The sequence below is a fragment of the Chryseobacterium oncorhynchi genome (genome assembly GCF_002899895.1).
GTDB lineage: Bacteria > Bacteroidota > Bacteroidia > Flavobacteriales > Weeksellaceae > Chryseobacterium > Chryseobacterium oncorhynchi.
In genome coordinates, this window is record NZ_PPEI02000005.1 from 173,014 (window position 1) to 403,699 (window position 230,686).

The 230,686-nt window shown below is 35.3% G+C and carries 238 protein-coding genes and 12 tRNA genes (2 of these 250 running past the window's edge); 126 read left to right on the forward strand and 124 right to left on the reverse strand.

The features are described from left to right. The 4 genes from C1638_RS16585 to C1638_RS16600 form a co-directional block, all read right to left on the reverse strand. Positions 1 to 490, reverse strand: the 5' end (the start) of a protein-coding gene (locus tag C1638_RS16585) for a TolC family protein (RefSeq protein WP_109622815.1). It extends 968 nt beyond the left edge of the window; 490 of the gene's 1,458 nt are visible here — the first part of the coding sequence; it begins with the start codon at positions 488 to 490; the stop codon falls past the left edge of the window. Further along, entirely contained in the window at positions 462 to 3,653 is a 3,192-nt protein-coding gene (locus tag C1638_RS16590; RefSeq protein WP_109622817.1) for an efflux RND transporter permease subunit, read from the reverse strand. The genes C1638_RS16585 and C1638_RS16590 overlap by 29 nt, the downstream gene beginning before the upstream one ends. A gap of 21 nt (positions 3,654 to 3,674) precedes the next feature. Next, the gene (locus tag C1638_RS16595) at positions 3,675 to 4,757 is read right to left on the reverse strand and encodes an efflux RND transporter periplasmic adaptor subunit (protein ID WP_109623260.1); all 1,083 of its coding nucleotides are present in this window, start codon (positions 4,755 to 4,757) and stop codon (positions 3,675 to 3,677) included. A gap of 145 nt (positions 4,758 to 4,902) precedes the next feature. Then, positions 4,903 to 5,289, reverse strand: coding sequence for a hypothetical protein (locus tag C1638_RS16600; protein ID WP_109622820.1), 387 nt, complete (start codon positions 5,287 to 5,289; stop codon positions 4,903 to 4,905). A gap of 770 nt (positions 5,290 to 6,059) precedes the next feature. Here C1638_RS16600 and C1638_RS16605 point away from each other — a divergent pair. Together C1638_RS16605 and C1638_RS16610 are read left to right on the forward strand one after the other, a co-directional pair. Then, positions 6,060 to 6,452: a hypothetical protein gene (locus C1638_RS16605; RefSeq protein ID WP_109622822.1), complete on the forward strand. Its 393-nt coding sequence runs from the start codon at positions 6,060 to 6,062 to the stop codon at positions 6,450 to 6,452. Between the two features lie 37 nt (positions 6,453 to 6,489). Further along, the gene (locus C1638_RS16610; RefSeq protein ID WP_109622824.1) at positions 6,490 to 6,924 is read left to right on the forward strand and encodes an META domain-containing protein; all 435 of its coding nucleotides are present in this window, start codon (positions 6,490 to 6,492) and stop codon (positions 6,922 to 6,924) included. A gap of 71 nt (positions 6,925 to 6,995) precedes the next feature. Here C1638_RS16610 and C1638_RS16615 read toward each other — a convergent pair whose 3' ends face one another. The 9 genes from C1638_RS16615 to C1638_RS16655 form a co-directional block, all read right to left on the reverse strand. Then, the gene (locus C1638_RS16615) at positions 6,996 to 7,256 is read right to left on the reverse strand and encodes a SemiSWEET transporter (RefSeq protein ID WP_109622826.1); all 261 of its coding nucleotides are present in this window, start codon (positions 7,254 to 7,256) and stop codon (positions 6,996 to 6,998) included. Between the two features lie 45 nt (positions 7,257 to 7,301). Beyond that, complete coding sequence (locus tag C1638_RS16620) at positions 7,302 to 8,336, reverse strand: NAD(P)/FAD-dependent oxidoreductase (RefSeq protein WP_109622828.1); 1,035 nt, start codon at positions 8,334 to 8,336, stop codon at positions 7,302 to 7,304. 55 nt (positions 8,337 to 8,391) lie between these two features. Further along, positions 8,392 to 9,330, reverse strand: a complete 939-nt coding sequence (gene porN, locus C1638_RS16625) for a type IX secretion system ring subunit PorN/GldN (protein WP_109622830.1) — start codon at positions 9,328 to 9,330, stop codon at positions 8,392 to 8,394. Between the two features lie 20 nt (positions 9,331 to 9,350). Further along, the gene (porM, locus tag C1638_RS16630; protein ID WP_109622832.1) at positions 9,351 to 10,940 is read right to left on the reverse strand and encodes a type IX secretion system motor protein PorM/GldM; all 1,590 of its coding nucleotides are present in this window, start codon (positions 10,938 to 10,940) and stop codon (positions 9,351 to 9,353) included. Positions 10,941 to 10,988: 48 nt separating this feature from the next. Continuing rightward, positions 10,989 to 11,687, reverse strand: a complete 699-nt coding sequence (gene porL, locus C1638_RS16635) for a type IX secretion system motor protein PorL/GldL (RefSeq protein WP_109622834.1) — start codon at positions 11,685 to 11,687, stop codon at positions 10,989 to 10,991. Between the two features lie 59 nt (positions 11,688 to 11,746). Further along, on the reverse strand, positions 11,747 to 13,168 hold the full coding sequence (gene porK / locus C1638_RS16640; protein WP_106917273.1) for a T9SS ring complex lipoprotein PorK/GldK: 1,422 nt from the start codon (positions 13,166 to 13,168) through the stop codon (positions 11,747 to 11,749). 108 nt (positions 13,169 to 13,276) lie between these two features. Continuing rightward, positions 13,277 to 15,130, reverse strand: coding sequence for a glutamine--fructose-6-phosphate transaminase (isomerizing) (gene glmS, locus C1638_RS16645; RefSeq protein WP_109622836.1), 1,854 nt, complete (start codon positions 15,128 to 15,130; stop codon positions 13,277 to 13,279). Positions 15,131 to 15,157: 27 nt separating this feature from the next. Continuing rightward, entirely contained in the window at positions 15,158 to 16,813 is a 1,656-nt protein-coding gene (locus C1638_RS16650) for a DUF4270 family protein (protein ID WP_109622838.1), read from the reverse strand. 13 nt (positions 16,814 to 16,826) lie between these two features. Then, the gene (locus C1638_RS16655) at positions 16,827 to 17,597 is read right to left on the reverse strand and encodes a glycogen/starch synthase (RefSeq protein ID WP_065396536.1); all 771 of its coding nucleotides are present in this window, start codon (positions 17,595 to 17,597) and stop codon (positions 16,827 to 16,829) included. 171 nt (positions 17,598 to 17,768) lie between these two features. On the opposite strand from C1638_RS16655, the gene panC reads away from it, so the two are divergent. Next, positions 17,769 to 18,617, forward strand: coding sequence for a pantoate--beta-alanine ligase (gene panC / locus C1638_RS16660; RefSeq protein WP_109622840.1), 849 nt, complete (start codon positions 17,769 to 17,771; stop codon positions 18,615 to 18,617). Positions 18,618 to 18,665: 48 nt separating this feature from the next. Here the strand turns inward: panC and C1638_RS16665 are convergent, their stop codons facing one another. The 4 genes from C1638_RS16665 to C1638_RS16680 form a co-directional block, all read right to left on the reverse strand. Further along, on the reverse strand, positions 18,666 to 19,004 hold the full coding sequence (locus C1638_RS16665; protein ID WP_109622842.1) for a hypothetical protein: 339 nt from the start codon (positions 19,002 to 19,004) through the stop codon (positions 18,666 to 18,668). A 113-nt stretch (positions 19,005 to 19,117) separates the two neighbouring features. Continuing rightward, positions 19,118 to 19,190 (reverse strand) — tRNA-Lys (locus C1638_RS16670). Positions 19,191 to 19,244: 54 nt separating this feature from the next. Beyond that, a tRNA-Leu gene (locus tag C1638_RS16675) sits at positions 19,245 to 19,327 on the reverse strand. Positions 19,328 to 19,361: 34 nt separating this feature from the next. Next, a tRNA-Lys gene (locus C1638_RS16680) sits at positions 19,362 to 19,434 on the reverse strand. A gap of 115 nt (positions 19,435 to 19,549) precedes the next feature. On the opposite strand from C1638_RS16680, the gene C1638_RS16685 reads away from it, so the two are divergent. Continuing rightward, complete coding sequence (locus C1638_RS16685) at positions 19,550 to 20,065, forward strand: shikimate kinase (RefSeq protein WP_076356402.1); 516 nt, start codon at positions 19,550 to 19,552, stop codon at positions 20,063 to 20,065. Positions 20,066 to 20,083: 18 nt separating this feature from the next. Here the strand turns inward: C1638_RS16685 and C1638_RS16690 are convergent, their stop codons facing one another. Then, positions 20,084 to 20,521, reverse strand: coding sequence for an RNA-binding S4 domain-containing protein (locus tag C1638_RS16690; protein ID WP_109622844.1), 438 nt, complete (start codon positions 20,519 to 20,521; stop codon positions 20,084 to 20,086). 55 nt (positions 20,522 to 20,576) lie between these two features. Between C1638_RS16690 and C1638_RS16695 the strand changes: the two genes are divergently transcribed. Continuing rightward, positions 20,577 to 21,323, forward strand: a complete 747-nt coding sequence (locus C1638_RS16695) for a hypothetical protein (RefSeq protein ID WP_109622846.1) — start codon at positions 20,577 to 20,579, stop codon at positions 21,321 to 21,323. Between the two features lie 255 nt (positions 21,324 to 21,578). On the opposite strand, the gene C1638_RS16700 is transcribed toward C1638_RS16695, so the two are convergent. The 5 genes from C1638_RS16700 to C1638_RS16720 all read right to left on the reverse strand — a co-directional run bounded on the left by C1638_RS16700 (position 21,579) and on the right by C1638_RS16720 (position 28,308). After that, positions 21,579 to 23,096, reverse strand: a complete 1,518-nt coding sequence (locus C1638_RS16700; RefSeq protein ID WP_109622848.1) for an FMN-binding glutamate synthase family protein — start codon at positions 23,094 to 23,096, stop codon at positions 21,579 to 21,581. A 52-nt stretch (positions 23,097 to 23,148) separates the two neighbouring features. After that, positions 23,149 to 24,495: a tRNA (N(6)-L-threonylcarbamoyladenosine(37)-C(2))-methylthiotransferase MtaB gene (gene mtaB / locus C1638_RS16705; protein ID WP_109622850.1), complete on the reverse strand. Its 1,347-nt coding sequence runs from the start codon at positions 24,493 to 24,495 to the stop codon at positions 23,149 to 23,151. Between the two features lie 66 nt (positions 24,496 to 24,561). Then, the gene (locus C1638_RS16710; RefSeq protein ID WP_109623262.1) at positions 24,562 to 25,152 is read right to left on the reverse strand and encodes a DUF1572 family protein; all 591 of its coding nucleotides are present in this window, start codon (positions 25,150 to 25,152) and stop codon (positions 24,562 to 24,564) included. Positions 25,153 to 25,247: 95 nt separating this feature from the next. After that, positions 25,248 to 27,350: an FIDD domain-containing protein gene (locus tag C1638_RS16715; protein WP_109622851.1), complete on the reverse strand. Its 2,103-nt coding sequence runs from the start codon at positions 27,348 to 27,350 to the stop codon at positions 25,248 to 25,250. 160 nt (positions 27,351 to 27,510) lie between these two features. Then, on the reverse strand, positions 27,511 to 28,308 hold the full coding sequence (locus C1638_RS16720) for a hypothetical protein (RefSeq protein ID WP_109622853.1): 798 nt from the start codon (positions 28,306 to 28,308) through the stop codon (positions 27,511 to 27,513). 201 nt (positions 28,309 to 28,509) lie between these two features. On the opposite strand from C1638_RS16720, the gene glgP reads away from it, so the two are divergent. Beyond that, entirely contained in the window at positions 28,510 to 30,174 is a 1,665-nt protein-coding gene (gene glgP / locus C1638_RS16725) for an alpha-glucan family phosphorylase (RefSeq protein ID WP_109622855.1), read from the forward strand. Positions 30,175 to 30,299: 125 nt separating this feature from the next. Here glgP and C1638_RS16730 read toward each other — a convergent pair whose 3' ends face one another. Then, positions 30,300 to 30,488 (reverse strand): DUF6496 domain-containing protein, encoded by a 189-nt coding sequence (locus C1638_RS16730; RefSeq protein ID WP_109622857.1) that lies wholly within the window; start codon positions 30,486 to 30,488, stop codon positions 30,300 to 30,302. Between the two features lie 10 nt (positions 30,489 to 30,498). Continuing rightward, positions 30,499 to 30,972 (reverse strand): hypothetical protein, encoded by a 474-nt coding sequence (locus C1638_RS16735; RefSeq protein ID WP_076356382.1) that lies wholly within the window; start codon positions 30,970 to 30,972, stop codon positions 30,499 to 30,501. A gap of 130 nt (positions 30,973 to 31,102) precedes the next feature. On the opposite strand from C1638_RS16735, the gene C1638_RS16740 reads away from it, so the two are divergent. From C1638_RS16740 to recG, 8 genes are all read left to right on the forward strand, one after another. Continuing rightward, positions 31,103 to 31,327 carry a bacteriocin-like protein gene (locus C1638_RS16740; RefSeq protein ID WP_109622859.1) on the forward strand — a complete coding sequence of 75 codons (225 nt, stop codon included), beginning with the start codon at positions 31,103 to 31,105 and terminating at the stop codon, positions 31,325 to 31,327. Positions 31,328 to 31,416: 89 nt separating this feature from the next. Next, positions 31,417 to 33,546 (forward strand): S9 family peptidase, encoded by a 2,130-nt coding sequence (locus C1638_RS16745; RefSeq protein WP_109622861.1) that lies wholly within the window; start codon positions 31,417 to 31,419, stop codon positions 33,544 to 33,546. Positions 33,547 to 33,689: 143 nt separating this feature from the next. Beyond that, entirely contained in the window at positions 33,690 to 35,345 is a 1,656-nt protein-coding gene (locus C1638_RS16750; RefSeq protein WP_109622863.1) for a peptide MFS transporter, read from the forward strand. Positions 35,346 to 35,477: 132 nt separating this feature from the next. Continuing rightward, entirely contained in the window at positions 35,478 to 37,232 is a 1,755-nt protein-coding gene (locus C1638_RS16755; RefSeq protein ID WP_109622865.1) for a peptide MFS transporter, read from the forward strand. A 59-nt stretch (positions 37,233 to 37,291) separates the two neighbouring features. Further along, on the forward strand, positions 37,292 to 37,834 hold the full coding sequence (locus C1638_RS22565) for a DUF1016 N-terminal domain-containing protein (protein WP_228428197.1): 543 nt from the start codon (positions 37,292 to 37,294) through the stop codon (positions 37,832 to 37,834). Between the two features lie 21 nt (positions 37,835 to 37,855). Next, entirely contained in the window at positions 37,856 to 39,367 is a 1,512-nt protein-coding gene (locus C1638_RS16765; RefSeq protein ID WP_109622869.1) for a peptide MFS transporter, read from the forward strand. A 43-nt stretch (positions 39,368 to 39,410) separates the two neighbouring features. Further along, positions 39,411 to 39,944 carry a thioredoxin family protein gene (locus C1638_RS16770; protein ID WP_109622871.1) on the forward strand — a complete coding sequence of 178 codons (534 nt, stop codon included), beginning with the start codon at positions 39,411 to 39,413 and terminating at the stop codon, positions 39,942 to 39,944. A 144-nt stretch (positions 39,945 to 40,088) separates the two neighbouring features. Beyond that, on the forward strand, positions 40,089 to 42,176 hold the full coding sequence (gene recG / locus C1638_RS16775; RefSeq protein ID WP_109622873.1) for an ATP-dependent DNA helicase RecG: 2,088 nt from the start codon (positions 40,089 to 40,091) through the stop codon (positions 42,174 to 42,176). Between the two features lie 612 nt (positions 42,177 to 42,788). Here the strand turns inward: recG and C1638_RS16780 are convergent. The 4 genes from C1638_RS16780 to dapA all read right to left on the reverse strand — a co-directional run bounded on the left by C1638_RS16780 (position 42,789) and on the right by dapA (position 45,623). Then, positions 42,789 to 43,235, reverse strand: a complete 447-nt coding sequence (locus C1638_RS16780) for a response regulator (RefSeq protein ID WP_109622875.1) — start codon at positions 43,233 to 43,235, stop codon at positions 42,789 to 42,791. Then, a complete protein-coding gene (locus C1638_RS16785) occupies positions 43,228 to 43,809 on the reverse strand; it encodes a helix-turn-helix domain-containing protein (RefSeq protein ID WP_109622877.1) in 582 nt (193 codons plus the stop codon). The genes C1638_RS16780 and C1638_RS16785 overlap by 8 nt, the downstream gene beginning before the upstream one ends. A gap of 294 nt (positions 43,810 to 44,103) precedes the next feature. Next, entirely contained in the window at positions 44,104 to 44,607 is a 504-nt protein-coding gene (locus tag C1638_RS16790; protein WP_109622879.1) for a GNAT family N-acetyltransferase, read from the reverse strand. A gap of 143 nt (positions 44,608 to 44,750) precedes the next feature. Continuing rightward, on the reverse strand, positions 44,751 to 45,623 hold the full coding sequence (gene dapA / locus C1638_RS16795) for a 4-hydroxy-tetrahydrodipicolinate synthase (RefSeq protein ID WP_109622881.1): 873 nt from the start codon (positions 45,621 to 45,623) through the stop codon (positions 44,751 to 44,753). Between the two features lie 107 nt (positions 45,624 to 45,730). On the opposite strand from dapA, the gene C1638_RS16800 reads away from it, so the two are divergent. From C1638_RS16800 to recO, 4 genes are read left to right on the forward strand one after another with little or no spacing between them, the layout of a single operon-like run. Continuing rightward, complete coding sequence (locus tag C1638_RS16800; RefSeq protein WP_109622883.1) at positions 45,731 to 46,489, forward strand: 5'-nucleotidase C-terminal domain-containing protein; 759 nt, start codon at positions 45,731 to 45,733, stop codon at positions 46,487 to 46,489. After that, a complete protein-coding gene (locus tag C1638_RS16805) occupies positions 46,489 to 47,439 on the forward strand; it encodes a bifunctional metallophosphatase/5'-nucleotidase (protein ID WP_109622885.1) in 951 nt (316 codons plus the stop codon). Before C1638_RS16800 ends, C1638_RS16805 begins: the two co-directional genes overlap by 1 nt. Before the next feature lies 1 nt (position 47,440). Next, on the forward strand, positions 47,441 to 49,696 hold the full coding sequence (gene porZ / locus C1638_RS16810; RefSeq protein WP_185140441.1) for a type IX secretion system anionic LPS delivery protein PorZ: 2,256 nt from the start codon (positions 47,441 to 47,443) through the stop codon (positions 49,694 to 49,696). Then, a complete protein-coding gene (recO, locus tag C1638_RS16815; protein ID WP_109622887.1) occupies positions 49,696 to 50,382 on the forward strand; it encodes a DNA repair protein RecO in 687 nt (228 codons plus the stop codon). Before porZ ends, recO begins: the two co-directional genes overlap by 1 nt. A gap of 33 nt (positions 50,383 to 50,415) precedes the next feature. Here recO and C1638_RS16820 read toward each other — a convergent pair whose 3' ends face one another. Together C1638_RS16820 and C1638_RS16825 are read right to left on the reverse strand one after the other, a co-directional pair. After that, positions 50,416 to 50,889: a GNAT family N-acetyltransferase gene (locus tag C1638_RS16820; RefSeq protein ID WP_109622889.1), complete on the reverse strand. Its 474-nt coding sequence runs from the start codon at positions 50,887 to 50,889 to the stop codon at positions 50,416 to 50,418. Between the two features lie 2 nt (positions 50,890 to 50,891). Further along, positions 50,892 to 51,509, reverse strand: coding sequence for a DUF1684 domain-containing protein (locus tag C1638_RS16825; RefSeq protein WP_109622891.1), 618 nt, complete (start codon positions 51,507 to 51,509; stop codon positions 50,892 to 50,894). 133 nt (positions 51,510 to 51,642) lie between these two features. Between C1638_RS16825 and C1638_RS16830 the strand changes: the two genes are divergently transcribed. Continuing rightward, positions 51,643 to 53,223 (forward strand): GMC family oxidoreductase N-terminal domain-containing protein, encoded by a 1,581-nt coding sequence (locus C1638_RS16830; protein WP_109622893.1) that lies wholly within the window; start codon positions 51,643 to 51,645, stop codon positions 53,221 to 53,223. Between the two features lie 2 nt (positions 53,224 to 53,225). Here C1638_RS16830 and C1638_RS16835 read toward each other — a convergent pair whose 3' ends face one another. The 3 genes from C1638_RS16835 to mqo all read right to left on the reverse strand — a co-directional run bounded on the left by C1638_RS16835 (position 53,226) and on the right by mqo (position 56,067). Beyond that, positions 53,226 to 54,092, reverse strand: a complete 867-nt coding sequence (locus tag C1638_RS16835; RefSeq protein WP_109622895.1) for an AadS family aminoglycoside 6-adenylyltransferase — start codon at positions 54,090 to 54,092, stop codon at positions 53,226 to 53,228. Positions 54,093 to 54,095: 3 nt separating this feature from the next. Beyond that, positions 54,096 to 54,497: a hypothetical protein gene (locus tag C1638_RS16840; protein ID WP_109622897.1), complete on the reverse strand. Its 402-nt coding sequence runs from the start codon at positions 54,495 to 54,497 to the stop codon at positions 54,096 to 54,098. Between the two features lie 64 nt (positions 54,498 to 54,561). After that, positions 54,562 to 56,067 (reverse strand): malate dehydrogenase (quinone), encoded by a 1,506-nt coding sequence (gene mqo, locus C1638_RS16845; RefSeq protein ID WP_109622899.1) that lies wholly within the window; start codon positions 56,065 to 56,067, stop codon positions 54,562 to 54,564. Between the two features lie 511 nt (positions 56,068 to 56,578). Between mqo and C1638_RS16850 the strand changes: the two genes are divergently transcribed. The 3 genes from C1638_RS16850 to C1638_RS16860 are packed head-to-tail and all read left to right on the forward strand — an operon-like array spanning position 56,579 to position 59,314. Further along, positions 56,579 to 57,691 (forward strand): hypothetical protein, encoded by a 1,113-nt coding sequence (locus tag C1638_RS16850; protein ID WP_109622901.1) that lies wholly within the window; start codon positions 56,579 to 56,581, stop codon positions 57,689 to 57,691. 13 nt (positions 57,692 to 57,704) lie between these two features. Next, positions 57,705 to 58,526, forward strand: a complete 822-nt coding sequence (locus C1638_RS16855) for a phage tail-like protein (protein ID WP_123838391.1) — start codon at positions 57,705 to 57,707, stop codon at positions 58,524 to 58,526. Between the two features lie 11 nt (positions 58,527 to 58,537). Continuing rightward, positions 58,538 to 59,314 carry a phage tail-like protein gene (locus C1638_RS16860; RefSeq protein WP_109622904.1) on the forward strand — a complete coding sequence of 259 codons (777 nt, stop codon included), beginning with the start codon at positions 58,538 to 58,540 and terminating at the stop codon, positions 59,312 to 59,314. Positions 59,315 to 59,396: 82 nt separating this feature from the next. On the opposite strand, the gene C1638_RS16865 is transcribed toward C1638_RS16860, so the two are convergent. Then, positions 59,397 to 60,437, reverse strand: a complete 1,041-nt coding sequence (locus C1638_RS16865; RefSeq protein ID WP_109622906.1) for an NAD(P)H-dependent glycerol-3-phosphate dehydrogenase — start codon at positions 60,435 to 60,437, stop codon at positions 59,397 to 59,399. A 224-nt stretch (positions 60,438 to 60,661) separates the two neighbouring features. On the opposite strand from C1638_RS16865, the gene C1638_RS16870 reads away from it, so the two are divergent. Beyond that, entirely contained in the window at positions 60,662 to 61,696 is a 1,035-nt protein-coding gene (locus C1638_RS16870; protein WP_109622908.1) for a M23 family metallopeptidase, read from the forward strand. 71 nt (positions 61,697 to 61,767) lie between these two features. On the opposite strand, the gene C1638_RS16875 is transcribed toward C1638_RS16870, so the two are convergent. The 5 genes from C1638_RS16875 to bamJ all read right to left on the reverse strand — a co-directional run bounded on the left by C1638_RS16875 (position 61,768) and on the right by bamJ (position 65,671). Beyond that, positions 61,768 to 62,940 carry an MBL fold metallo-hydrolase gene (locus C1638_RS16875; protein ID WP_109622910.1) on the reverse strand — a complete coding sequence of 391 codons (1,173 nt, stop codon included), beginning with the start codon at positions 62,938 to 62,940 and terminating at the stop codon, positions 61,768 to 61,770. A 15-nt stretch (positions 62,941 to 62,955) separates the two neighbouring features. After that, the gene (locus tag C1638_RS16880; protein ID WP_109622912.1) at positions 62,956 to 63,609 is read right to left on the reverse strand and encodes an NAD(P)-dependent oxidoreductase; all 654 of its coding nucleotides are present in this window, start codon (positions 63,607 to 63,609) and stop codon (positions 62,956 to 62,958) included. Between the two features lie 60 nt (positions 63,610 to 63,669). Continuing rightward, positions 63,670 to 64,080 (reverse strand): Rrf2 family transcriptional regulator, encoded by a 411-nt coding sequence (locus C1638_RS16885; protein ID WP_109622915.1) that lies wholly within the window; start codon positions 64,078 to 64,080, stop codon positions 63,670 to 63,672. 66 nt (positions 64,081 to 64,146) lie between these two features. Further along, entirely contained in the window at positions 64,147 to 65,097 is a 951-nt protein-coding gene (locus tag C1638_RS16890) for a hypothetical protein (RefSeq protein ID WP_109622917.1), read from the reverse strand. 139 nt (positions 65,098 to 65,236) lie between these two features. Continuing rightward, the gene (gene bamJ / locus C1638_RS16895; RefSeq protein WP_076356317.1) at positions 65,237 to 65,671 is read right to left on the reverse strand and encodes a BamJ family beta-barrel-assembly machinery protein; all 435 of its coding nucleotides are present in this window, start codon (positions 65,669 to 65,671) and stop codon (positions 65,237 to 65,239) included. Between the two features lie 223 nt (positions 65,672 to 65,894). Here bamJ and C1638_RS16900 point away from each other — a divergent pair, with 223 nt between their 5' ends. Beyond that, entirely contained in the window at positions 65,895 to 66,896 is a 1,002-nt protein-coding gene (locus C1638_RS16900; protein WP_109622919.1) for a catalase family protein, read from the forward strand. A gap of 119 nt (positions 66,897 to 67,015) precedes the next feature. Here the strand turns inward: C1638_RS16900 and C1638_RS16905 are convergent, their stop codons facing one another. The 11 genes from C1638_RS16905 to C1638_RS16955 form a co-directional block, all read right to left on the reverse strand. Further along, entirely contained in the window at positions 67,016 to 68,407 is a 1,392-nt protein-coding gene (locus C1638_RS16905; protein ID WP_109622920.1) for an RCC1 domain-containing protein, read from the reverse strand. Between the two features lie 161 nt (positions 68,408 to 68,568). Next, on the reverse strand, positions 68,569 to 68,979 hold the full coding sequence (locus tag C1638_RS16910; RefSeq protein WP_109622923.1) for a nuclear transport factor 2 family protein: 411 nt from the start codon (positions 68,977 to 68,979) through the stop codon (positions 68,569 to 68,571). A gap of 3 nt (positions 68,980 to 68,982) precedes the next feature. Beyond that, the gene (locus C1638_RS16915) at positions 68,983 to 69,510 is read right to left on the reverse strand and encodes a TetR/AcrR family transcriptional regulator (RefSeq protein WP_109622925.1); all 528 of its coding nucleotides are present in this window, start codon (positions 69,508 to 69,510) and stop codon (positions 68,983 to 68,985) included. Between the two features lie 153 nt (positions 69,511 to 69,663). Then, on the reverse strand, positions 69,664 to 70,707 hold the full coding sequence (locus C1638_RS16920; protein ID WP_109623265.1) for a TerC/Alx family metal homeostasis membrane protein: 1,044 nt from the start codon (positions 70,705 to 70,707) through the stop codon (positions 69,664 to 69,666). 86 nt (positions 70,708 to 70,793) lie between these two features. Beyond that, the gene (locus tag C1638_RS16925) at positions 70,794 to 71,402 is read right to left on the reverse strand and encodes a TerD family protein (protein ID WP_109622928.1); all 609 of its coding nucleotides are present in this window, start codon (positions 71,400 to 71,402) and stop codon (positions 70,794 to 70,796) included. Between the two features lie 10 nt (positions 71,403 to 71,412). After that, positions 71,413 to 72,360, reverse strand: a complete 948-nt coding sequence (locus C1638_RS16930) for a hypothetical protein (RefSeq protein WP_109622930.1) — start codon at positions 72,358 to 72,360, stop codon at positions 71,413 to 71,415. Positions 72,361 to 72,376: 16 nt separating this feature from the next. Beyond that, complete coding sequence (locus C1638_RS16935; protein WP_185140442.1) at positions 72,377 to 73,546, reverse strand: toxic anion resistance protein; 1,170 nt, start codon at positions 73,544 to 73,546, stop codon at positions 72,377 to 72,379. Between the two features lie 5 nt (positions 73,547 to 73,551). Further along, positions 73,552 to 74,109 carry a TerD family protein gene (locus C1638_RS16940; protein WP_109622932.1) on the reverse strand — a complete coding sequence of 186 codons (558 nt, stop codon included), beginning with the start codon at positions 74,107 to 74,109 and terminating at the stop codon, positions 73,552 to 73,554. Then, a complete protein-coding gene (locus C1638_RS16945) occupies positions 74,099 to 74,923 on the reverse strand; it encodes a phosphoribosyltransferase family protein (protein ID WP_109622934.1) in 825 nt (274 codons plus the stop codon). The genes C1638_RS16940 and C1638_RS16945 overlap by 11 nt, the downstream gene beginning before the upstream one ends. 8 nt (positions 74,924 to 74,931) lie before the next feature. Further along, positions 74,932 to 75,600 (reverse strand): HAD family hydrolase, encoded by a 669-nt coding sequence (locus C1638_RS16950; RefSeq protein ID WP_109622936.1) that lies wholly within the window; start codon positions 75,598 to 75,600, stop codon positions 74,932 to 74,934. A gap of 272 nt (positions 75,601 to 75,872) precedes the next feature. After that, the gene (locus C1638_RS16955) at positions 75,873 to 77,411 is read right to left on the reverse strand and encodes a SulP family inorganic anion transporter (RefSeq protein WP_109622937.1); all 1,539 of its coding nucleotides are present in this window, start codon (positions 77,409 to 77,411) and stop codon (positions 75,873 to 75,875) included. A gap of 629 nt (positions 77,412 to 78,040) precedes the next feature. Between C1638_RS16955 and C1638_RS16960 the strand changes: the two genes are divergently transcribed. Further along, a complete protein-coding gene (locus tag C1638_RS16960; protein ID WP_109622940.1) occupies positions 78,041 to 78,469 on the forward strand; it encodes a transposase in 429 nt (142 codons plus the stop codon). 10 nt (positions 78,470 to 78,479) lie between these two features. Further along, entirely contained in the window at positions 78,480 to 78,830 is a 351-nt protein-coding gene (locus tag C1638_RS16965) for a hypothetical protein (RefSeq protein WP_109622942.1), read from the forward strand. A 985-nt stretch (positions 78,831 to 79,815) separates the two neighbouring features. Here the strand turns inward: C1638_RS16965 and C1638_RS16970 are convergent. After that, positions 79,816 to 80,340 (reverse strand): DUF6584 family protein, encoded by a 525-nt coding sequence (locus C1638_RS16970; protein WP_109622945.1) that lies wholly within the window; start codon positions 80,338 to 80,340, stop codon positions 79,816 to 79,818. Positions 80,341 to 80,400: 60 nt separating this feature from the next. Continuing rightward, on the reverse strand, positions 80,401 to 81,918 hold the full coding sequence (locus C1638_RS16975) for a TROVE domain-containing protein (protein WP_109622947.1): 1,518 nt from the start codon (positions 81,916 to 81,918) through the stop codon (positions 80,401 to 80,403). Positions 81,919 to 82,272: 354 nt separating this feature from the next. On the opposite strand from C1638_RS16975, the gene C1638_RS16980 reads away from it, so the two are divergent. Then, positions 82,273 to 82,725, forward strand: coding sequence for a VOC family protein (locus C1638_RS16980; RefSeq protein ID WP_109622949.1), 453 nt, complete (start codon positions 82,273 to 82,275; stop codon positions 82,723 to 82,725). Positions 82,726 to 82,827: 102 nt separating this feature from the next. On the opposite strand, the gene C1638_RS16985 is transcribed toward C1638_RS16980, so the two are convergent. From C1638_RS16985 to C1638_RS17110, 29 genes are all read right to left on the reverse strand, one after another. Continuing rightward, a complete protein-coding gene (locus C1638_RS16985) occupies positions 82,828 to 84,171 on the reverse strand; it encodes an SWIM zinc finger family protein (RefSeq protein ID WP_109622951.1) in 1,344 nt (447 codons plus the stop codon). A 3-nt stretch (positions 84,172 to 84,174) separates the two neighbouring features. Continuing rightward, complete coding sequence (locus C1638_RS16990; protein ID WP_109622953.1) at positions 84,175 to 86,871, reverse strand: DUF6493 family protein; 2,697 nt, start codon at positions 86,869 to 86,871, stop codon at positions 84,175 to 84,177. Beyond that, on the reverse strand, positions 86,868 to 89,399 hold the full coding sequence (locus C1638_RS16995) for a DUF6493 family protein (RefSeq protein WP_109622955.1): 2,532 nt from the start codon (positions 89,397 to 89,399) through the stop codon (positions 86,868 to 86,870). The genes C1638_RS16990 and C1638_RS16995 overlap by 4 nt, the downstream gene beginning before the upstream one ends. A gap of 414 nt (positions 89,400 to 89,813) precedes the next feature. Beyond that, on the reverse strand, positions 89,814 to 90,365 hold the full coding sequence (locus tag C1638_RS17000; RefSeq protein WP_109622957.1) for a 3'-5' exonuclease: 552 nt from the start codon (positions 90,363 to 90,365) through the stop codon (positions 89,814 to 89,816). Positions 90,366 to 90,405: 40 nt separating this feature from the next. Continuing rightward, a complete protein-coding gene (locus C1638_RS17005; protein WP_109622959.1) occupies positions 90,406 to 90,951 on the reverse strand; it encodes a 3'-5' exonuclease in 546 nt (181 codons plus the stop codon). 89 nt (positions 90,952 to 91,040) lie between these two features. Continuing rightward, positions 91,041 to 91,604, reverse strand: a complete 564-nt coding sequence (locus C1638_RS17010; protein ID WP_109622961.1) for a metallophosphoesterase family protein — start codon at positions 91,602 to 91,604, stop codon at positions 91,041 to 91,043. Positions 91,605 to 91,639: 35 nt separating this feature from the next. Then, the gene (locus tag C1638_RS17015) at positions 91,640 to 92,584 is read right to left on the reverse strand and encodes an MBL fold metallo-hydrolase (protein ID WP_165826552.1); all 945 of its coding nucleotides are present in this window, start codon (positions 92,582 to 92,584) and stop codon (positions 91,640 to 91,642) included. 95 nt (positions 92,585 to 92,679) lie between these two features. Continuing rightward, positions 92,680 to 93,693, reverse strand: a complete 1,014-nt coding sequence (locus C1638_RS17020; RefSeq protein ID WP_109622965.1) for an RNA ligase, Rnl2 family — start codon at positions 93,691 to 93,693, stop codon at positions 92,680 to 92,682. Positions 93,694 to 93,697: 4 nt separating this feature from the next. Next, complete coding sequence (locus tag C1638_RS17025; protein ID WP_109622966.1) at positions 93,698 to 94,261, reverse strand: DinB family protein; 564 nt, start codon at positions 94,259 to 94,261, stop codon at positions 93,698 to 93,700. Continuing rightward, the gene (locus C1638_RS17030) at positions 94,261 to 94,632 is read right to left on the reverse strand and encodes a cyclic-phosphate processing receiver domain-containing protein (protein WP_109622968.1); all 372 of its coding nucleotides are present in this window, start codon (positions 94,630 to 94,632) and stop codon (positions 94,261 to 94,263) included. Before C1638_RS17030 ends, C1638_RS17025 begins: the two co-directional genes overlap by 1 nt. A 29-nt stretch (positions 94,633 to 94,661) precedes the next feature. Beyond that, entirely contained in the window at positions 94,662 to 95,447 is a 786-nt protein-coding gene (locus C1638_RS17035) for a hypothetical protein (RefSeq protein WP_109622970.1), read from the reverse strand. A 71-nt stretch (positions 95,448 to 95,518) separates the two neighbouring features. Then, on the reverse strand, positions 95,519 to 96,004 hold the full coding sequence (locus tag C1638_RS17040; RefSeq protein ID WP_109622972.1) for a ribonuclease H-like YkuK family protein: 486 nt from the start codon (positions 96,002 to 96,004) through the stop codon (positions 95,519 to 95,521). 87 nt (positions 96,005 to 96,091) lie between these two features. Further along, positions 96,092 to 96,164, reverse strand: a tRNA-Phe gene (locus C1638_RS17045). Positions 96,165 to 96,182: 18 nt separating this feature from the next. Continuing rightward, positions 96,183 to 96,258 (reverse strand) — tRNA-Leu (locus C1638_RS17050). Between the two features lie 243 nt (positions 96,259 to 96,501). After that, positions 96,502 to 96,573: transfer RNA gene (locus tag C1638_RS17055), tRNA-Glu, on the reverse strand. An 82-nt stretch (positions 96,574 to 96,655) separates the two neighbouring features. Continuing rightward, a tRNA-Tyr gene (locus tag C1638_RS17060) sits at positions 96,656 to 96,742 on the reverse strand. Between the two features lie 146 nt (positions 96,743 to 96,888). Further along, positions 96,889 to 96,970: transfer RNA gene (locus C1638_RS22400), tRNA-Cys, on the reverse strand. 244 nt (positions 96,971 to 97,214) lie between these two features. Continuing rightward, positions 97,215 to 97,286, reverse strand: a tRNA-Pro gene (locus C1638_RS22405). Between the two features lie 67 nt (positions 97,287 to 97,353). Next, a tRNA-Asp gene (locus tag C1638_RS22410) sits at positions 97,354 to 97,425 on the reverse strand. A gap of 10 nt (positions 97,426 to 97,435) precedes the next feature. Further along, positions 97,436 to 97,509, reverse strand: a tRNA-Arg gene (locus tag C1638_RS17065). Between the two features lie 569 nt (positions 97,510 to 98,078). Then, positions 98,079 to 98,207 carry a penicillin-binding protein gene (locus C1638_RS17070; protein WP_076356269.1) on the reverse strand — a complete coding sequence of 43 codons (129 nt, stop codon included), beginning with the start codon at positions 98,205 to 98,207 and terminating at the stop codon, positions 98,079 to 98,081. Positions 98,208 to 98,334: 127 nt separating this feature from the next. Next, positions 98,335 to 98,586: a hypothetical protein gene (locus tag C1638_RS17075; protein WP_109622974.1), complete on the reverse strand. Its 252-nt coding sequence runs from the start codon at positions 98,584 to 98,586 to the stop codon at positions 98,335 to 98,337. A gap of 15 nt (positions 98,587 to 98,601) precedes the next feature. Beyond that, positions 98,602 to 99,624: a hypothetical protein gene (locus tag C1638_RS17080; RefSeq protein ID WP_228428198.1), complete on the reverse strand. Its 1,023-nt coding sequence runs from the start codon at positions 99,622 to 99,624 to the stop codon at positions 98,602 to 98,604. After that, positions 99,614 to 101,314, reverse strand: a complete 1,701-nt coding sequence (locus tag C1638_RS17085) for a bpX3 domain-containing protein (RefSeq protein WP_109622978.1) — start codon at positions 101,312 to 101,314, stop codon at positions 99,614 to 99,616. Before C1638_RS17085 ends, C1638_RS17080 begins: the two co-directional genes overlap by 11 nt. Further along, positions 101,304 to 103,682 carry a hypothetical protein gene (locus tag C1638_RS17090; protein WP_109622980.1) on the reverse strand — a complete coding sequence of 793 codons (2,379 nt, stop codon included), beginning with the start codon at positions 103,680 to 103,682 and terminating at the stop codon, positions 101,304 to 101,306. Before C1638_RS17090 ends, C1638_RS17085 begins: the two co-directional genes overlap by 11 nt. Beyond that, a complete protein-coding gene (locus tag C1638_RS17095) occupies positions 103,673 to 104,416 on the reverse strand; it encodes a hypothetical protein (protein ID WP_109622982.1) in 744 nt (247 codons plus the stop codon). Before C1638_RS17095 ends, C1638_RS17090 begins: the two co-directional genes overlap by 10 nt. Beyond that, on the reverse strand, positions 104,389 to 105,522 hold the full coding sequence (locus tag C1638_RS17100; protein WP_109622984.1) for an AAA family ATPase: 1,134 nt from the start codon (positions 105,520 to 105,522) through the stop codon (positions 104,389 to 104,391). Before C1638_RS17100 ends, C1638_RS17095 begins: the two co-directional genes overlap by 28 nt. Beyond that, positions 105,519 to 106,169: a conflict system bpX4 domain-containing protein gene (locus C1638_RS17105; protein ID WP_498365964.1), complete on the reverse strand. Its 651-nt coding sequence runs from the start codon at positions 106,167 to 106,169 to the stop codon at positions 105,519 to 105,521. The genes C1638_RS17100 and C1638_RS17105 overlap by 4 nt, the downstream gene beginning before the upstream one ends. 142 nt (positions 106,170 to 106,311) lie before the next feature. Then, on the reverse strand, positions 106,312 to 106,701 hold the full coding sequence (locus C1638_RS17110) for a VOC family protein (RefSeq protein WP_109622986.1): 390 nt from the start codon (positions 106,699 to 106,701) through the stop codon (positions 106,312 to 106,314). Between the two features lie 277 nt (positions 106,702 to 106,978). On the opposite strand from C1638_RS17110, the gene deoD reads away from it, so the two are divergent. Next, positions 106,979 to 107,689, forward strand: a complete 711-nt coding sequence (deoD, locus tag C1638_RS17115) for a purine-nucleoside phosphorylase (RefSeq protein ID WP_076356253.1) — start codon at positions 106,979 to 106,981, stop codon at positions 107,687 to 107,689. A 110-nt stretch (positions 107,690 to 107,799) separates the two neighbouring features. On the opposite strand, the gene C1638_RS17120 is transcribed toward deoD, so the two are convergent. The 4 genes from C1638_RS17120 to C1638_RS17135 all read right to left on the reverse strand — a co-directional run bounded on the left by C1638_RS17120 (position 107,800) and on the right by C1638_RS17135 (position 111,169). Continuing rightward, the gene (locus C1638_RS17120) at positions 107,800 to 108,585 is read right to left on the reverse strand and encodes a TatD family hydrolase (RefSeq protein ID WP_109622988.1); all 786 of its coding nucleotides are present in this window, start codon (positions 108,583 to 108,585) and stop codon (positions 107,800 to 107,802) included. A 23-nt stretch (positions 108,586 to 108,608) separates the two neighbouring features. Beyond that, the gene (locus C1638_RS17125; RefSeq protein WP_109622990.1) at positions 108,609 to 109,652 is read right to left on the reverse strand and encodes a hypothetical protein; all 1,044 of its coding nucleotides are present in this window, start codon (positions 109,650 to 109,652) and stop codon (positions 108,609 to 108,611) included. A 149-nt stretch (positions 109,653 to 109,801) separates the two neighbouring features. Further along, positions 109,802 to 110,452, reverse strand: coding sequence for a tRNase toxin domain-containing protein (locus tag C1638_RS17130; RefSeq protein ID WP_109622992.1), 651 nt, complete (start codon positions 110,450 to 110,452; stop codon positions 109,802 to 109,804). Between the two features lie 3 nt (positions 110,453 to 110,455). Continuing rightward, positions 110,456 to 111,169, reverse strand: coding sequence for a DUF434 domain-containing protein (locus C1638_RS17135; protein ID WP_109622994.1), 714 nt, complete (start codon positions 111,167 to 111,169; stop codon positions 110,456 to 110,458). A 194-nt stretch (positions 111,170 to 111,363) separates the two neighbouring features. Between C1638_RS17135 and C1638_RS17140 the strand changes: the two genes are divergently transcribed. Both C1638_RS17140 and C1638_RS22415 read left to right on the forward strand, forming a co-directional pair. Further along, positions 111,364 to 112,230, forward strand: a complete 867-nt coding sequence (locus C1638_RS17140) for a hypothetical protein (protein ID WP_228428200.1) — start codon at positions 111,364 to 111,366, stop codon at positions 112,228 to 112,230. A gap of 117 nt (positions 112,231 to 112,347) precedes the next feature. Continuing rightward, positions 112,348 to 113,208 carry a DUF4822 domain-containing protein gene (locus C1638_RS22415; RefSeq protein ID WP_165826553.1) on the forward strand — a complete coding sequence of 287 codons (861 nt, stop codon included), beginning with the start codon at positions 112,348 to 112,350 and terminating at the stop codon, positions 113,206 to 113,208. Positions 113,209 to 113,305: 97 nt separating this feature from the next. On the opposite strand, the gene C1638_RS17150 is transcribed toward C1638_RS22415, so the two are convergent. The 5 genes from C1638_RS17150 to C1638_RS17170 all read right to left on the reverse strand — a co-directional run bounded on the left by C1638_RS17150 (position 113,306) and on the right by C1638_RS17170 (position 121,039). After that, a complete protein-coding gene (locus C1638_RS17150) occupies positions 113,306 to 114,352 on the reverse strand; it encodes an MBL fold metallo-hydrolase (protein ID WP_109622996.1) in 1,047 nt (348 codons plus the stop codon). 12 nt (positions 114,353 to 114,364) lie between these two features. Beyond that, a complete protein-coding gene (locus tag C1638_RS17155; RefSeq protein WP_109622998.1) occupies positions 114,365 to 115,945 on the reverse strand; it encodes a Na+/H+ antiporter in 1,581 nt (526 codons plus the stop codon). 220 nt (positions 115,946 to 116,165) lie between these two features. Beyond that, on the reverse strand, positions 116,166 to 116,852 hold the full coding sequence (locus C1638_RS17160; RefSeq protein WP_123838392.1) for a hypothetical protein: 687 nt from the start codon (positions 116,850 to 116,852) through the stop codon (positions 116,166 to 116,168). Positions 116,853 to 116,949: 97 nt separating this feature from the next. Beyond that, positions 116,950 to 118,701 carry an alkaline phosphatase D family protein gene (locus C1638_RS17165; RefSeq protein ID WP_109623002.1) on the reverse strand — a complete coding sequence of 584 codons (1,752 nt, stop codon included), beginning with the start codon at positions 118,699 to 118,701 and terminating at the stop codon, positions 116,950 to 116,952. A gap of 292 nt (positions 118,702 to 118,993) precedes the next feature. Next, positions 118,994 to 121,039, reverse strand: coding sequence for a murein L,D-transpeptidase catalytic domain-containing protein (locus C1638_RS17170; RefSeq protein ID WP_109623004.1), 2,046 nt, complete (start codon positions 121,037 to 121,039; stop codon positions 118,994 to 118,996). A 180-nt stretch (positions 121,040 to 121,219) separates the two neighbouring features. Here C1638_RS17170 and C1638_RS17175 point away from each other — a divergent pair, with 180 nt between their 5' ends. Then, entirely contained in the window at positions 121,220 to 121,984 is a 765-nt protein-coding gene (locus C1638_RS17175; RefSeq protein WP_109623006.1) for a response regulator transcription factor, read from the forward strand. 355 nt (positions 121,985 to 122,339) lie between these two features. On the opposite strand, the gene C1638_RS17180 is transcribed toward C1638_RS17175, so the two are convergent. From C1638_RS17180 to mce, 3 genes are all read right to left on the reverse strand, one after another. Next, complete coding sequence (locus tag C1638_RS17180) at positions 122,340 to 123,221, reverse strand: trypsin-like serine peptidase (RefSeq protein ID WP_109623009.1); 882 nt, start codon at positions 123,219 to 123,221, stop codon at positions 122,340 to 122,342. Positions 123,222 to 123,559: 338 nt separating this feature from the next. Next, positions 123,560 to 123,633 (reverse strand) — tRNA-Ile (locus tag C1638_RS17185). Between the two features lie 62 nt (positions 123,634 to 123,695). After that, complete coding sequence (mce, locus tag C1638_RS17190; RefSeq protein ID WP_109623010.1) at positions 123,696 to 124,094, reverse strand: methylmalonyl-CoA epimerase; 399 nt, start codon at positions 124,092 to 124,094, stop codon at positions 123,696 to 123,698. Positions 124,095 to 124,187: 93 nt separating this feature from the next. Between mce and rbfA the strand changes: the two genes are divergently transcribed. From rbfA to C1638_RS17225, 8 genes are all read left to right on the forward strand, one after another. Next, the gene (gene rbfA / locus C1638_RS17195; RefSeq protein ID WP_109623012.1) at positions 124,188 to 124,547 is read left to right on the forward strand and encodes a 30S ribosome-binding factor RbfA; all 360 of its coding nucleotides are present in this window, start codon (positions 124,188 to 124,190) and stop codon (positions 124,545 to 124,547) included. Positions 124,548 to 124,550: 3 nt separating this feature from the next. Continuing rightward, positions 124,551 to 125,756 carry an ABC transporter permease gene (locus C1638_RS17200; protein ID WP_109623014.1) on the forward strand — a complete coding sequence of 402 codons (1,206 nt, stop codon included), beginning with the start codon at positions 124,551 to 124,553 and terminating at the stop codon, positions 125,754 to 125,756. Between the two features lie 80 nt (positions 125,757 to 125,836). Beyond that, on the forward strand, positions 125,837 to 127,633 hold the full coding sequence (locus C1638_RS17205; RefSeq protein WP_109623016.1) for an endonuclease: 1,797 nt from the start codon (positions 125,837 to 125,839) through the stop codon (positions 127,631 to 127,633). A gap of 63 nt (positions 127,634 to 127,696) precedes the next feature. Next, positions 127,697 to 128,434, forward strand: coding sequence for a shikimate dehydrogenase family protein (locus tag C1638_RS17210; RefSeq protein WP_109623018.1), 738 nt, complete (start codon positions 127,697 to 127,699; stop codon positions 128,432 to 128,434). 74 nt (positions 128,435 to 128,508) lie between these two features. Next, complete coding sequence (locus C1638_RS17215; protein ID WP_109623020.1) at positions 128,509 to 130,311, forward strand: DUF349 domain-containing protein; 1,803 nt, start codon at positions 128,509 to 128,511, stop codon at positions 130,309 to 130,311. A gap of 63 nt (positions 130,312 to 130,374) precedes the next feature. Continuing rightward, positions 130,375 to 131,400 (forward strand): bifunctional diaminohydroxyphosphoribosylaminopyrimidine deaminase/5-amino-6-(5-phosphoribosylamino)uracil reductase RibD, encoded by a 1,026-nt coding sequence (gene ribD / locus C1638_RS17220; RefSeq protein ID WP_109623022.1) that lies wholly within the window; start codon positions 130,375 to 130,377, stop codon positions 131,398 to 131,400. Positions 131,401 to 131,462: 62 nt separating this feature from the next. Further along, positions 131,463 to 131,627 carry a bacteriocin-like protein gene (locus tag C1638_RS22420; protein ID WP_165826548.1) on the forward strand — a complete coding sequence of 55 codons (165 nt, stop codon included), beginning with the start codon at positions 131,463 to 131,465 and terminating at the stop codon, positions 131,625 to 131,627. 127 nt (positions 131,628 to 131,754) lie between these two features. Continuing rightward, positions 131,755 to 132,357, forward strand: coding sequence for an IMPACT family protein (locus tag C1638_RS17225; RefSeq protein WP_109623024.1), 603 nt, complete (start codon positions 131,755 to 131,757; stop codon positions 132,355 to 132,357). Between the two features lie 146 nt (positions 132,358 to 132,503). Here C1638_RS17225 and C1638_RS17230 read toward each other — a convergent pair whose 3' ends face one another. Then, the gene (locus C1638_RS17230) at positions 132,504 to 133,214 is read right to left on the reverse strand and encodes a zinc metallopeptidase (RefSeq protein ID WP_109623026.1); all 711 of its coding nucleotides are present in this window, start codon (positions 133,212 to 133,214) and stop codon (positions 132,504 to 132,506) included. A 104-nt stretch (positions 133,215 to 133,318) separates the two neighbouring features. On the opposite strand from C1638_RS17230, the gene C1638_RS17235 reads away from it, so the two are divergent. The 18 genes from C1638_RS17235 to C1638_RS17315 all read left to right on the forward strand — a co-directional run bounded on the left by C1638_RS17235 (position 133,319) and on the right by C1638_RS17315 (position 151,889). Further along, entirely contained in the window at positions 133,319 to 134,455 is a 1,137-nt protein-coding gene (locus tag C1638_RS17235) for a GTP cyclohydrolase (protein WP_109623028.1), read from the forward strand. Between the two features lie 17 nt (positions 134,456 to 134,472). Further along, entirely contained in the window at positions 134,473 to 134,721 is a 249-nt protein-coding gene (locus C1638_RS22425; protein WP_165826549.1) for a hypothetical protein, read from the forward strand. Between the two features lie 122 nt (positions 134,722 to 134,843). After that, complete coding sequence (locus C1638_RS17240; RefSeq protein WP_076356209.1) at positions 134,844 to 135,215, forward strand: NADH-quinone oxidoreductase subunit A; 372 nt, start codon at positions 134,844 to 134,846, stop codon at positions 135,213 to 135,215. Positions 135,216 to 135,334: 119 nt separating this feature from the next. Further along, positions 135,335 to 135,895 (forward strand): NADH-quinone oxidoreductase subunit B, encoded by a 561-nt coding sequence (locus C1638_RS17245; RefSeq protein WP_002983540.1) that lies wholly within the window; start codon positions 135,335 to 135,337, stop codon positions 135,893 to 135,895. Positions 135,896 to 135,901: 6 nt separating this feature from the next. Next, positions 135,902 to 136,396, forward strand: a complete 495-nt coding sequence (locus tag C1638_RS17250) for an NADH-quinone oxidoreductase subunit C (protein ID WP_109623030.1) — start codon at positions 135,902 to 135,904, stop codon at positions 136,394 to 136,396. A gap of 61 nt (positions 136,397 to 136,457) precedes the next feature. Further along, positions 136,458 to 137,681: an NADH dehydrogenase (quinone) subunit D gene (gene nuoD, locus C1638_RS17255; RefSeq protein ID WP_109623032.1), complete on the forward strand. Its 1,224-nt coding sequence runs from the start codon at positions 136,458 to 136,460 to the stop codon at positions 137,679 to 137,681. Between the two features lie 96 nt (positions 137,682 to 137,777). Next, positions 137,778 to 138,287 (forward strand): NADH-quinone oxidoreductase subunit NuoE family protein, encoded by a 510-nt coding sequence (locus tag C1638_RS17260; RefSeq protein ID WP_047377758.1) that lies wholly within the window; start codon positions 137,778 to 137,780, stop codon positions 138,285 to 138,287. A gap of 96 nt (positions 138,288 to 138,383) precedes the next feature. Next, positions 138,384 to 139,742, forward strand: a complete 1,359-nt coding sequence (nuoF, locus tag C1638_RS17265) for an NADH-quinone oxidoreductase subunit NuoF (protein WP_103234091.1) — start codon at positions 138,384 to 138,386, stop codon at positions 139,740 to 139,742. 5 nt (positions 139,743 to 139,747) lie between these two features. Beyond that, positions 139,748 to 140,659: a hypothetical protein gene (locus tag C1638_RS17270; protein WP_109623034.1), complete on the forward strand. Its 912-nt coding sequence runs from the start codon at positions 139,748 to 139,750 to the stop codon at positions 140,657 to 140,659. Positions 140,660 to 140,700: 41 nt separating this feature from the next. After that, positions 140,701 to 141,699 carry an NADH-quinone oxidoreductase subunit G gene (locus C1638_RS17275; protein WP_109623036.1) on the forward strand — a complete coding sequence of 333 codons (999 nt, stop codon included), beginning with the start codon at positions 140,701 to 140,703 and terminating at the stop codon, positions 141,697 to 141,699. A gap of 88 nt (positions 141,700 to 141,787) precedes the next feature. After that, entirely contained in the window at positions 141,788 to 142,852 is a 1,065-nt protein-coding gene (gene nuoH / locus C1638_RS17280) for an NADH-quinone oxidoreductase subunit NuoH (RefSeq protein WP_109623038.1), read from the forward strand. A 151-nt stretch (positions 142,853 to 143,003) separates the two neighbouring features. After that, the gene (locus C1638_RS17285) at positions 143,004 to 143,561 is read left to right on the forward strand and encodes a NuoI/complex I 23 kDa subunit family protein (RefSeq protein ID WP_034703566.1); all 558 of its coding nucleotides are present in this window, start codon (positions 143,004 to 143,006) and stop codon (positions 143,559 to 143,561) included. Continuing rightward, positions 143,561 to 144,058: an NADH-quinone oxidoreductase subunit J family protein gene (locus C1638_RS17290; RefSeq protein ID WP_109623040.1), complete on the forward strand. Its 498-nt coding sequence runs from the start codon at positions 143,561 to 143,563 to the stop codon at positions 144,056 to 144,058. Before C1638_RS17285 ends, C1638_RS17290 begins: the two co-directional genes overlap by 1 nt. Before the next feature lie 4 nt (positions 144,059 to 144,062). Beyond that, positions 144,063 to 144,392, forward strand: coding sequence for an NADH-quinone oxidoreductase subunit NuoK (gene nuoK, locus C1638_RS17295; protein WP_045492868.1), 330 nt, complete (start codon positions 144,063 to 144,065; stop codon positions 144,390 to 144,392). Between the two features lie 2 nt (positions 144,393 to 144,394). Beyond that, positions 144,395 to 146,308 (forward strand): NADH-quinone oxidoreductase subunit L, encoded by a 1,914-nt coding sequence (nuoL, locus tag C1638_RS17300; protein WP_076356191.1) that lies wholly within the window; start codon positions 144,395 to 144,397, stop codon positions 146,306 to 146,308. A 2-nt stretch (positions 146,309 to 146,310) separates the two neighbouring features. Next, a complete protein-coding gene (locus tag C1638_RS17305; RefSeq protein WP_109623043.1) occupies positions 146,311 to 147,804 on the forward strand; it encodes a complex I subunit 4 family protein in 1,494 nt (497 codons plus the stop codon). A gap of 144 nt (positions 147,805 to 147,948) precedes the next feature. Next, entirely contained in the window at positions 147,949 to 149,328 is a 1,380-nt protein-coding gene (locus C1638_RS17310; protein ID WP_109623044.1) for an NADH-quinone oxidoreductase subunit N, read from the forward strand. 245 nt (positions 149,329 to 149,573) lie between these two features. Then, on the forward strand, positions 149,574 to 151,889 hold the full coding sequence (locus C1638_RS17315) for a GAF domain-containing protein (RefSeq protein WP_109623046.1): 2,316 nt from the start codon (positions 149,574 to 149,576) through the stop codon (positions 151,887 to 151,889). Here C1638_RS17315 and C1638_RS17320 read toward each other — a convergent pair. Both C1638_RS17320 and C1638_RS17325 read right to left on the reverse strand, forming a co-directional pair. Beyond that, the gene (locus tag C1638_RS17320; protein ID WP_109623049.1) at positions 151,879 to 152,802 is read right to left on the reverse strand and encodes a bestrophin family protein; all 924 of its coding nucleotides are present in this window, start codon (positions 152,800 to 152,802) and stop codon (positions 151,879 to 151,881) included. The genes C1638_RS17315 and C1638_RS17320 overlap by 11 nt on opposite strands. Positions 152,803 to 152,817: 15 nt before the next feature. Beyond that, entirely contained in the window at positions 152,818 to 153,981 is a 1,164-nt protein-coding gene (locus tag C1638_RS17325) for a Pycsar system effector family protein (protein ID WP_109623050.1), read from the reverse strand. Positions 153,982 to 154,007: 26 nt separating this feature from the next. Here C1638_RS17325 and C1638_RS17330 point away from each other — a divergent pair, with 26 nt between their 5' ends. Continuing rightward, positions 154,008 to 157,724, forward strand: a complete 3,717-nt coding sequence (locus tag C1638_RS17330; protein WP_109623052.1) for a metallophosphoesterase — start codon at positions 154,008 to 154,010, stop codon at positions 157,722 to 157,724. Positions 157,725 to 158,056: 332 nt separating this feature from the next. After that, positions 158,057 to 158,776 carry a hypothetical protein gene (locus C1638_RS17335; protein WP_109623054.1) on the forward strand — a complete coding sequence of 240 codons (720 nt, stop codon included), beginning with the start codon at positions 158,057 to 158,059 and terminating at the stop codon, positions 158,774 to 158,776. 73 nt (positions 158,777 to 158,849) lie between these two features. Here C1638_RS17335 and C1638_RS17340 read toward each other — a convergent pair whose 3' ends face one another. From C1638_RS17340 to ruvX, 6 genes are all read right to left on the reverse strand, one after another. After that, positions 158,850 to 159,623 carry a hypothetical protein gene (locus tag C1638_RS17340; protein WP_109623057.1) on the reverse strand — a complete coding sequence of 258 codons (774 nt, stop codon included), beginning with the start codon at positions 159,621 to 159,623 and terminating at the stop codon, positions 158,850 to 158,852. Positions 159,624 to 159,655: 32 nt separating this feature from the next. Beyond that, on the reverse strand, positions 159,656 to 160,534 hold the full coding sequence (locus C1638_RS17345) for an SdiA-regulated/phytase-like domain-containing protein (protein ID WP_109623059.1): 879 nt from the start codon (positions 160,532 to 160,534) through the stop codon (positions 159,656 to 159,658). 58 nt (positions 160,535 to 160,592) lie between these two features. After that, the gene (gene mazG, locus C1638_RS17350; RefSeq protein ID WP_109623061.1) at positions 160,593 to 161,360 is read right to left on the reverse strand and encodes a nucleoside triphosphate pyrophosphohydrolase; all 768 of its coding nucleotides are present in this window, start codon (positions 161,358 to 161,360) and stop codon (positions 160,593 to 160,595) included. Between the two features lie 244 nt (positions 161,361 to 161,604). After that, complete coding sequence (locus C1638_RS17355) at positions 161,605 to 162,162, reverse strand: DUF5606 family protein (protein ID WP_109623063.1); 558 nt, start codon at positions 162,160 to 162,162, stop codon at positions 161,605 to 161,607. Positions 162,163 to 162,239: 77 nt separating this feature from the next. Continuing rightward, entirely contained in the window at positions 162,240 to 162,812 is a 573-nt protein-coding gene (def, locus tag C1638_RS17360) for a peptide deformylase (protein WP_109623064.1), read from the reverse strand. After that, complete coding sequence (ruvX, locus tag C1638_RS17365; protein WP_106917387.1) at positions 162,809 to 163,225, reverse strand: Holliday junction resolvase RuvX; 417 nt, start codon at positions 163,223 to 163,225, stop codon at positions 162,809 to 162,811. The genes def and ruvX overlap by 4 nt, the downstream gene beginning before the upstream one ends. A gap of 115 nt (positions 163,226 to 163,340) precedes the next feature. Between ruvX and C1638_RS17370 the strand changes: the two genes are divergently transcribed. After that, the gene (locus C1638_RS17370; RefSeq protein WP_109623066.1) at positions 163,341 to 163,817 is read left to right on the forward strand and encodes a SixA phosphatase family protein; all 477 of its coding nucleotides are present in this window, start codon (positions 163,341 to 163,343) and stop codon (positions 163,815 to 163,817) included. Further along, positions 163,798 to 164,688: an archaemetzincin gene (locus C1638_RS17375; protein ID WP_109623068.1), complete on the forward strand. Its 891-nt coding sequence runs from the start codon at positions 163,798 to 163,800 to the stop codon at positions 164,686 to 164,688. Before C1638_RS17370 ends, C1638_RS17375 begins: the two co-directional genes overlap by 20 nt. Positions 164,689 to 164,847: 159 nt before the next feature. Here C1638_RS17375 and C1638_RS17380 read toward each other — a convergent pair whose 3' ends face one another. Further along, entirely contained in the window at positions 164,848 to 166,392 is a 1,545-nt protein-coding gene (locus C1638_RS17380) for a serine hydrolase (protein WP_109623070.1), read from the reverse strand. 97 nt (positions 166,393 to 166,489) lie between these two features. Between C1638_RS17380 and C1638_RS17385 the strand changes: the two genes are divergently transcribed. The 6 genes from C1638_RS17385 (at position 166,490) to rsmD (ending at position 169,981) form a co-directional block, all read left to right on the forward strand. Beyond that, positions 166,490 to 166,954 carry a hypothetical protein gene (locus C1638_RS17385; RefSeq protein ID WP_109623072.1) on the forward strand — a complete coding sequence of 155 codons (465 nt, stop codon included), beginning with the start codon at positions 166,490 to 166,492 and terminating at the stop codon, positions 166,952 to 166,954. A gap of 89 nt (positions 166,955 to 167,043) precedes the next feature. Then, complete coding sequence (locus tag C1638_RS17390; RefSeq protein WP_109623074.1) at positions 167,044 to 167,493, forward strand: hypothetical protein; 450 nt, start codon at positions 167,044 to 167,046, stop codon at positions 167,491 to 167,493. Further along, positions 167,493 to 167,990, forward strand: coding sequence for a metallophosphoesterase family protein (locus C1638_RS17395; protein WP_109623076.1), 498 nt, complete (start codon positions 167,493 to 167,495; stop codon positions 167,988 to 167,990). Before C1638_RS17390 ends, C1638_RS17395 begins: the two co-directional genes overlap by 1 nt. A 109-nt stretch (positions 167,991 to 168,099) precedes the next feature. Beyond that, the gene (locus C1638_RS17400; RefSeq protein ID WP_109623077.1) at positions 168,100 to 168,594 is read left to right on the forward strand and encodes a DUF8465 domain-containing protein; all 495 of its coding nucleotides are present in this window, start codon (positions 168,100 to 168,102) and stop codon (positions 168,592 to 168,594) included. Positions 168,595 to 168,612: 18 nt separating this feature from the next. Next, complete coding sequence (locus tag C1638_RS17405) at positions 168,613 to 169,329, forward strand: DUF3822 family protein (RefSeq protein WP_109623079.1); 717 nt, start codon at positions 168,613 to 168,615, stop codon at positions 169,327 to 169,329. A gap of 79 nt (positions 169,330 to 169,408) precedes the next feature. Then, positions 169,409 to 169,981, forward strand: a complete 573-nt coding sequence (rsmD, locus tag C1638_RS17410; RefSeq protein WP_109623081.1) for a 16S rRNA (guanine(966)-N(2))-methyltransferase RsmD — start codon at positions 169,409 to 169,411, stop codon at positions 169,979 to 169,981. Here the strand turns inward: rsmD and C1638_RS17415 are convergent. Beyond that, positions 169,978 to 170,325: a winged helix-turn-helix transcriptional regulator gene (locus C1638_RS17415; protein ID WP_109623083.1), complete on the reverse strand. Its 348-nt coding sequence runs from the start codon at positions 170,323 to 170,325 to the stop codon at positions 169,978 to 169,980. The genes rsmD and C1638_RS17415 overlap by 4 nt on opposite strands. 83 nt (positions 170,326 to 170,408) lie before the next feature. Here C1638_RS17415 and C1638_RS17420 point away from each other — a divergent pair, with 83 nt between their 5' ends. Beyond that, complete coding sequence (locus tag C1638_RS17420; RefSeq protein ID WP_109623085.1) at positions 170,409 to 171,008, forward strand: nitroreductase family protein; 600 nt, start codon at positions 170,409 to 170,411, stop codon at positions 171,006 to 171,008. A 120-nt stretch (positions 171,009 to 171,128) separates the two neighbouring features. Here the strand turns inward: C1638_RS17420 and murI are convergent, their stop codons facing one another. The 4 genes from murI to C1638_RS17440 all read right to left on the reverse strand — a co-directional run bounded on the left by murI (position 171,129) and on the right by C1638_RS17440 (position 175,518). After that, on the reverse strand, positions 171,129 to 171,959 hold the full coding sequence (gene murI, locus C1638_RS17425; protein ID WP_109623274.1) for a glutamate racemase: 831 nt from the start codon (positions 171,957 to 171,959) through the stop codon (positions 171,129 to 171,131). A 97-nt stretch (positions 171,960 to 172,056) separates the two neighbouring features. After that, a complete protein-coding gene (gene hemW / locus C1638_RS17430) occupies positions 172,057 to 173,181 on the reverse strand; it encodes a radical SAM family heme chaperone HemW (RefSeq protein WP_109623087.1) in 1,125 nt (374 codons plus the stop codon). A 50-nt stretch (positions 173,182 to 173,231) separates the two neighbouring features. Then, positions 173,232 to 174,182 (reverse strand): PorP/SprF family type IX secretion system membrane protein, encoded by a 951-nt coding sequence (locus tag C1638_RS17435; RefSeq protein WP_076356143.1) that lies wholly within the window; start codon positions 174,180 to 174,182, stop codon positions 173,232 to 173,234. Positions 174,183 to 174,735: 553 nt separating this feature from the next. Then, positions 174,736 to 175,518 (reverse strand): XRE family transcriptional regulator, encoded by a 783-nt coding sequence (locus C1638_RS17440; protein ID WP_109623089.1) that lies wholly within the window; start codon positions 175,516 to 175,518, stop codon positions 174,736 to 174,738. An 89-nt stretch (positions 175,519 to 175,607) separates the two neighbouring features. On the opposite strand from C1638_RS17440, the gene C1638_RS17445 reads away from it, so the two are divergent. From C1638_RS17445 to C1638_RS17530, 20 genes are all read left to right on the forward strand, one after another. Further along, entirely contained in the window at positions 175,608 to 175,811 is a 204-nt protein-coding gene (locus C1638_RS17445; RefSeq protein WP_109623091.1) for a hypothetical protein, read from the forward strand. A 143-nt stretch (positions 175,812 to 175,954) separates the two neighbouring features. Continuing rightward, positions 175,955 to 178,018 carry a hypothetical protein gene (locus C1638_RS17450; protein ID WP_109623093.1) on the forward strand — a complete coding sequence of 688 codons (2,064 nt, stop codon included), beginning with the start codon at positions 175,955 to 175,957 and terminating at the stop codon, positions 178,016 to 178,018. A 14-nt stretch (positions 178,019 to 178,032) separates the two neighbouring features. After that, a complete protein-coding gene (locus C1638_RS17455; protein WP_109623094.1) occupies positions 178,033 to 178,911 on the forward strand; it encodes an AAA family ATPase in 879 nt (292 codons plus the stop codon). Further along, positions 178,911 to 179,540: an ATP-binding protein gene (locus C1638_RS17460; protein ID WP_109623096.1), complete on the forward strand. Its 630-nt coding sequence runs from the start codon at positions 178,911 to 178,913 to the stop codon at positions 179,538 to 179,540. The genes C1638_RS17455 and C1638_RS17460 overlap by 1 nt, the downstream gene beginning before the upstream one ends. 18 nt (positions 179,541 to 179,558) lie before the next feature. Further along, the gene (locus C1638_RS22185; protein ID WP_123838393.1) at positions 179,559 to 179,945 is read left to right on the forward strand and encodes a hypothetical protein; all 387 of its coding nucleotides are present in this window, start codon (positions 179,559 to 179,561) and stop codon (positions 179,943 to 179,945) included. A gap of 1 nt (position 179,946) precedes the next feature. Continuing rightward, positions 179,947 to 180,306 carry a hypothetical protein gene (locus C1638_RS17465; RefSeq protein ID WP_123838394.1) on the forward strand — a complete coding sequence of 120 codons (360 nt, stop codon included), beginning with the start codon at positions 179,947 to 179,949 and terminating at the stop codon, positions 180,304 to 180,306. Further along, positions 180,296 to 180,472, forward strand: coding sequence for a hypothetical protein (locus C1638_RS22430; protein WP_165826554.1), 177 nt, complete (start codon positions 180,296 to 180,298; stop codon positions 180,470 to 180,472). The genes C1638_RS17465 and C1638_RS22430 overlap by 11 nt, the downstream gene beginning before the upstream one ends. Next, the gene (locus C1638_RS17470; RefSeq protein WP_109623100.1) at positions 180,469 to 181,167 is read left to right on the forward strand and encodes a DUF3164 family protein; all 699 of its coding nucleotides are present in this window, start codon (positions 180,469 to 180,471) and stop codon (positions 181,165 to 181,167) included. The genes C1638_RS22430 and C1638_RS17470 overlap by 4 nt, the downstream gene beginning before the upstream one ends. An 11-nt stretch (positions 181,168 to 181,178) precedes the next feature. Next, positions 181,179 to 181,595, forward strand: a complete 417-nt coding sequence (locus C1638_RS17475) for a hypothetical protein (protein WP_109623102.1) — start codon at positions 181,179 to 181,181, stop codon at positions 181,593 to 181,595. 4 nt (positions 181,596 to 181,599) lie between these two features. Beyond that, on the forward strand, positions 181,600 to 182,028 hold the full coding sequence (locus tag C1638_RS17480) for a hypothetical protein (protein ID WP_109623103.1): 429 nt from the start codon (positions 181,600 to 181,602) through the stop codon (positions 182,026 to 182,028). Next, complete coding sequence (gene dcm / locus C1638_RS17485) at positions 182,028 to 183,086, forward strand: DNA (cytosine-5-)-methyltransferase (protein ID WP_317047567.1); 1,059 nt, start codon at positions 182,028 to 182,030, stop codon at positions 183,084 to 183,086. Before C1638_RS17480 ends, dcm begins: the two co-directional genes overlap by 1 nt. Before the next feature lie 5 nt (positions 183,087 to 183,091). Further along, positions 183,092 to 184,093 (forward strand): nucleoid-associated protein, encoded by a 1,002-nt coding sequence (locus tag C1638_RS17490; RefSeq protein ID WP_109623106.1) that lies wholly within the window; start codon positions 183,092 to 183,094, stop codon positions 184,091 to 184,093. Between the two features lie 16 nt (positions 184,094 to 184,109). After that, entirely contained in the window at positions 184,110 to 184,328 is a 219-nt protein-coding gene (locus C1638_RS17495) for a hypothetical protein (protein WP_109623108.1), read from the forward strand. A gap of 4 nt (positions 184,329 to 184,332) precedes the next feature. Next, positions 184,333 to 184,866, forward strand: a complete 534-nt coding sequence (locus C1638_RS17500) for a hypothetical protein (protein WP_109623110.1) — start codon at positions 184,333 to 184,335, stop codon at positions 184,864 to 184,866. A gap of 6 nt (positions 184,867 to 184,872) precedes the next feature. After that, positions 184,873 to 185,181, forward strand: a complete 309-nt coding sequence (locus C1638_RS22755) for a helix-turn-helix domain-containing protein (protein WP_109623112.1) — start codon at positions 184,873 to 184,875, stop codon at positions 185,179 to 185,181. Further along, positions 185,159 to 185,488, forward strand: a complete 330-nt coding sequence (locus tag C1638_RS17510; RefSeq protein WP_123838395.1) for a hypothetical protein — start codon at positions 185,159 to 185,161, stop codon at positions 185,486 to 185,488. The genes C1638_RS22755 and C1638_RS17510 overlap by 23 nt, the downstream gene beginning before the upstream one ends. Then, positions 185,488 to 185,799, forward strand: coding sequence for a hypothetical protein (locus C1638_RS17515; protein WP_109623115.1), 312 nt, complete (start codon positions 185,488 to 185,490; stop codon positions 185,797 to 185,799). The genes C1638_RS17510 and C1638_RS17515 overlap by 1 nt, the downstream gene beginning before the upstream one ends. Beyond that, positions 185,790 to 186,035: a hypothetical protein gene (locus C1638_RS17520; protein WP_109623119.1), complete on the forward strand. Its 246-nt coding sequence runs from the start codon at positions 185,790 to 185,792 to the stop codon at positions 186,033 to 186,035. Before C1638_RS17515 ends, C1638_RS17520 begins: the two co-directional genes overlap by 10 nt. A gap of 66 nt (positions 186,036 to 186,101) precedes the next feature. Further along, a complete protein-coding gene (locus C1638_RS17525; protein WP_109623121.1) occupies positions 186,102 to 186,311 on the forward strand; it encodes a hypothetical protein in 210 nt (69 codons plus the stop codon). Between the two features lie 76 nt (positions 186,312 to 186,387). Next, on the forward strand, positions 186,388 to 186,816 hold the full coding sequence (locus C1638_RS17530; protein WP_109623123.1) for a hypothetical protein: 429 nt from the start codon (positions 186,388 to 186,390) through the stop codon (positions 186,814 to 186,816). A 259-nt stretch (positions 186,817 to 187,075) separates the two neighbouring features. On the opposite strand, the gene C1638_RS17540 is transcribed toward C1638_RS17530, so the two are convergent. The 7 genes from C1638_RS17540 to C1638_RS17570 are packed head-to-tail and all read right to left on the reverse strand — an operon-like array spanning position 187,076 to position 192,814. Further along, positions 187,076 to 187,531, reverse strand: coding sequence for a hypothetical protein (locus tag C1638_RS17540; protein WP_109623126.1), 456 nt, complete (start codon positions 187,529 to 187,531; stop codon positions 187,076 to 187,078). A 2-nt stretch (positions 187,532 to 187,533) separates the two neighbouring features. After that, complete coding sequence (locus C1638_RS17545) at positions 187,534 to 188,082, reverse strand: hypothetical protein (protein WP_109623128.1); 549 nt, start codon at positions 188,080 to 188,082, stop codon at positions 187,534 to 187,536. A 22-nt stretch (positions 188,083 to 188,104) separates the two neighbouring features. Next, entirely contained in the window at positions 188,105 to 188,950 is an 846-nt protein-coding gene (locus C1638_RS17550) for a phage head morphogenesis protein (RefSeq protein ID WP_109623130.1), read from the reverse strand. Positions 188,951 to 189,009: 59 nt separating this feature from the next. Then, positions 189,010 to 190,248 carry a phage portal protein family protein gene (locus tag C1638_RS17555; RefSeq protein ID WP_165826555.1) on the reverse strand — a complete coding sequence of 413 codons (1,239 nt, stop codon included), beginning with the start codon at positions 190,246 to 190,248 and terminating at the stop codon, positions 189,010 to 189,012. A gap of 10 nt (positions 190,249 to 190,258) precedes the next feature. Beyond that, positions 190,259 to 190,720: a phage protein Gp36 family protein gene (locus tag C1638_RS17560; protein WP_109623134.1), complete on the reverse strand. Its 462-nt coding sequence runs from the start codon at positions 190,718 to 190,720 to the stop codon at positions 190,259 to 190,261. 5 nt (positions 190,721 to 190,725) lie between these two features. Further along, the gene (locus C1638_RS17565; RefSeq protein WP_109623136.1) at positions 190,726 to 192,258 is read right to left on the reverse strand and encodes a hypothetical protein; all 1,533 of its coding nucleotides are present in this window, start codon (positions 192,256 to 192,258) and stop codon (positions 190,726 to 190,728) included. After that, on the reverse strand, positions 192,251 to 192,814 hold the full coding sequence (locus C1638_RS17570; RefSeq protein WP_123838396.1) for a helix-turn-helix domain-containing protein: 564 nt from the start codon (positions 192,812 to 192,814) through the stop codon (positions 192,251 to 192,253). The genes C1638_RS17565 and C1638_RS17570 overlap by 8 nt, the downstream gene beginning before the upstream one ends. Positions 192,815 to 192,981: 167 nt before the next feature. Here C1638_RS17570 and C1638_RS17575 point away from each other — a divergent pair, with 167 nt between their 5' ends. The 24 genes from C1638_RS17575 (at position 192,982) to C1638_RS17685 (ending at position 209,500) form a co-directional block, all read left to right on the forward strand. Further along, positions 192,982 to 193,941, forward strand: a complete 960-nt coding sequence (locus C1638_RS17575; protein WP_109623140.1) for a caudovirus prohead protease — start codon at positions 192,982 to 192,984, stop codon at positions 193,939 to 193,941. A 97-nt stretch (positions 193,942 to 194,038) separates the two neighbouring features. Beyond that, entirely contained in the window at positions 194,039 to 194,956 is a 918-nt protein-coding gene (locus C1638_RS17580; protein WP_109623143.1) for a hypothetical protein, read from the forward strand. Positions 194,957 to 194,966: 10 nt separating this feature from the next. Next, positions 194,967 to 195,344 (forward strand): hypothetical protein, encoded by a 378-nt coding sequence (locus tag C1638_RS17585; protein ID WP_123838397.1) that lies wholly within the window; start codon positions 194,967 to 194,969, stop codon positions 195,342 to 195,344. Then, positions 195,341 to 195,649, forward strand: coding sequence for a hypothetical protein (locus tag C1638_RS17590; RefSeq protein WP_109623147.1), 309 nt, complete (start codon positions 195,341 to 195,343; stop codon positions 195,647 to 195,649). The genes C1638_RS17585 and C1638_RS17590 overlap by 4 nt, the downstream gene beginning before the upstream one ends. Positions 195,650 to 195,657: 8 nt before the next feature. After that, positions 195,658 to 196,863 (forward strand): DUF2586 family protein, encoded by a 1,206-nt coding sequence (locus C1638_RS17595; RefSeq protein WP_109623149.1) that lies wholly within the window; start codon positions 195,658 to 195,660, stop codon positions 196,861 to 196,863. After that, complete coding sequence (locus C1638_RS17600; protein WP_228428202.1) at positions 196,847 to 197,287, forward strand: hypothetical protein; 441 nt, start codon at positions 196,847 to 196,849, stop codon at positions 197,285 to 197,287. Before C1638_RS17595 ends, C1638_RS17600 begins: the two co-directional genes overlap by 17 nt. Further along, positions 197,287 to 197,622: a hypothetical protein gene (locus C1638_RS17605; RefSeq protein WP_109623151.1), complete on the forward strand. Its 336-nt coding sequence runs from the start codon at positions 197,287 to 197,289 to the stop codon at positions 197,620 to 197,622. The genes C1638_RS17600 and C1638_RS17605 overlap by 1 nt, the downstream gene beginning before the upstream one ends. A 29-nt stretch (positions 197,623 to 197,651) precedes the next feature. Further along, the gene (locus tag C1638_RS22705) at positions 197,652 to 197,780 is read left to right on the forward strand and encodes a hypothetical protein (protein WP_262509809.1); all 129 of its coding nucleotides are present in this window, start codon (positions 197,652 to 197,654) and stop codon (positions 197,778 to 197,780) included. Positions 197,781 to 197,798: 18 nt separating this feature from the next. Then, on the forward strand, positions 197,799 to 199,748 hold the full coding sequence (locus C1638_RS17610; protein WP_109623152.1) for a phage tail tape measure protein: 1,950 nt from the start codon (positions 197,799 to 197,801) through the stop codon (positions 199,746 to 199,748). Further along, entirely contained in the window at positions 199,745 to 200,464 is a 720-nt protein-coding gene (locus C1638_RS17615) for a DUF6046 domain-containing protein (RefSeq protein ID WP_109623154.1), read from the forward strand. The genes C1638_RS17610 and C1638_RS17615 overlap by 4 nt, the downstream gene beginning before the upstream one ends. Positions 200,465 to 200,469: 5 nt before the next feature. Then, positions 200,470 to 201,444, forward strand: a complete 975-nt coding sequence (locus C1638_RS17620; protein WP_109623156.1) for a hypothetical protein — start codon at positions 200,470 to 200,472, stop codon at positions 201,442 to 201,444. Beyond that, the gene (locus C1638_RS17625) at positions 201,437 to 201,937 is read left to right on the forward strand and encodes a hypothetical protein (RefSeq protein WP_109623158.1); all 501 of its coding nucleotides are present in this window, start codon (positions 201,437 to 201,439) and stop codon (positions 201,935 to 201,937) included. Before C1638_RS17620 ends, C1638_RS17625 begins: the two co-directional genes overlap by 8 nt. Next, positions 201,934 to 202,149 carry a hypothetical protein gene (locus tag C1638_RS17630; RefSeq protein ID WP_109623160.1) on the forward strand — a complete coding sequence of 72 codons (216 nt, stop codon included), beginning with the start codon at positions 201,934 to 201,936 and terminating at the stop codon, positions 202,147 to 202,149. The genes C1638_RS17625 and C1638_RS17630 overlap by 4 nt, the downstream gene beginning before the upstream one ends. Continuing rightward, a complete protein-coding gene (locus C1638_RS17635) occupies positions 202,149 to 202,487 on the forward strand; it encodes a hypothetical protein (RefSeq protein WP_109623162.1) in 339 nt (112 codons plus the stop codon). The genes C1638_RS17630 and C1638_RS17635 overlap by 1 nt, the downstream gene beginning before the upstream one ends. Continuing rightward, a complete protein-coding gene (locus C1638_RS17640) occupies positions 202,471 to 202,764 on the forward strand; it encodes a hypothetical protein (RefSeq protein WP_109623164.1) in 294 nt (97 codons plus the stop codon). Before C1638_RS17635 ends, C1638_RS17640 begins: the two co-directional genes overlap by 17 nt. 32 nt (positions 202,765 to 202,796) lie before the next feature. Beyond that, a complete protein-coding gene (locus C1638_RS17645) occupies positions 202,797 to 203,648 on the forward strand; it encodes a nucleotidyltransferase (protein WP_165826556.1) in 852 nt (283 codons plus the stop codon). After that, entirely contained in the window at positions 203,648 to 204,169 is a 522-nt protein-coding gene (locus C1638_RS17650) for a hypothetical protein (protein WP_109623168.1), read from the forward strand. The genes C1638_RS17645 and C1638_RS17650 overlap by 1 nt, the downstream gene beginning before the upstream one ends. Further along, positions 204,159 to 204,989, forward strand: coding sequence for a hypothetical protein (locus C1638_RS17655; RefSeq protein ID WP_109623170.1), 831 nt, complete (start codon positions 204,159 to 204,161; stop codon positions 204,987 to 204,989). The genes C1638_RS17650 and C1638_RS17655 overlap by 11 nt, the downstream gene beginning before the upstream one ends. Before the next feature lie 8 nt (positions 204,990 to 204,997). Next, the gene (locus C1638_RS17660; protein ID WP_109623176.1) at positions 204,998 to 207,022 is read left to right on the forward strand and encodes a hypothetical protein; all 2,025 of its coding nucleotides are present in this window, start codon (positions 204,998 to 205,000) and stop codon (positions 207,020 to 207,022) included. Between the two features lie 9 nt (positions 207,023 to 207,031). Beyond that, on the forward strand, positions 207,032 to 207,526 hold the full coding sequence (locus C1638_RS17665; protein ID WP_109623178.1) for a hypothetical protein: 495 nt from the start codon (positions 207,032 to 207,034) through the stop codon (positions 207,524 to 207,526). Beyond that, entirely contained in the window at positions 207,523 to 207,867 is a 345-nt protein-coding gene (locus tag C1638_RS17670; RefSeq protein ID WP_109623180.1) for a hypothetical protein, read from the forward strand. The genes C1638_RS17665 and C1638_RS17670 overlap by 4 nt, the downstream gene beginning before the upstream one ends. Beyond that, complete coding sequence (locus C1638_RS17675) at positions 207,864 to 208,463, forward strand: coiled-coil domain-containing protein (RefSeq protein WP_109623182.1); 600 nt, start codon at positions 207,864 to 207,866, stop codon at positions 208,461 to 208,463. The genes C1638_RS17670 and C1638_RS17675 overlap by 4 nt, the downstream gene beginning before the upstream one ends. Positions 208,464 to 208,470: 7 nt before the next feature. Next, entirely contained in the window at positions 208,471 to 209,016 is a 546-nt protein-coding gene (locus C1638_RS17680; protein ID WP_109623184.1) for a TIGR02594 family protein, read from the forward strand. A gap of 67 nt (positions 209,017 to 209,083) precedes the next feature. Then, complete coding sequence (locus C1638_RS17685; RefSeq protein WP_109623186.1) at positions 209,084 to 209,500, forward strand: YopX family protein; 417 nt, start codon at positions 209,084 to 209,086, stop codon at positions 209,498 to 209,500. Positions 209,501 to 209,622: 122 nt separating this feature from the next. Here the strand turns inward: C1638_RS17685 and C1638_RS17690 are convergent, their stop codons facing one another. Together C1638_RS17690 and C1638_RS17695 are read right to left on the reverse strand one after the other, a co-directional pair. Then, positions 209,623 to 210,696: an RluA family pseudouridine synthase gene (locus tag C1638_RS17690; RefSeq protein ID WP_185140443.1), complete on the reverse strand. Its 1,074-nt coding sequence runs from the start codon at positions 210,694 to 210,696 to the stop codon at positions 209,623 to 209,625. A gap of 73 nt (positions 210,697 to 210,769) precedes the next feature. Then, positions 210,770 to 211,867 (reverse strand): PASTA domain-containing protein, encoded by a 1,098-nt coding sequence (locus C1638_RS17695; protein ID WP_109623188.1) that lies wholly within the window; start codon positions 211,865 to 211,867, stop codon positions 210,770 to 210,772. A gap of 156 nt (positions 211,868 to 212,023) precedes the next feature. On the opposite strand from C1638_RS17695, the gene C1638_RS17700 reads away from it, so the two are divergent. From C1638_RS17700 to C1638_RS17710, 3 genes are all read left to right on the forward strand, one after another. Further along, entirely contained in the window at positions 212,024 to 213,013 is a 990-nt protein-coding gene (locus C1638_RS17700; RefSeq protein WP_109623282.1) for a D-alanine--D-alanine ligase, read from the forward strand. A 98-nt stretch (positions 213,014 to 213,111) separates the two neighbouring features. Beyond that, positions 213,112 to 213,576 carry a pantetheine-phosphate adenylyltransferase gene (gene coaD / locus C1638_RS17705; protein WP_076356137.1) on the forward strand — a complete coding sequence of 155 codons (465 nt, stop codon included), beginning with the start codon at positions 213,112 to 213,114 and terminating at the stop codon, positions 213,574 to 213,576. A 103-nt stretch (positions 213,577 to 213,679) separates the two neighbouring features. Beyond that, the gene (locus C1638_RS17710) at positions 213,680 to 214,312 is read left to right on the forward strand and encodes a trimeric intracellular cation channel family protein (protein ID WP_109623190.1); all 633 of its coding nucleotides are present in this window, start codon (positions 213,680 to 213,682) and stop codon (positions 214,310 to 214,312) included. Positions 214,313 to 214,578: 266 nt separating this feature from the next. On the opposite strand, the gene C1638_RS17715 is transcribed toward C1638_RS17710, so the two are convergent. Further along, complete coding sequence (locus C1638_RS17715) at positions 214,579 to 215,145, reverse strand: hypothetical protein (RefSeq protein WP_109623192.1); 567 nt, start codon at positions 215,143 to 215,145, stop codon at positions 214,579 to 214,581. Positions 215,146 to 215,220: 75 nt separating this feature from the next. After that, on the reverse strand, positions 215,221 to 215,715 hold the full coding sequence (locus C1638_RS17720; RefSeq protein WP_109623194.1) for a dihydrofolate reductase: 495 nt from the start codon (positions 215,713 to 215,715) through the stop codon (positions 215,221 to 215,223). 76 nt (positions 215,716 to 215,791) lie between these two features. On the opposite strand from C1638_RS17720, the gene C1638_RS17725 reads away from it, so the two are divergent. From C1638_RS17725 to C1638_RS17745, 5 genes are all read left to right on the forward strand, one after another. Continuing rightward, positions 215,792 to 216,397, forward strand: a complete 606-nt coding sequence (locus C1638_RS17725; RefSeq protein ID WP_076356129.1) for a LemA family protein — start codon at positions 215,792 to 215,794, stop codon at positions 216,395 to 216,397. Beyond that, entirely contained in the window at positions 216,397 to 216,825 is a 429-nt protein-coding gene (locus C1638_RS17730) for a TPM domain-containing protein (protein ID WP_185140444.1), read from the forward strand. The genes C1638_RS17725 and C1638_RS17730 overlap by 1 nt, the downstream gene beginning before the upstream one ends. Then, on the forward strand, positions 216,806 to 217,624 hold the full coding sequence (locus C1638_RS17735) for a TPM domain-containing protein (protein WP_109623197.1): 819 nt from the start codon (positions 216,806 to 216,808) through the stop codon (positions 217,622 to 217,624). Before C1638_RS17730 ends, C1638_RS17735 begins: the two co-directional genes overlap by 20 nt. Before the next feature lie 198 nt (positions 217,625 to 217,822). Continuing rightward, the gene (locus C1638_RS17740) at positions 217,823 to 218,344 is read left to right on the forward strand and encodes an NAD(P)H-dependent oxidoreductase (RefSeq protein ID WP_109623199.1); all 522 of its coding nucleotides are present in this window, start codon (positions 217,823 to 217,825) and stop codon (positions 218,342 to 218,344) included. A gap of 3 nt (positions 218,345 to 218,347) precedes the next feature. Beyond that, complete coding sequence (locus C1638_RS17745; protein ID WP_109623201.1) at positions 218,348 to 220,234, forward strand: monovalent cation:proton antiporter-2 (CPA2) family protein; 1,887 nt, start codon at positions 218,348 to 218,350, stop codon at positions 220,232 to 220,234. A 1-nt stretch (position 220,235) separates the two neighbouring features. Here the strand turns inward: C1638_RS17745 and C1638_RS17750 are convergent, their stop codons facing one another. Further along, a complete protein-coding gene (locus C1638_RS17750) occupies positions 220,236 to 221,051 on the reverse strand; it encodes a GIN domain-containing protein (protein ID WP_109623202.1) in 816 nt (271 codons plus the stop codon). 211 nt (positions 221,052 to 221,262) lie between these two features. On the opposite strand from C1638_RS17750, the gene C1638_RS17755 reads away from it, so the two are divergent. From C1638_RS17755 to C1638_RS17765, 3 genes are all read left to right on the forward strand, one after another. Then, positions 221,263 to 223,404 carry a M3 family metallopeptidase gene (locus C1638_RS17755; protein ID WP_109623204.1) on the forward strand — a complete coding sequence of 714 codons (2,142 nt, stop codon included), beginning with the start codon at positions 221,263 to 221,265 and terminating at the stop codon, positions 223,402 to 223,404. Between the two features lie 153 nt (positions 223,405 to 223,557). After that, on the forward strand, positions 223,558 to 223,935 hold the full coding sequence (locus tag C1638_RS17760) for a YchJ family protein (protein ID WP_109623206.1): 378 nt from the start codon (positions 223,558 to 223,560) through the stop codon (positions 223,933 to 223,935). Positions 223,936 to 223,939: 4 nt separating this feature from the next. After that, positions 223,940 to 224,533 (forward strand): hypothetical protein, encoded by a 594-nt coding sequence (locus C1638_RS17765; RefSeq protein ID WP_109623208.1) that lies wholly within the window; start codon positions 223,940 to 223,942, stop codon positions 224,531 to 224,533. A gap of 150 nt (positions 224,534 to 224,683) precedes the next feature. Here C1638_RS17765 and C1638_RS17770 read toward each other — a convergent pair whose 3' ends face one another. Then, a complete protein-coding gene (locus C1638_RS17770; RefSeq protein WP_076356112.1) occupies positions 224,684 to 225,184 on the reverse strand; it encodes an FKBP-type peptidyl-prolyl cis-trans isomerase in 501 nt (166 codons plus the stop codon). A 106-nt stretch (positions 225,185 to 225,290) separates the two neighbouring features. After that, positions 225,291 to 225,542: a VF530 family protein gene (locus C1638_RS17775; RefSeq protein ID WP_074231076.1), complete on the reverse strand. Its 252-nt coding sequence runs from the start codon at positions 225,540 to 225,542 to the stop codon at positions 225,291 to 225,293. 120 nt (positions 225,543 to 225,662) lie between these two features. Between C1638_RS17775 and C1638_RS22435 the strand changes: the two genes are divergently transcribed. From C1638_RS22435 to C1638_RS17785, 3 genes are read left to right on the forward strand one after another with little or no spacing between them, the layout of a single operon-like run. Beyond that, complete coding sequence (locus C1638_RS22435) at positions 225,663 to 225,815, forward strand: hypothetical protein (protein WP_165826557.1); 153 nt, start codon at positions 225,663 to 225,665, stop codon at positions 225,813 to 225,815. Positions 225,816 to 225,825: 10 nt separating this feature from the next. Next, a complete protein-coding gene (locus C1638_RS17780; protein WP_109623210.1) occupies positions 225,826 to 227,031 on the forward strand; it encodes a metallophosphoesterase family protein in 1,206 nt (401 codons plus the stop codon). 3 nt (positions 227,032 to 227,034) lie between these two features. Next, positions 227,035 to 230,070, forward strand: coding sequence for an SbcC/MukB-like Walker B domain-containing protein (locus C1638_RS17785; RefSeq protein ID WP_109623212.1), 3,036 nt, complete (start codon positions 227,035 to 227,037; stop codon positions 230,068 to 230,070). 86 nt (positions 230,071 to 230,156) lie between these two features. Here C1638_RS17785 and C1638_RS17790 read toward each other — a convergent pair whose 3' ends face one another. Beyond that, positions 230,157 to 230,686, reverse strand: the 3' portion of a protein-coding gene (locus C1638_RS17790) for an LLM class flavin-dependent oxidoreductase (protein ID WP_109623215.1). The gene runs 496 nt beyond the window's last position; the window shows 530 of its 1,026 coding nt (coding positions 497–1,026); the start codon falls outside the window, past its right edge; it ends in the stop codon at positions 230,157 to 230,159.

The window sequence follows — 230,686 nt, forward strand, 5'->3', positions numbered from 1 at the left end:
TCTTCCAGATATCAACTTCCCAATTGGCCATTAATCCGCCTCCAAAATTACCTAGTGGGTCTGGCATTTCTCTTCCTGGCTCTATCTGTGTAGTTGCATCTCCGGCTCCTTCACTGGTGTAGCGTCCGGCTTTTTTCACCCCGGCTCCTATCCCTGCTGAAACAGTTGGGCTTAATCGGCCCTTTTTAGCTAAAACACCACTCTTGGCAATTTCAATTTCCTGAAGAGTAATAAGCAGCTCCTGATTGTTCTTTAAAGCCGTTTCAATAAGGCTTACCAGATTTGGATCGGTAAAAAACTGTCTCCATGGAGTTGTTCCACTGTTATTATTAGCATCCTGCTGCTCTTCCTGATTGAAGTTTTGAGGTATATTGGTCTTAACTTCATCTTTTATGACTGTCGCCATTGGAGCCTTACAACTTGCTAAAACAAGAGATAAGGCAATGGCAGCTATTATATTTTTAGTCTTCGAATTTTCCATCATGTTCATAAGGTTCAGTTTGTTCTGTTAAAGGATTTTCCTCTTCATATTTTGCCAGTCTCGACTTTTCAGCAATGGTTCCAAAGATGTAATACAATCCTGGAATAATCATCAGCCCGAAAACAGTACCTATCAACATCCCTCCAGCTGCTGCTGTACCAATGGTTCTGTTACCCACAGCTCCGGGACCTGTTGCAATAACCAAAGGAATCAATCCTGCAACAAAGGCAAAGGAAGTCATCAAAATAGGACGAAAACGAATGGCAGCTCCTTCTATAGCCGCTTTTGCAACCGGAATTCCCTCTTCTGCTTTTTTCTGTACGGCAAATTCTACAATCAATACGGCATTTTTACCTAAAAGTCCTATAAGCATTACCATAGCCACTTGTGCATAGATATTATTCTCCAGTCCTAGAAGCTTCAAGCATAAAAATGCTCCGAAAATACCAGTAGGCAAAGATAAAATCACCGGTAATGGAAGAATAAAACTCTCATACTGTGCAGAAAGGATTAGATATACAAACCCTAAACATACCAGGAAGATAAATACGGCTTCGTTTCCACGGCTTACTTCATCTTTTGAAATACCTGCCCAGTCAATTCCAAATCCTCTTGGAAGTGTTTTATCTGCAACTTCCTTAATGGCTTGAATTGCCTGACCACTACTATATCCCGGCGCCGGAGTTCCACTCACCTCTGCCGAGTTATACATATTATGCCTTGTGATTTCTGATAAACCATATACTTTTTCAAGATGCATAAAGTCCGAATAAGGTACCATTTGATCCTTATCATTTTTAACATATAATTTTAAAAGATCAGTAGGTAACGCACGATACTGTGGACCTGCCTGAACAATTACCTTGTATGGCCTGTCGAAACGGATAAAGCTGGTCTCATAGTTGGAACCTATCAATGTTGATAAATTATCCATCGCTTTTGCAATTGTTACTCCTTTTTGTTCTGCAAGATCATTATCTATCTTAAGCATATATTGTGGAAAACTGGCTGAATAAAATGTAAATGCAGATCCTAGCTCCGGACGTTTCTTCAATTCTTTAACAAAATCATTACTTACCTGTTCCATCTTATGATAGTCACCACTTCCTGCTTTATCCAATAAACGTAATTCAAACCCTCCGGCAGCACCATATCCAGGAATGGATGGCGGTTGGAAAAATTCAATATTGGCTCCCGGAATATTTTTAGCTTTTTCTTCCAGTTTTTCAATGATCTCCGCTGCAGACTCTTTACGTTCTTCCCAACTTTTAAGGTTAATTAAACAAGTTCCTGAGTTAGATCCGGTACCCTCAGTCAGGATCTCATATCCTGCCAGTGAAGAAACCGACTGTACCCCATCTATGTCTTCAGATTCTCTTAAAAGCTCCTTAGCAATTTGATTGGTTCTTTCCAAAGTAGATCCCGGAGGTGTCTGAATAATTGCATAAATCATTCCCTGATCTTCTGCCGGAATAAATCCTGAAGGAAGGGAGTTACTAAGGAAATAAGTACATGCACAAAATGCCAATAACAATGGTAACGTAATCGTTTTTTTCGTAACCGTTTTATTAAGCATTTTCTCATATTTTCCGGCACCTTTTGTAAATAGGTTATTGAATTTATCAAGGAAAATACTTATCGGTGTTTTCTTCTTTGCTTTCCCATGATTATTTCTCAGGATTAAAGCACATAATGCTGGTGTAAGCGTAAGGGCTACAACTCCTGATAAGATAATGGAGGAAGCCATCGTAATAGAAAACTGACGGTAAAATACCCCCACTGGCCCGGACATGAATGCAATCGGGATAAATACAGATGCCATTACCAACGTAATTGCAATAATTGCCCCACTGATCTCGTGCATTGCTTCTTCCGTGGCCTTTAATGGAGAGAGATGTTTTTCCTCCATCTTGGCATGAACTGCTTCTATGACAACAATAGCATCATCTACAACTACCCCAATCGCCATTACCAAGGCGAAGAGTGAAATCATATTTAGCGTAATTCCGAAAGCTGACATTATCGCAAAGGTTCCTACTAATGACACAGGAACAGCCAGCGCCGGAATTAATGTAGAACGCCAGTCTCCAAGAAAAAGAAATACAACAATTGCCACCAATATAAAGGCTTCAAATAAAGTATGTATAACTTTTTCCATTGAGGCATCCAGGAATCTGGAAACATCATAACTGATATCATAATGCATTCCTTTTGGAAAATTATTTTTTTCCAGCTCTGCCATTAAAGTTTTTACATTTTTAATAACGTCACTCGCATTGGATCCGTAAGATTGTTTTACAGTAATTGCCGCTGAAGGTTTTCCATTCAAAGTAGAATAAATATCATACATTGAACTTCCAAATTCAATATCAGCAACATCTTTCAAACGTATAGATTCACCATCAGGCTTTGCCCTTAGAATGATGTTTCCATAATCTTTTTCATTATTAAAACGACCTGGATATTTTAGTACATATTCAAAAGACTGCGAACGTTTTCCTGAACTTTCTCCTGTTTTACCCGGAGATGCTTCCAAACTTTGTTCATTCAGGGACTCCATTACTTCATCAGCTGAAATATTGTAGGCAGTCAGTCTGTCCGGCTTAAGCCAGATACGCATTGCATATTCACGGGTTCCAAGGATATCAGCAAAACCTACTCCACCTACCCTTCTCAATTCGGACATCACATTGATATCTGCATAATTGAACAGGAATTTCTGATCCGCTTTAGGATCATCACTGTACAGGTTAATGTACATCAACATATTCGGCTCTTCACGGGTAATTTTTACTCCTTCACGAACTACCAGAGGTGGTAACTTATTCACTACTGAAGATACTCGGTTTTGAACATTTACGGCAGCAACATTGGGATCTGTTCCCAAGTCAAATACTACCTGAATAGAAGCTTCTCCATCGTTACCGGCATCAGAGGTCATGTACTTCATGCCCGGAACACCGTTTAGCCCTCTTTCTAATGGAATAACAACAGATTTAATCAATAACTCGTTGTTAGCTCCAGGGTATTCTGCGGTGATGTTTACCTTAGGTGGAGAAATGGATGGGAACTGCGTCACTGGAAGTTTTACCAATGACAAGATCCCTAAAAACACAATAATCAATGAGATTACAATAGACAGAACAGGTCTGCGGATGAATTTCTTAAACATACTACTTCACTTTAGAGACCATTACTCTGCTTTTAATTTCAATGATTGAAGAACCTTTTTAGGATCTTGGAATTTTGTTTTCACTTTCTGATCATCCTTCACTTTCTGAACTCCCTCCAAAAGAATTTGATCTCCTTTTGAAATACCTGAGCTTACTACATACAAATCCTGAAGTTCATAGCCAATTTTTATATTTCGGGATTTAGCTACTCCGTTTTTGTCGATCACAAATACATATTTCTGATCCTGAATTTCATAAGTTGCCTTCTGCGGAATAATTAATGCATTGTGAACTGGCATTGTCATTTGAATTTTTCCGGTTTCACCATTTCTCAATAATTTATCTGGATTAGGAAACTTTGCACGGAAAGCAATATTTCCTGTTTCATTATCAAACTCTCCTTCAATAGTCTGGATCTCTCCTTTTTGCGAATAAGTTTCTCCATTAGCTGTAATTAAGGAAACCTGATTGCTTCCTCTGTCTGCTGCATGAGTTTGATAACTTAAATATTCAGGTTCAGACACATTAAAATACGTATAGATACTTGTATTATCCGATAATGAAGTTAAAAGATCACCTTCATCTACCAGGCTTCCAAGCTTTAAAGGAATTCTATTGATAATTCCTGAGAACGGAGCTTTGATGTCTGTAAAAGAGAGGTGAATTTGTGCCAGTTTCATCTCTGCATTGGCTGCATCCAGTTTAGCTTTTGCCATTGCCTTTTCATTTTTAGAAACAATGTTGTTTCCTGCTAATGTACTTGCATTTTTCAGTTCAATGGAGGCTTGTTCTACTTCAGCTTTAGCCTTTAGCAGCTCGGCCTGATACAGTTTCGGCATAATGCGGAATAAGGTCTGCCCAGCTTGAACATACTGCCCTTCATCTACAAAAATTTTCTCAAGGAACCCTTTTTCCTGTGCCCGAACCTCAATGTTCTTTACAGATTGGATCTGAGCTACATATTCTTTGTTAATCACAGTATCCATCACTACCGGCGAAGTTACCGGATAGGTTGTTACTTCTTCTTTTTCTTCCTTTTTCTTGTTGCAACTAACAGCAAGTAACAGGATACTCAGTGCAATGCCTGAGGTAACTCTTTTTATCATAATTCTAGAGTTTGTATAAATCGTTAATGTTTTGAAATAGAAATGGTAATAAGAGATGAAACGATGTGATGATTACCTGCAAACACAACGCAAAGCTATCCCACCTGTAATCAGGCAGAAAGTAAATGGAAAAAATGAAATTTTAAATTCTAATGGAACGGATCAAAATAAACCGTTTGGTAGCAAGCCCAAAAATAAGACCGTGGAGATCCGGATTAAACCGTTTTTTGTTTTTTAACCCGAAAATATAGACCAAGCTGAAAATACCTGCGAAAACAACAACCGCCTGCCATACATCAGACAGTTGAAAATCATTCTCTGCAAGTTCTAGAGTGGAATTATCTACATTATCTGCCATCTGCTGAACGGAAAGCTTTTCATAAGTCTGGTTCAGTCGATTGGCTCTTTTGGGCATATGATGAGAAACATGACCAGAGTAGTCATTTCGAAGTGTCTTAACGTTAAGTCTGCTTTCCACCACGAAGAGCAGAAAAAGACCGGTTAAAAAATATACTATAAAGTTTCTCATTTTAAAGTGGCAAATGTACACTTAGATTGTGATACCATCTAATAGATTAACAAAATTTAACGCTTCTTTAAATAACCTGAAATCAAAATTTTATTAATTTTTCAATGGCTAGTTTTTTACCATTTATCAATTTTATTAACTGTAAGTTAGATTTTTATAAGAACATATCTAATAGCATTAATACAATGAAATTTAATCTTAAATAAAAGTTTATCTACTATTTTTAACAATAATTTACTTATTTATGAAAGGCAGTACTATCTAATGAATAGCTAAGTTATAATTCAATATATTTTCTCTGCTATGGCTCTGAACGGAAGATTTCAAAATAACAGACTAATTCAGTTTTTTTCTTTAAGTATATCAAAAATTTTATTCCGGATTAATTCTTTATCTCGGGAAAAGATAAATACAAAAAACTAATCTTTATCATGATTTCCAATTATTTACAAAAGCCTATTGGCTTTCTGTGATATTTAAATTACTTTTGCCGAAAATTAAAACAACAAATGAGCAATGAAAAAACTATCCTATTTTCTATTAGATAAAACTGTTAAAAATTCCAAATTAACAATTTCAATTTCAAATTTTTTATCTTAAAAACTACCTATCGTTTTCTGAATAATGTTCTAAAAAAGGTGATGAACAACTCCTTTATTAAAACACAATGTTAGTTTATGTAAAATTAACATATAATTTGCAAAAATATTTGTATTTTTATATAGTATTAACACCATAATTCATGAAACACTTTAAAATCACTTATCACTATGAAAAAATTATTATCTACAATCCTTTTGGGATTGGCAGTTCTTTCCTCAACAGCGTGTAAGCATCCCGGAAAAGAAGCTGAAACAATCACTTCAACGACTCCTGAAAATACAGATGACATTTCAAAAGATGTATATGTTGACAGCTATGGAGAAAAAATAGAAGTAACCATCAATCGTTCCAAAAACACAGCTACCATACATTTAAACGGTAAAACTTATGACCTTAAAAAAAGTGATGCTTTACCGGAGTATACAGCCTCTAATGAAGAGTACCAATATTCTGAAATTAAAGGCAATATAACTTTTTTAAAGAAGAATGTAGATATGGTTCTTTTCCATCTTAAACAGGCAAAAAAAGAATCAGGTCCTGCAAAAATGGCATCGTATTAGCATAGGAACAAAACATAATATTTAAAATCAAAAATTTATGAAAAGCTTATATTATTATTTATCCGCTCTTTTCTTGACTGTATTTCTAGTATCTTGTCAGACTCAAACTGCACAAAAACCTGCAACAACAGATATTACAGGGAAAACATGGAAATTAACGGAGCTTAATGGCCAGCCTATCAAATTGAAAAATTCAAAAAATAACCCTTCTTTCAAACTTAACATGGATGGAATGAGATATGAGGGGCATGCCGGATGTAATGGTTTAGGAGGTACTTTTGAGATCAAGCCTGAAATCATGAGAATTAAATTCAACCAAGGAATGTCTACCATGATGGCTTGTGAAGATTTAGATATTGAAAACCAGTTTACAAAAGCAATTCTTGCTGCAGACAACTATTCTGTTAACGGGAATACATTAACTTTAAACAAAGCAAGAATGGCTCCTTTAGCTAAATTTGTTCTTGAGTAATTATATCTTTTATAATACAATACAAAGACGCCTTATTTCTATAGGGCGTCTTTTTTATTGTATGAAATTTTCTACTTCTTTTTACTGTAAATGATATAACAAATCAGAAGACTTACATTGACCAATACCGCAAATGAATTTGATAAAATAATAGGTAATTCATCTTTCATAAAGCCATACCATACCCACAATGATAACCCTGAAATAAGTACCAAAAGCATAAGTAAGGATATTTCTTCCACATTTTTTTCCCTGATCACCTTTACAAGTTGTGGAATCATGGATACAGAAGTAAGTATTCCTGCTATTATTCCCAGTAAGTTTTCATTCATAAGCTATGTGTTTTGAAAATATGAATTTCTTCAGAATTACTGTAGTTACTTAAATCTATTCCATGAAACTTCTTCATGCAATGGAATGTTTTCTTCTATAAAACGGAATAAATCTCTTGAGAAATAGCAACCATTCAATATTCCTCGTGCTCCCAATCCGTTAAATACATACAAATTATTAAAAGTTTCGTGTCTTCCAATAATAGGTCTTCTATCTTTTACAGTGGGTCTGAAACCGAAATTAGCCTCTTCCACTTCAAAATCGTGGGGATAGAATTCTGAAAGTCCATTCACTAACTGAGCAACTGCTGAGTCATCAATATGATGATGAAGCTGTTCTCTGTCATAGGTTCCACCATAGAAATAAAGACCGCTTCCTGTCGGGAAGAGAAAATGTTTCTTCTTAATCGTTATATTTTCCGGAATAGGTTGGGAAAGCTTTACTTTTATATGATGTCCTTTGTTTGCATTTACAGAAATTTCAGAAAAGTATGGGTTATCTTTCACTCCCATTCCTTCACAAAAAATAATATTTTTGAAATTAAAGTCTTTATAAGAAGAACCGGATGGGTCAAGTTTATCGTACTCGAACTTTTCTTTCATCAAAAAGGCATTTTTTTCAAAATAACTGAATAAACCTGCAAAAAATCCACTTACGCTCAGTCTGGCAGACTGATTCACCTTTCCAGTCTGAAAGTCGTTTTTTACTCCGTTTAAAGACTCAAATTTTTGATCCAAAAAGTTTGATAATTCTTCATTCCCTGATTTTTTAAGCCAAAGCTTCTGTTCATTCTCATCATGGAAAATTCTGTGAATAGGAGCATTGATGAGGTAGTTCTCTCCAGTATATGATTCAATTTCCTTAAGACTGTCTTTAAGGAAATCCAACTGTTCTTGTGCTTTCCAGAATGTGGTAAATTTTTTAAGAACAACCGGGTTAATAATCCCTGCTGAAACCTGGGAAGCGCTTTTCCTCCCTTCAGAATAGATCACAAATGACTTGTTATTCTTAATTAACTGGTGTGCAAAGAATAGCCCAGCATACCCATCTCCTACAATAATATAATCTACATTTTTCATAATAAAAAAAACCTGAGTAAAAATACTCAGGTTTTATATAAATATCAAGTGAAATCTAGTAATTCCACATATCATTTTCCATTTCAAGGATCTGCGACTTGATTCTGTTGCTTTCCTCTAGCTGATCATCAGCATCTTTAGGGATATAATCCTTAATCGTACCGTCTCCTAAACCGGCTGAAGATTTATAAATGATAGAAGAAAATCTTCTTGCATTGATAACATCATCGAAAGATAAGTCTGCAGAAGAGTTTTTTCTATTGAAAACATAATTGTTTGCCAAAATATCTCTTGCATTCGGATAGAAAATCCAGAATAGGTCAATAAGCTCATCATTGCTAGCAATTGGCTTACCGTCTGGTCCTATAACTCCTTGTACTGCTGGATCTGGTCCCATAGCTGCAATACCAAGAGGTCTGTATTTCATTTGTCCGTCTCTCTTATCTACGAACCACATACCCATTATTTTAAGAACTTTTACTTTATCAGTAGTCGTTTTAAATACGTCGGTATATTCTTTCTTCTCTTGTTCAGTTAATTGTCTTCCTGAGTTTAAGATATCGATTGCGGCATCATTGATTCTAACATTCTCCAATCTTTTCTGTATCCCTTCAGGTGAAAGTTTCACAGTAAAGTTTTCATCATCATACACCTGCTCAATTTTACCAGTTAAAGCTGCATCTAACAGTAACTGATATAGAGACCTTGTAGGTGTAGAAAGAAGACCGTCCGGATTGTCATAATAAAATGGCTGATTAATCTTGTCATTCATATCAATGATTTCCCAAACAAACATACTCTTAAGAATGTCTTTGTCTTCAACAAATCCATATTCAAGAGGTTTTACTGTTTTATCAATAATAGTATCACCAACTTTTTGTTTATTCTCCGCTCTCATCTGTCTAAACTCTTCTGGAGAAGAAGCGTTCAGAATAGTCTGGGAAAATGCAAATCCCGAAACTAATACTAAAAGGGTGCTAATATATTTTTTCATAATAAATTACAATTTTAGTCCTATTGAACATTAATAATTATAGGAGTAATGTTTTTAATCTGTTGTCCTTCTAAACCTTGAGCTGTTGCTTTAATATCGAAGATAGAAACTACATCTCCAGATCTTAGGTTCTTGATTAATCCTGAAGCCTCATTTAATGAACTTCCGTGGATCAATAATGCTGCTCTACCAGGTACTCTTACCATGAATTGAGTTACATTGAATGAAACAGGGAAATCAAAATCAGGAATCGCTGCCTGTACAGATTGGTTAGGAATAGAAGTTGCCGGCATAGACAATACATTCTGACCTCTCATCTGACCTTGAGGTGGCGGAACATTCTTAATTCTATATTCAAATACCTGAGATACAGATTTACCATGTGGATCTACTCCAGATAATGTCAATTTCACTGTAGTTCCTGTTGAAGGCTTCACAATCCATTTACCAGGACCTGTATTTCTTACAGTAGCTCCCGGAGCTGATAATGAAAGTTTAGAATTGTCTGCACCTAAGATAGATCCTGAAACAGGGTTCTCAAGTCCTCTATACATTACATTCATTTTATCAGCAGAAAGTAATAATCCTTTTTCAAGTTTTACTTCTCTAGGTCCTGCAATTACATTATAAGTATGCGTCCAAGGGAAGCTTTGAGCTTTACCTGTAGCATCTGTTAAAGTAATTGTACCACCTAATTTATGTTCACCAATACCAGATCCTGAAATAGCAGTAATACCCTTTCCGTTTTCTACTTTGCTTACACCAGATATACTGATTTTATTGCTGTTAGAATAGTTTCCTAGCATTACTTTTATTTCTGCCTGCTTACCAGCCTGAATATCTACAGGACCAGCAACAATTGCTTCATAGCTTGTAAATTTGATGCTTGCATCCACTTTTTCCTGAAGTAATAATGCCAATGCATCAGATTGAACATTTCTGGCATCATTTTGGATAATCTCCAAGTTAGAAATTGCAGCAATTAATGGCTGGTGGTAAAATTTATTTTGGAACCAAGTCTTGTCATTTGGAGATTTCCCTTTAGGATATTCCGCAATAAGAGACTTATTCGCTCTCTCAACTAGGTCGTTAAGTTGAGGGTTTTTACCAAAAGTTGCATTAATATAATTTCTTACATCATCAATTTTAGCTTTTAGGTCTGTAGCATTTTTTGATGGTGCATTTTCATCTCCTTCTTTAAAGAAATATTCCGTAGTTGCTTCATTGTTATTCAATGCAGCAAAGTTTTCACTTACGTCAATATCTTTTCCTTGAGCATCTTTTTCATGAAATTCAGATTGCTTCTTTAACAAGTCTTTGATATCCTGAGCAGATTTCACCAATACATCAATCTTAGTTTTCAATACTTTGTATTGTTCCCAAGGTTGAGCATAAGTATCCGGAACCTGCTGAGCCTTAGCTTCCAGCGTTCTTTCAAAAATCTTTTCGTTCTTTTTTTCTGTTAAAGTTCTTGTATCATTTAACGCTCTGGTAGAATCATAATATGATCTGATGATCTCTGCATCAATATTTAGGGCCATCATCGCGATGAACACCAAATACATTAGGTTGATCATCTTCTGACGAGGGGTCTGTTTTCCTTGTGCCATTCTCTTTTCTTTGTTTGTTGATTAAGTAGTTTAAGTAATGGTTAGGAATTAAGACTTCATAGCAGTTAACATACCACCATAAACTCTATTTAAATTATTAAGATTAGACGTTAAACCTTGTAGCTCTTGATTGAATTTCTCAGAATGCTCTACAGATTTTTGCATATCTGAAACATATTTAGTTGCAAATTCTGCTTGTTTCTTTCCGCTTTCCAATTGCATAGAATATAAAGCATTCATGCTTTCCATATGCTGAGCAGCCTTGTTCAACTGATCATTATATTTATGAGTAGAAGCAGAAACGTCTACCGTTTGATTAATTTGGTCTACAGAACTTGAAAATTTATCGATTCCTGTTCTTAATCTTTCGAATAATTGAACATCTAATCTAGCGTCTTCAAGCATTTTATCTAATTTGGTAGAAAGAGAGTTTTCTAATTCAGCAAATTGAGCTGCAGCGTTGTTATTTCTAGAAGACACATTAGAATGTAATGGGTTTGGGTTAGCATGCTTATCTAATAATTCAGGATAAACATTTTCCCAAGCATAAGACTCCTCAGATTTTGGTGGGTCAAACGCGAAAATAATAAAGATAATCGCCTCTGTAATAAGCCCTACAGTAAGAGCGATATTACCGTTAATTGGTCCCAGGGTAATGTGAGTAATTTTAAGCCAAGCTCCAAGAATTACAATTGCAGCACCGAATGAATAGAAGAAATTCATCCAAGCATCTTTAGTCTTAAACATATTGAGTTAGTTTTTTTAATGTTAAATAAAATTGTTATTGAAAATAATTGTCTGGTTTATTATCTGTTAACTCTTCTTGGCTTAACAGCTGCTTCAGGAATATCCTGTACAGTTCTAAATCCGATATAGCTTCTTGCTGAATCTTTTCTTTCCCAATCTCTAGCCCCTGTCATTAAAGCATATCCTATATCTTTCCAAGATCCACCTCTTACAGTTTTCTTAGTATCCTTTTTATCTTTAGTAGAAGGATTTAAGGTAGAAGAGAATCCATATGAAGAATTGTTGTATGCAGATTCTGTCCATTCAGAAACGTTTCCAGCCATATCAAATAACCCAAATCCATTTTTCTTAAATTTCTTAACTGGAGCTGTATATGTATAAGTACCTTTTTTCTCGTCTTCCATATAGTTACCTCTCTTAGGTTTAAAGTTTGCTAGGTAGCAACCTCTATCATCCATTAGGTATGGACCTCCCCAAGGGTAAGTAGCATTTTGCATTCCCCCTCTTGCAGCATATTCCCATTCAATCTCAGTAGGAAGACGGAACTGCAATGGTCTTTGTTTTTTTCTTTTTAAACTTTCGTTGTAATCAGTTTTCAATTTAGATCTGAAGTTACAGTAAGCTCTTGCCTGGTCCCAAGTTACACCAACTACAGGGTAGTTTTTGTAAGCCTTGTGCCAGAAATATTGTTCAAATAATGGCTCATTGTATGCAAAGTGGAAATCCTTTACCCAAACAGTCGTATCAGGATAAATCGCAATACTTTGACTCTTTAGGTAATTGGCTCCTCTTTCATTATCTGCAAGTGCAGCATCCATATCTCCCCAACGGTAAGTATATTTAAGTTTACTTACGTCTAAAATTCTTTCGTTTCCAATTCTTGAAGAAGCAGGTAGATACAGAGATTCTAAAACTTCTGCGTATTCTACGTCAGGATATTTTGATGTGCTCCAGTGTAAAGGAATTTTCCAGTCCAATCTTTTGCTTGCATCATAGCTTCCGTCTTCTCGGCCACCTTGGCCTTCCATATATTCTTGATAAGGTGTTAAATTTTCTTCTTTTTTAGCAAGGTATGCGTAGTCTCCTATGCTAGCTCCTTTACGCCCTCCTTCATCACCACCTTCTCCGGCAGCTTCAGCAAGTAGAGTTCTCGCAATAGAGTCTCTTACATAATTGATGAATACCCTGTATTCTGAATTGGTAGTTTCTGCTTCATCCATGAAGAAAGAAGAAACAGTAACAGTCTTCAATGCTGCTTTTTCAGGTGTATTTGTTGGATCCTGATCTGCTAGACCAGCAACAAATGAACCTGCAGGAATTGCAACCATTCCGTATGGTCTTTCCGCAACAAATGATTTCGTTTTTTCTCTTGGTATCAATTCTCCTTTTGTTCCAGGCTTCCCTACAGAAGAGCTGCCACCACCAGAACAAGATACCGATGCTACCGACGCAGACAATAATAAAAGAAATATCCTTTTCATGTTAATTTTTATAATTAAGCCGTAAATATATAATTTTTTTAAGAAACTTTTAAGATTTTTTTTGAAATAACGGAAGAAATCTAAATTTATTTTATTTACAACAACTTTTTATTCCACAGTCACAGATTTCGCTAGGTTTCTCGGCTGATCTACGTTTGCACCTCTATATACTGCTATATAATAAGCAAGCAACTGTAAAGGCACTGACGCCACGATAGGAGAGAAACATTCTGATGTTTCTGGAATTTCAATAACATAATCTGCCATTTCGCTAACCTGACGGTCACCTTTATTAACGACAGCAATAACTTTTCCTTTTCTTGCTTTAATTTCCTGAACATTACTCACAATCTTATCATAGTGTCCTTTTTTAGGAGCTATAATAACAATTGGCATATTCTCATCAATTAGGGCAATAGGACCATGCTTCATTTCTGCAGCCGGATATCCTTCTGCGTGGATGTAGGAAATTTCTTTTAATTTCAAAGCTCCCTCTAATGCTGCAGGATAGTTGTATCCTCTTCCTAAATAAAGGAAGTTTGTTGCTTTCACAAAATCCTTTGCAATTTCTTGAGTTAGTTCGTGAGTTGTAGCTAGTACTTCTTCAATCTTCTTAGGAATAGCATCAAGCTCAGTAATTAGATTCATAAACTCAGCATTACCCAGATTTCCATTATGCTTACCTAGCTTGAAAGCAATCAGAGTAAGGATTGTAAGCTGTGCTGTAAATGCTTTTGTAGAAGCAACCCCAATTTCAGGACCTGCATGCGTATATGAACCTGCATCTGTAATTCTTGCAATGGAAGAGTCTACCACATTACATATACCATATATAAATGCCCCTTTTTCTTTTGCTAATTTCAAAGCAGCCATTGTATCTGCTGTTTCTCCTGACTGAGAAATTGCAATTACAACGTCTTTATCTGTGATGATAGGGTTTCTGTATCTGAATTCTGATGCATATTCTACTTCAACCGGAATTCTTGCATACTCTTCAATAAGGTACTCTCCGATTAGTCCCGCATGCCATGATGTACCACATGCTATAATCGTGATTCTGTTTGCATTTTTGAATTTTTCTAAATGATCCCAGATTCCAGCCATCTTGATAATTCCCTCATCGACAAGAAGTCTTCCTCTCATAGTATCGTGGATAGACTTAGGCTGTTCAAAGATTTCTTTAAGCATAAAATGCTCATAACCACCTTTTTCAATCTGCTCTAAGCTTAATTTAAGTTCTTGAATTTCAGGCTCAATTTTAGAATTTTCATTAATTGTTCTAATATCTACCCCATTTTCAAGAGATATAGTCGCCATATGGCCTTCTTCAAGGTAGATCGCTTCTTTTGTAAATTCTACAAAAGGAGAGGCATCAGAAGCAATAAAATATTCTTTATCCCCAATTCCGATTGCTAAAGGAGAACCTAGTCTTCCTACAACCAAAACTCCAGGATAATCCTCATGAAGAACTGTAATGGCATATGCTCCATATACTTCGTTTAGGGCATATCTTACTGCTGTTGGGAAATCAATCTCAGGATTAAGATCCATAAAATACTGAACCAAGTTTACCAATACTTCAGTATCTGTTTCAGATTGGAAAGTGAATCCTTTTTCGGTAAGCATTTTCTTAATGGTATCATAATTTTCAATAATACCATTATGTACAAGTGCTATTTTTCCATTATTTGACAAATGCGGGTGAGAATTCCTGTCACTAGGAACTCCGTGAGTTGCCCAACGAGTGTGTCCCATACCAATTTTGGCTGTTCCTTTCAATTCTTTCGAAATATTCACCAAATCCTCTACTTTCCCTTTTGTTTTTTGTACTTCAAACTTATTGTTTGAACCTTCTAAAACAATTCCTGCACTGTCATATCCTCTGTATTCCAATCTTCTAAGACCGTTAATTACGATCTCATAAGCATCTTGAAAACCTGTATATCCTACTATTCCGCACATATTTTTTGTCTAGTGTTTTATTGTGTTTTAATTTATTTTTTTGGTTGCATAGGTAACCATCAACTTAATTTTATTGGCATTCGAAGCATCACTTCCTATAAAAATAGCTCTGTTCGCATCGACTGCCCTTGTTGTAAATTTAGCACCAACAGCACCCCCTTGTGCATTTTTCACAAATGTTCCCATGTTGATAAGCAATGGGTTATTTACCATATCTGCAGCAGAAACATTAGCTCCGCCTTCTACAATATTCTTCAATGTCTTTGTCACTACGAAGTCATAGTATTCAGGAGTTGTATCTGTTTTCTTACTATAAATATACATATTAAGTCCAGCAGACACATCTGATGTAAAACTCAATTTTGAGTAATCAATCATCGTCGTACTACCTTCCTTATATATAAGTGGTACAAGCGTAAATTTACGGTCTCCATCTACAGAATGAGCATTTGTAAAGGTTAATGGATCTGCATACATTCTAATTTTTGCTCCTACAATACCTATTTTATTATCTGCAAACAACGTTTTAAGCTTTTCAATTGTCTCATTAGGAATCTTAACACCTATTGATGGTCCTCCCATTCCCTGAACAAAAAGTCTTGGATCACCCGATGGCTTACTATTGGATAATGCAGACTCAACTGGATATCCTCCTCTGTTATATTCATATTGACCAATATGAGCATTCAGATTTCCTAAGTTAAAATTAAGAGTTGTTTGTGGACGTGTTGTAGTACTGTTCTCTGTTTTATCATATTTATAATACATGATCAGCTCCATGTCATCAGGTGAAAACTGGAAAAGATATTTATCAGTTCCCTCTACAGAAAGTCTGATACCTTTAAAGTATCTGGTAAAGTTGGAAGCATCCTGAAGTTCAGGCTTTCCTTTTTTATCTAAAATATGGGTTTTAAAGAAATCCGTATTGCTTAATTTAATTCTAAATCCAAGATTTCCGGTAAATAAATTAGAGTTATCAGATTTTTTTGTAACAGTTACCGTACTTACATTTCCATCAAAAACTCCTGATCCTAACAATTCACCAGTACCAACAATCGCATTAGAACGTTGAAATGCCTCATTATTTGCATCTAAAAATGAAGTAACTTCATGTACATTGATTGTCATGGATTTAGATGCCCCACCTATTTTACCATATTTACGAACAGGGTAAGATTTCTTTTCGATAGAAACCGGAACCGTTTCAGTACCCACCATAAAGTCATTTTTGTCATATGCTCCAGGTGCTTTTATTGAATCAGTAATATAATAGGTGTTCTCCAGAGTGTTAGCCGGTGGTCTCACTACCAGCACCACAGAGTCTATTTTTGGATTAGGTCCATTGAAGTCAAAATTATCCGTAGGCATTCTCAATTGAGTAACATAGGATGCTTTCTGCATTCCAAACTGCCCTTCTGTAAAAGAACCAAGAACTCCGGTAGATAATGCAGCCCCTGTTCCACTTAATCCGGTAATAAGCCTGGAAGCATCACTTCTGATAGAATCATTATTGGTAATATTATAACCAATAATAGGGTATGAAACTTCTTCACCCTTTGCTGCATCTTTATTAAAGAGTTGCTCACCAAGAGAATCTGGATCTGGTTCACAATTATAAAGAATTGCACTTCCGAAAATCGCCAATGAAAGTATGGCGAAAGTCTTTTTAAGATTATGAGTCATTAAAAATGTGTTTTTAATAAAGTTGATTTATAGAATCTACGTCAAGATACTCCGACTTTTGGATCGTCGTTTCGTTAAAAGCCTTATCAAGGTCTTCATCCAGGAATTCATCTCCTTTTACAACGGCATCTACATAGTTCATACTTTCGATAACAAAACTTTTGATTGTTGGGTTATCTAACGCTTTTAATCCTGAAATATTATCGAACTTCAGCTTTTCATCAATCTTTTTATCAAGGTCTGCATCTTTCTCATTGTATAGGGAAAGAACAATTTTAGCATCCTTGAAGTAAGTATCTGATTCGTAGTAAGTCTTAAGATAAATTGGAACAAAAGAAGACATCCATCCATTTAAATGAATGACGTCCGGAACCCAATTCAGTTTCTTGATTGTTTCAATAACTCCTCTGGCAAAGAAAATAGCTCTTTCGTCGTTATCGTCGAAAGGAGTTCCTTCATCATCGAAATAGTATTGCTTTCTTTTGAAGTATTCTTCGTTATCAATAAAGTAAACCTGCAGTCTTTCCCCCGGAAGAGACGCTACTTTAATGATTAGAGGCTGATCCAGGTCATTGATAATAATGTTCATCCCTGAAAGACGGATCACCTCATGAAGTTGGAATTTTCTCTCACTTATTTGTCCAAATCTTGGCATAAAAACTCTTACATCATTGCCTTCATTGTGCATCTTAAGTGCCATTTTGTTTACAACAGCAGCCATATTCGTATCTTCTTGGTATGGATACATCTCTGTCGTAATGTACAGTATTTTTTGATTCGGCATAAATTTTCTATCTAGTTTTTGTAAAAATGCTTTAATGTGCAAAATTACAAAAAAACATCCAACATTATTTTAATTAACATTTTTTTACGAAATTTCCCTTTCCCAAACTATTAAAAACACATTTTATTATATGATATTTTTAGTATTTTTGAATAAGTATTAAAATAAACTATGGAAGTTATAAAAAACAGGAAAATCCTTCAGGACTTCATTGAAAGACAGAAGGAAATGGGAAAGAAAATTGGCTTTGCCCCTACCATGGGAGCACTGCACAAGGGACATCTTTCCCTATATGAAGAAGCAAAAAAGGAGAATGACCTTGTTATTTCTTCAATTTTTGTAAATCCGACCCAATTCAACAATCCTGAGGATCTTGAAAAATACCCAAGAGACATTAACAGGGATATTTTAATTCTGGAAAACTCAGGGCTTGTAGATGCCGTCTATATCCCAGAAATAGCAGATATCTACCCTGAAAAAGCGGAAAGTCAACGTTATGACTTTGATGGATTGGAAAATGAAATGGAAGGAAAATCCAGACCGGGACACTTTGACGGTGTAGGAACAGTTGTGGAAGAGCTTTTCAGACAAATACAGCCTGATGCTGCTTACTTTGGCGAAAAGGACTTTCAGCAACTTGCCATTATCAAGAAAATGGTTGATAAGAAACACCTCCCTGTTAAAATAAAAGGAGTTTCTATTTACAGGGCTGAAAACGGACTGGCATTAAGTTCAAGAAACCAAAGACTTCATGAAGACAGAAAAGAGGCATCAAAAATCATTTACCAAACTTTAAATAAAGTGAACGATTGGTTCAGAACCGTTACAATACCAGAAATTAAGGACCGAGTAGAAGATATTTTTGACGAACAACAAGGAATGCAACTTGAATATTTCCTAATTGCTGATGAAAACACATTACAAGAAACTGATTTCTTTTATAAAGACAGAAACTTCAGAGCTTTTATTGTAGTAGTTGTGGATGGAGTAAGATTAATTGACAATATGCATCTGGATTAGTATAGTAATACACATATTCTTTATAAAACAAGAACTCTGATGCTACCGTCAGAGTTTTTTTAATTTGTTATAATAAGAAGCAATTAACCAAATAATTATGGGAGAGAAAAACAATACGACAGAAAATATTCCTGTTGCAATATCTCTAATAATCTCACTTTCCATTTCAAGAAATAGTATACAGAAAAATTCAAAGCCTATGATAGCCCCGCCTCCTAAAATATAACCATATGATCTGGTATCTTTAAATTTTATTTTTTCTCTATTGGATTTTATGTAAGCACGAACGACATGATATAAAAAAATTAAAAAGAAAACTCCAGCAGATAATAATACAACAAGAATCATCCAAGCTAATTCTTCATCAATAATGCTAATATCACTCATATTTTTTTATAATTGATTATTAATACAAAAATCAAAGGCCTCTTGGAAGAGACCTTTGAAACACCAAATCACAAAATATTAATATGAAAAAAATTTACTTTTCAGTAAACTTGTGACCCGGCTGGGATTCGAACCCAGGACCCATACATTAAAAGTGTATTGCTCTACCAGCTGAGCTACCGAGTCGGCCACAATTAAAATGAAATTGCTTTCACTATAATTATAAATTTTTCTTTGCAGTGCCTGCGACTGGACTCGAACCAGCACATCCTTAGGAAACCACCCCCTCAAGATGGCGTGTCTACCAATTTCACCACGCAGGCAACAAAATTACAAGTATCGTAATTTTATTGCTAGTGACCCGGCTGGGATTCGAACCCAGGACCCATACATTAAAAGTGTATTGCTCTACCAGCTGAGCTACCGAGTCGGTCACTTACTTAACAAGTTTTCATTTAAGTAATGTCCCTTGTTTTAAGTGGTGCAAAGATATGACTTTTTTCTGTATCTCAAAACTTTTTCGCAAATTTGTTTAAAAAAAATTCATGATAATTTCACTAATTGGATACATGGGGTGTGGCAAATCTCACATTTCCAAAATATTAAGCGAAAAAATAGATTTTAAACTGATAGATCTTGATAAAGAGATTTCCAGAAAGAGTAAATTAACCATTCCTGAAATATTCGAAAAAAAGGGAGAAATTTACTTTAGAAAGCTTGAAAGAGAAGCTCTTGAAGAAATATTGGCTTCTGAGGAAAATGTAGTTTTAAGCCTTGGCGGAGGAACTCCAGTATATTATAACAATATGGAGATCATCAATCATAACTCTAAGAGTATATTTCTAAGAGCTTCTGTGGGAACTTTGGTTGAGAGGCTTTCCAAACAGAAAGAAAAAAGGCCGATTATTGCCAATATTTCGGATGAAGATCTACCGGAATTCATAGCCAAACATCTATTTGAAAGAAATCAATTTTATAGTAAAGCTCAGTTCAGTATAGGCACGGATGCCAGAGAACCGGACGACATTGTAAAAGAAATAATAGAAAAGCTCTATCACTAGAGCTTTTTTATTTTAATTTTAATCTTCACTTTCGGTATCATCAGCAGTTTCTCCGAAGAAGTCATCCCAATCTGTAAAGTCGGATGCAATATCGTTTCCTACATAATCATCCATATCTCTTCTGTCCTTTTTTGTAGGCCTTCCCTCGCCTTTATTTCTGTAATAATCCTGTGACATTTTACGAAGTTTCAGAAGTTCATATTGTTCCTTATCTGTTACATCCTGTATATGTAGCGGAACTAATTTCGCTCCAATTCTGCTTTTAGGAATCTGAATCACTTTTATTTTATAATCAATTTGATTCTTGCGGATTTTAATAACATCTCCTTCTTTTACCTCCTTAGATGACTTTACGGCAGAGGTTCCTATGGAAACTCTATTCTTTTTAATCTCCTCTGACGCAATATTTCTAGTCTTATAAAAACGAATGCTCCACAAAAATTTATCTATTCTCATAATTTTTTATACTTTTGCCGTTATATTATTTGTAAAGTAATTAAAGTTTTTTGAAATGAAAAAAATATTTTTATATATCCTTGCGGGATCTTTGTGTTTTTCTGCATGTAAAAAAGATGATGAATTGGATTATTATGTAGAGCCGGAAGACATCAACGTCCAGAATAGCTATGATGAACAGGCTATTAATAAATTTATGGATGAAAATTATCTTGATGTACAAGGAAATATAAAACCTTTCAGTGCTACCGATACTGCTGATGATAAGGAAAAGAAATTATCTGCACTAGATGTTAAGAGGCTTCCTTCAGGAACAATTTATATCATGAGAAATGGTGCACAACCAGCTCCGGCTGATGCACAGCCAATTTTAGAAAAAAGTGTTATTAAAATAATGGGTAGGGGTTACTCTTACCTAGCTGCTGATAACAATGGAAGTGTAGTATTTACAGCAAAATCTGCATTTTTAAATACTATAGACGGAAGTACTCTTCCTTTAGTAGATCCAATGTATTACTACGTAAAAGACAAAGTAAAAACAGACGCAACTACGTCGGCAGCACAACAATCTAGCTACTATGAAATAGCAGGTTTTAAAGAAGCATTACAAAAGTTCAGTGGTTTTAAAAACCTACCAAGTGAGGCTCCTTACAATTTACAAGGAGTAATTATAGTACCATCCAAAGCAGCTTTTGCGAGAAATGCTCATTATCAATACCTAGGACAAACCTACAGAAACAAGTCTTTCGTTTTCAATTTCCAAATCTATGAAAGCAGAGATAGACTTGATAGTGAAAAATAAAATACAAACCGCCTCCACAGGCGGTTTTTTTTATTTATAAACAGTTTCAAATACTTTATTATAATGGGTTTGATTAAGATCTTAAAATCTCACTTTATGAGCCGAAGAACCTGTAAGAACCTCATCATTATTATATCATCATTCTAATTCACCGGATCTTATTTGTAGAGCAAAAAAAATCAGAATAGACAATATGTTATTCTGATTTTTTTTGTTTCAAACCATCTGCTTAAGACAGCTTTATTTATTCTGTTATTAAGATCTTGCTTTTTGCTTTACATTTCCTAAAATATCCGGGAAATATAGGTCTGCAAGATGATCGAATTCATCACCTCTCATAAACATTGTTGCATCTACTTCTTCATAAGAACTTCTTCCGGCTGCGGCAATCAGCTCGTTGCAGGTATGAAGTGTATTTTTATGGAAATGATATACTCTTTCACTCTTATCAGTAACATCCAATCCTTTGATCAACATTTTATCCTGTGTAGCAACTCCCGTAGGACAGTTGTTGGAATTACATCTTAAAGCCTGAATACATCCTAAAGAGAACATAAATCCTCTTGCATTGTTACACATATCCGCTCCCATAGCAACCGCTCTTAAAATATCTAAGCTTGTAAGAACTTTACCACTGGCAATAACTCTTAATTTATGTCTAAGGTTATAATTATTCAATGTTCTGTTTACAAATATCAAGGCAGGCTCCAAAGGCATCCCTACTCCATCTGAGAATTCTGGTGGTGCTGCACCTGTACCTCCTTCTGCTCCATCAATAGTAATAAAATCAGGATAAATCTTCAGTACATTCATTTGTACACAGATATCCTCAAATTCTTTTGTATCACCAATACAAAGCTTAAATCCAACTGGTTTTCCTCCTGAAAGTTCTCTTAATTCTTGTACAAACCTCAACAATCCGGCTGCATCAGAAAAAGAGGTATGTGATGGTGGCGAAATAACGGTCATACCAGGTGTTACGTGACGAATTGCTGCAATTTCTGGAGTATTTTTCACTCCAGGAAGGACTCCTCCGTGCCCAGGTTTTGCTCCTTGTGATAATTTAATTTCTACCATTTTCACATTAGGAAGAGTTGAATATTTTGCAAATAATTCAGGATTAAATTTTCCCTCATCATCACGACAACCAAAGTATCCTGTTCCAATTTGCCAGCATAAATCTCCTCCTTCCATATGGTAAGATGAAATTCCTCCCTCTCCTGTATTATGATAAAAATTTCCCTTTTTAGCGCCTCGGTTCAAGGAAATCTGTGCCCTGTCACTTAAAGCTCCAAAGCTCATCGCCGAAATATTAAATAGAGATGCATGGTAAGGTTGTGTACATTGCTCACCTCCTACCCAAACTCTTGGAAGCTCTTCCGAAGGGGATTTAGCATAAATAGAATGCTTAATTCCTTCATATTTTCTATGATTAACCTCTAGTTGTGTACCAAAAGCAACCGTATCACTTAAGTTTTTAGCACGTCTGTATACTGCAGAACGCTGATTTCTTGGAAAAGGTTTACCATCGGTTTCCCTTTCTATGAAATACTGCTGCATTTCCGGTGAAATACTTTCGAAAAAGTATCTGAGGTACCCCAACACAGGGAAGTTCCTCAAAATAGCATGTTTCGATTGGTAAGCATTGTAAACACCCAATGCATAGATTGCGGATAGCAGCGTCGGTATCCAATAATGCGCTCTGATTAGTAATGCTACAGCCCATGTAGCAACTACTAATACAATTCCCCAAGATAAAAACTTATCTCTCATGAATGTAGTATTTAAAGTTAAAAATAAATTTAGTGGAAATTTTGCAAAGAGCCTATGCTTTTGCTAAAAAGTTTTGGTAGGAAGATTGCACAGAAACTGTGCCATCTGACAGGATTTTTTCTAAATTTAGAAATTCGATTTGATTTACGAATGCAACATCAAAGTCTTTTTGAACTCTCACATAGTTTTCTGTGAAGCCAAACATTTTACCGTCTTTATTTTCATGCTCCCAAAGTACAGGAAGTGTTTTTCCTAGCTGTGTCTGATAAAATGCCATTTTTTTCTTTTCAGAAAGAATTCTAAGCATTTTATTACGTTTTTTCCTTTCTGGAATAGGAACAACATCACCCATTGCTGCAGCTTCTGTATTTTCTCTTTCAGAATAAGTAAATACGTGAAGATAGGTAATTGGAAGATCATTAAGGAAATTATAGGTTTCCATAAATTTCTCTTCTGTTTCTCCGGGGAATCCTACAATCACATCCACACCAATGGCTGCGTCAGGCATTACCTCACGGATTTTGTTTACTCTATCATTATATAGCTTGGTAAGATAACGACGCTTCATTTTTTTCAATAAATCATCGCATCCAGACTGTAAAGGAATATGGAAATGCGGAACAAAGCTTCTGCTTTTAGAAACCAGCTCTATACTTTCATCCTTTAAAAGATTAGGTTCAATGGAAGAGATACGGATTCTTTCAATTCCGTTTACTTTATCCAGTTCAGAAATAAGGTCAAGAAAAGTATGTTCGTGTCTTTTGTTACCGAACTCACCTTTACCATAATCCCCAATGTTTACACCGGTAAGTACAATTTCCTTGATATCTTTCGCTGCAATTTCAGTAGCATTTCTTAGAACGCTTTCAATAGTATCTGAACGAGAAATCCCTCTTGCTAATGGAATGGTACAGTAAGTACATTTATAGTCACAACCATCCTGAACTTTCAGGAAAGCTCTTGTTCTGTCACCTATAGAATAACTTCCGATAAAAAAATCAGTTTCTTCAATCTCACATGAATGAACAATTCCTTCATTCTCAGTTTTTTCTAAATCGTCAAGGTAGCTTAGAATATTGAATTTTTCTTTAGCTCCCAAAACAAGATCAACTCCCTCAATCTGTGAAATTTCTTCAGGTTTCAACTGTGCATAACATCCTACAATAACAACCAGCCCTTCCGGATTTGCTTTCATTGCTCTTTTTACATGCAGCTTACATTCACGATCAGCATTTTCTGTTACCGAACATGTATTGATTACATAGATGTTAGCTCTTTCATCAAAGCTCACCTTATCATAACCTGCATCTGTTAATTGACGGGCAATAGTAGATGTTTCTGCAAAGTTTAATTTGCAGCCAAGTGTATGAAACGCGGCAGTTCTGTGAAAAGTAGACATTTGTTACTCCTGAATTTTATGGGTGCAAAGATAGTAATTTTAATAATAATCCAAGATTGATTCAATCTATTGTTTATATTCATCCCTTACTTCAGGGCTGTTTTGAAAGCAAACCGGTGATGAATTAAAATCTGGTTCTTCAGCTGAAAATTTATTTTTCATTTCATTATTAAACTCCTGCGACTTATTTCTGGCAATGGAAAGTGTATTCCATTCATTATTTTTCATCATTTTCGCAATATAGATAATCTGTCCGATGTGATAAGGATAGTGAGCCAACTGCCGAAAAACAGCATCAATAATAGAATGAGACTCACCTCTTATCTGGATTATTGAGTAAAGATTTTCATCATTGATCTGATCTAAGGCATTAAAAAAACATGCCCAGCCTTTTTCCCAGTATTCAATAACTTCAGCCTTAGTTTTAAATGTACTTACGAACTCTTCATCACGACGGCGCCAGGATTTCTCACCATCTTCAGTCAAAAAGTTGGTCCATCTTGATAGCATATTTCCGGCGATGTGCTTTACAATTACTGCTATGGAATTGCTTTCTTCATTATACTGCCAGAAAATCTGCTCGTCAGATAACTGGCTAAATGTTTTATCACCAAGAGATTTATAATACTCAAAGCGTTTTACAAAAAGGTCTTTCATTCTTTCTATTTTCATTAACTAATGTAAAAAAAGTATAGATAAAAACCATCTCTTGCGAAATGGTTTTATCTATGTATAATATTTATAATAGGTGATTATTCCCTATTTTTAACCAGTACCCAACCTGTAAATTTAACAGGTGTATTTTTTTTATCATTTTCGTTCCATAATACGGAATACCAATACGTTCCGGTAGGCGCTCTTCTTCCTCCAATGGTTCCGTCCCATTTGTATCCATTAAGCTTATCTGCCTGATGAATCTTTGTTCCATATCTATCAAAAACATTGATAATAAGGTTTTGTTTTCCGCCTAACGCAGAGTAATCGATCACATCATTGATCCCATCTGCATTTGGAGTAATAACGTTAATTAAATTCGGAACAACAATTCCAACTACAATAGGATCACAGTCATAGGCATCCTTTACAGATATCTTATAATCTCCTCTTGGAAGATTGCTGAAAATATTGGAATCCTGCCAAACAATATTATCCAGAGAGTATTTGTAAGCCGGATTTCCTCCTATTACCGACACTGTAACTGAATTGTTTGTAACATCAATACTGGAAACAACTGGCTGTTCAGACGCTATCACTTTCACAGTTTGTGTAGTCACACATTCTCCGGTTTTAAGTTTTACCCAATACACTCCAATTCCTACATTAATGGTCTGGGTTGTAGCACCCGTACTCCATTCATAACTTTTGAATCCTGGCCCAGCATCCAATATCGTCTTATCTTCAGCACAAATTATTTTATCTTTAAGGATAGCAGAATATACTGGCGGAATTACCACTAAAGTAATCTTGGCTATGGCATAACAACCTTGGGCATTTAAAACTCTTACATAGACTACTCCATTCGGAGCTATATAATTGGCAGGAGTTGGAATTTCATTAGTTTGATTAATCGCATCAGCAAGAGACGGATAGTATTTTTTTCCTGTATTTTGAGGGCCGGTTACTGAAGCATTGATAAGATTAAATGATGCTGTAGCCGGATTGGTTTCAATAAAGCACGATCTCAGGGTTGTTTCATTTACAACTACTACAGGATGAAATTTTAAAGTAATCTTGGCCACCGAAAAGCATCCAAACTCAGAGATCACTTTCACATAGATGGTTCCCTCAGCGGATACAAAAGCTGTAGGTGTTATAATCTCATTGGTCCCGGCATTGAGATCTGCCATCGTGTGATAGTATTTCTTCGTCACATTTGGAATACCAATAACATCTGCAGTCGTCAGATCAAATAATGCTGTTCCCGCGTTATTATTGTTACACTCAGTTAAAGTGGCATTTTTAACTGTAATGGATCCATCTTTGAATTTGAACTTTCCAACTTGTTTACACTTATTGAGCGGATTAGCCGGATTAGCAGCATCTGTATAGCTAATACTATAATAAAAAACTGTAGTAGTATTTACTGTTATTGGAGTTGTAATAGGATTGTTCCCTGTTAAGGCATCATTCTGAGTGGTATGATAGCTTACACTAAAATGCTGATTGCCATTTATAATACCCGGTGATAATGTAGAAAAATCAAATAGAACAGAGCTTGAACAAATAATAACTTCTCTTGGGTCCGCAGGATTAACTGGAGAAACACCTGGTGGAATAAAAGGATAAGTCTGAATATTTGGGTCTGTAAATGGTGACGCCAATGTTGCTGTTCCTCCCCATGTCAATGAAAATGGAGCCGTTGTACTACTTGTACTACTCACCCAGTTATCGATAAATAAATAATATGTTTGTCCCGGTAAAACATCCAAATATTTACAATAAGGCGTTAATGATCCCCCTAAAGCATTTGTAATGGTACTTGTCATATTTAATCCTGTAGCAGGGCCGGGTCCTATCACAGTTGCTGCATTACAACGTATAGGCGCTCCTAAACTTCCACAGTTTACATTGGGACCAAAAATTGCCCAGTCATAATCCGCATCCGGATTATTCGGAACCAAATCAAAGGTAAGGGTTCCGCCATTCGCAATTGTAATTTTATACCAAATCGAATTATGCTCTCCCGTTGCATCTAAACAGCTACCCGAATTCACCAATTCCTTAATGGTACCATAACCTGACGGGCTATACGTAATATTGGAATTCCCACAAACAGCCAGTGCCGACGCACAATCTGCCTGAGAATAAAAAGTATGGGATATGCATAGAAGAATAAAAAGTAAAATTTTTCTCATAGATATATAGTTTTTATGGTTGAATCAATTAGTAGTCAGATAAATACCCAACCCAGACCAAATATACCTATAATTTAATCACAAATAACAAAATTCCAATAATTTTGAAATATTTTAAATAAAAAAACAAATTCATTATTAATAATACAATAAATACTGCTTATTTTATACTTGTGATATTCCCACAAAGGTTTTCGAGATGAAAGATTTTATGAAAAGGGCTTTTCACTTCATTCAAATGTTCTTTATCCTGAATAAAGGTATATCGGGAAGCAATGGAATTCATGTCTGAAACAATCACCAGCCAACATTCATCTACAGAAGTATCGTAATAAGGGAATTTTTCGTTTTTCTTTTCAATAAGTTCTAGAATTTTCTCGGAACACAGTTCATCAAAAAGGTTCATGCTGTATTCGTGGGTAATAAAGACATTTCTTCGGTGAAAAGATTTTCTCACACTTTTTACACATCCTATTCCTTTATTTTTTTTAATGCTTTTACAAATACTGATAATATTTTCCTCCTGCTCCTCCAGATGATCAAACTTTATATTAGGATGAAACTCTAAAAAATAAACACCACGATATTTCGTGGTGTCTTCTTGTTCTAATAATATTTCTGCCTGACGGAACATTTTATTCAAAGTACTTTCCACTTTCTTCATTTCCAGATGATTGATCACTTCGGTCAACTCTATTCCGATTTTTTTGTCGTTTAGCTTTGCGATAAAGTCAGGACTTTCGCAGGTAAAGTTTTCAAATTTCACTTCAGGGAAATGATGCATAAAGGAGTTGAGAAGAAGAATCTCTGATTTTTTTCGATATTTTTCACGATCATGAAGCGGAGACTCATCTATGGTACGGTGATACTTTTCTATGGGCTTTTTTTTCAAATGCCTGTTCAGGTAATACAAACTCAGATTCTTGATCAGATCTTCCTCAGAAAATGTCTTTTTCATGTGTGATTTTTTTATTTATTTAGAACACATGCATCCATTGGCCTCAACGTTAAAAGTTTTTGATAATCAAAATTTTACACTCTTAAAGGTAAGTAAAAAAACTATTCAACACCTACTTTTAAAATTAATTTATCTATTAATTAATGTAAAGTTTATTTTCATAATCAATACCTTTGCTTCTTCTAACACAAATCAGTATTTATGGATTTCAGGAATTTTAAAATACCCTATCACATTACCCCCCAATATTCAAAAAGAACTGCCTATTTTTCAATGGAATTTGCCCTTGAACAGGTATTAAAAATATATTCAGGAGGACTTGGCTTTCTGGCAGGATCTCATATGAGAAGTGCTTATAACCTAAAGCAGGATCTTATCGGAATCGGTATTCTTTGGAAATTCGGTTACTATGATCAGGCAAGAAATCATGACCAGACTCTACAACCGGTATGGACAAGAAAAATGTACAGTTTTCTTGAAGACACAGGAATACAATTTCAAATCGAAATTCACAGTGCTCCTGTTTGGGTAAAAGTATGGTACCTTGATCCTGAAATTTTCAATACAGCACCTATGTTTTTTCTTTCTACAGATGTTCCTGAAAACGACCATGTTTCCAAAACAATCTGTCACAAATTATATGACGCCAATGAATCCACAAAACTGGCTCAATATATTCTACTAGGAAAAGGAGGAGCAAAATTACTGGATGAAATGAACATTGAAAGAGATGTTTATCATCTGAATGAAGCCCACGGACTTCCCGCAGCATTTTATCTGTTAAAAAAATATAATGGAGACCTGAATAAGGTTAAAGAAAAACTGGTTTTCACCACACACACTCCTGAAGAAGCAGGAAATGAAAAGCATAATTTTAAGCTGTGCTATGACATGTCTTATTTCTCTGGTTATAGTATGGATGAGGTAAAAAGCATTGAAGGTATTGATGATGAACGTTTCAACCACTCTCTTTGTGCCCTTAAAATGGCAAGAATAGCCAATGGTGTTTCACAGCTTCACGGTGTAGTCTCCCGAGCGATGTGGAATAAATACCCCGGAATCTGCGAGATTACATCCATCACCAACGCACAGGAATTTAAATATTGGGCAGATAAACCTCTTTACAATGCAAAGGATGAAAACGATGACACTGTTTTCGATTACCGCAAAAAGCATTTGAAGAAAAAATTGTTCAGTATTGTAGCTGACCAAACCGGGAATTTATTCAACCCCAATGTTTTTACCATTGTCTGGGCCAGAAGGTTCGCAGGTTACAAACGTGCAGATCTTCTATTACATGACAAAGACAGGTTTTACAGACTTCTGAACAATCCCAAATATCCGGTGCAAATTATTTGGGCTGGAAAGCCTTACCCAATGGATTATTCTGCGATTTCTACCTTTAACCTCTTAGTTGAAGAAAGTAAAAATCACAAAAACATGGCTGTTCTTACAGGCTATGAGCTTTCTTTAAGTAAATCATTAAAGCAAGGTTCTGATCTATGGCTAAATAACCCAAGAGTTCCAAGAGAAGCTTCTGGAACTTCAGGAATGACTGCCGCGATGAATGGCTCCGTTAACTTATCCACAGATGATGGCTGGATTCCTGAGTTTGCAAAGCATGGAGAAAATTCATTTGTGGTACCAAAGGCAGATTATCTGAATATGAGTATCTATGAACAGGACAACTATGATTTGAACAAATTATATGAAATCCTTGAAAACGAAATTCTCCCAGCCTATTACGACAATCCTGATCAATGGAGAAAGATTCAGCAGAATGCTATGAACGATGTAAAAGATCAGTTCAATAGTGATAGAATGGCTGATGAATATTATAGAATGCTTTATAATCAAGCAGAATAATAAGAAAGTAAAGAAACGATATAAAATAATTCGCTTACATCTATTTTTGAGTTTTTACAAATTAGACGATTTGCTTTTCAATAAAAAAATGCCCGCAAAGTTTTGTGGGCATTTTTTTATTGAAATTATTTACTTTTTTTCTTTGGAGGCACTTTCAATCCCCCTTCTCTTGCTTCAGAAATACCGATAGCAATGGCTTGTTTTCTGCTTGTTACTTTCTTTCCGGAAGAAGATTTCAACTTTCCCTCCTTGAATTCGTGCATCACTTTTCCTACTTTGTCCTGAGCTTTGTCTGAATATTTTGTCTTGCTCATGATAAAATTTTTAAGATTTTGGCAGGGATACCCCTAATTCATAAACTTTGGCATGTTTCAAATACTTTGAACGCTCTCTGGATGTTACCGATTCAAAATGATCATTTTTGATCACAATGATTGGATCTTCTATATTTTCAATTTCAAAATTGGCAAAATACCGTTCATCCGGACTTGTTTTATCATTCTTTGCCTTAATTTTCTGCAGTTCTTCTGCATATTTTCTAAATCCGGGATCAGATGAGTGGATAAATTTATATTCATCGCCTGCATACACATAGTAATGAAGTTTTTTTTCTATCAACCCAGCTTCATCCATAATCTCAGGGTTATCGTTACCACCCTTAAACCCCACTTCCACTAATATTCCACCTTTCTTGTGAGCATATTCTGTGGCATCATCAAAACTGGAAAAACCTGTATAGACAATTTGGTCGTTCAATACATAACGGTTCAGTTTCTGGTTGTATGCATTCGTTTCCATAATTATTCTTTTTGATTTGATTTGTAATTATATACATTCAATTTTTCTGCCAAATTATCTTTTTTTTTAAATTTCACCATCTAATGATTTTTTTAATTAGCTTAGAGTTACTAATAAAAAAATATTTACCATGAAAAATTTCAAAAAAATTTCAAGAGCCCAATTAAAGGAAGTAAATGGCGGAGTTTTGCCGGGGATGAGAAGATGTGTAGATGGTGTAACCTGTAAGCTAAGAATCTGGTGGATTGGAGGAATAGAGGAAGTTCCATGTAATTCTTCCTATCCAACCTGTGCTCCCGAGGGATATTACCCACCGGAGACAGGAGATCCAGGGACAGTTCATATAGCTAATTAGCATAAAAAATCAGGACCTAGTGTCCTGATCTTTGTTTTATATTGTTATGTAAGTAAGAATTATTAAATTTGGAATCATTAAAATTAGAAATGAAAAAAATACTTTTAACTCTTACTATAGCTGCTGCATTTCATAATGTGTCAGCACAGGATATTACTTTAGACAAAATATATTCAGGATATTACCGTGGCAAGGGCATTGCCGGGATTACTTCTATGAAGAGCGGTGAAAATTACCTGGTCATTGAACCGACAGGAATTGCAAAATATTCTTATAAAACATCTCAAAAGGAGGGAAATATTGTAGACGGAAACTTTGAAAGCTATGAATTTTCTGATGATGAATCTAAGATTCTTTTGTTAAAAGAAAGCCAGCCCATATACAGACACTCTTTTCTGGGAAAATTTGAAGTAAAAGATTTAAAATCAGGAAAGGTAACAATTCTAAATGATGGAAAACCTGTACAGGAGCCAAGATTCTCACCTGATGCAACAAAAATTGCTTTCATTTCAGATAATAACCTATTCTTTCAGGATCTGAATTCCGGAAAAATTACACAAATAAGTAATGACGGGAAGAAAAATGCAATTATCAATGGTTTGGCAGATTGGGTGTATGAAGAAGAGTTCGGGCATGCAAGACAGTATGAATGGACTAAAAATTCAGATGCCATTGTATTTGTAAAATCTGATGAAAGCCAGGTTCCGGAGATTTATATTCCTATCTATGGAAAAAATCTTTATCCGGGAGAAATGCGTTATAAATATCCTAAAGCAGGAGAAAAGAACTCAATCGTTTCTGCACAATTATACCGTCTAGATACTGGAAAAACGATGCAGTTGAATCTGGGTTCGTTCAAAAATTATTATATTCCTAATGTTTTGCAGACCGCAAAACCTGATGAGGTTGTTTTGATTACTTCCGAAAGAATTCAAAATGCTTCAGATATTTTAAAGGTAAATACTAAAACAGGAGCTGTTCAGAAATTATTTACAGAAACAGATGATAAATGGATTGATACAGACAGTCCAACAATGGAATTCCTTGAGGATGATTCTTTCCTTTGGGCTTCCGAGAGAGATGGAAATCGTCATTTATACTGGTATGACAAAGATGGCAAACTAAAGAAACAGATTACTAAAGGAAATTGGGAGGTAACAGATTATTATGGTTTCAATCCAAAATCCAAAGAGATCTATGTACAAACTACGGAAAAAGGAAGCATCAATAAAGTTGTTTCTAAAGTAAATATCGAAAGTGGTAAGTCTCAGCTTATTTCTAATGCTGAGGGAAATAATTCTGCCAATTTCAGCAAAAACTACAATTATTTCATTGAAACATCTTCTACTGCGGCAAAACCATATACCTATGTTTTAAAAGATGGAAGCGGGAAAACTGTAAAGGAACTTCAAAATAACAATGATCAACTTCAGAAATTAAAGTCTGATAATTTTGTTGAAAAGGAATTCATTACGATTCCTAATGCAGTAGGCGACCAAATGAATGCATGGGTAATGAAACCTAAGAATTTTGATCCTAATAAAAAATATCCGCTATTTATGTTCCAGTATTCTGGTCCGGGATCTCAGCAGGTTGCTAATTCTTGGGATAATGGTAACGCCATGTGGTTCAATCATCTTGTACAAAAAGGATATATCGTTGCTTGTGTAGACGGGCGTGGAACAGGTTATAAAGGAGCAAAATACAAGAAAGTTACGTATATGAACCTTGGAAAATACGAAATTGAAGACCAGATTACAGCAGCAAAATGGTTCGGAAACCAATCTTATATTGATAAAGGCAGAATCGGAATGTTCGGATGGAGCTTTGGAGGTTATATGACCAGTTTAGCAATGACAAAAGGTGCAGACGTTTTCAAAATGGGTATCGCAGTAGCTCCTGTAACCAACTGGAGATATTATGACTCAGTATACACAGAGAGATTCATGAGAACTCCTCAGGAAAACCCTGATGGATATGACAAAAACTCTCCTACAGAATATGCCAATTTATTGAAAGGAAAATTCCTGTTAATTCACGGAACCGCCGATGATAATGTACATTTCCAAAATTCTATGGAGCTATCTGAAGCCTTAATTCAAAATAAAAAACAATTTGACTTTATGGCTTATCCAGACAAAAACCACGGAATCTATGGTGGGCAGACAAGACCACAACTGTATCAGAAAATGACAGATTTTATTTTGAATAATTTATAATCACATTAAAGATTAAAACAATACATCCCTTTCAAGTTTTTGAAAGGGATTTTTATTTATTTCATTAATCATTTGGCTAAGTATTATTTATTTTATCAATTGAAATTAAAAACTTATTTTTGGGGGAATTGAAATTTGAATATATGAAGACTAAACATCCTAAAGGGCTGCCTTTTCTCTTTTTCACTGAAATGTGGGAGCGTTTCGGGTACTATCTGATTCTTGGAATCTTTGTGCTATATGTAATTGAGCCTACGGGCATGAAAGGAGGTCTGGGATTACCTGACAAAACTGCTGATGATATTTTCGGAACTTATATTGCACTCACATACCTTACCCCGTTTATTGGTGGTTTCCTGGCAGACAGAGTTTTAGGATATATTAAATCTATTTATCTTGGAGGCTTCTTAATGGCTGCCGGATATATAGGAATGGGTGTTTTCAAGGATTTACCTTTATTTTATTCTTCTTTAGCTTTAATTATCATTGGAAACGGTTTCTTTAAACCAACCATTTCTACACTTTTAGGAAATCTTTATTCTGAAGAACCTTATAAAGCCAACAAAGATTCCGGATATAATATTTTCTATATGGGAATCAACATCGGAGCATTTATCTGTAATATTATTGCTGCATTTATGCGTAATAAATTCGGTTGGGGTGAAGCTTTCATTACTGCCGGAGTTGGGATGTTGATTGGTATGGTTATTTTTACAATCGGAAGAAAACACTATATCCATGCAGCACAAATGAAGCCTGTACAGGAAGGAGATACAAAACTTTCTGAAATTATGCTTAAAGTATTTGTTCCTGCTATCGTAGCTGGAGGAATTGGTTGGTTTATACCTAATAATATCTTTGGAAGTGATAGCACAGATGCTTTCATTTTCGCATGTATTCCTGTTATTTACTTCTACGCATCACTTTACTTTAAAGCTAAGCCTGATGAAAAAGCATCTATTGGTGCGTTACTTTCTGTATTCCTGATCAGTATGTTTTTCTGGGCGGTTTTCAAGCAGAATGGTACCGCTTTAACAAGATGGGCAAATTATTATACGGACAGAAGTGTTCCTGCTTCTCTTGAAAAGCCATTGGAAGGTATTTATATGGTGGAGGGTAAGAGTTACGAAGACAAAGAAACTCCAGTTTATGATAATCAGTTCCGATCTCAAAAGGATGATAACGGAGAAACCAAGAAAGAAACCGGAAAAGATGTTTATTTTAAAAATATTTCTCCTGAGCAACGTGCCGCTTTAGAGAAAAATCCTGAAAATAAAGTATATCTATATAATACAGAATTATTCCAATCCATTAATCCATTCTGGGTAATTGCACTGACTCCTGTTATTGTTGGATTCTGGGCGCTGTTAAGAAGAAAAGGAAAAGAACCTCTGACACCAACCAAGATCGTTTTAGGACTATTTATTTCAGGATTATCATGCCTTGTAATGGTATTAGCAGTAATGGCCGGAGACAACGGAGCTGTAAAAGTTTCCCCCCTATGGCTGGTAGCCAGTTATGGAGTCATTACAATTGGAGAATTATGTCTTTCTCCAATGGGACTTTCTTTCGTTTCCAAGCTTTCTCCTGCTAGAATTACAGCTTTAATGATGGGTGGATTTTTCCTTGCGAATTCTGTGGGTAACAAACTTTCCGGAATTCTGGCGAGTACTTGGTATAGCTACGAAAACAAAACGAATTATTTCCTTGTAAATTTCGCTTTGTTAATATTTGCTACATTATTAGGCCTTTCAATGTTAAAAAGATTGAATAAAATTATGAAAGAAAAAGGGCACTAATCCTTACTATTATAAAGAATAACAAGCTGCGGAATGGTTCCGCAGCTTTTTTATTTAAAAATAAAATTAAAACCTTGCCAAAAACCCAAAATAAACTATATTTGTCAGTCTTAACAAAAATTAACAATAGAAATGGATAATATTGAAGCAATAAGTCCGAAACCGGATGAATTTGTAGAGAATAAGGGTTCCAGACATCCAAAAGGATTATGGGTTCTATTCGGAACGGAAATGTGGGAGCGTTTCAACTTTTACGGAATGAGAGCACTTTTGACGCTCTTTATGGTAAATTCCTTATTGATAAAAGAAGCTGATGCAGCGATTATCTATGGTGGATTTTTAGCTCTATGTTATTTAACGCCACTTTTGGGAGGGTTTATTGCTGATAAATATATTGGAAACAGATTTGCGATCATCATCGGAGGATCTTTAATGGCGATTGGGCAATTTTTATTATTCATTAGTGCCTCTACTTTCTCTGCTGATATTGGAAGTGCTAAACTTATTATGTGGCTGGCTTTATTCGTTATTATTTTTGGTAATGGATTCTTTAAGCCAAATATTTCCTCAATGGTGGGGAGCCTTTATCCAAAACAAGAGAAATCTAAACTGGATTCTGCTTTCACTATTTTCTATATGGGGATCAATATTGGAGCATTCTTAGGTCAATTTATCTGTCCATATGTAGGAGATGTAAAAGATGCTACAACTGGAGTAAGAGATATTTTCGCATTCAAATGGGGATTCTTAGCAGCTTCAATTGCAATGGTAATTGGAACTGTAACATTCTTTATCCTTAAAAACAAATATGTAGTAACACCGGAAGGAAGACCTATTGGTGGACTTCCAAAAAACAACTCAACTGCAGATTTTGAAGAGGGAGAATCTCAAACAGCAAAATTCTCAGGAATGTTCTTAGGAGCTACTGTAGGTATATTTGTAGTTTTATTCTTCGTATTCAGATATTTATTGGTAGGAGAACTTGGGTTTAACTCAATGGAAATGGGGCAAATGATTAAAGGAATCATCTATCCATTCATCTACGCAGCAGGTATTTCTCTTGCATTCTTGATTATGTCTTCTGCAGAAAACAAAATTGAAAGACAAAGAATCTGGGTAATCTATATTGTTTCGTTCTTCATTATCTTTTTCTGGGCGGCTTTCGAACAAGCAGGATCTTCATTAACGTTCATTGCAGATAATCAAACAGACAGAAACATTTTCGGATGGAATATGCCTCCTTCAATGGTTCAGATTTTTAACGGAATTTTCGTAGTTCTATTAGCTGTTCCTTTCAGTTTATGCTGGGATAAGCTAAGAGCAAAAGGAAAAGAGCCGGTATCTCCTTTCAAGCAAGCAATGGGATTAGCGCTTATTGCTCTTTCTTACTTCATCATTGCACACAATGTAAAAGATTTAGGAAGCTCAGGTTTATTAGCAATCAAATGGCTAATGCTTTTATACTTCATCCAAACTTGTGGTGAGCTTTGTTTATCTCCAATCGGATTATCATTGGTGGGTAAATTAGCTCCAAAAAGATTCGCTTCATTATTATATGGTGTTTTCTTTATCTCTAATGCTGCAGGATATGCCTTGGCAGGTTCATTAGGAGCACTTATCCCTGCAACAGGTGATAAATTTAAAAAAGCACAGGAAATTGGAGTAAATCTTCAGGATGTTTTGGATAAAAAAGTAACTTTAACTACTGAACAGGTTGCGGCATTTGAAAAAGCTCAACTACCATTACACAACCCTACTTTTGTAGGTTTTGAGATTCACAATTTATTTGAATTCTTCATGGTATTCGTGGTACTTTGTGGTATTGCTTCTGTAATCTTAGGCTTACTTTCTCCAATCTTAAAGAAAATGATGCACGGTGTAAACTAATTGCATTAACAAAATATAAATAAAACCTCTGCTAAGTCAGAGGTTTTTTTTATTTTCGTATGATGGAAATTTCCAAAGATTCTTTATTCCAATCCGTAAAGGAGATCATTAGACAGTCGCGCGAAAAAGTTTTTCGAATAGCGAATTCTACACTGCTACTTACTTACTGGCAGATTGGAAAACTTATTGTTGAAGATGAACAACAAGGGAAAGAACGCGCTGAATACGGAAAATACACCTTAAAAAATCTTTCTCAGAAGCTTACTTTAGAATTTGGAAAAGGGTTTGACTATACAAACCTTTCTAATATGCGTAAGTTTTACATCGCTTTTCCAATTGTTGACACATTGTCTCAACAATTGAGCTGGTCTCATTACCGATTGCTTTCCAGCCAGGATGATAAGAATAAAAGACAAATTAACTCCCTTACCTACGAAAGAGTTTCAGATGAAACTATTGTAAAATACTCTGTGCTCAATGATAAAAATAATTTATTTGCCAGCAAATACTTGCTGTACCTCCCAAAAGAAGAAGAATTAAAACAAATCATCGATCAGGACAGAATTCGTTTTGAACTGGATCAGGATAATAAAAACCCTTAATTAAAACAATCATATATCATTATGAGCTTAACTTTAGATGAAATACAAAATTTCAAAGGAAAATACCCTAGACAAATCTGGAGTCTTTTTTTCTCTGAAATGTGGGAACGTTTCTGTTTCTACGGAATGCGCGGTATGCTGGTATTCTTCATGATCTCCCAGCTAAACTTCCATGAAAAAGAAGCTAACCTTCAATATGGAGCCACGCAGGCCTTCGTATATGCCTTTACCTTTATAGGTGGTCTTTTTGCAGATAAAATTCTAGGTTTCAGAAAATCCCTTTTCTGGGGTGGACTTCTGATGATTGTCGGAAGTTTAATTCTGGCTACAGATCCACACAAATTCTTTTTCCTAGGAATCGCGTTTACCGTAGTGGGAACAGGTTTCTTCAAACCGAATATTTCATCCATGGTAGGTCAGCTTTACAAGCCAAACGATTCAAGAGCAGATGCAGGATTCTCGCTTTTTTATGCCGGGATTAATCTTGGAGCATTATTAGGAGGATACCTTTGTATTGCGATTGGTAAAGGTGAATTTTTAAGTAATATCATCGCTGAAGAAATGAGATGGCATATTGCATTCGGATTAGCTTCAATTGTAATGGTTATCAGTTTGATCAATTTTGTCTTTACCCAAAGAACATTAGGTACAATCGGGCTTCAGCCGGGACATCCTTTAGCAGAAACAAAATCAGCCCCCATTCCAAAATGGAAAGAATACGGAGTATATGTTTTATCTCTGGTTTTTGTCCCGATCATCATGACCATGGTAGCCAAAACAGAATATACAGATTATTTTATGTGGACCATTGGGCCATTAACATTAATCTATTTGTTCTATGAAATGTCTAAAGTAACCGCTGCAGAGCGTAAGAAGCTTTGGGCAGCCTTAGTTTTCATCATTTTCTCAATTATATTCTGGGGAATTTATGAGCAAAGTGGAGGGTCTTTAAGCATTTTTGCAGCAAAAAACCTAAACAAAGACCTTTTTGGACTAGATCCGAATGGGGTTAATAATTCAGGAGGTGCATTTTTCATCATTTTCCTTGCTCCATTAATCGGACTTCTTTGGATTTGGTTGAATAAAAGAAAAATTGAACCAAATACCATCATTAAATTCGGTTTAGGATTTATTTTCCTGGGATTAGGATATTATGTTTTATTCGCAACCCGTTTATTTGCTGATCTTCAAGGGATCACTTCATTGAATTTCTTCACATTGGCATTATTAATTATCACCCTTGGAGAACTTTGCCTCTCTCCTATTGGATTATCCATTATGACCAAGCTATCTACCAAAAATCTTCAGGGAATGATGATGGGGATGTGGTTCTTGGCATCAGCCTATGGACAATACGTTGCCGGTATTATCGGAGCAAGTCTTGCAACAGCAAAAGAGGGTTCTACCAACTATGATGAATTGATCACTTATACTGATGGATATAAACAATTGGGATTGTACGCTATAATTGCCGGAGTGGTATTAATTTTGATATCACCGTATGTGAAAAAATTAATGCAGGAGGTAAAATAAAGAATAAGTAATTATGCTTATTTTTACTTAAATATCACAAATTATGAAGAAAATTTTAAGCATAGTTCTCTTACTCCTATTAAACTTTAGTTTTGCACAGGTAAAATGGATGACTATTGAGGAAGCACTGAAAGCTCAAAAGGAAAATCCTAAGAAAATTCTTATTGATTTTTATGCAGACTGGTGCGGACCGTGTAAAATTATGGACAAAAAAACGTATGGACATCCTGTTATTGCCCAAATTTTAAATGAGAATTATTATCCTGTAAAATTCAACGCTGAAGAAAAAAAGAGCTTTGAAATTTTTGGAAGAACATTTTCTAATCCAGATACAGAACATAAAAAAGGGAAAAACTCCCTGCATGAGTTCACTCAGTACATGAATGTAGGAGCTGTTCCCAGTACTGTATTTTTAGATGAACATGGTGATCCAATCACTATTCTTCAGGGAGAATTATCTGCCAAGGAACTGGAACCTTATCTGGAATTGATCTCAAAGGATCTCTTTAAAAAGATTCGTACCAGGGAACAGTGGGAAGATTACCAGAGAAAATTCAAATCTAAAATTAAAGATTAACAAACGATCCTATTTCGGATTGATCCTTATAAACAACTTAAGACTTTCAATTTTTTTTGGAAGTCTTTTTTATTTTACCGAAATTCGAAGCTTTATTTTTCTCATTCAAAATTCGATTCTCGAAATTCGAGCCTCAGATAAAAAATGACTTTAGATACTTCCATAGAATACGTAAAAGGAATAGGTCCGGAAAGAGCCAAACTCATCAAAAGTGTGTTAGGATTATCCACTGTAGAAGATATGCTCAATTTCTATCCTATCCGTTATCTGGACAAAAGTAAAATTTATAAAGTTTCTCAGCTTCAGGAAGAAACCAGCCAGGAAATTCAATTGAAAGGAAGAATCACTCAGGTTCAGGAAATTCAGACAGGAAAAACCAAAAGGTTATCTGCTAAATTCAATGATGATACGGGCAGTATGGATCTTGTTTGGTTCCAGTATTCAAAATGGCTGAAAGAGCAGCTTCCCATTAACCGCGATGTTTATATTTTTGGAAAGATCAATGTTTTCAATCGCCAGTTTTCCATGCCACATCCTGAAATAGAGGCTGAGGAAAACAAAGACGGAGATGTACGTTTAAAGCCCATTTATCCAAGTTCTGAAAAACTTACGAAAAGAGGGTTAGGCCAAAGATTTTTTCAAAATGCATTAAGGAATATTTGTAAGGAAATTCCTAATCTGATTGAGGAAAATTTCCCAGAATACTTAATGAAAACATTCAAGTTTATGTCGAGGCAGCATGCTTTTCTTAATGTACATTTTCCTAAGGACTTAGAATATTTTGATAAGGCAGATTTCAGGCTAAAATTTGAAGAATCTTTCTTTTTTCAATTAGGATATGGCTTAAAAAAACTTCATCATAAAACCCAGTCATTCGGAAACCCTTTTCCTGTCATAGGAGATCATTTTAATGATTTTTATGAACATCATCTTCCTTTTGAATTGACCAATGCACAAAAGAGGGTTTTAAAAGAAATCCGAATGGATATGAAAAGGCCGATTCAAATGAACAGACTTTTGCAGGGGGATGTAGGTTCCGGAAAAACAATGGTAGCGTTATTGACAATGCTTATTGCCATGGATAATGGTTTTCAGAGCTGTATGATGGCACCTACAGAAATTCTTGCCCAGCAGCACTATAATGGAATTAAAGATTTACTGGAGAAAACAGGAATCAATATTAGGCTTTTGACGGGTTCTACTAAGGCTGCACAGAGAAGAATTATTCATGAGGAGCTTGAAAATGGGACACTTTCCATTCTTGTAGGAACTCATGCTGTTTTAGAGGATAAAGTTAAGTTTAAGAATCTTGGATTGGCTATCATAGATGAACAGCATAGGTTTGGTGTAGCGCAAAGAGCAAAACTTTGGGCTAAAAATAAGATCCCGCCACATATTCTGGTAATGACAGCTACTCCTATTCCAAGGACATTGGCTATGAGTTTTTATTCCGATCTTGATGTTTCAGTAATTGATGAAATGCCGGTAGGAAGAAAGCCTATTATCACAGCTCACAGACGTGAAAAAGACAGACTGTATGTTTATAACTTCTGTAGGGATGAAATAAAGAAAGGAAGACAGATTTATTTTGTATATCCACTGATTGAAGAATCTGAAACACTGGATTACAAGAATCTAATGGAAGGTCTTGAACATGTCATGGAGTTTTTCTCAGATTACAATGTTACCATGCTTCATGGAAAAATGAAACCGGATGAAAAAGACGCCGCCATGGCTTATTTTGCCTCAGGAAAAGCGGAAATTATGGTAGCCACTACTGTTATTGAAGTGGGCGTAAATGTTCCCAATGCTTCTGTCATGGTGATTGAAAGTTCTGAAAGATTTGGTCTTTCACAGCTTCACCAGCTTAGAGGTCGTGTGGGAAGAGGTGCAGAACAAAGCTATTGCATTTTGATGACCTCCGATAAATTATCCAAGGAAAGCAGAACCCGTATCAAAACAATGACTGAAACCAATGATGGTTTTAAAATTTCTGAGGTTGATATGCAGCTTCGTGGTCCGGGAGATATTCTGGGAACACAGCAAAGCGGCGTTGTAGATTTCAAAAGGTTAGATCTTGTGAAAGATTCTGCTATCATTAAGACAACAAAAAATACTGTTGATAAAATTCTGGAAGCTGACCCAGTGTTGGCAAGACCAGATAACCTGATTATCAAGAATTATTATATCAGGTACTACAAAGGAAAAAATAAATGGAGTAAGATTTCATAAAAAAAACCGCAGAAAAATTTTCCTGCGGTCCCCTTATAAAACTGTTATTTAGAAGAAATTACTTTTGGTATGTTTAAAAAATTTATTTTAATAGTTTAGGCCTTAATATTTTGTGATGTGGTGTGGTGTGAAAATATCTATATATTATTTGAATAAGATAAAGATTAAGCCCAAACCATTAAAATAAATTATAAAAAACAAAATGAATTATTTTTCCAACTTGCTTATTATAAAAACTAACTGTGTTTAGGTGGAGATGAGGGAATGAAACGAATAAAAATATCTCCAACTACTTCAAGTTTTCATGATTGTACCGTTTTGTTTAAAGATCTTCTATGCTTTAAAATTGGAAATTAATATAATTCATTTTGTTAACTAACATCGTGATTTATATATTTTCTGTAGAAACAATTACTCTTCATTCATCTGTATCTTCATGTATATAATCAAATTTGTGTCACTGAATTTATATTTACAAATGTCCGGATATTAACTGAATTTTATTTTATATTATTTCAATTATTAATTATAAAATTCTCACTTTTGTGTGAATAGTATGCATTAAATACCATTCCATTTCTTTAAAATGAAGATCTCGAAACTATTTATTCATCATACTTTAAGGATAAAATTTTCTTTATTCAATCCTGAAGTATGGTACTGCCAATTGATAGTAATAACATCCGTAAGTACCTTTTTCAAGCTTTCAAAGTCAGAAGGTTTTTTCATACAAATATTAGTTCCTTTTACGAAAATATCTTCTATTTCATTTTCAGTAATTTGATCATAGTAAACTGTCGTTACCATGTTGCTGAACTTTTCATGTTTCTTTATTTCATCCATACATTCCATACTATTCTTTTCGGGAATGCTGTACTTCATAAAAACTATTTCGGGGACAACTGCATCTTCGTTATTTAAATACTCCATCAAGTCTTTTCCATTACAAAAACATTGAATTTTTATTGAGATTTTAAGCTCTTTAAATATGTTTTTAAAAAAAATTAAGGTGTTTTCATCGTTATCTGTTACTATTACGTTCAGAAATTCTTTATTCATACTGCATTTTAGGGTTTGTTTCCACACTTTGGGCTCTTCTTCTTTTTCCTATAATTTTTTGAAACTGAGAGGGTGTAATTCCCGTTGTATTTTTAAACTGTGTACTTAGATGGGCTACACTGGAGTAATTCAGCTTATGGGCTATTTCTGTAAGGCTTTGTTTGTTTCTTATGATCAATGCTTTAGCATGTTCTATTTTCTGGAGAATGATAAAGTTTTCTATGGATGTATAAGCCACTTCTGAAAATAGGTTAGAAAGATATCCATAGCTGTGATTCAGTTTTTCAGAAATATAAATAGATGCCTTTACCGGAATAATCTCTTCAGAAAAGACAAGCTCTACAATTACATCTTTTATTTTCTGTACTAAAGCCGTTTTTTGGCTTTCGATGATCTCAATACCATAATCTCCAAGATTTTTCTTAAAAAGATTATGTTGTTCCTGCGTAAAGGGTTCATAGAACTCTACCTCACCGAAATTCAGCAAGCGGTATTTCAACCCATGTTCTTTCAGTTTTTCGTCCAATACCTTCTTACAGAGGGCATTGAAATCAAATTTAACGTACATTTTCATCCTAGTATTAGTAAGCCTATTTTTTTAGTAAATATAATAATTTATTTCAAGTAAAAGTGAAATAGCGTTATATTTTTTAAAACTTTACGTAGCAACAAAAAACTCCTGTATTAAAGAATACAGGAATTTAAACACTAAGGATGAAAAAAATATACTGATAAAAAGCTAAATAAGCTCAAAACCAAGCATATGAATGTATTGTTATAAGTGATTTGGTTCTGAGACAAAGATGAATCAAAAAAAGAAATCACTTGTTATAGAATTACAGGATAAAGTTACAGAATTTTAAGTCAATTAATCGTGAATTAGAAATTCCATTAAGAAATCATCCATTACAAACCCATTCCCGATATCAAAAACTCCCTCATCATAAACCCTGTATCCTTGGGATTCGTAGAAGTTTTTTGCAGCATTATATTTATTCACATTCAGGATAATTCTTTTGTTTCCGTTTTCAGAAACTTTTTTATTTAAAAACTGAAGTGCTAATTTTCCTAACCCTTTTCCTTTGCTTTCCGGAATCAGATAAATGCGATGCAACTTTGTCGTTTTGTCTTCATAATTGTGTTCGTATCCAATAAATCCTTCATAGGAATTATTATCTTCATCTAAAATCAGGTAATATTGGTAGTTAGGATTTTGGAGCTGGCTTTCAAGTTCAGCCTTAGAATACATTTCAGAAAGCATATACTCCATTTGCTCTTCAGAAAGAATCTCTGCATAAGCATTCTTCCAGCTTCGGCGGGCCAGATCCTGAATTAATGAAACGTTCTCTTCAGTTGCTTTTGTTAATTTCATATTTTTAATATTATGATTAAAAAAAGTGAAAAGCCGAAGCCTTTCACTTAATTATATGTTGTCAATTGTAAATCATCAATTTTATCGCATAAATGAATGAATTTCAAATTGAGATTAAAATCAACGATTAGCGATTTCATCAATTAAATTTTTGACATTTCAGCTTTAATTTTAGCATATAGACCCTCTGATGCAGGAACTAATGGAAGTCTTAGATAGTTCTTAATAATTCCTTTTTCAGCCAATACCACTTTGATACCGCAAGGATTACCCTCTGCAAAAATAAGGCGTGTGATCTCAACCAATTTATTGTGAATTTCATAGGCCTCTTTTACTTTCCCATCAAATGCCAATTGTACCATGGTAGAAAATTCTTTTGGATACCCCTGTCCGATCACAGAAATTACTCCATTTCCTCCTGCTAAAGTTACAGGAAGTGTATATTCATCATCTCCTGAAACCAATGAAAAACCTTCAGGTTTCTTTCTAAGGATATCAAAATATTGTAAGAGATTTGGTGCTGCCTCCTTGATCATGAATAGATTTGGGAATTCTTTTGCAAGACGAATTGTGGTATCTGCATCAACATTCTGCCCTGTTCTGGACGGAACATTGTATATAATAATATTTTTCCCTGTAGAAGCCAATAATTTATAGTGTTGGTAAAGACCTTCCTGATTGGGTTTATTATAATATGGAGATACAGAAAGTACGGCATCAAATGCAGAAAGATCTGCTTCTTCTATCTGTTTCTTGACCTCAAGAGTATTGTTTCCGCCTATTCCCAATACGAGAGGAAGACGTTTATTATTCACCTTAATGATATGTTCAATTACCTGTTTCTTCTCATCATCAGAAAGCGTTGCAGCCTCAGCTGTTGTTCCTAATACTACCAAATAATTGGTTCCGTTTTCAATATTGTATTCAACAAGTTTAGTTAAACTGTCGAAGTCAACGGATAAATCTTCATTAAAGGGCGTTACCAATGCAACACCTACTCCTTTTAAAATGCTCATCTGTTCGAATTATTTTCGCCAAATTTAATCATTTACACTAAGAATTTATAATAAATAATAATGTTTTATTATACATATAGTTATATTTGCATATACTAAAAGATATTATGAAAAATAAATTCTTGTTACTAGGAATTGCTCTGGCAACGCTTACTGCATGCAAAACAGCGTCTACATCGCAGCTTGCGAATGTAAAGCCCCAGAAAAATATTTCTATTAATAATGAGCTAAAAAATGATGAGGAGTTTGTAAAGTTTATTGAACCCTATAAGCAAAAACTGGATAAAGAAATGAACCAGAAGATCTCTCATACCAATGTAGATCTTACAAAACAGGGAGATAACAGCAATCTAGGAAATCTTTTAGCTGATTATACTTTGGAAGGAGGAGATCAATGGACAAAGGCTAATCTTAAGCAAAATGTAGATGCAGCTTTAATCAATATCGGAGGAATTCGTACTACTATTGGGAAAGGTGACATTATGCTGAAAAATGTTTTTGAAGTAATGCCTTTTGAAAATGAATTGATTATTGTGAAAATGAAAGGTGCGGATTTACCCGGACTTTTTGAATATTATGCAAAAACACAGGTAAACAACCCTGTTTCTCACTTATATATTGAAACAAAAAACGGACAGTTAACCCAATCTTTAGTTAACGGAAAAACAATAGATCCGAACAAAGACTACTATATTGCTACTTCAGACTATCTTGCTCTGGGAGGTGATAATATGAAATTCTTTGGGAAAGGAGAAGCAATCCCAACAGGAGTGAAACTTAGAGATCTATATATTGAATATTTCAAAAAAAATCCTGAAATAGTTCCTGCTACAGATGTTCGTTTAAATTTTATCGGTAAAAAGTAATGGATAGAAAAAGTTTTTTAAAAGCAATAGGTGGTGGATCTTTAGCAATGGCTTTAGCTCCCAATATGATGATGGCGGAAGAATTAAACATTCTTGACTTAAAATCCACCAATAAACTGACCATTCTTCACACGAATGACCAACATAGCAGAATAGAACCTTTTGATGCAAGTTATACAAAGAATCCCAATCAGGGAGGTTTTGCAAGGAGAGCAAGCTTAATTCAGCAAATCAGAAATCAGGAAAGCAATGTTTTACTTCTTGATTCAGGAGATATTTTCCAGGGAACTCCTTATTTTAATTTCTTTGGTGGGGAACTGGAATTCAAATTAATGTCCATGATGAAGTATGATGCTTCTACTATGGGAAATCATGATTTTGACAATGGTCTTGATGGATTTTTAAAGGTTCTTCCTAATGCACAATTTCCTTTTATCTGTTCCAATTATGATTTTAAAAATACTATTTTGGACGGAAAAACTTCTCCTTATAAGATTTTCAACAAAAATGGAATCAAAGTAGGAATATTCGGTGTTGGAATTCAATTGGATGGCCTTGTGGGTAAGAAACAATACGGTGAAACGGTTTATTCTAATCCAATTGATGTAGCACAGCATTATTCAAACTTTTTGAAAAATGAACAGAAATGTGATCTTGTCATTTGTCTTTCGCACATTGGGTATGATTATAAGGATGAACCTAGTAAGATAAGTGATAAAATTTTAGCAGCCAGTACAGAAAATATTGATATTATCTTAGGGGGCCACACGCATACATTTCTACCGGAACCTCAAACGTTCACCAACAGACAGGGCAAAAATGTACTTGTTAATCAGGTAGGCTGGGCAGGTCTTCTTTTGGGTAGAATTGATTTTTATTTTGATACAAACAAAAACATAAAGCATATCTCCTGGAATAATCAGGCAATTGACAGTAGCATAATAGCATAATATGAAAAAACTCTCTTTAATTTCTCTTGGTATTTTAGCATCCCTGCAGTTTACAAAAGCTCAGGTCATTTCATCAAAAAAATGGGCAGATCTCTTTTCCTATAATAATGTCTTAGCCATGAAGGAAGACAATGGAAAAATAATAGCTGCGACAGAAAACGGGATCTTCTATTATACAATATCAACAGGAGAGATTACGAAGTTATCTAAAGTCAATGGTCTGCATAATGTGGGAATCACCGCATTTGATTATGATCCAAAAAGTAAGATAGGAGTTATTGGCTATGAAAATGGCTCTATGGATGTTATTACTCCAAATGACATCAAATATATTGTTGACATTCCTATTGCCGCTGGCTATAATGGGAACAAAAAAATCAACCATATCTCTATTACAGGGGATCAGGCTGTTATTTCAGTAGGTTATGGGGTTTCTATATTCAATATAAAGAAGAAAGAATTTGGTGACTCATCATTTTTCTTAACTGCAGGTGTTTACGAAGCAAGTAACGAAGCAACCATATTTGGAAACAAGGTATACTCTGTAACAAATACAGGTTTAAAAAGCCATGAACTGAATACGACTTTTCCTGTATTTTCTACCTGGACTACAGAAATTCCCGGAGCATTTAGACATATTGATTCTGAATCTGAATTAGTATTTTCATCGGCTACCGCAGCTTTCATCTATAACAATGGTACCCCCATGCAGCTTCCTACCAGCTTTGGAAACATCAATGATGTGGTAGTAAACTCTAACAGTATTGTAGTTACTGATAGCAGGGTATATACCTTTGGGATCAATGGAACCTACTCTAACGCTATAGATTTTGGTGAAAAGTGTAATACATCTATTATCGCCAACGGAAAAATATTTGGAGGAACTACGTTATCCGGAATAAAAGACGAGGGTAATACAACCTACAAACCATCAGGCCCTAATTTCAATTTTGCACATAAGATAAATCTTTACGACAATAATCAACTTCTTGTATCCAGTGGAGCAAGAGCTGATAGATATAATTTCCCAGTAGAAATTCCTCAAAAACCAGGATTCTACTATTTCAATGGTACAGAATGGCTTTACTCATCTTATTTTAATAAATTAGGAAATATAAATGTACTAGATGCTGTAATAAGTCCTTTTGATAATAATGAGATATTTTTCACAAATTATACCATGTTTGGACAGGGAGTTTATAAAATGAAGTACAATGCGGGAAATAAGGACTTTGACTTTGTAAAATACTATAACCTGCAGGCTACTCCATATTACAGACGTGCTGTGGGTATTACAACCGACTCTAAAAGCAATATTTTTGTATCTATTGCCTATGGTGAAAATGGCGCCCCAGTTCTAGCCATGTATGACAAAGCTAAAGATGATTTTATCACTAAGGAACTTTCTTTCAAAACTCTAGGAATACAGAAACCGATCGTTTACGAAAATATGTTATGGATTCCTCTATCAAGAGCTAATGCCTTTTGGGTATGCGATTATAAGGATGCTCTTAATATTTCTGACGACAATGATTATATCTTAAAAGAATCAAACGGATTTGCTGGAAATTCTAATGGAACAGTATCTGTAGCCATTGATAAATCCGGTGATGCATGGATTGGTACAGATAGTGGCTTAAGGATATTATCTAACGCAGCCTCAGAAATAAAAACCCCGGCTCCTCAGGTTAATCCTATAATAATAGAGCAAAATGGCCTTGGTGAAGAACTTTTTAGAGATTCTCACATTTTACAGGTTGAAGTAGATGGCGGAGATTACAAATGGGTTTCCGTAGAAGGAGGTGGTGTTTATTATCTATCTTCTGATGGTCAAAAAACCATCAAACACTTTACAAGAGAAAACTCTCCCCTACCAACCAATAGTGTTACAGATATAAAAGTAGATAAGAAGACTGGTAAAGTATATTTTGTGACCTATCAAGGTATTGTCACCTATCAGAGTGATGTTTCTGATGTAAATGCTAATTTCGGGGATGTTGTGGTTTATCCTAACCCTGTTGTTTACTCTAATTTCAAAGGAAAAGTTACTATTAAAGGTTTAGCAGAAAAAACAAACATAAGAATCACTGATGCTGCAGGAAATGTAGTACACTCAGCTGTGGCACGAGGAGGATATTATGAATGGGATCTTAATAACCATAAAGGAACCAGAGTTGCTTCCGGAATTTACTTTGTATTGATGACCAATGAGGACGGCTCTGATAAAGCTACAGCTAAAATAGGAGTGGTTAATTAATGAATTCACAAAACGGTTTTTTACTATCATTTATCAAATATGGAGAAAATGATGCGGTACTGCATTGTTTTACAGAAGAGGATGGTTTTCAGACTTATTTTCTGAAAGGAATATATTCTAAAAGAAATAAAAAGAAAGCCCTCCTGCAGCCATTGAATAAACTTACTTTTTCAATCAATCCTGTAAGAGGAAATGGGATACATTCTATTTCAAAATTTGAACTGGTAAAAAACTGTGATGTTGATTCGGATATAAGAGCAAACACCGTTATATTCTTTATTTCAGATTTTCTAAACCAAATCCTTAAGCTTGAAAATAAAAACCCAACTATTTTTCTTAGCATAGAAAGATTCATTGAAGAGCTGGAAAATAAAAACTACCAGTCACATTTGCTTTTTTTAATGATGATATTAAAAATTCAGGGTGTGGCTCCTTTAATCAATGAAGGTAATTTTTTAGATCCGGAAACCGGAACCTTTTCCATGGCTCCTACTCACCAACTGTTTGGTGAAGAAATTTCTGCGATATGGAAAAATGTACTCTGTACTGAGAACCTTTATGCAACAAAAATTCATTCTTCTCTAAGAAAAGATTTTCTCGATAGTCTTTTGATATATTACCATTATCATATCTCTGACTTTAAAAATCCCACCTCTTTAGAAGTTATACAACAGATATTTGAATAGTTTAAAGGTGAACTCTAACCTGATTATTTTTTATTAAACTTTTTTATACATCAGATATTGAGGTCCGCTTCTTCCAATTCTGTTTTTTCCTTCATAAATATATCCAACTGTAAGGTAGATATGATAGGCTAATTCATTTTTCTCGTTGACAGCCAAGACAATCTCATTACAATCCTTAAAATGATGCCTTATAAAGTCATCCACCTGCATCATAGCCTGCTTTCCCATTCCTTTTCCCTGCATTTCAGGATTCACAGATAAAGACCTTATCAGAACGGCATTCTTGTTATCTGTAAGCTCAAATTTATCTTTGCCAAAATCAAGAACAAAAAACCCTACAGGAATTTCATCCTCCAAAATGGTAATAGGAAATGCATCATTATCATCCCTTTTTTCAATATTCTGCAAGGCCTGTTCTGCTGTTGCTGTAAAACGTAACTGATTCTCATCTAAGCTATAACTAACCTTTGAAAGGTCTTCCTGCTTAAAGAATTCTAACCTGATCATAACTAGTGATGATAAATATCTTCATACATTACTCCGGCACGTATTTCTACAGGAAGTTTATTCTCTTCCGGAACAATGGGACAGTTATAATCATAAGCATTATAAGCACAATACGGTTGATAGGACTGATTAAAATCTAAAAGAATAGTATTTCCTTTCGGTATTTTCAGATCCATATATTTTCCACCACCATAGGTTTCCTTTTCATTAGTAGCATCTCTAAATGGAAGAAAAAGATAATCTTTATATTTCTCCTGTTTAATAAGGTCCAGACTTTGATATAAAGTCAAAGTATAAGGTTTCCCATCCAATTCAAAGGTTGCTTTTCCATACTCTTTATAAGATTTTGTTTTACCTGAAGAAGTAGGCAACTCAAAAGGCTTGGCTCTTTTTGTTTTAACAAATTTTGCAGTCACCCTGTATTTCATCTCAAATGGAAAGAAAGGATGTCCTTTAAAGTTTGTAAAATTATCCCCACGTAAAGGTGTAGTCTTAGAATCCAGATATTCAGTATCAAGATCTTTCTGAAATTTCTTAACATCCATTATTTCCTGTGAGACCATTTTTTGAGAAAAAGTCAATAAAGGAAGAAGAAAGAAGATCAATATATATTTTTTCATGAACTTTAAAATTATAAGTAAAACTATGAATTTTTCAGGGTATGAAAAGTTAAAATTGTAATAAAAAAGCATAATCTGTTTTAAATAAAATATATTCCTTTTGATCTAGCATACTTTTTGAGAACCAAAGCCCATGAACAGAAAGGAATTCATTAAGACAACCGTACTGGCAATTTCCGGTTTTTATTTTCTTCAATCTGATCTTTTTCAGGCGGCTGAACGAAGAACCAATGCCATAAAAGAAATGGTAGAAGCTCCCATCATTATTGTTGGAAGCGGATATGGAGGCGCTGTTTCTGCTTTACGACTTTGTGAAGCCGGAAAAAAGGTTGTCTTATTGGAAATGGGCCTTAACTGGGAGAAAGCAGGAATTCCGTTTTCTAATCTTTTAAAACCCGGAAAAAGCTCAGCTTGGTTGAAAAAGAAAACCATTGCTCCTTTCATGAATATCTTCTCTTTAACCCCTTTTACCGGAACACTTGACCGTCTGGACTTCGATAACATCAATATCTGGGTTGGAAGAGGTGTTGGTGGAGGTTCATTGGTAAATGGAGGAATGGCCGTAACTCCTAAAGAAGATTACTTTAAAGAAGTTTTTCCCAATCTGGATACTGAAAGATTTTACAACCATTATTTTCCTTTGGTACGGGAAGAACTCAAGGTGAATGTCATTGATGAACAATTCTTAAAAGACTGTCCTTATTACAAGTTTACAAGAGTAGGCGAAGAAGAGGCACATAAAGCAGGTTTTAAAACAATGCGGGTTCCTAATGTATATGATTTTAAGTATATGGAAAAAGAATTCCGTAATGAAGTTCCCCGATCAGCCCTGAATACAGAAGTAATCTATGGGAATAACCATGGCAAAAACAGTTTAGACAAAACTTACCTTAAAAAAGCTCTGGAAACCGGAAACCTTGAAATTCTCGACCTCCATAAAGTGGATCATATTAAACTTAATAATGATAAAAGCTATACATTAAATGCTCAGCAAATTGACACCTCCGGAAATGTAATCACTGATAAAATTTTTCATTGTAAAAAATTGATTCTTTCGGCAGGAACCATGGGAACCTTACAACTTCTTCTACGGTCCAACGCTATAAATAATCTTCCGATTCATGAGAAAATAGGAAAAAACTGGGGCAACAATGGTAATTTCATGACCGGAAGAAACTGGGTAAAACCATTATCCGGAGGAACAGGATCAAAACAATCTACAATTCCTGTGGGCGGAATTGATAACTGGGAAGATAAGGAGCATCCTTTTTTCACAGAAATTGCTCCTTTACCAATGGGAATGGATGTTGCAACAGCTTTATATTTGTTAATTAACAGAGTAGATAAAAAAGGAGAAGTAGCCTATGATAAAGCCAACCAAATGCTGAAATTGAATTGGGATGAAAGTAACACGGTTAAAATGAGGGAAAATGCCAAATACTTTGTCAGAAAAATGAATAAGGCCAATGGTGGCACCAGAAGTCATTTTCTGTTCAACAATGGCTTTGGAGCGGATATCTGCTATCATCCACTTGGCGGATGTGTATTGGGTGAAGCTACCAATGAATTTGGAAAACTAAAGGATCATGACCATCTGTATGTTTTGGATGGCTCACTTATTCCTGGAACAATTGGAGTTAATCCATTCGTAACCATTACAGCCATTGCAGAATATTGCATTGAAAATCTGATTAAACAGAATGAATTTGCCTAGAGCTAGGGCATTGTTTTTACTTCAGTAAGATAGTTTCGGATATCCATTTCAAGTTGGGCAGGATATGTAAAATTAAGTTTCTCAGCTAAATCAGTTCCTAGCTCATGCACAAGATCTGCACAAGCAAACAGAGCCTGCCAATTTTCTTCAATATCACTTCCTGAAAAAGTGGCCTTTACCCTATTCCACATGTCGGTAGAAAGATATTTTTTGAACAATCTCCCATGTTTATTGGTGGTGATATTATTCCAGCCATGGGAACTTGAAATATACCATTCAATTAAAGGAACCAAATAATCTGTCCGTAAAATATTCTCAGACATGAATTTAGCATAAAAAATATCGCCCCGTTTAAGGCATTTTGCTACATAGGTTGTATCCCACCAAAAATCATTAAACAATTGCTTAAAATCTTGTTCCGTAGGTTTATGAATCATGATAGTTTGATACGTTGGAGCCTTCAAATCTTTAGTTAAACCATCTTTATCAACCAAAACTTTATATCCAAGATCCCAATCTGTCGGAAGTACCTCTTCTTTAACTTCATCACAAAATTCTGATACCTGATAAAGCTTAAAATCAACCTTTACATGGTCTTTATACAATACCATTTTCATGGCGTGTTTTCCATCAAAGACCGTATCATTTTCTTCTATCATAGAAATGGGTTCTCCAAAAAGACGGATCCATTCATTATTAACTTCGTAGCCATTTCTGTTCTCAAAAACCAGCTCCACATCAAGATCACTGAAGTTATCCACAGGAGCATACGGGTTGACCAATGAACTTGTCAGAAGAACAGCACGAATATCCGGATTCTTCTCGGCCCATTGGATGATCTGCTCCAGCTTTTCTTCTCTTATTTTCATGATTTAATAAGATTCTGATATTTTTACACGATAGACGTCGGAGGAATTTCTTTTAATAGACTCTACAAAAAAACCGCCTTCTTCAGGAATAACTTCCTTTAGATCAAAACTTTTACAATCTTTCGGAAGTCCTGAAAATATAAGGGTAAACCAAAAATCTTTCATAAACGGAACCGGTGTCCAATAAGGAGAAATTGAAATATTCTCCGCATGAATCATTTTACTTCTATGCTCAGACTGATTATCAAAAAGATAGGTTGAATGCCAAATCCTGATCAGGTTTCCTAAAAATGGTGATGCCGGAAAACAACAGTGTACAATCACCTGTTTCTCTTCTTCTGTTTTGGCCTGAAGAGATTCCAGGAGTTCCTTTGCAATAACCGGTTTAATAATGACTTCTTCCACCTTTTTATAAGTAATAAATAATAAGCAATGAATAAGTATATCTATCCATTGCTCATTACTGTTGTTAGTATTCTAATTCTAGTTTTTCTTTTGTATAATTTCTCACCTTTTCAGTAAGTTCAGGATTTTCTGCCAACTTTTGTCCATATGATGGAACCATTTCAAGCAGCTTGTCTTTCCATTCTCCATTCAGTTTCTCAGGGAAACATTTTTCAAGAACATCCAGCATTGCATATACAGCTGTTGAAGCACCCGGTGAAGCACCCAATAAAGAAGCAATAGTCCCACTTTTGTTAACAACTACTTCAGTTCCAAACTCCAGCTTACCTCCGTCTTTTTCATCTTTTTTGATGACCTGAACTCTCTGTCCTGCTACTTTCAATTCCCAGTCATTTTCATTGGCATCCTTGATAAATTCTCTCAAATGCTGCATTCTTTGAGATTTCGTCATCGCAACCTGCTGGATAAGGTATTTAGTCAGAGGAATATTATGCCACCATGCACCAAACAAGGATTTTAGGTTTTTGGTGTTCACACTTTCAGGTAAATCAAGATAACTTCCTTCTTTCAGGAATTTTGTAGAAAACCCTGCAAAAGGTCCGAAAAGAAGTGCTTTTTTACCATCAATGATTCTAAGGTCAAGGTGTGGAACTGACATTGGCGGAGCATCCACTGTTGCCTGTGTATATACTTTAGCCTGATGCTTCTCTACCAATTCCTGATTATGAGTTACCAACCACTGTCCTGAAACAGGAAAACCTCCATATCCTTCACTTTCCTTAATATCTGAGCTATCCAATAGCTGAAGTGCATATCCTCCAGCTCCAATGAATACAAAGTCAGCGGTAACCTCTTGCTTGTGATTATTAATTCGGTCTTTCACTTTCATTTCCCATTTTCCATTTTCTTTTGGATCAATATCTTTCACTTCATGGTATAGGAAAACCTCAACATTAGAATCCTCAAGAAGGTGTCTGCCCATTTTTCTGGTCAATGTCCCGAAATTCACATCCGTTCCCATGTCCATTTTAGTAGCAGCCATTATTTCAGACTTGTTTCTTTTGCTCATCACCAAAGGAATCCATTCTCTTAGTTTCTCATGATCTGAAGAAAATTCCATTCCTGAGAAAAGGACAGATTCAGACATTTTATCATGACGTTTTTTAAGATATTCAGCATCTTTTTCTCCAAATACCAAGCTCATGTGTGGGCAAGAGTTTATAAAATCTTTTGGATCCTGAATATAACCCTTATTTAGTAAATAAGCCCAAAACTGTTTTGAAATTTCAAACTGTTCTGCGATACTTTCTGCTTTCTTAATATCAATACTTCCGTCAGGTTTTTCAGGTGTATAATTTAGCTCACAAAATGCGGAGTGCCCTGTTCCGGCGTTGTTCCATGCTGCTGTACTTTCCTTGGCAAATCTTCCTAGTCTTTCGAAGATGGCAATTTCAAGATTTGGATCAAATTCATGGAGCAGTGTAGCTAGCGTTGCACTCATGATTCCGCCCCCTATCAGTACAACGTCGTATTTAGGTTTCGGTGTTCTGCTTGTAAGCGATTGTGACATAATTTTAAATTTTACTTCAAATTTCGGGAAAAGTTTTAAAAAGAGGAACGCGTTTAACGATTTTAACACGTTATTTTTTCCAACAAAAACACTTCTTTAGTACACAACAAAAAACCATCGAAATTTTCAATAAAACATCATTGAAATGATTGATCGCATATGGTATTATTAAAAAAAAATTAAAAATCAATCTTAATTTAATTCACTAAATGGTAAATAATTAAACTTTATTTCTAAATTCTGAATTTTATGAAAAATTAAGTTTATTTAAGTTTATCATAATAAATACTTTAACCATAACCATTTACGTTAATATATTTTATCAACAACAAGTGAAAAAACATTACATATTACTTATTAAATATCACTTTTTATTGAAAAATAATCAATTTTGTAGACATAATTCTACATTAAAATCATAAAACAGTTGTTTTTTTTACGTACCTTTCAATTGATTTAATACATATTCCACTAGGTATTTAATTAAAATTATCTTATAAACATAGTAAAGATGAAAATTATTAACTTCGTTAGTACATTTTTCGCTACCCTGGCATTAGCCCAAAGCGGAAATGTAGGAATCAACACGTCCACACCGGACCCCAGTGCAATTCTGCATATTGAGAACTTTAATGGAGTTCCGGCTACCGCTACCGCTACTATATCAGGAGGTGCTGTAACCGGTGTTACCATCACCAACGGAGGAAGTGGCTATACAGCTCCTCCAACCATCAATTTTTATGGAGGCGGATCAATAGTAAACGGAGGCTCTAAGGCCCGTGCTACAGCAACCCTTACAAATGGATCTGTAACTGGCGTTACCATCAATACTGGCGGAAGCGGATATACTACAGCTCCGGCCATAACCATCTCAGGAGGAAATAAAGGCTTATTATTTCCCAATCTTAACATCGCTAATCTGACGAGCACTACCTCTCCAGTGGCTTCACCTGCCAATGGTCTTATTGGATTTAACGGAGGCAGCAACAGCAACAATAAGGCACTGCATATTTTTAGTACTGCCACTACTCCTAATCAATGGCAAAGTACCATTGATGCAGAAAATACTCCCAAGGTAGCGTATCTGGATTTTACAGGATCATTATCTGTATTGGATAATGCTGTAGCAGGGACCAATGCCCAACTTATGGTTAATCAGCCTTTAATCTCTGGTGTATCCAACATTAATGGCTTCAAAGTGGTTCAGAATACTACTTCAGGAGGGTATTCTTTAGTACTTCCACAAGGAAATTACCTGGTAGAGGTAAATCTTAATCTAAATTCTCCTCAGGAAATTCCTTCAGGACAAGGAGGAACCGCTCCTCTTACAGGCAGTACATATTATCTGATGGGATATTTTATAGATTTCACCAACGATACATATAACAACACGACTAATACATTTACCGGGGGTGCTAATACAAGAAAAGAAGTCCCTATTGTTTCCAAAGTGAGTACCAATCACCTGGCAACATGGTCATATTATTATAGTGTACCCGCCAATGCCAACGCGAATATTATAGGAGGCCTAAGACTACGATTAGGAAGAATGCAAAACAGTACTTTCTATGACCTAGTGAATGTAATTCCTACAGGATCTTATATTAAAATATCCCAACTATAAAAACATGGAACGTATGAAAAAAAGTTATATCCTGCTATTATTAATCATAGCGCAAGTAATATATGCACAGGTTGCTATTGGGAAAACTACTGTTAATAGCTCAGCTGTTTTGGAAGTATCCCAAGCTACGAATAAGGGAGTTCTTCTTCCAAGGGTCGACATTGTAGATATATTGAGCAATACTTCTCCGGTAAATAATCCTGCCGAAGGACTCGTAGTATACAATAAGGGAAATTCAATCAGCCCTGGTTTCTATATTTGGAAAAACAACCGATGGACCCAACTGTCTGACACTTACAACCTTGTAAGTTACATGATGCTTCAGAGAACTACCGATTATAATATATTAGGAGGTTTTGCCAACGGAACGTACAAAAATTTCAATGATGCTGCTTTTACCGTAGTGTCTAATGATATTGGCGCTTTATACAACAGTTCTAATGGAATCATTACTCTTCCGGGCAATAGCGGCTATCTTGTCAATGTATGTTTAAACATACAAACAGCTATTGAAAGTACAACGGCAGGAATTGGAGGAACACCTGTTCATCTGCACCAATATTTAGTAAAGCTCATAGATCCGTCAAACGGAAATCAGTATGGAAAAACGATTAGCATCAATGCACAATCGATAGCCAGTAATAAAACACATACTTTAAATTTAAGCTTTTCTTTTGTAGCCACTTCAGCCACTCCCATTATTTTAATGCCTGCCATTGCTCATGATGCAGGAGGCACTTATCAATCGGGAGCAGGCGGTACTACTCCCAATAATGGGGAGATTATTATTACCAATGCAAAGATTGACATCCAAAGATCAGCACTTAACCAATAATTAATTGTAAAATGAAAACATCTATTTATACTGCTTGTATCTTTATCCTACTTTTCTGTACAAATACATACGCACAGGTAGGCATCAATACAAACACACCCAATGCGAGTAGTGTTTTGGACATCAATTCGTCAAATAAAGGGGTTCTTTTTCCTCAGTATGATCTTATAGTCCTTAACAGTACCTCATCTCCGATTTCCAATCCTACAGACGGACTTATTATTTATAACAGCGGAGGGGCTTCTGCCTTTCCTAAAGGTTATTATATATGGATCAGAGATCGATGGCAACGTATTATCCTTTCCGGTTCTGAACCACAAAACATGTCGCTGATTATTAATTCTGGCGTTCTGATTCCTACCGGAAGCACCAATAATACTTTAACCAGTTTCACTGTAGCATCCAATAAAATTACCGGAGCTTCACTGGGAACAGATACTTCTACCATTACATTACCGGCTGGTACATACATTATTCGTTATTCTGTAGATTCCAGCAATGCGAATAACAATAATGGGACGGCCAATACACAGTATCTTTCTCAAAACTTTACGTGTACAAGATCCTATCTTACTAATGCAGTAACCGGAACAACAATCACAGAAGTCAATAGAATGTGCCAGTTATCAAGTTCTTTTACTTTTTTCCAGGGAAGTTATTTTATAAAACTAACAGCTCCTACAACCATCAAACAAAAATTTGAATTTGATACAGGAAACGGGTTTACAGCCAGCAACCTTAATGTAAGGTCATCTTTAGCGCTTCTGATTACTAAAATGAGCCAATAAAAAAAACTTAAGCACTAAGCGCTTAAGTTTAGATTTACAATATTTTGAAAATAAGGTTTTAGTGATTAAAACCTTATTTTTTTTAATTCAATTTCGCAGTCAGTTTTTTAAATTGCTTTTCAGCACTTTTTCCCTCATAAAGAATAGCATAAACGGTATCAATAATTGGTAATTTAAGGTTCTTTTGTTTTGCTGTTTTGTAGATTGAATCTGCAGCATAATATCCTTCTGCCACCATATTCATCGACTGGATTGCAGATTTTACAGTATATCCTTTTCCGATGAGGTTCCCAAGGTTTCTATTTCTTGAGAACAGTGAGTAGGCTGTCACTAAAAGGTCTCCTAAATATGCACTTTCATTCACATCTCTTGGTGCTTCATAGATGGCTTCCAGGAACGTCTCCATTTCACGGATTGCATTAGACACAAAAACTGCTGTAAAGTTATCTCCATACCCTAATCCACTTGCTATTCCTGCTCCAATTGCAAAAATATTTTTAAGAATGGCACTATATTCATTTCCCAGAATATCTTTACTGGTTTGTACTTTAATAAAATCTGAACTGAAGACTCCTTCCAGTTTTTCTGCAACTTCATCTTCCACAGTAGCAATTGTAAGGTATGAAAGTCTTTCCATAGCTACTTCTTCTGCATGACATGGACCGGCAATAACAGCCTGATTTCTGAAACCGATTTTAAATTCATCACGCAGATAATGTGCAACCACATCATTCACTTTAGGAATAATTCCTTTAATTGCTGAAATAAAGATTTTATCAGAATAATCACAGGTCATTTTATCCATTGTATCGGACAGGTAGATGGATGGTGTTGCCAAAACAATAACATCGCAGGCAGAAACCAATTCATTGATATCCGTTGTCAGCTTTAAACTTTTAAGATTAAAAGTAGCAGCAGTAAGGTAAGTGGGATTATGTCCACGAAGTTCAATTGCTCCTTTTACGAACTCACTTCTTACGCACCAATGCACTACTTTACAGTTTTCAACAAGCATTTTTACGATAGCAGTTGCAAAACTTCCGCTTCCTACTACCCCTACAGAAATGTCCTTTTTAGTCTTTTTTGGATTCGAAGATTCTGAATTTGTTTTCTTTTTAGCCATAATTGGATTGTGAACTGCAAATATATTAAACAAAGATTTAATGATGTGCCTAAAGCCATGAAAAAACCACTTTCTGAAAAAAATAACGTCTCAACACAATTAAATATCTAATTCAACGTTAGATACAGAAAAAACTGAATTTTAGTTAATAATAACCCACAAAACTTATTTTTAATTAAATTTGCAGCTTCAAAACCGTTTTAAATAATTCTAAGAAAAGAAATATGAAAAAATTTCTAAGCAGCAAGAAGAACGTAAACATTCTCCTGGGAGGACTTTTACTAGTAGTTTTTGCACAAGGGATCTTTATTGCAAAGCTCTTCTCTGAAAGGGATGACAAAAATTATGAAGTAAACCTTGTAAAAATAAACACTGAAAAAGACAGTGTAGATTATCTAAAGATGAAGACAGATCTTACACTGGTAGATGAAACTGTTGCTCAACTTAATTCTTTCCTTAAATCTAAGGACATCTCGAATGAAAAGCTAATGATGCTTGATCAGGACAGTATTGCCAATTCTATTTATCTTTCCAAACAAGCCAACCGATACAGCCAGTATCTGATGGATCTACAGAAAAAACTAATGCAGGTTCCTTTGGGAATGCCAACAGATGGATACATTTCCTCTAATTTTGGAGTAAGAAAAAATCCTATCCCATTCCGAACGGTTTATGCCTCTGTAAAAACAGGTACTGCAACGGAAACAAAGACGGCGGCTCCAGCGGCTCCTAAACCGGAAGTAAAAGCTGAACCTGTTGAAAAAATTGTTGAGCTTACCGACAGCTATGGAAATAAAAGAGAGGTAAAGGTAATGGTAACTCCCAAAGCGGCTCCAGTTGCTTCTGCTTCCAGCACTTCTAGCTCTACCGTAAAGGCGGTTGCTGGTACTACAACTTCCAAGGCTGCTCCAGTTGAAAAAAATAATCCACCTGCTGAAGCAGATCAGATGCAGTTCCATAAAGGACTGGATATTGCTGTAGCTTTTGGCTCTGATGTAAGAGCTGCTGCTGCCGGAACAATCATTTTCTCAGGACAAAAAGGAGGTTACGGAAATTGTGTAATTGTTTCCCATGGAAATGGGTTAGCTACTCTTTACGGACATTTATCACAACTTGTTTCTAAAGTAAATGATAAGGTAAAAGTAGGTCAGGTGATTGCAAAATCCGGAAATTCTGGTCGCTCTACGGGCCCTCATCTCCATTATGAAGTACATAAGAACAATACTCCGGTGAATCCGAAATTGTTTATGAATCTATAAAATAAAATAGGCTGTCTCATTTTTAAGACAGCCTATTTTATTCTCTTGCAGATTGTATGTTAAAATATTTTTTATTTTAGAATCTTGAGTGTTCCTTTCGGATGGGTAAATGTTCCATCAGGACCTGCAATACTAGAATATACTATATTCTTGTTGTAATCTTCAATATGGGTAACATTGAAGCCTAAGTGAGGTTCATGCCAATATACCATAAACACATTCTTTGCAACTTCTACTGCTGTATATTCTACTGTATCTGTACTATCTTTTGAACTTCCTGCTGTTCCGGTAAATGTCATTGTTTTGTTATCTTTAAAATCCAAAAGGAATTTTACAGCTCCAAAATCAACTTCTACTTTTTTACCAATTGCAGGGTAAGGTGATTTTAAATCCCAATCCATCTCTCCCAGAAATACTTTAGCTCCCATTCCCAGTTCATCTTTACCAGGAAGATTCGGGTATTGCTTAACCATAAAATCTACGATTGCAGATGAGGTTTTATTTTCTGTAACAGCTTTCTTATAGTTTTCAAGGTAATTTTTTACAAAATCTAAAGATGCCGGAGACAGAGATTGTTTTGCAAAGTGCGACGGAACTACCTGTTCAGGTTTCAAGGTCTTCATTGCATCAATTTGCCCGATCCATTGGTCAATCGCCTTTACATTCTGAGTATCTGCCATCCAAAGATGCGAGTCTATAGAAACTGAAATCCCTCCTGCCACTGTTTTGATAGATGGAATCCAAAGAAAGCTGTGTGCAGGATCATCAGAGTTTTGTTTAATCTCAATTTTATTTCCCTCAAGGTCAGGAATGGCAGTTACTGCTTCCGGAACAATAATTTCTGATGGTGCATCTGCTTTCAATTGAGGTTTCCAAACAGCCAGTTTATCATCCTTTGAAGCAGAAATAAGATAAGCTGTTTGTGCGGTAGAAATGATTCTTACGTTTGGAAATGCTTTTTTAATCACATCCAGTCCAAAATAGAAATCAGGATCGCTATGAGAGATAAAGACTGTTTTCAGGTTTTTTCCTGTAGCTTTTATTTCTTTTACCAGCTGTTCTGCATATTGCTTCTGAAACTGAGCGTCAATAAGCATAGCATCTTTATCTCCATAAATAATGGTAGAGGTAATTGGAAAAATAGCCTTGGTTCCGGGGTTATACACTTTTACCTTAAGGTTACCTGCAAATATGCTTATAAACCCTAAAATAGCAATGAGTGATAATAATTTTCTTTTTAACATTTTTGTTCTTTTAGATTAATAAGCTGCTGTAAAACGTTCGCGAATGTGGTTGTTCTGTTCCAATTCATCAACCAAAACTACCGCTACATCTTCTACTGAAAGACGGCTTCTTCCGTTTTCATCAAATACCGGTGTTTCTAATGAAGTTCTGTATTGTGCAGTTCTTGCTCCTACGTTAGCTTGGTTCATTTCCACTGCAGGGCTGAAGAAAGTCCAGTCTAGTGTGTTGTTTTCTTTGATTTTATTTAAATAATCTCTTGCTGCAGTTGCTCCAGGCTTGTAAGCATCCGGGAAGTCTGGTGTATCTACAATCTGTACATTATCCGGTGTATAAAGGCTTCCTGCCCCTCCTACTACAATTAATCTTTTTACTCCTGATGTTTCTACTGCTTTTTCGATGTTTTCAGATCCGTTCAGAAAATCATTGTAAAGGTTAGGGTTAGTCCATCCTGCATTGAAAGCACTGATAACAGCATCACTTCCTTTCAAAGCATCTGCTAATTCTGTTACATTGTTTACATCAACGCTTTTTGCTGTTACATTGTCTTGTGTCTGTACCTTAGATGCATCTCTTACTAAAGCTTCTACGGCATATCCTCTTTGTGATAATTCTTTTACGATGTGTGATCCTACAAATCCGGTTGCACCGATTACTGCTACTTTTTTCATAATGTTTTATTTTTTAAATTAAATTGTAATAAATATTGTTACATTTATAGTTAAAAAATTTTATTCGAACTGGTCCGCGAATTCCTGCAATGACTTATCTCCTAAAAATTTAATAACCAATTGATCTGTTTCTTCAAATAATGTATTTAAATGAGTATTAATTTCTTTTCCAACGCTACAGGCAGGATTAGGATTCTGATTTTTCTTTCCTAAAACCTCTGTATTCTTTACGGCTCTATAAATCTCGGAAATAGTAATTGCATCAGCACCTTTTGCCAATTGAGTTCCTCCTACTTTTCCTTGTCTGCTAACAATCATTCCGGCTTCTCTCAATACACTGATCTCCTTACGAACAATAACTGCGTTTACATTAATACTACCGGCAATCCATTCAGAAGTGAGCCATTCCTGAGGACTTTTCGCCAATAAGGTCATTATATGTACTGCCGTAGCAAATCTTGTATTATTCATTGTAATTACATTGCAAAGGTAAACAAATTTTTAATTGTAACAAATATTATTACAGTTAATTTTTTCTTAAAGGATTAATTTATCCAAATCCAGCAGTAAATAATTGATATTTTGATTGATGGTTCTTGTTGCAGACTGCATCTGATTAAGCATTGCAGCCCTGTTATGAAGATCATCTGCCCTGTAATAGCCTCCATCACTAAAAATAACAGACTGATCAGCCTTATTATTATCATCATCAAATTGATAATGAAGCCATCTTTCTTTCATATTTCCAATAATGGAGCGTTCTTCTCTATTGGAAAACTTCTTCTCTGTATACATATACCAGATAAATGGTGGGAAATTCGGAGATTCTAGTTTTTCTCTCCAAATATCCCTCAAAAGGTTTCTTTGATGAATGAACTCTACTTTTTTTCCTTTTGGATTAAGTGTTGCCAAACCAAATCCTGCCCCAAGTACCCCTCCACTGATATCAATGGCATTGCTCCAGCCCTCATCTTTTACAATTCCACCGGCTATGGAAGCTGCTGCTCCTGCAATGATGGAGTATAAGATCAGTTTATTATTTCTTGAAGAATTAAGATTGTCTACATAGTTTCCTATTTGGGCTACTCTCTCTCCCTCGCAGTCAAATTCTGCGGCTACTGCATCCAATTCTGTAAGGGCAATAGTGATTTTGCTATTTATCTTGGTCTTTAACTGTAAGACTTTAACCTGGGAAGCTAAGGATGAATCTTTTTTAAGATCCATAATGTCATGAACCTCATCCAAATTATCCAGAGCGTTCAGGATTAGAATACTTTGGTCAGAGAACATGGCTTTCAAATCCTTATTGGCCAATAAAATAGAATCAGAATTGTGGGATGGTACTCTATTACTGTAATTATATTTAAAGGGAGCCTTACAATAGCTGTCCTTAAGGGTTAATATATTCTGCTGAATCATCTGATTCTTCTTGGAAACACAAGAAGTAAGCAGACCGAGAACAATAAAAAGATAAAAAAGTTTTTTCATTCAATCTATTTTTGTGTGTCAGTTGGGGAATTATTTAAAATCGTCAATCTGCTGCATTACAATTTATCAATACGAATATAGTACAAATAAAAAAATTTACCTGAATTCAGGTAAATTTTTAATCTATTTTTAAGTAGGATTATTTAATTCCTAGCAATTCAACTTCAAAAACAAGCGTACTGTTTGGGCCTATTTCTTTGCTGATTTCCTGATCTCCGTAAGCTAAGTGCGGAGGAATGATTAATCTCCACTTGCTTCCAACAGACATTAACTGAAGAGCTTCTGTCCATCCGCTAATTACTCTGTTTAAAGGAAAAGATGCCGGTGTTCCTCTTTTTACAGAACTGTCGAAAACCTTTCCTGAAATAGTAGTTCCATGATAATGGCATTTTACTGTAGATTTAGGTCCTGGCTTTGCCCCGTCACCTTCAGTAATGATTTCGTACTGTAAGCCGCTAGGTAATTGTACTACGCTTTCTCTCTTACCATACTCTTCCATATATTCCTTACCATCATTAAGGTTTTTTTCTGCTAATTCTTTTTTACGTTTAAATAACATATCTGCTACTCCCATATTATAATTTTTTACAAAGATAAGATTTGTTACCGGAAGTAAGAAGCAAGAAATGGGAAGTGCTATAATTCAACGACTTAAATATTAATTTCTTTAAGATAAGGCATTAATAGTATGCCCAATTTATTATTTTCCGTTCTTCTTTCATTAAAATTCAAATAATTGTAATAATCTCTTAACACAGATTCCGAAACTTGGTGTTATAATTGAATTTAAAAACTAAATGCCAAATCCACTAAAATATAACAAGAAGTTCGATGAACTTAATGAAGAGGAAAAGATACTTCTGGAGATCAATAAAAAATCGATTGCAGATTTTGTTGAACAATCCTCTTCTATAAGTGATGTTAATTATGCTACCAGAAATGCTCATGCAAAGACCTATGCAGTAGCAAAGGGAATATTCTGGATAGATCCGGGAATTCCGGAATCGTTACATCCATTTTTTGATAAAGAAAAGTTTGATCTGATCATAAGGTTTTCTAATGCTCAATTGAAAGTTAAAAACTCAAAAAAGGATATTCCAGCCTACGGATTTGCCGTACAAATCAGGGATGAGAATAATAATTTGCTTTCCAATTATCCGCTGGTTAATTTTCCATTGTTTCCTGTTAATTCCGTTTCCACTTTTCTAAAACTATTTACTGCCGTTAATCATTTTTATATTAAAAAATGGAGCAGTTTATTTCCACTGGTTACTCAAATAATCAAAGTGGTTCCATCTATTTTAACGGGTTCTTTTATTAAAAACGGGTTAAAGCTGGCCAGCAAAAAAAATGATTTTATACTTTCATTTGATTACCATTCTGTGGGTGCCTATCGCTTGGGAGATCATATGATGAAAATAAAACTAAGCCCAAAGTCTGTAGATAAAAACATTGGTAAAAAACAAAATACAAAAAAGGCTTTAAAAAATTATTTCCGAGATAATAATTTCACGGCTGATGTGTTGATTCAGCTTTGTTATGATTTGAAAGACCAACCTATCAATAAATTGAATGTGGAATGGAAAAATTCGCCTTTCATTAAAATCGGTGAAGTAAAAATAGATAAGGATTCTTTACTGGATCCTCGTGACTGTAGTAATGAGCTTCTTTCGTTTAATCCGTTTGAAAGTAAGGCTATTTTTCAACCGGTAGGAAAGATACAGAAACTTCGTGATGAAGCATATAAGGTATCTGTGCAGACAAGACGAAAAATAAATAAGCTTCTGCATGGGAAATAAGGATGGATGAGTTAAGAATAGATGAAGCAAAAATACAAGAGTTTGATATCTAATTAATTCAAAAATAGAAAAAGAGACAATATAAATACTATCCCTTTTTTATCTGTATATTAAAAAAATTACTTTCCTTCAGTCTTCATCAGTTTTCTAGTAATTATATTTCCTTTAATATCTTCTATTTTCACCCAATATATAGCTTGTGGTAAAGCTTGTATATTAATGACATTTGTATCAGAATAAGAATCTATTAGCCGTCCTTCTTCATTATAAATTTTCACATTTTTTATTCCTGATATATTTTTTATCATGAATAAAGTTTTTGCAGGATTTGGATATAATATTATTTCTTCATTTTTTTTACTATTTTCTCCTACGTGCAATGTCATAGATGTAGGACATGAAATGGCTGTAGGTATGATTTTTTCAGCATTGGTACCATTTCCAAGCTGTCCTCCGGTATTATCTCCCCAAGACCAAAGTGAGCCATCCGTTTTTAAAGCAAGTGTATGATTATAACCACCAACTACACTTTTCCAATTATTATCTGTACCTATTTGTATAGGGGCCATTTTAGTAAGATATGTCCCATCACCTAATTGTGCTGTCATATTATCTCCCCAGGCCCAAAGTGTTCCGTTATTCTTTATAGCTAATGAATGATTGACTGCAGCGAAAACAGTTGTCCAATCGGAGGCAGTTCCTATTTGGGTAGGTACAATTTTGTCTGTACTTGTTCCATCACCTAATTTTCCGCTGTTATTGTATCCCCAAGCCCAAATTGTGCCGTCTGTTTTTAACGCAAGAGTATGATTAGCTCCAACTGATATGTTTTTCCAGTTCGTATCTGTTCCTATCTGAACTGGAATTTTTTTTCCAATTGTAGTACCATCTCCTAATTGCCCTGTAGCATTAAAACCCCAAGCCCAAAGTGTTCCGTCTGTTTTAAGTGCAATACTGTGAAATGCTCCGACCGCAACTGATTTCCAATTGATATCTGTTCCTATTTGAATATAATTATTTTGGTCTGTCAGCGTTCCATCACCTAACTGCCCAAAAGTATTATTTCCCTTAGCCCAAAGCGTTCCATCTGTTCGTATAGTTAAAATATGTACCCCTGGAGCCACACTCTTTAAATTTGCAGCACTCCCGATTTCTATAGGATTGGTTATATTTTCATTGGTCGTACTCACGAGTATTCCCATAAAATTACTTCCCCATCCCCAGAGCGAATCATCAGATTTTATAGCCAGAACATAATCTTCTGCAGGAGTTGATATGATACTTTTCCAGTTAGCATTTCCTATCTGAATCGGGCTTGTTTTAAGAACATTAGTTCCATCACCCAATTGTCCATACCAATTATTTCCCCAGGTCCAGAGACTTCCGTCATTTTTCAAGCCGACAGAGTTCCATCTTCCTGTAGAGATTTCTTTCCAACATTGGGAAAAAGCCAGAAAAGGCATAAGTAAAAAAAGTAAGAATACTTTTTCGATTGATCGATTTTTTCTCATTTGTATTTAAGTTTTGTATCCAAATCCTCTTTCTAATGAAAGAAAAATTCAGATGATTATTAGTTTATATATAGAATTATTAACCTAATTTTTTGACAAATATAAAACAAGAAAATGAATTTTCATCATAAAAAAAGACTGCTATTACAACAGTCTTTTAATCAAAATTTCCTTTCTTCTTCTCTGATAGCCAAATCATTGATACTTGCGTATCTTTTCGCCATCAAACCGTTTTCATCAAACTCCCAGTTTTCATTTCCGTAGGCTCTGAACCAGTTTCCGTCTTTGGTTTGATATTCATATTCAAAGCGAACGGCAATACGATTATCCGTGTGTGCCCAATATTCTTTTTTAAGTTTATAATGAAGTTCCTTTTCCCATTTTTTTTGAAGAAAACTAACAATCTCTTCTCTTCCATTAACGAATATATCTCTGTTTCTCCATTCACTATTGATGGTATATGCTTTCGAGACCTTTTCAGGATTCTGACTGTTCCAGGCATCTTCTGCCATTTGGATCTTTTCCTTTGCCGTTTCAAGGGTAAAAGGAGGAAGCGGATGTTTCTGTTCCATTGTTTATTGTATTAAATTGGTGATTATTTTTCTGGACTTTTCTATCAACTCGTTGGATTTGAAAAGCTGGCTTTCTATGATGCTGCTTTCAAAAAGCATATAAATATGATCAGAAAGCACATCTTCATTGAGTATTTCTAAAAAATAATTTCTAAGATCAGCTTTGTGAGATTGAATCACATTTAGGATTTTAATGTTATCTGTAGGAATCTCTGATAAAATATTAAGAAAACTGCAACCTCTGAAATTTTCTCTTTCATTCATATAAATCAGAAAATCGAAAGCTTTGATGATTTTAGATTTTGGATCTTTTTCTTTTGCTAAAAAGTTATTGAGTTCATTGAACCAATATTCATGTCGTACTTTTAAAAATTCTACACAGAGGTCCTCTTTCGATTTAAAATGCAGATAGAAACTCGCTTTTGCCACTCCTGCATCTGCAATAATCTGGTTTATCCCTGTGGAATTATATCCCTGCTTTGCAAATAAATCAAATGTTGTTTCTATGATTCTTTCTCTGGGAGATCTCATGTTTTTTATATTTTGTTGAACAAAGGTAAAGAAAAAATCAAACAGACAGATAGGTTTGTCTATTTATTTTAAAAATAATTATATTGTTTATTTTGAGCATAAAAAAACCTCCGGGTATTAAGCCCAGAGGTCATATATCTATTTATAATAGGATTACTTTTCTTCCAATTCTTCTTTTTTCTCTTCTTCTTTTTCAGGGAAGATAATAGATAAAAGAACCGAGATTACCAATACACCTCCTACAATTCCTAAAGAAACAGGTGATGAAATATGGATCCAAGGGGCAATAAGCATTTTAACTCCAATGAATGACAAGATAATAGCCAAACCATATGGAAGTTTGCTAAACATGTGAATAAAATTAGCCAATAGGAAATACAATGATCTAAGTCCTAAAATCGCAAAGATATTCGATGTATAAAGGATGAACGGGTCATTTGAGATTGCAAAAATTGCAGGGATAGAATCTACTGCAAAAAGAACGTCTGTAAACTCGATAACACCAACTACTACCAAAAGAGGGGTTGCCATTTTGATACCGTTCTGAATCGTGAAGAATTTATCTCCATCATAGTTATCTGAAACTTTCCAGAAGCTTTTAATCAATCTAGCACCGGCTGTATTGCTGTAGTCTTCGTCCTCATCATCGCCACCGTCACCCCATGATTTGATTCCTGCATACACAAGAAATAAACCAAATAAGGCCATTACCACATTAATTTTTACGGCTTCTCCGAAGATATTCATTTCAGGAAGATAAGTAAGGTTGATAAGTCCTACTCCGGCAAAAATAAATATTGCTCTGAAGATCAACGCTCCAATAATCCCCCAGAAAAGAACCTTATGGTGGAGAAATTTCGGAACCTTAAAGAACCCAAAGACAAGGATAAATACAAAGAGGTTATCCACAGAAAGAGCCTTCTCTATCCAGTAGGCAGCCTGATACTGTGTAAATTTCTCTATTGCCAATGCATGACTCTCTGGGGTTCCGTCTGTATTGAAAACCCAATACACGACTCCTGAGAATACCATTGAAAGTGAGATCCATACGATAGACCAAATGGTAGCTTCCTTGGAAGATACTTCATGACTTTTTTTGTTGAATACTCCTAAGTCCAGGAGTAGCATGATAACAACTGTTATCGCAAATCCCCACACCAAGCCAGGGTGCAGTTCTAAAATACTTTGATGTTCCACTTGAGTTATGTTATTATATGATAAAAGCAATAGATGTACTGAGTACAAATATTGCTATTTTATTTACTTTTCTGATTTATAAATGATTATAAATAATTCATCTGTACCGTTTGGATTGTCTGCTCAAGCTTTCTATCCGCTGTAGGATCTCCGATAGCATTGAATTTCCATTCTCCGTTTCTTCTATAAAAGACTCCCATTACCATGGCAACGTGTCCTTTGAAAGAAGCATCATTTGCAATATCATATTTAGCAAAAACTTCTTTTACGTTTGTAGGAGTTCCCTCATAAATACGGATAGAAGCAAAAGGAATAGTTCCGAAATCCTGCCCTTGATAGCTGTTAAGAACCAATGCAACATGGTCTACATTAGGCTCAAGATTACTGAAATCTACTGTGATTACTTCATTATCTAATCCGTCATCACCGTTTACATCTCCTGTAAGGTCATCTCCGCTATGTCTTACTGAACCGTTTCTGGATTTCAGGTTTCCAAAGTAGATTACCTCTGTAACATTTTTGTTGGAATCATATAAAATACAGCTTCCATCTAAGTCTACTGCTTCTTTTTTAGTTCCGAAAAGGCCTTTTTTTTCAATTGCTCCCCAGTTGATTCCTACACAGGCTTGGGATAGTTCAGCTCCGTTTTCTTTTTTAAGGTTGATTCTCTGACCTTTTTGTAAGTTGATAGCCATCTTTTTATGTTTAGTTGTTATTCAAATTCAAATTAAGCATTGCACGCAGAATATTTGTTTCTTCATCAAAGGCGAATATTTTGCTCATGATATCTATATTTTCCAAGTTTCTGATATAGTCTTTCAAAACGCCCTCTACTTCTATGGGCAGGTTGCGTTTTCTTTCGTTCATACTATTTTCCAGCTGTTCATTTTTTGTTTTAAGCTGATCGATAATAGCACTCTGATTGGACTGATTTTCAGAGACATCAAGCTTATCCAGTTCCTTGTCGAAAAGATAAAGCTTTTTATCATCAATATCGAAAATAAAATAATCATCAGACTGAAAGATCTTGAAAAGCTCGTATTCATGAATTCCGATGAGGTAACCACAAACAAAACGGACTTTAAAACCCTGTATATTCAATCTTCCCAGCAATTTCCTTTCAATGGAATAATCTTTATACTGATACGCCGGAAAAGCTCCAGTCTTGAGCAGAGATTCATCTGCATCTGTTCTGTAAAATTCCTGAGCATATTTCTTATGGAAATACAGTACATTATCCCAGTTGATCGTAAAAATATCTTCTGTAAGATCTTTATACAAAGCTTTCAAGTGTTGGGAAAATACACCGCTGTACATCTTCCTGTCAGTTTGAAAACTATCTACCCGTCTTTCTTCAAAGCCTGCAATATATTTTTTGTTGATGCCAATTTCATTAATGACAGCCAGCATATCGTTTTCTTTCTGCCTTTTAATTTTAGTAAGCAGCTCAATGAGACTGTCGGTATACTGCAGGTGGAAAAGCTCCAGTTTATTGTAATCTAAGGCTGTATTTTCCTGAAACAGATTGTGGATAATATCTGTTTTGATGTAAATTGATATGATATCAATATGTTCAAAAAAATTAGCCAGAAGCTTAAGTCTTGTTAACCTTCTTTTGCTTTGTGACAATATGGTTGCTGCATCCTCCTCCACCTTAGTATCCTATAAATTAACCTCTGACATTCGCTTTTAATTCATGCTCCAATGTCTGAAGATCCTGATCAAGTTTTCTTCTGTTATCTGCTCCTTGTTTCTGGATCTGTTTCACTTCATTTAAAGTATTGATCAACATTGAAGTTGTTTCTCTCAATGTTTCTACAGATACAATGGTCTGCTCATTGGCTCTGGCAACATTTACAGAGTTCTGACCAAGACGTTCTGCATTCTTTCTTAAGATCTCTTCTGTAGTAGCAGATACTTTCTGTTGGATTTCAATATTTTGCTGTTGTCTGTACATAGCAACGGCAAGAGAAAGCTGATTTTTCCATACAGGAAGAGTGGTCGTAAGAATTGTTTGTGCTTTTTCAGCAATAGAAACGTTGTTATTCTGTACCAATCTGATCTGTGGAAGCGACTGCATCATGATGACACGTACTACCTTAAGATCGGCCATTCTTCTATCTAGCCTTGCAATGAAATCTCTTTTATCTGCAATCTGATAATCCTGAAAACTTTGAGGACTGGCTTCCATTTCTGCAAGTTCAACTGCTGCTCTTTCCATTCTTATGTTTCCTGCAATCACAAGATCTTCGATCTGCTTAATGGAATTCACATTACTTTCAAAAATAGTCTGTAGAACAGCATTATCTTTTGTAGAAGTAATGATTCCTGCATTTACTTTATAAGAGATTTGCTCAATATTATTGATGATTTTATCATATTTTGCAAACAGATTTTCTACCTGAGTGATCACCTTCTTCATGAATGGTAACTTGCTCAGGAAACTTTTAACTTTATTTCCGTGAAGCTCATCTACGTCTACATAGTTAAGCTCTACCAATAAGTCATTAATAAGTCCACCTACTTCTCCAGAGTTCGATCTTCTTACATTTCCTAAGAAACTATCACTCTGGTTGGTTAATGTTTTTTGAAGTTCTGCACCGAAATTTACGATAGATCCCGGATTAGCTTCATCAATAGAGTTCGCAAGAACTTCATATTTCTGACGTTCTTCTGACTGCATCTGAGTCAGGTTTACATTTCCATCCCTATCTACCAAAACTGCCGGTGCTGCATTTTGAACAGGCATGTTCGGGGTAGCCATTGGAGCGGGCTCAAATGTTTTAAGGGGTTCAATTGATCCAAGAGGATCTATTGGTTGATTTTCTTGATTATCCATGATGATTACTTCTGATAAATTGATACAAATTTGTCAAGGCCGTCTCTTTGACCAGCCCCTACAGCCTCAAATTTCCATTCTCCATTTCTGTTGTAGATTCTTCCGAATTCTACTGCAGTTTCGATTGAGAAATCTTCATCTAATTCATATTTTAAGATTTCTTCATTCGTATCGGTATTGAAGATTCTGATAAAAGAATTTCTTACCTGTCCAAAATTCTGCTTTCTTTCATCTGCTTCATGGATTGTTACCACTACTGTAATTTCTTTGATAGCATCATCAATTTTTGTAAGATCAATTTTGATTTGCTCATCATCTCCAGACCCTTCTCCTGTAAGGTTATCTCCTGTATGAATTACTGATTTGTCCGGAGATTCAAGGTTATTATAAAAAATAAAGTGGTTATCTGAAACTAATTTTTTGTCGTCACCCAACAAAAATAAAGATGCATCAAGATCGAATCCAGTTCCTGTAGAAGTATTATTGATATCCCATCCTAAACCTACAGTGAATTTAGGTGCGTTAATGTTTTCTCTTTGTCCTTTTTGTAAGTTAATAGCCATAATATAATTCCGTTTGTGTTAAAGTATTGATGTTATTTTTATATTCTTTTATTAAATGATAGTTGTTACTGATGGCTAGTTCCAAAAGGAGGTCCATCTGTCCCTTTTTTACTTTAGACGTAAGATAGTCAAAATTACTTGAATCCAGGCCTAAAATATATTTTACAATTCTTGTATTGAACTCAAAACTTGGCTTATTCATTACCTCTACAATGTGTTTTATATTTTTAACAGCATAGTAATTGAAAAAATTTTCAATCTTAGGATCAAGCTCAAAATTCATCAGCTCCGCATAATACAGGAACATAAAATCTGCTTTCACATCATATTCATCCAGGATTTTGTGTACTGTATATTCATGACTTCCCGTAATTTTTATATCGTCTATAAAAATACAAAGTTTTCCTCGTAAAAAATCCTTATCAATATAATAAGTATCATTGGATATCAGATTTTTGCGATCCTCAAAATTAAGGTTTCCATAATCTGTAATATAAGTATGATTTCGGTTGATTTTTGATAAAATACTGGACTTATGTCCTTTCTGAAACAGATAAAAATCCAGATGTTTTTTAAAGTAAAAACATAAAAAATTGGATGCAGTAGGAATAGCCATATACGGGCTTGGAAGCACTACAATTTCTTTACCTGTGTGTAAAAGTTCTTCATTTTCGGAAATAAATCCCTCGAATAATTCTTTTGCAAATTTTTCAGCATACGACTTATCGCCATACTTAAAATAGCTGTATTCCGCAGGTGAGAATGTAAACTCATCCGCCGAATGAATGTGGTGTAAGCTGTATCTTTTATTCATGTTTATTTTTAGTGTTTAAGTAAATGTGCACTGAAACCAAAGTCTCTTGCTCCTTTATAATCAGCAATCGGATTGTCTCCGATATGTAAAATCTGACTCATTGGCACGTCCTGATCCTTAATATTATTCTTCACTTCCTGAAAAATAAGTGGATTCGGTTTGGAACAGTTCATCTCATCAGAATAAATGTGAAAATCTATGTATTGATCCAGATTTTCGTGAATCAAAAACTTTCGCATCGTTTTTCCTTTGATAAACCCTGTATTGCTTAGGATATTAATTGTCTTTCCCTGATTTTTAATTTCATCAAAAAAATCATGAATATTCTCAAATATGACAACCGGTTTATATTCTAAGAACAGTTCTTCACTTTTCACATAAAACTCATTCAGTTTTTCTTTATTTAAAAGCTTTACATCTACATTCAATGACCCGAGGATCATCAGATAAATTTCGAAAGTATCTATATTCCCTCCCGTAACCTCATTAATGGTATTGCAAAGATCATCATAATATTTTACGGTTCTTGCAACTTCATCTATAGGTTTATCTACATTAAAAAACGAGGAGAACAGCTCAACTCTTTTTGTTTTAAATTCAGGATGAGATTTGATTAGGGTGAGCCACAAGTCAAAGGAAAAATGACAGTGGTTATGAATGTCGATATCTGTTTTCAATATGTTTTAAGTTAAAAGTTTTATCTAGCTTTCTTGAAAAAGATTTAAAAATTTCTAATCATCAACAAGTGTTTAATTTTCTATTCTTCCCAAAGATAAAATTTTTATCATAAATGCATAACTTTAGTTTTCTGTTTTAAGATATTTTATGATTTGAAGAGGTTTAAAGCAAAAACAAGGACCATAAAATGAATCATGATCCTTGTTTAATTTTTGTAGTTTTTATTGTGAATAATTAATCCTCAATTCGCTTCGTTTGTCAATTTCATCTTTTACTTTTCCGGCATTACCTTATATGTAGGATCTTCTTGTATATTAACCTCTACAACGGCTTCTGCATTTTTCAGCATTTTACGGCAATCTTCACTGAGATGGCGGAGGAAAAGTATTTTCCCTTGCTGTTTATAACGTTTTGAAAGTTTATCCAAAGCATCAATGGCGCTCATATCTACAATACGGCTCTCTTTAAAATCTATCACCACCTCATCTGGATCATTCATTGGATCGAACTTGTCTGCAAAAGCTGTAGCTGAACCAAAGAACAACGGACCATATATTTCGTAATGCTTTATTCCATCTTTATCAGTATATTTTTTTGCCCGAATTCTTTTGGCGTTATCCCAAGCAAAAACCAGGGCCGAGATAATGACTCCTACCAGTACGGCCAAAGCTAGGTTATGTAGAACGACAGTGATAAGAGCTACGGTAATTCCGACAAATATATCTGACTTCGGCATTTTATTCACAATTCTGATGGAAACCCACTGAAAAGTACTTATAGCAACCATCATCATCACTCCCACCAATGCAGCTACCGGAATTCTTTCAATAATTGGAGCTCCGACCAGAATGATCATTAAAATCATAATGGAAGCTATAATTCCGGATAATCGTGCTCTGGAGCCGGCATTAAGATTCACTAATGTTTGTGCAACCATGGCACAACCACCCATTCCACCGAAAAAACCGTTGGTAATATTGGCCAATCCCTGTGCTACGGATTCTTTATTTGCATTTCCTTTTGAATTGGTAATTTCATCTACCATAGATAAGGTTAAAAGGGATTCAATAAGACCTACACCAGCCATGATGACTGCATAAGGGAAGATAATCTGTAAAGTATCAATGGAAAAAGGAACCTGTGGAATATGAAAACTCGGAAGACTACCACTGATATGGGCAATATCTGCCACTGTTTTTGTTGGAATATTAAAACCTAAAACTACGGCAAATATTACGATAATGGCCATCAAAGATGCAGGAACAGCTTTAGTAAGTTTAGGAAAGAAATAGACTACTATAATGGTAAGAGCCGTTAAGCCGCCCATAATATACAGCGGAGTTCCCTGAAGCCAGTTTACCACTCCATTGCTGTCTGTAATTTTAAATTGTTCTACCTGCGCCATAAAAATAATGATCGCCAGTCCATTCAAAAAACCGTACATAACAGGTTGCGGAATAAGCCTTACAAATTTCCCTAACTTAAAAACGCCTACCAGCATCTGAAGAATTCCTGCCAGCGCTACTGTAGCAAAAAGATAGTCTACGCCGTGAGATTTTATCAAGGCAATCAGCACAACGATAGTAGCTCCCGCTCCTCCTGAAACCATTCCCGGACGTCCTCCTAAAATGGCGGTTATCAATCCCATCAGACAGGCTGCATAAAGCCCTGTAAGTGGGGAAAGTCCAGCTAATATTGCAAATGAAAGAGATTCAGGAATCATGGTCATGGCTACGGTAAAACCTGCCAACAACTCATTTTTATAATTAATTTTCTTCGAAAAATCGAATAAGCTTATGGTATTTTTCATTGAACTGCAAAGGTATATACTTGGTCAATGCTATACAATTTTTTATCTCTTTCCTGGTATTATTTTCTTTATTAAAATAATTCGTACATCCTTTCAAATAACATGTTAATTTTATTTAAAATCATTACATAAACAAACTTTTTTACATCCCTCTCTAACATAGCATCTTATTTTTGTTTAAATTTGAAAGCAATTAAGCAGATTATTAGGTACTAAACACGATATTCGAAGCATAAAAAACTGGTTGTCAATACACATACAATCATACAATAAATAAAAGCTTAATGTAAATAAAATTGCATAAAGAAGCTTTAATAGGTTATATATTATTTACACAGATGGCAGAAAAAGAAGTTTGAAAAAGAAGAAGAATTATAAACCCATTGAGAATAAGCAATATACCTAAAGATGATAAATGAATGCATCCTTTTTTAGATATTAAGCTATCCTGATTTGTTTTTAAAGATTTTATGGTTTTATTTATGGTATCCTAACCTCCTTAAATAATCCATTGAGTTTTTCATTTTCAAAATAAAGTGAATTATATTTTATAATTCACAAATAATATATACAACCTATTTACGTTTTCTTATGCATAAGTTTTAATAAATAGATAATATTAAATAAAAATGTTATACAAAGAGATCCATATTGGAAAATTTATTAAGGAAAGGATTGATGAAAGTGAAATAACAATAGAGAGGATATGTAAATTTCTGGGCAAAGATGAAGAGACTGTAGAAGACATGTACAATAGCAGATCGATAGATGCAGATCTTCTTCTAAGATGGAGTAAGTTATTAGAATATGATTTTTTCAGACTCTACAGTTCTCATTTGATTTTATACGCCCCACCAGCTGCAGTTAATAAGAATCAGCAGAAATCGGATAAAATCCCTTATTTCAGAAAAAATATTTACACTCAGGAAATTAAAGAATTTATTATGAAAAGAATTCTTTCTGGTGAAATGACACAAAGCGAAGTGATTAAAGAATACTCTATTCCTAAAAGTACTCTTCACAGGTGGCTTCAGAAAAGTGATAATACGAACGGATAAATTGATAAAAATGCGTCCCAACTATAAAAAGATTTACCAGGATATGCTTAAGCTAGAATATCCGGACAAATTAAAAGATCCAAAGATCAAGGAACTTCTTAGTAAGCTGGATACCACCGAAGATGTACTTAAGTTCAATGAAAGACTTTTCAAGCCATCCAGAGAAGGCCAAAAAAATAACCAAAAGCTTAAGACTTATGACAAGAAAACAATGCTCAAGCTTCTTCAGTATCAAAAGAAGCACGGCCACTCTACCAGTTATATGTCTAAAAAATATAAAATAAGCAGAACTACTCTTACAAAATGGAAATTAATGTTTGAGGAAGAACTTGAAGATCCAATAAAAAAAGCCGATAAATAATATATCGGCTTTTTTTGTAAAGGTAACCATAAGAAAAAGCACGGGGCTACACTTGCCGGAGTCGAACCGGATAACCTTGCCGGAGTTACCGACTTCGCTATTCCTCCCCAAATTGTGTGACGATGAAGCTTTTTCTAACGACACTTATGATAAAACAAGGCAACAAGCGAAAAGTGATGTCGTGCTCTACCAACTGAGCTACTCTTCCTATAATGATTGTGTTTCTTGTTGTGGAAGAGACGGGACTCGAACCCGTGTCCCCGTCGTGATGATCGAAGTAACACTATTCTACGGCACTTGTTTTGTTCTAAATAAAAAAGAGGCTAAGTTCAAAAAGACTTTTACAAAATCATTTTCATGACTTTCTGGAGTCGAACCAAATTAAACCGAAGTAAGCCTTTTCTACGGCACTCTTTTATAAATTATCAAGGTAAAAATGGAGGAATCTTTCTTTTCCATCTGCTCTACCACCTGAGCTACATCCCGTTTACAACAAGAATGACAGGGCTCGAACCTGCGACCTGATGACGTGTAATCGAAGTATGATTCCAAAACGACACTTGATAAAGCAAAGCAATAAATCAAACAGAGATCTATAAACGGGGTGCTATCTTTACACTACCTGCTTCCGCAGAACAGGATTTGAACCTGTACCACCATTACCTTAAAGAAGCAACTCTGTTTTACGGCATTTGCTTTTATGATTATTAGTATTATATTTTACAAATTTACATACTTGCTACGCATTCTTTTTACGTAGTTATTTTTTATTAAAAACCAAGCAATAGAATGATAAGAGTAAATGATATTCAATTAAAAGTTGACGATGAAACTCTTATCAACGGCATTGGTTAGCTACCGGGCAATCTGGTGAAAGACTCTGTCAGTTTTTGGAATCGAAGTATGTCTTTCTAACGGCACCAGTAATATTTATACCGCAAAATTATACTGCAGGTACGCAATCTTTTTACGTAGTTTCATTTTATTAAAGAAATAATGAAGATATCAATTCAAGCAATTTAAAAATGCCCAAAATCGGCAATAAAATAATCACTCCTATCAACAAAAAAATTCCGATTTTACTTAGAATACCCATATGATTTTCTGAATAATTTCCTTTTTCTCTTGTTTTAGTTTTAAAAAGTGGAATCTGTTTTGTTAGCTTAAAACTATCGTACTCAAGTTCATTGATTACTTTCTTTGCACGCTCGTCAAGCAACTCTTTGTCTCCTCTGAAAACAATGTCTTTTAATATCGCGTTTCCAGAATTGCTTAAAGATTGTCTGTAAATTTCTACTGCATTTTCCATTTCATTATTCTCCGGTGTAGATAAAATCCAAAATTTGCCTGCTTCGTCAAGAAATCCTGCTTCAAAATAAATCTGTCCTAATTTTTTTCTCAGGGAAAGATCATTAGGAAATTGATTGATCATATTTCTTAGTCTGTCACATGCTTTTTTCTTTCGGCCTTCTTTAATATCTTGTTCAATTTTGTACAATAAATCACCCATAGTTATATTTTATATTAAAACCCAGTAATAATATTCTGCTCAAATTAAAAGCAGTACCTTTTACAGCACTACTTTTTGTATCATTTCTACTGCAGACTTCTGATCTTCCAAAGCATTCAGTACATCGAAGATTTTATCTGACCAACCTGCAATAAGGTATACATCATTTCTTTTGATATCAATCGGCTGTCTTCCATAGCCGGCCAAATCAAAAATATACAGTTTTGCATCAGGAGCTATGGCCTTATATTTATTCCAGGAATCTTCAAATGAATGTTTGTTTCCAGAGCTATCCCACATTTGGGTATCTGTGAACAGCATTACTTTTTCCACTTTTTCCTGTCTTTTAATCAAATCTTCGATGACCAGATAACCGTTGGTAGAATATCCTACTTCACCTTCGCGCTTATAGAATGCATCTACATTTCTTAAAATACCATTTTTAGGCATTGGTACTCTCAACCAACGATCACCGAAGATTCCTGTCACTACATTTTTGCATTGTGACTGCAAGATCATTGACATCAATAAACCAATGTCATACAGCAAGACCTTACTTTTTGGAGAAACCCGTTTCTGCATTGAGCCTGAGACATCAGCTGCAATAACAACAGAAGTATTGAAGCCAAAGCCTTTGATATTCTGAGCACTTACCACAACTGCATTTTCCAATGCTTCGAGTACAGAGGACACATAAGGTGAATCAATGGTTTTCAATTCTCTGTAAGCTGCCAAAAATCGGAACGGCAACTGCTTTGAATGAATAACTGCTTTTTCATCAGCCAGATAACGACAAATTTTATTCATTGCCTCTGCTGATACTTCTGCCTCCAGAATATTTCTTAGGTTTCGTAGGGTTGCCATGTATCCCATTTTGTTACTGAAGATCAGTTCTTCCCATTTGATTTTGAAAGCCTGTTTTCTTTCTGCCTGATCAGTATATTTTTTCTGTCCCAGCACTGAAAGCTCAACTTCCCAAGTATAAGGAACTTCTAGCACATCACCTGCAATTTTATTAAAAATGGTTTGCTGACTCTCATCCTTAGCTTTTGGGTGTACCAGGAACAAGGCATCTTTCAATGTCACTTCTCCTTTCCTGTTATATTTTGCAAACTGGTATTCATCAAACTTATTGAATGACTTTACCAATCCTTTCTGAATCTGCTTAGACAGCCTGTTCAGTTTTTTTGTTTCTGTTCTTTCATTGGCCAGCTGGTAATAAGCTAACAGTTCTGTGATTTCATCAGCTCTTTGAACAACTCCATCCACTGTTTTGCTTACCAGATCTGAGCCTGAAGCTTCTTTTGCCAGCTCTATAGCCAAAACTAAAGGAATGGAGCGCAAATACATGTCTTTTCTCGCATATACAGCTAGTTTTGCTACAAATTCGGGATCATTTTTCTTAATCAAAGACTGTATTCTCTCCAATCTCTCATTTCCTTTTTCATAAGTAATATTAGAAAGCCCTGTTGTAACCACAGCACTATACAATTCTTCTGCAGGGGTCATCACATATGCTTTTGCTCCCTCATAGTTCAAGACTTTTTTATTTTCTTTTTTTAAAAAATTAAATTTCATGAGTTACTGTTTTTTTTGTTAAACATTGAAAGGATTGTTACTTCCTCTCTGATTTCTGATGCAAAGTAAAAACAGTATTACGCAATCATTTTGCGTAGTTTATTTTTCTGTGAAAATTTTATTTTTTATTGTAAGAAATATATTTTAAAAAAAGATTTTGGCTGAAGCCAGATGAAGACAATTCTTTTTAAGCGGACTAAGGCTCACTCTTATTAAATATTGAAACTATAAATTGATATTTGGCAACAGTATTATTCATTTAAAGCTTCTATGATTCATTTCAAATAAAGAAATCGGTAATCTCCGGTTTTTATAGATCTGTTGTCTAGCTTTGTGTTCATTAAAATTAAAGCTATGATTAAAGGATTATATGAAACCCATGTTCAGGTAAGTGATTTGGAGAAAGCCATTCAATTTTATACAGAAGTATTGGGATTGAGATTGGCTCACAGAGATGGAACAAGACCTATAGCATTTTTATGGATTGGAGAAGAGAAAGAGTTTATGCTAGGATTATGGGAGCAAAAAGAAAATCTTCAAACAAGACATTTTGCTTTTTCCAGCAGTAAAGAAGATATTTTAAACTATTCTGTGAAGTTTTTAGAGAACAAAAACCTAAAGCCGTATAACTTTCTGAAAAACGGAAGCATTGAGCCTATGGTATTTGCCTGGATGCCTGCACTGGCCATCTATTTCAATGATCCTGATGGTAACCAGCTTGAGTTTATTTCTATTTTGGAGGGCGATGGAAAACCTGAACTGGGAGTATTAACCTATGAAGAATGGGTAAAACAAACACAGAACTAATAAGGAACAATATTGTTTGTACTATGTTGGTAATCGCAAAGACGCAATAGATTCTAAGAATCATAAGCATTTTCTTTACGTCTCTGCGTTTATCAACATTTATTAATTATTTACAAGTTTCTTCACTGCAAGCACATGTTTACAGGGTCCTCTTTCACCTTGATATTTACTGAACCATTCGCAGGTACAACGTTCTTTTTCTTCTTCAATAATTACGGTATGATGCACTCCCGTGCCCTGAACCCTTGCTTCTGTTCTTTCTTTATGAGTATTTAAAATCTCAACTTTTCCATCTTCTATTAGCTTTTCAGCATTTTTCATTCGTGGGTTTAATCCCAGAATACGACTAAGCTTAAAGGGTAATCTGCGGTAGAAAAACTCGTTATCATCAAGATCATATCCTAGTAATCCCATTGCAGCTAATCTTCCTGATATATTTTCCGCTTTATTCACGCTGAGGTTTTCCTCTAATGCCAAAATTGTTGCATTGAATGATTGGTTGGCATAAGCATACTTATCCAGTGCATCAATCCATTCATCTGATACTTCTGTTGTAAGACTATCCAGAACAGCTCCTTCTCCTGAAAACCCTCTCCAGCTCTCTCTTGACAGGGAAAAACTAAATTTTATATTTCCCATATAAAGCTGCCAGGTGGTAGACTGCATATTAGAATGTGGAAAAACCTGCATATGATCTATGTAAGGAAGCAACGGCTCTAATAGACGGAGCCTGTGAAGCCCACCAATACAAACAGCGTCGGCTGATTTTACAGGAGAAAACATCGGTTTGTTTCCTCTTACAATAAGATAGTAGTCTGATTTTACCGATCCTTTCGGCATTCCTCTGAATAGCTGCTGAGTTTGTATCTTATTAAAACTATGTTGTTTTTGTGATTCAGACAGATATATCTGCACTGTTCCTAACCCCTTAATCCATTTTGTAGGTAATGGAACCTTTCTTTCCACTACTTTTTTTTCTTCCTTATATAACCCAAATTCTTTATCCCCAACAGAAAGCATAATTTTTTCGTTGGGCCGAATACTTCCCAGAGCAGTTATCATAGGCTGGTTAAAATCTACATTCGTGGTTCCGTTTTCCAAAAACTCCCCATCCAATCCATCCGGAAGAACATCCACCCGTGCATAAACTCCTGCGCAATGAGAGAAACCCTCAAAGCGTAATCTTTCATTTCCTGCTGTCACAATCGGATCTTTGAGCAATGCCATCTGAAATGGTGACAGGTTAAAGCTTGACTTTACAATATTGGAAAGTGTAATTAGGCAACGGGCCAAAATAAAAGGTTGTCCTACATTCCCCCAGAAAAAGCAGGGAACATCGGTATTTTTCTGTATCTCGCTATATTTGGAGAGAAACAATTCTTCCAGCGCATCTTTCTTTACCAGTGCAGATGATCTGGAATAATTGTAAGTAAGCATATCTTCCATAATTTATTTTTTTAGAAGAAGATTGCAGATTTTTTTCAGGCTCGAATTTTCTTTCCAGCTGTTCAGTTTTTCTATTATATTTCCTTTCGCCTCCGATTGATTTAAAGCCAATACCTCATGATAAACTTCCAGCAATTTCTTCAAATTGGTCACCGGATTTTCCATCTGAAGCAATATCCCTGAAATCAACTCTTCCAGAGCAACATTATGATTTTTGCTGACATTCAGCATATGATGCTGGATAAGGTCTGTTAATCTTTTAACAGGTGCCCACTCCAGTTTTTCGTGCAAACCAATAACCTTGCCTAGTTGTGCATTGTCAATCATTTGATGAGAAACATGTTCCAGCCAGATTTCAGCGGCAGTTCCTCTGATGGTTTTATCTCCATCCAAAAAGATGGTTCCTAAAAACAGATATCCCATATCATCTAGAGGTCTTTTAATTTGATAAAAAGCCTGTGCTGTATTTAAAACCAGATTTCTTTCATAAACTTCCGCAATACCTGAATAGAAAAGGCAGTTTCTGATGACTTTTGCCAAGGTATTTGCCGGTGTATTTGGAAAGCACCACATCATTGCTGGAATTTCTGAAAGTTCTTTTTGTTCAGCAATAAAAAATTCCAGAAACAAAGGCTCTTTTCTTTTTTCAAGATGGTATTTTGGAATAACAATATTCAATTCAACAGGATAATATGAATTTTTCTTGCTGTCAATGGTTTTCCATTGGTAAGCTCCCGAAAGGAATTCCATTGGGATATCATCATATCCAAAACTACTAAATTCCTCAAAAACGGTTTCCGGTGAGCGTGTAATACCAGCCGTCATCCACCATGATGGATGGATAAGTTCTCCTTTTGGCTTCTCATTTTTACCAAAGAAGAAAAGTAACAGCTCTTTATACTCACCTTTTAATTTTGTTTCCACTAACTTCAAAGCTTCCGCAGGATTATCCAGAGCGCAGCGTTGCAATGCCAGCTGCATATCCAGATGATTGGGCTCAATATTTTTATTTTGATACGTTTCTAGTCTTTCTACCAGACTAACGGGTGAAATCCAACAAGGGGTATGAGTTACTGTAAATAGCAATGGAATATTTTCGCCGGATTTTATTTTTTGAGAAATATATACCGCCATTTCCTTGAAAGCTTTTGTAACAGGATCCTTTGTTCCGACCTTTTCTATCGGGCCCAGTTTCTTATGGTAATTTGAATAAATCTCTCTTGAAGCCTCGTCTTCACAGGTCTTATGATATATTTTTTCCAGGTTTTTAAGCTGAATTGGATATTTTTCCAATAAACTTAAACCGTAATTTATAATCAGATTGCACAGGAGAACATTCAAATAAGGAACTTCCCATCTGGCAATTGTTTTACAGGCTTTTAGAAATACGGGTTCTATTAATTTTACAGACTCGGCATTGGTTTCATTAGCAAAGCGCATTAATCCATCCAAAGCAATATCACAGTGATAGCTGTACGGATCTTCTATTGCTAATGGCAGGAAAAACATTAAATCCTCAAAGCTTTCAAGCTCTTTAATTTTATTTTCTTTTGCCGTCAGTAATATCCTTTCTGAAGCTATAGCATCAAGCTCTTGTTGTTTGTCTTCAATATATTTTGCTAAAACAGGACGTACATTACTCAATATATTATCTGAATAATGAGAAAGCGCTTCCTTTATATTTTCGGAGGCAGGGATATATTTTAGAATAATCTTGGCTGCTTTAGACTGTATCCCATCATCTTTGCTTACAAATGCGGTACTTAAAGCTATTCCCAACATTTCAGGATCCAGCTTTTTGTGCTGGAATATTTTTTCTGTTAAAGCCAAGCCGGAAATAACTACTGTTTTAATTTCTGAGCTCAATAAGTTGGGAAGATAGTGTGAAAATTCATCACTTTTAAAAGCAGGTAATTCTACCAATTTCTTCAAATGGGTAAGAATGGTATTGACCGCCTTTGACTGTGCAGACGTTAATCCGGCAAGCAGCTCATCCTGAAGCTCAACCAATTCTTCTTCGGTTGGCTTTAATGCTGTAAAAGCATCCATAAACCAGCCTGTTACATTCTTATTAAAGTTTCTGTTAGATGCCAAAAGACATTCTTTCAAAAATCTTTTTCTCTCTATTTTCTTTTCTGTAATAAGTTTCTGTACCAATGGAAACCATTCTTTACGGAATGGTAACGATTTGGATGGATATTCACATAAATACCAGAAGTGAGTACTTAATGTTTCAGGATGGTAATCCAGATTAGAGGGATAATTACTCAGGTGATGTCCCAGCAATTCAGGCTTAGGCTGTACATAGCCTCTTTCTGTCCACCCTAAAATATGTTGGTAATTAAATGCTGTAAATTCAGCATCTATAGAATCGTTGATAAAGTCTGAAAACCAGTCCGGACATCCCCACTCCAATATTTGCTCTGTTTGTTCAATGTTTCGGAAAAGACTCCAGTAATTTTTACCAAAATTTTTCTGATCCATACAAACAAAGGATGCAATGTCAATAATTGAGTGTTGATTTACAGAACCTGCGGTATGATAAGAGTTTTTGGTCATGACGATCTTACTGATCTCACGTCCCATTTTCTTTATCGTAGGCACTAATGTTTTCTTTTCTTCTACACTTAGCTGTTTCAAAAAAGGGATAATCTCATGTATTTTTTCCTCATTAAGAATTTCATAGAGTCTTTCTTTCATTGGTTTTTAATTTGATGTATAATTTTTTTCAGGTTATTCTCTTTTTCCCATTCTATAAGCAAACTGGTAATCGTTTTATCGACCTTGGTTTGATTTTGGTTGAGCAGTTCATAATAAAGCTCTAAAAGCTTTTTAAGGTTAAAAACTGGTTTTTCAATTGCTGAAAGAATGGAAATCAGCAATTTTTCAAAAGCTTGGTTATGACTGGTACTCAAATTGATAAACCCTGACAAACCATCTGTAAATCGTTTCACGGGCGCCCATTCAAAATTGATCTTTTTACCAATCAATACTCCTAGTTCCCGTACTCCGAAATTCTCCGAAACCGCCTTGTTTACTAAGACTTCAAAAGCCATACCAGAGAAGGTCTTATCTTTATTAAACAGTCCCGCAGAGAGGAATAAATAATGTACAGGCTGGAAAGATAGATTCAGTTTCATCCATGCATCAAGAAACGCTACACTCCCTTTTATATCATACTGATAAACAGCACTTGACAAATCTTTATTATATTTTTTCGCCACAACAGGTCCTGAAAAATAAGGAGCAAAATACAAAATATAAATCAGGTCATTATCATAAACACCATGATAAGAGTTGAATAAATGATCTAAATAACTCGCATTTTCGGAAAGTTCTTTTTGGTTTTCAACAGATATCAATAGTTGCGGAATTTCTTCTGTATTATTCCACTTATATACTTTTCTGTAGCCTAGTTCCCAATCAAAGTTTCCCTCCAAAAATTCCTTTTTGTATTGATCCTTGAAATAGGTTTGATCGAAAATAGGTTTTAAAAGTTCAAAATATTTTTCATTAAGCTGTTCTTTTGCATACTGCTCTGCTTGTTCTAGGTTTTCTTTTTTAGCACGAAGCATTGCAATTTGCCAATCAAAAGGAATAGGTTGTTCGTTATGTTGTTGGTAGATTCTCAACTTATCAACAAGAGAGTGAACGGTAATCCAGCACGGCGTTTGATCCGGAACTGAAAGAACCAGAAGTTTTTTATTTTGTTTTAATAATTCAAATATACCTAACAAAAACTGATGGTATGCCTTGAAAACAAAAGGAGTCTTCGTTTCACTCCAATTTTCAAGGGTTGGAAAGCCAGAGCGTGCTTCTACCAAAACCTGTAACTTTTTTTTCTGTTTTAATAGACCATAATTGATCAGAAAGGTCGCCCATAAATGATGAAGTCCTCCTGATTCTTTTCTCTTGAGAGCAGCTTTAAAGGCTGGTTCAAGTTTATTAAAATGCTCTTCTTTAAAGTCATCATTAAATCTAACCAAGGCATCTAAGAACAAATCAAAATGATAGGTTTCATTGTTATTGAATATCTGGGAGGCTAAAAATATAAAGTCATCTACTGTTTCAATAGGAGGAATAGGCTGTGATATATGCCATGAAACAACTTCATAATCTTTGACGATATTTTTCTGCGGAATTTCGTTTTCCACAAAAAAATGCTCTAGTAAAGTTCTTGCATCCGAAAGAATAGACCCTGTATACAACGTCAATTCTTTCTGTATTTTCATAGAATTCGGATCACCATATTTGGCCAGAATTTTTGCTCCTTTTGTCTGAAGTGTCTTGTCCTTATTCAAAAAAACAGGCATTAGAAGAATGCAAACTTCTTCATGATGCTTTTTACTGTTCTTAGCTATTTTTTCTAAAGTCTGAAGCAGTACATTCACAACATTCTTCGTTGTAAGTGTCATTAAAGACGCTGTGGCTTGTAGAAAGTCTTCAGTTTTAAAATCATCTTGTATCATTACCGGATTGACTATCTTTAGTATTCCGGGAAATAGCGAATGTTGCATGGAATGAAAAACAACAAACAATTCTTCCTGCAGTACTATAATTTCACTGTGGGTTGGTTCAAGGTGAGTAAATAGCTCCAGAAACCATGTATTATGATCTTTTGAAAAATTGAGATTAATGGCATTAAGACAAGATTTTAAGACCTTACCCCGTTCAATTTTATTATCATGAACAAGTGTTTTCAATATTTCTTTCCAGTTCCTCTCATGAGAATGATAAGTTATGCTGGATTCATAATCAAATAAAAGCCAGATATGAGAATCTATGGTAACAGGATAGGTAAAAAGAATTTCTTCCAAGGTATGACCTGAGGTCAATGAAGAGGAAAGCAATGAAGCACTTATCTCATCATTGAGCTTTAAATAACCTTTATGTTCCCACTCCAGCACCTTTATATATTCAAATTCGCTTACAAATAAGTGGCTTTCACCAATCCATTCCGGAACATAGTTTTCAAAAAGTTCATCAATGAGTGTAACCGGCATAGAATAATATCCCGGGCTTATTTTTTCATATTCATTCTTCGTTTTAGAGCATACCAAACTAGCTAACACAGAAATATTGTTGTGCCCCCATTCTTTATTAATATTATTTTTTAAAATGGCAGCGACTTCTTTTTTATCTTTTTGTGTAAGCTTTTTAAGAAATGGAACGATTTCCTGTATTTTATAGTTTAAATATATTGCTCTAAACTCCTCATCAATAAGCATAAATTTATTCTTACCGGCTAAAATAACAAAAATTGATTGATAGACAGTAAATTATCCCTAAAATGTGAATTTTTTAACAAAAAATTAAGGTATTGAAAGTACTTCTATTTCTAATTTTATCTTAATACTAAAAATTCCCTGTTTGAAGATATATGCACTAAAATACCTGTCGATTTACTATTTTAAAAACTCAATTGTTCTTTATGATATTTATGATTTGATAAAAAGCATTTCAATAGAAAAAAAGCATTGAAATACTTCTGTTGGTATTTTCAAGTAATTCAACAAGTACCTCCAATGAATAAAAAGATTTATCAAATTTAAATTATGAAAGATTAAAAGCAATTGTCAATGTTAAAATAAAAAAGACTTTCTTTTCAGAAAGTCTATTATAATGATAATCTTGAGGTTATGTTACCATTTAGTTAGGCACCAATGCAAAATCTTTGCAATATTTCTGGCATCATCTACTCCTCTGTGATGGGTACCATCAAGCTTAAAGCCTAGTTCGTTCAAGGCTCTCTGCATTCCTACACTTTTTCTTACCGTTGGATGCAGTTCTCCAAATAATGTTTTCACATTAATATGGTCATCACCCATCGGATAATCTGTGTAGAATCTTCTGGCCTGGTCTTTAAGCATATTCAGGTCATAGTTTCCATAACTTGCCCAGGTTAATTCCTCGGAGTCATATTCTGCTCTTAAAATATCAAAAGCATCGTCCAGCATAATACCTTCATTATCCAGCAAACTCTGTGTAAGTGTTGTAAGCTCTGTACAAAACGGGCTTACCTTTGAATACTGAGGTCTTATTAAGATTCCTTCATTCTTGGAGATCTTACCGGTTTTTGCATTCATGATACAAACCCCTATTTCAATGATCTCGCTTTCCTGACCTCTGGGCGGGCGGTTATCCCAACACGTGGCTTCAAGGTCTATAATTAATATATTTTCTGTTGTTTTCACTTGTTTAAAATTTTAATAATTCTATTTGTTAATTTTCAAATTATGCTAAAATCTCACTTAAGATCTTAGCTGTATTATAGGCATCATCTGCCCCACTGTGATGATTTCCGTCAAAATCCATCTTCAGATAATCCAAAGCTCTTTTAAGCCCTATTGATTTATGCAGTCTGAAATGTCTTTTGAATTCATACATCACGTCCAAATATTGTTCTGAAAAAGGACTTTCTATTCCAAGCCAGTCACTTTGTTCAATGATCTGTTCCCTGTCGAAATTTCCATATCCCGCCCATGTAAGTGAGGCAGAATGGTAATCATCTCTGATCTTTTCACAGGCTTCTTCAAAATAGATTCCTTTTTCTTCGATTAATTGTGGAGTAATTCCTGTGAGTTTTGTACAGAATCTATTGATCTCTGATCTTTCAGGAATAATGTAGATACTTTGCTTGTGGGAAATAACATTGGATTTCAAATCCAGTTTGCAAATCCCTATTTCTATAATATCGACTTGTTGTCCGATTGGAATCCTGTCGTTTTCCCAACAGGTAGCTTCCAAATCGACAATTAAGATTTCATTGGTTGTTTTCATGGTTTTATAAATGGATGTTGTACAGTAAAGAGATTAGATAGTAGAACTTAAATTCTAATACTCTTTTACTTTACAACTTTCCTGTATTATTATTCTCGCGGTCCGAATGGAGGCGTCCACTTTTTCCTTTTCATAATTTCCTTGACTTCTTCGTAGGAAATCGGGTAAAAATCGTGGCAATCTACCCCAACATCAAAGCTTAACGCCATTTCATCGTCCGGTAAAGTTCCGTGTGAATGTCCGTACAACTGCCAAACGCCACGATGTGAACCGTTCCAGGTGCGCATTGAGTAATGGAAAAGTATTATTTTCTGTTTTCCGCTACTATTCTCCGACTCATCTATTTTCAGTTCATGATAATCTCTGATGGAGGCAAATCGTTTAGGATAAGTTAATGCTGCTCCTTCATGATTTCCTTTGATTAAGTGGATATTTCCGTTTAATTGATCCAAAATTTCTTTTGTAAAATCAGGTTTTCCTAAGCTGAAATCACCTAAATGATAAACGGTATCTCCGGCTCCGACTTTCTCGTTCCATCTTTTGATTAGCTCTTCATTCATATGTTCCGGAGACTCAAAGGGCCTTTCGGAAAATTTTATAATATTTTCATGACCAAAATGATGGTCTGCTGTAAAAAATATATTAGGTTTCATTTTTTTAATTGTTGTTTGTTAATAAATATTTTAAATTAACTTTCTCGAAATGCTTTATAAAAAGCAGTTTCAATTTCCTGTTGATCACTTTCCATATATCTTCTTGAAAAGTGGATTGGGACGGCTTCTTTCACCTTGCATTCATTCATGATTTTTCCTGATGCAGACGCAAAACTGTGATAATTGATTTTGGCAAATTGCTGATCCAGATCTTTATAAAATGTTTCAATATATACCTTATCTGCTTCTTTAAAAACAGTTCTGATCTTTTCGTAATTATCTTCATCTACTGCATGATCCATAATTACGCCCAGCTTGTATCCCATATTTCTGGTGAGTAGATGGGATAATTCTGATACTTTGTACACCGTATTTTCTATTTCAACTTGCTGCTCCTGATCATCGTTTTCAAAAGCTGTTTTCAACTCGCTGATCCATTTTCCTTTTCTAAAACCGGAAGCTTCTTCATGAAAAGTAATGGTATCTTTTTCTTTAAACAGATAGGCAATAGAGTCGGTTTTATGATCAAGAATAGCGAAATCAACATTCACATATTCATCCTCAAAAAGAAAATTCTGAGTCTTTATGAATTCTGTATTCCAGTAAGGTGGATGGAGTGTATAGACATTAATTTCTTCCTTAGAAACAATCTCCCTGATTTCATATTCAATGGCATTTTCATCTATTAAATTCCATGTATAGGATTTCAACCTTGCTTCAACGTGTTGATGAATATTCTTCGGTCCACAGATGACAACTTTTTCTCCACTTCCCATCTGATGTCTGAAAATCCCATCAAAGTTGGCAAAGTGATCAATATGTGTATGGCTGATGAATAGTGCTGATACAGACTGTACCTCTTTCACCGTCAATAAGCTTGCTTCCCCACAATCACATAAATAATGCTTTCCTGAATTGGGAACTTTTATTAATATACTGATATCTTCTTTTAAAAGACTTTTTATTTCTGCCTGTAACATTTTTTCCTGTTTTAAAAACCACCTTGTCAACATTTCTTTGTGACTTTTGTGGTTGAATTTACACGTAAAAAAGTTTCGATAATGAATTACCGAAACTAAACTTTAAGAGTCATTAACTCTTCTTTTATAAAATCTATAACCAAAGTATTCAACTTTTTGTTGATCCTTTTCTGTTCTTCTTTTTCTATCGCAGTGAAAACTGATGGAAAATCTTTTTCAAAATCCTCTAAAATATCTTGTGCAAAAAGGCCAATGATCTTCCCCATCATTTTGGGTTCGAATTCACCAATTTTGCTAACAACATTATTCAAGCGATTTGCAGTCACATATCTTTGGATTTCTTCCCAAATATTTTGAGCTATTTCCCCAAAAACAATTTGTTTCTGAACTGTTTTCCCTTGCTTTTTAACCATTTTAGATTTTTCGATCCACTTTTCATTCTTATTTTTTAGAATGACTCTTGCACCATTCCCAAAATATTTGGTTTTTAAAGTCTTTATAATGGTTCCCTCACACATATTATTCAATTCCGGTAATCCCAACCAAGTCGGAATTTTAGAATTGAAAACATTCGGAAACCTCAAAGCCTCTTCTAAAGTCCCTTGAAATAAGGTTTTAGCATAGAAAAATCCGGTTTTTTCGAAAATTTGATTAACGATATCTGTATCCAAATAAGTAACCCCATTCAACTTAATATCGAATGCATAGAATTCATTGTAAGGTGCATATTCAATACCTTTTTGTACTCTCACGGCACCTTTTACGGGTTCTACTTCTTTGTGGGTGTAACCACCACCGAATAACTCACCGTAGATGACTACCGTTTCTACATTTGGGTATATTCTTTTCACTTTTTGGAACACATCAATTACATTTTTTTTGTAGCGTTCCAACATCTGATGTGCATTATAGAATTTTTCATCTTTTTCGATGAAAGCTGTTCTCTTTGCGATCTTAATTTCCTTTCCGTCGGTAAAGAAAGAGAAATTAGCCCCATGAACTTTTTCCTGCACGATGAAAACCTCATCCCCAAAACCCTGCAATCTGATCTGATCGATCATGCGGGCTTGGTAAGCATTTTCTATAGAGTTATATGTTTTGAAAATCATTTTTTTAGTTTTTAATTGTTTCTGATTCGTTGTTCCTCATCTGAGTAAGGTGTCTTTGAGCATGAAGTGAGAGAAAATAAATATATTCATACACATTGATTTTCCCCAATTCATTTACTGTCATTGTGGTTTTATAAAGAACCCCTTCACCATTTTTCATCAAATCCAAATAGCTTATACACTGATGATATTGCTGAGATATCAAGTTTTTGATTTCTTCTAAACTTAGCTGTCCTTTTGGCTCCATATGTTCTGGTCTGATCCACTCAAAAGCCCCATATTCTCCTATTTTCTCAAAATTTCCTCTATCAAAACTGTAATTCTTTATTTCAGATTCCAAATCAAGATTCATGGAATTTCGCATTGCTTTTTTTGTACCTTTTTCAATCAGGATCAATAGGTAAAAGTTTGTAAGATAAATATGCTCTAAAATCTGCTGAATCGTCCAGCCTCCATTTGAAGGCTGAAAATTCAACGTTTCACTATCTTTTTCAAACCACCTATCCACTTCATCAAAATTGAGCTTAAGATGGCTTTTAATATCTCGAATTAATCTAAAAATGTCCATTATAATTTTTTAAAATTTTTTAAAAGGCTCTCAATATTCTTCTTCCCTACGGGATTCATGGAGTGGCAATAGAATTTTGGCAGCTCTAAATAGTTATCCATGCAGTATTCTACCAGCCATTTTGCACAATCATAGCCTGTTTTTTCAATATATTCCTGAGAATCCGGTATCAGATAATGCATATCGGCAAGGTCGTGGTCAAAAGAGATCATTTCAGGAAGTCCTTTTTCCAAAATCCTATTGACAAACTGCTCGTAGTTCCGAACTATATGCCAATCTTTTCTCAGGAAAATATCCTGTTTGGTATAATGATAAGCCTCAATCGGATATCGTATATCATCCAGAAACAATAATCTTTTTGTCATTTTCATTGCCTTATTTTTTGATTATTAAGCTTTAGCTAGTCTTCATAAATCCAATCCACAACAGTTTCAAGAAAATGTAATCTTACTTCTTCAAATCTTGTGATATTGGGGATGTGATTAATCTCCAGTAAATGCTTGGTTCCATCTTTTTGAACGATGTAATCATTAGCAATGACATCCATTCCAATTTTATCTTTCAAGGTTAATGTATCCTGTAAAAGTTCTGCATCCATTTCCGTGAATTGGGCATTATCGGGATGAATGGATTTTAACCATGTTTCTCCTTCAAGTTTAATCTGCCAGGATTTTTCGCCAATGTTTAAAATTCTTATGGCTTCCCCCTCAAAATAAGGTTCCAGAACACTATCTTCTGTACTTTCCCAACTTCCTGTAAACTTATGTTTGTTTTCTCCACAATGCCAGTTTCCCCATTTGGCCACCAACTCAGAGTTCGTATTTATATAGGTATCTGCAGAGATAAATCCTCTTGGAGAGTTAAATTTTGAATATTTCATTGCCTTAACCAGACAAGGAATTTTCAATCTGCATTCAAGCATTCCGTAAGCGTTTGGAAAGCATGGGCCATTCCACAAGGCTAATCCTGAAATAAAATCCAGATCATCTTCAAAAATACCATGATAAACAATCTTATCAACCGGAAGCATTCCTACTCCCTGAGCTTTTTCAACATATAATATTCCGTCAATTACTTTTATTTTGGGAATGGATTGATGCCAGATCATGAGACCTTCGTAATGTTGCCTTATATATTCATATTCATGTTCGTGTAAACCGATAACGGCTATTCTATTATGAGTCATGTTGTTAGTTTTTAATTAAAAAAGTAAATATTCAATATTTTGATTACTTTTTATAGTTATTATTTAGAAAATTAAACCATCATATCAGCACAGTTGGAGCTGGCGAAAGCAAAGGGTTTTGCCTTAAACACATATCCCATTCCCAGAATGTATCCCATAGCATCTCCTAATGCCACATTAGACTTAAAGTCAGGGTCTGTATTAATGTCTGCGTGCACCTCCATTTCCACACCATAATTATCTAACACAGAGCAGATGGCGTATGCAATTTCAACGGATTTGTTGACTTCATTCAGCATTCGCTCCTTGATACTGATACTCTGTATTTCTCTTTCTTTTCTAATAAAGGTAAACGCTCCTTTTCCCTCACGAATAAACACTACTGCCGTAGCATAATTAATAGCTTCTCCGTATACATGAGAGTCTGATCCCACACATACTTTCAGACGGTGTCCGTTTGCTTGTTCGCGAATGATGGCTTCTTCTACCAGCTGTGTGATAGAGTCTTGGAAAATTTTTCCATTCATATTCTGCCATGTTTGTTGTTGCGTTTCCATTTTTTCTACATATTTATAATTGATAGTTTATAATTGATTTCCCAGAGGTTGTGTTCTAACCTCTACGTTTTTACTTTTATTTTTTTGCGGAACAGACAGGAATTGAACCTGTACCTCTAGTTTTTCAGACTAGCGTGCAGACCTTCTACACCACTCTTCCTTGTTATAATTGATATTTTGGTACGGGAAGAGGGATTCGAACCCCCAAAAGCTTGATCCTAAATCAAGAGTGTATACCATTCCACCATTCCCGCAGTTTTTATGAGTAATTGATAATATTGGAATTAGATCTTTGCTTACCATTTATCATAAATTAGGTTTGAGAAAGCTCTGTCTACTATAAACTAATGCTTGTTTTTGTTTGTAAAGATCTTCTGCGCTCGACAAACCTTTCTCTTTTCCTATTTTTTTTGAATGGTGACTGGCCAATATATTTTTCATATTTGAATTTTCATGGTTATAATCAATCCAATATTGACCAGTTCATTCACATCCTGTACTCTATAAGGGAATCGAACCCTTATTTTCTGCTCGAAAGGCAGGCGTCCTGACCGTTAGACGAATAGAGCTATTAAAAACCAACTGACTAGGAATCGAACCTAAACAACAAGAGTATATTTCCTGCATGCTGCCATTACATTATCAGCGGTTTGGTGGAAGTAGTAGGATTCGAACCTACTCAGCAATGAAGCAACAGATTTACAGTCTGCCCCGACTCTCCAACTTCGGCGTACTTCCAGTTTTCAGGAATAATAAGTAATGAATACTTTTTCCTAATTTTTCTTTGGAGGAAATAAAGTTTGTCTTCATTTTTTGATACAAGAACTTCTACGCTCGACAAACTTTTATTTTTTCTCCTGAACTAATCTCATTTTAGTTATTTGAGATGGCTATGGGATTCAAACCCACTCAGCTTAAGCAACGGTTTTGCAGACCGCCCCGACTCTTCCACTTCGGCGAACCATCATTTTTATTTAGTTTTCATTAAAAAAATAAAGCCTGTCCTAATTTTTTGTTTGATATAAGACCTTCTGCGCTCGACAAACTTTATTCTACCTAAAATTTTATAAATGATATTTTTAATTCTAATTGTTCTTTATTGAGATAAGAAAAAGCTTGTCTGTACTTTCGTGTTTTGATGTAAAGATCTTCTGCTCTTGACAAACTTTTACTTTTCTCCTGAAACAATTAACTATTCATTTGCATTTTGTCTGGAAAGCAAGATTCGAACTTGCGACCTCCCGCGTCCAAGACGGGTAAACAACCACCGTTATCTTTCCAGTTTTGCAGATTCACTTCAACATTCTTTTCCGAGAGACAGTCGGAGCTGAAATTTCCATGAATCTTTGCGGTCTATGCGAGAATCGAACTCGCAGTGCCCAAGAGACAGTCGGGCAGGTTAGCCATTACCTCAATAGACCTTATATGTTGTGATTCCGAGAGGATTCGAACCTCTAACCCTGGGTTTAGAAAACCCATGCTCTATCCGGTTGAGCTACGGAACCATAAAAAAAGCGCCTCTTTTTGGGAGGCGCTTGGTATATTTTGACGTGAAAGATCATTAACTGACCCACGTATATAAGCACCTTCTATCCACAATTCTGCTATCATAAACACACACAGCTCCTGCCGGCTCCTGTCCGAATAGTTCTGAGTATTGATTAAATATGTTACGCAATTGTTTCATTTTATTTTTGTTTTGTCTTTAAATTATTTTTGTTGAATCCTGAAAACCTGTTGCTTTCAATTTTCGGTTGCAAAGTAAATATGAATTTTCGAAACTCACAAATAAATTTTCAAATTAATATATTGAAAATCAAATAGTTAAATATAGATTTTAGAGTAAGAAATTTCTGTCCGCAATATTTTGCGGATATCTTAAATACCTAAATGACTGTCTCTCATCGGGTTGCTTATCACTCTATTTTATCGTATTAAGGTTTCATTGTTAATTAAAAAATTTTCATGTTTATGGTTATTTTTTTTCATTCTAAATAATTTCTGACCTAAAAAACAAAAAACGCTTCGAAAAATCGAGGCGTTTTTGTAGTATTTTGATTAATTTTTTACGAGTTTACAGTAAATAATTTCCAAAGTCAGCACATTTCGCCTCATTCCATATCATCAAATCATATCCGAATAATCCCAGTTTTGATGGGCTTTCGCATAGTTCTGCATTGATATGTGCTCTTTGTATTGTCATAATTTTCTGGCGCAAAGATAAATCTTTTTTGATATTATTTAATAATTTCCACAAGACTGAGTAATAAAATGAAGTTCTGTGACTGGTTTTTTAATAGTTACATAGTACTTTTTTTAAACACAAAATTTTATTTCATTACTTCACTCAGTTTTTCAAGTTCTATTAATAAACTTCCTTGATAATCATATAGACTTTTATGTTCTGAAGTAGCAATAATTACAACTTCTTTAGCATCCATTAATGAAAAAGCAGGAAATTTTTCCTTAATTTCTTTTATCGCATGCAATGGTAATTTTCCTTTTGATATTATTTCCTGTACAATCTCAAAGGGATCTTTGTTATCATATCTAAAATGAAGATATTTAGCAGTATTATCCATATTATTTTTTATCCTTTAGTTCCTGAACATCTTATTTCTTCCTGTCTTGAATCTCGAAATATCTTTTAGAATCACCTCATCATTGGGATTAAAATATTTCAGTTCATTTATTATTTCTGAGCGGGTTCCTACTTTTTCAGCTATGATCTCATAGGCTATGTTTCTGGTAGTAATCTGTAGTTTTGGGTCTTTTTTAAACTCATGTTTTAGAGCATCAAGATAGATGATCTTTTTGTAGGCCGGAGTTTTTGCATATAGCTCCTGTATTTCTGTTTCCAGTTTTTTAAGATCAAAAATATTGGCAAAATAGTTATTCAGACAGTTGAACGAATCTTTGTCTTCTTCCCAACCCTTTAGTAGTATCTTTTGAGCTTCGTCTGTTTTTTCCATTTTCTTACGATAGACAAGAGAGGCCTTTACCATTTGTTTATTGGTTGTATAATCATCTGCAACCATTTGGTAATAGGTATGGGCGTTTTTAAGATCATTGATTTCTCTATAAAGATCTCCCACTTTTTCTTTCTGCTCCATTTCCTTGTAAAGGTCTATTGCTTTTTTGTATTGCTTTGCTTTTTCATAGCAGGTTGCTGCATCGGATTTATTTTTTAACTTTTTAAGATATACTGCGGCAGCTTCGTTATAAAACCCTCCATTTTCTAATGTTTTTGCTCCTCTGTAATGGTCCTGAAGCAAATTCATATAGACTTTTGCTGCTTTTTTATAATCCTTTTCTGCTATATACTTTTCAGCAAGTTCTTCGTATTTACTTCTGATTCTGTCAAACAATGAGGATTCCAGATAGAAATTTCCTCCACCAGCTCCTTTTCTTTTTGAATTCCGTTCGTTTTGCTCTTTATCTTTCAGGGCTACGATTACCATAAAAATAATAAAGGCAACAATCAGGAAAATAATCAGGGTTCCGATAACACTCCAGAAGCTTTCATGGAACAGCTGAGCAACTATTCCGATGATCTTGAACATGGCCAACAACACAAAGGCTGCCATAAATTTGTCTATAAATTTCTGCTTATTCATCATCTTCGGAGTTTAAAATGGTTTTATCGTCTCTGAATAAACGGTAGAGAAGTAATATCACACAAATTACAAGAACCCATACAAACCAGTTGTACCCGAACATCTTTACCAAGGGGTAGAACAGATACACCAGCATGGCTACGAGTATTGCCGTCAAAAGGAACTTTACCCAACCAGGCACGTTATCGCCACCAAGGTTCAGGGATTTATTTTTAAACAGAAAAGAATATAGTCCCACTGCTGCAATCATCAGGATCACCATATACAGAATATCTGAAACAGGGGTATCTTTTTTCAACTGCCTATTCCCTGACTCAATTCCTTTTACCTTTGAATCTTTTATAGGTGATGGTGGCTGCATATCCACAAGATCAATAGTTCCGTAAAGCTTTCCTAAAGAGTCTTCCATCAAAACCTGCTTTTTCTTTAAAAGAAATTTTACGACATCTCCGTTTGCTGGTTTTCCTTTGGTATATTGTTTAAGAGAGTCTGAAATTTTACGTTTCAGGTTTTCACTTCTTTCTTCAATATGTCTGGTTATTTTCTTTTTATAAATTGTTTTGAGAGAATCTCTGCTTTGTTGTTCCTTACCGTTAAGCTTTTGAATATCGTGTCCTATTTCACTTACCTCTCTTCCGCCTTTCTTTTTATATTCTTCTTTTGCTTTTTCTGTCTGCCCCTCCAGCATTCCTGCATTCAGAAGTTCGTTGGACAGTCCTTTCCTTTTCTGTTGGTATATAGAATCAATCTTCTGATCTATTTCGGTGATGCCCGACTGAAAGGCTAGCATATCTGATGGTGCTTTTACAGCATTTTTTACAATTTTCCCTGAAGACTCAACGTTTTCTTCCTGTTCAGATTCTTTTTTATCTGATGGGAGCGCTATTTTTAAGACAATAGCAATCACAATAACGGCCCAGAATATTCTGCGGAAATTTCGGGTACCTTTACTTTCCTGCTTATCGCCGGAGCTTCCTCCAAATAAACCTTCCAACCAGGTAAATTTTCCTGATCCATCACCTCTGGATGTTCCCATAATGTCTAAAGGAACCCCTAATTCTATGGCTCTTTCAGGATATTTTTCAATGTATTTTAAATATTTTTCAATCTCTTTTTTATTCCCTGCCATTACTTTTTTCATATCAAAAGGCAGGTTATTCATCCATTCTTCTTCGGTTTGAGGTTTCTGTAAAGCTTCAAGCATTTTTTCATCATCCATTTCAACCGTAAAGCTTTCTATCTGGTGAGGGATTGTAACTCCTTTCAGAGGTTTTCTAACTATTTCATCAATATTTCCAGGCTCCTGAATCAATGCAACCCAATCTATCTGTTCTGATAGTTTTACCAATCCAAATTCAGGATGCATAATGAGAAAATCTGAAGCTACCAGTTCCCAGTCCTCTGGATTTATTTTCGGATAAAAAGTTGTATTTTCAGGAATAAAAAATTTATTATCCACACACTGGAAATAAGCATTTTTACCAATTTCCTGCGGGGCATGATCGTTAAAAACCAGAAAACATCCATACAGCACATTCGGAAGATCTGCCGGAATAGCATAGGATTTTATGTGATCGAGATTAATCCCAAGGACTTCCATTTCCTGAAGCCATATCACAGGTGAAGAGCCTTTGATTAAAAGCCCTTTTTTAGGATAATTATTTTTCGGGAAAGGTTTAATTCTAAGCTCCATAATCCAAAATCTGATCTATAAATGGTCTTAAGTATTGAAAATACATTTCCTCCACGGTTCTTACTTTCTGTAAAGTGTGTTCCGGAAGATAATATTCTGGTCCACTAAATTCTGTATAGGTAGCCAGGGAAAGAAAACCATATGAGGTAGCCGGCATATAAAATTCATCTATTCCTTTATTGCTACTCCTAAAAGTTAGCATCCCTCGGTAATCTGCAATGATTTCACTCCCATCGGGAAAGGTAAATTTGTTTCTGTTCTGCTCTGCAAAAATTTTTATTTCAAATCTGTTTTTGTACAGGCTCAATGTATTATCATATACATTGCTTATTTCACATCCTGAAAAAACCAGATTACTCTGACTATTAATTCCTATTTTATTAAAACTGTTGATAATTTTAAGTCCGGTTTGACTCAGCTTAGCAACTTCCGCTTCCGCTTTTGCATTGTTTTTTTCTATTTCTTTATCTTTTCCGGAAATTGTTTCAATGGAGATATTTCCCTCAATATTTATTTTGTATAGTAACGGATTGGCAAATTGATGAAGATAAAAACTCTTCCCAAAATAAATCAGATTATAAGAATCCGGTATATTAAGTCCGGTAACATTTTGCTCAGAATATTCCTTTGTATTTAAATTAAGTTTTGATATTAATTTTTTGGCCGGCTGGTACTGACAAAGGATAAAATGCTGTTGCCTATTTTTCGCCAAAGCAAACTTTCCAGTGGGTTTTACAGAGATATTTTCAAACAAAATTTCACAGCCATGATAGGTTTTATAATATTCGTAATAATGTCTGTCATAATAATTGTCTGAAAGGTAGGTTTTCAACAATTGTTTTTTAGAACTCAGTATAAAAAATTCGCCCTCGTATAGAAACTGTGCAATTTTATTAACTGGTGTTGGGTATAAAATTGGATAATTCAGTGGCAGTTCTGTTTTCTTTCCATCCAAATTAATTCCTGCTGTTTTTTGTTGTGGCGGGTTTGCCCACAATTCCTGAAGCGGAAGTTTTATTTTCTGAATATGTTTTCTTGCTCCTTTATGATGTTTATAAAAGTTGATTTCTCCATCTGAACTGGTTGTCACCAAAAATTTAAGCCTATCCCTATGCTGATGAATGACTTTTTGAACTTTCTTGTCTGTAATATTTTCCTCATGGGTAATGAAAAATACTTCTATATCTTTTTCAGTATGTTCTTCAATAAAAAATTTTTCCAACGCTTCTGATGCTTCCAGAATCGGGCTCACCTGATTAAGGTTTTCAATAACATCTTCTACTTTATTCAGGGAAATGGGAACTCCTGCCTGCCCCAATGCAAAAACCTTGCATTCCGAATGTGCCTTTGGATGTTTGATCACAGCAATAGCAGATGCGAAAGCTAGCACTTTTGGTGTACCCCAATTTCTTAGGGAAGTATCAATTAAAATTATTCTTTCGAAAATATTTTCTTCAGGGGGTATCTCTCTTTGAATGTACAGAGCTTCATTATTGGCAACCCGATTCATGAATATCTCGTCTTCATTAGCAAATTCCGACAAAAGCATTTTGTGGAAATCTCCTTTATTGGTCATATCGGAAATGCCCCCTATCGGTTGTTCTCCCGGAGAAAGGTGACGCATTGGGATCTTCAGTCCACTCCAAATTCTTTTGATAAGACTTCCTACCTGAAATGTCTTTGGTTCTTCAATCAGTTCTCTGATAAAGTCTTTATCCGTATCTGCTGTAGCTTCTTCCTCTACCACTTCATCATACAGTTCCGGCTCTTCTGTAAGCCCTCTCATTGCATCAATAATAGATTGCGTAGTTGGGAATCTTTTGTTAAGATCCATTGCTGCCAGATCTTTATTTAGGATGGAAGATTCTGCATGCTGTTTATCTGCACTAAAGGCAAGCTCTTGTGGACGTTTATAATAAACTTTCAAAATTGCTTCAGCAGTTGTGGAAGATATTCTGTTGTGCCCATTTTTAAACAAAGTCTGCAAGAGAACAATCTTATTTTGCTTTTGCTTGTAGATTTGAGGAAGAGCCTTTATTTTTTCTAGAAATTCAATTTCTTTTTCAGCATTGAATTCAAAGTTTCCAACACTATAAAGTTTTGTGGTATGTCTTAAGGGATCTGCAAAGTTGATATACCCTTCCTGCATGGCATATAAGACCATCAACAAAGCTCCGAACGGAGGCCAGCCCTGTGGTTGAAGTTCTTTTAAAATCTCAATAATATAAGGTCTATAAGCAATAGCCCCTACTCCCGGTATGGAAATAAGGTTGTTATCGTTATATCCGGAATCTCCGGGAATATCTTCATCGGTTTTCCATTCCCAGAAATAGTTTTCATAGGACTGGAAATAGGCCTTTAATTCCATTCTCTTGATTTTTCGGTAAGACGGAATGAGCTTATGGACAAGTCCCGGAAATCGGCTTTCTTAAGTGAAAGATAATTCCCCTTTTCATCCCATAGAAGCCATCCATCTTGTTCTTTATTATATTTTTCCTGTAAAGGTAAACTCAGGTTTTTAAATTCAAAATCAAAACCTGATGGCAATAGGTGGTTGTCTTTTAACCAATAGGTTTTTCCTGGCAAGCTTAATAAGGGTGTTCCTGAAAAAAGAGCTTTATCCCCAATTACAACCCATTTTATTTTTTCCAATCTGAATTTGGGTACTGTTGCAATACGGTCTTTAATATCTGACATGTTGCACAGCAAGGCAATTACAGGATATTCTTCGTCACTTTCCTTTAACTTAATCTGAACTCTTTCACTAATTCCGAAATAGTTATTATTAGAAATCGGAAAATTGAGACGTAATGCTTTATCTATAGACATCCAAAGCAAAGCTGTTCTCATTTTCCTGCTGGGAACCAATGCTCCTTTTTTAAATAAAAGCCCATCACGCAGCTCGTACAGTACAAAATTGGGTAACTGATGTATTTCCGAGGAGACGGCTTGTTCGTCGGTAAAACCTTTAAGCCATATCGTTTCATCATCCACCGCAATCTGAACATTCTTCCAGTCCCTTATAGAACCCAGAAAATCTTCATCAGTCTGGGGGATTTCCGCCCAGAATTCTTTTATATTGTTTGAAGAATTTTCTGCCATAAGCTTTCAATTTCCTGCTGAATATATTGTTTTTGCTCAGGATTTCTAATCCAGTCGCAGCGTGTTTGTAGGTATCTTAGTTTATCCTTGATCACATTTTGCTCTTCAAAACTCAACGTTCCTTCATTCCATTTCTCTACAAGGATTTTCACATCTTTCATCACATCTTCCGGATTGGGCGTTTTATTTTGCATAGCCTGAGGATGAGACTTTGGGTGATCGTCTTTTTCTATGGTTCTGTTGATAATTCCTTCAAGAATTTCAATTTGTTCTTCTGTATCCCAGATGTGTTTTAAAACCCAAAGGTCAGAAAGAACAGCTTCATTTCTTCCACAGATCAGAGCACTTGCTGCAATAAGGTTTTGAAGCTTCACTGCTCTACGATCCGAAATAGCAATTCCTGTATTCCGTAAACTCATGATGGTATTCAGGTAAGCCTCATAGATAGGCTTAAGATCTATTGTTTTACAAATATTTTGCAGTTCTCTTATCTCATCAGCATGAATTTCGGGAACTTCTGTTTCTTCTTCATTTTCTAATTTTCTTCCTGCCAAAAGAACCTGTTGTAATAATTCAGGATTCACGTAATCTACATTTATTCTCACTAGAAAACGGTCAAATAAGGCATTTAGGGCTTCATCTTCCGGAAGAACGTTACTTGCTCCCACAAACATTAAAGCCGGTAAGTGTTTTGTTTCTTTTCCTCTTTTGAAAATCTTTTCGTTCAATGCCATCAGCAATGAGTTGAGGATAGCGGAATTGGCGTTGAAGATCTCATCCAGAAAAACCAAGGAGGCCTCGGGCATCATTCCTTCCGTATTGGTCAGAAGTTCTCCTTCTTTTAATTTCCTGATGTCAAAAGGACCAAAAATCTCATTGGGTTCTGTAAAACGGGTTAATAAATATTCAAAGTTTTTTCCGTCTTTTACAGTTTTTGACAATGTTCTTACAATGGCTGATTTTGCGGTTCCCGGAGGGCCATACAAAAAGGCATTCTCTCTTGCCAAAAGACAGATTCCCAATAGGTCTACTACATCATTTTTACCTACGAAAGTATCTTTTACGTAGTTTAGAACTGTATTGAGTTTATTGATATTCTGAGTCATTGATTTTCTTCGGTTATTATTTTTAATTCTCTCCAAAATGCATCTTTATGCATCCCAAATTCTGCAATGAGCAGTTTATTGATGAACGGAATTTCCGCCAGTTTATAATCTTTTTTGTCAACAATTCTTTCCAGATACAATTTCCGGTAGGTTTTGTCTTTCAGTTCTTCCTCCCAGTTCACCCGTTCCAGATCAAGATCATATCCGATTCCTGAGTAATGAAATTCTGTGAGGATGTCTTCAAGGAGGGTAATCAGAGTATCTTCGGGGTCTACAGAATTTAAAGCAATAATCACTTCGGGTAAAAACCTCAATGATAAATCTGCTGACAATATGGAGGAAACATTTTTTGTTCCCTGAAACCTTGGGATGAGGTTTTCAATATTTTTTGCTGTGTTTTCTCTTATAAGATACAACTGTGCACTATGATAGAGAACTTTCGCTGCCCAAACTGCTGTTGTTTTATCACAAACTAACTGATCGGATAAAAACTCAAGTCTTTCTTTTTCAAATTCTGTTTCAAAATAATCACCTGCCTCTGTCTCTTCTTTTAGGGAAATTTCCTGCAAGTTCGAGAAAAGGGTTATACATTGATTCTTCCTGAGTAGGAAGATTGTATCTAAAAACGGTGATTTGGTTTCCATCATCTAACAAAAATAAAACTATTTCGTTGAGAATGAAATTTTAATTCGGCGATTAATGTTAAATACTGAATCTTTTTAATTTTAAAATAAAAAAACCTTAAAGTAAGAAATCTCTAAGGTTTTGAAATGGTATCTCTCAATGATTTTAGGCAACAATTTCAATAATATTGTTTTCCGGATCCAGGATAACGCTTTCGTAATAGCCATCTCCTGTGGTACGTGGTTCTCCGGCTACTGTATATCCGTCTTTTCTCAACGTCTCTGTAAGTTTGTCCACTTTTTCTTTACTGCCTGCTGAAAATGCCAGATGTATGATTCCAAACTGTTGAGACTGGTAGGAGTTTTCGCTTTTTCTGATGTCTGGCCTGGTCATAATTTCTATTCTACAGCCATTATCAAAGCTTAAAAAATAGGATTCAAAGTTTTTAACAGGATTATGGTATTTTTCATTGGAAATGGCTCCAAAATACTTCTGATAAAATTCTCTGGACTGTTCAAGGTCTTTCACCCAAATAGCAATATGTTCTATTTTCATTTTTTTATTTTAATACTATTGAATGCAGCAAAATTAGCGGGTCACATCGTGTGACACTTGCTCTGTGTTATTCTATTCTTGTTCTGTATTGGCTATATTCAGTTTTGACTTTACAGAATATGACATTTTCAACAGACTTTATATACAATCCTATTTAAAGCATTTATTGATAATATTTTATGCATTACAGCCACCTGAAATTGCTCAGTTGTTTCCATCCCTGTAATGATATGATCAATATAAAAGTTATTATATTTGTGCCAGTCAAAATAAAATTATGAGTATTCACATCAGTGCAAAAAAAGGAGAAATTGCCAAAGTAGTATTGCAGCCGGGGGATCCGCTTCGTGCACAGTATATTGCTGAAAATTATTTAGAAAATGCAAAATTGGTAAGCAAAACCAGAGGAATATTTTATTATACAGGACTTTACAAAGGTAAGGAGATCACTGTAGGTGCTAGTGGAATGGGTTTCCCAAGTATTGGAATCTATTCTTTTGAGTTATTTACTGAGTATGAAGTAGATACGATTATCAGAATCGGAACTTGTGGTGCATATAATACTGATCTTAAGCTTTTTGATATTTTAAATATTGAAAATGCTGCCAGCGAAAGTACTTATGCTAAGTATGCATGGGGAATTGAGGATGAAATTCTTCCTCACCAGGGAAATATTTTCAATACCATCAATGAAACTTCTAATGAGCTATCATTACATGCTAAGGCGATCAATATCCACAGTAGTGATATTTTCTACAGAAAAGATCCTAACACTCCTGAGATTGCAACAAAATACAACTGCCCTGCAGTAGAAATGGAAGCTTTCGGATTATTTGCCAATGCTCAGCATTTAGGTAAAAATGCAGCTACTATCCTTACGGTAACTGACATTATCCCGACTCATGAGAAGATCTCTGCTGATGAGAGAGAAACAGCCTTGAAACCAATGATGGAACTGGCTTTAGAATCAGCAATTAAGAGTTTATAAGAAAGTAAAAGGAAGAAAAAGCGATTTGCTTATTTACCTCTCACTTTTCAATAACATATTAGCAATTTTGCTATAAAAAAAGAGCTTTACTTTATCAGTAGAGCTCTTTTTTATAGCTTGAAAAAATTTCTGGCAACTTCTGTGGTTTCATCTGCAACCTCAGAAATACTCATTTTTTTCAGATGGGCAATGGTTTGCGCAACATAGGGTAAAAACGAGGGTTCATTCCGTCTGTTCTGCATTCTTGGCATATTCTTCGGCAGCATGAAAGGAGCATCTGTTTCAATCATCATTCTGTCGAGAGGAACATATTTAATAACATCTTCCAGGTGTTTAAATCTTTTCTCATCACTGATGGCTCCGGTAAATCCTAAATAAAACCCTTTATCCAGATATATTTTTGCTTCATCCAATGTTCCGGTAAAGCAGTGAACAACAGCTTTCGGAAGCTTAGAAAGGTATTCATCGGTAATGTCATTAAATCTTTTAAAAGCTGATCTTTCGTGAAGAAAAAGAGGTTTATTGACTTCGATAGCTAATTCTAAATGTGCTTTGTAGCATTTTTCCTGTATGGGTCTTGGAGAAAAATCTCGATCAAAATCCAGTCCGCATTCTCCCACCGAGATTACATGATCCTGTTTCAATAGTTTTCTCAACTCGTTGATGCTTTCATGATGAAAAGATTTGGCATCATGAGGGTGAATTCCTGCTGTTGAAAATAAAATATCAGGATATTCTTCTGCGATTTCGGCAGATTCCTTACTTCCACGAACACTTGTTCCTGTTAGGATCATATGATCTACCCCATTGTCAAGGGCGCGGTTGATAATCTCTTCATGTTCATTATAGAATTGTTTATTGGTCAGATTGATACCAATATCAATGTATGTATTCATTTTTTTAAATTTGTTTATAAATATTATTTTTTCCGGGTTACAATGTCCCAGTTTTCTTCTTGTTTTGGATTATTATTTTCGGTCATGACAAGTCGGAAGCTGACTTCGCCTTTATTTTTATGAGTGAAAATATAGAATGAAAGATTTCCTACAGTGACAGATTCTTCAGAGGGCTGATGCGTAAGATAATAGTTCTGAATTACGGAAAGATCTTTCTGAACACTTGTATCTTTAACCAAAAAGCTCAAAAACTGCTTTCTCTTTTCCTCAATAGATTTTGGGTTTATATCTTTTATTTTATAGTTTCCTTCAAAAATAATCTCTAAATTATCACATCCCGAAAGCTCTGCAGAAGCTTCAAAACCATCTGATGTGTATTTGTCCTCAACTGTTTCCGTGTAATTATGTCTTTCTATACTTCTTTGGTGTTCAGTAGCGGAATTAAAGATTTTTTTATCTTTCCATTTTGCAAGAGCACAGCTAGTGAGATAGGATTCTTCATAGACATTTCCATCCTTGTAAACAAAAGAGAGTTCTGTAGATTCCAGACTGTCTATGGGTTTATTATAGGAACGGTAGTTTTGCATTGCCGATGCTTTCAACTTTCCGCCTTCATAAGATAATCCATCCACAACATTGTATGAAAAGGGCGCGGAAGCCTGTATCTCATGTCTTTGACTAATTCTATGGTCTTTTCCTGTGATGATATATAGAATTTCTGAGTTGGTATTGGCGTTTCCACCCAACATTCCCTCTGAGTTCCTTTCCACAATATAATCCATGATCCCATCATTATTAAAATCATCAGAAGCTATTTTCTGAAAGGTTACTGTATACGGATTATCATCATTTTTAAAAGAAACAGTGTAATTTTTATAATCTATTTCTTCTGGTTTTTCTTTGCCCACTTCTTCATCCAGCAGAACTTTAAGAATATCAAAATTTTCTTGTGATGCAACCTCATTGTTTTTTACAACAGCTACTGAATCCTTTTTTTCAATGGTTTTCTTATCTTCTTTTCCTTTACATGAAAACAGAACCAAAGTGGAAAGTAAAATATATTTCATAAGATGTGATTAGGTTTTATAAGGCGTAAGTTAAATTATTTTCAATTAACGCTTAAGAATCTATAGTGATTATGTACTGTTGATCTATGGCAACTTTTCATGGCTGCAAAATTACGGATTAACAACGTAATCTTTTTGCGTAGTTAATATTATTCATTGATAAATTTTTCCAGAAAGCCAATGAGTTTTTTTCCTCCATGGCTCCAGCGGATTCCGTGGCCCTGTTTTTCTCTAACTTCAAAGACAAGTCCGTGTTTATAGTGAAAGAAGATGTTCCACCACGTTTTATTTTCAAGAATATAATGGATTTTCTGCATTACTTTCTCCTGCTTCTGTTGATTATTTCCTTTGACTTCACCCCAAAAATGATCTTCCATTCTTCCTGTATGTTTTTCCCAAGCTCGCTGGGCAATGGTAATTTCATTGTTAAAAGATTCTTCACAGGCATCAATTAATACATTCTGAAGAGGTGGAATTGCATTTTCATCACGAATGCTCGCTGAAGTAAGCCTTTGTCCTAAAACAATAAGCCAGTCTTCAATAGGAATAATTTCCAGATGTTTTGCCTTAACCTCATCAGAATCTGTACTCCCGAGGATATTGATCAACTTATCAAAGCTATCCGCTCTGTTTATTTTTATTTCTTCATTAAAATAGGGCAAGTCCCATTCTAAAGCATCATTTTTATATTTCCTTATATTTTCCTCCAGCCTTTTCAGATGCTCTTCTTCTAAAACACCTTGATATTTCTCTTTCCACGAATCTGAAATCAGGGGAATATATTTGTTAAATAAACTCATTTTTTATCGTGTTTTGATCAGATTAACAGACAGTTTTTCTTCTTGAATCAAATACTCAATCAGATTGAACCATTCTTTGCAGTGATCTAATATCCAGGCATCTGATGAAATGATTATTTCTGAACTTTCTGCCAGAAATTTATCCGGATTGTATTGTAATTCAGCTTCCCAATTGAGCTTGTTTTCCAAAGCAAAATCGAGAATAATCTGTTTAATTCTTCCGCTGTTGGAGACGGGTTGATCAAAAACCCAAACCAATTTCTGAACTAGATTCTTTTGAAAGAATTCGGCAACAAGTTCTATCGCTTTTAAAGTTTGATTCACTCTTTTATAGGTCCCATGAACTCCGGAAAGATCTCGAAAACAGCCATCAGCACCCTCAAAAATGTAGGCTTCAGACAATAAACTTTCCAATAAAATCAAGACATTGAAGCCATCAAGATAAATGGTTTTATCCTTTAGATCAGAAGTGCTTAATTGTTTGAGTTTTCTGTCGTGAATTTGTATATCAGAAGCCGAGGCCCCCCGTAAAGCCTGTATCTGTCTTGTTTTTAATCTATATCTATTTCCTACAAGCTCGGAAGATGCTTTTTCTGCATATCCCTTTGTTAACAAATACTGCATATCTTGAACTGCCAGTTTCAGCTTGCTGATCTGTTTTTCTGAACCGAATAAATTGTCGTCACCAGTATTTTTTCCGCGGTTTCTGTTATTCATATTCAAAAATAGAGTTTTGTTGTGAGGTGGAGATTAATTTCAACCATAAAAATACGAGTTAAAGAAGTTCACTTAAAATCTATTTCTTTTCGGTTTGAATAGTATCTATTTTGGAAAATTTTCATACAAAACTTCGATAAATAATTGTCTTGTACTGATGGTTTATTGTACTTTTAAGGAAAATGCACAGAATTATGAAGATTCAAAATCAGGTTTCGCTTTTCTTACTGTTAATTTCTTTTGGATTATGTTTTATTGGGTGTGAAAACAAGGGTAAAGAAAGGTCTACGAACAAGGCTGGCTTATCTGGAAATGCATCAAAGGAAAAACTGAAAAGTGTTGACAACTTTAATAAGGATACGAAAACGATTCATGTTCTTGTAGCTTTGTGCGACAATAAATATCAGGGAATTGTTCCTGTTCCTGAAAAAATAGGAAATGGTCAGGATCCTGATCAAAATTTATATTGGGGAGCAGGCTATGGAGTTCGTACGTATTTCAAAAAAAGTAAGGACTGGAAATTTTTAAAGTCTGAAAAAAAGGATTCAATAAGAATGGAAAGACTTGTTTTTCAACATGCCACCAAGAAGAATTATTATTTGGTAGCTGATGCCTATGATGGACAGTATATCAAAAACTGCACAAAGGATTTTTTCTACAGCAGTTCGGGGCAGATGAAAGATGTTCTTCATGTTAATAATACCAGTATCGGTATTTATGGAAATTCAAGTCTTGTTTCTTATATAGGTCATGATGGGTTAATGGATTTTCAATTGTCTGAGTCTTTTAAAAACACTGATGGAAAAACACGAGACTGCATCATTCTGGCATGTTACAGTAAAAAATTCTTCTCTCCATTGTTAAGGGAAACCAAAGCTAATCCTTTGGTATGGACCAGCCACCTTATGGCTCCGGAGGCTTATATTCTTCATGATGCATTAGCCGGATATATCAATAATGAATCAGGAGAACAGATCAGAAGCAAAGCCGCACTGGCCTATTCCAAATATCAGAAATGCAGTGAGAAAGCGGCAAGAAATCTATTGGTAACCGGATGGTAATATCAATTCATCTGCATTGTATACCGTCTGTTATATATTCTACAACAAAAGAGATATTTTATACAACGTATTGATATTTATTCGGGATAAGTTTGCAAAGACTTAAAAAATACCCTTATGAATACACTGAAAAAACTATGTTATCTGTCTGCAGCAGTTCTTTTATCTGCTTCTTTCGTATCATGCTCTAATGATGATGATACTGAAATTGTTGTTGAACAGCAGACTCCCTCACAGGTTCTGTCTTCTACTCCATGGGAAACTACGGGAGCTAAGGATAAGAACGGTAATAATGTAGCATTAGTTGATGCCAGTGTAGCTGGTTATGTAGGTTTTGCTTACTTCAAAGCAGACGGAAAGTTTGCCATTTACAGCCTAACTGATGTATTAAGATCCAGAGGAACTTGGTCTGTAGATCCTCAGGGAAAGACAAGAATTATTGCATCCTTGAATCCGGATGGATCTACCATCTTCAGTCGTGATGTTGAAATCTTGGTTTTAAATAAAAATGAATTCACTTACAGAATTCGCCCTAATGCAGCTGATCCTTCTATTTATTATGACATTATCCATACGAAGACTTCTCATGCTGAACCCAATAACGGACAGCTTACATTGGCTTCTACTCCTTGGGAAACTACGGGAGCTAAAGATAAAAGTGGAAATAATGTAGCTTTAAATGATACCAGTGTGGCTGGCTATGTAGGATATTCTTACTTTAAAGCGAATGGGACTTTCAAAATCTTCGGGTTAAACAATGTATTGAGATCTCAGGGAACATGGTCTATTTCTCCTGATGGAAAGAAAAGAACCCTTGTTGGTTTAGATAATAACGGTAATGTTACTTTCACCCGTGTTGTGGATATTCTTCTTTTGAACGAAACTACGTTTACCTATAGAATTACTCCTGACGCAACAAATCCAGCAGTATTTTACGATATCATTCATTCTAAGGTGAGTCATAACGAGCCTCAGTAGTGATTATTTTTTTTTGATAATAAGGAAAACCTGCTCAATAATGAGCAGGTTTTATTTTTATGGGAATCTTTATATTAACCCAACAAAGATTTTATTCTTACTTATAATCTTCCCACCATTTCTTCCAGGTTGTCTTTCCTAATTGATTCAAATCTACTTTTTCACCCATCAAAGGCAAAGTAATTGGCTGCTGATTTTCTTCTGCATTTTTGGTTGCCAGTTCCACAGGTTCAAACCATGCGTGCTGGGCTAATTTGAATTTTGAATGATGTACCGGAATAAAGTTTTTCGCTTTTAATTCCTGTATTTCCCCAATAAGCTGATCGGGCAAAGTGTGGATATACGGCCATTTTTCATTGTATTGCCCACATTCCATTACTGCTAAATCAAAAGGTCCGTATTTATCTCCTATCTCTGTAAAATGATTTCCATAGCCACTGTCTCCGCCTAAAAAGAGATTCTTGGTGGGGGTTTTCAAAACAAAGGAGGTCCAAAGTGAGATATTTCGGTTCAACAGTCTTCCGGAAAAATGTCTTGCCGGTGTAAGTGTAATTTTAAAACCATCCGCAATATCTATACTATCCCACCAGTTTTTTTCAATGATCTTTTCCGGCTCCCAACCCCAGTATTCAAAGTGCTGGCCTGTTCCCAGACCACAAATTACGGTAGTAACCTTATCCTTTAAAGCCTGAACGGTTTTATAGTCTAAATGATCCCAATGATCGTGAGAGATAAGGAGAAAATCGATCTCCGGCATATGTTCTGGTTTATAATAATCTGCTCCCTGAAATGCCTTTATGGATCCAGGCATTGGAGATGCATTTCCACTGAAAACAGGATCTACCAGAAACCTTTTCCCATCAATCTGAATGAAATAAGAACTGTGCCCAAACCATATGAGTACGTTTTCTTCGGGAGCTATATTTTTCAAGTCTGTTACTACAAACGGAAGCTCCGTTCTTGGTGAGGTATTTTCTACTTTACAGAGACTGTTCAGCAATGCTTTGGTCATGCTTTCTCCCTCTAATAAAGGAGGAGTATTGAGTATATTCTGAAATTTTCCATTGGCATAATTGGAAAGTGTACTGAAATAGTCTTTTCTTTTATCATCGGGAAATTGCCCGAGTTGTTTTACTAAATTCATTTGTTGTATTTTTTACATTCTGAGCCTTTCTTCTTCCAGATCCAGCCTTGTTAAATAATGTCTTATATATTCTTCATCAATGTTCGGATTACGTCTGTTTTCTTCCCGAAGCCAGATACGTTGTTGTTCCAATGTTTTAAAGTAAATTTCCTTGACCTCATCAGATACTTTATGAACGGAATCATCTCGATCTTCCTGTTCCCAACGGTCCATCAATCTATTGAAATACTCATTTTCATTTCTCCTTTCTTTATAATTTTCATTAAGATAACTGATGGCTATGCGACGCATTCCTTTTCGTAGGAAGCTTTCTGATTCTTCCTCAGATATATACCCTCCGCTGGAATCTGACAAGTTAAGTTTCTGAATGAGTGCAGGTAAGGTTAATCCCTGAACAATAAGGGTAACCAAAATCACGACAAAAGTTATAAACAGGATGAGGTCACGATGTGGAAAAGGCTGTCCATTTTCCATCATTACAGGAATGGATAGAGCTGCCGCCAGAGAAACCACTCCACGCATCCCTGTCCAGCCCATCAGTATGGGAGCTTTCATTCCCGGATCTCTATCTGCAACATCTATAAAGTTCCGCATAACTAATGTAACGAGAACGGCTCCAAATGAAGCAAAAAAACGAACAACAATCAATACTGCTGTAACCAATAAACCGTAGCCGACAGCTTCTGACAAACTTATTCCTTCTTTATCTAAACCTACCATAATTTCAGGAAGATCTAATCCTATCAATAAAAAGACAATTCCGTTAATCAGAAATACAAAACTTTCCCAAACATTAGAACCTCTTAATCTTGATTCCGATGTTCTGAAAATTTCATGTCTTCTTATGGAAAGAAACAACCCGCCGCTTACAACAGCCAATACACCTGAAGCATGAACTTCTTCTGCAGCAATATACATTACATAAGGAGCTACCAAACTGAGAATAGCATCCATATTGACGTCGGTAGGAAATATTTTTTCAATTTTTAAAAAGATAAAAGCCAACACAACTCCTATCCCCAAACCTCCAAACACCATCCAGCCAAAGCTTAATGCGGCTTCCTGCCATACAAACTGCCCTGTGGCTACTGCTACCATTGCAAACCGAAAGATGATCAGGGAAGAAGCGTCGTTGAACAAACTTTCTCCCTCCAAAACGGTAGATGCATTCTTTGGAACTTTTACAAACTTTAAAATGGCTCCGGCACTCACGGCATCCGGCGGGGAAACGATTCCTCCCAACACAAAACCCAATGCCAATGAAAACCCGGGGATAAATGAATTGGCTATAAAAGCTACAGATATTGCTGTAAGAAATACTACAATAAAAGCAAAACTTGTAATAATCCGCCTCAGTTTCCAGATTTCTTTCCACGAAACGGCAAAGGCAGCTTCATACAAGAGGGGTGGTAAGAAAATAATAAAGATAAGCTCGGGATCTATTTTTATTGTTGGCAAACCAGGAATAAAACTGATGAGCAGACCGGCAATAACCAAAATAATGGGATATGCCACTTTTAAACGATTGGCCAGCATAATGGCACTAATAATCACCAGTACCAGCCCTAAGTAATAAATAAAATTTTCTACCATTTGTTTTTCAATTAATTTCTAAACCAAATTATATTTTTTGAGAAACGCTCTCTGTTTCTATCTGGTTAATAAGTCTTAATAGAAAAATAAATATAAGGATATGATTTTAATTTTCAGAACGAATCAGAATGTATTTTACTTTAAAAAGATGTTTAAAATACAGAAAGAAGATACATCTTATTTTACTACACAAAAAATTGTTCTTTAGTTATTATAGGGATTAGCTCACTAATTTATACAGTAAAAAAGCACCTCCTAAAGTTAACAATACTAATACTCCCCCAACTTTCAGTAGGGTAGCCCAATAGGTTTTCCAATCGAAAGTAAAATCCACAGGATTGATATAGTATACATCAAAAACAAAAGGATTTATACGTAGATCTGGTCTGAAGTATACAATTCCCTGAATATACTTTCTGCGCAAGGCTCTCAGATTGGTAAAGTAATAATAGTAGCCGGCATCCATTCCATCAAAATCAACATCTGCTATACGGCTACCGTCATTCACTTTCAACATATACTGTTTGTTTCTTGGGCTGACCCCTACATCATATTGATCTGAAAAGGAGTATTCTTTTAAATTGCTGTAAAGAACCTCATCCATTGTTCCATCTGCTCTTTCATAATGTACCCCTTTGTCATCAACCACAATTCTTTTGACTATTCTCTTTCTGATTTTTTTTTGATAAAGAAAAAAACGGTAAAGCAAAAATCCTAAAATAGGATAATACAGAATGCCTACTACAATAAACCATGTTAACTGCCCACATATGATAGCAGGTAATATTAAAATTACCAGAAACATCGCCAATAATAAAAGTGCTGCGAAAAATCGGGTCACCAATGTCATGAAGAACCATGGCTTAGAAACTAACGGTAAAAACTCTTTTCCTTTATCCTCTTGCATATGTTCAAGATACAAAAAAATTGTTAAAATAAAAAGAGCTACAGGGGTACCTACAGCTCTTATACAAAATTGAAAATAAGATATGTTCTTTTTGAAACTATGAGATTGTATATGTTTTTTCGGTTGTAACATTATAGGTTTCAGAGATTACATTATCTACAAACCTCCATTCTGCCATAGAACTTCCGGAAGTAAATTTTACATGCAGATATCCTCTTTTATAAAGGTTGGCATAATCTAAATCATCTATAAGTAATGAAAATGCCTGAGCCAATTCTATTGCCTTAGTAGGGTCGGAAGTGATTCCAAGATATCCTTCAAGCCCAGGAGAGGAAACGGAGCTGCATGCTAATTCGGTTCCAATAAAATTACCCTGAGCATTGGTAAGTTTCCCTAACCATGCATTATGAGTATCACCGGCCAATACTATCACTTTTTTTCCTGCCAGAATAGAATATAGTTGTTCTCTTTCCATAAAGTATCCATCCCATGCATCTAGATTATAAGGTAAGGTAGTTGTAATTCTTGCAATTTCCTGCGGAGTAAGTGTTGGATCCTGTTGCTTGTATCTTGTTTTAAGAATAATCAACTGGGTAATTGTAGTCTGAAGAGCCTGCATCGTTGCTGGTTGCGCACTTCCATACTGCTTTATTTCTGCAAGGATTTGGTTTAGTAACATTAGAAGTTCTGCAGGAACCATCATTTTCGTCATTAGAATTTGTTGTCCCAAAACTTTCCATTTTGCAGTATCAGAATTAATCTGAGATCCCAGCCATGTCATCTGCTCGCTTCCTATCAGTTTTCTGTTGGTGCTTAAAAAATCTGCTTTAAACTTTATCTGATCAAAGTTCCCTGCACTATCCAGATAATCTGAATACTCCATTTGTTTATCTCTTGCAATTACTCTTGTATCCATCATGTAAAGAGATACAATATTTCCGAATGTGAAGCTTCTGTAAATCCTTAGATCTTTTCCTGTTTTCAGGGGAATATATTCGCTGTACGCCTGAAATGCAGCCATTTTTCTTGTCTGGAAATCTCCTTCATTAGGCTGATGGTTTTCTGCTCCGGATTTATAAGTATCATTGGCAAACTCATGATCATCCCATACACAAATGAAAGGTTTTTTCTGGTGAAGAAGCTGAAGATTTTTATCGCTCCTGTACTGTCTGTATCTTTCTCTGTAATCACTCAGGTTAAGGATTTCCTTAGCTGGTTTATGGGCTCTGCCAAGTTGATTAGTGTAAGGATTGGTTCCGTACTGCCCCGGAGCATATTCATAAATATAGTCACCAAGATGTACCACTACATCTGCTTCCGATTGAGCAATGGCTCCGTAAACATTGAAAAGTCCTGCAGGAAAGTTGGAACATGATACCACAGCCATTTTCACCTCGTTTACAGAATCTGTTTTGGAAGGTAAGGTAAGGGTTTCTCCTACTACGCTGCTTTCTTTGGTTTTATAATTATAGAATCTATAGTAATATTTTGTGTTGGATGGAATGTTTTGTACATCCACTGCTATCGTAAAATCATTGACTGATGAGGCATTGGCCTGTCCTTTTCTTACTACCTCGGAAAAGTTACTGTTTCTGCTTATTTCCCAGATAATTTCAGCATCAGTACCTACAGAATACCTTGTCCAGATAATCACTCCCGTTGCTGTAGGGTCGAAACTTGCTACACCAGATTCAAATCCCTTATTTTTAAGATCATTAGGAGCATTCCTGTTCTCTGTAAAATCATCACTGCAACTTTCAATTAAAGGAGCAATAAAGATTCCTCCTGCTGCCAATAGTGAATTTTTGAGAAACCTTCTTCTGTTGAACTGGTTGTTGTTTTCCATCATTATTTTTTCTGCAAAACAACGGTATCTATTATAGAATGCTGTTAACTGTATTTTAATTAATTCTTATACTTTTTTAAACATTTGTTTAATGCGATATTCTCTTCAAAAATTAAAATTTACAAGAGAAATTCCGGAACTATTTATTATTGATGATACTTTTTTGATCCTATTTATGAAAACCAGAACCTTGTGGATGTTGGCCCATACGGATCAGGTATAGAAATATAAAAACCACTTACATCCCTGTGAGTGGTTTTTTGTCTATTAAATTATTTTAAATTCATATATTATTCTAATCTCCCTGATACCATGCTAAAAAGTAGGACCCTTCTTTCAGGTTTTCAATCACTTCATTGGAAACAGATGGATGAACAGCAAAACACCCCTCAGAACGTCCTGCACGTCCGGTATTTTCAAAATTAGGAACTACATAATCTGCACTATGAATAACAATATCTCTTTCACGAACGTTAGAATTTGAATTTTCCAAACCATCTACCCGTAATGATTTTCCATGTTTCCCCATATAAGTCTCACCGGTTTTGTAAACGCCGAGGCTTGAGCAATTAGATCCATTTACATTGGAAAAGGTTTTAGCATACTTATCCCCTGAGTTTTTACCATGAGCAACTAAGTATTTTTTAAAGCTTTCATCAATTAAATTAAAAATAAATAGTCGCTCTTCTGAGCTTGGCTTATTAAAATCAACAATAGCCCAAAAATTAGCATGACTTCCTTGAGCATTTTTGAAATTAAACAATCTCTCAAGTGCCTTTCTTTGTCCTATAGTTTCTGCAAGTCTAAGGGCAATTTCCTTTTTATTATTGGTGGGAAAACGATAGTCTGCAATTTTATTCATGCCATCCATATGAAGTTTTTCAGCTCCTATTTGCTGGATTTCTTCATTGGTTAAAACAGTTCCATTCCCTGAATTTTTAATCAAAATATATTGAACATTCGAATCTTTACCTCCGGATTTGGCACTGCCATTAATTCCCAATTGTTTTGCAAGATAAACAGACCCTTCACCTAATTTACCTTTGGGGCCATGATCAGCAAAAATGGCAAAACACTGTTTGTTGTTATCTTTATTAATCACCAATGCAATATCACCCAGAGAAAAATCGTCAGAAAACCCACCCGGTAAAACGATGTAAGGTATTTCCTCTGAATTTACATATCTATTGGGGTCGCTATAATTCTTAGTTCTATCCTGAAGAGAGGTCATTGATATATAATACCCTGGTGCCGGATCGGTATTTTTCTGAATCAATGGATTCCCGGATTCTTGTTTATTATCTGTTGCCAAGGCCCACCATTTACCGGAGTGTCCTGCATTCCCCAGATAATCTAATGCCAGAGAACTGTCTCGGTGATAAGCTCTTGGTGAACCATCTGCATCTATTCTCATACCACTTGTAAACGAAATCAAATTGGATTCTCTCCATTCGTAGGATGGAATATTCTCCAGGGTTTTAAATTTAACAGGAAGTTCTTCCATATCCTCTTCATGTTCATGAGCCGTGGTAATGATGGCAGGCATAGCAGCCGGATTTCGAAGTTCTGGCAAAATACCATCTGGCAACCAAAATCCACGAGTTGCTACTTTCACATCATCCTCTGTATAAACCACTCCATACTTTCCGTTATCCATTTTTTTATCATACAATTCATTTTCTTCTTCTAAGATTACATAAATATGGAATGTATGGTCAAAGGTTTCATAGAACTTCCCTCTTGCCATTACTCCTACTGCTCCTTTCTGTGTTTTATAATCCTTTTTCAGATAATATTTAAAACCCAAACGATACAGCATTATTTCAACATTATGAGTAGGATAATACTTTGTATGGTCGTTAAACAATATTGCTCTTGAATCCTGTCCTGCATTTCTAAAGGCATATTCCAGAAAAGTAGAACAAGTAGTCGCACATTCTGCATTCACCGGAGCCTCTTTATGAGCTTCGATTTTAGCTTGGGATACCTGTCCTGAATTGTTACATAATGCAACCATCCCATTTAAATATTCTTGTCCCTCAATAGCATTCATAAGCTTATCTCTATTGATCCCCTCTAAAAATGACAGGTTATAGGGATAAAGATCTTCATCCAGTTCCAGATTAAGCGCATTTTGTGTAGTATTATCAATTGTACCAGTTACCGCTATTCCATTTGATTTCTGAAATGCTAGTATTGCATTCTTTGTTTTGGGACCAAAGCCACCATCAATTTCTTGTACAGTACTTCCAAACCCTAAATTTGTTAGAATTTGCTGTAACACTGCTACATACTTTCCATTATCGCCGAACTTCGGAATTTTTGAAATTTTTGTTGACATAATTTTGAGTTTTGGGTTTTAGTTTTAGATAGTTGCTTTTCGAATTATTGCAAAAGACCTCATACAAGTACTTCGTATTTTATTTCAAAATTCCACAAATAAGAGACTCTTCACAATACAACAATTGTTGTATTTTTAACATACTTTAACTATCTTTATAAAAAACTAAATGACCTGAAAATGAATAATCAACATCCGCTTCAGCAAGTATGGGATCAATATCCTAATGCTATGCATAATGAGAAACAATCTCTAAAAGCCCCCCCTATAAAAAGACTGATTGCTGAAATGTTCTGTATTGGAAATTTTTATTATTATGTTTTAAATATTGCAGACAGTACACTAACCAATCATCACGAAAGTATTTTGACCATGCATGGCTTGAAAAAGTATCCCAAGCATTTAAAGGAAGTTATAGATCTTATTCATCCCGATGATATTGAGTTTGTGATGGAAGCTGAAAAAATGACCATTGAAAAAATGCAGGAAATTGGATGGGAACACCAAACTCAATTGAAAAGCAGCTATTGCTTTCGGATGAAAACAGAAACAGATCATTACGAAATGTTCCATCATCAATCAATACACACATTAAAAAGCAAAGATGGAAAGCTATTGCAAGCAGTCAATATACACACTAATATCCAGCATCTTGTAAAGGAAAATCCTTACACTGTATTAGTTTCCGGAATTGGTAACCGTAGTGATTTTCACCAAATGCATTATAGCAAAGAATCAAAAGAAAAGGAACAGGAAACCCTTACCAAGAGGGAGTTAGAAATTTTAAACTTTATTACAAAAGGTCTTTCTGCTTCAGAAATTTCAAAAATATTAAACATTTCCTTTTACACCGTTCGTACTCATAGAAAAAACATCCTGGAAAAAATGCAATCAAAGAACACTTCAGAACTTATGAAAATTTGTTTTCAAAGAGGTTTAATTTAACCGCAAAGGATTTTCTTACTTTGTATATATAATAAAAAAAACCACTCACATTACTGTAAGTGGTTGATTTTATGTGGTCCCACCTGTAATGTCCCCCGTGTATTTATGTGGCATTAGATGGAGTTATATTTACTTTATATCAGCTATTTATAAAAATATTGGAGTTGGATGGAACGCTGTGGATGTACATGGGTTTAAGCGTCTTTTTAAATCAGATGCCTAATTGTACAATTATTAAAAAAACTCTTATAAACTATTTTATTAATCAATAACCAATCATAAAATGGAACATTAATAAGGAGAAGCCTAAAATAAAGAAATTTAACTATTAAATAAGAAGTTCAAAGATAGTAATCTATGAAAATTCATTTATTGTTTCAATTATATATTCACTCTTTATTACTCCTCCTAGCCCTAGTTTTTGAAAATTATCACCTCCATTTAAACTTGGGTAAGAGTGTGTTAAAATACCTACAACACATGGAGTGGCTTTCTGTAAAGATGGCATTATTTGCCTATCATACATCTGAATTAAATTAGACTTAGTTATAACTAAACTTCCTGATGATCCACCAAAAACATTTGCATCGATAAGAAATCCGTTAAGCCTTTCCGCGTTAAAAACAGGTTTTAAAAAAGAATTAAAATAATATACTTCTGTAGGATCTGTTGCTATTACCCCACTTCTTAAAAGAGGTGTACTATTTTTTTCATTGTAAAAAAAACTCGGATAGCCAATAAAAAAAACCTCATCTCCAATGGTTAGATTTCTTTGTTTTAAATTATCAGTAGTAGCTAGAATATCAATTGGTGGAAGATGTTCCTCCAAATTTCTTATATCTCCATAATTATTAACAAATGCTTCAGTAAAATCAATTACTGCCACATCCTCACCTTGAGGATTAAATTTTATAATGTTACTAGCATTTCCATGAACATCATAAATTGGAATTGTTATTTTAAATGTTTTTGTAGTACTCCAAGGTGCATGTAAAGTAAATGTAATTGTTGATGACACTAATTGTGTAGGTAAAACATGTTTATTTGTGATTAGAAAAATCTTACAACGATTCTCTTTATAATCTTTAATTAAAATTGTGCCTGTTCCAGAGGGAATTGAGATTCCAGATTCGTTAACGAATGAGATAACTCCCACACAATTGAATAATGACTGTTTCCAATTATCAACATTGTTTATTTTGATTAGTTCTTCAGGAGTGAGTTTTGATAGGTCCATAGTTTTTGTATGCAAAATACTAAAAAAAACTATTAGACAGAATTATTTTTAATATAAAGTAGATTACAAAAATAGATATGAATATAGAAATTTAATTAAAATATTATTATCAATTATACTTAATATTTTTCAATTTTTCACATTATATATAGTTCTCGTTTGTTTCTTCTTCTTTTAATTTTGCTAGTATGACTCTAATCAATATTTAAAATTATTCAGCCAAACACATTTATAATAGTATTATTACGTAAATTTACAATCTAATTTTTTATTGGAAATTAGATACAAAATACTAACAAATAAAAACCGCTCACATTATGTAAGCGGTTGATTTTCTGTGGTCCCACCTGGGCTCGAACCAGGGACCACCTGATTATGAGTCAGGTGCTCTAACCAACTGAGCTATAGGACCTCAAAACTTGGTTAAATTTTGTGTTTGCAAAAATAGTAAAAATTATTTCACTACAAAATTTTTTATTGCTTTTCTTGGCAAAGTTCTACCAGCACACCGTTTGTAGACTTCGGATGCAGGAATACAACTAATTTATTATCAGCACCTTCTTTCGGTTCTTCAGAGATAAATTGAAACCCTTCTTTTTTTAATCTTTTTACTTCTTCTACAATATTTTCTACTCCAAAAGCTAAATGATGGATCCCTTCACCCTTTTTTTCGATGAATTTTGAGATTGGGCTTTCAGGATTACTGGCTTCCAATAATTCAATTTTACTTTCTCCTGTTTCATAAAAAGACGTTACCACGCCCTCTCTTTCCACAGTTTCTTTTTTATAGGATTCTTTTCCTAATAATTTGGTAAAAAGCTCATCGGAGATCCCCAAAGACTTTACGGCAATACCAATATGTTCTAGCTTCATAAATAGTAATAAATATAATTAAATCGTAAATTTGATACTCTAGCTTAATTTCAAAGTATCAATTCAAACAAAAGTACTAAATTTGCATAAATTATGGAAAGTAACAGACAAAGAAAAGTAGCACAAATTATTCAGGAAGACTTCGCAGAGCTTTTCCGTAAACAGGCTTCAGAAAGTAAGCAAAGTATATTAGTATCCGTTTCAGATGTAAAGGTAACGGCAGATTTGGGTATTGCTAAAATTTATTTAAGCATTTTCCCGCAGGAATTCCGTTCTGCTGTAATGAAAGAAATAGAGGAAAACAAACCTCAATATAGAAATTTCATTGGTCAGAAAATGTCAAAGCAGGTACGTATTATACCACAACTTAACTTTTATCTTGACACTGCTCTTGATGATGTTGAAAAATTGGAAAGAGAATTAAGAGGTGAAGGTGACAATCCTGTTTTGTAGATCTTGAAGAATATTGCATTTTACATAGCATCCAGATACCTTTTGGCAAAAAAAGGCAGTACCGCTGTTACGTTCATTACGTGGCTGGCAGTAGGTGCCATGACGGTTGCTGTGGCTGCAATGTTCGTGATTATTTCCGTTTTCTCAGGTCTTGAAGATTTGAATAAAGACCTTATTTCTAATCTTCATGCAGATCTAACCTTAAAAAGTGCATCCGGAAAAACCATTAAAAACTTTGATCAGGTTAGTAAGGTTTTAAGTAATAATAAAGAAATCCTTAACTACTCCCGTATTATTGAAGAAAAGGTATATATCAATTTTAACGGAAAAGGTGATATTGCTTATTTAAGGGGGGTAGATTCTGCTTATACCAAAGTAAACCCCATCAATAAGGATGTGTTCTATGGAACTTATCCAAGCTTCAAATATTCTAATGAAGTTTTGATGGAAAATAGTCTGGATAACAGATTATCAATTCCTGTTGATTCTTCCAACCATTATGCAACGGTCTTTATGCCGAAAGCAGGAACCGGAATTATCAACAAAGAAGAGGATATTTACAATAAAAGAGATATTCTGGTAACAGGTGTTTTCCCAGGAAAAGACCAACTGGACAATTACATCATCTCTCCCATTGAACTTACAGAAGAATTATTAAGCCTTCCAAAAAAGTCAGCTTATCAAATTGTAATTAAATTAAAAAATCCGGAAAATGCAGATGCAGTAAAGCAAAGTCTGCTTTCTTCTTTTGGAAAAAGTATTGAAATAAAAACAAAGGAAGAAGAGAATGCTGCTTTCTGGAAGATGATCAATACTGAAAAAATGTTTATCTACCTGATCTTTGCACTAGTAATTTTCATTACCACATTTAATCTTGCCGGAGCCATCATTATTCTGCAGCTTGATAAAAAAGAACAGGCAAAATCACTTATCTCATTAGGCTTTCCTTTAAGTCATCTGAGATTAACCTATTTCTATACCGGAATTCTTATTGTTGTTTCCGGAGTAATTACCGGATTGATGCTTGGAACAGCATTGTGTTATTTCCAACTCTACACAGAATTCTTCAGAGCCAATGAAGTATTGCCATTCCCTGTAAAAATAGTAGGCAAAAATTATTTAATCGTAGCACTTACCGCCTCTCTATTTGGATTTGCTATTTCATGGTTCTTTTCAAAGATCAGTAAAGAGTATATTACCAAAAATTAATATACAGCACTTATACATTTCGTTAAATTAATACATTACAGTTTCATTTTTTTATACCTTTACCACCCAATTTTAAAGAAATGAAACGAATTTTATCTTTTTTCTTATTAAGCTTTGTATTCTTTAATGCAATCGCTCAAGCTCCTCCCGGTTATTATGATCCCGCAGTGGGTTTAACAGGGGCTCCTCTTAAAACAGCTCTAAGAGAGGTCATCAAGGCAGGACACCAGGACAAAGGCTATTCTGGCCTATGGACAGCCTATTTTACAACCGATCGTGATACAACATATGAAAATGATGGTACCATATTAGACATCTACTCTGAAAATCCTAATGGACCTGATCCTTATAATTTCAATGTAGGGACCAGCCAATGTGGACAATATAGTACTGAAGGCCAATGCTACAACAGAGAGCACATTGTTCCTCAAAGTTTATTCAACGAAGCATTTCCTATGAAATCTGACATCCACTTTATCCGCGCTACAGATGGTAAGGTAAATGGTATGAGATCTAGCTACCCTTTCGGAAAGGTAGGAAATTCAGCATCTTACACTTCACAGAATGGTTCTAAAGTAGGGAATTCAGCTACTCCAGGATATTCAGGAATTGTGTTTGAACCTATTGATGCATTCAAAGGAGATGTTGCAAGAATGATTTTTTATTTTGTAACAAGATATGAAACGCAACTTGCAGGTTTCTCTTCCGGAGATATGCTTGGAGGATCTGCTTTCCCAGGTCTTCAGGATTGGGAACTTCAACAGCTTTTAGCATGGAATGCTATGGATCCTGTGTCTGCGGCTGAAACTGCAAGAAATAATGCAGCTTATACATTTCAAGGAAACAGAAATCCATTTATAGATAATTCAGCCTATGCTGAGATGATTTGGGGAACTCCTGTAGTTGACAACCAAGCTCCTACAGCTCCTACCAATTTAGCAACCAACACCCCTACTTCAAGCTCTATCTCACTAAGCTGGACTGCGGCAACAGATAATATTGGGGTAACAGCATATGATATCTATGTAAATAATACATTGAAAACTACAGTATCAGGTACATCTACAACTGCTACCGTGACAGGGTTATCTCCCCTTACATCATATACATTCTACGTAATTGCCAGAGATGCTTTTACAAATAATTCACCACAAAGTAATTCAGCAATAGGAATAACTCTTGATGGACCAGCTACAGGAGGAGGAAACTGTGGAACAGAAGATTTCGCTAACATTCCTACATCTACCAACCCTGCTTATAATACAAGAGTATGGACCAACAATAACATAACTTGGACTGCAACAGATGCAAGAATTGATCAAACCATCAATGGTAAAGCAATTACGATTAGAAATGGTACTTTAACAAGTTCAGTAATTTCAGGAGGAATCCAAAGCCTTACGCTAACCACTCAATTAAAGTTTAATGGAAATGCTGGAAATCTAAATGTTTTTATTAATGATGTGAATGTAGGAATTATCCCTTATAGCGCAACAGTAAAAACTACTACAATTAACAACATTAATGTAAGTGGAAACATTACTATTAAGTTTACCAATTCATCCACAGAAGACAGACCTGCTTTGGATGACTTAATGTGGACATGTTATAATGGATCATTAGGAACTATTGAATCAGTAAAAAACAAGTCAGATTTCACCATCTACCCTAACCCGGTAAAAAACAACGAACTATTCGTAAAAGGAGAAAATCTTAGCAAAATTGTAAAAGCAGAGATTTATGATCTTTCAGGAAAAGTGATCGAAGTGATTGCAAATCCATTCAAAAATTCCAACAAGATTAATCTAAAAGGATTGGTAAAAGGAACTTACATTCTAAAAACAGATAATTTTTCTACCAAATTCATCGTAGAATAATTATTACAAAATATTTCAAACCAAAGGCCGGATTTATCCGGTCTTTTTTTTAATTTTGATCATATGGATTCCAATAAAAAATTAGGATTAATAGGACGTAATATTTCCTATTCTTTTTCTAAAAAATTCTTCGAAAATAAGTTTCAAAAGCTTATGCTTAAAGACTTTTCCTATGATATTTTTGACCTAAATGAAATTAATGAAGTGGAAAATCTTTTTTCTTCACCAGAACTTTTAGGATTCAATGTTACGATCCCTTACAAAGAACAAATCATCAGCTACCTTGATGAATTGAGCGATGAAGCCGAAAAAATAGGAGCTGTAAATTGTGTTTTGATCCAAAATGGTAAAAAAACAGGATATAATACGGATGCTTTCGGTTTTGAGAAAACACTTTTTCTCCACAAAAAAAATGCACAAGACAAAGCTTTGATTCTAGGTAACGGAGGAGCCGCAAAGGCCGTGAAATATGTTTTAGACAAACACAATATTCCATCCAAAACGATTACAAGAAGCTCTGAAACAAATTTTGAAAACCTTGATACAGAAACCGTTCAAGACCATAAAATAATTATTCAATGTACGCCGGTGGGGACATTTCCCAATGTTGAAGATTGTTTAACATTCCCTTTTGACGGGCTTTCTTCTGAGCACTTGGTTATAGATTTAATATACAACCCAAACTACACCCAATTTATCATCAATGCCTCTGAAAAAGGAGCAAAAACAGTAAACGGTTATTATATGCTTGAGCAGCAAGCAGAAAAAGCTTGGGAAATTTGGAATTTTCAAAAAAAATAACATAAATTAGTACTTTAATTGGCCTTACAGCTATATTCAAAGGATATTAACGCCACTCACATAAAAGATTTGCTATGACTACAGAAAACAATCTTTCTGAAAACGAAGAAAAGAAAAATCCTAATGACGTATCTCAGGAGACATCAGAGAACACCGTTTCTCACGATGCACCCCCACATGAAGATGATGCAGAACACCTGGAAGAACATGAAGAAGTTGAAATCTCCCTGACTGATGCCTTAAAGGAAATGGAAACAATCATCAACACTCAAAATGCTGGTGAGAACTTCAAAAGATTCAATCAGTTAAAAGAAAAAGCAAGTCATTACATCCATGATGAAGTGGAAGATAAAAAGCATGAATATGTAGATGCCGGAAATGCTCTTGAAAACTTTAGTTATGAGCACCCGTCACAAACCAAATTCTCTGCTTTGGTCAATATTTTCAGAGAAAAGCATGACAACTTCCAGAAAGGACAGGAAGAAGAGCAGAAAAAAAATCTTGAACACCGTCAAAGCATTATTGAAAGATTAAAAAACCTTTATACCAACTCTGAACCGGGAACTAATCTTTTTAAATCCATTCGTGAGATTAAAGAAGAATGGTCAAAAGCCGGACAGGTTGCTAAATCTGAGTTTAAAATCCTTAACAATAATTATTTCCACCACCTGAATCAATTTTATCAGATGCTGGATCTTAATAAAGAATTTTTAGAGCAGGAATACAGCCACAATCTGGAAAAAAGACAGCACATCATTGCCCGTGCTCAGGAACTGGAAAATGAACCTGTTATTCAGAAAGCTTTAAATGAGCTTCAATATCTTCATAAGCTTTGGAAAGAAGAAGCTGAACCTGTAGCAGAAGAATTCCGTGAAAAAACTTGGGAAGAATTCAAGGAAATCTCCAATAAAATTCATGAAAGAAAATCTGAACTTTCAGCATCCATAGAAAAAGAGCAAGGTGCAAATCTTGAGAAAAAGAACGAAATTATTGCTGAAATCAAGAAACTTTCTGAACCTGCAGAAACACCTAACCACAACTACTGGCAAAACGCCATCAAAAAAGTGGAGGATCTACGTTCTGAGTTTTTGAAAACAGGAAGTGTTCCAAGAAAACTTTCCAACCAAAACTGGAATGATTTCAAAACAACACTTAGAGGCTTCAATACTACAAAAAACAACTATTACAAGTCTTTAAAAGGTTCTCAGCAAGCTAACCTGGAAGAAAAGCTTAAATTAATACAAACCGCTCAGGACAACAAGAGCAATGAAGAGTGGGATATTTCTGTTCCATTATTCAAAAAACTTCAGGAAGACTGGAAAAAGGTTGGCCATGTTCCAAAAAGCATGACGAATAAAATCTGGGATGAATTCCGTGATGCATGTAACGCATTCTTCAACAATTACAGAGAAAAGAGCAACACTTCCACAGATAACTGGAAAGAGAACTATAAAAACAAAAAAGCTCTTCTTGAAGAATTAAAAACAGTTTCCAACGAAGAAGGAAGTATTGAAAAGATTGAACAAATCAAGACATCCTGGAATAATATCGGGAAAGTTCCTAGAGATAAAATTTCAATTAATACTGAATTTAACAAGACCCTAAGAGAAAAATTAAAGATCAATAAGATCAATGAACTTGAGCTTAAAGAAGAAGGTTTATCTGAAACTCAGCTTACTGACAAAGCAAGAAAGATCAAAAACCAAATCTCTGATCTTGAAGGAGAAATTGTAAAACTGGAAAACAACCTATCTTTCTTCAACAAACCATCAAGGGAAAATCCTCTTTTAAGAGATACTTACAACACCATTGATGAAAAGAAAGCTCATCTGGAAACATTAAAGCAGAATCTCCACAGCATCATTGCCGGAGAATAAACCTTAATAAAACAAATAAAGGCGGAGCAAAGCAATTTGTCTTCGCTTTTTCTTTTTACAAACATGAACAACGACGAATTATATATTAAAAGATGTATTGAGCTAGCTCAGAAAGCCCTAGGCAAAACCTACCCCAACCCTCTTGTAGGAAGTGTAATTGTACACAATGGACAAATTATTGGTGAAGGATACCATCATAAAGCCGGGGAACCACATGCTGAGATCAATGCCATCAATTCGGTTGAAAATAAGGAGCTCATTCCTGAGTCAACCATCTATGTTTCATTGGAACCCTGCGCTCACTACGGAAAAACACCACCCTGTGCTTTAAAAATTAAAGAACTGGGCTTTAAAAAAGTAGTCATTGGCGCTATGGATTCACATGATAAGGTTAACGGAAAAGGAAAAAAAATCATTCAGGATGCAGGGATTGAAGCTGTTTCAGGAATCCTTGAACAGGAATGCATTGAGTTAAATAAAAGATTCTTCACTTATCATGAAAAGAAAAGACCTTACATTATTTTAAAATGGGCAGAGTCTGGTGATGGTTTTTTAGACAAAGATTTTAAACCTACCGCTATATCCAATGCTTTGGTTAATCAGTTTGTTCACCAGTTAAGAGCTGATGAGCATGCCATTTTAGTAGGAACACAAACTGCATTACATGATAATCCAAGCTTAACTGTAAGAAATGTTGAGGGAACAAACCCAACCAGAATCTTAATTGATTTCGACTTAAAAGTTCCTCAGCACTTTAAGATTTACAATAATGAAGCAAAAACACTGGTTTTAAATACAATTAAAGAAGAAACTGAAAACAACATCCAATTCATTAAAATAGGAAAGGAGAATTTCTTAACGAATTTAATGGAAGCTTTATACAAAGAACAAATACAATCTGTCATTATTGAGGGCGGCCGTTTTACTTTACAACAATTTATTGATGCTGATCTTTGGGATGAGGCCATTATTATTAAAAATGAAAATCTCAAATTAGAAAATGGCACAAAAGCCCCTAAATTTGACCATACAGCCTATAAAACAGAAAACTACAGGGATAATACCATTTCTTTTTTTAAATCAAAATAAAGCACTTTATCACCTATGGATGAAATAATTTCTTTATATTAGTGATACCAAAAAATATTATCATGAAAAATATAAAGAAAGTTTCAAGACAAAATTTAAAAAAAGTACAAGGAGGTATAGCCCCTAAATGTTGTTCATATTATCCACCTGCATGGCAACATTGCTGTCCTACTCCATCCAGCATGAGCTGCCCACCACCTTGGGTAGATGGAAGTTTTCCTTGCTAGAATATTTTAATATATACAAAATCAAAAGAGCCTTACCGCTCTTTTTTTATTAAAAGACTTTTTCGCAAATACACATGGATAGTGAATACTAAAGTTTTAAATTTGCAAAACTAACTGCTGAGAGGAAATGTTTGAATACAAAACCATAGAAAAACCCATAGAAAATACGCTGTTAAAAGAAAAAGGAAGCAAATTTATAGGATTTGCTTACCCTGTTAACAATGAAAAAGAGTTAAAAGCTGCATTAGAAAAGGTTAGAGGAGAACATCCAAAAGCAACCCATCATTGTTATGCTTTCAGAATGGGTTTAAGTGGAGAAAACTACAGAGCCAATGACGATGGAGAACCTTCAGGAAGTGCCGGACTACCCATCTACAATCAGTTATTAGCCAATGAAGTTACCAATGTATTGGTTATAGTAGTTCGTTACTACGGTGGGACCAAACTGGGAGTTTCCGGATTGGTAAAAACCTATAAAGAATCAGCAAAGATCACTCTTGAAGAAGCCAGCATTATCACAAGAGAACTGGAAACAGAAATTGAGATCCAGTTCAATTTTAATCAGCAGAATACAATCTTCACACTCCTTTCAAAATACGATGCTAAGGTTCTTAATTTTGATGCGAATGAAAACTGTATCCTTACGGCTTCATTAAAACTCGCGCAAAGAGAAAGTATTTCAGAAAAACTATCCGAAATACAGCATGTATCATTTGAATTTAATGATTAAAGACCTCTCCATAATTACTAACTTAAAACTAATCTATAGTTGAATTTAATATTCTTCTAATTAGAGCATTTTATTCACATTCTTAAACAAAAAAAACATCTCAGAAAACTATCTGAGATGCTATATATTTCATTTGATCTTAATGATTAATCTCTTCTTCCTCCGAGAAGTAAAGATCCCCAGTAAAGAAGTTGAGCCAAAGATCCTAAGGCTGCTACCACATAAGTTCTAGCTGCCCATTTTAAACTATCCTGAACCCCTACAAATTCTTCAGCAGTTACAGTTCCTGTATCCTTAAGCCATTTCATTGCTCTGTTACTCGCATCGTATTCTACCGGTAACGTTACAAAGGCAAAAAGAGTTGTCACCGCAAACATTGCTACCCCAATCGCTAAAACAGTTGTATTGCCATTTGGATTTTCAATTGTTCTTGAAGCAGCCATTACCGCGATACCCGCTATAAGCACAAACTGCATCAGATTGGAACTTATGTTCACAATAGGAACCAATTTAGAACGTAGGTTCAACATTGAATATCCTCTTGCATGTTGTACGGCATGTCCGCATTCGTGAGCTGCCACAGCTGCTGCAGCTGCATTTCTCTGCATATATACTCCTTCGGAAAGGTTTACTGTTCTATCTGCTGGATTATAGTGATCCGTTAACTGTCCGGGAACTGATATTACTTGAACATCATTAATCCCGTTATCTCTCAACATTTTTTCTGCAACTTCTTTCCCCGAAAGGCCGTTTTGCAGATGTACATTGGAATAATATTCAAATTTTGATTTCAACCTTGATGAAACCCACCAGCTCACCAGCATTGAAATACCAATAATGATATAATAACCCGCCATTTTATATAGATTTTGTGTTCAATTTTTAACCATAATGATATAAAAACTGTGCCAAAGTATCCGATATTATTATTTATATTTGTCCTTAAATTACCTCAAAAAACATGTCTACAATTTCAATTATTGAAGTAAAAACTGCTGGTCAGCTCAAGCAATTCGTAAGATTTCCGATGGATTTATATAAAAATAATCCGTACTACGTTCCATCTTTTATTAAAGATGAAATGAAAATTTGGGACGCAAAAGAAAATCCGGCATTAGATTATTCCGAATCCAAACAATTTCTGGCCATAAAAGACAATAAGGTAGTTGGAAGAATTGCTGTAATTATTAATCATAAAGAAGAAAAAGAATTAGGCATCAAAAAGGTACGATTTGGCTGGATAGATTTCATTGATGATACTGAAGTTTCCAAAGCTTTAATTCAAACTGCAATTGATTATGCCAAAGACCATAAAATAGACAAGATTGAAGGCCCAATGGGTTTCACTAATCTTGACAAGGCGGGTATGCTGACTATGGGGTTTGACAAACTGGCAACAATGATTGGAATTTATAATAACGCATATTATCCAAAACATCTTGAAAATTTAGGATTAGTAAAAGAAAAAGAATGGGTAGAATATGAAATGAATTTTCCAAAAGTACTTCCTGAAAAAGTAGAAAAGTTCAGTGGCCTGATTGCTCAAAAATATAAGCTCAGCGTTCTCAAATTCAAATCAAAGGAAGAAATCCTCCCTTATGTAGAACCTATGTTCAAGTTATTGGATGAAACATATAAACATCTTTCGACCTATACTCCAATTTCGGACGAACAGATCAAAACCTACAAGGAGAAATATTTCCCTCTTATTGACAAAAATTACGTAATATGTGTAGTGGATGAGAACAAGCAACTGGTCTCTTTTGCGATTACAATGCCTTCTTATTCGAAAGCTTTACAGAAATCAAAAGGAAAACTATTTCCGTTTGGATGGTGGCATTTTTTACAGGCCAGCAAGAAAAATGACCGTGCCAATTTTTACCTTATCGGAATTCATCCGGAATATCAAAGACGTGGTGTAACGGCTATTATCTTCAAGGAAATTTTTGTTCGATTTACAAGTATGGGAATTAATTTCGCAGAAACCAATCCTGAATTGGAAGAAAACAAAAGTGTGCAGGTTCTATGGCAGGATTACAACCCTGTTAATCATAAAAGAAGAAGAACTTACTCATTGGTGATAGATAATGGGCAATAAATAATAAACAATGGGTAATGCTTTCATTTTCATTACCCAGCAACCATTATTTGCTACCTGCAACCTTTAATTTCTCTATACTTTACCCTATGAAACCACAGCTTATCATCTTTACTATTTTAATCGCAGGATTTATCATTTATAATTTCTTCCTACAATCACAGGATGACAGAACCAATACTGTGATCAATATCATTTTTGCCAGCCTTCTTTTTGGATATATCTCATTCATGGCATATTCTCTTTTAAAAAAAATGAAGAAATAACCCGTTATTTTTATTGATTCTAAATTGTAATTTTTCAACATTTTCAGCCGACTTTTAAGCTGATAAATTTCACCCTTTCTTGTTTATTCGCTAAATTTGCAAATTGAGATAATAATGCAAAAATGAATTTACCTGAAAGTTATATTCCAATCCTTATCCAGGCAGGTGTAGCAGTAGCATTCGTAGCTGTTTCTTTACTTGGAGCACATTTCCTAGGTCCAAAGCAGAAAAAAGGAGATTCTGTAAAAAACCAAAGCTGGGAGTGTGGGGTTCCTAGTGAGGGAAATGCAAGAACACCGTTTTCTATCAAGTACTTCCTGACTGCGGTATTGTTTGTACTATTCGATATTGAAATCGTATTCTTTTATCCATATGCGGTAAACTTCAGAGAATTCGGTATGGAAGGATTCCTGGCTGTACTTACATTCGTTGCGATATTCTTCGTAGCGTTTTTCTATGTTTGGAAGCGTGGTGCCTTAGATTGGGATAAATAAAAGTAAAATTATGAATTGTGAATGATGGATTTTGGATCGCAATTCTTCAAAAGAAGATTTCTTAGAAAAATCATCCAAAATTTTTAATTCAAAATCTAAAATTTAAAATCATCTACAAGATGTCAGATAAAAAACCAGTAATAAGAACAGATGCACCTGCTCCCGAAGGATATGAAGGAGAAGGGTTTTTCGCAACAAAACTGAGCAGTGTAATCGGTATGGCAAGAAAGTTTTCACTTTGGCCATTGCCTTTTGCTACCTCTTGTTGTGGTATTGAGTTTATGGCTACCCTGAACCCGACTTATGATGCTTCAAGATTTGGTATGGAAAGAAACTCTTTCTCCCCAAGACAAGCAGATATGCTGATGGTTTGTGGAACTATATCAAAAAAATTAGGACCGGTCCTTAAAGAAGTTTATACTCAAATGGCTGAACCGAAATGGGTAGTAGCTGTTGGAGCTTGTGCTTCCAGTGGTGGTATTTTTGATACTTACTCTGTTCTTCAGGGGATAGATAAGATAATCCCGGTGGACGTTTACGTTCCTGGATGTCCTCCAAGACCAGAACAAATTATTGAAGGAGTAATGCAGGTACAGGCTCTTGCGGAAAGCGAAAGCATCAGAAGAAGAGACATGCCTGAATATCAGAAATTATTAGATTCTTACAACATAAGCAACTAAACGGAAATGACAAACGAATTTGTATTAGAAGCAATTACCCGAGAATTTCCGGAATCTGTTATTTCAAGTTCAGAACCATATGGAATGCTGACTATTGAAGTGAAAAAAGAAGATATCAAGAAGATCATTCATTATCTTAAAGATTCATCTTTGGAATTTAATTTCCTTACGGATATTTGTGGTATTCATTACCCTGAATTCCCGGAAAAGGAAATAGGTGTAGTTTACCATTTACATAATATGATGGCTAATTTCAGATTACGTCTGAAAATCTTTATGTCCAGAGAAAATATTGAAGTGGATTCTCTTGTTGAATTATATGCCGGAGCTAACTGGATGGAAAGAGAAACGTATGATTTCTATGGGATTAAGTTTAAAGGACATCCTGATCTTAGACCTATCCTGAATATGGAAGATCTTGGATACCACCCAATGTTGAAAGAATATCGACTGGAAGACGGTACAAGAACCGACAAGAATGATAATATGTTCGGAAGATAAAAAGCGAATGGCCAATGGTATCTAGCCAATAGCCAGAAGCAAATAGCTAAAAGCAATCATTATGAAAGATAACTCATTATCTAATATACTAAACCAATACGAAAGTAAGGAACAGATTGACGGACAATTATACACCCTCAATTTAGGACCTACCCACCCTGCTACTCACGGGATTTTCCAGAATATCTTAACGATGGACGGAGAAAGAATCCTTCACGCTGAGCAGACGGTAGGATATATCCACAGAGCATTTGAGAAAATTTCTGAAAGAAGAAACTATTCTCAGATCACTACTCTTACTGACCGTATGAATTACTGTTCTGCACCAATCAACAATTTAGGTTGGCACATGACAGTTGAGAAGCTGATCGGCGTTAAAGTTCCAAAGCGTGTAGACTATATGCGTGTTATCTTAATGGAGCTTGCCAGAATTGGTGACCACCTGATTTGTAATGGGGTAACCGGAATGGACTCAGGAGCAATTACAGGTCTTACGTATATGTTCATCGAAAGAGAACGTATTTATGACATGTATGAGCAGATCTGCGGAGCAAGGATGACAACCAATATGGGAAGAATCGGAGGATTTGAAAGAGATTTCACTCCAAAATTCCATGAGTTATTACAAGACTTCTTAAAAACATTCCCTGCAAGATTTAAAGAATTCGGTACTTTACTAGAAAGAAACAGAATCTTTATGGACAGAACCATCGGTACAGGAGCTATTTCTGCCGAAAGAGCATTAAGCTACGGTTTCACAGGTCCAAACCTACGTGCAGCAGGCGTAGATTATGATGTAAGAGTTGCAGAACCTTATTCATCATACGAAGATTTCGACTTTATTATTCCTGTAGGAACTTCAGGAGATACTTATGACCGTTTCATGGTTCGTCAACAAGAAATCTGGGAATCCCTTAAAATCATCAATCAAGCATACGACAACCTTCCGGAAGGACCATTCCACGCGGATGTTCCTGACTTCTATCTTCCTGAAAAGGCTGATGTATATCAGAAAATGGAAGCATTGATCTACCATTTCAAAATTGTAATGGGAGAAACTGATGTACCGAAAGGAGAAGTTTACCACGCTGTAGAGGGTGGAAACGGAGAATTAGGATTCTATCTTGTAAGTGATGGAGGAAGAAGCCCTTACAGACTTCACTTCAGAAGACCATGTTTCATCTACTATCAGGCATACCCTGAAATGATTACAGGTTCTGTAATTTCAGATGCCATTGTAACGATGTGTAGTATGAATATTATTGCGGGAGAATTAGACGCATAACAATTGTAAAAAGTACCATTGTAAAATATATTCATGATTTTGCAATGATCAAATAAATAAGTCATTAGTACATCGTACAATAATACATTAAAAAAAATGAGCGAAACAATAGCTTTTAAACCGGAAAGTTTAGCACAGGTACATAAAATTATCGCAAGATACCCTGAAGGAAGACAAAAGTCTGCCCTTCTTCCTGTACTTCACTTAGCACAGAAAGAATTCGGAGGATGGTTAGATGTTCCTGTGATGGATTATGTTGCAGAACTATTAAGTATCCAACCAATTGAGGTATATGAAGTGGCTACTTTCTATACGATGTTTAATATGAAGCCGGTGGGTAAATATGTATTGGAAGTTTGCAGAACAGGACCTTGTATGGTTTGTGGAAGCGAAAAGATCCTTGACCATATCAGAACCAAACTGAACATTAAGGATGGAGAAACTACTGAAGACGGTATGTTTACATTAAAACCAGCTGAATGTCTTGGAGCTTGTGGATATGCACCAATGTTACAACTAGGTAAGTTCTTCCATGAAAATTTAACGATAGAAAAAGTAGACGAAATCCTTGAACTTTGCAGACAAGGACAACTTGCTTTAGACTAATAAAGATTTTGAATCCAGGATTTAAAATCAGTTAATTTTTAAAATAATTATAAAAAGCTAGCGGCCACAAACCAACAGCTAAAAGCATAATAAACAATGAGTAAAAAACTTTTACTTAAAGACGCACATATAGAAGGTATCCGCTACTTTGAAACGTACCGTAAACAGGGAGGTTACACTGCAGCTGAGAAAGCCTTGAAGATGACTCCGGACGAAATTCTTGAAGAAGTAAAAGCTTCAGGACTAAGAGGACGTGGTGGAGCTGGATTCCCAACAGGGATGAAATGGAGCTTTTTGGCAAAACCAGAAGGCGTTCCAAGACACCTTGTGGTAAATGCTGATGAATCTGAGCCTGGAACTTTCAAAGACAGATATTTGATGGAATTTCTTCCTCATTTATTGATTGAAGGAATGCTTATCTCATCTTTTACTTTAGGTTCAAATGTTTCTTATATCTATATCCGTGGAGAATATTCATGGATTCCGGATATTTTAGAAGAAGCAATTGAAGAAGCTAAAGCAGCAGGATTTTTAGGTAAAAATATCTTAGGAACAGGTTACGATTTGGAAATCTATGTTCAGAGAGGTGGTGGAGCTTATATCTGTGGTGAAGAAACTGCATTGCTTGAATCCCTTGAAGGAAAAAGAGGAAATCCAAGATTAAAACCGCCATTCCCGGCTGTAAAAGGACTTTGGGAAAGACCAACAGTGGTAAACAATGTTGAGTCTATCGCGGCAATCGTTCCAATCATTGATATTACAGGTGCTGAATATGCAAAAATCGGGGTGGGAAGATCTACAGGTACGAAATTGATTTCTGCTTGTGGAAACATCAACAAACCGGGGGTATACGAAATCGATATGACCATCACTGTAGAAGAATTTATCTACTCTGATGAATATTGTGGTGGTATTAAAGACGGAAAAAAATTAAAGGCTTGTATTCCTGGAGGAAGTTCTGTTCCTATCGTTCCAGCTAATTTATTGTTGAGAACCGTGAACGGAGAGCCAAGATATATGAACTATGAATCATTGGCAGATGGTGGTTTTGCTACCGGAACCATGATGGGATCAGGAGGTTTCATCGTATTGGATGAAGACCAGTGTATCGTAGAACACACCATGACATTGGCGAGATTTTATCACCATGAAAGTTGTGGACAGTGTACACCTTGCCGTGAAGGAACGGGATGGATGCACAAGATTTTGAAGAAAATCGAGAAAGGAGAAGGAAAAATGGAAGATATCGACCTACTTTGGGATATCCAGAGAAAAATCGAAGGAAATACAATCTGTCCATTAGGTGATGCAGCAGCTTGGCCGGTTGCAGCAGCAATTCGTCACTTCAGAGATGAATTCGAGTGGCATGTGAAAAACCCAGAGTTGTCTCAGACTCAAAATTATGGATTGGCACATTATGCAGATCCTATCCCAGCTGTTGAAAAAAATGCTTAGTTAAAATGAAGAAGTTATTAGTTGTTGGCTTAATGATGTCGAATTTTGTGTTTGCACAGAATAAGAAAACAGATACTGCAAACTATAATAGATCCGTTGAAGAGGATTTATCATATGTAGCGAGTGAGAAACAGCAGATTAAAGCTGAAAAAAAGGAAAAGCCTAATCCATTAAGTAAGAAAGGTCAGGTTTTCGTTTTTTATGGTTGGAACAGAGCTGCTTATAGTAATTCTGACATCCACTTTACGGGAAACGGGTACGATTTTCAATTGAATAATGTAACAGCACAAGACAGACCTACAAAATTTGGAATCGTTTATTTTGATCCAAGTTGGTTTACCGTAACGCAGTATAATTTCAGAATAGGGTATTTTATTAAAGATAATTTAGCACTTGTTTTAGGGATTGATCACATGAAATATGTGATGGATCAAAATCAAACTGTTAACTTTAAAGGACATATTTCAGATCCTGAATATGCAGGAATGGTACAAAACGGACAGGTAAATCTGGCAGATGAGAAGTTCCTTACTTTTGAACATACAGACGGATTAAACTATGAAAATTTAGGTCTTGAGAAATACAAAAATCTTATTCATAAGAAAAATATAGATTTAGTATGGTCTTACGGAGCCGGGATCGGGTTCATGTTTCCGAAAAGTAATGTAAAACTTTTTGGAAATGAAAGAAGTGACCGTTTTCATGTTGCTGGGATGGGAACCGATATCAGATCCAGTCTTAACCTAGTTTTCTGGAAAAACTGGATGCTTAGAGTAGAAGGAAAAGCTGGTTATATTAATATGTGGGATATTAAAACTACATTAAATAACAAACCTGATAAAGCACGCCAGGATTTCGTTTTCGGACAAGTTCTAGCAGGAATTGGATATACATTTAATACAAAGAAATATAAATAACAAAGCCTATTGCTTAACGCATAAAGCTTAAAGCATATCATATGAGCGAAGAAGTTAAAAAATTCAAAATAACTATAGACGGACAGACTGCTGAAGTGATGCCTGGTACTTCCATTTTGGAGGCTGCAAGACAAATTGGTGGTAAATCTGTACCTCCTGCTATGTGCTACTACAGCAAATTGGAGACCAGTGGAGGGAGATGTAGAACTTGTCTTGTAGAAGTTTCTAAGGGATCTGAAGCTGATCCGCGTCCTATGCCAAAATTAGTCGCTAGCTGCAGAACTAATGTGATGGACGGTATGGAAGTTAAAAACCTTACTTCTGAGAAAGCTCAGGAAGGAAGAAAAGCCGTTACCGAATTCTTATTGGTAAATCACCCGCTGGATTGCCCTGTTTGTGATCAGGCTGGAGAATGTCATCTTCAGGATTTGGGTTATGAGCACGGAAATCTTCAGACAAGAACTGAATTTGAAAGAAATACTTACGAAGCTGATGATCTTGGACCGAACATCAAATTGAATATGAACCGTTGTATTCTTTGTGCAAGATGTGTGCTTACAGCAAACCAGCTTACAGAAACAAGAGAACACGGTATTCTTTTCAGAGGAGATCACGCTGAAATTTCAACCTATTTAAATAAAGCTTTAGATAATGACTTCATCGGAAACGTTATTGACGTTTGTCCTGTAGGAGCATTAACAGACAGAACAGCTCGTTTTGCAAGCAGAGTTTGGTTTACAAAACCAATGAACGCTTCTTGTAAGTGTGATAAATGTTCTGGAAAAGCTGTAGTATGGATGAAAGGCGATGAAATTGTAAGAGTAACTGCAAGAAAAGACCAATGGGGTGAAGTTGAAGAATTCATCTGTGATACTTGCCGTTTCGAAAGAAAAGAACTTTCTGACTGGAACATCGAAGGTCCTAGACATATCGACAGACACTCTGTAATTTCATTGAACCACTACGAAAAACCTAAGGATGAACTAAGAGTTTTAGACAATCCTATGGCTAAAGAAATCAGTGAAAAAGACGAAAAATAATTTTAATTAAAAAGACATCAGATTTCAGACATTAGATGACAAACTTTCTAATTTCTAACTTCTAATATCTAACATCTATAACAAAAAAATGGATTTACTTACATTTAAACTTATACTTGTATTAGCACTTTTCTTGCTATCGTTAACGATTGCAGCCTACTCTACTTGGGCAGAAAGAAAAGTTGCTTCTATCATGCAAGATAGAATTGGTCCTAACAGAGCTGGACCTTTCGGACTATTACAGCCTCTTGCTGATGGTGGAAAGTTTTTCTTTAAAGAAGACTTCACCCCTGCCAATGCAGAAAGATTCCTATTCGTATTAGGACCTGCTTTGGTAATGTTTATTTCATTAATTACAGGAGCTGTTATTCCTTGGGGTAAAAGTTTAAATATTGCAGGTACTTCTTTTGATCTTCAGGTTGCCAACATTGATGTTGGTGTACTTTTCATCATCGGAATGGCTTCAATTGGGGTTTATGGAATCATGATCGGAGGTTGGGCATCCAACAACAAATATTCATTATTAGGTGCTATCCGTGCTTCTTCTCAGATGATTTCTTATGAATTGGCAATGGGACTAGCACTTCTTTCTATCATTATGATGTCTGGAAGTTTAGACTTAAAAGAAATTACTGAAAGCCAGACTACCGGAAAATTATGGGGAGTTATTCCTTGGGGTTCTGGTATGAACTGGAATATTTTCTACCAGCCAATTGCATTCCTTGTTTTCTTTGTAGCTGCTCTGGCAGAAACCAACAGACACCCTTTCGATTTACCTGAGTGTGAATCTGAATTGGTAACAGGATACTCTACAGAATACTCTTCCATGAAATTAGGTTTATATATGTTCGGAGAATATGTGAACATGTTTATCTCTAATGCTTTCATGGTAGTTCTTTTCTTCGGAGGGTACAACTATCCTGGTATAGAATGGGTAACTCAGAACTGGGGAGAAAATACTGCAGGTATTTTGAGCGTTGTGGCATTCTTAACGAAGACAGTAATCGGTATTTTGATCTTTATGTGGATCAGATGGACGCTTCCAAGATTCAGATATGATCAGTTAATGCACTTAGGATGGAAAACATTGATTCCTATGGCATTGGTAAACCTATTGGTTACAGGAGCTGTAATTTTAGCGTTTGCAAACTAGAAATTTTGAAAATGAGCTGATTTGAAAATTTGATAATGAAATCAAAGCTTTATCTTTAGCCTATCATATTCAATCATCAATATTAAATAATTAAGATAACAGACAGGATTAGTCTAAAATCTAACGTCTAACATCTAATATCTATAATTAAATGAAACTTACAAACAGATCAAAAGTTGTTTCCAATAAAGAAATGACCCTTGCTGAAAAAATCTACTTGCCTGCGATCTTTACAGGGATGGGGATTACATTTAAGCATGCTGTAAGAACCGTGATAAAGGGTGCTCCCGCAGTATATTCGTATCCGGAAGTACAGAAGCCAAGAACTACCATCTGGAGAGGTCAGCACGTTTTGAAAAGAGACGAGGAAGGCAGAGAAAGATGTACAGCTTGTGGACTTTGTGCGGTAGCTTGTCCTGCAGAAGCCATTACGATGACTGCTTCTGAAAGAACCAAAGAGGAAAAAGGACTTTACAGAGAAGAAAAATATGCTTCAGTATATGAAATCAATATGCTAAGATGTATTTTCTGCGGAATGTGTGAAGAAGCTTGTCCTAAATCTGCAATCTATCTTACAGACAGATTGGTAGACGTAGAAACAAACAGAGGTTCTTTTATCTATGGAAAAGATAAATTAGTTGAAAAAATAAATGAAAGGATTGACATCACGACAAGACAATCCGAGAAACAAAAAAATGCGGTAAAATAATGGATCAGTTTTTATTTTTCTTGGTGGCTTTTTTAGCAGTGGCTAGTGCAATTTATTTTGTATTCGCAAGAAATCCTCTATATGCTATTTTGTCATTAATTGTAACGATGTTTTCAATTGCCGGAATGTACATTCTTTTAAATGCACAATTCCTTGCAATCATCCAGATTATAGTTTACGCAGGTGCCATCATGGTACTTTTCCTTTACATCCTAATGATGCTTAATCTTAATAAAGGAGACGAAAGTAAGAAGAACAATACTTTAAAGTTTGTTGGAGTTTTTACAGCAGGTCTTCTTTTACTGGGAGTTTTGGGAGTATTCAGAGGAGTACAAGATAACCACATTGTAGTAGAGAATGTAGACAGAAGTGTAGGTCTTACTAAAAATCTGGGTAGACTTTTGTTTAATGAATATGTTTTACCGTTTGAGCTTGCTTCCATCCTAATTTTGGCAGGTATTGTAGGCGCGGTATTAATCGGTAAAAAAGATTTATAAAATTATGGGAGAAGTAAATACTTTTATACAAAGCATCCCTTTGAATTACTTCATCATTCTTTGTTCAGTATTATTCTGTCTGGGAGTGATGGGAGTATTGCTTAGAAAAAATGCTATTGTGATTCTGGGCTGTGTAGAGCTTATGCTGAATTCTGTAAACCTTTTGTTGGCAGCATTTTCAGCATATAAAGGAAACGGCGACGGACAACTTTTAGTTTTCTTCATTATGGTAGTGGCTGCTGCTGAAGTAGCAGTAGGTTTGGCAATTATTGCTATGCTATATAGAAATACCCGTTCTGTAGATGTAAGTATATTTAATAAATTAAGAGGATAAGAATGGAGAATTTAGTATATGCAATAGTACTTTTACCACTTTTAGGGTTTCTTATTAACGGTTTATTCGGGAAAAATCTTCCAAAAATATTGGTGGGTTCTTTGGCAACGGCAGCAGTATTCGGATCTTTCTGTATCGCTGTAAGTCTTTTCATGAATTTTAATTCTGAAAGCCAGCCTGTAATCGTAAAAGCTTTTGAATGGTTTAGAGTAAATGGAGTACAAATTAATTTTGGATTCCAGATTGATCAGCTTTCATTAATGATGGTGATGATCATTACGGGTATCGGTTCACTGATCCACTTATACTCTATCGGATATATGAGTCATGATAAAGGGTTCTATAAGTTTTTTACTTACCTGAATCTTTTCATCTTCTCAATGTTACTTTTAGTAATGGGAAGCAACTACCTTATCTTATTCATCGGATGGGAAGGAGTAGGTCTTTGTTCTTACCTATTGATCGGATTCTGGTATACCAATGAAGAATACGGTAAAGCGGCAAGAAAAGCTTTCATCATGAACAGAATTGGTGACCTTGCATTATTGATCGGTATCTTTATGATTGCTGCTCAAACCAATGCTGTAGATTACCTTTCAGTAGCAGAAAATGCTTCAAAATTTGAATTAGACGGAACAGTGATTATCTTTATCACAGCGAGTTTATTCATCGGTGCTACCGGTAAATCTGCTCAGGTTCCATTATATACTTGGTTACCGGATGCAATGGCAGGACCAACTCCTGTATCAGCGTTAATCCACGCAGCAACGATGGTAACTGCCGGGATCTATTTGGTAGTAAGATCAAACTTCTTATTTACTTTAGCTCCAACAGTACAAGGAGGAATTCTATTAATCGGATTCTTAACTGCAGCTTTAGCAGGATTCTATGCACTACGTCAAAACGATATCAAAAAAGTATTGGCATACTCTACTGTTTCACAACTTGGGTTTATGTTCATTGCTTTAGGTCTTGGAGCGTATACAACAGCAATGTTCCACGTAATGACGCACGCATTCTTCAAAGCTTTATTATTCTTAGGTGCAGGTTCTGTAATCCACGCAATGAGCAACGAACAGGATATGCGTTTCATGGGAGGTCTTAAAAAATATATTCCTCTTACACACGCTACATTCCTTATCGGAACATTAGCCATCTCAGGTTTCCCTTTACTTTCAGGGATGATCTCTAAAGACGAAATTTTAGTAGCAGCTTTCGCTAAAAATCCAATCTATTGGGTAATCTTATTTGTTTTAGCGGCAATGACTGCAACATATATGTTCAGACTGTATTATTTGACATTCCATGGAGAATTCAGAGGTACTGAAGAGCAAAAACACCACTTACATGAAAGCCCAACTAATATGACATTACCATTGATCGTATTGGCAATCCTTTCTGTAGTTGGAGGTTTTATCAACTTGCCACACTTCATCGGACACGGGCACTATGCTAAACTGATGGAATGGTTGAAGCCTGTTCTTACGGAACAAAGCTACAGTCAGATGGAAGCTACTCTTTCAGGAGTACCTTTCAATACTGAAATGATCTTATTAGCTGCTACAGTACTTATGTTCTTCTCTGTATGGTTTATCGTTAGAAATACCTACGTGAAGAAGAAAAAAATGGCTATTGCAGAAGAAAGTTATACCGGATGGGAAAAGCTTTCTGCTAAGAAATTATACGTTGACGAACTTTACAACGCATTGATTGTAAAAACTGTTGAAGGATTAGGACGCGGAGGAAAAATGTTTGATAAGGGTATCTTAGACCGTTTTGTAAACTTTGTAGGTGATGGTGCTGAAGACAGCGGAAAAGCTATGAAGCGTGTACAGAATGGAAATGTAGAGACATATATCCTTATCATGTCTTTAGCGGTGGGAATTATATTAATTGTTAACTTTTTATTACAATAATAATGTCTTGTTTATTATTAACATTATTACTATTACCTCTAGTAGGTTCGGGATTAGTTTTTGCATGGAAGAGTAATTCCAGCAAATATTTGGCACTGGGAATTGCATTGGTCCAAATGCTCCTTACGTTCTATATACTATCGGATTTTGATTTTACTCCGACGGTAGACAGCGTATTGCAGCACGAAATCAATTATCCCTGGTCACAATTTATGAAGAGTTCTCTTCACTTCGGTATCGATGGGATGAGTATGCTTCTTTTATTGCTGACTAATATTTTGGTGCCTATCATCATTTTATCTTCTTTCAATGAAAGTGTAAACTACAGAAATACATTCTACGGACTGATTCTGTTGATGCAGTTTGGTCTTATAGGAGTATTTACTTCTTTAGACGGATTGTTGTTCTACATTTTCTGGGAAGTAACATTGATTCCAATTTGGTTTATCGCCGGACTTTGGGGACAAGAAAATAAAAGGTTTGAATTCACTACGAAATTCTTCGTATATACATTCGTTGGATCTCTATTTATGTTAGCCGGATTGATCTATGTGTACAACCACTCTGCATCATTCGCTTTAACAGATCTATACAATGCACAACTGAATGAAACACAACAGACTGTGGTATTCTGGTTTATCTTCTTTGCATTTGCAGTGAAATTACCGGTATTTCCTTTCCATACCTGGCAGCCTGATACCTATACCTACTCTCCTACTCAAGGGTCGATGTTGTTATCTGGTATCATGCTTAAGATGGCAGTTTATGGTCTAATGCGTTATTTACTTCCAATTACTCCACTTCCTATTGCTGGAATTTCCGGACAGATTGTAATCATCCTTGCTATCGTAGGAATTGTTCATGGTGCATTGATTGCAATTATCCAAACGGATATGAAGAGAATTATAGCCTATTCATCTTTCTCTCACGTAGGATTGATGGTAGCAGGTATCTTCGCTTCTGCAGTAGTTACTTTAAGAGGAAATTTCAATGTAGAAGGTGCTGAGGGAGCTTTGGTACAAACGTTCGCTCACGGTATCAACGTAGTAGGATTATTCTACTGTTGTGATATTTTATACAAGAGATTTAAATCAAGAGACATCAGACAAATGGGTGGTTTAGCGAAAGTTGCTCCTAAATTTGCTGTATTGTTCCTGATCATTATATTAGGTTCAATGGGAGTTCCATTAACCAATGGATTTATCGGAGAATTTATTCTATTGAAATCAGTATATGATTTTAACGGAACGGCAGCAGTAATTGCTGGTCTTACGGTGATTCTTTGTGCAGTATACTTATTGAGATTCTACGGAAAAGCAATGTTTGGAGAAGGAAATGCAGAAGTTTTAAGTACAGCAAAAGATTTATCAGGTGTAGAATTTTCTGTATTGGCAAGTATAACGGTTTTTGTGATCTTACTTGGTATTTTCCCACAACCGGTAATCGACATGGTGAGTAGTTCAGTGAAGTTTATCTACATGGCGATGGCCAACTAAAAATTAAAAGATTTAAAAATTAAAAAATTAAGAGGTTAGAGAAGAGTAAAAGAGAAGAGACAAAGAAACTGGAAATAGGAAACTAAACCCTCAACTTTGAATCTAAAACTTTAAACTTCAAATCTCACATCTCAAATCTATATTATGAGTGTTTTAATTATTGTTTTCCTAACGGCAGTTATTGCGTTATTTTCAGGAGTTTTTGAACAAGGAAAATTCGCAAGATACATTGGGATTTTGGGACTAATCATCGCATTGTATGTAAGCTTTATGCCTGAATGTTCGTTCTTCGATCAATACAAGCATATGTATGAATACAGTGCCAATACGGCATTATTCACTAAAATATCAATTGTAACAACATTATTGTTATTCTTTCTGGGAGGTTTTGCATTCAGCAACCATAGAAGCCACCAGTCAGAATTATATGCATTGATGCTATTTGCATTAATTGGAGGGATTGTTCTTTTCGGATACCAGAACTTAGTAACAATGTTCCTGGGTGTTGAGATTCTTTCTATTCCATTATATGTAATGGCCGGTGCCAACAAAACTGATTTAAGATCAAACGAAGCTTCAATCAAGTATTTCTTAATGGGTGCATTCGCGACAGGTTTCTTACTTTTCGGTATTGCGTTCATCTACGGAAGTGCAGGAAGTTTTGATCTCTATAAAATTCATGACTTTGGTGTAGCAAATGCTACCAACGTAATGTTTATTCTAGGTGTATTATTAATCCTTTGCGCTTTAGCATTCAAAGTGGCATTAGCACCTTTCCATATGTGGAGTCCTGATGTATACGCAGGTTCACCATCATTAATCACTGCTTTCATGGCGAGTGTAGTAAAGATCTCAGGATTCTTTGCTTTATTCAGATTAATGACGATTGGATTTGCTGGAGTTACTCACGAATGGATTAATGTTTTAGGAGTATTCTTAATCATTACATTGCTTTTAGCAAACGTTATGGGTCTTGCCCAAACCAATGCAAAAAGAATGTTGGCTTACTCTTCAGTTTCCCACGCAGGATATATCGGATTGGTATTCTTCGGAATGACAAGCCTTTCTACTTATAACTTAGCGTTCTATTTATTTGCTTATGCTTTATCTACGGTAGGTGTTTTCATGTGCTTAATCTGGGTAGAGAAATTAAAGAGAGAAACATCTTTCGGAGCTTTCAAAGGATTGGCTAAAACTGAACCTCTATTAGCTACAGTAGCAGCAATCTCTATGCTTTCAATGGCAGGAGTTCCGCTAACGGCTGGTTTCATGGGGAAATTTGCCTTATTCTCCCAAGCAATGAACGGAGCGGCATTCTTGGTATTGGTAGCAGTATTGGGTTCTGCCCTATCTATCGCTTACTATTTAAGACTGATCGTTGCAATGTTCTTCTTTAAGGAATCAACGTTCAAGTCTTCAGAAAAAGTAACTATTACTTACAATATTGTTGCAGTAGTTGTAATCGTAACGATTATCGCACTGGGTATTTTCCCGGATCTGTTTGCAGGGATATTCGGATTATAAAAAGTTATCCACACTATATTAAAAACCTTTCAGTTGATCTGGAAGGTTTTTTTGTTGATATGCTTGTTTATAAAAAAGGAAGTGATAAATAAAGAAAAAATAAAAAACAACAAATAATGATATACATATTTCAAAAAAATATACATAACCATGAAATAAAATATCCTTATAATGCTAATTCTTCCTGTAAAAGACTACATTTGAAAATGGCGTTTTTTTCATAACTTTACTCTAAATTTCAGCAGTTGGCCAATCTTTACAAAAAAGACTCTCCTTTTCAGGTTTATATATCATTCAAAAAATATTTGGATGTTTTGGAGCATATCCGTTATAATGATCGCCTGGAATATAGGGTCAATTATGCTGAATCTTTAATTGACAGAACGAAGAATTTTACAGAACTAAAAGATGGTTTTCAAGACATTAGTCTTTTAGAAAAAAATGAAGACCTCATCAGATTGCTTCTTGCCGACCTATTTCCTACAGGACTTACCAACAATGAAATAAAAGCCGCAAGTATTCCTCTTTCCAACATCACCTTTAATTATACCGAAAGATTTAAAGGAATCCTTAAAGACGCAGGAAAAGACTTTGAAATAGAGCTCAGAAATATTACTGACAATGAGTTTTATGTATTCTGCTGCTGTTTGATTCTTCAGACTTATTTCAAAAAAGATATTAAAAGTACCATTCCTTTCTATTATGATATCCCCAATAAACAGGGAATCATGAAGCATTATAAGATTACAGTAAATTCAGATTTCACTGAAATTTATCCTACAGAAGAAGCAAAAATTCCTTCTGATGATATTCTGGATATGCTTTTAGAAAATCTGGATGATTTTAAACTGTGGAAAAAATATTTTCCCTCGCAATCTTGGATACTGAAAGGGTTCACTATTATTTCACTTGTAGATTGTACTTCTGAAGTAGCTTTATCTGATCTGAAGTCAAGCATGATAGAAATTGACCCCGAAGATCTAAACCCTAATGAAAATCTGACTGAAATTTTCAAGTCTTATTTTGATGTGGCAGACCTCAACTTCGGACTCATGACTTTCAATAAGAAAGAGCAAAAACTGGATAATCTTCCTATTTATGAAAGCTTACTTACCAATCATATTCTTGATTTCTGGATCAATACTTTTGACGAAGAAACCAGAATAAATACATTCAATAATATAAGTCATAATTCAAAGCCTATTGTTGTTTCCAATGTAAATAACCTTGATGAAACTGTCAGACAACTTCCATCTTTTAATATTTTAAAGGATAATAATGTCAATAGCTTCATGGTAATTCCTATCATGAAAGACAATGACCTGCTTGCGATCATGGAATTTACTTCTTCTATTGCCGGCAGTTTTAATGGTTTAAAACTCAAAAAAATGGAGTTTTTTTCAGACATGATCCTCTTCTCTCTGAACAGGTTCTATTTTGAGAAAAATTACCAGATAGAAGCCATTATCCAGCGTGAATATACCTCTATCCATGATAGTGTAGTATGGAAGTTCCGGAATGAGGCTGAAAAATATTTTACAGCTTCATTGGGAAAAAAAATATATACTTTAAAGCAAATCTCCTTTAAAAATCTAACTCCTTTATTTGGAGTATCGGATATTCGTTCTTCCTCTGAAAAGCGTTTTAACTTAATGCTTCAGGATCTTAACCAACAAATTGAATGGTTAATTGATATTTTAACCTTAACAAATTCTGATTCGGAGAAATTCACGTTAGCTCTTGATGTTTTTGAGAATGAACTGAACAATGAGATCAAAGCGGATACGGAACAACGTTTTCAGAGATTGTTGAGGGAAGAAATACATCCTTTTTTACAAGCCAAGCTGGAAGTGAGATCATCCAGAGAAGTAAAGGCAAAGATTAAGGATTACTTTTTACAGGTGCGTCCCCAAACAGATCTGTTCTATAATTACAGAAAAAAACTGGACGATTCTATAATGCTTCTCAACAGAAAGTTCGCGGATATGCTGGATGAGAACCAAATTAAGGCTCAACAGATTTTTCCACACTACTATGAAAGATTCAAGTCTGATGGTGTGGAGCATAATCTATACATAGGCCATAATATTGCGCCTGAACTGCATTATACTTCAAAAGTGGTACATAAATTAAGGTACTGGCAACTGAAAACCATCTGTAAAATGGAATTTGAGTTCCAGACTTTTAAACAGAATCTTCCTATTTCATTAGATATTGCCTCTCTGATCTTCGTTTATAATGAAAAAATAGACATCCGTTTCAGAATGGATGAAAAACGCTTTGATGTAGACGGCGCCTACAATTCCTATTATGAAATTATAAAAAAACGTCTGGACAAAGCCCATGTAAAGGATTCTTCAGAGCGAATCACTGCTCCCGGAAAGATCACCATCGTCTACTTCGGAATGGAAAACCAGAAAGAATACCTGGAATACATCTCAAGACTTCAAAAGAAAAATATTCTACAGCATAATGTAGAGTTCCTAAAGGTGGAAGACCTTCAGGGGATTACAGGATTGCTGGCGCTGAGGGTTTCAATCAGCCAAGAGATCAATCTATAAAATAAGAATCCGGCTTTTTTAACTCTCCTTGTGGGATTTCTGCCTGTTCAAAAATAGAGAACTCAATGGTACGGCAGATACTATTCAGGGCAAGGTCATTTTCCTCTTCCCCAAAAGGTTCTCCAATCTCCTGTATAATGGCATCCAGCGCAATAAAGGTATAGCTTATCAGTAAAACAATTAAAGGCATCACCCAGCCCAATGAATCTACCAGTCCAAAAGGAAGCCAGAAACAGTAGAGATAAACTGTACGGTGCAACAAAATACTATAAGCAAATGGTAAGGGCGTGTTGTAGATTCTCTCACAGCCTCCAGAAATATTGGAGAACTGGTTCAGCTGATGATCCATTGTAGTCATTACAATAGTGTCTATATTCCCTTTTTTATTCTGCTCACTCAACCAATCGGCAATAAATCCCAAGATAATGCTTGGAATAAATTTTTTATCTTTCAACTGATCTACTTGCTCCGGAGATAATAGCCTAGATAAATGCTCTGTTCCTGATTTATCTCTTAATTGATAATTCAAAGACCAACAAAAAGCTGAAATCAGCTTAATGATCTTCTGTTTTTCTTCTTTGGCCTCAGGCGATGAATCGTTTACCAGAGATAAAATTTGTCTTGTAAGTGATCTTGTCTCGATGACAAGAAGTCCCCAAAGTTTTCTTCCCTCCCAAAAACGGTCATAGCTTGCAGAATTGCAAAACCCCATGAAAATGGCTAGTGCCAGTCCAATTAATGTGAAGATCGTAGGGTTAAGGTGTACTTTATAATCAAAGATTTTCCCTTTGAAATAATAAATTGCCAGAGAAAACAGACTAATGATAATAAGCTGAACTACTATTTTCTTCAACACAGAACCCCTCCATATAAATAACATTTTCAGCCAATTCGTACGCTGTCTGACAATCATTCTATTTTGTTTTTATTAAAGACTAAGGAAAGCAAATCCAAATGATAGCACTGAAATAATAATTCCGGCCATAAAGATTTTATAAGTGATGGATAAAAGCTTATACTTTCTGTCGAGAACCTTTCCCAGATAATACAAATCTTTTACCATAGAGTCATAAATATAATCTCTATCCTTGATCAAATCCCTCATTGCATTATGATAGTCATCAAAAAGCATTTGTTGAAAATTTCCGAAGAAGAGTAGATTCACCTTTCTGTTGGTAACATCCTGAGTCGTAAATGTTGTCTTCGTTACATTAGGTTTTGTAGACAGGATAGCAAATATGATGGTAAGAACACTGGATAGCAAAAGTATAAAACTCGGAAGAATCAGGTGTGAATTTTTCGGAGCATCTAGTTTTGGAACCAATACAGAAAGACAGACTGAAATAATGATCGCATTTACAGATAAAAGAATATTGGCTTTACTATCTGCAATATCACTCAGCCTTGTATGATTATTGAGTGTTACTCTGAATAAGGTATCTACACTTCTGTCTGATTTTTCTTTTTCTTTCTTTCCCTCAGAATTATCTTTTTTCTCTTCCTCTTTTACAAGTTTTTTTTCAATTTTTTTGATATTTTTCTTTTTTAAAGGCTCCCAGTTTTCCTTGGCATAGTCTGTATAAAAGGTGTGCTTATTCTTCAGCATATCAAGATTTCCGGCATTCCACTCATCATTAGAAAAGCATCTTACATTGGTAAGCTCCCATTCTTTTCTTAAAGCATCAGAAATATCATTGTAATCATGGCCTGCAAAATGGCTGAAGTCAGCATCTTTTACAATTTTCTCCAATATCCCTTGAGGTTCATGATTAATCTTAGTGGCCAATATCAGTTTTTCTATATCAGCGATATAGTTTTCCGGATAATTTTCCTCATGTAGAAAGTTTTTCATGATCTCTACACTTCTTTCCTCATGATTCATGGCACATTCTATATAGCCAGTATCATGAAACCAAAGTGCCACGAGTACCTTCTCCTGATCTTCTTCAGAAACAGGGGTGTTTTTCATGATTTCCTCTGCCTTATTAACGGTATAGGCAGTATGGATAAAATTATGATAAAAATATACCGAAGATAACTTATCTTTGAATAAGATTTCAACATAATTTTTAGCTTTGTGTAGAATGCTCATTCCTGAATTTTTGTTAATGTAAATTTATGAATTTATCCTTTAAAACTCATCTAAAAAATACTTCTATTGTTTTACGAACAGTAATGTCCGCCGGAGTGTTATATTCCTGCGCAACATATAACGTACAAAAAGGCAAAAACTTATTTGAAGTAAAAGATTCTGACATAAAATCTGAAAATGACTTTAAGGTTTTCCTTATTGGAGATGCCGGAAATGCAGATGAACCTCAGGCCCAAAAAACACTGAACCTCCTTAAAGGCAAACTGGACTCAGCAAATAATAACTCTATGCTGATCTTTCTGGGAGATAATATCTATCCGAACGGAATGCCTAAGGAAACGGATAAAGATTATGATTTAGCAAAACAAAAACTGGAAAATCAGCTTGCCATCACTAAAAATTTTAAGGGAAAAACTTTAGTAATCCCCGGAAATCATGATTGGTATAGCGGATTGGACGGATTGAAAGCCCAAGAAGAAATTGTAAAAAAATATTTTGACGATAAGAAACCTTTTCTCCCTAAAAACGGATGTCCAATTGATGATATCAATATATCCAAGGATATTAAATTAATCGCAATTGATACAGAATGGGTTATTGCCAACTGGGATAACTACCCAGGAATCAATAAAAACTGTAATATCAAGACCCGCGAAGACTTCTTTACGGAGTTTAAAGATCTAATCATTAAAAACCAGGGTAAAAGAATTATTGTAGCTCTGCACCACCCTGTTATAAGCAGTGGAACTCATGCAGGGTTTAACTCAGCTAAATCTCATCTGTTCCCTTTTAAAAGTAAAGTTCCTGTACCTATTATAACAAGTGCTATCAATGTACTTCGAAGTTCTTCCGGAATAAGTCCGGCAGACCTCAACAATCAACATTATGCAGATCTTGCCAACCGATTAAAAAGCCTTGTTCAGGATAAGGAAAATATTATTTTCGTTTCCGGACATGATCACAATCTACAATATCATGAAGATGGGAACATCAGACAAATCATTAGTGGCGCAGGTTCTAAGGTAGATCCGTCTACCATAACGGAGCATACTGATTTTTCTTATGGTGGTAATGGTTTTGCTGTTTTAAATATCAGAAAAGATCAAAGTACAGACGTTGAATACTTCTCTACACAAAATGATCAGTTAAAAAAATTAACCCAGATCTCTGTGGTTTCTAAGCCAGATGTATTTGTGAATAATTTTCCCAATACATTTCCATCTACCATTTCTTCCAGCATTTATCCTTTGCAGCTTACTCAAAAAGGTAAGTTTTATCGATGGTTATGGGGAGAACATTACAGAAAGTATTATGGAATTCCAATTGAAGCCCCTACAGCCAATCTCTCAGAGTTAAATGGTGGTTTTATCCCGTTCAGGGAAGGTGGCGGAAATCAATCCAATAGTTTAAGATTAAAAGCTAAGGATGGACAGGAGTTTGTAATGCGTGGTGTGAAAAAAAGTGCCGTGCGTTTCCTCAATAATATGGCTTTCACAAAGAGTACATTGGGTGAAGAACTAACGGATACTTTTCCAGAAAAATTCTTATTAGACTTCTACACCACAAATCATCCATTCACTCCATTTTCTGTGGGAAATATGGCTGAAAAACTTAATATTTTACACAGTAACCCAAAACTATACTATATCCCAAAGCAACAAGCTCTGGATCGATATAACCTCAACTATGGTGATGAAATGTACATGATTGAAGAACGTTTTTCTTCGGATCCAAAAACATTGACTTATCTTAATAATGCAAAGGACATTCTTTCTACGGATGATGTATTAAAAAATCTTAGCAAAAGCTCTAAATATTCTGTAGACAGGGAATCTTACATCAGAGCAAGACTTTTTGATATGCTTATTGGTGACTGGGACAGACATTCCGATCAATGGAAATGGGCGGAATATGAGGATGGAGACAAAATTATTTACAAACCTATTCCAAAAGACAGAGATCAGGCTTTCAGTAAATACGACGGTGCAGCTTTCAAACTTATCATGAATGTTCCGGCAATCCGCCATATGAAAACATTTACAGAAGATATCAGTAGTGTAAAATGGGTAAATATGGAACCTTATCCAATGGATCTTGTCTTTTTAAAGGGATCTACACAGGAAGAATGGGAAACACAGGCAAAATACATTCAGGAGCATTTAACAGATGCTGATATTGATGATGCTTTCCACAATCTCCCTAAAGAAGTACAGGATGATACCATTGCTGATATTGAGAGAAAACTGAAGATTCGAAAGACTAAACTGCAAGGCTACGCATCGGAATATTATAACATACTACAGGAAAAAGTTTCTTTAGCAGGAACTGTAAATCCTGACAAATTTGTTATTACCAAAAAAGGACATACCGTACAGGTACAGCAATATGAATTAGGCAAAAACAAGGATAAAAATAAACTGGTTTTTGAAAAGACCTATCATGATTCCAAAACAAAGGAGCTATGGATTTATGGCTTGGAGGATGATGACATCTATGAAGTAGTAGGAATCGGACGCCCTCGAATGAATATCAGACTGATAGGCGGCTACAATCATGATGTATATAAGGTAGAAGATGGAAGAAAGGTAAAGATCTATGATTTTCTATCTCAAAAGAATACATATAAAGCCAGTAATTCAACAAAAAATATTTCTGACGATTACGAAATAAATACCTACAATTATAAACATCCGAAATACAACTCTGTAGCCGGCTATCCCAATGCAGATTATAACCCGGATGATGGAGTCATCATAGGAATGCTGGCTAATTACACTGTAAATAATTTCATCCGTGATCCTTTTACCCAAAAGCATAGTCTAAAGGCTAATTTTTATACTGCTACTGCAGGATTCAGCCTTACTTATAAAGGAGTTTTCAAAAAAGCTATTTCCGGATGGGATTTCAATCTGGATGCATCTTATACTACTCCGAGGTTTTCCCAAAATTTCTTTGGCCTTTCCAATGAAAGCCCATATGATAAGGAGGAAACAGAAAGAGAATATAATAGAGCCAGAATCTCCAAATTTAGTGTAGCCCCTTCAATTACCAAGAAAAACTGGATGAACTTCAGTCATCAGATCCAGCTTACTTTTGAAGATAATAAAGTACAGAGAAAGGACGGCCGATTCATCAACCAATCTCCGGATGTACGACCTGAAGTCTTCAACAGTCAGCAGTTTTTAGGAGCCAATTATACATTCAGCTATAAAAATGCTGATAATGTAGCCTTTCCTACTCTTGGAATGGAATTCATGTTGAATGCTGACTGGAAAGCTACTTTCTCCAATTTCAATAAAAATTTCCTGACCATAAAGGGGAAATTGGCTATTGACCACAGAATTGATAAAAAAGGAATTTTTGTGTTTGCCAACTCCAGCAATGCGATGTGGATCAACAATCATAATTTTGAATTCTATCAAGCCGCTGCCATTGGTGGTAATAACGGTATGAGAGCATTCAGAAATGAAAGATTTTCTGGAAGATCATACTTTATAAACAACTCTGAAATACGATGGGATTTTGGAAGAATCAGAAATAATATTGTTCCTGCCAACATGGGAATCCTTGTAGGTTATGATGTTGGCCGTGTCTGGAATGATAATGAATACTCAAGAAAGTGGCATCAATCAGTTGGGGCAGGAGTTTGGCTCAGCATTGTAGAAATGATGTCTGCAAGACTGAACTATTTCTATGGGGCAGATGGCGGAAGGGTTTCTGCAGGAATAGGTATGAAGTTTTAAAAAATAACTTCATAAAAGGAATAAATTAACTCTAATTTTTATATTCAAAAATAAAATTCATTTTTAATTAATTTATATTTAAAAATCAACTCATTACGATTAAAATATTTAAATTTTGGTATAAAACTAATTTAAATAAAATTTAATAATTCCACTTTTTAATAAACATTTTTCAGAGATAATACAAATATGGTTTTTAAATAAAGACCATATTTTTTGTATTATAGAATTAGCATACTCATACAGCGATATACTTATTGATTTAAGAAAAACAGATGTTTTAAAAAGAAATTATATTTGTTTAAAATTATTTCAATAAAATCAACAACTCGATGAAAAAAAAGCTATTATACATGGCATTATTTGCTGTGTCAATAAACATAAATGCACAAGTTGGGATACAAACACCTACACCACAACATTCATTACACGTTAATGGTTCTCTCCAAGTCGTAAAAGATATCAATGTGGGAGGAAATGCAAATACCAAAGGAAATTCAGGGAGTAAAGGTGAGTTCTTGATGTCAAACGGAACGGGGAATGCACCGGTATGGAAAAGTATAGAATCTGAAAATTTCTTAAAAGTAATTTATGTTGGAAATAAAACAGATATCAGTCCAGCCAGTGGCAGCTATACAGGAACTCACAGCACCCCGGTGAATACTCACGAAAATTACTCACAAACCTACATCTTCAATGTAAGCAATAAAATTGACAATGCTTATTTGACATACAATTCCGGAACTGGGTTATTTACAGTTGTTAAAGCGGGGTTTTATAATATTGTCCCTTATGTTACCTATGACCTGAATCTAAATCCGTCTGGACAAACAGCCGGAACAGCAAACTCCTACATTCAAAGAGTATCACCTAGCCAAACAACGCTTGCAGGCATATCTACCGGCCACGGAGAACGCACCACAGGACTGAACCATAATTTATCTTCCATCAATTTTTTTAATCCGGGAGATACTTTCAGAATACGTTGCCGCTATACGCAGAACTTCCGAATCTCAAGTGGCAATATCCACATATCTTACCTTACTCCATAGCAAATTTTGACCTTAATCATATCAACTATATCATTCAAAAAAAATCCACAGAAAGTATCTGTGGATTTTTAATTTATAATGGGTGGTATAGTAGAACCTGCCCTTTTGAGTCATATTTATAGGCCAATTTATGAATTGTTGCTGCAAAAATTATTTCTGCATTTCCATTAGATGGATGAGCAAATTGCTTCACAGTGACTTCCTTCTTTCTAAAATTATTGGCAGATAAACTTTTTTCATAGAGATCATCACTCACCAATCCCATTTTTTTGAAAGGATTCTGGGCGTTATCAAAATCTGAATAAATAGTTGTAGTAAGTTCTACATCTGCTCCCTGCAGTTTATGTAAAAACTCACTCTTAGTAATGTTTTTAGTTACCGGATTAAAATAATATGTCACAAAATAATCAGAAAGACCATTTGTTGGTTTCAAATATATTTTGATCTTATCATTTTCATATGTATAGGTCTTGGTCCCTTGTATAAAATCCTGAATATACAGCACTTCCTTTATTGGTCTATTGTTTTGCAATGTATAAACATTGGTTAAATCAGAATCAAAAGAATAGCTTATTTTAGCTTCATTGCCTTGATAAGTAAGGTAGGTATGTGCATCTGAAGAAAAATTTTTACCCATAAGCCATCCTGATATTTTTGTCAAATTACCATTCTCATAATTAAATCTATAATACCAATCAGTATTCAGATTACTCGTTGGCCTGTCAACATAATGTATATATGCTTTATCTGGTTGCAAATCTTGTATCTGGGTTTCTTCAGCTGTATCCTCATTGCTGCTGCATGAAAATAAGCTTAAGGCAAATAGAATGTAAAATATTTTTTTCATGATTAATTAGTAATGGCGGCAAATATAAGATTTTATGGCTGAATAGAAAACTGATAGACATTTCCACCCTCATTTTTGCCTTTTTCATCTGCAATCATTAAGGTTTTATCATCTTGAAAAACGATAGCTTCTTTCTGAGAATTATGGTTTAGAGGAATCTTTTGGATCTTAGCAGTATTGAAATCATCAGATGTAAATCCTGTAAGAACATGAACATTTTTATGGGTTAGTAATACAATCTTATCTTTGGTAGTATTAATAGTAGCTGATGTAATAGCCGCATCATTATACCCTCCTTGGAGTTTTAATTTCCCGATCAGTTTAGCTTCAAAATCACCTTCTTTATTTGGAACCTTAAATACTAGGAATGTTCCGTCAAAGCCTTTACTTCTGTTCTTTGTAAAAAGGTAGAAGTTACCATCCATTTCTACAAACGCTTCACAGTCATACAACAGGTTTGATTTTTTCGGTGGAAATTCTGTCTGTCCTTCGTAATGAAACTTTGTCGTCTGAACAACCTGTGTTGTTTTTTGAGTAGCGTCTTTCAGATCTGTTTTTAAAATGGCCAGATCTCGTCTGTCATTATCATTATTTCCAAAATCTCCAATGTAAATATTTCCCTGTGCATCTGATATAATATCTTCCCAATCAGTATTTTCAGCATTTTCTACTGGTACCTTGGCGATCATTTCTCCTTTATCACTTAGGCCATACATTGCATTTTTATTTCCCCTGTCCTCTATCACCCAAATGGTCTTTTTATCTTTTGACAAAGTAATCCCGGAAACTTCCTTTAGTTTTTTAGGTAAAGAAAATTGCGGGTTTAAATCATCACCTTGCGCTGGTGAATTCTGAGCCTTAGGATTGCAGCTCAATAGAAATAAGGTAGGTAACATAAGAAGTCTTAGCATTGTGTTGTTTTTTAATTTAAACTAAAAATAAAAAGCATTAATTGTTCCAATCGGAGTGTTATGATAACTGTTTTGCTTTTTCCCAAAGAACATCCATTTCTTCCAGAGTCATATCAGCTAGGTTTAAATCCTGCTCACGGGCAAGATTTTCCATCTTTTGAAACCTTGAAATAAACTTCAGATTGGTTCTTTCTAAAGCTGAATCAGGATTTATTCCTGAAATCCTCGCATAATTTATCAATGAGAAAAACACATCTCCCAACTCCAGTTCTTTTTTATCCAGATCTGTTTCAGCGTGAAACTCCTGAATTTCCTCATCTACTTTTTTCCAGGCATCTTCTGCATCATGAAATTCAAAGCCAATACCTTTTACCTTATCCTGGATTCTATAGGCCTTAACCAGGCTTGGCAGGCTTTTCGGAACACCTCCTAAAATAGATTTGTTTCCTTCCTTTAACTTTAGTTTTTCCCAGTTCTGTTTCACTTCTTCCTCATCTTTCACTTCAATATCTCCATAGATATGAGGGTGACGGAAGATAAGCTTTTCATTAAGGGAATTAATTACATCTGCGATATCAAAACTTTCTTTTTCAGAACCTATTTTAGAATAAAAAACCAAGTGAAGCAGAACATCACCCAATTCTTTCTTTATTTCCTGCAAATCATCCTGTAAAATGGCATCAGAAAGTTCATAGGTCTCTTCAAGGGTAAGATGACGAAGGGATTGCAGAGTCTGCTTTTGATCCCACGGACATTTCTCACGAAGATCATCCATAATGTCCAATAATCTTCCGAATGCTTCTAGTTTCTCCTGTTTCGTATTCATATGTAACTGCAAATTCAATCTTATACAAATGTAAGCGTTATTTTCACTCTACTACAAACCTTAAAGTTGAAAGTTTATATTAAAAGATGTAAGGTAAGTTGCACAAGTTTGAACATTAATTATCACAGTAAATTATGATTTATTATATTGATTTTTAATTCTTTGATTCTCTTATTTAATAAACAAAAAAAAGCCTTGTCAAGAAAATTCTTAACAAGGCCTGTATTTTTAATTCAAAAATGAATTATCCTTTTTTAGTATGTGTGCTTTTCGGAGCCGCTTTTGCAGCTGAAGTAGCTTTTACTTTTGGTGTTGCTGGCTTTTCTGCCTTTGGAGCAGCTTTTTTAGCTTCTTTTTCAATGCTTACCTCTTCTGCAGGCTCGCCATCTAAAGTTTCAGCTTCTGCTTTTACAAAGCTATCAGGAGTGATATATCCTGCTTTGTGAAGAATATTGTACCATTGAGCCAATTTCTTGATGTCAGATGCATATACTCTTTCTGTATCATAATTAGGAAGAGAAGACAACATAAAGTCTTTCAATTCTGCATCAGATGATTTGTGAGAAATAGTTTCTTTATAATCATTGTTTTTAGCAACATTTTCAAAAACTTCAAACAAAGGAACTTCTTTATCAAATGTAAACATTGCAATATTATCCAATAAGCTTACCTGGCTAGAGTTCCCGATGCTTACTTTTTTCTTGTTGGTAACATCTTCAATGATGAATCCGTTTCTTAATTGAGAAACTAATTTGTAAAGTCCTGGTTTTCCAGAAATTGAAATTATTTTTTCTAACAGCATAATTTTATTTTTTGTAAATTCTGCAATCAGCCTATAGCTTATTGCTTATTATTATTTCTTTTTAATCCTTGTTTAAGTTATTTTGGAAACCTCATTTTGTAACCAATGCTTACATCACCCTGAGAGATCTTCGTAAGTTTTCCTTTTACCAGTTTCTTCTTCAAAGCACTCAAGTGATCGGTAAACAAAACCCCCTCAATGTGATCGTATTCATGTTGAATTACGCGGGCTCTAATATCGGAAAAAGTTTCTGTATGTTTTACAAAATTTTCGTCATAATATTCAATAACGATTGTTCCTTTTCTTTTCACATCTTCCCTTACATCAGGAATCGACAGACAGCCCTCATTAAACTTCCATTCTTCACCAGATTCTTCTAGAATTCTGGCATTAATGAATACTTTTCTGAACTCTGCCAACTCGTCCTTAATATCTTCATAATCCTCATCTTCTGCAAGAGGCGTCACATCTATTACAAACATACGGATATCCAAACCGATCTGAGGCGCTGCAAGACCTATGCCATTGGCGCTGTACATCGTTTCAAACATATTTTCTATCAGTTCCTGTAATTCGGGATAGTCTTTATCTATATCTTTTCCCACTTTTCTCAAAACAGGATCCCCAAAAGCTCTTATCGGTAAAATCATCTTAATCTTTGTTCTAAAAAATTCTGCAATATGATGGTTGCACTTACTTTATCTATTAATCCTTTTTCCTGTCTTTTCTTCTTGGTTTTTCCACTTTGGGAAATAAAGAATGAAGCCATCTTTGAAGTAAATCTTTCATCAAAACGGTGAACTGCAATATCCGAAAATTCCTTCTTAAATTCTTCAATGAATTTTAAAATATCGGTTTCCACTTCTGAAATATTTCCTCTCAAATCTATGGGAAGCCCAATTACTACTTCATCTACCTTATTTTCATTGAAATATTTTTTCAAAAATTCCATCAAAACACGGTTCTCTACAGTCTCCAGCCCACTGGCTATAATCTGCATATCGTCTGTTACAGCAATGCCACAACGAGCCTTTCCGTAGTCTATTGCAAGGATTTGTCCCATAAGTCTGCAAATTTAGTAAAATTTACTGATTTTATTCATAACGCAGTTTTTTTATATAAATCATGTTTTATTCCATTATTTTTTTTATAATTTTAATCTTCCAAAAAACAGATATATGAAAAGACTCATCCTCGTAAGACATGCAAAAAGCGACTGGCCGGAAGAAACGGAGGACTTTGACAGACCCTTGGCAGACAAAGGTTTGGAGGATGCTATGAACATCTCCAGATTCCTAAAACATAATAATATTTCCATTGATCATTTTGTATCAAGCCCGGCAGTACGTGCCCTGAATACCTGTAAGATTTTCAATCAGACCTATCAGTTGAATTGCTCTACGAACGAAAAACTGTATAATCCTTCGGAAAGAAATTTTGAATCTGTAATCTATGAGCTGGATGATAATCTAAGTTCTGTTGCCCTTTTCTCTCATAATAATGGAATTTCCAATTTTGCCAATTCTATTTCTGAAGATATTTTTCACTTTCCCACCTGTGGTGTTGCCGGTTTTGAAGTAGATTGTGAATCATGGTCAGAGTTTGATGGTGCCAAAAAGAAACTTTTGTTCTTCTATGAGCCCGGGAAAATATAACTTTACCTCAGCAATTCTTTATACAGTACTATTTATTTTCTTTTTTTCATGTCAAAAAAAAGAGCAGCCCTACTTTGAAACCATTGCAATCAATGATGTAAAACTTTCTACTCCTAAATACGGAAGTTGGAGATATAATCATGATGAAAAATTTCAGCAGTTGGGAGATTTTCAAAAATCTAAAAAGATAAAGCCTGAGCCAGGAAAAAAAACAATATATCTACAACCTATCGGAGAGTTTAATGAACTCCAGAAAAAGGAAGTAGCTCTTACAAAAGAATATTTAAGAATCTATTTCCAGCTTGAGACAAAAATATTACCTGTACTACCCAACACTATTTTTCCTAAATCTGTAAAAAGAATTTCTAAGGAAGGGCAAGAACAGGTATTGGGAGGATATGTACTGGACAGTATTTTAATAAAAAGAAAACCAAAGGATGCTGTAGTATTGATGGGCATCACAGAAAAAGATCTTTTCCCAAGACCTGACTGGAACTATGTTTTCGGATTGGCTTCTTATGAAAATGGTGTGGGAGTAACCTCAATATACCGGTTTGCTAATGGTAATTTAACAGATTCTAATTTTAATGATAGTCTTGTAAGATTAATGAAAATTAGCTCTCATGAAATCGGACACATGTTTGGTATCAGTCATTGCCTGAATGCAAATTGTGTAATGAACGGAACGAATTCTCTTACAGAAACTGATTATCATTTTGCAAGAGCCTGTTCACTCTGTCAGATGAAACTGAATTCAAGCATACATTATAACAATAAAAAACGATTATCTGAACTAAAAAATTTCTTTAAAAAACTCCACCTGAATACAGAATTTTCTTTAGCTCAACAGGATTTAAACTTACTTCAATAGACCAAAGTTTATTCTAGAAACTACCTATTTCTCTCCAGTGGAGGTGTGGCATTTTTTTTTGACGGATGATTAAACTCCGACTAAAGCCATCATCCGCTCCATATAAAAAGAACGGGCTTTAGCCCGTTCCTATTGAATTATAATAACAAATAGTTTCGATTATTTTTTCTTCAGATCCAGATCATCAAAATCAAAACTGAAATCCGTCACATCCGAAATAGCTTTCAACTTTGCAGATTGTGCTTTTCCAGTCTCATCATAACTGAAAATAATATAAGCATCAGCATCATAGCTTCTGTCATCCCATTTAATAATGAATGAGTTATTCGAATAAGGAAGCAACTCGCCTTTTAATCTCGGTGAATTTTTACATAAAATTCTGTAAGTACCTCCCTGCTGTGTAATTTCTACATCACCAAACCAAACATCATTATATGTTCCTGTAAATTGCTCTGCTTTTGGCTGAAGTGATTTTTCTTTTTTGAATGCTTCTGATTTCACAAACGCTTCTTTCTTTTGCTTTTCAAATTCCACATTCATTTTAGACATCCTTTCACCATAGGTTTTCAGCCAGTTTCTATCTGTCACTCCAAGGTAAGAATCCTTTACCGTATTCGTAATCGTATTAAAAGCTGCCCCAGACTGTTGATTAGTCAAAACAACAATTCCCAGTTTAAGATCAGGAATTAAAGTAAACTGTGTTACCGTACCGATAAGACCTCCTGTATGTTGTACCTGTTTGTGCCCTTTCACATCACTTAAAAACCATCCTAAACCATATCCGTAAAAACTCGTATCATATGGATTTTTTGCGGCAACTCTATCAGGAATCTGCAGACTCCAAAGTTGTTGAACATTCTTATCAGAAACCAGTTTCTTACCGTCTTTAGTCGTAAAGTTATTCAAAAGACATTCTGCCCAGGTTGTCATATCCTTAATATTACTCATAATTCCTCCGGCAGCATTAGCTGTTTCATTCCAATCATGAGGAACTGCAATTGCTTTTCCGTCTACGGGAGCATGAGCGTCAATTTTATTGGCCGAAGTTTTCGCTCTGTTGTAGCTTCCAAAACTGGAAGTCATTCCTACAGGTTTCATAATTTTTTGCTCGATAAATTCTGCCCAGCTTAATCCGGAAACTCTGTGGATCACTTCTCCGGCAACAACAAACATAATATTATTATAGTCGAGGGTGGTTCTGAAAGGATTTTCAGGCTTTAGATATCTTACATTATGAACAATATCATTAACCGTTAAATTTCCTCCTTCCGGAAAAAACATCAAGTCACCTTGTCCCAATCCTAACCCTGCTCTATGCGTAATCAGATCCTTTATTGTTACATTTTGGGAAACATACGGATCGTACATCTGAAATTCAGGAATGTATTTGGAAACCTTATCGTCCCAGTTCAGTTTTCCTTCATCTGCCAGAATTGCTAGTGCCACACAGGTAAAACCTTTCGAGTTAGAAGCGATTCCGACAAGTGTATTATCATCCATGGCTTGCTTGGTGGTGAGTGAACGTACTCCAAATCCCTTGGAATAGGTCACCTTTCCATCTTTTACAATTCCCACAGACATTCCCGGAACGTCAAAGGTTTTCAGAGTATTTTGGATCAGTTCATCCAGTTTTTTTTCTTCAACCTGTGCATTGGCTAATCCTACGGTTAAAAGAAAAATGAAATAAGAAAGTTTCTGCTTCATTATTTTTTAATTTTCCCAAATTTAGTAAATATTAGGTGATGTTAATTTTGTCAATGTTAAAAGTTTACTTACATTTCCCATTAATCAGTTATTATTCATGAAAAAATCTATTGGGATCCTATTATTATCAGTTTTCGCAGTCAGTTTCGTTAAGAGTCAGGATAAGACTTCTAACCCGCTACTTTTACAAACCTGGAAACTGAAAAAGCTAGACACCTATATTTATACTTATGAAACACAGGATGTTTTTGATACAAAAAGCCCTGGTCTAAAATTCAATAAGAACGGAAAAGTCATAGGAAATTTAAGCAAATCAGCCAACGGATATGATGCTACAGAAGATTTCCCTAATAAAGCTTCAAAATTTGAACGTTACAGTGGAAGCTGGAAAAAAGTTTCAGATTCTTCAATTGCTATTGTATTCCCCTCCAATAATAGTATGAATGGCACTTTTACCATTTCAAGGCTTATCGGGAGTGAACTGAAATTAAAAAAAGTTTTCAGTGCAGATATTGAAAAGAAACTGGATTCCATACGCAGAACCAAGGACATTTCTTATTAAACTACTGAAATGTTTCGGGTAATTATCTGAACTCATCAAAATAGGTTTTTATTAAAGCTTCTTTATATTTGCAGTCTAAAAGCATTACAATGGCAATACACAGATTATTAGCTTTCATTTTATTGATGATAAGTTGTAATTTATATTTTTCTCAGGATGTAACCATCAAAGATGATAAAGTTCTTCTGGATGGTAAGCAAATTCTGAAAGCAGAAAAAATCAATGCAGCTCAGTATTCATTCTTTTCAATGAAAGATGATGAAGAGGTTTTGCTGTACAAATACATGGATAATGAAACACCTAGATATGTAAGTGATGATTATTTTATCTTAAACTTTCTGACTGAAAAAACTAAAATAGAATCTACAGATTTGGCTAAAATTGCCAACTTCATGAATTCTAAAAAAGGAATGGAAAAGCTTGTAAGATGGCTGTTAAAGGAAAGAGTCATCAATCACGATGGAGAACTGAACTCTGAGCGTGTTGCTGTATTTAAAGACAAATACGACGAAAATATCACTGAAAGAACACTTAGATAATGACAAAGATTCTACTTCTCTCCGATTCTCACTCCTATATTGACGATCGAATCTTAGAGTATGCATCCCAAGCAGATGAAGTGTGGCATTGTGGTGACTTTGGAAGTATGGATGTTATTGAACAACTGGAAAAAGTAAAGCCCTTAAAAGGCGTCTACGGAAATATTGATAATGCCAAGATCCGTTCAGAGTTTCCTGAAGTGAATCGTTTTTTATGCGAAAAACTGGAAGTTCTGATGATTCACATCGGCGGTTATCCCGGAAAATATACTCCGATTACCAAAAAAGAAATCACTGAGAAAGCTCCGAAATTATTTATTTCAGGACATTCACATATTCTAAAAGCCATGTATGATGAGAAAAATAGCCTTCTCCATCTAAATCCCGGAGCTTGTGGAAAACAAGGTTGGCATAAAATGAGAACAATGATGCGCTTTGTAGTGGATGGTGATGAAATCAAAGATCTCGAGATTATTGAATTGGGACCGAGAGTTTAGCAGATTTCTGGATATAAAGTGACAAAGATTAAATAGACTCATCTTATTTCTGATAAAACCAGAGATTGGTTTATCATTTGCTAAAGAGAGCGAATAGGTTTTAAATAGTATGAAAATTGGGGATACCGTTTCTGTAGTAGACGAGAATTTAAGCGGAGTTGTGACTTCCGTGAAGGGAAACATTGTGGTTTTTAAAGATGAATACGGCTTTACCCATCAATATCCCAAAGAAAAGCTGGTTCCCAAAGATAAAGATCTTTACGAAAATATCAGAGTGGTAAGAAAAGCAGAGCCTAAAAAGATTATTTCTAAAAAACATCAGAAAAATCATTTGGTTTTGGACCTTCATTTTCATAATTTGGTAAAGAATCCTAGTGATTATGACAGTTTTGAAAGATTGTTTATTCAAAAGGAAAAATTGATCGAGGTGTTGGAATTTTGCAAAAGAAATAACCTGAAGAGATTGGAGATTGTTCACGGAATTGGTGATGGAATTCTTCAGAGGATGGTTCGGGATGTTTTGGAAAGCCAGGTTAATATTGATTTTTATAATAAGGAAATACTTCACCATCAATCGGGTGCGGTAATGGTAGAATTTCACTAAATTTGCAGCAATTGAAATATGAACGTACTTAATTTACTTTTTACCAAAGACGGATTGATCTACCAGATTGTGAAAAACAAAAACATTCTGGAAGAAAAGTCTTATTTCGTTACTGAAGAAACCCCAGCCAACCTTATTGAGGACAAACTGGATGAAGTTCTTATCAAACAGCGATTTGATGAAATACAGGTGATTTCTGCATGGAATCATTTTACCCTGATGCCGGAAGGTTTTTCTGACCACGATGCCGGATTTGACTTAATCTCTTTCAATGCTCCTACTGATAAGGAGAAAGAAGAACTGATGCTTTCCATCAACAAAAAATTTAATATTCAGTTTTATTATACTTTCCCGAAGAATTATTACAAGAAAATAAAGGAACTAGCTATACCGGTACACTTTAATTTCTCGGGAGAAAAGTTTTTAAGTTCAATTAATAATAAGAATAATAAGGAGATTCATATCAACCTTTATCATAATCAATGTGAATTTTTTGCCATTGACAATAAAAAGATTATACTTTACAATAATCTGGATGTAAACTCTGAAGTTGACTTTCTTTACTTCATTATGTTTACATTAAGTAAAATAGGTTTTGGTATTAATGAAACCAGCTTTTATGCCTATGGAGAAACAACGGAAAATGAGACCTTTATTTCCGAGCTTCAGAAATTTGTGAAAAATCTGAAAATTGTTTTTGACAATATTCCCAACAAGAATTTTATACTTAATTAGCTTACAGATCACAGATAAAAGGAATCTGATTCCAAAAACATCTACCGTCTATAATCTATTACCTAAACCCTAATACAACATGTTCAGAATAATATCAGGCAAATGGAAAGCCAAAAAAATTGCCGCCCCAAAACACTTCGATGTAAGGCCAACCACAGATTTTGCCAAGGAAGCTTTATTCAGCATTCTGGAAAATAAATACGACATGCAGTCGATTGCCGTACTTGATCTTTTTGCAGGAATCGGTTCTATTACTTTCGAATTTGCTTCCAGAGGATGTCAGAATGTAACTTCTGTGGAAATGAACCCAAAGCACACATCCTTTATAAATACTACAGCTTCTGAGTTAGACATGTCTCTTCAAATCAACGTACAAAGAGACGATGTATTTGCCTGGCTGAAAAAATTCAGAAATAAAAAATCCTTTGAGATTGTATTTTCAGATGCCCCTTTCGAAATGGAGGAGAAAAAATACTACGAATTGATTTCTCTGGTTTTAAATAACAAATACCTAAAGGAAAATGGAGTTCTTATTGTAGAGCATCAAAGCAGAATGAAATTGGAACACCCCAATCTGGTAGATACAAGAAAATACGGAAACGTGAGTTTCAGTTTTTTTAATCCAAATAAAGAAGATAATCAGGAACTTTAATTCCTGATTATTTTTTTTGACCTTTCAGGAGCTGTTTTGCCCCATTTTGTAATTTCTTCTAAAACCGGCAGCAAAGTCTTACCAAAGTCCGTTAATGTATATTCTACCATTAAAGGTGGCTTTTCTGTAAACACTTTCCTGTCTATAACATTATCTTCTTCCAGCTGTTTGAGCTGAAGACTCAATGTTCTTTCTGTAATGGTAGGAATTATCTTCCTCAATTCATTATATCGTTTCGCTCCATCAATGAGATGATATAAAATTACAGCTTTCCACTTTCCTCCTATAAACCTCATGGTAACACTTGTACAACAAGGATAATTTTTGTCGTCTATTGTATACATTTTATACTATCATTTTTTACCGTTATTGCAAAGTTAATAAACTTAAATTAATTTTGTAACTATAAAAATGATAGTATAAAATTATGAGCTTTTTAGACAAAATGAAAACAAGGTATACTGTAAAAAAGTATAACCCACAAGGAAATATCAGCGATGAGCAAATTTCTCAATTGAAAGAAATTCTGAACCTGAGTCCATCTTCCATCAACAGCCAACCATGGAACTTTATTTTTGTAAACCGCAGTGAGTTGAAAACAAAACTTGCAGAGGTTTCTTACATCAATAAAGAGAAAGTATTGGACTGCAGTCATCTGATTATCTTTCAGGTTATTAAAAATCCTGAAGATTTTGAAAAACAGATTGAGGAAAATCTTCCTGAGGGTAGTGTAAATTATTACAAAAACAGAGTAAAGCCTAAAGGAGAAGCTGAGGTAAAAGCTTGGTTGGGGCATCAGGTTTATTTATCACTGGGAGTATTACTTTCTGCATGTGCTGATATGGGAATAGACTCTACCCCAATGGAAGGTATTGAACCAGATCAATATGATACCATCCTGAAAAATGAAAATTATGAAACTCTTTTTGCTGTAGCTATTGGGGAAAGAACAGAGACAGATGCTAATCAGCCGAAATTTAATCCGAAGACAAGACTAAAAGCTGAAAAAGTGATTTTGGAAGCCTAATTTCCAAACACGAATCTCACAAATTGATTTGCACACTGTGTATTGAAATAGCTTCACTATTCTTACAACAATAATTTATAAAGAAAAAAGTCTGCTTCTATATGAGGCAGACTTTTTTCTTTATAATACTTTTAGCTCTAAGTCAATGGTTTTACCAAAGAATTTCTTGGAGATCTTTTCAAAGTTCTTGGTAAGATCTGAAAGGTAAAAATGGTAATTAGGTGCCGGATTATTATCATTGAGAAGATTATATTTATCCAAAATAATCTTCAGATGATTGGCTACAATATTTGGGGAATCAATAACTCGGACTCTATTTCCGTAATATTGTTTTATTTCATCTATTAAAAGCGGATAATGGGTACAACCTAAAATTAAAGTTTCAATATTCTTCAATTTACTATTACTCAAATAATTGTAAATAATAGCATGAGTAATCGGATGATTCTTGAAACCTTCTTCAATAGCAGGAACCAGCAACGGAGTCGCCAATTCATCCACCTTAATCCATTTATTATGTTTTCGGATGCTTTTCTTGTAAAGACCGGAATTCACCGTTGCTTTGGTCGCAATAACTCCAACATTATTGTGAATTTCATAGGATACTTTTTCAGCAACGGGATTAATAACATCAATTACCGGAACCTTACCCGCAACAGACTGCATAACTTCATTTAAAGCATTTGCCGTAGCTGTATTGCAGGCAATTACAATCGCCTTACAATTCTGCTTCAGCAGGAAGTTGGTAATTTTTGTAGAATATTCTATAATCGCTTCTTTTGACTTTTCGCCATAAGGAAGGTGCTTTGTATCACCAAAATAAATAAGGTCTTCATTAGGAAGAAGCCTTTTGATTTCTTTAGCTACAGTAAGTCCACCTACTCCACTATCAAAGATACCGATAGGCTGGCTGGGTGAAAGATGCGAGTAATCTTGTTTTTTAGTTTTCAAATGAACTGAAATTTTATACAAAAATACGAAGATTTTAGATTCAAAATTTGAGTTTAACGAGTTTATTTATCCTAAAGCCGGCTCTTTTTTAAACCTATTAAACTATAAATAAATCAGAAGCAATTCCATCTGCCATAAACCAATGTTTTTCAGGAATTTTTAAGTGATTATCTTCAATAATTAAAGTACCTGCTTCCATTTTCTGTTTGATTTCATTTTGAAAATGCTCAAGAAATCTGTCGTTAAATTTATCTTTTAAGCTTTTCAGATCAACTCCCCAGATTGTTCGTAGTCCAATCATGATCATTTCATTAAACTGATCTTCCAAAGAAAGAATTTCCTCTTCCTTAGCCAGAAGTTTTGCATTAAGCTTTTTAATATATTGCTGATTATTGGCCACATTCCAGCTTCTTACATCAAATCCGTTGTAGGAATGTGCTGAAGGGCCTATTCCCAAATACTCCTGATACTTCCAATATGCAGAGTTATGTCTGGAATAAAAACCAGGTTTTGCAAAGTTGGAAACTTCATAATGTTCAAAACCATTATCTTTTAAAAAGTCTGACAGGTAATAAAATTCTCTGTTTTGTTCTTCTTCCCGTGGGCTTTTAACTTTTCCCTTAGATATCCAGTTTTCTAAAGCTGTTTTAGGTTCAACGGTTAGCGCATAGGAAGAAATGTGAGGAACTTCCAATGCAATGGTTTTGTTTAAATTGTCTTTCCAGATTTCAAGATTCGAGGTAGGTGAACCGTAAATTAAATCTATACTTAAGTTTTCAAAACCAAAGTCCTGAGCACGCTTAATAGAACCCTCTGCTTCTGAAGCGGTATGAGCTCTATTCATCAGTTTCAGGTCTTCTTCAAAAAAACTTTGGGTTCCGATAGATAACCGATTAACAGGAGTTCCTGACAATTGTTTTAAAAAATTTTTATCCAGATCATCGGGGTTGGCTTCCAGTGTAATCTCTATATCTTTTTCAAAACTAAAGTAACGTAAAACCTCATCAATTAAGGAATTGATTTCATCTACCGAAAGAATGGAAGGAGTTCCGCCTCCAAAATATAAGGATTTCAGACTCTTATTCTGTAATTCATCTTTTCTAAGTTTTATTTCAGCTTTCATTGCATTGAGCATCTCGTCCTTAAAATTCAAGGAGGTAGAAAAGTGAAAATTACAATAGCTGCATTTTTGTTTACAGAAAGGAATGTGAATATATATCATAAAAAAAGCCCTGAAAAATTCAGAGCTCAAATTTATTTAAATTAAATTGATTAATATCTATATCCTCTAACATTAATAAAGTTATCGAAGTTATAACCAAGACCAATCATGAAGCTATTTCCTCCATATTTCTGAATATCAGACAATCCAAGGTTATAAGTAGCTCCAATCATAAATTTATTGAATCTTACTTTAACAATAGGAGCAATTTCTAATTGCTGACTGTCAAATCTATTCTGAGCAGCTCTATAGCTTACCCCAAAAGAGAATGCATTGATCTCGTTTGAGAATGTAGCCATTAGGTTATAATCCATTACTCTTGTTGAGTTGGTATTCAGGTTGATCATTGCTGCAGGGGTCAGCATGATATTATCGGCAATGTGCCAGTTATATCCTAAGTTTAGGAAGAATTTAATTGGAGAAGGTTCGTATCCGTTTACAATTGGTTTATCGTTACCTAATGCGATATCATTCACAGACACGCCCCCAAAAAGGTTTTTATAAGTAGCAGCCAAACCGAAATTAGCATAAGCCATAAAGATATTACTTTCTTCACCTCTTACTAATGGGTCACCCTGCTCTTCAACGTTAATTTTAGAATAATCAAAATTTCTATTATACAAACTTACACTTGTACCAAAAGAGAACTGATCTTTTCTATCTCCTTCACTACTTAGAGGAATAAAATATGAAGCACCAGCTGTAACACCTCCTGAAGACTCTGCTCCATTACTGTCTCTGAATACTGTTAGACCGGCACCTACTCTATCGAATATGTTTGCATTGATTCCCACTGATTGTACGTTTGGGGATTCGCTGAATTTTGAAAATTGCTTTTGATAAATGGCATTGAGCTGTACGTAGTCTGTTTTACCGTACTGAGCTGGGTTGAACAGGAAGTCACCATCCAAAAGATACTGTTGATAATATGGTAGTGATTCTTGTGCTTTGTATGCATTTGACAAAAGAGCTAAACATACGATAGCATATAGTTTTCTCATAACAAATATGAGGGGTAGTTCTAAATGTAAAAAGTAAAAGTAAAGTAAAAAGACCTGAAAAAGCCCAAAAACAAAGGGTTTGCGTTAGATTTTGAGCTGAAATAAGGATGAATCGAAATGTAAATTTACTGCTATTTATTACCATAATGCTACTATAATATGCGGGATTAAAAGATCATTTATAGCTTAAATTTGATATACTTCTATTATCCCTACCATTTACTACCTTTATTGGCTCTAAACATCGTTTTAGGGCTTTTTTTATTGGAAATTAGTTCCATTTATTTCAATAAAAAAAGGTGGTTTGTAATGTAGATGAAAAAAAGCTGTTTTTTTAAATGGATTACCAAATGGATTACCAAATGGATTACCAAAAGGCAGTAAAAATATGATGTTAAAAAATGATAATTGATATTAAAACGGGGTAAAACAACATTAAAAATCGCTCAAAACTTAGTTAATTTCAAATGTGTGTTAAAATAAAAAGTATATAAAACTCTGATATTGAATCATATACGTGTGTTTTGTTTTTTGTACTAATAAAAAAGATATGTTATTTATTTAAAGTTTTCTTCATTTGTTGCATTTCTGCTTCTAAATCACTTACACGATCATAAATATCAGCAGGATCTGGTAATTGAAAATTGAGATGTAATTTTACTTCCCAAACTTCTTTTATTGAGTCAGGATCGATATTTTGTGTAGGATAATTTCTTCTATTATCTGATTTACAAATAAGATTATTGTATTTATCTATTCTATTGAGACATCTTTTCACTAATCCATCCTCAATTTCATTTGAAATAATTGCATAAAGCTGATTGTCTTTTATACCACTAAGCCAATCTTCAACAAACTCTCCTACTACATAACTTTTATTTGGTAATGTTGGAAACATTGAATTTCCCTCAACCTCAAACATTCTGAATGTACCATTATTTAACCCAGGCATTCGATAAGCTGGCAATTTTTGAATAAATGTAGGATTGTTAAAGCCAGTCAAATAACCAGCTTTAAGCTTTTGCGGAACTAGTACAATATTATCATTATTGTGGCTGTCAACAGTTATTACATTTGGTTGAAATAAATAATTAGAATTTGATTCTCCTAAAACATTTGGCAACTCTATTTTTGTTTCATTCCCCACTAACCAATCAAGTGATTTTTTAAAAATGGAAGACATTTCCATTAACTGGCTTAGTGTTGGGAGCAATTTTCCTTGTTCAATTTTACTTAATTGACTATTATCAATCTGAATTTTGGAAGAAAATTCCATTTGAGTTAAACTATTTTGTTTTCTTAACTCCTTGATTCTTAATCCTATTTCGTTACTCATATGTTAAAATTTGTAAATACTTCCATTTTTATTTTTGAAATTGGAAATTATTGCAATATATTTGTTCCAATAACGGAACTAACAAGACAATGAGCAAACCTACGAAAAAAAGACAAAGTTACAATACGGATATCCTTAATGTATTGTCAGAAGAATTTGAAGTAAGTACAAGATTCGTGAGAATGAGTATTAGAAAAGAAAAACAAAGTAGAACAGCAGACAATATACGTAAGAAGTATTATGAGATGATAAAACCTACACAAGACGCAATTGAACAATTCAAAAATCAATAACATGAAATTTATTTATAACACAAAGAAAACTTGGCATTATTCACTTGATGGAAAAACTATTGAGTTTAGAATTAAGCATTTACTATTCAGCGGTCTTATTTCATGGACAGTAAGATCAGAATTTCCTAATACAATACTATAATATGCCTCACTTTTGGAATAATACAAATAATGTAGCGGTTACCGTTGAGGAACTTATTCCAAGGTTTTGGAGTAGTCAGAATGTTCTATCTAAGGAAATCAGCAGAAACAGACATAAAACTTATGGAGTCAAACCACTTCAAAGAGGCTGCCGAAATAGAAAACTTATCATTGATTTTGATAGCCTACCTACCCATGTGAAGGAAGCGTTAGGAGATCCTCGAAAGATGGAACATAATTTACTTTATTTCTACAAAACAGATTCTATCGCAGTAGATTTTTATACAAGTTTTAGCCGTCCAGACGGAACCTACCTACTCCCCTCTGAGCAGCAAAGATATATTACCAATGCGAGTGTTTTAATTTCTTTGCTTCAATTGAGAGAAAAGCATATTACAGAGCGCGTAAAGTTGGGAATGTCCTTAAAAGGTATTAATACTTTTCTATGTGATGAATCAAACAGTTTTAATGCATATCTGGCAAAAATGGAATTACCCACTCATAATCTACCAACACACTCAACTAGATTTAAAGAGACTTTAAATGCATTTGAAACAGAATTTAAATATAAGAACATTACCTATCAATTCAATTACCTGTCAATTATTAAAGATGTTGAGGGAAAAAGAAAAATCAACCCCTTGAAAGTAGATGAAAACGTATTGATGATTTTAAACGGGCTTTTTTCTACTCAAAGTCACAAACCTACAGCAACAGAAATACATCGGTCTTATGATGCTTTTTTGAGTGGATATGCAGAGGTTTATAATGAAACCACAGGAGAAGTATACAATCCAAAGGAATTTCCTAAAATTTCGGAAAGTACAGTAAAGGCGTATTTGTCTAAATGGGAAAACAAGGCAGCAACTTACAAGACCAGATCAGGAGACAGGCAACAATACATGGGTATGTTTAAACCACATCATCAATTAGAGGCTCCAAAGTTCGCTGGATCTATCATATCGATTGATGACAGACAACCACCATTTAAAGATCTTACTGGAAAGCGTGCATGGTTTTACAATGGAATTGACCTAGCTAGTGAATGTTTTACAGTTTTTGTTTATGGAAAATCAAAAGAAGGAATTATTACTGAGTTTTATCGCCAGATGGTAAGAAATTATACAGAATGGGGTTTTAATCTGCCATCAGAACTTGAAGCTGAATCTGCATTGAACAGCAGCTTTACAAAAACATTCCTACAGGATGGCTATATGTTTGAAAATGTAAGAATTGAAGCAAATAATGCAAGAGGTAAAAGAATTGAACGCTTTTTTGGAGCATTGAGATATGAAGTTGAGAAAAAACGTAAAGGATGGCTGGCACGTCCGACGGCAAAATCAGAATCGAATCAGCAAAATTCGGGTGAAATTCCACAAATTCCATACGATGAAATAATACAAAACGGGATCGATGACATTTTTGAGTGGAACAATTCACCACATTCAAAGGATCCAAGCCGTACCCGTTGGGAATATTTCACTGAAATGCAACATCCCAACCTGAAGCCAACCAACTGGAAAGCTATTTTACCATATCTAGGTTATAAAGTTCCAACATCCTGTAACGGTGGATATATAAAGCTGCAAGGCAAGAAAAGGGCCATCGCAATGAATGGTATGATCTCGTTAGGGAATGATCTAATTACATCACTAAAAGCTATTGAAGGAAAAGACATTGATGTTTATTGGTTGGATGATAATCAGGGAAATGTTTTAAAAGCATTAGCATTTTATCAGGATCGTTTTATTTGTGAAGTCCAGGAGATGCCAAAATATAACAGAGCTATCATTGAAAGAACCGATGCAGACGAAAAAGCGAGGGAAATACAAAGTTCTTATACAGCAAGTGTAGATGGATTTATAAGAAAACAGGAAAAATCATTGCTACGTATCAACATCATAGAAAAACCAAAACCACATCCGAAAAATGGATTCTTTATTCCTGGTATGAACCGAAAACAATTTGTTGAATCTGGGGCAACAGAAATAATTGATACACCAGATGACGAAGTATTTAATACCCAACCTCCAACAGTAAACTGGAGAAACTCATTTTTTAAATAGTAAAAATTAACGACATGATAAACTTAACAACAGAATACAAGCATCAAGTAAGGTTAGCACTTTTGGAACGTCGTCCAAATTTTGGAGGGACAGATGCACAATTTGCGAAAATATATGGCATATCTGGAGCTGTATATAGCAGACTGAAAGCGGGAGAAATTGAAAAAATAATCTCGGAAAGTCAATGGTTACAAATAGGCCGTGAATTGGATATCAATACAAAAAAATCAAACTGGAATGTAGTAAGAACGTCTGTTTATCAACAAATTCAAGATAATATCAATTTTTGTCAACACTTCAGTGCATCAATGATTCTTGTAGATGACTGTGGAATTGGTAAGACTTTCAGTGCAAGACACATTGTTAAATCATTAAAGAATGCTTTTTATTTTGACTGTTCTCAGGCAAAGACAAAACAGCAATTTATCAGATTATTGGCTAAAACATTGGGGATTGATAACAAGGGTCGATATGTAGACGTAAAGGCCAATCTTAAATATTACTTAAAACAACTTGATAACCCGATTATTATTTTGGATGAATTGGGAGATCTTGAATACACTGCCTTTTTGGAACTTAAAGAACTGTGGAACTCATCGGAAGGAGTTTGTGGATGGTATATGATGGGGGCGGATGGTCTACGAGCAAAAATTGAAAGAGGAATCAGCACCAATAAAGTTGGTTATGCAGAAATATTCCGAAGATTCTCTGAGGAGTTCATTAAGCTGACACCTACAGGTGTGGCTGATCGTAGAGCATTCAGGTATGAGCTGCTTACACAAGTTGCCAATGCCAATTATTCTGGTGATGACGTTGGAAGATTGGTAAAACAATGCTTAGACAAAGATAAATCATTATCAGCTTTGGAAACACTTATCAAAATTAGTGCATAATGAGAACGAAGACTTTAAAAAGCATAGTTGAAAAAAACATCGAAAGGCTGGAGCTTGACGGAGTTTGGAAAGAAGCATTCGGCAATCCAGGACGAAAAGGAAAAGTTTGGCTTTTCTATGGTGAAGAGAAAAACGGAAAAACATGGTTTTCTATTCTATTTGCGGATTATCTGGCTAAAAAAGAATCAATACTATATCTGAGTGCAGAAGAGGGACTGGAGGAATCCTTTCAGGATGTTTTAAAACGGGCTAACGTAGATGTTACGAATAAAAAGTTTAAGGCATACGGAAAAGGCGTATTGCTTAATGAATTAAATGAGTATTTGAGTTCACGATACGCTCCTAAAATCATCTTTATCGACAATGTAACGGTTTATGTAGATGAATTGAAAAACGGAGGCTTAAAAAAGCTTATTGACAATCACCCAGATAAACTTTTCATTTTCATTGCACACGAAGAACGCGGAGAACCCTATACGGCAACAGCGAAAATGATTAAAAGGCTTGCTGATCGAATTGTAAGAATTCAGGGGCTTGTTGCCACAGTTGGTGGTAGAACCACGGGCGGAAAGTTCGTGATTGATGAACATAAGGCAATGATCCTTTTCGGATCCGATATCACAGATTAACAATTTAAAATTCACAATATGGCAAATACAAATTTAGAATCAAATAAGAGAAAAGCAGTCCGAAAGTCTATAGGATTGGATCTGCTGGGATATGACAACCTTATCCACAGATATTATGTGACTTGGTGCGAGTCTATATCAATGAAATTTAAGTATTCAGATCGCGACTTGATCGTGAATGATAGTCTCTTGAAGTATTATCAAAATCAATGGGCTATTCTGGTTGAAAACAGATTACTGCTAGAATATGGGGATTACATAAAAAAAGATCTTCCAGACACCTATCATTTTTACTATGAAATCCTACGGGAATATGCTGAAAATCTTGAAAAATTCTATCCAGCATCACTTCTACCAAAAAAGAAACTTTCAATTAATCCAAAATATCAATTTAACTACAATTAACATGAACGAAACTATTAAAATGCACCTAGATGGCATTGCAGAAGAATTAAAGGGAACTCCAAACTCATTTTTATTCTTATTAAGTGACAAAGATGATGTACATGCAGTAAAAAACTGTCCGGATCATAATGCTGCAGCTCTAATGTTCATCTACATAGATTCCACAGAATCCATAGATACAGCATTTTCAACTTATGTATTAAATATGGCTGCTGAATTAGGGGAACAACCCGAAAAAAGCTTTCAGGAACGATTATCTGACAGAATGGACGAAAAAGGAACTCCTATTCTTGAGCATCTTAGTGAAGACTATTGTCCAGAAGTGAAAGAAAGCAAAGAAATACAACAAAATGAGAAGTAATGAAATGTTTCCTCCAACAGTTGAAGAACTGGAAAAGATCATAGCAAACCTAAAAGCTATGTTGGCAGATGAAAAGCATCAGGACCAATGGATCCGAATAAATTCAGAACTCATTGAAAAACAAAAACAATTACAAGAAATAATTATTAAAGACAATACATTATGACCACTATAGACATAACATTATTATCTCCAGAAGATAGAAAAAAGCTTGTAGATCAAGCCAAGGAGATTGAAAAACAAGACAAACAGAAAAGGATTGATGACCTGAAAGCCCTTGATGATCTCGCAGCCGAAACGCTTCCTGGATCTATGCAAGTTTTACGCGAAGCATCCGAAAACCTGGAAAAAGCAAAAGCTAAAGTTTTCAGTGATTTTGAAACTTTCCTGAAAATGAAGATTGAAACAATTGGCGTTAAAAATAACCAGCAAAGCCACACGATCACTGTAGGAAAAGAAAGTATTAAACTTGGTTATAGGATAACAGATGGCTACGGCGAAAACGCTTCATACGGAATTGTAATGGTTCATAAGTTTCTGGAAAGTTTGGGTAAAGATGATAATTCTAAAAGACTACTAGGAGCTGTAATGAGGCTATTACAGCGAAATGGAAAAGGAGATCTTGACAGTAAAAAAGTTTTAGAACTAAAACAGATCGCTGACAAAGATTATCCCGGAAGCGATTTTCAAAAAGGCGTTGAGATCATTCAGGCGGAATATAGACCAAAACTGTCAAAGTGGTTTATTGAAGCTTACTATACCGATGGAACAGGTATTGAAAGAAGTATCCCACTATCAATGACAAGCGTCGATTTACCAAAAGAAACCGACCTTACTTTTTTACTACCAAAAAACAATTAAAATATTACAAAATGGATTTAACAAAAATTACAGAAGCAGCTGTTTTACATGCAAAAGAAACTTTAGGATCCGAACAATTTAACAATATTGAATTTGAATCTGCAAAGAATTCGATTATTGAAGATTTTACAACTGGAGCCAATTGGGTTTTATCCGAACAAGAAAAGCAAAGTATCAAAACCTATCAAGATTGGCAAAATAATTTCAAGGGAGACTTAGATCAGTACCTAGGTAAATCGCCATGCGAAATTGATGAAGAAATGTTTCTGTATTTAGCAGAAGTAACACCCTGCCAATATTCAGGAAATTTTTTCATACAAACGGGTGAAGCATCATGTAAAATTGATGATGTACTTCATTATTCATCATGTAGTAGTTTCAATGATAAATTTTACTTTTTAGGCATTCTGCCTGAATTTAAACAGTAAAACTATGTCAACAATTACAACACAACAAGTTTCCCAGCTGCAAACTATTTGCAGTGGGAAATTCAGGGACAGAGAAGAAAGGCTGGAAGCCATATCTGAAATGGTAGGATTTCACATTGAAAGCATCAAGGATCTAAGCGAGATGCAAGCAGGTGAACTAATTTACTTTTTCAATACTGGTAAGCCAATAGATCATTCAGCTTGGGGCTTTTTTGATAAAAGAAACTCACAGCATAAAACAGTATTGTCGCTTTGCCATACACTCGGATGGGTACAGGAAGATAAACCTCAGTTTGTAGATCTTCATAGATTGGGTGGGTTTCTTAAATCAGACAAAAGTCCGGTTAAAATGCCTTTAAAGGATATGTCAAGAGTTCAGGTTTCTAAATTAATTTATGTACTGCAGAACATTACTAATTCAAAATTTAAGTAATGATGGCAAAAACAACAAATCTGAAATTGGTTGAACTGTTTTCGGGTATTGGTGGTTTTACAAAGGGCTTTATAGATGCAGGTTATAAAATAGAAGAACATTATTTCAGTGAAATTGATAAACATACCATAGCAAATTATAAATACAACTTCAAAAATGCAAGATACGTCGGTTCAGTTGTCGATATTCGACCAGGAGACTTTAGAAACATTGATATACTCACAGGAGGATTTCCTTGCCAGCCTTTCAGCCTTGCTGGTAAGAGACTCGGATTTGAAGACACTAGAGGCACTATGTTTTTTGAAATCATTAGGATTCTTATGGAGTGTAAACCTAAATGCGTGGTACTCGAGAACGTTAAAGGTTTACTTAACCACGACAATGGGAGAACTTTTGCAACAATCTATAGACTTCTCACCGAAATTGGTTATGAAGTTGAATGTCAATTACTCAATACTAAGTGGTTTCTACCCCAAAATAGAGAGCGGATATACATTGTCGGACATCTTACAGGAAAAAGCAACCCAGGAGTATTTCCTATCGGAAAAAATGAAGAACTATATAACGAAGAAAAACAAAAGAGTGCAAGTGAAAATCCACAAAAATCTATAGCAAAATGTTTAAATGCTAATGATCGAAAGTCATGGGTTGGAAATTTCATCGAAATTCCTAAAACAGCAAAATGTTTGACTGTTGGTGGAAATTCTGGAGGATTAAACTCAGACATGACTTTGATAGAAATAGGAACTTGGAGAACTCACAAAGATGGAAATGGCTTCAGGGCAATAAAAGATAATGTTTCCCCTACAATCCCAGCAAGAGCTAGAGAGGATGGATCAGGACAACCTGTAATCTCACAAGGAAACTCAATTCGCAGATTAACAGAAATAGAATGTGAGCGTTTACAGGGATTTCCTGACAATTGGACAGAGTACGGAAATTATGACGGAACTGTAAAAAAAATACCAAAAACACAACGTTATAAAATGCTTGGGAATGCCGTAACCGTAAAAGTTGTGGAAGAGATCGCAAAAAGAATACAAATAATCAATAATTAAACAATATGAAAATTATAGTTCACAACGTAGGCAATAAGATTTTAAATGATGGGCTTATCTTATCAACAGAAGAATTAAAGCTGGAAGAAACGAGCCAGGAAATATTAATAAATTATTTTTTAGGATCCTTTAAAACGGAAGAAACATATCAATTTTACAGTGATTCTTATCTTGCAACAAATCACGTTTATAATGCAGTCAATGAAATTTTTCAGGATAAATTTTATTTTGAAAGCTATTCCCAGGATATAGCAAGATATTTATATGAAGCTGCCGAAAACCCGCGAATCCAGGGCGGTAATTTGTTTGTCGTTTATTTTCCTGCACAAGATGGAAATAGTGTTGATAAAATCGGAATTTTTAAAACAGAAAAAAGAGAACCGTTTTTAAAGATCTTTCCAATGAATCCCGAACCAATCGAACAGCATTTCGGGATCAGTTTAGATAAAATTGACAAGGCGGCATTAATCTACAATAAAGATAAAGAATCCGGATATGTTCTTTCTGTTGTAGACAATAACAAAAATGGTGATATGTACTACTGGTTCGAAGACTTTTTAAAGGTTAAACAGCGAACCGACGGTTTTTTCCATACACAGGAATCATTAAACGTTTTTAAAGACTATATCAAAAAACAGCTTCCAACAGAATTTGAAGTTTCTAAAGCTGATCAGGCCGACTTTCTGAATAAATCAATCAACTTTTTCAAGAAGAAAGAAGAATTCAAGCTTGAAGACTTCACCACTGAAGTTTTAGGTGATGAAAAGGTAATTGAAAGTTTTAATGCTTTTAAAACCGATTATGAGCAGGATATGCAGATTAATATTGCTGAAGAATTTCCGATAAGTGATGGTGCTGTAAAGAAGTCACAGGCTAAGTTTAAAAGTATCATAAAGCTTGACACGAACTTTCACATCTATGTTCATGGTGATCGCAATAAACTTGAACAGGACCAGGATGAAAAAGGCCATTTCTACAAACTTTATTACGAAAAAGATCAATATTAATTAAACAAAATCAATTATGTCAAATACAACAAATACAAATTACGGAATCAGTTTTCCCGCTTTATTAGGAATAGTATTCATTGTTTTAAAGCTTACCCATGTCATTGATTGGTCATGGTGGTGGGTTACGGCTCCTTTCTGGGGTTCATTTGCTTTAGCGGTACTAATCTTTATCATCTATGGAATAGCGCTTTTATTTGGCCTATTCTTAATTCATATCAAAAGAAAAAGATAAAAATATGATACTATCTTTTTCAAGACAACTTAATGGGAAACCTACATACTTTCCCGAAAAGATTATTGCAGGACTTTGGGTAAATAATCAGATATCTAAAAATAAAGCAACTGAATTGTTTAACCCGCAAGTTTTAGAAAAGATTATTCCTGTAAAATATCAGGAAGCAGGCAAGGTAAATTTTGCAACAATTCATAAAATTGAATTTAACAATACAATCTATCATCGTGCTAAAATCCATACAATAAGAGAGGATAAAACAGATCGCTGGAAAGATGGAACCATGATTGATTTTTTTATTAATGCAAGACAAAAAAACATGTTTCGGTTTGCCCCATCTTTTCCAGTTATTTCCACTCAATTTATTGGAATATATCCAAAAACGAAAGATGTTATTATAGACGGTAAACATTTGTTCCCTTCTGAAATAGATATTTTAGCAGTAAACGACGGTTTTTTTGATTATTATGATTTTTTTGAGTATTTCGATAAAGAGTTTCATGGTAAAATTATTCACTGGACGAACTTAAAATATTGACAAAACATGAAAAGTAAATGTAGAATCCCCAGAATTGTGGTAAAAATTTGTAATACTCTCGATGTTACCACAAAAGAAGTCCGGTCACAAAACAGAAGACAAGATTATTGCGATGCAAGAAAGATTATTAGTAATGTCTTGAAATCGGAAGGGTTGACATACGAGCATATCGGCCGAATTTTGAAAAGAAATCATAGTACTATAGTATATAACCTCAAGGAGTATGATTTTATGATAAATAGTAATAGGAATTTCCAATATAAAGTATCAGTAATAAAACAAGTCTTGAAAAATGAAAAAGCTGCTTACACTTGACAACAGTAAATTATTGGTTTTAAACAACTGTATGCAGATTTTAGACACATTGGATCTACAAAGTCAAGCGAAAAACCTTAGATCTATTGTTTCGATTTGCAAAGAACTTAGAACCGAGCTACTCAAGAAAGCAATTGAAAGGCGGGAAAAAAATAAAAGTTTTGCTTTGAAACTAACATATTATAAGGCTGAAGCTTTATTGGTTTTTCTCAGAGACTATGAAATTTACTTTCCCGATGAATTTGGATCCTACGAATCCAATGCAATATTACAAATGAAAAACGAACTACATAAACAATTAATCTAATGGAAAAAGATCACTCAAAAAATATGATCACTCAAAATATTGAAGCCTTGGAAAATTCAGAGCATTTTAATGAAGTTATAAAAAAGTTCGGAAATGTGGGAGTGACAGTTGAAGACCTGAAAGCTTTTGCTATTCGTATGAGTTTAGCTTTCCAAAATCATACAGATGAACTCAAAAAAATATCATCATCTGCGGAAACAGCAACCCTTTTAGTAAAAAAAATAGGAATAGTGACTGAAAATAATTCTTTTCCTACAAATGGTGTTAATCCATTTTATAGACAACATCAAAATAAAAGAAAATGGAAATAAACGGATTTGAATACTCACAACAGGAGGTACTGGACGCGCTAAAGGCAAAAGGGTATTTAATACTGAATTATGAAACCTATGAAGAAACCCCAATTCATGGAAGTTGTTTTGCCCGGACCAATATATCAACCAAATGTGCAGTTAAAGGAAACGAGCTGCCATCTGATGATAATATATGGCATTTAGTCGCAAAACGAATTTTCTCAAAACCGGAAAGTAAACCATCTTTAATTTAAAAAAAAACGGATATCCGTAATGTAAAAAAAAATCTTCAATATAAATTTGTAAAACAAATAAAGCTTATGAAATCACTAACAATTACAGGAGCAAAGGGGGCGTTTAAAAATGCTCTAAAAGAGTTTTCAACAAACGATGTCAAAGAAAGAGTTAAATATAAATTGGTTGTTTCAGAGCCTAATCTTGAAACAACAATCACATTTTTTTCTGTTAAAAAGAATGGCGTTTTATCATCTGTGGATGTTTTAAGAATTAATAGTATCATGTCTTCTTAAAATGAGTGTTTGGTGAGAGGTGTGGACCTAAGGGTTCGCACCTTTTTTTTTGTAACTTTGTGTAAACAATATTAGTATGAAAAAGCTTTTTTTATTTTTTATTCTCCTTTCTGGTTTGGTTTTTGGTCAGAAACAGTTATACAAAACTTTAACATATAATGATTTAATTACTTTCTATAATGGAAAATTAAATGTTAAGAGTGAAAGTTTAACTGAAAATATTGAACGCTGTAAGTATATTATAAGCACTGCAAAAAAGGAAAACGATGAAACAACCTTATCAGTGTTTTCAATGCTCTTAAAAGGGCTGATTAATGCGAATCAAAGTGATAAAGACAATCCATACGTATCAATTTACACAGATGCTTCTTCTTATAATTTCTATGATGATAAAAATCAATTTGTAGGTAGGATATATAAAGAGAAGTTTGAAGAAAATTTGGAAATAAAAGGGAATAGTGCAGAAACACTTTTAGAGTCCTATTACTATTTATTACAAGATTAAAAGCAGTGTTTTCACTGCTTTTTTTATTATATTGCATAATGGAAATTACTTCCATATATTTGCATAAAGTATGAGTAAACCATTACATAGAAACACTTTACTGAGATATCAGAAAATTAGGGATCTATATATAAAACACAAAACAGAAGACATTCCTGATACCGTTGTTTTGCGTAAGTATATTTATCCTTTTTACCCTATTTCCCGAACTACATTAAATACAATTCTAAATTGTCCTATAGAAAGGCAATTGAATGAATTAACAACCATGTAACCCTATTGAATAGGTTACAATAATTTCTTTTATTCCATCATCCCTTTTTATCTGTTGAATTGATACCCTTGACAATTCGCCTGACTCTGGAAGAGGCTTCCATCCGTGAAGAATTTTATGGACTCTGTTTACAGTTTCCCATATCTCATATCCCTTTGTTTTTTGGCTTAGTTTTGCTGCGGTGTTGGTAGGGCTTAACTTTAGTTTTGCAATCGTTATTTCAATGGATATCACCCCCTGCTGTTCGGTTCCTGTATCATTTGAATAGCTGTAGGAATTATTTGAAAACTGACCAGATGCAAAATCCACGAGGGCGCAAGGCCATTTTACAGGACAATCGGAACCATAATACTGCAACTGTCCCCAATTCTCATCAATATATTTTAGGTCTGTAACTTCCTGTTCTAATTTTTCATTGATATTTAAAAGTAATTTTTCCATAATTATTGTTTTAGGTTGTTTTTTAGGTAATTATTTAAGTCATTAATATTCTTATCTACAATCTTCTCAATAACGACTTTTATTTTTGGATGCGGTCCAATTACGCGTCGGCTTGGAATTTTTATTTTTTTACCGATCGGCATTAGAGCCAGAGCTTTCCATTGCTGAGCTTCTATACTTACCTGTTTATTGTTCCTACTTTGGCTTATTGCTCCGGTTTTCTTACGTTTTATTTGCCCCGTTGAACGGTAGAACATGGCCCAGAAGTATTTTTTCATTTGCGCAGTTACTTTAATTTGTCCACCCTCATTTTGAATAGATGCATATGGCAGGGAGTTTGAGAACGCAATTTTTTCACCCTCTATTTTTGCCCGATATCCTCTTCTTAAATTGTTGGATCTGGCCATCATTGATCCTTTACGATTTATCAGCTTAGTACTTGGCCATTTTTTATCAAAGAAAGCCTTTCGTTGAAAGTTCCTGTCAAACTCATCCATCAACTCAATTCTGACATCATTAAGAATGTTTTTATGAAACTGATTGAAATCCATATTTTAAAATTAATTATATTTTTTATTCCGGTAAAAGTTGATTTTTCACAACTTCAGCATCTTTCACTTTATTGTACGGATGCTTTGGTGGAAATACTTTTTGTTCTGCTCCGGGATTAAACCTGAACATTTCTAACCTGTTCTTTCCATCCTTACCAATTTGGGTTGTAGCCTTTTCCCCCCGTTCCAATGATTTTTTACTGTCAGATAATTCGTATTTATCTTTCAGTACTTCAACGGCTGTACATCTACATCGCCAGCCATTAGGCGGATAATAGGACAGCCAGAAAGGATCATCCTTTGGAAGCGTGGTATCTTGTAGAACCCTGTGGTTTTCACGTACCCTGTCATCGTTTGCGGTTCTGTATTGGAGATAATAACGACCATCAGGATCAGTTGCAGCCCAATTGGATGCCATTTGTGAACTGCTAATCGCAAACTGATATTCTGACTCTAAATAGTTTTGATTGTAGTTCTGATTGATCTTGTTGAATTCATAGGCAAACTTATCATAACTTTTAATTTGTCCCTTATCATCCATCAGTATTGATGAGGCCTCCAATAATTGAGCGTGGGTTTTTAGGCCTGCAAATACAAAGGCATCGTTCTGAAGCTTGGCCAGCATTTCGGACGGGATATCATTGTCCTGAATAACCGGATCAAAAACTTTGTAGGTCTGATCTATCAGGTCACGATATGGTTTTTCGTTAATATCTTCAGGTTTATATCCTCCTTTTTTATGTAGGTGTTTAAACGCCTTTTCAGCCGCCTTTAAAACGGGTTTAAATTTGTCATCATCACTTTTCGCGGCAAGGGTTATTCTTTCGGCCTTACAATTATCACAGCCACATTCATAGAGCGATGACAATCGTAGATGTAATCCACTAAAGTATATTGCAGGGCTGACAGGCCGATGACCATCAGCCCTTACACGAAAAAACTTTCAGCAGCATTGAGGTTACTGCCTTGAATTGCTGAAATCGCTGTTTCTTTTTTACCCATGATGGCAATACCGAACTTTTCCTTCATCCATTCCGGATCAACATCGAAATATTCCAACGCCTGAAGGGTTCTTTGCCAAAGTGTCTGAAGATCCTCTGAAATTTCCCATCCAAAAACGTAATCAGCAGGAACAATCCCGATTCGTGCCAGTGCCGGCATGACCTTGGTGTTCATGTACATTTCTACAATCGCCATATCAGCCAAAACCAATTTTGACAACATCTTTTGTCCGGATTCGTCCTTGGACCTTGATCCATGTTCTGTATCCTGTCCGATGATGGCACCGGAAATTAACAGCGAATTCTGTTGGTCACAATACTTTAATAGATTTCCATAAACATCGCCACTTGTTTGCACTCCGTTGGCAAATGAAAATTCCTCCGTAGAATCAATAATGAACCACGCAGCGGCCCCCATGTCCTGCATCATCTTTTTCCCCCTTGTCATTGAAGCCGGATCCTGAGTGTCTGTTTTCATTACCCTTGGTGGAATCCCGTGGATCTCACACAATTCGGACCAACAGCTTTGCGCGAATCTTTTGAATAGTGCATGTGGAATAGCCTTATTTAACAGCCCAATTTCACCCGGCTTTCCAAACTCCAACAGCCATGTTCCAAATTCCGGTAGTTCACGGTACAGCACGCCCTTTTCTTCATTATAGTCAGGTAAGAACGTTCCCTTTTTAGCCAATACATTGGTTCGGGGAATCAGTTCAGCTATTAATTGAGGTTCATTTAACCCCTCCTGTTTCCAATCAAGCTCTACCAATGAGTGACCATAAAAACGAGTGTTAATGATCTGCTTAATCAATTCATTGAAAAGCTCTGAATTTTGCAGGCTGTCAGTTAGTTCCTGATCTATATCACCGCCTTTCTTTTTAAGATTAAATGTAGAGCCAAGAGAATCCTGTATTCTGTTTTCTATCTGTGAGGTTAGTTGTGTATCATCAAGAATATATTCATACAGCTGATAAAGCATGTAAACAGCAGGATTGTCGGTGTTCCTTGCTCCATTGAGGGCTGTTCGCCATTTGGCAATGTCCTGCCTTGTTTGGCTGACTGATTTTTCAATGATCTGCGGAAGCAATTTGTTTCCGGTTGATTTTCCTGCTGTTTTGGCTGCCAGATTGTGCTGACCTCCTTTATTTCGGTTTCTTCGAGACATAAGTAGTGTTTTATTCGTGTGTGAATTTTGTTCTGGAACCATAAAGGAACGGTCCTGTATCATCACTGGAACCATCATCCGGATCCGGTTCAATTGTAGGGAGTGTACTTAAATTAAGTTCACCATTTCCCAATTTTTTAAGCCATGCTATTGCACGGTCATACCGTTCTTTTGCCTGTTCCATGATGATATCAACATTGCTCAGATCCATAATGTAGAATTTTGCAATCGTGATTCCATGGCGAACAATAAGCGCATTTCTGGCGGATCCTGTCTGGCTTAATATTTTATCAACATCATAGAGTAAACGACCATCTTTCCACTCCCTTTTATGGTTGCCGGATAGATAGCTCCGTATTTCCTCTTCAGCAGCCTGTAGGCCCTGATAAACAATGTCATCGTTGCCCTCTGTGATCTCTTCGATCTGGTATTCATAAATGTTTGCTCCCAGATCTGTAATATTTAAAAACATAATTATTAGTATTTTCGGTCTTCAACTTGTTGAACTGCATAATCCAGCCCCTCTTTTTGTACCCTGGTATCAATCATTGTTTTGGCTCCCTCCACAGCATCCGGACCGTCCATTTCCCTTGATTCCGGAGAAACTCCCAGCCATTCATCCTCCAGTAATATCATCATTGGATTGTCCTTTTCCTCTTCATTGAAAATGATGTTTCCATCATTATTGTCATCCTTCATGTTTTCAATCCTTTCAAACTTATCGGCCTTTTTTCGCTTGTCTTCTCGCAGTGGTAGCTTAACACCCTTATTCTTTCTGTATTTTTCAAGCAACGGCTTTATGACCTGCTGATAGTGGGGATCCTGTAGGGTATTGTTTTCGATAAACATTTTCTTGGTGTCAATTCCATGTCTATCGAGATAGTTATAGGCTTGGCCAATCCATCCAACGAAATCCGAATTGGTAGCCTTGCCAAGCCATGCCTTATAGATGTAGTATTTTCCATCATATAAGCCAACAATAACAACAGCCTTTGAGCTGTTCTTTTTCTCGGTTTTATTTGATGGTGATGGATCGGCATAGGTAACAACCTTTTCACAGCTCTTTAATGGTGGACATTTCCCCCATACAAATTGCTTCAGCGTGTCACCCTCTGCATTGGGATTGTTGTAATACTCCTTTTGTTTTGCCCTTTCGGTCATTTTCCGTTTTCCCAAAGTATTGTAAAACATCCGGTGTATGGCCTCCTTGGTATTTTTTGCCCAATTGGAATTTCCTTTTTCATCAGTAAGGCTTATTTTTTCCCAACAATCCGCCATTTCACCCAGAATGGTGATCGTACAATATTTATGGATTACGTTACCATTAACAATGATTAAGAGATCTACAGAAACCGACCTTGTAGGAAACACCGCCTCCATAAGCCAGTCTGTTGCATTCTTAACCCTGTCCTTATTTCTACATTTTTCATCTGTATCAAAGTCATCGACCAAGATACCGTCCGGACGGGCTGCATCGTTACGGGTACCCCTTGGAGACATCCCTTCACCCAATGCACGAAAAGAAAAACCAAACTTGGAAGTAAATTCGTTATCACTCCATTTACCGACAACCTTTTGAACCCCGTAATCACTTATAATCCTATTATTGGATTCAAGAATATTTTTATACGGTGCAAGTAAACGGATGGCATTGTCTTCTGTATTGGAGACCATTAACCAGGTCTTTTTCTTTTTTGTAAAGCATAGGTAAAGAACCTCCATCATGGTACGGGCTGACTTGGCCATCTCTCGTGACCATGACCGGACTTCAAACCATTCACTATTTTGTGTAACCCTTTTCGTTGCCTCAATATGAAAGGGGGCTGGTTTATGAGTATAGAAGTTTGGAAAGTAGTAAGCAAACCATTTTTCAGGATCAGCTTCTAAATTAGCGATCCTTTTTTGCTTCGCTTGTTGTGTTTCCTTGAGATCAACAGGAGTAGCTTTCGACATATTTTCTCGAAATAGATCCCAGTTATCAAGGTGCTTTTTGTCTGATAACTTAGCCATGGTTCATCTGTTCTCTTATAAACATATCGAATAACTCACTGATCTTTCTGGAAAGTGGAAAATCTATATCCCTGACGTATTCACAGAATGTCATTGCAATTTTTACGGTTTCCCCAACAGAAACATCATTTTCAAGCTTCTTAATGGCATTGGTGATCTTAACAATCATATCAGCCTCCCTAGATGTTGGGTAGTTTCCGATTTTGACCGGATAATCCTTTTCATCATATTTTTGATACTCCAATTTTTCAGAACCATCCTTTTGCTGGACCTTAATTGGTTTTAAAAGATGTTCGGGAACATCATATGTGATTTTACGAGTAGTAATATGATCGTTTAGTCTATCCAGCTGTTCATATAGTAAATTGATTTGATTGGCTTTTGTTGCCATCAATGATTTTTTCAGTTTTTTCCATTCTCCATCATTGGCAGATATCCATTTGGCAATAGTTTTTTCCGTTACTCCAGCCTTTTCGGCAACTTCCTTTTGAGTAAGATTTTTTTCTGTGAATAGGAACTTTGCAAATTCCTTTTGTTCTGTTTTTTTTAAGCCCATGGTATTTATTTCATGAGCAAAATTGCCATTTACAGGGCCTGTGCAAAAGAATGTGTTCAGTTTCTGAACAACATTGTACAGTTTCTGAACACATGTGTTCAGTTTCTGGTCACTTTTTTTTTTTCGAGATGATATCGTCAAATCTTTGCCATGTAAAACGACAAAAAATGTCTCGAAAGAAATTCATACTTAACGATGAAACAAAGATCAACCAGTTCGGATTTAGAGTGCGAAACTCTGGGTTAAAGCTTTCACGCTTTATTAATAATCCAGTGATTTTGGATTTTCATAAACCAGGTAATGAGGCAGTAATTGGCCGCTGGGAAAATATTCAGATCGAGGGCCATTTATTAACTGCCGAGGCGGTTTTTGATATGGATGATCCAAACGCTGCATTAATAGCTGGAAAAGTTGAAAGGGAATTTATAAAGGGTGCCAGTTTAGGACTTGATCCTTTTTCAATGAACAATTTTGTTTTGGCACCTGATGATATCTATGATCTTGTAGAAGCTGAAATAATGGAAGCATCAATCGTTGCAATACCAAACAATGCAAACGCTCTGACAGTAAAACTTTATGCCACATCAGAAAATAGCATTAAAGAGTTCGCAGAAAATGAAGTTACTGAAATTCTACTGATGGCATCTGATTCACAAAAATTTAACCTTAATAATTCAATGAAAAAAGTAACATTAACGTTGTCAGCCGTAGCTGCTTTAAATCTACCTGGTAACACACTGGAACATGATGAAAATCTAGTCAATGATGGAATCATCAAATTAAAGTCAGAACTGGATGCTGAAAAAGCAAAAGTAAAGGCATTTGAAGACCTCGACAAAGAAAAGAAATCGAAATTATCAGCCGATGCAGTTGATGCCGATATTAAAATTGGTAAGATTGACGCTACCAAAAGAACAGACTTCATTAAACTTCATGCTGAACAGCCGGACCTTTACAAAAGTATTATCGAAGCCGTTCCTGAAAAAGGGAATCTAGGTGCGAAAATCAACAATCCGGCAGGTCCCGGAATCGTTAAGACATTTGATGATTTCCAAAAATTGGATCTATCGGCTCAATTGACCTTTAAAACCACTTATCCAAACGAATATCAAGCTCTTTTTAAGTAAGCAATTTCTCATAGTTTAAATTTTAATGTTGGAAAGCTCCTTTACGGAGGAGCTTTTTTTTTTTTAAAAAACTAATAACCATTTTAATTATATAAAAATGCCACAAAATTTTCCGGAAGCATGGTTAAACCGTGTAATCCAAAACCTAAATAATGCAGAGCAGGCTTCTTTCCTTGATGGAATTGCAGAACTAAACGCTGAAATTCATGTTGTAAATGGAGGATCTGCCACAGAACAGAATATTATCTACGTTCCTGTAACGGATTTTGAAGTTGATATCCTTGTCAATAACAATACATACCCAATCGCCTTTCAGGAATATACTGACGATACTGTACAAATCAAATTGGATAAGTATCAGACTAAGGTAGTAACCTTAAGGGATGATGACACATTAGGTGCATCGTATGATAAAATTGATACCGCTACCAAGTCAATGACAAGGGGAATCAATGTTGAAAAGTACCAGAGGGCAATTCACTCCATTGGTCCGTTAACTCATACGGTAAAAACACCAGTAATTGAAGCTACTGGATTAATGGCAGGATCAACAGATCCGCTAATGGATGGAACCCGTCCAAGGCTTGTATACGATGATATCGTAAGAGCAAAAGAAGCTTGTAAAGGATTTGGTCCATGCAGGTTGGTGCTTAATGAAACCCACTGGAATGACCTATTGCTTGATAGAAAGAATTTTGGTAACCAATTGGTAGACTATGCAGCTGGTAAGCCAGCGCCTAGAATTGCCGGGTTTGAGATTCACCAATATGAGGGAGAAATGCCAATTTATACATCTGCCAAGGCTAAAAAACCGTATGGTTCAATTAAAGATGCTACAGATAAGGTTGCTTCCGTAATCTTCAACAAAGAGGGGATTGCCAAAAAAACAGGTATTACCAAGCAGTATTTTGTTAAGGCTGAAAACAACCCTACCAGACAATCCAACGATTTAGCTTACCGTCACTATTATATTGTGACACCATACAGAGCTGAAAAAGTAGCTGCAATTATCTAATAGCCATATTGTGAACGAAATATATTTAACAGCCTTAGTAGGCATTATTACTTCAATGGGAGCATGGTTTGCGGCCAGACGGAAAAACCTCGCAGACACTCAAACCTCGGAACTAGAGAATGTTGAAAAGGCTGTTACAATATTTCGGGAACAGCACGAATACATTTCCAATCAGTGGAAAGAAGCCACTGATGAAGCCAATAAATTGAATTCACTGTACAAGCAAGCCATTGCAGAAATTGGAAAATTAGAGGATCAGGTTTCAAAAATGGAAAGGATTAACAGTGAAATGCAAAAAACCAATAGTGAACTCATTGAACAGAATAAAGCTTTGATCACTGAGCTTCAAAAATACAAACAACTTAACGGAAAAACTACGACACCATGAGTGATCTATTCAAACAATACCCAAACATGTCAGAATACTATGAAACTTCTGACGGAACCCCATTCTTTAAACCCGAAACGGCTGCTACATATGCCAGGACCTTAAAGGATCAAAGAGTAAAAACAGTTTACAAATCTGATGATGATGAACAAAAAGCGGAAACCGCCAAGGAAATCATTTCCAAAACAGCAGAAATGGATCTGGAAACAGCACAGGACTATTTAGCAGCTGAAGAAAGTCTGGAACTCCCACGTACAACCGTGGTTAATGCCTTACAGAAAAGAATCGCTGAACTTCAAAAATAACAATTTACATGAAGCCAAAAATTTCAATATCATTTAATAATGGTGTTATCGGAGCGGTAACACCACTAGACAGCGGTTGCTTTGGTATCGTGGCTTCAGCGGTTGCCATTAATGATGGTTTCCAGTTAGGTACTGCCTATCAGGTTAAATCCATGCTTGATGTTGCCGCTCTGAAGTTAACCGATTCAATCGACAACCACAGGCTATATAAGGCATTGTATGAATTCTATGAAGAGGCGGGATCTGGATCTGAGCTTTGGATTTTTGGAATGGCAAAAAGTACAAAAACATCTGAATGGTTTACTCCTGTGGATGGTGTTGCACCAGTTGAAACATTCTTAAATAAGGCCAAGGGTAAAATTAGGGGACTTTTCACCGTATATGATCCTACAGCAGCCCCTGTGGTAACTGACGGCATGGATGCCGATGTTTTACTGGCTGCCGGAAAAGCCCAAACATTGTTTGATGATTATACCAACAAAAAGTATGCTCCATTCTTTACTATTCTTGAGGGATACGACTTTACAGGTAATAAGGTAGATCTTCCGGATTTGAAAACCAATGATTTCAATTCCGTGGGTATTCTAATTGGTGATACCGAATCAAGAAGCGGGACTACATCATCAAAGGGTGCCGCTATTGGAGTACTGGCCGGAAGACTGGCTGCTTATCCTGTTAGGGTTAATCCGGGTAAGGTTAGAAACGGATCATTGGCTGCACCAATTCTTTATATTAAAGACAGTGATGTTGATGACTTCGATACTGAAGCACTATATGATAAAGGCTATATCACCTTTACAACACATCAGAGCCGTTCCGGTTACTACATAATGGATGCTTCACTGGCGTGTCCTGTGAGTGATGATTATCATTACCTAACCCATCGTAGAACCATTAATGAGGCATACAGACTTGCATATGATGCGTTACTGGATTTTGAACTGGATGAAGTACCAACCACTAAGACAGGACAAATAAACGCGATCTATGCAAAAAACATGGAAAGCGCAATTGCTCGAAAAGTTGCTACCACTATGCCGGAAGATCTTTCTAAAGATGAAACCGACAAGAAAGATACGGGCGTTCGCTGTTTCGTAGATCCTAATCAGAACATAATTACAACATCAAAAATTAAGGCAATATTGGCAATCCGACAGTTTGGTTACAATAGATGGACTGAATTGCTACTAGGCTTTGATGTACAAATCAACTAAAATCATGGCAGTAGAAATACAAGGAAGAGAATATGAATGGGGTGATCTTACCCTGATTCTTGGTAATCGCGATATGGTAAGATATCGTGGGATTAAATATACCTCAAAAATTGAAAGAGAAGCCGTCTATGCCAAGGGAAGCCAACCTGTGGCGATTCAGTCCGGCAATGAGGCTTACGAGGGTGAAATCACCATGCTCCAGTCGGAGTATCAAAAGCTGGTGAAAGCTGGAGGTGGAAGTATTTTTCCGCTTATGTTGGATGGCTTGCAGAATTATGGCAATCCTACAAAGGGTGATGCCATGATCACTGATAGAATTGAATCTTTAAGGTTCACCGAAGCATCAAAGGAATTAAAACAAGGTGATAAGTTCATGGAAATTACTCTTCCATTTATCGCCCTTAACATCGAAGAAGATATCTAATGAAAAAAAACAAAACTTTAATTCAAGATCTAGTATCGAAAGCAGGTAGTTTACAAAATCAGATTAACGCCTGGAAAGCAGAACACGGTGAAATTTTCTCTTTCAAAGTAGGAAAGGATAAACAGTGTTACCTGAAAAAACCAACCCGCCAAATATTAAGCTATGCCGCTGTTGCAGCGCAAACTGATCCACTACAGTACAATGAAGTGATTTTAAGTGAATGCTGGCTTGCTGGTGATGAAGACATCAAAACCGATACGGGGCTTTTCTTGTCGATATCCCAGTATTTACCAACCCTTGTGGAAATGGTAGAAGTGGAAATGGTAAAGCTATAGAGCGGGCGGAGGTAAACGAAAAAAAAGACTTGCTACGAATATTCGATGCACAGTTAAGATACTATTTCCATATTGATCCAGACTCGCTAACCGATCAGCAATGGGCGGCACGTATTGCCGAACTTAAATACATAAGAAAAAAAGAAAACGGAAACTAATAACGAGAACTAATAACCATGAATAACGATCTACTGTATAACATTCTCCTAAAAATGCAAGGGCAAAACGCAGTCGTTGCACAGGTCAATGATGTTCAGAAGAAAACTTCTAACATGGTTAAAAATATTCAGGGCCAGATCAGCTCCATTAAGATGTCTGCTGTAATTGATCAAATAGAAAAGGTCAGTACATCAATCACTCAGTTGAACGGTCCGGGAATGAAGCTTTCCACCTCAATGCATGATCTTCAGGCCATGACTGGGGTTGCCGGGCAAAAGCTAAAGGAGATTGAGGGATATGCGAGAAATTCAGCCAAGACCTTTGGGGGTTCAGCATCTGAGGGTGTAGAATCCTATAAGTTAATCCTGGGACAATTATCTCCGGAAATAGCCAAGGTTCCTACAGCCCTTAAAAGTATGGGGGAGACAGTTGGATACACGTCCAAATTAATGGGAGGAGATACAACAGCAGCAACTGAAACTCTTACAACAGCGATGAACCAGTACGGAATCTCATTAGAAGATCCTACCAAGGCATCAAAGATAATGGCCGCTATGATGAATGTCATGGCCGCTGCTGCCGGAGAAGGGTCCGCTGAATTACCACAGATTAAACAGGCTCTTGAACAGTCTGGGATGGCAGCCAAGGCCGCTGGGGTTTCCTTTGAAGAAACGAACGCCTCAATTCAGGTTCTTGACAAGGCGGGTAAAAAAGGAAGTGAGGGCGGTGTTGCCCTGCGTAATGTCTTGGCCACTCTAGGCCAAGGGCGTTTCTTGCCAAAGGCAGTACGTGCTGAATTTAAGGGATTGGGAATTGATATCAATAAATTAAGTGATCCATCCCTTTCACTAACTCAAAGGCTTAACATGTTAAAGCCTTTGCTTAATGATTCTGCGTTGATGTCTGCTGTATTCGGCAAGGAAAATTCCAATGCTGCATTGGCATTGATTTCACAAACTTCTGAAGTTGACAAGTTAACCAAGGCGGTAAAAGGTACAAGCGTTGCCTATGAACAGGCAGCCATCATCATGGAAAGCCCTGAGGAAAAAAACAAGAGACTACAGGCACAGATTGATGATTTCAAAATCACCCTGTTCAATGCCTCAAATGGTATGATGGGATATGCTGAAATTGTCTCTCAACAAGCCCAGATGGTAGCAGGCTTGGCCCCGTTGTATAACCTGACTTCATCAGCAGTTACCAAATTAGTGGGAGCGCAAAGGCTTCAGAATTTATGGAACGCGATTACAGCGGCATCATCAAGGGTTTTGGCAGCTTCAATGTGGGGGATTCCAATTGTTTGGATTGTCGCGGGAATCGTAGCATTAATTGCGATTGTTGCGGTGTGCTGGAATAAATTTGAGGGCTTCAGGACAGTAATTTTCAAAGGCTGGGAAGCCATGAAACTATTTGGTAATGTCATAAAGGATTACGTCATCAATAGATTTAAGGAAATGCTATCCGGAGTTACAGGAATAGGCGCAGCGTTATTGGCATTCTTTAAGGGAGATTGGAAGACCGCCTGGGAAACAGGGAAGAAAGCAGCGATGGACCTGACAGGTGCCGGATCCACACTGACAGCACTTAATCAGGTGAAAAATGGTTGGAAAGGGGCAATGTCAGCTGGACAAAAGAGTTCTAACGAATACACAAAAAATAAAAATGCTAAAGATGCCGAAAAGAAATCTGGTATTGAGGCTCCTGTAGGTATTCCGGGTACTGGTGGCACTGGTGGTACTGGTGGCAAAGGAGATGGAGATGATGAAGCCAAAAAGAAAGCTAAAAAAACTTCTGACACAATTGCTACAGGTGGAACAAAACATAATTATATAACTATCCATATTCAGGAACAGATTGGAATAAAGGGTTATAACGGTTCCCAAAGTTCTGCTGCTACCACAGCGGGACAACAAATATTAGATGAACTATTAAGAGCAACGGCATCAGCCACAACAGCAGCGTCATGATACTAACGAATGAAAATGTTTTACTCGGATCTTTACTTGGAAGTAAAGCCGTTCAGCAAATACCAAGATTTGCAGCCTTTGAAAATGAGGTTGCAAAACATGTAACACCACCAATATCAATATTGCCGTTTCAAAATAAGCCACACTCAATTCATGAATCAGATGATTATGATGAGGTTTCCAGATGGATAACAGATAAGGCAAAGCCAGTAAACGATCAATTTTTTCCACTTTCATTACAAACTACAAAAGATGAAAACCCATGGTTATTACCTTGGGAGCCATATATAGATATTCAGTCAAATGTTCGTTTAGCAGAACGTTATATCGCTAAGGCCGGAACTAATCAAATAGGTTCAATAAAAGAGCGATGGTCATTAGATGACTACGATATTACCATTTCGGGTGCTTTTTATGGTCCAATTATGAGAGGAAAACCCGCGGAAACCTACCCCATAAAAGATATGGAGCGGCTTAAAAAGTACTTAATGTCAGCCGAAGCTATTCAGGTTTTTTGTGAGCCATTTCAAATATTAGGTATTAGTAGAATAGCTATAACAAACATGTCCTTTCCATTCACTAAAGGTGAATATGTTCAGGCATATCAGATTCGTGCAAAAAGTGATTTTCCATATGACCTTATCTATAAAAGAAAGAAAAAGCCATCGCTTTACGTAGGTGATGTCATTGGCGGAACTGATGAAAAATACAAATAGTCATTATGTATCAACTTAATTGGGATATCAGCTTTAAAACCAAAACAGGGGTTTGGAACCTTGGAATTTTGGCAGAATGTGAGATTGAAAAATCAACGAAGAATCTTTGTGACTTTGCAACAATTGTTCTTCCGGAAGCTAACTTTAATAAAGTTCTGAATATTCAGGAGTCTATTAAAAGAGCGGATCAGGTTACTATAAAATTAGGTTATGATAACGATCTGCGAAATGAATTTGAGGGCTATGTAAAGGAAATTATCACACAGGACAGTTCCTTGAAGATAAAGTGTGAAGATGGTTTGTTTTTATTTAGAAATGGAGTTCCCAATAAGACATTTAAAAAAACCAATGTAAACACTTTAGCACAGTACTTAATCAATCATATTAATCCGGCTTTTAAATTGGTAAGTGACTATAATATTTCTTATGAAAAATTTACCATATACAAAGCCACGGGCTATGATGTTCTGAAAAAGATCCAGGAGGAAACAGGAGCCGACATTTACTTCAATATGGCAAAAAAAGAACTCCATATTCATCCTGCATTTACGCAAAAAAGTGGTGAAACTTTATATAGTATGCAGCATAATATCGAAAGCAGCTCTTTGGAATTCAAAACTGCTGAAGACCGAAAGGTGGAAGTAACCATCGAAAGTGTTGGAGCAGATGGAAAGACATTAAACTATAGTACAGGAACAACAGGCGGTGAAAAGGTTACTAAAAAGGTAGGTAGAATGAGCAAATCAGCTATCAAAATGATCGCTGATAATGAATATAAAAATAAAATGATGTCAGGGTATGAGGGAAGTTTTGACGCCTGGTTAATACCGTATTGTGAACCAAGTTATAGTATTGGTATCTATGATAAAGATTATCCCTACAAGGATGGTAGATATTATGTTGAAAGTGTAGTTACAAAGTTTTCAGAATCAGGCGGTGTACGAACAGTAACCCCATCACTTTGGTTAGGACATGGATAAATATAAAATGCTCGCTAAAAACATTCAGGATATTGTTTCCGCTGATCCCAATCTCCCAATAGATGGGATTGTTGTGTCTATTGAGGGTGACACCTGTACGGTTCAATTGTCAGATGGTTTTAAGGTGTCGGATGTTAGATTAAAGGCAACTACAGACGGGAACGATCATCTACTTGTCGTACCAAAAATTGGCAGTACAGTACTAATGATAAGTACCGATACGACAATTGATAATTTGACAGTAATAAAGTGCGATCAGGCCGAAAAAATAACTTTCAATGAAAATAGTTTGACTGTTAAAATTGACAGTACCGATGGTAAGGTCCAAATTAAGAATGAAGAAACCAGTTTGTTTGATATCATGCAGGATCTCTCCACCTTATTAAAACAATTGAAAGTATATACGCCATCAGGACCATCGGGGACACCTTTACCAGATTCCATGACGGCAATTAATGAGTTTGAAACGAAGTTTAAAAAGATTTTAAAATGAGTTTAAGTGCATCAAAGGCAGAGGCTAAAGTAAAAGTTAAAAATATCCTTGAAGATATGATGACTAAAGATCAGAATTCTACTGAAGAATTTGCAGATCGCTTGATTGATGTATTGGAAGATTGGCTGAAAGAAGCCACTATAAAATACATTACGGGACTTATGGCAGGGGCAAATCCGGTAACGGGAGAATTTACAGGAAAATTAGAGTAATGAAACAAAAAGATTTTGGTATCCAGTACATCAGCAAGAACAATGGGGTTTTCGCTCTTGATATCAATATCAAGAGGGATTCATCCGGACGTATTACTTCGGGGCTTGTTTTGGGAAATACCCTCCAGCAAAACATGGCTTCAATTCTAATCGCTGAACCTGGTGATTTAAAAAATCAACTTTCGGTTGGTGTTGGGATTAGAAGTGCCTTATTAGATGAGGATCTTTTACAATATCGCCATCTCATTAAGTCTCAATTTGCCAAGGATGGTCTTGTAGTGAAGCATTTGGATTTGTATAACCTTACTAAATTTTCAATTGATGCAGAATACGAATAAAAAACAGCAAGGTCAGAACTTTCTGGACCTTATCATTCAGCAGTCCGGATCATTTGACGAAGTTATTAATGCCGCTGTATTGAATGACATGTCACTTACAGACAATATTGCAATAGGTACTGAGATTAAAAATAAGAACATACAGGATGAAGATAATGTAAACCTGTTTAATCAAAATAATAAGCCAGCCACAGCACTTCGTAATACAGACGAAGACTTATCCTCACAGGATGGCATAGGCTATTGGATTATTGAAGAAACATTTATAGTAAGCTAATGGCACGTAGTATATCAGAGATAAAAAACAGTATGACAGATGCATTTATGTCCTTTCCTGCCATTAGAAATTGGTATGAATTGAACGAAAATGCTTCTTTTGAAGATCAATTTTCAATTGTTTCTTTTGAAAGTATCTTTTTTGATGTCTTAACCTTGATTGTATGGACCTTGGAATCAATTTTTGATGTTCACAAAAAAGAGGTTGGAGATATGATCATTAACCAAAAGGTTCCTAACCTTTATTGGTATAGAAACCTTGCACTGTCATTTCAGTACGGTTTCCCATTTGATCCGGTAAAACGTGACTTTAATAATGGTACGGCAACACCTGATGAGGTTTTAGCCTCAAAGGTGATAAAGTATGCAGCAGTAACAAGAACCAAGGTGGGTAATGATATTTTAATATCCATGAAGATTGCCACAGATCAAAATGGTGAAATTGTTCCGGTTTCGGATAATATAGGTATTGCCTTTACTGGTTTTATTGAACGGGCACAGGCAGCCGGAGACAATATCAAGGTTGTGAATTTTCTTCCGGACATTTTGAAGATCAATTTTAAAATATGTTATGATCCCCTTATAATTCTTGCAGATGGTACCCGAATTACCGACGGAAAATATCCTGTACAGGATGCAATTACAGCATTTTTAAAAAACCTACAATACAATGGTGAACTATCTGTACAACGTCTGGAGGCTTCAATCCTCAATGTTGAGGGCGTTAATGATCTTCAGAACCTACAGGTTCAAAGCAAATGGATTGTTCCGGGTGTCGGGTATGGAGATTTTCAGCCAATTACAATTTCAAAGATCCCGGAGTCTGGTTATTTTAAAATAGATGATTGGACTGGCATTGAATATATAATCTATGAACCCGCGTAATGAAAATTTTTGATTTAAATCTTAAAAAACATGCCTTGCAGCTTATTCCACCCTTTTTAAGGGACGATATTTTTGCAGCATGGACTTTAGCATTTATCGCGCCATTGAGTGATTTGTATCAACTATTTCTACAGAATAGAGATCAGAACATTATAAAATTAAAATTTAACTATCAGACATGCTCTATTGAGTACCGATTGAATGACAAGTTTGATGCTCTATACAGACGAATAAAAATTAAAAAATCAATAATCTATAATGGTTTATACATCTATTCCGATTCGGAGATAGATCCTAATAACCCGGATTATTATAGCGATAATACAGCAAATAAAATGAAATGGATAAATGGTGATGAAAAACCACTTTATCTGTATACAGAAGCTGAACTATACAGTGAATATGATTTCATTGTAGAAATTCCTAATTCAGGAATTAATCAAATCCAGTTGAGAGCTGAAATTGATTTTTACATTCTCCAAAGTAAACAATACCAAATAGTAATAAACAATGAAATATAAATTTGATTTTCTACAGACTGGCGGTGTGCCACTTACCAATGATCTGATGGCTCTTATTGAAGAGGCTTTCGGCATTTTTGAGGTTTTGGGAGATCTTGCAGGAAGCTTGACAATATTATCCGGATGCAATAAAATCGGAAACAATGTTAATCCTGGTATTGTTGCGATAAATGGTAAACTGTATGAATTTTTAGGCGGTCAAGATACAGGCACCGTTTATATTCATGAGCAAGCAATATCAAAAACATTTCAAAATACCGAAACTAAAACCCTTATTTATAAAAAAACGGTTCAATTTGGGAATTCGGCAACCACATATAATTGGGCGGATTTTGTAAAGTTAAAGCCCTTAAAGGAAATTCAGGTACAGGTAGAAAATAGTGCTACCAAACAACAACTTAATGCTGTGCTTGATCGTATAAATTTATTAGAACTCAAAACGGCACCAATAGAAAATGGTGGTATTGCGTGGGTTTGGCGCAAACCATTGGTCGATATTCCTGCCGGATGGAAAGAATGCACAGACTTCAGACATAAAACGATTTATGGCTGGGATCCTAATGAATCCCCATTCAATGTATTAAATAGTAATGTTGGTAGTAAAACAGCCATTATCCAGCAGAAAAATCTTCCCAATATTAATATTGGAACAAACCTATACTACAGTGGTGGGGGGTATGCCGATGATTGGCCGGCCGATAATATTGGTTCCAATGTTACCCCCAACGAAGTGAAAACTAAAGCCCTCGGAGACGGAGAAGCTCTCGATATTTTGAATCCGGGGCGAATCGTATTATTTATTGAACCCAACTTTAACTAAAAACTACCATGTCAAAACCAATAACAATACTTAACGAATGGTTCAGCACCAAGAAAAAACCAACACAAACCCATTTTTGGGAGCTGATCGACTCCTTTTGGCATAAGGACTCTAAAATTAAGCAGGATGCAATTGATGGGTTGTCAAATTCCTTTGATGGAAAGGTCGATAAAAGTGTATACAATCAACATTTAACTGATACTGATGCACACTCTATTTATCTGGCAAAAAAAGATGCAAGCAATCTGGATAGTGAAAATATCCTTGCTTGGAAAGACATACTAGGCGTTGGTGATCTGCCGAGCAATATTGCTACGGTTGATGATCCTGGAAATAATCTCGTTGGAAACGTTTTAAGAAAAGATCAGGTTAAAAACCTATATATGGCGCTCGCTGATTATGTCCTAAACGGGAAAATCAGGGCCGATAAAATTGAAGCTATCGGATTGACTGAACTAATTACGGTTGCAGAAACTTCATTGGCAGCCTTTATGGCCAATTCTGCTAACTATGTTTATCAAAAAAATGATATGATAGCGATTCCTGACGGATCAGGAAATTATTCATTATACATTTATAATGGTGGTACCAAGACTTCTGCGAGTAGTTATATTGCTACCGGACTTACCAGCATTACTATTGCAATGGTTCAGGGTTTACAGACTGCATTGGATAGTAAAATGAATAAGCCTGCAATTAATGGCAATTTTTTCATCAACCAAGCCGGAACCGTCACAACTTTTAAAAGCATTGCTCCTGCGGCTAATTATTTGCTATGCTGGAATAGTACGGACTTTATTGAGTCAGGCATTTACAACAATTCCGGTAAGTATGGTATTGGTACAACGTCTCCAAGCGAAATGATTCATTTGAACAATGGAAGAATCCGTACCAAGGCTGTTGTTTTTGATGATAATTCAGAAATACTTCCGAATCAAACCACCATGTGGAACCGGAGGCTTCATTTTACTGACTTAACTGGTACTAGAAGAATGGTTATGTTTCGTGATTATGATGATCAGTTGGCATTAATACAATCTTTTACGCCGTCCCAAAAAGACAGTTTAGGATCTGCTTGGAATGGACAGTACTCTAATGGATCAGCGAATGTTTATTCAATAACTCCTACTGTTATTAAAAATGATCACGTAGTTCGTTATTTGGTTTTACAGGGCTTGAACCTAAATGTAAATCCTACATCTACCTCCGTTAAGTTTATTCCTGTTGGAAATCCCATTGGCACAGGTGAAGTTGATTGTTTAGGTTTTCAACCATCAGCGGACGGCAAATCTATGATTGTTTCTGTTTATGGAGATACTTTAATTGCCAATACACAATACAATGTAGTAATTCGTACTATATCGCCTATTACGCAGACTCATAGAACTACATCTAGTATCAATGTTGTGACCAATATTGAGAGTATAGATATTAGTGCTATTAATTGGTCAAAAGTTGCATTTACTTCAGGGCAAGAAAACACCATTTTCACCACCAATGGAGGGATATTCTCATATAGTTCTAATACGGCAAATAAGGCATATGCTTATGAACCGAATCAATTCGTAGGTGCGATGAAAAGTGATGTTCTTTTTCCGGCAAATACCAATTTTTACTTGGAATATAACTTATCAAATTCATATGCAGGTTCTAATGCATTGCATGATACAGTTGATTTCTATGGATATTTAGGATTAATCATATCAACTCTTCCGTTGGTACTTTCTGATAATTCTTTCATACGGATTGTAAATTCTAATATAAAAAGTGGAGGGTATTTTTCTACGATTATGTGGAATAACATCGTAACAAACGGGACTAAGATTGAACCAGGCGGAACCAATGTGATGAGTGCTAATATTGTATTAATGAGACAAGGGAATGTATATACACAGTTTTTGACTGTGGGATCAACAACACTTATTCAAACAATAACATCCAATACAGATGCAGTTTGTCTCTCTTTGGCAATAACCAATGGATCAACCCAAAAGAGCCTAAGCGGGTCCATCGTTCAAGCATTTAAATTTTAATAAAACATAATGAAAACACAACTCATATTAACACCTGAAGTACAGGCAATAGTAGACGCGATTAAAAACACTGGTAAATCGTGGTATGAAACCATGTTACCGGATCACCCTCTATTTCCACAGTTTTCCAGAAAATTAGTAGTTACCGGATTTAATACACCCGATATGGAGGGAGACGAAGACCGTATCTACGTGAATGTTCGCCAATATTTGATATTAAAGTCAGATAATAAAATCTATAAACGTATCCAAATGCCTGACTGGATGATCCATGAGGGAAATTTAGAGGAAATCCTTGGAAAAAATGGTTTTTTAAAGGGTACTCTCAGAATTATGGATGATGAGGGAAATTTAATTGAGGAAAAGGAACAGGTCATCAAATTACCATCCGTACAATACATACGCTTCCTTATCAATACAAAATCGGTTCATTTGGCAGACGTTATAGCGAGGTTTATTCCTCTTTATTTACAACTTTATAAATCCCAAATTGATAGCATATGATACTATTTTTAATTGCATATATCTTGTTACTGCCATTAACAGTAATTAATTTTTTTGTAGTTCTATTTACATCAAAAGATCATGCAAAAGGCTATTTCAGAACAACTGCTTTAAACATTGATAAGTTTGGAAATAGGGAGTTCCGAAAACTGTGGAATCTTACTTTAATAATTCATACAGGCTATCAATTTGGAAATCCCGAAGAAACTATTTCTTCAGCTTTGGGGAAAAATGAACGGGATGGAACTTTATCAGGTGTAGGAAAAGGCCTTGCTTGGATCTTAAACACAATCGATAAGGATCATTGCTCTAAATCAATTAATAACTTTTTAACAACATGAAAAAATTACTATTACTCTTTGTATTACTCATTTTAGTTGGTGGTTGTGGAGTTACAAAACATAAGCAAAAGGGAAAAACTCAAACGGAGCTAGAAGAGGGTTTAAAAACTATTGAAAAAACTGATGTAAAGGAAAATATAACTTCACAAAAAAGGGTTTCCGATTCTATAAACTCAATTTCAAACTATGCTGTAGATCGAAGTAAAGCTGCAACTCTCCAAAATTTCAGTCTTAAAAATAATGGACGATGTACAGATCCCGGAACAATCCGATATCTAAACTTCACTGATGCTTTAGGAAACAAAACCTCAATTCCGGTAAATGATAATACGGATTTGAATTTCAATAGTGAAACTGAATTTAAAAAGGAGATTGAAACCCTCAAAATAGAAATTACCAATTTAAAAAAGGAGAATGAAACCCTGAAAAAAGAAAACAAGACTCTAACGGCCAAGGAAGTTGATAAAAAATCAAAAATTAATACCAAAACGAGTAATACTAAGACTGAGACGGAAAAACGTTCTTTTTGGGCCTTTATTCTAGTCGGTGTTCTTTCAATTGTTGTCTGGGAGATTATAAGAAGAAAATTTAAATAAAAATTCTATGAAAATTTCAAATGATTATGCATGGCTAGGTACAGTACCTGATGCACCCTTAATGATAAAAGAAGCTGTCCGTGTCGGAAAGCTTAACACAAATGAAATACCAGGACCAAAATCCAATCCTGAAATTTTGAAGTTGGCAGAAACAGCAGGAGTACGAAGCATCTATAAAAACGATGATGTTGCATGGTGTGCAGTAGCGCAATCAGCAATTTGTATTACTGCTCATAAAGAACTTCCATTCACAGGATATGACAGGCTTAGAGCTTCCAGTTTTTTAAAATTTGGAATTCCTGTAAATGAACCTGTTTTAGGTGATGTTTTAGTATTTACAAGAACAGGAGGCGGACACGTTGGAATGTATGTAGGTGAAGATAAAGACTATTATCATGTTGTAGGTGGAAATCAATCCAACCAGTACAACGTCACACGTATAGCAAAAAACCGTTTATCTGGTGCGAGAAGACCAAAGTATAATGTAATGCCAAAATCGGCTAAAAAATACTTTCTATCACCTACGGGTAAAGTAAGTTTAAATGAAGCTTAAAACTGAATTAAATTAAAATTAAAAAAGTCTTTCTGTTTGGAGAGGCTTTTTATGCTTATTTTTGTATATGCAACATAGAGAAATAGAATTTAAAGCAATAAACGCTAATTATTATAATTTACAGACAGGAGGCATAATTGAGTGGAGTTATGGTTATTATGCTTTCATGAGAATGCCTGGAACAATTGACAACGGATTAAAAGGAAATCACCGTATTTTTTCAGTTGATGAAGAGGGGTTTCCTATTCGTTCATCAATAGTAATTCCAGAAACTATTTGTCAATTTACTGGTTTAAAAGATAAAAACAAGGTGAAAATTTTTGAATCAGATATTATTTCAGATGGAATAGAAAATTATGAAGTTAAATATATTTGGAGTTCATTTAAAATCCTGAAAGGTCGATATTATGTTGATTTCGTGGAAGATCTTAAAAACATGCAAGTAATTGGTAATTGGTTTGAAACACCTGAATTATTAAAATAAAACATTCATTAAGCGTGTTTTTTTTCTTTACATTTAGTTCTGCGATTATTTACGATTAGTTTTGCCGATTATACAAATCTTGATTTCAATTCAACAAATATAAAAAAAATCTCAATATATTTTTAGTTTTCTAAATAATTTCTCCATTTTTTTACGGCATCCGTCATATCTTTGGGCATTGGGCTTTCAAAATATAATTCCTTTTTTGTTGTTGGGTGTATAAATCCTAGGGTATGTGCGTGCAAAGCATGTCTTGGTAAAATTTCAAAAACATTTTTAATAAACTGTTTATATTTTGGAATGTTCACTCCTCTTAGCGGAGTATGCCCCTCATATCTTTCGTCATTAAACAATGTATGCCCAATATGCTTGAAATGCGCCCTGATCTGATGGGTTCTTCCTGTTTCCAGCTTACACTCTACCCATGTCATATACTTGAACCTTTCTAGCACCTTGTAGTGGGTAACAGCATGCTTCCCTTGGCTTCCGTCTTCATAAACAGACATCTGCATCCTATTTTTGGGATGTCTTCCCACGTGACCTCTTATGGTACCCTCTTCATCATTAAGATTCCCCCATACAAAAGCCCAATAGAGCCTTTTCGTAGTTCTGTTGAAAAACTGCTTTGCTAGGAAACTTAAAGCATATTCATTTTTGGCGATTACCAGAAGTCCGGAAGTATCCTTATCAATCCTATGAACAAGTCCTACCCTGTCTAGATCAGATTTTGCACCATTCTTTTCAAAATGATAGGCCAGGGCATTTACCAATGTTCCATCCCAGTTTCCGTGTCCGGGATGCACCACCATTCCTGGTTCCTTATCTACTACTACCAAATCATCGTCTTCGTAAACAATATTAACAGGAATATCCTGTGGAATAATAACATTTTCCCGAGGCGGATGAGTAAGTAATACCGAGATTTGATCCCCGGGTTTCACACGGTAATTCTGTTTTACTGCAGTTCCGTTGACTATAACGTTCCCAGCCCTACAGGTCTGTGAAATTTTATTCCTTGAAGAATTCTGTCTGTATATTAAAAGGAACTTATCAATTCTTAATGGGTCCTGTTTTGGATCAACAGTAATATTAAGATGTTCATATAATCCTTTATTTTCCTCGTCTATATCGATATTCTCAATACTGTTGGAATCCAGCAATTCTTCATCTAAAAAATCTTCGTTATCTTCTGACATTGTTTTTATTTTTTTACACAAAAGGCCTCAACATTTTGCAGTTGAAGCCTGAATTTTTTATATTAATCTGAAATTATTCTACGACTACTTTTTTAGCTTTTGGCTTTTGTGCAGGTTGTTGACCTGTAGTTGTAGAAGCAGCAGGTTTAGCTGTACTTCCTGTAGACGAGGTATTTGTGGAAGCTTTTGGCTTCTCAGTTCCCGAACCTGTAGCAGGTTTTGGAGTGGTCGTCTGAGGTTTAGGAGTCTCTGTTTTTGGCACCTCTGGCTTAGGAGTTTCTCTTCTTGGTGCCGGAGTAGGTATCACCGGAGCTTCATAGCTTGGCTCATTATGAACTTCTTCATATCGTACAGGAGGTAAAGATGTATCTACTTTCATACGATAAATAGAGTTCAGCTGTTCTATCTTAGCTCTTAATTCTGCCGGAGTTTTCTTACTTGCCCAAAGGTCAATCTGCATTCCCTGATCACGAACATCTCCTGAACTAGGATCTTGATAATAAATGATATCAGATTCATCTTTACCACCATCTTCATGTTCTACCAATCCAACTTCAAACATACTCTTCGTAATGACTGCTCTAGCTTCTTTTACAGAAAGCCCTACAACATTAGGAATTGAAATGTTTCTCATTGGCCCAGAACCTACAACTACATCAATAACGGAGAATCTAGGTAAACGAGCTCCAGGATTTACAGCATTTCCTTTATATAAGATTCTTAAAAGAGCATCTTTCTGAATACTAGGCTCATAAATGGTATCTCCAATTTTAAGACCCACCTGATCCAATCTCTGGAATGCCAGTCCTGAATACTTGTTAATTACATCCGGAACAGCAATTTGCGCCCATGTTCTAGGGTTCACCTTAAGACGCACCGTTCTTCCATCCTTTACACGGGAACCCGGTGCAGGATAAATCTGAAGAACCTGAAATGGTCTGTATTTCGGATCATAATTCGCACTATCTACTTCATACTCCAACCCTGTATCGTCTAATATTTTAACAGCATCATGTATAGATTTGTTAACAACATTAGGGACAGGTATTTCCTGACCGTGATTAGTATGGTACTCCAACCAGCGAAACGTAAGCCATATAAGCCCAACGAAAATACCGATGGCTACTACTAAATTCAGTAAAACTTTCCAATTGAAAAGTGATTTAAGCATACTTAAAAATACTTTAATTACAACGGCAAATATAGCTAATAATTTTAGAATGTGCTTTTTATTTAACACAATTCATTTTTGATCTTAAAATTTGCGGATTTCCCATATTGCATTACATAAAATGTTTAAATTTGCCTTAATTGATACTATATGGTTATGAACAAAAAAAGTGTTGCCGTAGTAATGGGAGGTTATTCTGATGAATATGTTGTATCCTTAAAAAGCGGACAGTTAATCTATGATTCTTTAGACAGAAATCTGTACGACGTATATAAAGTAGTAGTCCTTAAAGACGAATGGTATTTTTTAGGTGAGAATGACAAAAAACATCCGATCAATAAAGGAAATTTTTCTGTCGATTTAGATAATGGTGAAACATTAAAATTCGATGTTTGCTTTAATATCATCCATGGTACACCTGGCGAAAATGGTATCCTACAGGCTTACTGGGATGCAATAGGCCAAAAATATACAGGTTGCGATTTTTACCAAAGCGCCCTTACTTTCAATAAAAAAGATACCCTTGCTGTATTATCAAAATACGGAATTCCTTCTGCAAAAAGTATTTATTTAAGAAAAGGAGAAGATATCAATATTGATAAGATTGTAGAAGAATTAAAACTTCCTTTATTTGTAAAACCGAATCAGTCAGGATCTTCATTGGGAATTTCCAAGGTTAAGGAAAAATCTGAACTTATTGCTGCTACAGAAGTAGCTTTTAAGGAAGATAATGAAATCCTTATCGAGAGTTTTCTAGATGGTATGGAGGTTTCCGTAGGTGTTATCGACTTCAAAGGTGAAACTATTGTCTTAGGAATTACTGAAATTGTTCCAACCAATGAATTTTTCGATTATGAAGCAAAATACGAAGGAGCTTCTGAAGAAATTACCCCTGCAAGAATTGATGATGAGACCACTAAAAGGGTTGAAGAAATTGCTAAAAGAGCCTACAACTCTCTTGGAATGAGTGGTTTCTCACGAAGTGAATATATCTTAATGGATGGTATTCCCTACATGCTTGAAATGAATACCAACCCGGGATTCTCTCCTGCTAGTATTCTTCCCCAGCAAGCGAAACATTATGGAATCTCCATCATGGATCTTTGCGGAAATGAAGTTGAAAAAGCCTTAAATAAAAGAAAATAGATAATAGACGTTAAAAATTAGGGACTAGATATTAGAAACTGAATAAAGTCATAATTCATAGTCTAAAATTTATAACTCAAAATTATAACTCGTACCACATGAAAATTGCTGTTTTCCCAGGGTCATTTGACCCCATTACTTTAGGACACTACGATATTATAGAAAGAGCAGCCCCGCTTTTTGATAAATTAATTATTGCCATTGGGCAGAATTCCCAGAAGAAATACATGTTTCCTCTTGAAAAAAGAATGGAATTTATCCAAAACTCCGTGGCAGAATTTCCCAATGTAGAAGTAGACTCATTTGAGGGTCTTACTGTGGACTATTGCTTCGAAAAGAATGCTCAATACATTATCAGAGGGCTAAGAAACCCGGCCGATTTTGAATTTGAAAAAGCCATTGCCCATACCAACAGAACCCTTGCTCACAAGAAACTGGAAACAGTATTCTTATTAACGTCATCCGGAAAATCCTTTATCAGCAGTAGCATCGTAAGGGAAATCATTACCCATGGCGGAGAATACGAACTCATGGTTCCAGACTCGGTGAGAGTAGAAAAATAAGCAAAATAATAATTGATAAGCGATAAATGATAATTGATAAAATGGCCAAGAATTTGCTTAAGCAAAAAATTATTCCTCAATTATCATTTATCATTTATAATATATGCACGAACAGTTCAATTTTGCCATAGAAGTCCTTGGAACCATTGCGTTTTCCATGTCAGGAAGCTTTGCAGCTATGCAGAAGCGCCTTGATCCGTTTGGCGTACTTATTATTGCCTTTGTAACTTCTGTGGGAGGAGGAACTGTGAGGGATCTTCTTCTTGATATCCCTGTATTCTGGATGCATGATCTTTTGATGTGTGCCCTGATTCTGGTTACCAGTATCTTTTCAATGGTATTCAAATCTCTTGAAAAGAATTTTAAAGTAACTTTATTTATTTTCGACAGCTTCGGATTGGGCCTCTTTACCATTATTGGTGTGCAAAAAGGATTGAATGCCGGTATCCATCCTTTAATATGTATTGGACTGGGAACTATTACCGGATGTTTTGGAGGGATTATTCGGGATATATTGCTTAACAGAATTCCATTGATTTTTAGAAAGGAAATTTATGCCACTGCATGTATTGTGGGAGGGGCTGCCTTTTTATTAATGACAAAGTATACTCCATTATCATACACTTTTATACAGATTTTTACGATCTTACTGATTGTTGCTATCAGAACATTCGCTGTGAAATACCACTGGCAGATGCCTAAATTTTATGGCTATGATCAGAACTCAGAAATGTAACATCTCTTTCATTATTTTATCACTTTCCTTATTCTCATGTAAACACGAGAGTAAATTTGATTTGAATCTGTATCCGTTACTTATAAAAATAAAATTTACACAAATGGGCTTAGAGACCGTTTTGAAAAAATAGATAGTCTAATGGTTTTTAGAGAGAATCTTTATCCAAAAGACACTTTTTTTTAAGACTTCACACCTCCGTCACTCCCAATAAAAAAAGAAAGCCCTGAATAATTCAGGGCTTTTATATTGATATCGGATATTTCTTAGAATCTTCCTCTTTGTCTCATGTTAGGATTGTGTATATGCTTCTGCATTGTTGGCATTTTCAGCTGATCTTTCATCATTTTGATTTGGTCCGTCATCATTCCTGCACTATCTAATCTTTTTGCTTCTTCCAATAGTTTCTGCCCTTCCTGTCTTCTTCCTTTAGAAATAGCTGCTGCTGCAAGATTTAAAGTAGCCATAGCCCTGTCATGCTTCATATTCAAGCCATATTCCAAAGCTTTTTTCATTAATGGTTCTACCTTTGTTGGGTGATCCTGAGCTTGTGTTAATCCTAATAAATAATGGAAATATCCATATTGAGATTGATGAAGCTGAGCTTTATAATTAGTGATTTTTGTTAACCATTCTGCAGCTTTTTCCATATTCTGCTTTCTCAATTGCCAGAAAGCCAAAAGGATATACTCATTTTTAAAGAAAAGTAAAATTGGAAATGCAGCCAAAAGGAAAATAACAATTCCCCAACCAAGATTTCTTGTGAAAATCATCATATAAAGTCCTAAAAGGATAAGAAGTGCTGCTACTGCAATTTTTATGTATTTATTCATTATTAAATTTTAGAAGTGCAAAGATAAAAAAATTAGAGGTTAGAAGCTAGAAGTTAGAGGGTAGAATTCTCATAACTATTCGCTCTTAATCTTTTCAAACGTCTGGAAGCAGAAATCATACTCATTTTTCTCGTCCTTTTCATGACATACTTCATTTGTTTTCTTCCAGATCTTTCCGTCTATTTTAGGAAAGAATGTATCTGCTTTCAGATCTGCCTTTACCAAAGTAACTTCAAGTTTATCCACAATTTCCATTGTCTGCTCATAGATATTACCCCCGCCAATAACAAAAACATCTTCATCAATCTTTTTAGCAAACTTCATAGCTTCTTTAAGACTTCCCACAATAAGGATTCCCTCCTCAAACCAGTCTTTTCTTCTTGAAACAACAATATTCGTACGGTTAGGAAGTGGCTTCCCAATACTCTCATACGTCTTTCTTCCCATAATAATCGGATGCCCCGAAGTAAGGTCTTTAAAATGTTTTAAATCTTTAGGAAGATGCCAAAGCAACTGGTTTTCAAAACCAATTTCGTTCTTCTCTCCCATTGCAACCACTATTGTTGTCATTCAAATATAATTTTTTACAAAATTAGCACATAATTTGTATATTTGATTAGCACAAAAAATTAAAAAAAAATAAACTATGAAAAATAAAGGATGTTTGGGCGCCGGAACAATTGGCATTGCCCTCCTTATTATTGTTGCAGTCCTATTCTTTTGGGGAAAAAGCGGATATAATAGCTTTGTAGACAAAGAACAAACTGTTAACGCAAAATGGTCTAACGTAGAGACTGTGTATCAGAAAAGAGCGAATCTTATTCCTAATTTGGAAAGAACAGTAAAATCTTATTCAAAATTTGAGCAGGAAACGTTAACTCAGGTGGTTGAAGCACGTTCCAAAGCAACTTCCATCAATGTGGATCCTACCAATATGACAGATGCTGATATTGCAAAGTTCCAGGCTGCACAGGGAGAATTATCCGGTGCATTAAGCAGATTGATGGCTGTAGTAGAGTCTTATCCTAACCTGAAAGCTGACCAACAGTATATTAACTTCCAAAGAGAGTACACTGCTATTGAAAACAGTATCAGAACAGAGACTGTTTATTATAATGATGCAGCAAAGACTTACAACACCTCTATCAAGACTTTCCCAAATAATATTTTGGCGAATTTCACCAATTTTAAAGAAAAACCTTATTTCAAAGCTGAAGCAGGAGCTCAAAAGGCACCTGAAGTATTCAAATAATGGGTAATCACCTTACAAATCAACAGATCGCTTCCCTTGTGGAAGCGATTCAGTCAGCAGAAGATCACTCTACAGGAGAGATCCGCGTACATATTGACTCTAACACTGAAAGTAATCTTGCAAAAACGGCATTTGAAGTTTTCAAAGAACTCTGTATGAACAAAACTACTGATAGAAATGCCGTGCTTTTTTATATCAATTTCGAACAGAAATACCTGACTATTATTGGGGATTCCGGAATTCATGAGAAAGTATATCAATCCTATTGGAACCACCTGCATGACTATATCACTGCTGAATTTGCCAAGGGTAATTATTATAAGGCATTACAAAGTGCCATTCTGGAAACAGGCCTTGAACTAAAGAAATATTTTCCTGTAGAAGGAGAAAACCCAAACCAACTCCCAAATGAAATTACGTTCTCTTAAAATAGTATTTTCATTTCTATTGATTTGCTTTTACACTTTTGTATCAGCACAATACACCATTCCCGAAAAACCGGCCGTTCTATACCCTGTTTTTGATGAAGCAGGTCTTCTTTCTCAGCAGGAAAAAGATGCGCTTAACAACAAACTGATCAAATTTGCTGATTCTACCTCAACAGAAATTGAAGTTATTATCATCAAATCCACAAAAGGAGAAGATGTTAATTTTCTGGCAACCATGTTTGGTCAGCAATGGAAAATCGGAAAAAAAGGAGTAGATAACGGAGTGGTCTTTCTTGTAGCCACTGAAGACAGAACAATGTCTATTCAGCAAGGAAGAGCTGTGGAGCAGTATCTTACGGCATCAGTAGCAGGTCAGATTCTGGATTATATTGTTACGCCTAATTTTAAAAGAGGGCTATGGTACGATGGTATTAACCGGGGCACCTCAGCCATCATGGAGGCTGTTCAGGGAAAATTCAAACCTGAAGCCACTACAGCTCCATCCGGTGATGGAAGCGCTCTTAAAATTGTCATTATAGCCTTTGTTATTTTCATCATCATTGCCATTCTTTTTGGTAACCGCGGCGGCGGTGGTGGCGGTGGAAATTATGACGACGATGATGATGTAATTATTACACGGAAAGGACGCAGAAACTATCCTGGCGGCTTCTTCCCATTCCCTGGTAGTTTTGGAGGCGGAGGCTTTGGTGGTGGAAGTTCCGGTGGCGGAGGCGGAGGTTTTGGTGGCTTCGGCGGAGGCGGAAGTTTCGGAGGCGGTGGTGCTTCCGGAGGATGGTAATCTTACAAGAATTATAATCATATATAAAACAGATCAGGTCTCAATGACCTGATTTTTTATTTAAAAACTTAAAATAATATCATTTCTTTGATTTTAATTGATATTAAATCAACTTTCACATATTAAAAAATTAATAAATCCACATAAAACTCACCTTTTATTCAATATTTTTTCAGTATATTTACTAAAAACAGGATTATGAAGAAGACGCTGGTTGTATTTGCACACCCTTACCTGGAGCACTCCAATTCTAATGTAGAGCTTATCAATTTCTATGTTCGTCACCAGCATTATACCCTACGAGATCTTTATGAAGAATATCCTGATTTTCATATTGCAGCCTTCAGAGAAAGAAAACGTTTGGCCAACTATGAACGATTTGTCTTTCAATTCCCTTTGATATGGTTTGGAATGCCTCCTTTATTAAGGTTATGGATTGATGAAGTCTTTGACCGTGATTGGCTACAACCGGGAAAAGTAAATCCCCTGGAAAATAAGGAAGTCTACATTCTGGTAACAACCGGAGGAAAGGAAAGATCTTTTAGTAAAGACGGGACCTATCAATATTCGGTTGATGAACTGATTAGTGGATTGATTGTTTCATTAAGGGTTTTCAAGGCGGACATCAAACACATCAAGATTGTTTACGAAGCCAATAAATTGTCTAAAAAAGATATTATTTTACATAAAAAAGAATTTACAGAACTACTCAATCAATAGCATATGGAGTCTAGCTTAGCGATGAACACACTACTTTTTCTGGGTGTAGCCATTATTATGGTTCCACTGGCAAGAAAATTCGGGTTGAGTTCTGTAATTGGTTATATTTTAGGAGGAATCATTATTGGCCCCTATGTACTCAGGCTTACAGGAAATAATGTAAACGATATTATGCACGCCAGTGAGTTTGGGGTTATTATGCTTTTATTTATTGTGGGACTGGAACTGGAGCCACGAAAGTTCTGGGAAATGCGAAAAAAAATAATGGGGCTGGGACTCACGCAGATGCTTCTCACCATTTCCTTATTATTTGTGGTATTCATTAGTGTAGGCTGGAGATTAGACAAGGCCATTGCCGTGGCCATGTGTTTTGCTCTATCTTCCACGGCTATTGTATTGCAGACTTTACAGGAGAAAAATAATTTTAAAACAACGGCTGGAGAAGCATCGTTCTCTACTCTGCTATTTCAGGATATTTCAGTAATTCCAATTTTGGCTATACTTCCGATCATTGCCAATTATAAAGCTAAGCATCATGACAATGAAATTCAGATTCTGATACAAAAGCTTCCGGAATGGCTTCAGGCCGGAACTGTAATCTTTGGAGTTGTCTTATTGATTCTGCTAGGCAGATATGTATTTGTACCTTTTCTACGCTATGTTTCAAAATCGGGAATGGCAGAATTGCTGACAGCTTCTTCTTTATTTTTGGTTATTGGGGTATCTGAGCTGATGATCGTCATTGGTTTATCGCCTGCGCTAGGAGCTTTCCTGGCCGGGGTAATGCTTGCCAACAGTGAGTTCCGACATGAGCTTGAAGCACAGATCAATCCTTTTAAAGGCTTGTTATTGGCTGTATTTTTCGTTAGTGTTGGCTCAACTATTAATTTTAATATTATTCAAAAAGATCCCTTATTTATTTTCAGTACCGTATTTGCTGTATTGACTGTAAAGTTTGTGGTTTTATACTCCATCGGAAAGTTTTTCAGAATAGATACTCCACAAAGTCTGTTCTATGCATTTGCACTATCGCAGGTAGGCGAATTCGCTTTTGTACTGATCAACTATGCTTCAGATCTTTATCTTTTAGGTCCTGAGCTGAATGCACAGCTGATGGCTGTTACTGCCATTACAATGTGTGTCACTCCTATTCTTCTCATCATTAATGATCGATTTATTACTCCAAAGTTCATCAAGGAAATTCCTGAAGAAGAAAATGATTATAATATTCTGGATAATGATGTAAGCCAAAAGAAGATCATTATTGTAGGTTTTGGGCATTTCGGGAGTACTGTAGGGCGTCTTTTAAAAGCTAATAAAATCTCAGCAACCGTTTTGGACAGAGACTCGGACCGTGTAAAATTGTTGAGAAGTTATGGGTTTAAAGTCTATTATGGTGATGCTACAAGAATTCCTATTTTAAGGGCTGCAGGAATTGAAGATGCTGAGATTTTGATTTTATGCCTTGATGATTCTGGTGATAATATGTTCATAGCAGAACTTGTACGTGAGCATTATCCTGAAGTAAAGATATTTGTAAGGGCAAAAAACAGAATTGATGCTTATGAATATCTGAACAACGGCATCAATCATATTTATCGGGAAACTTTAGGAACAGCTGTAGATATGGCCGTGGATGTACTTCATGAGACTGGCATGAGAAAATATGCTGCAAGACGTCTTGGACAAAGGTTTATGGCCATAGATAAAGCTTCCATCAGAAAGTTGGCAAGAATAAAGGAAGATAATGATATTGCTTTATTTACTACAAAAGAAATCCTCCAGCGTGAGGAGGAATTATTGGCTTATGACAATCTTAATTTTGATAACAAAAATTGGGAAGGATCCTCATCCACCGATGAAGAAGATGAGGAAGAATCCCAGGATTAATTTATTGAATATTTACACTTCCACCACTGCTTTCATCTTTGGTGATATTCTTAAGCTCTCCTTTTTTGCTAACATCTACACTGCCTCCTGAAGACGCTTCTGCTCTAACGGAAGAAACAGCACTTATCTGAATGCTTGCGCCACTGGATGCCTCAGCTTCCACATTATCTGCAATCACACCTCTAGCTGAAATACTACTGCCTGAAGAGGAATTGATATCTGCATGTTTGGCTTTTCCTGAAATATCAATACTTGAACCTGATGAAGATTCAATGCCCAGGTTTACAGCCCATACTTTTCCGCTAAAGTTACTGCTGCTGTCTGTGTTAATATTAAAGTCGTTAGCTTCCATATCTCCAGAAATACTGCCTGCACTTGATGCCTCAACTGTGGTTTTCTCTTGGGTAAATTTATCTTTTACACGAATACTTGCTGCTGATTCTGCTATCAGTTTTGTAAAATCCTTAGTATAAATTTTAGCCGTTACCTTATGAACATTCATCACTCTAATTCCGGATTTATAATGAATATGAAGCTTTCCGCCATTGTTATCTACAAGAATTTCGTTGATAATATTTTGAGGTGCTGAGATCACTACTTTCTCTGTTTCAGATTTTATAATTTCTGCATCTATAGCCTGTGAAACCTGAATTTCGTCAAAATCTCCATTGAATTCTTTCTGCTGTATCGGCCCACTTTCCGTATTAATTACTTTCTCTACCCAGCCGCTTTTTTCTCTGTTTTTTTTCTCATGCCTTTCATTACATGAGGCTAATACCACGAAGGCAGATAAAATAAAAAGAGTCCTTTTTTTCATATTTATTTCTTTTATAGGTTATTTTTTTAATATATAATTTAATAACAACTAAATTATGAAAAATATTACATTAGTATAAGAAATACCATCATTCTGTACAATTTGAATTTAGGAATAGATGACTATTACTCCATTTTCTTAAATAGATTAGCCAAAACATCTCCTGTGAAGCAAGTTTTTAATATCTTTATACTTTAATAACAACTATTTTATGAAGAATATTTCATCGGTATTATTAATTTCTGCCTTGGCGTTCAATCAATCTTGTACTACAATGAAACAGACCGATACTCAACAGGAACTTCCTGCCCCTGATCCATCTTTATCTTCAAATCCTTTTATGAAGAAAAGCAAGCTTCAGTATGAAACTCCGGAGTTTGATAAAATTAAAAACGAACATTTCAAACCTGCCTTTGATTTTGGCTTAAAACAGCACTCTGCTGAAGTTGAAAAAATTGCTAACAATCCAGCTGCTCCTACTTTTGAAAATACAATCGTAGCATTGGAAAAAAGCGGCGAAGTGTTGAGAAGAGCACAGATTGTCTTTTCTAATCTGACAAGTGCAAACACAAACCCTACTTTACAGGCTTTGGATGAAGAATATGCTCCTATTTTTGCTGGGCATTCTGATAAGATGTACCTAAATGAAAATCTTTATAAAAGAATCAAATCCATTAAAGAAGATGGTCTTGATTCTGAAAGTAAAAGATTAGTACAATACTATAAACAAAACTTTGAAATTGCAGGAGCTAATCTTTCCGCTGCAGATAAGGAAAAGTTAAAACAATTCAATCAGGAACTGGCTTCCCTTTCTACGCAATATGCCAATAAATTATTGGAAGCTAGAAAGCAAGGAGGGGTATTCTTCTCTGATGCAAAAGAATTGGACGGACTTTCTGCAGACGAAATTGCTGCGGCTGCAGCTGATGCTAAAACAGCAGGACAACCAGGAAAATATCTTCTTGCCCTACAAAATACAACACAACAGCCTCTTTTGCAAAACCTGAAAAACAGAACATCCAGAGAAAAGTTGTTCAAGGCATCATGGACGAGAGCAGAAAAAGGAGATGCCAGCGATACCAGAGAAACTATCGAAAAATTGGCTAAGCTTAGACTTAAAAAGGCTCAGATCTTAGGTAAAAAGAATTTTGCAGAATGGAAACTTCAGGACCAAATGGCAAAAACGCCTGAAGCAGCTACTAAACTAATGAACCAGGTTGCAACTCCGGCAGTAGAAACAGCTAAACGCGAAGCAAAAGATATTCAGGATCTTATTGATCAACAAAAAGGAGGTTTCAAGGTAGAACCTTGGGATTGGAACTTCTATGCTGAACAAGTAAGAAAAGCTAAATTTGATCTGGATGAAAGTGAAATAAAACCTTATTTTGAAATTACTACTGTTCTGGAAAAAGGAGTTTTCTTCGCTGCTGAGAAGTTCTATGGACTGACGTTCAAAAAAAGAACTGATCTTCCGGTTTATCATCCTGATGTAGTTACGTACGAGGTCTTCGATCATGATGGAAAATCTATTGCAATCTACTATTTGGATTTCTATACAAGAGATTCCAAAAATGGGGGTGCATGGATGAGTAACTTCGTGGAGCAGTCTTATTTAATGGGAACAAAACCTGTGATTGTAAACTGTTACAATTATCAGAAACCAGCTCCTGGAAAACCATCTTTAATTAGTTATGATGACGTTTCAACCATTTTCCATGAATTTGGTCATTCCATCCACGGAATGTTTGCAAGTCAAAAATATCCCTCGCTTTCAGGAACTAACGTACCTAGAGACTTTGTAGAGTTTCCATCTCAGATTAATGAGCACTGGGCTTTAGATCCTGTTGTGATAAAGAATTATGCTGTTCATTATGAAACAAAGCAGCCTATTCCACAAGCTTTAGTAGATAAAATTAAAAAAGCAGCCACTTTCAACCAAGGTTATATGACAACGGAATTGGTTTCTGCAGCAGCATTGGATATGGATTGGCATTCTGTAACGAATGACAGTCAATTGATTCCTGTTTTAGATTTCGAAAAACAATCCCTAGCTAATCACGGATTTACGTTAGCAACAGTTCCGCCAAGATATCATACTCCTTATTTCGCTCACATTTGGGGAGGAGGATATTCAGCAGGATATTACGCTTACCTATGGTCTGAAACATTGGATAACGACGCATGGGAATGGATTAAAAACAATGGTGGTTTAACCAGAGAAAATGGCGACCGATTCAGAAAATATATTCTTTCTGTAGGAAATTCTGTAGACCTTAATCAGGCATTCAGAGATTTCACAGGACACGATCCGGATATCAAACCTTTATTAAGAAACAGAGGTTTTATAAAATAATTCAATCAGAAGCATTCTTTTAAGAGTGCTTCTTTTTTTATGTTTTAAATAAAGAAAGTCTTGGCTACCTGTTTATTTATTTTTTCAAACAGGTTAAAGCTCCTTTCTATTGATATTTACTATTTTTGTGGATCAAAATTTTAAATAAAAAAAATGAATTGTCCCTGCTGTTCAGGAAAACCCTACGAAGAATGCTGTAAGCCTTATCATACCGGAGAAAAACACGCTCCTACAGCAGAAGCCTTAATGCGTTCCAGATTTTCTGCTTTCGCAATTCCCAATGGAGAATATTTGATGGAAACCACCCTTCCCGGAAAACGAAAATACCATAATAAGCGGGATCTTCAGGAATGGGGAGAAATTAATGAATGGACAAAACTGGAAATCATCCAGACTCCTGCCTTAAACCAGGTAGAATTTAAAGCTTATTATACAGATCAGGACAGACACCCACAGATCCACCATGAGTTTTCTATATTTCAGAAAATGCATGAACGCTGGTACTATGTTTCAGGTGAGTTTTTAGATTAATATTATGAAAAAGAACATTATTTATACATTATTGCTGCTGTTCTGCAGCTTCAGTTTCCTAAGTGCACAAACTGCCGATGACAAGAAACAAATTTCTCAGGCCGTTACTGATATTTTAAAGGGTTTCCAAACTAAAAATGGTGATCTTATCAACAAATATGTAGATAAAACATATGGCTTAGGCATCCTTTACAAAAGTGGTGGTGATCTGGGCTTTGTTTTAAATGAAGACATGGACTTCAACATGTCTTTGGGATACATTCAGAAGTCATGGAACATCAGAAATCAATTTCCTATTCAGTTTGATACTAACTTTGCATATGACCTAAAGAATAAAAAGTGGGTAAAAGAAGGATTATTTGTTCAGTTCAGCTCTAATGCAGTGAATGATTATGCTGATCATTTTTTATCCCAGTACTCCGTAAAGGATCAGGAAATTTTTAAGATCAATTCTAATCCTGAAAATGTAGTTGGAGTAACCCTTGCAGAGAATAGCAAGGAAAAGGCACCTATTAACGGATTCCGTTTTATTATGACCAAGATTGGAGCAAAATGGTTTCTTACGTTTATTGACGTTACGGAATATGATGCGGAATAATACGTGTACAACAATCACTGTATTCTTATGATAACCTTATAAAAAAATAAACCACAGACGTTCTGTGGTTTATTTTTTATCTTAAAATGTATAAGAACAATTGATATTACAAAAAAAATGTCCGAAAGAATCGGACATTTATATTATTTTTTAGTGAGCGTCTGTACCGTCAATTCCGTGAGAATGACCGTGTGACAATTCTTCTTCTGTCGCCGGACGTGTGTTTAAAACTTCTACCTGGAAATCTAAAACTTTACCTGCCATTGGGTGATTAAAGTCTGCTACTACAAATTCTGGTGTTACTTCTACCACAAATGCCTGAAAGTTATTACCCTCATTATCAGATAAAGGTAAAATAGCTCCGATTGGAGGAATTCCTGATTCCTTGAACATATCAATCGGCAATTGCGTCATAGCATCCGGTTGTCTTTCACCATAAGCTTCTTCAGGATGAATAGTAAAATCTACTTTATCACCAGCTTTCAAACCATGGATATTTTGTTCAAACTTTGGAATCATCATTCCTACACCATACAAAAATGTGAATGGATTTTCAGCTGTTGTTTCTTCTACAAGAACTTTACTTCCATCTGCTTCGATTGTGTGAAGGATATACTTTACAGCTACAACGTGATTGTTTTCAATTGTCATATTTTCTTTTTTTTGTCGTAATTTTTTTTACGATTAACACCACAAATATACTATTTTTGATAGAATTGGTTTACGGAAATACGTTTAAAGAATAATCTTAAACCTACTACTTCCTGTTTTTTGATTCTTCTCTTTTTTTCTGTCTCAAAACATACAAATACAAACTTTCAACTTTCGCCCTTGCCCAATCTGTTTTTCGTAAAAACTTCAATGACGAATTGATACTCGGGTTATCTGTAAAACATTTGATATTGATTTGTTTTCCCAATTCCTCAAAACCCTGATAATATTCTACCAATTCTTCAAGAATAGCATCAAGCCTTTTTCCGTGTAAAGGGTCTTTTGATTTTTCTTCCATAACACTGTAAAATTAAAACTTTTTATTAGACTTAACGACTAAAATTGTTTAAACTCTTAATCTTTAGTATTTTTGATGAAGCTATTTTTTAGCCATAAAAATTATTCGTTACAAACCAATATGAGCAAAAATAACGACGCAAACAGAAAAAAAAATAAAAAGCAAATTGATCAGAAAAAACGTAAAATACAAAATGCAGAAGCAGAAAGGAAAGCACGTTTAAAACAGATTCTGGATGATTTCAAAGCAAAAGAAAACGACAATAAACATTGATCAATTTTTTATGAAAATTCTACACACTGCCGACTGGCATTTAGGAAAACGACTGGACCGATTCTCCCGACTGGAAGAACAAGTTTCAGTAATGGAGGAGATCATTATGATTGCTGATGAAGAAAATGTTGACCTTATTCTTATCGCCGGTGATCTTTTTGATAATTTCAACCCCGCGGTTGAAGCGGTTGAACTTTTCTATAAAACACTAAAACGTTTATCACAAAATGGTAAACGTCCTATAATTGCTATTTCCGGAAATCACGATTCCCCTAACCTCATCAATGCCCCAGATCCTTTGGCTAGAGAATGCGGAATTATTTTAATAGGACATCCTAAGGCAGAGATTACTCCTTTTGGAACTGAATATTTTAAAATTATAAATTCAAAAGAGGGTTTTATCGAAATAGAGATCAAAAATATGAATTATCCGGTGAGAATACTTCATACCCCTTACGCCAATGAAATCCGTTTAAAAGAATATTTTGGAGAAAATAAGGAAGAGGAGATCAATAAAGTACTTTCTCAAACTTGGAAAAATCTTGCAGATGAGTTTTGTGATGAAACCGGGATCAATCTCCTTATGGCACATCTTTATATGAATAAGAAAGGTAGTGCAATACTGGAAGAACCTGAGGGTGAAAAACCCATTAAAATTGGAAATGCAGATCTTATTTATTCGGACAGTATTCCTGAGCAGATTCAATATACTGCTTTAGGACATTTGCATGGCTTTCAAAATATCGGAACAAAGGAAAAACCTGTCATTTATTCGTCCTCTCCTCTATGCTACAGTTTTAGTGAAGCAGGACAGACAAAATATATTTCCATTATCAACGCAGAACCGGGAAAAGCAGTTTCCTATGAAAAGATCGCCTTGAAAAATGGAAGGGCCTTGGTAAGAAAAACCTTTACATCCGTTGAAGAAACGGTTGAATGGCTGCAGGAAAATCCGAAAACATTTATTGAGCTTACCCTAGAGAGTGAAACGTTCTTAACGGCCGATGAAAGAAAATTAATCTATCAGTCCCATAATGGAATTGTTCATTTAATCCCAAAGGTCAAAAATCAGCTATCTGGTGAAGAACTGAGCCATGAGATTAATTTAAATCAGGATATAGAAACATTGTTCAAGGATTATTTTAAATCGAAAAATAATGGTCAGGAAGCCAATGAAGAATTGATGAATTTGTTTAACGAAATTTTAAATACCTAAGCCATGATTCCTATTCAACTAACAATTGAAGGTCTGTATTCTTATCAGGAACGCCAGACTATTGATTTCAGAAATCTTACGGATGCAGGGTTATTCGGTATTTTTGGTGCGGTGGGCTCTGGAAAATCATCGGTTCTTGAAGCTATTTCATTTGCTTTATATGGTGAAACTGAGCGTCTGAATATGCGTGACAAAAGAGCTTACAACATGATGAATTTAAAATCAAACAGTTCTTACATAGAATTTGATTTTATTAATTATGAAAATAAGCTGTTTCGTGCTACCAGAGATTTTAGACGAAATTCTAAAAAATTTGAGGATGTAAAGCCCTATTCAGTTACGTTCTATGAGAATATCAATGGAAAATGGATTCCCTTGGATCACTCCAATGCAGAAACCGTAATTGGTTTAAGCTATTCAAATTTTAAGCGAACCATCATTATTCCACAAGGACAGTTCAAGGAGTTCCTTGAATTAGGTGCTGCAGACAGAACGAATATGATGAAGGAAATCTTTAATCTTCAGAAATTTGATCTTCAGAATAATGTTTCAGCTTTACATGCAAGAAACAGATCAGAACTTGATCAACTTGAGGGCCAGCTAAAAGGTTTTGAAGAGATCAACGAAGAAAAAATTAAGCTTCAGCAAGAACTTTTGGTAGAGGAACAAAAAAAACTGAATCAAGCCAACGAAAGCTTTGAAAAGGTTTCCCAGACCTATCAACAATTAAAGAACTTAAAAACTGACTTTGAAAGTTTAAAACAAAATAAAGAAAACTTCAACCAACTCTCTGAACAAAAGCCTCAAATAGATGCTTTGGAAGCACAAGCTGAGTTGTATGATCGTACTTTCAGAATTTTCAATCCCTTAATTACTGAGAAAAACAGGCTTTCAAAAGGAATTATTGAAAAAAGAAGTGAAAGAGAAAGCCAAATAAAGGCCTTACAGGAGACTGAAGTTGTTTTTAATACTATAAAGGAGCAGCTCTCTACTTTGGAACCTAAGTTCAAAGCTTTGGAACAGTCCAGAATAAAGGAAAACGATCTTAATCTTATCATACAGATTTTGAAATTTTCTGAGGAAATTAAGATCCTTAATGAGAGAACTCAAAAGGGTTCTGAGAAAGTAGCAGAAGTAAATACTAATAAAGAAGCCATTCAAAAAAGGATTGCTGAACTTTCTAAAAGTATTGATGTTTTAAAAGGACAAAGACTTGATGCGGCTTTACTTTCCAATGTGGGAAGCTGGTTTATTCAACAAAAGAGCTTCAAAAAATCACAACAGGATCAGGTTGAAAAGATTGAAAAGCATCAGAAACAGATACAATTGATCTCTGAAGAATTAAAGCTATTCTCATTTCAGGAAAACTTCAAGGAAGATTTCAATGCTAGAAAACAACTGCTGGAGGTCAGCAAAAAGGAGTTCTCTCAAAAACTGGATCATTTAAAGATTCAAAAGGAACTTTCCCGTTTTGCTAGTGAACTTCATGATGGAGAAGCCTGCCCTCTTTGTGGTTCTCAGGAGCACACGCATATTGTGGAATTTCATGATGTAAATACTGAGTTACTGGAAATTCAGGAAAAAATCTTGACTGTTGAAAAAGAGATCTTGAAGATTCAACAGCAGGAAACTGAAGTTGAAAAAATTCTCGACAAGAAGAAGATTTTTGAGGAACAACTTTTAGCAGAACAAAAAAATCTACAACAGCTCCAAAAGGACATTGAGGAACATATTCAGCATTTTATTTGGAAACAATTCAGCCCGGATCAGGAAGATGATTTCGAGAAAAAAAGATCGGATTCATTTGCCCTGGAAAAAAAGATTGAAGAGATTGACAAGAATATTGCCTTAGAGCGTGAAGCTTTAGAAAAGGAAAACAAGGTTTTAGAAAAATATAAAAATGCTTTGGAAACTTTCAAGCTTGAGGAAGTAACGAAGCAGGAACAAATCAATATCAGCCGTTCTAATCTGAAAATTCTGGAATGGAGTATCTATGAACAAAAAGCCGTAGCAGAGGTTGAAGAAACTTTTCAGAAGTTAGCCCAATCCAATACTGAAACGGAACAACAATATCAAAAGGCATCTCAACAGGAAAAAGATCTTGCTCCTAAACTGGCAGAGCAAAAAACTATTGTCAGCCAATCAGAAAAGCAGATTGCAGAACTTGAAAAAGAGGTTTCTCAGAATCAGAATGCTATAAATAACGCTTTAAGTGAACAAAACTTCGCAGATTTTAAGGAGGTTGAATATCTTTTACAACTGGAAATCAACATTCAGGAAGTAAGGGCTAAAATTCAACAGTTTAAAATTGATTTTGAAGCCTTAAAGAAAATGATTGAAAGTCTGGAACTGAAACTTAAAGGCCTTTCTTTTGATGATGAGCATTTTTCTTTGGTTGAAAAACAGTTTGGCGAAACTCAGAGTGAGCTGAAGAAAATCAATGATTCGGTTGTCACCATGACTGCCGAAAAAGAGCGTTTGGAAAAGGAATTCAAGAAAAAAGAAAACCTACTGAAAGATCTGGCAAAGCTTCAAAAACGTTCCGAAAATCTGAAACTGATGATGAATCTATTCAAGGGAGCCGGTTTTGTACAATATGTTTCTTCTATTTATCTGAGACAATTGTGTGATCATGCCAATGTTCGATTCCATAGGATGACGAGAAATCAACTGAGCCTTCAGCTTAATGAAAATAATGATTTTGAGATTGTTGATTACCTCAACGAAGGCAGAAGCAGAAGTGTAAAAACACTTTCAGGCGGACAGGCTTTTCAGGTATCATTAAGTCTGGCATTAGCATTGGCAGAAAGTGTTCAGGCCAATGCACAGGCAGATAAGAACTTCTTTTTTATCGATGAGGGCTTCGGGACACAGGATACCGAATCAGTTAATATTGTGTTTGAAACCCTGACAAATCTAATGAAAGAGAATAGAATTGTGGGGATTATTTCTCACGTTGAAGAGCTTAAAGAAAAGATTCCTACTGCCTTGAATATTGTAAAGGATGAGGAAAGAGGAAGCTTGATTGAGATTGTATAACTGTCAATTTTAAAAGTACAAAAGTCACAAAGGTCTTTATTTAAAAAAACTTTTGTGACTTTTGTGATTAAATACATTAGGTTCTCTTACAATCCCTGTATCATTGGTTTTACTTCATTTCCAAATAACTCAATTGATTTCATCATGATATCATGAGCCGGATCACCGATATCCATATGTCCGATAAATCTGGTGATTCCGAAAATTTCTTTCATGTAAGCAATTTTATCTGCTACTTCAGCAGGACTACCGATAAATAATGCACCATCTTTACTTCTTCCTCCATCATACTGCATTTTGGTGTAAGGTGCCCAACCTCTGGAAGCTCCTATCCTATCCATTTGGGATTTATAATTATTAAAATACCCATCTACTACATTTTGATCATTACTCACAAAGGTATGGGAGTGAATGGCAATTTGCATTTTGGAAACATCATGCCCCGCTTTTTGGTATTCCTGTTTGTAAAATTCGATTAAATTTTTAAACTGGGCAGGCATTCCACCAATGATTGCTACCACTAAAGGCATTCCTAACTGGGCCGCACTTAAAACAGATTGTGGAGTTCCACCTACAGCTCTCCAAATAGAAATTTTCCCGTTGTTCTTTGCTCTTG

Excerpts from the sequence above, each read along its gene's own strand:
- C1638_RS17735 (WP_109623197.1), top strand. The coding sequence starts at position 216,806 with ATGAAATTACGTTCTCTTAAAATAGTATTTTCATTTCTATTGATTTGC.
- C1638_RS16720 (WP_109622853.1), bottom strand. The coding sequence starts at position 28,308 with ATGAAAAAGACATTTTCTGAGGAAGATCTGATCAAGAATCTGAGTTTG.
- C1638_RS17310 (WP_109623044.1), top strand. The coding sequence starts at position 147,949 with ATGAGTGTTTTAATTATTGTTTTCCTAACGGCAGTTATTGCGTTATTT.
- C1638_RS17345 (WP_109623059.1), bottom strand. The coding sequence starts at position 160,534 with ATGCTAAGACTTCTTATGTTACCTACCTTATTTCTATTGAGCTGCAAT.
- C1638_RS16915 (WP_109622925.1), bottom strand. The coding sequence starts at position 69,510 with ATGAGATCTCCCAGAGAAAGAATCATAGAAACAACATTTGATTTATTT.
- C1638_RS17125 (WP_109622990.1), bottom strand. The coding sequence starts at position 109,652 with ATGAAATATATTTTACTTTCCACTTTGGTTCTGTTTTCATGTAAAGGA.
- C1638_RS17140 (WP_228428200.1), top strand. The coding sequence starts at position 111,364 with ATGAAGATTCAAAATCAGGTTTCGCTTTTCTTACTGTTAATTTCTTTT.
- C1638_RS17590 (WP_109623147.1), top strand. The coding sequence starts at position 195,341 with ATGAGTGATCTATTCAAACAATACCCAAACATGTCAGAATACTATGAA.
- C1638_RS22430 (WP_165826554.1), top strand. The coding sequence starts at position 180,296 with ATGAGAAGTAATGAAATGTTTCCTCCAACAGTTGAAGAACTGGAAAAG.
- C1638_RS16995 (WP_109622955.1), bottom strand. The coding sequence starts at position 89,399 with ATGCTTATTGATGAGGAGTTTAGAGCAATATATTTAAACTATAAAATA.
- C1638_RS22425 (WP_165826549.1), top strand. The coding sequence starts at position 134,473 with ATGCTTTCATTTTCATTACCCAGCAACCATTATTTGCTACCTGCAACC.
- C1638_RS17745 (WP_109623201.1), top strand. The coding sequence starts at position 218,348 with ATGGAGTCTAGCTTAGCGATGAACACACTACTTTTTCTGGGTGTAGCC.
- C1638_RS22415 (WP_165826553.1), top strand. The coding sequence starts at position 112,348 with ATGAATACACTGAAAAAACTATGTTATCTGTCTGCAGCAGTTCTTTTA.
- C1638_RS17390 (WP_109623074.1), top strand. The coding sequence starts at position 167,044 with ATGGCAATACACAGATTATTAGCTTTCATTTTATTGATGATAAGTTGT.
- C1638_RS17645 (WP_165826556.1), top strand. The coding sequence starts at position 202,797 with ATGACAGATGCATTTATGTCCTTTCCTGCCATTAGAAATTGGTATGAA.
- C1638_RS16665 (WP_109622842.1), bottom strand. The coding sequence starts at position 19,004 with ATGAGTGATATTAGCATTATTGATGAAGAATTAGCTTGGATGATTCTT.
- C1638_RS17510 (WP_123838395.1), top strand. The coding sequence starts at position 185,159 with ATGAAAAAGCTGCTTACACTTGACAACAGTAAATTATTGGTTTTAAAC.
- nuoF (WP_103234091.1), top strand. The coding sequence starts at position 138,384 with ATGAGTAAAAAACTTTTACTTAAAGACGCACATATAGAAGGTATCCGC.
- C1638_RS17320 (WP_109623049.1), bottom strand. The coding sequence starts at position 152,802 with ATGATTGTCAGACAGCGTACGAATTGGCTGAAAATGTTATTTATATGG.
- C1638_RS17170 (WP_109623004.1), bottom strand. The coding sequence starts at position 121,039 with ATGTCAACAAAAATTTCAAAAATTCCGAAGTTCGGCGATAATGGAAAG.
- C1638_RS16750 (WP_109622863.1), top strand. The coding sequence starts at position 33,690 with ATGAAGACTAAACATCCTAAAGGGCTGCCTTTTCTCTTTTTCACTGAA.
- C1638_RS17030 (WP_109622968.1), bottom strand. The coding sequence starts at position 94,632 with ATGAAAATGACAAAAAGATTATTGTTTCTGGATGATATACGATATCCG.
- C1638_RS17335 (WP_109623054.1), top strand. The coding sequence starts at position 158,057 with ATGAAAAAAAAGCTATTATACATGGCATTATTTGCTGTGTCAATAAAC.
- C1638_RS17720 (WP_109623194.1), bottom strand. The coding sequence starts at position 215,715 with ATGACAACAATAGTGGTTGCAATGGGAGAGAAGAACGAAATTGGTTTT.
- C1638_RS17580 (WP_109623143.1), top strand. The coding sequence starts at position 194,039 with ATGCCACAAAATTTTCCGGAAGCATGGTTAAACCGTGTAATCCAAAAC.
- C1638_RS16910 (WP_109622923.1), bottom strand. The coding sequence starts at position 68,979 with ATGGAACAGAAACATCCGCTTCCTCCTTTTACCCTTGAAACGGCAAAG.
- C1638_RS17155 (WP_109622998.1), bottom strand. The coding sequence starts at position 115,945 with ATGGTAGAAAATTTTATTTATTACTTAGGGCTGGTACTGGTGATTATT.
- C1638_RS17085 (WP_109622978.1), bottom strand. The coding sequence starts at position 101,314 with ATGGAGCTTAGAATTAAACCTTTCCCGAAAAATAATTATCCTAAAAAA.
- C1638_RS17355 (WP_109623063.1), bottom strand. The coding sequence starts at position 162,162 with ATGCTGTTAGAAAAAATAATTTCAATTTCTGGAAAACCAGGACTTTAC.
- C1638_RS17635 (WP_109623162.1), top strand. The coding sequence starts at position 202,149 with ATGAAACAAAAAGATTTTGGTATCCAGTACATCAGCAAGAACAATGGG.
- deoD (WP_076356253.1), top strand. The coding sequence starts at position 106,979 with ATGAGTATTCACATCAGTGCAAAAAAAGGAGAAATTGCCAAAGTAGTA.
- C1638_RS17700 (WP_109623282.1), top strand. The coding sequence starts at position 212,024 with ATGAACAAAAAAAGTGTTGCCGTAGTAATGGGAGGTTATTCTGATGAA.
- C1638_RS17765 (WP_109623208.1), top strand. The coding sequence starts at position 223,940 with ATGAAAAAGAACATTATTTATACATTATTGCTGCTGTTCTGCAGCTTC.
- C1638_RS17470 (WP_109623100.1), top strand. The coding sequence starts at position 180,469 with ATGACCACTATAGACATAACATTATTATCTCCAGAAGATAGAAAAAAG.
- C1638_RS22185 (WP_123838393.1), top strand. The coding sequence starts at position 179,559 with ATGGCAAATACAAATTTAGAATCAAATAAGAGAAAAGCAGTCCGAAAG.
- C1638_RS17515 (WP_109623115.1), top strand. The coding sequence starts at position 185,488 with ATGGAAAAAGATCACTCAAAAAATATGATCACTCAAAATATTGAAGCC.
- C1638_RS17755 (WP_109623204.1), top strand. The coding sequence starts at position 221,263 with ATGAAGAATATTTCATCGGTATTATTAATTTCTGCCTTGGCGTTCAAT.
- C1638_RS17205 (WP_109623016.1), top strand. The coding sequence starts at position 125,837 with ATGAAACGAATTTTATCTTTTTTCTTATTAAGCTTTGTATTCTTTAAT.
- C1638_RS17040 (WP_109622972.1), bottom strand. The coding sequence starts at position 96,004 with ATGGAAACGCAACAACAAACATGGCAGAATATGAATGGAAAAATTTTC.
- C1638_RS16835 (WP_109622895.1), bottom strand. The coding sequence starts at position 54,092 with ATGAAAATAAGAGAAGAAAAGCTGGAGCAGATCATCCAATGGGCCGAG.
- C1638_RS17715 (WP_109623192.1), bottom strand. The coding sequence starts at position 215,145 with ATGAATAAATACATAAAAATTGCAGTAGCAGCACTTCTTATCCTTTTA.
- C1638_RS17370 (WP_109623066.1), top strand. The coding sequence starts at position 163,341 with ATGAAAAGACTCATCCTCGTAAGACATGCAAAAAGCGACTGGCCGGAA.
- C1638_RS17100 (WP_109622984.1), bottom strand. The coding sequence starts at position 105,522 with ATGACTCAGAATATCAATAAACTCAATACAGTTCTAAACTACGTAAAA.
- C1638_RS17490 (WP_109623106.1), top strand. The coding sequence starts at position 183,092 with ATGAAAATTATAGTTCACAACGTAGGCAATAAGATTTTAAATGATGGG.
- C1638_RS17690 (WP_185140443.1), bottom strand. The coding sequence starts at position 210,696 with ATGTCAGAAGATAACGAAGATTTTTTAGATGAAGAATTGCTGGATTCC.
- C1638_RS17545 (WP_109623128.1), bottom strand. The coding sequence starts at position 188,082 with ATGGATTTCAATCAGTTTCATAAAAACATTCTTAATGATGTCAGAATT.
- bamJ (WP_076356317.1), bottom strand. The coding sequence starts at position 65,671 with ATGGGAGTAGCAGATATGTTATTTAAACGTAAAAAAGAATTAGCAGAA.
- porK (WP_106917273.1), bottom strand. The coding sequence starts at position 13,168 with ATGAAAAGGATATTTCTTTTATTATTGTCTGCGTCGGTAGCATCGGTA.
- C1638_RS16710 (WP_109623262.1), bottom strand. The coding sequence starts at position 25,152 with ATGAAAGACCTTTTTGTAAAACGCTTTGAGTATTATAAATCTCTTGGT.
- mqo (WP_109622899.1), bottom strand. The coding sequence starts at position 56,067 with ATGTCACAATCGCTTACAAGCAGAACACCGAAACCTAAATACGACGTT.
- C1638_RS17340 (WP_109623057.1), bottom strand. The coding sequence starts at position 159,623 with ATGAAAAAAATATTTTACATTCTATTTGCCTTAAGCTTATTTTCATGC.
- C1638_RS16905 (WP_109622920.1), bottom strand. The coding sequence starts at position 68,407 with ATGAGAAAAAATCGATCAATCGAAAAAGTATTCTTACTTTTTTTACTT.
- C1638_RS17785 (WP_109623212.1), top strand. The coding sequence starts at position 227,035 with ATGATTCCTATTCAACTAACAATTGAAGGTCTGTATTCTTATCAGGAA.
- C1638_RS17180 (WP_109623009.1), bottom strand. The coding sequence starts at position 123,221 with ATGGACCTATCAAAACTCACTCCTGAAGAACTAATCAAAATAAACAAT.
- C1638_RS16715 (WP_109622851.1), bottom strand. The coding sequence starts at position 27,350 with ATGAGAAAAATTTTACTTTTTATTCTTCTATGCATATCCCATACTTTT.
- C1638_RS17160 (WP_123838392.1), bottom strand. The coding sequence starts at position 116,852 with ATGCAAGAGGATAAAGGAAAAGAGTTTTTACCGTTAGTTTCTAAGCCA.
- ribD (WP_109623022.1), top strand. The coding sequence starts at position 130,375 with ATGAACAACGACGAATTATATATTAAAAGATGTATTGAGCTAGCTCAG.
- C1638_RS22565 (WP_228428197.1), top strand. The coding sequence starts at position 37,292 with ATGATGGAAATTTCCAAAGATTCTTTATTCCAATCCGTAAAGGAGATC.
- C1638_RS16655 (WP_065396536.1), bottom strand. The coding sequence starts at position 17,597 with ATGCCGAATCAAAAAATACTGTACATTACGACAGAGATGTATCCATAC.
- C1638_RS17575 (WP_109623140.1), top strand. The coding sequence starts at position 192,982 with ATGTCTCGAAAGAAATTCATACTTAACGATGAAACAAAGATCAACCAG.
- C1638_RS16955 (WP_109622937.1), bottom strand. The coding sequence starts at position 77,411 with ATGAAAAATACCATAAGCTTATTCGATTTTTCGAAGAAAATTAATTAT.
- C1638_RS17415 (WP_109623083.1), bottom strand. The coding sequence starts at position 170,325 with ATGTATACAATAGACGACAAAAATTATCCTTGTTGTACAAGTGTTACC.
- rsmD (WP_109623081.1), top strand. The coding sequence starts at position 169,409 with ATGTTCAGAATAATATCAGGCAAATGGAAAGCCAAAAAAATTGCCGCC.
- C1638_RS16820 (WP_109622889.1), bottom strand. The coding sequence starts at position 50,889 with ATGATCAGGTTAGAATTCTTTAAGCAGGAAGACCTTTCAAAGGTTAGT.
- C1638_RS17725 (WP_076356129.1), top strand. The coding sequence starts at position 215,792 with ATGAAAAATAAAGGATGTTTGGGCGCCGGAACAATTGGCATTGCCCTC.
- C1638_RS17640 (WP_109623164.1), top strand. The coding sequence starts at position 202,471 with ATGCAGAATACGAATAAAAAACAGCAAGGTCAGAACTTTCTGGACCTT.
- C1638_RS16830 (WP_109622893.1), top strand. The coding sequence starts at position 51,643 with ATGAACAGAAAGGAATTCATTAAGACAACCGTACTGGCAATTTCCGGT.
- C1638_RS16605 (WP_109622822.1), top strand. The coding sequence starts at position 6,060 with ATGAAAAAATTATTATCTACAATCCTTTTGGGATTGGCAGTTCTTTCC.
- C1638_RS17770 (WP_076356112.1), bottom strand. The coding sequence starts at position 225,184 with ATGACAATTGAAAACAATCACGTTGTAGCTGTAAAGTATATCCTTCAC.
- C1638_RS17240 (WP_076356209.1), top strand. The coding sequence starts at position 134,844 with ATGAATTTACCTGAAAGTTATATTCCAATCCTTATCCAGGCAGGTGTA.
- nuoL (WP_076356191.1), top strand. The coding sequence starts at position 144,395 with ATGGAGAATTTAGTATATGCAATAGTACTTTTACCACTTTTAGGGTTT.
- C1638_RS16805 (WP_109622885.1), top strand. The coding sequence starts at position 46,489 with ATGGATAGAAAAAGTTTTTTAAAAGCAATAGGTGGTGGATCTTTAGCA.
- C1638_RS17275 (WP_109623036.1), top strand. The coding sequence starts at position 140,701 with ATGAGCGAAGAAGTTAAAAAATTCAAAATAACTATAGACGGACAGACT.
- C1638_RS17750 (WP_109623202.1), bottom strand. The coding sequence starts at position 221,051 with ATGAAAAAAAGGACTCTTTTTATTTTATCTGCCTTCGTGGTATTAGCC.
- C1638_RS17555 (WP_165826555.1), bottom strand. The coding sequence starts at position 190,248 with ATGTCTCGAAGAAACCGAAATAAAGGAGGTCAGCACAATCTGGCAGCC.
- C1638_RS17225 (WP_109623024.1), top strand. The coding sequence starts at position 131,755 with ATGTTTGAATACAAAACCATAGAAAAACCCATAGAAAATACGCTGTTA.
- rbfA (WP_109623012.1), top strand. The coding sequence starts at position 124,188 with ATGGAAAGTAACAGACAAAGAAAAGTAGCACAAATTATTCAGGAAGAC.
- C1638_RS17445 (WP_109623091.1), top strand. The coding sequence starts at position 175,608 with ATGAGCAAACCTACGAAAAAAAGACAAAGTTACAATACGGATATCCTT.
- C1638_RS16780 (WP_109622875.1), bottom strand. The coding sequence starts at position 43,235 with ATGAATAAAGAATTTCTGAACGTAATAGTAACAGATAACGATGAAAAC.
- C1638_RS16825 (WP_109622891.1), bottom strand. The coding sequence starts at position 51,509 with ATGAAAAAATATATATTGATCTTCTTTCTTCTTCCTTTATTGACTTTT.
- glgP (WP_109622855.1), top strand. The coding sequence starts at position 28,510 with ATGGATTTCAGGAATTTTAAAATACCCTATCACATTACCCCCCAATAT.
- C1638_RS16870 (WP_109622908.1), top strand. The coding sequence starts at position 60,662 with ATGAAAAAATTTCTAAGCAGCAAGAAGAACGTAAACATTCTCCTGGGA.
- C1638_RS17475 (WP_109623102.1), top strand. The coding sequence starts at position 181,179 with ATGGATTTAACAAAAATTACAGAAGCAGCTGTTTTACATGCAAAAGAA.
- C1638_RS16800 (WP_109622883.1), top strand. The coding sequence starts at position 45,731 with ATGAAAAATAAATTCTTGTTACTAGGAATTGCTCTGGCAACGCTTACT.
- C1638_RS17775 (WP_074231076.1), bottom strand. The coding sequence starts at position 225,542 with ATGGAAGAAAAATCAAAAGACCCTTTACACGGAAAAAGGCTTGATGCT.
- coaD (WP_076356137.1), top strand. The coding sequence starts at position 213,112 with ATGAAAATTGCTGTTTTCCCAGGGTCATTTGACCCCATTACTTTAGGA.
- C1638_RS17465 (WP_123838394.1), top strand. The coding sequence starts at position 179,947 with ATGAACGAAACTATTAAAATGCACCTAGATGGCATTGCAGAAGAATTA.
- C1638_RS16880 (WP_109622912.1), bottom strand. The coding sequence starts at position 63,609 with ATGAAAAAAGTAGCAGTAATCGGTGCAACCGGATTTGTAGGATCACAC.
- C1638_RS17215 (WP_109623020.1), top strand. The coding sequence starts at position 128,509 with ATGACTACAGAAAACAATCTTTCTGAAAACGAAGAAAAGAAAAATCCT.
- C1638_RS16945 (WP_109622934.1), bottom strand. The coding sequence starts at position 74,923 with ATGAATAAAAGATACAGCTTACACCACATTCATTCGGCGGATGAGTTT.
- C1638_RS22420 (WP_165826548.1), top strand. The coding sequence starts at position 131,463 with ATGAAAAATATAAAGAAAGTTTCAAGACAAAATTTAAAAAAAGTACAA.
- C1638_RS17440 (WP_109623089.1), bottom strand. The coding sequence starts at position 175,518 with ATGAGTAACGAAATAGGATTAAGAATCAAGGAGTTAAGAAAACAAAAT.
- C1638_RS17780 (WP_109623210.1), top strand. The coding sequence starts at position 225,826 with ATGAAAATTCTACACACTGCCGACTGGCATTTAGGAAAACGACTGGAC.
- C1638_RS17025 (WP_109622966.1), bottom strand. The coding sequence starts at position 94,261 with ATGGACATTTTTAGATTAATTCGAGATATTAAAAGCCATCTTAAGCTC.
- C1638_RS17600 (WP_228428202.1), top strand. The coding sequence starts at position 196,847 with ATGTACAAATCAACTAAAATCATGGCAGTAGAAATACAAGGAAGAGAA.
- C1638_RS17105 (WP_498365964.1), bottom strand. The coding sequence starts at position 106,169 with ATGATGGAAACCAAATCACCGTTTTTAGATACAATCTTCCTACTCAGG.
- C1638_RS17150 (WP_109622996.1), bottom strand. The coding sequence starts at position 114,352 with ATGAATTTAGTAAAACAACTCGGGCAATTTCCCGATGATAAAAGAAAA.
- C1638_RS16590 (WP_109622817.1), bottom strand. The coding sequence starts at position 3,653 with ATGTTTAAGAAATTCATCCGCAGACCTGTTCTGTCTATTGTAATCTCA.
- C1638_RS17210 (WP_109623018.1), top strand. The coding sequence starts at position 127,697 with ATGGATTCCAATAAAAAATTAGGATTAATAGGACGTAATATTTCCTAT.
- C1638_RS17175 (WP_109623006.1), top strand. The coding sequence starts at position 121,220 with ATGAATAATCAACATCCGCTTCAGCAAGTATGGGATCAATATCCTAAT.
- C1638_RS16890 (WP_109622917.1), bottom strand. The coding sequence starts at position 65,097 with ATGAAAAAACTTTTTTATCTTTTTATTGTTCTCGGTCTGCTTACTTCT.
- C1638_RS17630 (WP_109623160.1), top strand. The coding sequence starts at position 201,934 with ATGAGTTTAAGTGCATCAAAGGCAGAGGCTAAAGTAAAAGTTAAAAAT.
- C1638_RS16925 (WP_109622928.1), bottom strand. The coding sequence starts at position 71,402 with ATGGCTATCAACTTACAAAAAGGTCAGAGAATCAACCTTAAAAAAGAA.
- C1638_RS17270 (WP_109623034.1), top strand. The coding sequence starts at position 139,748 with ATGAAGAAGTTATTAGTTGTTGGCTTAATGATGTCGAATTTTGTGTTT.
- C1638_RS16900 (WP_109622919.1), top strand. The coding sequence starts at position 65,895 with ATGCCAAATCCACTAAAATATAACAAGAAGTTCGATGAACTTAATGAA.
- C1638_RS17375 (WP_109623068.1), top strand. The coding sequence starts at position 163,798 with ATGAGCCCGGGAAAATATAACTTTACCTCAGCAATTCTTTATACAGTA.
- mazG (WP_109623061.1), bottom strand. The coding sequence starts at position 161,360 with ATGAATACGAAACAGGAGAAACTAGAAGCATTCGGAAGATTATTGGAC.
- C1638_RS16885 (WP_109622915.1), bottom strand. The coding sequence starts at position 64,080 with ATGAATAATACAAGATTTGCTACGGCAGTACATATAATGACCTTATTG.
- glmS (WP_109622836.1), bottom strand. The coding sequence starts at position 15,130 with ATGTGCGGAATAGTAGGATATACAGGTTTTCAAGATGCTTATGAGATC.
- C1638_RS17605 (WP_109623151.1), top strand. The coding sequence starts at position 197,287 with ATGAAAAAAAACAAAACTTTAATTCAAGATCTAGTATCGAAAGCAGGT.
- mtaB (WP_109622850.1), bottom strand. The coding sequence starts at position 24,495 with ATGTCTACTTTTCACAGAACTGCCGCGTTTCATACACTTGGCTGCAAA.
- C1638_RS17110 (WP_109622986.1), bottom strand. The coding sequence starts at position 106,701 with ATGAAAATAGAACATATTGCTATTTGGGTGAAAGACCTTGAACAGTCC.
- C1638_RS17730 (WP_185140444.1), top strand. The coding sequence starts at position 216,397 with ATGGGTAATCACCTTACAAATCAACAGATCGCTTCCCTTGTGGAAGCG.
- C1638_RS17540 (WP_109623126.1), bottom strand. The coding sequence starts at position 187,531 with ATGGAAAAATTACTTTTAAATATCAATGAAAAATTAGAACAGGAAGTT.
- C1638_RS17665 (WP_109623178.1), top strand. The coding sequence starts at position 207,032 with ATGAAAACACAACTCATATTAACACCTGAAGTACAGGCAATAGTAGAC.
- C1638_RS17285 (WP_034703566.1), top strand. The coding sequence starts at position 143,004 with ATGAAACTTACAAACAGATCAAAAGTTGTTTCCAATAAAGAAATGACC.
- porN (WP_109622830.1), bottom strand. The coding sequence starts at position 9,330 with ATGAAAAAATATATTAGCACCCTTTTAGTATTAGTTTCGGGATTTGCA.
- C1638_RS16935 (WP_185140442.1), bottom strand. The coding sequence starts at position 73,546 with ATGGATAATCAAGAAAATCAACCAATAGATCCTCTTGGATCAATTGAA.
- C1638_RS17260 (WP_047377758.1), top strand. The coding sequence starts at position 137,778 with ATGAGCGAAACAATAGCTTTTAAACCGGAAAGTTTAGCACAGGTACAT.
- C1638_RS17005 (WP_109622959.1), bottom strand. The coding sequence starts at position 90,951 with ATGAAAACAACCAATGAAATCTTAATTGTCGATTTGGAAGCTACCTGT.
- C1638_RS17610 (WP_109623152.1), top strand. The coding sequence starts at position 197,799 with ATGAATAACGATCTACTGTATAACATTCTCCTAAAAATGCAAGGGCAA.
- dcm (WP_317047567.1), top strand. The coding sequence starts at position 182,028 with ATGATGGCAAAAACAACAAATCTGAAATTGGTTGAACTGTTTTCGGGT.
- C1638_RS17670 (WP_109623180.1), top strand. The coding sequence starts at position 207,523 with ATGATACTATTTTTAATTGCATATATCTTGTTACTGCCATTAACAGTA.
- C1638_RS16865 (WP_109622906.1), bottom strand. The coding sequence starts at position 60,437 with ATGGCTAAAAAGAAAACAAATTCAGAATCTTCGAATCCAAAAAAGACT.
- C1638_RS17380 (WP_109623070.1), bottom strand. The coding sequence starts at position 166,392 with ATGAAGCAGAAACTTTCTTATTTCATTTTTCTTTTAACCGTAGGATTA.
- C1638_RS16765 (WP_109622869.1), top strand. The coding sequence starts at position 37,856 with ATGAGCTTAACTTTAGATGAAATACAAAATTTCAAAGGAAAATACCCT.
- C1638_RS17675 (WP_109623182.1), top strand. The coding sequence starts at position 207,864 with ATGAAAAAATTACTATTACTCTTTGTATTACTCATTTTAGTTGGTGGT.
- C1638_RS17520 (WP_109623119.1), top strand. The coding sequence starts at position 185,790 with ATGGAAATAAACGGATTTGAATACTCACAACAGGAGGTACTGGACGCG.
- C1638_RS17020 (WP_109622965.1), bottom strand. The coding sequence starts at position 93,693 with ATGATTTTCAAAACATATAACTCTATAGAAAATGCTTACCAAGCCCGC.
- C1638_RS16610 (WP_109622824.1), top strand. The coding sequence starts at position 6,490 with ATGAAAAGCTTATATTATTATTTATCCGCTCTTTTCTTGACTGTATTT.
- C1638_RS17325 (WP_109623050.1), bottom strand. The coding sequence starts at position 153,981 with ATGAGCATTCTACACAAAGCTAAAAATTATGTTGAAATCTTATTCAAA.
- nuoH (WP_109623038.1), top strand. The coding sequence starts at position 141,788 with ATGGATTTACTTACATTTAAACTTATACTTGTATTAGCACTTTTCTTG.
- C1638_RS17080 (WP_228428198.1), bottom strand. The coding sequence starts at position 99,624 with ATGATGAATAAGCAGAAATTTATAGACAAATTTATGGCAGCCTTTGTG.
- C1638_RS16735 (WP_076356382.1), bottom strand. The coding sequence starts at position 30,972 with ATGGAAACGAATGCATACAACCAGAAACTGAACCGTTATGTATTGAAC.
- C1638_RS16850 (WP_109622901.1), top strand. The coding sequence starts at position 56,579 with ATGAAAATTATTAACTTCGTTAGTACATTTTTCGCTACCCTGGCATTA.
- C1638_RS16755 (WP_109622865.1), top strand. The coding sequence starts at position 35,478 with ATGGATAATATTGAAGCAATAAGTCCGAAACCGGATGAATTTGTAGAG.
- C1638_RS16875 (WP_109622910.1), bottom strand. The coding sequence starts at position 62,940 with ATGTTAAAAAGAAAATTATTATCACTCATTGCTATTTTAGGGTTTATA.
- C1638_RS16960 (WP_109622940.1), top strand. The coding sequence starts at position 78,041 with ATGTTATACAAAGAGATCCATATTGGAAAATTTATTAAGGAAAGGATT.
- C1638_RS16985 (WP_109622951.1), bottom strand. The coding sequence starts at position 84,171 with ATGGAAGATATGCTTACTTACAATTATTCCAGATCATCTGCACTGGTA.
- nuoK (WP_045492868.1), top strand. The coding sequence starts at position 144,063 with ATGGGAGAAGTAAATACTTTTATACAAAGCATCCCTTTGAATTACTTC.
- C1638_RS17400 (WP_109623077.1), top strand. The coding sequence starts at position 168,100 with ATGAAAATTGGGGATACCGTTTCTGTAGTAGACGAGAATTTAAGCGGA.
- panC (WP_109622840.1), top strand. The coding sequence starts at position 17,769 with ATGGAAGTTATAAAAAACAGGAAAATCCTTCAGGACTTCATTGAAAGA.
- C1638_RS17460 (WP_109623096.1), top strand. The coding sequence starts at position 178,911 with ATGAGAACGAAGACTTTAAAAAGCATAGTTGAAAAAAACATCGAAAGG.
- C1638_RS17455 (WP_109623094.1), top strand. The coding sequence starts at position 178,033 with ATGATAAACTTAACAACAGAATACAAGCATCAAGTAAGGTTAGCACTT.
- C1638_RS16615 (WP_109622826.1), bottom strand. The coding sequence starts at position 7,256 with ATGAATGAAAACTTACTGGGAATAATAGCAGGAATACTTACTTCTGTA.
- C1638_RS17035 (WP_109622970.1), bottom strand. The coding sequence starts at position 95,447 with ATGACTCATAATAGAATAGCCGTTATCGGTTTACACGAACATGAATAT.
- C1638_RS17070 (WP_076356269.1), bottom strand. The coding sequence starts at position 98,207 with ATGACAATACAAAGAGCACATATCAATGCAGAACTATGCGAAAGCCCA.
- C1638_RS17740 (WP_109623199.1), top strand. The coding sequence starts at position 217,823 with ATGAAGAAGACGCTGGTTGTATTTGCACACCCTTACCTGGAGCACTCC.
- porZ (WP_185140441.1), top strand. The coding sequence starts at position 47,441 with ATGAAAAAACTCTCTTTAATTTCTCTTGGTATTTTAGCATCCCTGCAG.
- C1638_RS17565 (WP_109623136.1), bottom strand. The coding sequence starts at position 192,258 with ATGGCTAAGTTATCAGACAAAAAGCACCTTGATAACTGGGATCTATTT.
- C1638_RS16975 (WP_109622947.1), bottom strand. The coding sequence starts at position 81,918 with ATGAAATTTAATTTTTTAAAAAAAGAAAATAAAAAAGTCTTGAACTAT.
- C1638_RS17620 (WP_109623156.1), top strand. The coding sequence starts at position 200,470 with ATGTATCAACTTAATTGGGATATCAGCTTTAAAACCAAAACAGGGGTT.
- C1638_RS17500 (WP_109623110.1), top strand. The coding sequence starts at position 184,333 with ATGATACTATCTTTTTCAAGACAACTTAATGGGAAACCTACATACTTT.
- C1638_RS17385 (WP_109623072.1), top strand. The coding sequence starts at position 166,490 with ATGAAAAAATCTATTGGGATCCTATTATTATCAGTTTTCGCAGTCAGT.
- C1638_RS17095 (WP_109622982.1), bottom strand. The coding sequence starts at position 104,416 with ATGGCAGAAAATTCTTCAAACAATATAAAAGAATTCTGGGCGGAAATC.
- C1638_RS16700 (WP_109622848.1), bottom strand. The coding sequence starts at position 23,096 with ATGAGAGATAAGTTTTTATCTTGGGGAATTGTATTAGTAGTTGCTACA.
- C1638_RS22755 (WP_109623112.1), top strand. The coding sequence starts at position 184,873 with ATGAAAAGTAAATGTAGAATCCCCAGAATTGTGGTAAAAATTTGTAAT.
- C1638_RS16650 (WP_109622838.1), bottom strand. The coding sequence starts at position 16,813 with ATGACTCATAATCTTAAAAAGACTTTCGCCATACTTTCATTGGCGATT.
- recO (WP_109622887.1), top strand. The coding sequence starts at position 49,696 with ATGAATTCACAAAACGGTTTTTTACTATCATTTATCAAATATGGAGAA.
- C1638_RS17395 (WP_109623076.1), top strand. The coding sequence starts at position 167,493 with ATGACAAAGATTCTACTTCTCTCCGATTCTCACTCCTATATTGACGAT.
- C1638_RS17495 (WP_109623108.1), top strand. The coding sequence starts at position 184,110 with ATGTCAAATACAACAAATACAAATTACGGAATCAGTTTTCCCGCTTTA.
- C1638_RS16730 (WP_109622857.1), bottom strand. The coding sequence starts at position 30,488 with ATGAGCAAGACAAAATATTCAGACAAAGCTCAGGACAAAGTAGGAAAA.
- C1638_RS16990 (WP_109622953.1), bottom strand. The coding sequence starts at position 86,871 with ATGAAAGAAAGACTCTATGAAATTCTTAATGAGGAAAAAATACATGAG.
- C1638_RS17710 (WP_109623190.1), top strand. The coding sequence starts at position 213,680 with ATGCACGAACAGTTCAATTTTGCCATAGAAGTCCTTGGAACCATTGCG.
- C1638_RS17290 (WP_109623040.1), top strand. The coding sequence starts at position 143,561 with ATGGATCAGTTTTTATTTTTCTTGGTGGCTTTTTTAGCAGTGGCTAGT.
- C1638_RS16860 (WP_109622904.1), top strand. The coding sequence starts at position 58,538 with ATGAAAACATCTATTTATACTGCTTGTATCTTTATCCTACTTTTCTGT.
- C1638_RS17655 (WP_109623170.1), top strand. The coding sequence starts at position 204,159 with ATGAAATATAAATTTGATTTTCTACAGACTGGCGGTGTGCCACTTACC.
- C1638_RS17230 (WP_109623026.1), bottom strand. The coding sequence starts at position 133,214 with ATGGCGGGTTATTATATCATTATTGGTATTTCAATGCTGGTGAGCTGG.
- C1638_RS17625 (WP_109623158.1), top strand. The coding sequence starts at position 201,437 with ATGGATAAATATAAAATGCTCGCTAAAAACATTCAGGATATTGTTTCC.
- C1638_RS16785 (WP_109622877.1), bottom strand. The coding sequence starts at position 43,809 with ATGAAAATGTACGTTAAATTTGATTTCAATGCCCTCTGTAAGAAGGTA.
- C1638_RS17075 (WP_109622974.1), bottom strand. The coding sequence starts at position 98,586 with ATGGATAATACTGCTAAATATCTTCATTTTAGATATGATAACAAAGAT.
- def (WP_109623064.1), bottom strand. The coding sequence starts at position 162,812 with ATGATTTTACCGATAAGAGCTTTTGGGGATCCTGTTTTGAGAAAAGTG.
- recG (WP_109622873.1), top strand. The coding sequence starts at position 40,089 with ATGACTTTAGATACTTCCATAGAATACGTAAAAGGAATAGGTCCGGAA.
- hemW (WP_109623087.1), bottom strand. The coding sequence starts at position 173,181 with ATGATATATATTCACATTCCTTTCTGTAAACAAAAATGCAGCTATTGT.
- C1638_RS17530 (WP_109623123.1), top strand. The coding sequence starts at position 186,388 with ATGAAAAAGCTTTTTTTATTTTTTATTCTCCTTTCTGGTTTGGTTTTT.
- mce (WP_109623010.1), bottom strand. The coding sequence starts at position 124,094 with ATGAAGCTAGAACATATTGGTATTGCCGTAAAGTCTTTGGGGATCTCC.
- C1638_RS17685 (WP_109623186.1), top strand. The coding sequence starts at position 209,084 with ATGCAACATAGAGAAATAGAATTTAAAGCAATAAACGCTAATTATTAT.
- C1638_RS16685 (WP_076356402.1), top strand. The coding sequence starts at position 19,550 with ATGATAATTTCACTAATTGGATACATGGGGTGTGGCAAATCTCACATT.
- C1638_RS17435 (WP_076356143.1), bottom strand. The coding sequence starts at position 174,182 with ATGAGAAAACTATATGCTATCGTATGTTTAGCTCTTTTGTCAAATGCA.
- C1638_RS16855 (WP_123838391.1), top strand. The coding sequence starts at position 57,705 with ATGAAAAAAAGTTATATCCTGCTATTATTAATCATAGCGCAAGTAATA.
- C1638_RS16940 (WP_109622932.1), bottom strand. The coding sequence starts at position 74,109 with ATGGCTATTAACTTACAAAAAGGACAAAGAGAAAACATTAACGCACCT.
- porL (WP_109622834.1), bottom strand. The coding sequence starts at position 11,687 with ATGTTTAAGACTAAAGATGCTTGGATGAATTTCTTCTATTCATTCGGT.
- C1638_RS17245 (WP_002983540.1), top strand. The coding sequence starts at position 135,335 with ATGTCAGATAAAAAACCAGTAATAAGAACAGATGCACCTGCTCCCGAA.
- dapA (WP_109622881.1), bottom strand. The coding sequence starts at position 45,623 with ATGAGCATTTTAAAAGGAGTAGGTGTTGCATTGGTAACGCCCTTTAAT.
- C1638_RS17015 (WP_165826552.1), bottom strand. The coding sequence starts at position 92,584 with ATGTTACAGGCAGAAATAAAAAGTCTTTTAAAAGAAGATATCAGTATA.
- C1638_RS22435 (WP_165826557.1), top strand. The coding sequence starts at position 225,663 with ATGAGCAAAAATAACGACGCAAACAGAAAAAAAAATAAAAAGCAAATT.
- C1638_RS17010 (WP_109622961.1), bottom strand. The coding sequence starts at position 91,604 with ATGAAACCTAATATATTTTTTACAGCAGACCATCATTTTGGTCATGAA.
- C1638_RS16690 (WP_109622844.1), bottom strand. The coding sequence starts at position 20,521 with ATGAGAATAGATAAATTTTTGTGGAGCATTCGTTTTTATAAGACTAGA.
- C1638_RS17135 (WP_109622994.1), bottom strand. The coding sequence starts at position 111,169 with ATGAATAACAGAAACCGCGGAAAAAATACTGGTGACGACAATTTATTC.
- C1638_RS17235 (WP_109623028.1), top strand. The coding sequence starts at position 133,319 with ATGTCTACAATTTCAATTATTGAAGTAAAAACTGCTGGTCAGCTCAAG.
- C1638_RS17165 (WP_109623002.1), bottom strand. The coding sequence starts at position 118,701 with ATGATGGAAAACAACAACCAGTTCAACAGAAGAAGGTTTCTCAAAAAT.
- C1638_RS17405 (WP_109623079.1), top strand. The coding sequence starts at position 168,613 with ATGAACGTACTTAATTTACTTTTTACCAAAGACGGATTGATCTACCAG.
- C1638_RS17450 (WP_109623093.1), top strand. The coding sequence starts at position 175,955 with ATGCCTCACTTTTGGAATAATACAAATAATGTAGCGGTTACCGTTGAG.
- ruvX (WP_106917387.1), bottom strand. The coding sequence starts at position 163,225 with ATGGGACAAATCCTTGCAATAGACTACGGAAAGGCTCGTTGTGGCATT.
- C1638_RS17120 (WP_109622988.1), bottom strand. The coding sequence starts at position 108,585 with ATGAATACATACATTGATATTGGTATCAATCTGACCAATAAACAATTC.
- C1638_RS17560 (WP_109623134.1), bottom strand. The coding sequence starts at position 190,720 with ATGTTTTTAAATATTACAGATCTGGGAGCAAACATTTATGAATACCAG.
- C1638_RS16770 (WP_109622871.1), top strand. The coding sequence starts at position 39,411 with ATGAAGAAAATTTTAAGCATAGTTCTCTTACTCCTATTAAACTTTAGT.
- C1638_RS17480 (WP_109623103.1), top strand. The coding sequence starts at position 181,600 with ATGTCAACAATTACAACACAACAAGTTTCCCAGCTGCAAACTATTTGC.
- C1638_RS16745 (WP_109622861.1), top strand. The coding sequence starts at position 31,417 with ATGAAAAAAATACTTTTAACTCTTACTATAGCTGCTGCATTTCATAAT.
- C1638_RS17420 (WP_109623085.1), top strand. The coding sequence starts at position 170,409 with ATGAGCTTTTTAGACAAAATGAAAACAAGGTATACTGTAAAAAAGTAT.
- C1638_RS17305 (WP_109623043.1), top strand. The coding sequence starts at position 146,311 with ATGTCTTGTTTATTATTAACATTATTACTATTACCTCTAGTAGGTTCG.
- C1638_RS16980 (WP_109622949.1), top strand. The coding sequence starts at position 82,273 with ATGATTAAAGGATTATATGAAACCCATGTTCAGGTAAGTGATTTGGAG.
- C1638_RS17650 (WP_109623168.1), top strand. The coding sequence starts at position 203,648 with ATGAAAATTTTTGATTTAAATCTTAAAAAACATGCCTTGCAGCTTATT.
- C1638_RS16600 (WP_109622820.1), bottom strand. The coding sequence starts at position 5,289 with ATGAGAAACTTTATAGTATATTTTTTAACCGGTCTTTTTCTGCTCTTC.
- C1638_RS17330 (WP_109623052.1), top strand. The coding sequence starts at position 154,008 with ATGAATTTATCCTTTAAAACTCATCTAAAAAATACTTCTATTGTTTTA.
- C1638_RS17695 (WP_109623188.1), bottom strand. The coding sequence starts at position 211,867 with ATGCTTAAATCACTTTTCAATTGGAAAGTTTTACTGAATTTAGTAGTA.
- C1638_RS16620 (WP_109622828.1), bottom strand. The coding sequence starts at position 8,336 with ATGAAAAATGTAGATTATATTATTGTAGGAGATGGGTATGCTGGGCTA.
- C1638_RS16695 (WP_109622846.1), top strand. The coding sequence starts at position 20,577 with ATGAAAAAAATATTTTTATATATCCTTGCGGGATCTTTGTGTTTTTCT.
- C1638_RS16965 (WP_109622942.1), top strand. The coding sequence starts at position 78,480 with ATGCGTCCCAACTATAAAAAGATTTACCAGGATATGCTTAAGCTAGAA.
- C1638_RS17090 (WP_109622980.1), bottom strand. The coding sequence starts at position 103,682 with ATGGAATTAAAGGCCTATTTCCAGTCCTATGAAAACTATTTCTGGGAA.
- C1638_RS17525 (WP_109623121.1), top strand. The coding sequence starts at position 186,102 with ATGAAATCACTAACAATTACAGGAGCAAAGGGGGCGTTTAAAAATGCT.
- C1638_RS17250 (WP_109623030.1), top strand. The coding sequence starts at position 135,902 with ATGACAAACGAATTTGTATTAGAAGCAATTACCCGAGAATTTCCGGAA.
- C1638_RS17660 (WP_109623176.1), top strand. The coding sequence starts at position 204,998 with ATGTCAAAACCAATAACAATACTTAACGAATGGTTCAGCACCAAGAAA.
- C1638_RS17680 (WP_109623184.1), top strand. The coding sequence starts at position 208,471 with ATGAAAATTTCAAATGATTATGCATGGCTAGGTACAGTACCTGATGCA.
- C1638_RS17595 (WP_109623149.1), top strand. The coding sequence starts at position 195,658 with ATGAAGCCAAAAATTTCAATATCATTTAATAATGGTGTTATCGGAGCG.
- C1638_RS17760 (WP_109623206.1), top strand. The coding sequence starts at position 223,558 with ATGAATTGTCCCTGCTGTTCAGGAAAACCCTACGAAGAATGCTGTAAG.
- C1638_RS17570 (WP_123838396.1), bottom strand. The coding sequence starts at position 192,814 with ATGGGCTTAAAAAAAACAGAACAAAAGGAATTTGCAAAGTTCCTATTC.
- nuoD (WP_109623032.1), top strand. The coding sequence starts at position 136,458 with ATGAAAGATAACTCATTATCTAATATACTAAACCAATACGAAAGTAAG.
- C1638_RS16740 (WP_109622859.1), top strand. The coding sequence starts at position 31,103 with ATGAAAAATTTCAAAAAAATTTCAAGAGCCCAATTAAAGGAAGTAAAT.
- C1638_RS17615 (WP_109623154.1), top strand. The coding sequence starts at position 199,745 with ATGATACTAACGAATGAAAATGTTTTACTCGGATCTTTACTTGGAAGT.
- C1638_RS16970 (WP_109622945.1), bottom strand. The coding sequence starts at position 80,340 with ATGGGTGATTTATTGTACAAAATTGAACAAGATATTAAAGAAGGCCGA.
- porM (WP_109622832.1), bottom strand. The coding sequence starts at position 10,940 with ATGGCACAAGGAAAACAGACCCCTCGTCAGAAGATGATCAACCTAATG.
- C1638_RS16790 (WP_109622879.1), bottom strand. The coding sequence starts at position 44,607 with ATGAAATTAACAAAAGCAACTGAAGAGAACGTTTCATTAATTCAGGAT.
- C1638_RS17130 (WP_109622992.1), bottom strand. The coding sequence starts at position 110,452 with ATGAGTTTATTTAACAAATATATTCCCCTGATTTCAGATTCGTGGAAA.